Here is a 226041-nt window from a genome sequence, read left to right on the forward strand (position 1 = left end):
GCCGCGCCGTCTGTGTCGTCAGCGCCGCCGGTGAGGGGGCTTTTACGTATACCAAACAAAACCCGCAAGCAGTTTTTCCAAGAAACCTGCACTTTTCTCGCAACATCATGAAATTACTCGGATAAAACAGACATCTGCCGCTTTGGCATGCAAGATGAGAACCGTCTTCTCGCGGTTTTCGAGTCGGTTTGGCGCTCGAAACCGGGCGATTCACCCGATTCAGGGGGCCGGAACAGGGCGAAATGGCGGGTCGGCGAGACTCGACACCAGCAATTTGCGCGCGGTCGATCAGCCGCCGGGCCACATGCATGCTCCGAGGCGACTCGCACGGGTCCAGCACCGGCAACAGCATGGTATATAGATTCGCGCGCGCACGCGAGGAGGCCATAGATGACGGCCTGTTGACCGGCTGGCCCCTGCAATAAGGATGGACAAGTGACCCCTCTTGCTTTATCCGACGGTTTTTCGCCGCGCCGCGCGGCCGCATGCATGGATACCCTCCCCCGATGATCACCCCCCTTTCCGACGCGCTGGCCGAGCGTGGCTTCGAGACGCTGACCGATGTGCAGCAGGCCGTCACAGCGCCCGAGCTGGCGCAGTCCGACCTGTTGGTTTCCGCCCAGACCGGGTCCGGCAAAACGGTGGGATTCGGATTGGCCATCGCACCGACCCTGATGGAAGAGGACGGGACGCTGCCGCCGTCGGGCGCGCCGCTGGCATTGGTCGTGGCACCGACACGGGAGCTGGCGCTTCAGGTGCAACGCGAATTGGCGTGGCTGTATGAAAAGACCGGCGCGTGGATCGTGTCCTGCATCGGCGGCATGGATGCCCGCACTGAACGCCGCGCGTTGGAGCGTGGCAGCCATATCGTCGTGGGGACGCCCGGCCGCTTGCGCGACCATATCGAACGCGGCGCACTGGATCTGTCCTCCATCCGCGCGGTGGTTCTGGACGAAGCGGACGAGATGCTCGACCTCGGCTTTCGCGAGGATCTGGAATTCATGCTGGCCGAGGCCCCGGCCGAGCGTCGCACCCTGCTGTTCTCGGCCACCGTGCCCCCCGCGATCGAGGCGCTGGCCAAGACCTATCAGCGGGACGCCAAGCGCGTGACCACGATCACCAAGGGCCAGCAGCACACCGATATCGACTATCAGGCGATTCAGGTCGCGCAGCAGGATGCCGAGCACGGCATCATCAACCTGCTGCGCTATCACGGCTCGCAAACCGCCATCGTCTTTGCCAACACCCGCGCTGCCGTCACCCGCCTGACCACGCGCCTCGCGAACCGGGGCTTTGCCGTGGTGCCGCTGTCCGGTGAGCTGAGCCAGGACGAGCGCAGCCATGCGCTTCAGGCGTTGCGGGACGGGCGGGCGAATGTCTGCGTCGCCACCGATGTCGCGGCGCGCGGAATCGACCTGCCAAACCTCGAATTGGTGATCCATGCGGACCTGCCGCAGAACACCGAGGCGCTGTTGCACCGGTCTGGTCGGACGGGTCGCGCCGGACGCAAAGGGATTTCCGCGCTGATCGTGCCGGACAAGGCGGTGGGCAAGGCCCAGCGCCTGCTCAAATGGGCCAAGATCAATGCCGAGTGGACCTTTGCCCCCGGCCCCGACGAAATCCGCACCAAGGATGAGGAACGCCTGATGGCGCTGCCCGCCTGGACCGACGAGGTGACCGACGAAGAGGCGGTCTTTGCCGAGCGCCTGCTGGCGGATTTCACGCCCCAGCAGATCGCGACCGCCTGTTTGCGCCTGTATCAGGGGCGTCTGTCGGCCCCCGAGGAACTGAACCAGCCGGGCCAACGCCCCGAGCGCAAGGAACGCGCACCGCGCGAGGATTTCGGCCCGTCGGGCTGGATCGCGCTGTCGGTGGGTCGCCAGACCGGGGCAGAGCCGCGCTGGCTGCTGCCGATGCTGTGCAATGCCGGTGGCCTCGACAAGTCGCAGATCGGGCGCATCCGCGTGTTCGACACGCAGAGCTTCGTGGAACTGGCCGAGACCGCCGTGCCCGAACTGCTCTCGCGCGTCGATGCCGCCGGCATACTCGACAAGGACATCCGTGCATGGGCCGTCGATGGCCTGCCCGAAGCGCCCGCCCGTGGCCCCCGCCCCGGGGGCGCGCGTCCGCCACGCCGGGACGACGACAAACCCCGCGCGCCGCGCCCCCCGCGCCGGGAGGATGACCGCCCCGTGCGCGAGGACCGCCCCCGCTTAAGCGCCGACAGCGACCGCCCCAAGCCCCGCGCCGAGGGCGACAAGCCCTTCCGCAAGACCGAGCGCGCCGAGGGCGACCGCCCCTTTCGCAAGACCGACGGGGACAAACCCGCCCGCAAGCCAGCAGGCGACAAACCGTTCCGCAAAGCTGACGGCGACAAGCCCTTCCGCAAGAGCGAGCGCAGCGACAAGACGGACAAGCCCTTCCGCAAGTCCGACAAGGGCGACAAACCCTTTGCCAAACCTGCGGATAAAGGCGGCAAGCCGAACCGCAAGGCCGACGGCGATGCCAAGCCGCGCAAGCCCTTTGCCGGAGCCGCCAATCCCGGTCAAAAGCTGACGCGCGGCGGCAAACCGGCGGGCAAGCCGGGCGGTAAACCCACTGGCAAACCCGGCCCGAAAGGCAAGCCCGCGTTCAAGGGCAAGGGCGGTGATGCCGCCCCCCGCCGCAAGGGCTGAAACACGCCCTATATATAATGTGTGAAAACTAGGCCGCTTCTGACGAGGCGGCCCGATCTCGTTCCGGGCCTGCCTGCTGCGTTTCGCGGCAGAATGCCTGAAAATCAGGCATAATCTTCAAGAGCGGGGCTCTGCACCGCCGAAGGGACGCTCTGCGCTTCCCATCCTTGGCGCGTCATGCTCTCCGATTAGGCAATTGCCAGACCGGAAGCGCCCATGTCGATCTATGCCAGCATCACCCACCTGACCCATTACACCTATGACCGGCCCGTCACGCTGTCGCCGCAGATCATCCGTCTGCGACCCGCGCCACACAGCCGGACGCGGGTGATCTCGCATTCTCTCAAGGTCTCGCCCGGTGGGCATTTCGTGAACCACCAACAGGACCCCTACGGCAACTGGCTGGCGCGCTTTGTCTTTCCCGAGCCCGTGACCGAGTTCAAGATCGAGGTCGATCTGGTCGCCGATATGAGCATCTACAACCCGTTCGACTTCTTCGTCGAGGAAAGCGCCGAGCATTGGCCTTTTGACTACCCCTCCGACCTGAAAGAAGACCTCGTGATCTACCGCACGCCCGAGGCCGAGGGACCGCTGCTGGCGCAGTTCATCGGCGGGCTGGATTACGACACCAAACGCACCGTGGATTTCCTCGTCGGGCTGAATGCGCATGTGGCGAACACGGTCAACTATACGATCCGCATGGAACCCGGCGTGCAGACGCCCGAGGAAACGCTTGGCAAAGCCTCCGGGTCGTGTCGCGACAGCAGTTGGTTGCTGGTGCAGGTGCTGCGGCATCTGGGATTCGCCGCGCGGTTCGTCTCTGGCTACCTGATCCAGCTGACCCCGGATGTGAAATCGCTGGACGGACCGTCCGGGACGGATGTCGACTTCACCGACCTGCATGCATGGGTCGAGGTCTATCTGCCCGGTGCCGGTTGGATCGGGCTGGACCCGACCTCTGGCCTGTTGACCGGCGAAAGCCATATCCCGCTGGCCGCCACCCCGCATTACCGCAATGCCGCGCCCATCGCTGGGGGCTTCTCCAGCGTCGGCACGCCCGAGACCGAGTTCGCCTTTGACATGCAGGTGAGCCGCGTGGCCGAGCATCCGCGCATCACGAAGCCCTTCTCGGACGAGGCGTGGGACAAGCTGAACGCCACCGGCCGCGCCGTGGACAAATCGCTTGAACAGGACGACCTGCGCCTGACCATGGGCGGCGAGCCGACTTTCGTGTCCATCGACGATTTCGAAAGCGGCGAGTGGAACACCGATGCCGTTGGCCGGACGAAGCGCGGCCTCGCCGACACGCTGATCCGCCGCCTTCAGGCGCGGTTCGCCCCCGGCGGGATGCTGCATTACGGGCAGGGCAAGTGGTATCCGGGCGAGACCCTGCCGCGCTGGACCTTTTCCCTGTTCTGGCGGCGCGATGGCAAGCCGGTCTGGAAGAACCCCGACCTGATCGCGGTGGAAACGCAGGAGACCGGCGCAGGACCGGAACAGGCGGGCGCGTTCCTGTCGGCCTTCGCCGAGAAACTGGGGATCGAGAGCGACTACGCCCAGCCGGTCTTCGAGGATCCCGCCGAGTGGATCCTGAAAGAGGCGCAACTGCCCGAAAACCTCTCGCCCGAGAACCCCAAGCTGAAGGATGCCGAGGCACGCGCCCGCTTTGCCCGCGTCTTTGGCCGGGGTCTGGATCAGCCCGTGGGCTATGCCCTGCCGATCCAGCCATGGCAGACCAAGGCCACCGGGCGGCGGTGGCGGTCCGAGAAATGGACGGCGCGGCGCGGCAACCTGTATCTCGTGCCCGGTGACAGCCCTGCAGGGTTCCGCCTGCCCTTGGGCGCGCTGCCCTACATCCCGCCCGCGAAGTACCCCTACACCTACACGGCCGATCCCAGCCTTCCGTTGGCCGATCTGCCGGATTACCACGACCCCGCCATGGCCGCCCGGCGACGCGCCGTCCAAGAGGAGATCGACCGTCTGGCCGCCGAGTTGGCGGAGCAAGAGGCCATGACCCCCGCGACGGATTCCGACCACACCCAGCCGGTCGAGGCGGGCCAGCACGCCAATGATGCCCGCCAGCAGGTCGTCCCTCAAGGCGGCGTCGACCCAGAGCATGGCAGCGTCCGCACGGCCATCGCGGTCGAGCCCCGCGACGGGCGGCTTTGTGTCTTCATGCCGCCGGTCGAGTCGCTGGAGGACTATCTGGACCTGCTCGCCACCGCCGAGGACACCGCCGCCGAGATGGGCCTGCCCATCCATATCGAGGGCTACGCGCCCCCCGACGATCCCCGCCTGAACGTGATCCGCGTCGCCCCCGATCCCGGCGTGATCGAGGTGAACATCCACCCCGCCCATAGCTGGGAGGATTGCGTCGCCACCACCGAGGCCATCTACGAAGAGGCGCGCAACTGCCGCCTTGGCGCGGATAAATTCATGATCGACGGGCGACATACCGGCACCGGTGGCGGCAACCATGTCGTCGTGGGCGGGGCAACGCCCGCCGACAGCCCCTTCCTCCGCCGCCCCGATCTGCTGAAATCGCTGATCCTGATGTGGCAGCGGCACCCGTCGCTGTCTTACCTGTTCTCCGGCCTGTTCATCGGACCGACGTCCCAAGCCCCGCGTATCGACGAGGCCCGGCACGATACGCTGTACGAGTTGGAAATCGCGCTGAGCCAGATCCCCGCGCCCTCGCAGGGCGTGGCCCCGCCGCCATGGCTGGTGGACCGGCTGTTGCGCAACATGCTGACCGATGTCACCGGCAACACCCACCGCGCCGAGATCTGCATCGACAAGCTCTATTCCCCAGATGGCCCCACCGGGCGGCTGGGTCTGGTGGAATTCCGCGGCTTCGAGATGCCCCCGCATCCCCGCATGAACCTTGCCCAGCAACTGTTGCTGCGCGCGATCATCGCCCGCGTGTCCAAATCCCCTGTCCAAGGCGCCCCCATCCGTTGGGGCACGCTGCTGCATGACCGCTACATGTTGCCAGAATTCCTGTGGCAGGACTTTACCGCCTTGCTGTCGGACCTGCGCCAGCACGGCTTTGACCTCGACCCCGTCTGGTACGAGGCACAGGCCGAGTTCCGCTTTCCCTTCTGTGGCGAGGTCGAGGCCGAGGGCGTGCATCTGGAATTGCGTCAGGCGCTGGAGCCGTGGCATGTTCTGGGCGAAACCGGTGCCATCGGTGGAACCGTTCGCTATACCGACAGTTCGGTCGAGAGACTTCAGGTCAAACTGACCACACAATTCAAGGATCGCTACACGGTGATGTGCAACAGGCGCCCCGTTCCCCTGACCGCGACCGGGACCTCGGGCAGCAGCGTCGCCGCCGTGCGGTTCAAGGCGTGGCAACCGGCCTCGGCGCTGCATCCCGTGTTGCCGGTGAACGCGCCGCTGACCTTCGACATCTATGACCGTTGGTCTGGACGACCCGTTGCCGGGTGCGTCTATCACGTCGCCCATCCCGGCGGGCGCAGCTATGACACCTTCCCCGTCAACGGAAACGAGGCCGAGGCCCGCCGCCTTGCCCGCTTCCAGCCTCATGGCCACGCCACCGGCTCCTACACGCCCGCGTCGGAACAGCCGCATCCGGAGTTCCCGCTGACGCTGGACCTGCGACGACCGCCGGGGCTGCAATGAACCCGTATCTGGCCAACTACACGCCGTTGCCCGGCGTGGCGGACGAGTTGTTCGACGCAGACGGCACGATGCGCCCGGTCTGGGCGCCGTTCATGGACCAGTTGGGCAGCCTGTCGCCCGCCGATCTGGCCGCGCATCTGGCGCGCGGCGACCAATACCTGCGCGATGCCGGGGTCTATTACCGCCATTACGGCGAGGACCAGACCGAACGTGACTGGCCGCTCAGCCATATCCCCGTCATCCTTCACGAGGACGACTGGACCCGCCTGTGTGACGGCCTTGCGCAGCGCGCCGACCTGCTGGAACAAGTCGTGGCCGACCTCTATGGCGACAATCGGCTGGTGGCCGAGGGCCATCTGCCTGCGGAACTGATCGCGCAGAACCCGGAATGGCTGCGGCCGCTTGTCGGGGTCAAACCGGCCTCGGGGCATTTCCTGCACCTGCTGGCCTTTGAAATCGGGCGCAGCCCTGACGGGTCGTGGCTGGTGCTGGGCGACCGCACGCAGGCGCCGTCAGGGGCGGGCTTTGCGCTGGAAAACCGCGTCGCGACCGCGCGCATGTTCCCCGAGCCCTTCCCGCGAGCCAATACGCTGCGGCTGGCCGGCTTCTTTCGCGCGTTTCGCGACGCCATGAACGCCCTGCCCGGCGCGCGCGACCGGCAGGCCGCCGTGCTGTCCCCCGGGCAGGGCAACGACACCTATTTCGAACACAGCTACATCGCCCGCTATCTCGGCCTGATGCTGCTCGAGGGCGAAGACCTGATCGTGCAGGATGGCGCCGTGCAGGTGCGCACCGTATCCGGGCCACAACCCGTCGGCGTGCTGTGGCGCAGGCTGGACGCCGCCTATGCCGACCCGCTGGAACTGGAGGAAAGCTCTCAGATCGGCACGGCCGGGCTGGTCGAGGCGCTGCGCCGCTCCAACGTGAACATGGTTAATGCGCTTGGCAGCGGCATCTTGGAAACCCGCGCTTTCATGGCATTTCTGCCTAAACTGGCGCAGGTGCTTCTGGGCGGGCCGCTGACCCTGCCGAACATCGCAACATGGTGGTGCGGGCAGGACGCAGAGCGCGCCTATGTTCGCGACAATGCCGACGCGCTGTTCATCGGCGATGCGCTCAGCCGGGGTCTGCCCTTCGAGATCGGCACCGGCGAAACCGCCATACCCGAGGGGCAGACCCTCGGACAGTGGATCGATGCGCAGGGCGCCCGGCTGGTCGCGCAGGAACCGGCCAAGCTGTCGACCAGTCCCGCTTGGGATGGGGCCGGTCTGACGCCGCGCCCGATGAGCATTCGCGTCTTTGCCGCGCGCACCCCGGATGGCTGGGTCTTTTTGCCCGGCGGCTATGCCCGTATCGGTCAGCCAAGTGGCACCACCGCGCTGTCGATGCAAAGCGGCGGGTCGGTGGCCGATGTCTGGGTGATGCGCGACGGGCCGGTGCCCGAGGAAACCCTCTTCGAGCCCGGCACCATCCGCCGACAGGAAACCGGGGCGCTGCCTAGCCGAGTCGCTGACAACCTCTATTGGCTGGGCCGGTATATCGAGCGCACCGAATGCGCGATTCGCCTGCTGCGCGCCTATCACCTGCGCCTGACCGAGACCGGGAATGCCTCGGATGTTTGCGTGACCCGGATCGAATCCTTGCTGGGCGATTGGGGGCTGTCCGTCGATGCCCCGCTCGACCGCGCGCTCGAAAGCGCGCTGGGGCCCGCGCGGCACTGTGCGCGGCGCATGCGGGATCGGTTTGCCGACGACGGATGGAATGCGCTGGCGGACCTGACCAACCAACTCGAAAACCTGTCCGGGCACCTGATCTGGGGCGACGACACCGCGCGCATGTTGGGCGTGCTGTTGCGCAAGATCACCGGCTTCAACGGCTTGGTCCACGAGAACATGCACCGGTCGTCGGGCTGGCGGTTCCTGACCTTTGGACGCGCGCTGGAGCGCGCCGATGGCGTGACCGCCGTGCTGGACCGCTTTGCCACGGGCGAGGCGGTGCCGGGCCTGCCCGGCGTCGCGCTGGAATTCGGCGACAGCACGATCACCCATCAGCGCCGCTACCGGATCGAACCCATCCCGGCGACGGTGATCGATCTGCTGGCGCTGGACCGTCACAACCCACGCGCGGTTCTGTACCAGCTGACCACGATGCGGCGCATCGCGCAGGATCTGCCCTTTGCCGAGGTGCATGGCCGCGTGTCGCCGGTGCTCAAGCTGCTGCGACCGCTGGAAACCCGGTTGACCGTGGCCGAGCCGGGCGACCTGGACACCGCAGCGCTGGCGGATATCCGGCAGATCCTGAATCAGGTTTCCATCTCTTTGTCAGCAACTTACATGGTCTGACCCGAGATGCTTTATGACATAGGCCTGACCGTCACCTACCGCTACGACGTGCCCTCGGATCGAGGCAAGACATTGGTTCGGCTTCTGCCGACGGATATCGCGCGCCACCAGTCGGTTCGCTCCAGCCAGTTGCTGGTCGACCCGGTTCCGGCCGAACGCCACGACGAGCGCGACTTCTTTGGCAACGCGATGTCGGTCCTGTCCTTTTCCCAGCCCCTGACCGAAGTCAGCTATTGCGTGACCGCCCAGGTGGAGCGCATTGCTGAGGTGCGGGGCCTTGACCTGTCGCCGACACTGGGCAGTCTGGCCGGCGAAATCGCCCAGCACCGGCAGCTTGGTCCGCGCGCGCCACATCACTTCGTCAGCGCCTCGCCGCGGGTGTCCCCGGATGCCGCGATCACGGATTTCGCGCGGAGCGTGGCCGGATCCGGCGAGACCAGCCTGCACATCGTCGAACGTGTCGGGCAGGCGCTGCACGAGGAAATGCGATTCGACGCAACGGCCACCGATGTGCATACCTCGCCTTCCGACGCCTTTGCCAACCGGCATGGGGTCTGTCAGGACTTCAGCCACGTGATGATCGCGGCGCTGCGTGCGTTGGGCGTTCCGGCTGGCTACGTGTCCGGCTTCTTGCGCACCCTGCCGCCAGAGGGGCAGCCCCGGCTCGAAGGGGCCGACGCCATGCACGCTTGGGTATCGGCGTGGTGCGGGACCGAGACGGGGTGGATCGAATACGATCCCACCAATGCCTGCCTCGTCGCGCGCGACCATATCACGGTGGCCCATGGCCGGGACTATGGCGACGTTGCCCCGGTCAAGGGTGTCCTGCGAACCTCCGGCAACCAGTCGAGCCTGCACGCGGTCGACGTGGTGCCGGTCGACGGGACAGACCGCTAGGCCACGTCGCGTCCCGCCTTCGGCGCGGGGGTCTCTGCGGCCCATGTTCCCGCGGCAGGCTGCCGCTTGGCCTCGGGTTGCGGGGCAGCCGGCCCGACCTTCAACGTGGCGAGGCGCTGCGCGACCTGATTGGCCTTTTCCTGCATCATCGTCACCGCAGCGGTCGTTTGCTCGACCATGGCGGCGTTGCGCTGGGTCAGCAGGTCCATCTGGCCGATGGCAGAGTTCGCCTCTGCAAGGGCACGGGACTGTTCGTCCGAAGCATTCGCGATGCTCGTCGACAGGGTCGTCACCTCGCGGAAACTGTCGACGATGTCCTGCAACACGCCCGCCGCCGCCTCGATCGCGTCGACACCCAGCTCGACCTCGGAGGCGCTGCCGGAGACCAGCTTGTTGATCTCGCGCGCGGCGTTCGATGCGCTCGAAGCCAGCGCCCGCACCTCCTCGGCGACGACGGCAAAGCCGCGCCCGGCATGTCCGGCACGCGCCGCCTCGACCCCCGCGTTCAGCGCAAGAAGGTTGGTCTGGAAGGCGATGTCGTCGATCAACCCGATGATGTTGCGAATCTCGTTCGACGAGGTATGGATGCGCGACATGGCACCACCGGCATTGCCGATCGCGTTCACCCCCTCGACCGCCTTTGTTTCGGCCTTCATGGCGACGGCGTTGGCATCCGTGCAATGTACGGCAGAATTCGACACGTTTTCCGTCAGTTCATGCACGGCCGCCGCCGTCTGTTCGAGCGAGGCAGCCTGCGTCGCGGTGCGTTCGGCCAGATCGTTGGCGGCGCCGGTCACCTCTTCGACCAGCTTGACCAGCCCGCCCATGGCCCCCGTCACATCGGAAATCACCGATTGCAGTTTCTGCGTGGCATGGGTCAGCTTCAGCCGCAAGGGATCGTAGGAAACGGGAAAATCGCTGTCCTCCGGGCCGGGAATGACATGTGTCAGGTCGCCCTCTGCCAGCTTGTCGATGGCAAGGCCGATATGCGTCAGCGCGATGGTCTGTTCCTCGGCCTGAATGCGGAAGAACGTGGCGACGACCCTTTCGATATCCAGCGCAAAGGCCCGCGTCAGGACGCCGATCATCGCCCCCAACCGCGCGCGCTTGCGCCAAGGAACGAGGCCGGTCAGCGTCTGGATCAGGTCGCTGCTCGCAAGCGAATAGGCCGACATGTAGACATCCAGCGGCAGATCGATGCGGGCATGAGTCCGCCCGATCCGATCGACGGAGGCGCGATATTCCGCGTCGAACGTCCCCGACAACAGCCGTTCCCAATGGCGTTTCTGGGCGCCGCGGGCAAAGCTTATCCGTTCGTCGCTGGCGAAATGGCCCGCAAGTAACGGGTCGGCCTGAACGCGCGTATAAAACAGGGTCAGCGTTTCATCCAGCTTTGGCGCAAGGATCTTGCCGACCTCCCGCAACAGGTCCAGTTCGGCCCCGTCGAGGTGAAAATGCACGAGCTTCTGTTTAAGGTCGTCAGACATGATAAGGCCCTGCTAGAGGATTTCTCTGGGCTTCATTCGACCATGAACAGGTTAATTTGGTTTGGATGCGGACCGGCCCAACGCCTAAAATTTGTCTCAACTGGCCCGCAAAGCCGTTCTATTTCGCGCGGAAGCTGTCCTTGTTTTCGAGAAACCACTGGAAGGTGCCAGTGATTCCCTCGTCCAGACCGATTTTCGCCTGCCAGCCCATGTCGCGCAGCCGACCCACATCCATCAGCTTGCGCATGGTGCCATCGGGTTTGCTCGGGTCGGTGGTGATCTGCCCCGTGTAGCCGGTGACCGCCGCCACCTTTTGCGCCAGTTCGAGGATCGTCACATCGGTGCCGGAGCCCACGTTGATATGGCTCAGCATCGGGTCGGTATTGGCGTCATAGGTCGCCTTGTCGAGGTCCAGCACGAAAAGCGAGGCCTCTGCCATGTCGTCGACATGCAGGAATTCGCGCATCGGCTTGCCCGAGCCCCAGATCACCACCTCTTCGCGACCGTCCTGCGCCGCCTCGTGGAAACGGCGGATCAGCGCGGGCAGCACATGGCTGTTTTCGGGGTGAAAATTGTCGCCCGGCCCGTACAGGTTCGTCGGCATGACGGAGCGATAATCGGTGCCGTATTGCCGGTTATAGCTTTCGCACAGCTTGATCCCGGCGATCTTGGCAATGGCGTAGGGCTCGTTCGTGGGCTCCAGCGTGCCGGTCAGCAGCGCGTCCTCGCGCATCGGCTGCGGCACGGCCTTGGGATAGATGCAGCTGGAGCCGAGTTGCAGCAGGCGCGTGACCCCGGCGGCATAAGCCTGATGGATCACGTTGCACTCGATCATCAGGTTTTCGTAGATGAACTGCGCCGGGTAGGTGTTGTTGGCGAGAATGCCGCCGACCTTCGCCGCCGCCAAAATCACCACATCCGGCTTCTCCTGCTGAAAAAAGTCGCGCACGGCGGATTGATCGGTCAGGTCCAGCTCGGACGAGGTGCGGGTGACAAGCGTGATATCCTCGCCCGCCTCCTGCCGCGCCTGCAAGCGGCGCAGAATCGCGCCGCCGACCATGCCGCGATGGCCTGCTACATAGTATTTCATCTCAGCCCTCCAGCGCGACGGGCAGATCGTAGCCGTGCTCTTTCAGCAGGGCATGGCGCTGCGCGGTGCGCAGGTCCTCGGCGACCATCTCGGCGCACATGTCCTGAGCCGTGATCTCGGGTACCCAGCCCAGCACGTCCTTGGCCTTGGTCGGGTCGCCCAGCAGGGTCTCGACCTCGGCGGGGCGGAAGTAGCGCGGATCGACGCGCATCACGACCTGACCGGGTTTGACCGCAGGCGCCTTGTCCGAGGTGACGCGCACCACGGTGGCGGTCTCGTCGATGCCGGAGCCCGAGAATTCCAGCTCGATCCCCAGCTCGGCAGCGGTCCATGTGATGAACTCGCGCACGGAATACTGCACGCCGGTGGCGATGACGAAATCATCCGCCACATCCTGTTGCAGCATCATCCACTGCATGCGGACATAGTCCTTGGCGTGGCCCCAGTCGCGCAGCGCATCGATATTGCCCATATACAGGCACTCTTCGAGACCTTGGGCGATATTGGCCATGCCACGGGTGATCTTGCGCGTGACGAAGGTCTCGCCGCGGCGCGGGCTCTCGTGATTGAAGAGGATGCCGTTGCAGGCATACATGCCATAGGCCTCGCGGTAGTTCACCGTGATCCAATAGGCGTACATCTTGGCCACCGCATAGGGGCTGCGCGGGTGGAAGGGCGTCGTCTCGCGCTGGGGAATTTCCTGAACCAGACCATAGAGTTCCGAGGTCGAGGCCTGATAGAAGCGGCAGGTCTTTTCCAACCCGAGAAAGCGGATCGCCTCGAGCAGGCGCAGGGTGCCGATGGCATCCACATCCGCCGTGTATTCCGGCGCCTCGAAGCTGACCGCGACGTGGCTTTGCGCGCCGAGGTTATAGACCTCGTCCGGCTCGACCTCGCGCAGGATGCGCGTCAGGTTCGAGGTGTCGGTCAGGTCACCGTAATGCAGCTTGAGCTTGGGGTTGGGCTCGTGCGGGTCCTGATAGATGTGGTCGATTCGGTCGGTGTTGAACAGCGACGCCCGCCGCTTGATGCCGTGAACCTCGTACCCCTTGGCGAGCAGGAATTCCGCCAGATAGGAGCCGTCCTGACCGGTGATCCCGGTGATCAACGCGCGTTTTGCCATTACTCGAAAGCCTTTCTGAAAATCCTGTGCCGCCGCGGCGGTCGAAGCGATAAAACGAGACATCTGCGGCCCCCACCGCGACGCCTGTCGCGGCATGACCCCGCAGGTCACTCCTTCTGCCTTCTGATACTCAGGACCGATCAGGCACGCAACCCGGCAGAAAACGGCCAAAGCCGATGCCCTATTGGTCACAAAGACGGAATCCGCAGCATTGATACCTCGCCCTCGGTCGATAAGGAGGGTAAGAACGCCTCGAATGTGTTATCGTGTCCCGAAACCGGGACACCAACCGGTATTTGAGAAGCAAGGTATCCGATGCAGGACGAGACAGTTCGTAAATTCCCGACACCGCAGCAAGACCCGTACACTTTGGCCCAACCCATGGCGCCCGCCGGCAAGGCGCAGGAAGATCTGGATGTCACCCAGCTGTTTCGCGTCATCTGGGTCGGGCGGTGGCTGATCCTCGCCTGCATCCTGATCGCCGGCCTGCTGGGCGGGTATTACGCCTTCGTGGTGGCGACGCCGTCCTACCTTGCGAATACGCGGCTTGCGCTTCAGGTGCGGTCGCAGCAGGTGGTCGATCTGGAAAGCGTGATTTCCGGCGTGTCGACCGAAGCCGCCGCCATCAATACCGAGCTTGAGGTCATCCGCTCGCGCGGGCTGATCGCGCGGCTGGTGGATGACATGGATCTGACCGCAGATCCCGAATTCAACACCGCGCTTCAGGAACCGTCGCCCTGGTCGGTCGACGCGCTGACCGAACGGGTGGGCCTGACCGAGACCGCCGGTCCGGTCGATCCCGAAACCGCACGCCTGCGCACCATCAACACCGTCCGTCAGGCGATTTCGGTGACCTCAAAGAAGGCGACCTACCTCTTCGACATCTCCGTCACCACCAATGGCGCCCTGAAATCCGCCATGATCGCGAACCGGCTGGCCGAACTGTATATCGACGATCAGGTGCGCATCAAATTCGCGGCGACCGAATACGCCATCAGCTGGCTGACCGAACGCGTCGGCGAGTTGGAAAGCGAATTGAAGGCCAAGGAAGACCAGATCAAGGAGTTGCGCTCGGAAACCGAGCTGGTCGACGCCTCGGCGCTTGAGGCGCTCAACATCCGGTCCAAGGAGCTGCGCGAACGCATCGACATCGCGCAATCGACCCTCTTGCAGGACCGCCAGAACCTTGCCGAGCTCGAGGCGATCGACCCCGCCGATACCGACGAGGTGCTGGCCGTGACCGGCGACCCGGCGCTGCGCCGCCTCGCCAACGATGCCCGCAATGGCGATACCGAGGCGCTTGAGGTGTTCAACGCGCGCTTCCAGTCGGTGCTGTCCACCGAACGCGAGGCCGTCGAACGCTCTGCCGCGCAGATTGCGGCGCTCGAATCCAACATGGAGCGCCTGCAGGAGCAGATCGAGAACCAGCGCGTCGACCTTGCCCGGTTGAACCAACTGGTGCGCGAGGCGGACGCGACCCGCGTCCTGTACGAGACCTTCCTTGCCCGCCTGAAGGAAACCACCATCCAGAGCGGCCTTCAGCAGCCCGACGCGCGCGTCCTGTCCGAGGCGACCCCAGGGACGATGGTGGCCCCGCGCAAGATGCGCATCACCGCCGTTTCGATGATCCTCGGCCTGCTTCTGGGCTTGGCCATCGTGCTGGTCCGCCAGTTCATGCATGACACCTTCCGCACGGCGGATGACCTCGAACAGCGTTCCGGTCTGCCGGTTCTGGGACAGGTGCCCAAGATGCCGATCCGCCAGCGCGCGGAGTTGCTGGATTACCTGCGCAACAACCCGACATCGGCCACGGTCGAGGCGATCCGCAACCTGCGCACCTCGCTGTTGCTGACGAATATCGACACGCCGCCGCAGGTCATCATGGTCACCTCGTCGATCCCCGGCGAAGGCAAGACGACCCAGTCCATCTCGCTGGCCCAGAACCTCGCGGGTCTGGGCGGCAGGGTGCTGCTGATCGAATGCGACATTCGCCGCCGGACCTTCTCGAAATATTTCGAAGCCAACGCCAAGGGGGGCATCGTCTCGGTGATCTCCGGCGACCTCGCCCTGTCCGAGGCCGTGCTGCATGACGTGTTCGAGAATTGCGACGTGCTGATGGGCGACAACGCCAAGATCAGCGCCGCCGACCTGCTGTCGTCGGAGCGTTTCCGCCACTTCATCGAATTCGTGCGCAAGCAGTACGATTACGTCGTGATCGACACGCCGCCGGTGCTCGTCGTGCCGGATGCGCGGATCGTCGGCCAGCAGGCGGACGCGGTCCTGTTCTCGGTGCGCTGGGACAGCACGCCCAAGGCGCAGGTGCTCAACGGTCTGCGCGAGCTGCAAAGCGTCGGCGTCAAGATCAACGGTGTCATCCTGTCGAACGTCGATCCGCGCGGCATGCGCCGCTACGGCTATGACGGCCAGTACGGCGCCTATTCGCGCTACGGCAAGACCTACTACGACGCCTGACGAAAAAGGGCGGGGTTTTGCCCCGCCCGTTTCACGCCCGCCCCCAAAGTCGCCGTGACGGCCCGCAGGCCGCAACGTCCTTACTTTCTGGCGTCGCGATACCGCAGGACCTTGCCCGCGGCCCACCACGCCAGAGACCCCATCCTATCCGCCTTTTTCAAGATTTTGATGGTCGCACCATGGGGCATGTCCTCGCCGTATTGGCGGATGATGTCCCGGCCGGTCTTCGGGCTTCCGCCCAGAACGTGATTGACCGCAAAGCCAGCCGCGACACGGCCACGAACCCGCTTGAACCCCTCGACCTGATCGGCAGACATCCGGGGCAGCACCCGCGCCTCCCAAGCCTCGACCGTTGGGGTCTTCTTGCGGCGTCCGGCATATTTCTTGCGCCAACCGGTCTGGCGCGCCACCTTGTCGGAGGTGCCGACCCAAAGGACTTCGGGCAACAGACCCCAAGGTCCCTGCGTCGCCAAAAGCGCCCAGTATTCCAGATCCTGACTGATCCGCAGCGCGGGGTTTTGCAACCCCACGGCCTTGACCGCGTCATGCCGGATCAGCACGGACCCGGTGCGCACGTGGTCATGCTTGGCCCAGAACTCAAAGAAGTCGTCCAGCACCAACCCCTCGGGATGCTGGCTCAGCAGGTCGGCGTGATGCGCGGGCGTATGGTAATCGCCGCCCTGTCGCTCTGCCAGACAGGCGCAGCTGGCGGCAACCAGATCGGGATGGGCGCGCAGAAACCCTTCCATTCTTTCGATGAATTCCGGCTTCCAGTAATCGTCCGCGTCGAGCAGGGCGATGAATTCGCCCTTAGCCTCGGCAAGGCCGGTGTTGCGCGCCGCGCCCTGTCCGGCATTCTCCTGCCAGAGATAGCGCACGATGCCGCCATAGGCCTTGATCACCTCTGCGGTGCCATCGGTCGATCCGTCATCCACGACGATGATTTCGAGCGGGGCGACGGTCTGGGACAGGGCGCTGTCGATCGACGCGCTGACGCTTTTTTCGCTGTTATAGGCCGGAATGATGACGGAGGTCGCTGCCATGTGGTCTGCCAATTCAATGTTGCAAAATTTGGCGCACCCTATTGTCAGCGAAGCGACGATTGCAACCGGCTTGCGGGCTGGATCGGCGCAATTCGGCGCAACGGGAAAAAGGCCGCGCAATTGCGCGGCCTTTCCGGTTCAATGGCTACCGTTTCAGCCCGCGATCCAGGCCGTTCCGTCCGACACCTGCATCAGCGACGTGGTCGTGTTGAAGACCCGTGTGCCCACCGGCACCACACTCGCCGGGGCCAGCGTGCCGGTCGTGGCGACGGCATTGCCGGGCGTGCCCAGACACTGGCCAGACCGGATACCGACCAGCGCCGGAGACGGATGATCGGTGACCCAAGCATGGTACAGGTCCGCGTCGCCACCGCCCTTGAGCCTGACCTGAACCCGCACCGTGCGCGCCGTGCCATCGTTTTCGAAGGGAAGTATATAGCTCAGGTGACGCCGGTCGGCGCGGATGGTGCGATAGACGCCGAAATCATCCTCGTTCGGCAGCGATGTCCATGTCCCGCTGTCCCAATTGTAGAAATGGGTGCTGTTGGTGTCGTACAGCGCGACCTTGACCAGCTGATGCGCTTCGAACCGTCCCAGCAGCGCGGCGTACCATGTCTTGACCGTGGCGGGCAGCTGCGCGTTCAGCGACAGCATGAAGTTGATCTCGGACCCGCCATTGTTGCTGTTGAAGCCGGTCGCCCTCACATGGCTCGGACCGCCCGCGAAGTTGGAATGGTAGTCCTGCACCGGGCCGATGATGCCGCCCAGCGTGTTCACCAACTGGGCGCTGGACCCGCTGTTGTTGACGAAGTTCGAGCTGCCGGAATTGACCGAGACATCGCCGGTGGCGGACCCGGGATGGAAGGCCAGCGTGTCCGGCGCCCCCCAGATCACGACATTGTCCTTGCCGCTGTCGCGGAAATCCCAAGGATCGTTCTGCTTGTCGCTCCACAGGCCAGAGCCGCGGACGAACACGTTGTTGCGCGAGTTCGCGTCGCAGATGATCTTTGCGCCAAGGATGCTGCCGAGGTCAAAGTAGCCGCCATGGCAGCCACGCCAGATCCCGTCCGCCCCCGCGCTGGAGGCCAGTTTGACCACCGGGCGCAAGGCGCCCGTCCCGTGCTGGGCGACATGCCCGATGCGCGGCGCGAAATGGCCGCCCTCGATCTGCACGATCGGAGCCGTCTGCGACGCGTTCTCGGAATAGATGCTTTCGATCTCGATCGCGGCGCGCTTCCAGTAGGACTGGCCGGTGGCGTCCGATGTCTGCACATCGTGCCGCATCAGCACGTCACCCAGCTCGTTGCCCTCGCCCCACAGCTTCGATGCCTTGAACGACGACATGCGGTCGATGACCCAGCCCCAGCCTTCGTGATACTGGCTGACGCAATCGCCGCCCTTGATGTGGAAGTTCCCGATGATGCCACGGAACTGCACACCGTTGCCGCCGGAAAAGCGCACGGCGTTGTTGTCCCACGTGATGCCGTATCCTTCGACAAAGACCAGCAGTTCGGTATCGGGGTTCAGCTTGGGCGCGAACCCGTTGCCCCACTGGCTGCTGGGATTGTTGCCGTTGAACATGACGTTGGCGATCGTGGCATCCTGCAACGATGCCGAGAACAGCCGCATCCAGCCCGGCGCCCCCGCCTTCAGCAGGAAGCCGTTGCGCTTGGCGCCGCCCGACCCATAGATCGACTTGCCATTGTAGCTGCGCTCGGACAGTGGGCCAACAAAGGACCCGCTCCGGACGCGATACCGGGTGCGCGCATTGTTCTGGGTCTCGTCGACCAGCACGCGGATGACGTCATGCTCGGCCAGCGTCGGCAGGGCCGCGACCGCATCGGCCATGGTGGCATAGTCCTGCTTCCAGATCATCTCGCCAAAGCCGAGGGTTGTGTAGACGTCGCAGACGTCCCAGCAGATCGCCTCGTCCATCTCGCGCAGGAACTCGTCGCAGGCCTGCACCGCGTCGGTATCGTCCGGACCGCCCGTGGCGCCGAACCACTCCGCCCGAATCGTGCCGTCATGCTGGCGAATCCAGCACCCGGACGCGCCGGTGGGATCGGTGGCCGGGGGCACGTAGACGCCGCCCATCGGGTCCTTCGCGACCTTGGCCGAGAAGTCGCCCGGCTTGAACACGAAATCGCCGCCACACAGCCCCCCGACCAGTCGCCGGACCTCGCCCGAAAAGCCCGAGGTGCGTGCAAGCCGCGAGGGTTTCGAATAGGGGCCCGCCTCGTACAACCGCGTGCCGCCCGCGATCGAGATATGCGCATCGGTGACCGAGTGATCGGCCACTTCATAGGCGATGCCGTCCTTGCGGGTGCGCAGGACGGTGCCCGGCTGGAAGCCACCCGCCGTCTCCATCAGCGCGGTCAGATCGTCGTACAGCACTTCGCCGAGCCAGCCCAGCCGCGTCGAGCTGCCACCGTCGTTGCGGCGTGCTTCCAGCGCGGTGTCATGCACCACCAAAAAGACTTCGCCCGTTGCGGTGGCCGCGCGGCCCGATGCCTCATCCGCGTAGATCGGCGAGGCAGCCGCCGCCAGCGCCAGATCCGCCTTGGCATCGGCCGTACCGGCGACCAGTTCGGCCGCGTCGACACGCGCGCCCAGCTGCGCGTCGCTGGCAACCCGCCAGCCGGTCAAGCCAGCCAGCGTCGTATTTCCGTCATTTGCAAAGCGGTAGATGGTGCCATCAGCCAGAACGGTCATCCCTTGCGGGAAGCTTTCGCCGCGCGCGACTGCAGCGGCCAGACGCGCGACCGTCGAATAGCACCCGCCCGATTCGTACAGGCGGACGCCACCAGCGGTGGCGACGTGGAAATCCCCGGCACCGCCAGGCGCGACGACATAGGTGAACCCGGTCTGCGCAACGCGCACGTGATCGCCGACATGGACCTGATGGCGCGAGGACAGCGCCTGATAGCTCATCACGTCATCGGCCTGAAGGTCCGCCAGCGTGGCAAAGCTCTGGCGCTCGCCAAATTGCAGGACGCTGTCGCGCACCGTGACGGTGCGGGAGGCCAGCGGCTGGCCCTTCGGGTCCTCATCCGCGACGTGAAAGCTGCCCTCCATCAGGTGGCACAACGGGAAATTGCCCTGCGCGTCCGCTTCGACAGGGTTGGCCTGCGTGCGCGTCAGGCCGCTGTCCTCGTAGACGGCGGCAAGGCGCTTTGTGCCGGGATGATAGATGTAACGGCGTGCAAACGGCACCGCGGCCTGCGCCTGATCCAGCGCCTGCCGTACCCCGTCAAAGTAAAGTAGTCCCATCGAGCAACTCCGAAATGGCCCGCCCGAAGGCGGGGATGTCCTGTCCAGACCCATCGCGCCTTGCGGCACCACGGATCACGTCAAACGGTCGCGTGGCCGGCTGAGGACCGGGGACCGCCTTGCAAGTCGGGACATCCAACGATTTCAGGGTTAACAGGACCGAAGCGCACCGTACGGTGCCGTCAGTCGGCCAATCGGCGCAGGTACTTTCCGTAGTTGGTCTTTTGAAAAAGCGCGGCACGATCAAGCAATTGCGCCCGGTCGATCCAGCCGTTTTCAAACGCGATCTCCTCGGGGCAGCCGACCTGCTGGCCTTGCCGGTCGCTCAGCGTGCGGACGAAATTCCCGGCATCCAGAAGCGAGGCATGCGTCCCCGTATCCAGCCACGCATAACCGCGCCCCATTTGACGAACATTCAACAGACCGTCCGCAAGGTAGCTTTCCAGCAGCGTCACGATCTCCAGCTCGCCCCGGTCCGACGGCGTGACCTTGCGCGCGCGCTCCGGTGCGCTGCCGTCGAGGAAATACAACCCCGTCACCGCATAGGGCGACGGCGGCACCTCGGGCTTTTCGACGATGCCGGTGACGCGCTTGTCGGGGCCAAAGGCCACCACGCCGTAGCGTTCCGGATCGGCGACACGATAGCCAAACACCGTCCCGCCCTGCGCCTGCTCATCGGCGATGCGCAACTGCTCCGGCAGGCCATGCCCGAAAAAGATGTTGTCCCCCAGAACCATGGCACTGGGCGCACCGTCGAGGAAGTCTTCGGCCAGCAGATAGGCCTGCGCCAGACCGTCGGGGCTGGGCTGTTCGACATAGGTCAAGCTCAGGCCCCATTGGCTGCCATCGCCCAAGGTGCGCTGGAACTGTGCCTGATCCTGCGGGGTGGTGATGATGCAGATGTCCCGGATGCCGGTCAGCATCAGCACGCTGAGCGGGTAGTAGATCATCGGCTTGTCATAGATCGGCAGCAATTGCTTCGACACGCCCATGGTGATCGGATACAGCCGCGTCCCGCTTCCGCCAGCAAGGATGATCCCCCTGCGTTCCGTGCCACTCATACGCCCAACTCCTTCAACACGCGCGACAGGCCATCGCGCCACGCGGGTTGGTTAATCCCGAAATCGGTCGCCAGTTTGGCGCAATTGAGCCGGGAATTGAGCGGCCTTTGTGCAGGCGTCGGGTAATCGCGGCTGGGGATGTGCTCGACTTGGACGGCCCGCCCGGCTTGGCGAAAGATCTCCTCGGCGAACCCGGCCCAACTGGTCTCGGGCGCGCCGGCATAGTGATAGGTCCCGTGCGCCTCGCTCTCGGCCAGCCGCAGCAGCGTCGCGGCAATGTCGGCGGCGGGGGTCGGCCCGCCGATCTGGTCGGCCACGACGCGCAGGTGATCGCGGGTTTCCGACAGCCGCAGCATCGTCTTGACGAAATTCGCGCCATGGCTGGAAAACACCCATGCAGTGCGCAAGATCACGTGCCGCGCGCTGCTCGCCCGGATCGCTTCCTCGCCCGCCAGTTTCGTGCGCCCATAGGCCCCCAGAGGCGAGACCGGATCGCCCTCGGCCCATGCGCTGGTGCCACCGCCGTCAAAGACGTAATCGGTGGACACATGCAGCAAGGGGATACCAGCCCGCGCGCAGGCCCGCGCCATCTCAGCGGGGGCGTCGGCGTTCAGACGGTGGGCGCTGCCCTCGTCCGCCTCGGCGGCGTCCACGGCGGTCCATGCGGCGGCGTTGATGACGACGCGCGGGGCGTGGCGGGCAATCGCATCGGCGGCGGCGCCCGCTTGCATCAGGTCGGCCTCGGCCCGCCCAAGCGCCAGGACATCCGCCTGCCGCGCCAATTCCGTGGCCACTTGGCCCGTGCGTCCGAAAACAAGGATCATTGGCCTCTCCCCAAAAGGGACTTACGCCGTCCCCAGCCGTTTGCCCACGCCGTCGCGGTCCAGCAGCGCCTGCCACCAGTGGCGGTTGTCCAGATACCAGCGCACGGTCTTTTCCAGACCTTCCTCGACCGTCACCGAGGGCCGCCAGCCCAGTTCATCCCGTATCCGCGTCGGGTCGATCGCATAGCGCGCGTCATGCCCCGGACGGTCGGTCACAAAGGTGATCAGGTCGGCGTAGCTGGCTTTCTGAGGCGCGAGCCTGTCCAAAATCTCGCACAGTGTCCGCACAAGATCTATGTTCGAGCGCTCGTTTTCGCCCCCGATATTGTAGCTGCGCCCGGTCTCACCCTTTTGCAGCACCAGCAGCAGCGCCTCGGCATGGTCCTCGACATAGAGCCAGTCGCGCACGTTCGACCCGTCGCCATAGACCGGGATCGGACGCCCGTGCAGCGCGTTCAGGATCACCACGGGGATCAGCTTTTCGGGGAAATGGTACGGCCCGTAATTGTTGGAACAATTGGTCAGGACGACGGGCAGGCCATAGGTCTCGGCCCAAGCGCGCACCAGATGGTCGGAACTGGCCTTCGACGCCGAATAGGGCGAGCGTGGGTCATAGGGCGTGGCCTCGGTGAACTGCCCCACAGCACCCAGCGAGCCAAACACCTCATCCGTCGAAATATGATGAAACCGCAAGGGGTTGGCCCCACCGTTCCAATAGGCCCGCGCGGCCTCCAGCAGGTGGAAGGTGCCCAGCACATTGGTCTCGATGAAGGTCGCAGGCCCGTCGATGGACCGGTCCACATGGCTTTCGGCGGCCAGATGCATGATCGCGTCGGGGCGGTGTTCGGCCAAAACCCGATCCAGCGCCGCCCGATCCCGAATATCCGCCTGCTCAAAGGCATAGGCGGGGTGATCCGCAACGCTCGCGACATTGTCGAGACAGGCGGCATAGGTCAGCGCGTCCAGATTGACCACCTGATGGCCGTCGTCAATCGCCCGACGCACCACCGCCGAGCCGATGAAACCTGCGCCGCCGGTGACGAGGATCTTCATGCGCCCGCCCATTCGAAAGGGTTGTCGATCTCGGCCAATTTCGGCGCTTTCGCGTCCTTGTCGGACAGGACGGGCGCGCTGATGCCCCAGTCGATGCCCAAGGCGGGGTCATCCCACGCCACCGCGCCATCACAGTCGGGCGCGTAATAATCCGAGCATTTGTAGACGATCTCGGTCTCCGGCTCCAATGTCAGGAACCCGTGCAGGAAGCCCTCGGGGATCAGCAATTGCTTGCCATTGTCAAAGCTCAGCTCGACCGCGACCCATTGGCCAAAGGTCGGCGAGCCGCGCCGGATATCGACCGCCACGTCCAACAGACGCCCCCGCCCGCAGCGCACCAGCTTGGCCTGTGCATGGGGCGGGCGCTGGTAGTGCAGCCCCCGCAGCGTGCCCACGGCCATGGACATCGAATGGTTGTCCTGCACGAAATCGTAGTCCAGCCCCGCCTCGGCCATCCGCGCGCGCGACCAGCTTTCGCTGAAAAAGCCGCGCGCGTCCCCGAAACGCCGTGGCGTCAGGATATGGACCCCTGCGAGCGTGGTTTCCTCGACCTGCATGTCAGCGCCAGAACCGGCCCCAGCTGTCGACCACCTCGGCTTCGTGGTAGTCGCGGACCTGCCCGTAGAGCCGCCCGTTCACGTTCAGGCGCGCGCCGCCATCGCGCGACAGCGACTGGATCGTGACCGCGTTCTCGGTGCGCGACGGGGTGCCCATGAACGAGGCCAACGGGATGGTAAAGCGGATGCCCTTGTCGAACGAGCCCTCGCCGAAATCCTCGAACGAGGCGTCGGTGAAGGTCGCATAGGCCCCAACGCGCCAGCCATTGGCGAATTCGCGGTTCAGCTCGAAGGTCGCGCCGTAATCACCCGCCAGATAGCGACCGGCATCGACCTGCCCGTGGAAACCGTTGCCGAAATCGTAATAGGCCGAGACATGGCCGTTCACGTTGGGAATCTCGCGGGCGATGCCGGTGACCGGGTCGATGGTGGTCATGTCCTGAAAGCCGAACAACTGGTCATAATCGCGGCGCAGCACGTAGTTCAGCTCGGCCCCAAGGGCGAGGCGGCTGCCCACCGGCTTCCACAGCAGTTCCGCCGAGGCACCGCCATACATGCGTTCGAGATAGCCCACCGTCACCCGCGAATACAGGTTCTTGCCCGGACGGCCATACATCGCCAGTTGCAGGTACTCGATGGCCGGGTCGCCCTCGGCCGAGTAGCGCGCGCTGTCGGTGCGCACGCGCGGCAGGTTCGACTTGTCGACCCGCGTGACCTGATCAAGGTTCCCCGCCAGCTTCTTGGTGACGGAGCCGGTCAGGATCAGATTCGGCGTCAGTTCCACCTTTGCCTTGGCGCGCAGCCCGCCATCGGCCCGCACCGGGTTGTCCGGGTCGAAGACCGACAGCTGCACGAAGGGCGACAAGGACCATTCGAATTTCGGATAGATGCCGGCATCGGGCTTCGGCGCCAGCTTGTAGCCTTCGACGATCTGCGTGCGGGCCAGCATTTCAAAGGCCCATTCATGCTCCAGCCGCTCGACATCGGACCGGCGCATGACCACGGCGGACATCGGCATGCCGTTGACCACCGGGACGATCACGAATTCCTCGATCGACGCGGGCAGCGACCGGGTCATGGCGCGCGCCGTGCGGCCAAAGGCCTGCGCCTCGGCACCGTAGCGCGGATTGACCAGACGGACGGTGGCACGCTTCGGCTCCAGCTTGACGGCCTCGGCAACGAGACCCTCCTTTTCGAGCAACTGCTTGAGCGTCGCGCGCGCGCTTTCCTGCCGGGCCGCATCGTTCGTCCAGCCCAGATCCTGCGCGGCGTAGGGTTGACGCGGGGCGACGGGCAAACCGGCGGCCTCGGTGCCACCCGGCACGCCCAATGTCTTGGGATTGGTCTCGAAGGTGAACTGCGCCCCGAATTCTTCGCCGCGCACATGGTACAGCGACAGCTGACCGCCATTGCGGAACCGGTAATCGATGCCGAAATTCCACGGGCTCGATTTGGTCTGGTTGTAGCGCGTGACCTCGTAATCGTAGTCGTCGGACGAATATTCAAGCTTGAATTTCAGCCGGTCGTTATAGGCATAGCTCAGGCCCGCAAACGGCGCCACGTCGCCCCGGAACCACTGGTCCCATGTCGGCGTCCCGCCGGTGCCCACCACCAGCGCCGGGCGCGATCCGGTCGATCCGATCGCCTGATAAGAGCCAAGCCGCCCCCAGCCCAGACCGCCGGTGACCTTCAACCCCGGCGCAAGGGTCTTGCTCGCGACGATGTATTCGCCGCCGTAAATCCCCGTCCCGATGAAGTCCTGCAGACCGATGACCACAGAGGGGCGATAGTCCCCTTCGGTCACAAGCTGGTAGCGCAGGTCGAAGCTGCGGTCATACAGGCGGACCTTGCCGGTCACGCCGTCGACAATGGTGGAATAGCGGAAACTGCCGCTCAGGCGGGGCAGGATCTGAAAGCTCAGCGTGGTGCGCGTGGTGCCCCCGACGGTCGAGAACGTGCCAGCCAGATCGGCATCCGCGGGCATTTCCGCCGTCGGCATGTCGATCAGACCGGGCACACCATAGGTGTTGTAAGTCAGCCGGTCGCGCAGAGTCTCGGGCCACGCTGCGGTGCCCGCGGCAAGCCCGACAACGGAGGCAACGCTCGCCTTGAGGAGACGCCCGATCAAAACGCGTGCCGTCGATCTGCTGTTGCCCATCGGTTTTACCCTGTCTTCGCCCGTCTTTTGCTACGGACTAACGTGTTTCCCACAACCTGTCCATTGTGTGGGCGACAAACAGGGCATTTCAGGTGGACTGGTGCTGGCGCCGCATCATTTCAGACACATCGCGCCGTCAAAGCCGGGTGTCGTAATCCGATACCAGCAGATGCAGGGGGGCTTCGTCTTCTTCGACGGTGGCAAACCGTCCGATCGGCTTGGCAAAGATATTATCCGTCTGGTCGTCATTCACGGTCGAGACCTCGCCGATCAGCACGTCACCACCCTCGCCCCAGAAGGCGTGCCACGTGTCGGGATGCAAGGTGACGGAGGCGCCGGGATCGAGGCGCAGGATACCGCCCGGTTCCACATGGCGCGGCAGGCCATCGCACATGACCTTGACCTCGGCCTCGTGGTCGATGCCGCCCTCGGCGTCGGCCTTGAACAGCTTCAGCGCCAGCGTCGCACCGCCCCGGTTGATGATGTCCTCGACCTTCAGATTGTGGCGGTGCATCGGCGACAGCTGATCCTTCCGCGAGATCATGATCTTTTCCGCGTACAGCATCGCCGAGCGTTGCCCCAGATCGCTGCTCAGCCCGTTGCGGGTGGTGAACAGGAACAGGCCCATCTTGTCAAAGTCGCCCTCGCCGTAATCGGTGATGTCCCAGCCCATGCGGCGGCTCTTGATCTCGGCATGGTCGGCGGCCTTGAGGTCTTCGGGCGACAGGTAGGCGAAGGGCGGCAAGACAAAGCCGAAGCTGCGGATAAAGGCATCCGCCTCGCGGATGATCTGGTTGATCGCCGAGCGTTTCATCGCTGTCCTCCCCGATGTTTGCGCCACCATAGCGGCGGCGCAGCAGCATGGGTAGGCAGAAACCGTTCCTTCATAAAGGTCTTACCGTGCGTTAGATGTTGTCAGCTGACAATTTTGCCCGCAACTCACAGCACATAGCGGCTCAGGTCCGTGGACCGGGTCAATTCGCCCAAGTGCTGCTCGACGAAATCGGCATCCACCGTGACGCTGACCCCGGCCTGATCCGGCGCGGTAAAGCTGAGTTCCTCGAACACCCGTTCCATCACCGTATACAGGCGACGCGCACCGATATTCTCGACCGACGAATTGACCTCGGCGGCGATCTTGGCCAGCGCGGCGATGCCGTCGTCGGTGAAGGTGACGGTCACCTCTTCGGTGGCCATCAGCGCGGTGTATTGGCGCGTCAGGGCGTTGTCCGTCTCGGTCAGAATGCGGACGAAATCGCCCTCGGTCAGCGGTTGCAGGTTGACCCGGATCGGCAGGCGCCCCTGCAATTCCGGCAGCAGGTCCGACGGTTTCGCGATATGAAAGGCACCCGAGGCGATGAACAGGATATGGTCGGTCTTGACCGGCCCGTGTTTGGTGCTGACCGTCGTGCCCTCGATCAGGGGCAGCAGGTCGCGCTGGACGCCCTCGCGGCTGACATCGCCACCGCGGGCCTCTTGCCGCGCGGCGACCTTGTCGATCTCGTCGAGAAAGACGATGCCGTTCTGCTCGACCGCCTCCAGCGCGGCCAGCTTGACCGTCTCGTCATCCAGCAGCTTGTCGGCCTCTTCGGAAATCAGCAGGTCATAGCTGTCGGCCACGGTCATGCGCTTCTTCACCATGCGCCCGCCCAGCGCCTTGCCGAAGATATCGCCAAGGTTCAGCATCCCCATGCCGGGCTGGCCGGGAATGTCCATCATCGGCATCGAGCCCCCGGTGTCCTGCAATTCCAGCTCGATTTCCGTATCGTCGAGTTCGCCAGCCTTCAGCTTCTTGCGGAACATCTCGCGCGTGCCTTCGCGGGCATGTTCGCCTGCCACCGCGGCAATCACCCGGTCCTCGGCGGCCTGATGGGCGCGCGCCTTGACGTCTTCGCGCATATGCTCGCGGGTCATGGCAATCGAGGCATCCACCAGATCGCGCACGATCTGTTCGACATCGCGGCCGACATAGCCCACCTCGGTGAACTTCGTCGCCTCCACCTTGATGAAGGGCGCGCGAGCGAGCTTTGCCAAGCGGCGGCTGATCTCGGTCTTGCCGACGCCGGTCGGCCCGATCATCAGGATGTTCTTGGGGTAAACCTCGTCGCGCAGATCGTCGGACAGCTGCTTGCGCCGCCAGCGGTTGCGCAGGGCCACGGCGACGGCGCGCTTGGCGTCAGCCTGTCCGATGATGAAACGGTCGAGTTCCGAGACGATCTCGCGGGGGGTCAGGTCGGTCATTGGGGTCCTTCCGTGGGCAGTCCGTCCCGCCGGGCGAACTGCGAAAGCGTGTTCAGGGAACGCCGTCAGCCGCCGATGGTTTCGACGGTCAGCTTGCCATTGGTGTAGACGCAGATATCGGCGGCAATCGCCATCGCCTCGCGCGCGACGGTTTCGGCATCCTTGTCCGTGTCCATCATCGCCCGCGCCGCAGCCAGCGCGTAATTCCCGCCCGAGCCGATGGCCGCCACGTCATGTTCGGGCTCCAGCACGTCGCCCGCGCCCGTCACCACCAGCAGGTCGGTGCCATCGGTGACGATCAGCATGGCCTCCAGCTTGGACAGGTACTTGTCCGTGCGCCAGTCCTTGGCCAGTTCGACACAGGCGCGTTGCAACTGGCCGGGGGTTGCCTCCAGCTTGGTTTCGAGACGTTCCAGCAGGGTAAAGGCGTCAGCGGTCGATCCGGCAAAGCCGCAGACCACGTCATAGCCGCCCGGCGACAGGCGCCGCACCTTGCGCGCGGTGCCCTTGATGACGGTCTGGCCAAGGCTGACCTGTCCGTCGCCCGCGACGACAACGCGGCCCCCCTTGCGCACGCCGATGATGGTCGTGCCGTGCCAGCCGGGAAAATCCGTGTCGCTCATGGGGGCTCCTTTCAGTCTTTGCTGTCATATGGGGCAGTGCCCAGCGGCGTGCAAGTCGGGCGACTGGCAGCGGCCCGTCATGTCGAAGACATGCCTCCGGCATGATGCGCGGCGGCCTGCGGCCTTTACGCCGCGCCGGGGCAATGTCCGCGCCGCCCGCACTCCAGACACGCAAAAGCCCCGCCACTTGGACGGGGCAATCGCAATCGCTTGACGCCGATCAGATCGAGTCGTCGATCCAGGACTTCAGCGCGGCCTTGGGCGCCGCACCGGCGCGGTTGGAGACCGGCGCGCCGTCCTTGAAGATGAACAGCGCCGGAATGCCGCGCACGCCCATGGCGGCGGCAGAGTTCGGGTTGCTGTCCACATCGACCTTGGCGATCTTGATCTTGTCGCCATATTCGGCGGCCAGCTCTTCCAGAGCCGGGCCGATCTGCTTGCAGGGGCCGCACCACTCGGCCCAGAAATCCACCACGACGGGGACATCGGAATTCTTCACTTCCTGTTCGAACGTGGCGTCGGTGACGGCAACGGTGGCCATGGGACTCTCCTGAGATTGGCAGCTAAAGTGTCAGGCGCGAAAGGTATGGATGCGGGCCCGTAAGGTCAAGATGCAGCCGCCCGTCCGAGAGCTTGTGTCACGTCGTCGTGTGACAACGGCATATAGGTGGCCGAGCGCGTCCAGACCAACGCGGTGTCGATCTGCCGGTCCGGATAGACCTGCCTCAGCGCGGCGGCATAGGCCCCCATCTGGCGCAACAATCCTTCGGGGACTTCATCCACACGCGCCGGTTCCACCCGGTTGGATTTGAAATCCACCGCCGTGACGCGGTCCGGCGTGACGATCAGCCGGTCGATCACCCCATGGATGCGGCCAATCCCCGGCAGGTCCGCCGTGATCGGGATCTCGGCGAGGGTCTCGGCGGCAAAGACATGGGCCAGCGCCGGGGCGTTCACCAGCGCCAGCGCCTCGTCCCTCATGGCGGGCAGCAGGTCGAAGACCGGGGCAAAGCCCGCATCCGCGTGCAGATGCGCCACCAGCAGATCGCCCGCCTCGGCGCGACGGTCCACCGGCATCGCGGCGAGGTGTTCGAGCAGCATGTGCAGGGCCGTGCCGCGCAGGGTCGCGATCTCTTCGGTGTCGCCCTCGGCCCCGGGCAAGGCCTTGGCCCCGCCCAGATCGGACGGGCTGCGGGTCTTGTCCGGCTGCACCGGATCGGGGGCGGGATGCAGCAGGTGCAGGGGGATGTCATGCGCCTTCTTGCGGACCACATCGGGGCGTTTCAGGGTCAGATCGGTCCAATCCAGTTGGCCCAAGGCCAGCCCCTCGCCCCGGTCGAGCGCGCCGAAATCGTACATGTGTGGCTGCGCGCCCATGCGCTCCATTCCGCTGCGCACCTTGTCATACCACGCGTCGCCGCTTTTCCCCAGATCGCCCGCCGCCGCGACGATCAGCCATTTCTCGGCACGGGTCATGGCGACATAGAGCAGGCGATCGCGCTCTTGCGCCTCGCGGGCCTTTTCGGCCTCGACACTGGCGGTCTGCCGGGCGGGCTGTGCGCTGCCGGGCTGTTTCCAGATCACGCCGGTGTCGTCGCGCATCAGCACGGTGCGCGACGGCCCGCGCGGCGGGGTCGTGTCGGGCAGGATGACGATGGGGGCCTCCAGCCCCTTCGATCCATGCACCGTCATGACACGCAGCGTTTCGCCAGCGCTGTCGGGGGCGCGCTTGATTTCCAGATTATCGGTCTGCGCCCATTCCAGAAAGCCGGTCAGCGAGGGGATATCCGATTGCTCATAGCTCAGCGCCTGCCCGAGCAGCGCGTTGATGCCATCCTCGGCCTCGGGTCCCAGACGGCCCATCAGCAGGCGACGGCCCTTGTGGCGGGTCAGGATACGCTCGATCAGGTCGTAGGGGCGCAGAAAGTCAGTCTGCCCCATCAGGTCGTGCAGGATGCGCAGCGGTTCAGGGAAATCCCCCTTGCGGTGATCGCGCAGCTCCTCCCACAGGTAGCGTTTCTGGACCTTGCCCTCACGGCTGACAAACCGGCTGCGCGCGAGGCTATATAGCTGCGCCTCGCTCATCCCGAACAGGGGCGAGCGCAGAGCGGTGGCCAGCGACAGGTCGTCCTCGGGCGTGGCGAGAAAGGTCAGCAGCGCGATGATGTCGCGCACCGCCAGTTCCGACATGACGCGCAGGCGGTCGGACCCGGCGATGGGCAGGCCCTCTTGCTTGGCGGCGCGGATGATTTCCTGAAATAGCCGCCCGCGCGACCGCACGAGGATCAGGAAATCGCCCGCGTGCACGGGGCGCGCCTCGTAGGCGCCGGAATGGCCGACCTCGACCGGCAGGGGGTGGCCCTCGTCGATGCGCGCCTTGATGAAGCGCGCGATGCGGCGGGCGAGGATCACCGTGTGATGGGTCGAAGACACCCGGTCGACGGGCTGGAACCACTCGCCATCCTCGTCCTCTTCGACCTTTTCGACCAGCGGCCACAGGTCCACGCGCCCCGGCATCCGGTCCTTGAAGGCCATGTGGGTCTGGTCGGGGGAAAAGCCCGACTCCACCGCGCCCTCGAACGTCGCATCGACCAGCGACAGGATCGGCTCGGCGGAGCGGAAGCTGTATTTCAGCGTCAGCGCCGCAAGCGGCGTTTCGGTGCGGGTCAGCCGTTCGGCGAAATCGTCGCGCATCCGGTCGAATTCAGACGGGTCGGCCCCCTGAAAGCTGTAGATCGACTGTTTCTTGTCCCCCACGACGAAAATCGTGCGGCGAACGTCCTGACGCGCGCCCTCGCCTGAGGTGAATTCATGCGCCAGCCGTTCGATCACCTGCCATTGCACGGGGCTGGTGTCCTGCGCCTCATCGACCAGGATATGGTCGATGCCGCCGTCGAGGCGATACAGCACCCAGTCGGCGACCTTGGGGTCGGACAGCAGATCGCGGGCGCGGGTGATCAGATCGTCGAAATCCAACCAGCCGCGTAGGGTCTTTTCATGCTCGTAGGCAGGCAGGAAGGCTTGGGCAAAGTCGTGCAGGGCCTCGTCGCGCGCGACCGCCCCCAGCGCGATGCGGGTTTCGCGGGCGGCCTCGACACGGGCGGCCAGTTGGTCGAGTTGCGCGAACAGGTCGGGGTGATCGCCGCGCAGCTTCTTGGTGCCAAGGGTCTTGCGGAGGGTCCCGGCCTGCGTCAGCAGCGCCCCTTCCAGCGCGTCCAGCCCGGCGGCGTCATGGGCCGTGACTTGGGCCATCCCAAGCCCCAGCGCCTTATCCGTGGACCCGCCGTCCTTCAGGATCGAGGCAAGCGCGGCACAAAGCGCAGTCTCGGACCCGAGAAAGACCTGCTCCAACGCGGTGTGCGGCCCGGCATCCTCGGCCAGCCCATAGGCGGCGCGGATCTGCGCGGGGGTGATATCGGCAAAGCCGTCGCGGAACCGGGCGACCTCGGCCACCAGCGCGGGCAGACTTTCATCGGACAGGTAGGGCACGATCCCCCGGATCAGATGCGCCTGATCGCCATCGGCCATGCGGTCCAGAATCTCGGCGCGCAGGCGTTCGGCGGCGCGATCCTCCATCTCCTTGAACTGGGGCGAGACGCGCGCCTCCAACGGGAAACGGCGCAACAGCGACGCGCAGAAGGAGTGGATGGTCTGGATGCGCAGGCCCCCCGGCGTCTCGATCGCGCGGGCAAACAGCGTGCGGGCATCGCGCAGGAAGTCGGGGCCCAGCGCCTTTTCCACGCCCAGCTTGTCCAACTCGGCGCGCAGGGCTTGTTCCGACAGCATCGCCCAATCGCCCAGCCGCTTGAACAGGCGGTTCTGCATCTCGGTCGCGGCGGCCTTGGTATAGGTCAGGCACAGGATGTGTTCCGGCAAGACCCCGTCCAGCAGCAACCGCGCCACGCGGTCGGTCAGCACGCGGGTCTTGCCCGAGCCCGCATTGGCGGCCAGCCAAGTGGATTGATCCGGGCGGGCGGCGGTGATCTGCGCCTCGGTCGCGGCGTCGCGCTTCATTCGAGCACCTCCTTGGCCGGGTCGTCGGTCACGTCCCACTCGCCAAAACGCGCAAGGTGGTCGTAATCACCCGCATCCTTGTCCGACAACATGGCGCGCCGCGCGGTAAAGCCCTTGTCAGCCGTCATATAGGCTGTGATCAGCAGCACGAATTCCCCCCAGACCGTGTCCGGGGGGATGTCGTCGAGCGGCGCGGGCACCTCTTTGGGGTCACGCGGGTTCAACGCGATGAACAGCGCACGGGCCACGTCACGCGGCTGGATGTCGCCAAAGGCCCCGCGTTTGACCATCGCGGCCTCCAGCAGCAATTGCTTGTCAAAGCTTTTCTGCTGCTTGTCGGTGGGCGCGGTGCCGGTCTTGTAATCGTAGATATGCGCAAGGCCACGGTCGTCGATGTCGATCCGGTCGGCCTGTCCCGTCAGGCGAAAGCCAAGCGCGGGGATGTCCAGCCCGCCCTTGACCTCGAAATTCGCGGGGCGGGCCACGGTCTGGCGGGCGCGTTCACTGTCGGTGAACCATTCGGCGATGCGTTGCATCCGCGACAGCCAGAGCGCGCGATTGGTCGGGAAAGGCACCGCGCCCTCGGTCTCGATGATCCTGCGGGCGGTGTCGGCAAAGGCCTGCGGGGTCAAGAGGCTGGCATCGTCCACCGATTGTTTGACGAAGGTCTCGAAGACCTCGTGCAGCACGATGCCCCGCATCAGCGCGTCGGGGGCCTGCATCAGCGGGTCGAGCCTGCGCAGGCCCAGAACGTGGCGCGCATAGATGGCAAACGGGTCGCGGATAAGGCGCTTGATTTCCGTGACGGAGAGTTGGCGGGGCCGGGTGTCGACGGGCGGCGCGGGCGAGGGGCGCGGCGCGGGGTCGGCCTTGATCGGCAGTTCAGTCGCGGTCACGTAGTCCAGCCAGCGCGCGCCGCGCGCCTTCATCGCCTTGAGCGCCTCCGGCCCGTGACGCTCTGGCAGGCCGGTCATCAGGTTTGTCAGCCGGTTGATCCAGCGCGAGGCCACGGTTTCCGCATCGTCGGATTTCAGCGCGCGGGTCAGCCAGACCTCGGACGCGCCCGCCGCCTGCTGGAAGTCATGCGCCGACAGGCCGATCCGCCGTTCCGGCAAGAGCAGCCCGGCGTCAAACCGCATCTTGCGGTTCAGCCACGGGTCGGCGCCGGGCATCTCGGGCCAAGACCCTTCGTTCAGACCGGCGAGGATCAGCAGGTCGGCCCCCATGACGCGGGCCTCCAACGTGCCCCAGATGCGGATCAGCGGATGCGGGTCGTCGGGGTTGCGCACCTCGCCCCGGCTGAGGATGGCGTAGAACAGCGCCGCGTAGTCGCGCGCGGTCATGTCGGTGCCGTGGCCCGCCTCGTCGCGCAGGGTGGTGACGATGCCCTGCACCGCGCGGCCCGCCCCCTGCGCCCACAGCTCGCGCGCATCGGTGCTTTGTGACCCGGCGACGATGGCCTCGGCCAGCGCGATATGTGTGTCGAGCCAGTCGGTCAGGGAACGCTTTCCCTCTGTGTCCTGCGCGCAAAAGGTCTGCGCGACCCAGTCGGTCCATGGCGCGACGTTCCGCGCGACGCCAAAGGCGTGCAGGGTGTCGGCCGTCGGATAGGGCATGCCGTTCTTGCGGATATGCAGTTCCAGATCGCGGGTGTTCAGCACGTGCTGATTGCGCCCGGCCCCGCGATGGGTCAGCGGATGTTTCAGGATCGTCAGCAGGGTTTCCGCCGTCAGCGGGGACTCGAACAGCTGCGCCACATGGCGCAGCAGCCGCCCCGGAGGCGACAGTTGCGCAGGGGTCCCGGCGCTGTCATCGGGCAGGATGTTCCAGCGGTCCAGCGCCGCCGTGACCTGACGGGTCAGCATCCGGTCGGGCGTGATGAGCGCCGCCGGGGTGCCATCCTCGACGGCCTGCCGCAGGCGCAGGGCGATGGCCAGCGCCTCTTCGCGGGGGCTTTGGGCCTCGACCAAGGTCATGCCGTCGGTCGCATCGACGAGATCGGGCAGCGACGGCCCCTCGGACAGCCATTGATGGGTGACGGGCGCGGGCCGCAAAGCGAGCGAGATCAGCCGGTTGCGCGCCGGGCTGGGGGCCTGCGCGCCGGTCCAAGGGCGCACGTCGCGCGCCTGCATCTCCAGTTCCGTCAACAGCTTGGCAAAGCGGAATTGCGGGTGATCCTCGCCGGTCAGCGCGTCGGTCAGCTGATCCCAGACCGCCTGCGGCATGTCGAAGTCGAAGCCCGGCAGCACCACCGCCCCCTGCGGCAGACCCGCCACCGCGCGCATGAACTCATGCGAGGTGCCGCGCGAGCCGGTCGAGCCTGCGACGATCACGGGATGGTCGGGCGGCTGCTCGTCCCACGCCTTGAGGCGCAAATGCATGGCCAGCCGGGAAAAGGCGTTCGGGTCGGGGTCCGAGTCTGCCTTGAAATAGGTCTGGACGATGTTGAAGAAGGCCAAGGCGCGCTGCCAATGGCCGGACTGGTCGGTGATGTCGAGCGCGCGGATCACGTCCGGGGAAACGCCCTCGGTCTGCATTTCCTCCATCAGAGTCGCCAAACTGTCGGCCAGATCGAACAGCGCCGCGCGGGGGGCAAGATCGGGCTGTGCATCCAGCAGGCCCGAGACCAGACCGGTCAGCTCCAGCCTGCGGCGTAGCGGCGGCACCGGCGCGGGCAGCGCGGCGCGGGTCAGCGGATCGGCCAGATCGGTGATCATGCGGATGCGCGGCAGCAGGCAGGCGGGGCCCGCGTCGAAGGCATCGCGCAGACGGCGGGCCATGCGGGGCGCGTTGACGTAAAGCTCCACCCGGGCCAGCGCGTCGGGGGCGGTGGCGCGGCCGCGCAGCCCCTCGGCCAAGGCGCGTGGGAAGTCGATGCCGGGGGCAAGCCCGAACAGGCGTGGGCCGGGGGTGTCAAACATGCAGCATCTCCTCGGCCAGCGCGATCCCCTCGGGGTGGCCAACGTCACACCACTCGCCCGGATAAACGGTGCCGCACAGGCGCCCCGCCTCGGCCATGCGGTTCCAGAGCAGGTTCAGGCTGAACGCGCCCTCGGGCATGTCGGCCAGCAGGTCGGTCTTGATGATCTGCGCCCCGGTATAGACCAGATCCCCTTTGCGTGTCAGGCGGTTGCCCTGCAACGCGAAATCCCCGGGGGTCTGCCGCCCGATCGCGCGGGCCAGAGGCACGCACAGCAGCAGCGCGTCCATCTCGGCGGGGCGCCACGCGGCGCGCAACAGGTCCAGCGCGTTCGGCCCGTGCCAGATCGCATCGGTGTTGAGGGTAAAGACCGGCCCCTCGCCCAAGAGTGGCAAGGCGTTGCGCAGCCCGCCGCCGGTGTCGAGGATATCGGGCGTCTCGACGCTGACAGCGATGTCGGTCCCGGCCAGATGGGCCAGCACCTGATCGGCGTGGTAATGGGCGTTGACGACTCGGGTCGGGATGCCCTCGGTCAGCGAAAGGGCATGGTCGAGCAAAGGTTTGCCCGCGACGGGCAGCAGCGGTTTGGGGCGGTCCCGCGTCAGCACGCCCATGCGCGTCCCGAACCCGGCGGCAAAGAGCATCACGGCATCGGGCATGACTTCAGCCTTTCCAGATGGGCCGCGTCGGGGATGGGCAGCTGCGCGATGACGGCGCGCAGCGGCGCCAGCGCCGGGTGGTTCAGGTCGGTCTGAAGATGCCCCCAGACGCGCGGGATCAGGTCGATGTAATGCGGCTTGGCCCGGGTCTTTGCCAGCCGGGCAAAGACGCCGAGAATGCGCAGGTTGCGCTGGGCTCCCAGCACGGCGAGCGACGCGCGAAAGGCGTCCTGCGGCAGGCCGGTGGCGGAGAGGTAGTGCTGGATGCAGGCCTCGACCGTGGCGGGGGCGACATCGCGACGGGCGTCTTCGAGCAGCGAGATCAGGTCATAGGCGCGATGCCCCTGCAAGGCATCCTGAAAGTCGAGCAACCCGGCGCGGGCGGCACCTTTGCGGTCGGGCAGCCAGAGGATGTTTTCGGCGTGGTAATCGCGCAGCACCATGACATCGGCGGGCATGGCGTGGGTTGCCAGCACAGGGCGCAGCGCGTCGGTTGCCTGCGCGATCAGGTCGGGGCGGTCGGCATAGTGCAGAAACGCAAGGTCGATCATCTGCGCGAGCCGGTCGGGCGTGGCCACGGGCAGGCCGGATGGCGCGGCGTGTCGATGCAAGGCAATCAGCGCGTCGGTGGCCACGATGTAAAGCGGCTGTTCGGGGGTGTCGGACGCCAGACGGGCGATCAGACCGTCCCCCAGATCTTCGAGCAAAAGCAGGCCCTTTGCCTGACCGTAAACGCGCGGCGCGCTGAGGCCCAGCCCGGTGAGGTGCCGTGCCAGCCGGGCAAAAAGATCGACATCGCCGTCCGGGTCCTGCATCAGGATCGCGGTCTTCGACCCTTGACGCAAGCGCGTGTAGACGCGAGTCGAAGCATCGCCCGCAAGCGGTTCGCGCGTGGCCTCCGCCCATCCCAGATCGTCCAGAAACCTCACAACAGCCCCTCCAGCACGCCCGCCCAGCGTGGGTCGGTCCATTGGGCGGTCAACTGGCGCACGTCGCCGCCCCGGTCGGCCAGCGTCAGGTGCAAAGCCTTGGCCGGGGTCAGGTCCTCCAGCCGGTCGGGCCATTCCACGAGGCAGATCGCGGTTTCGAACGCGTCGGTCAGGCCCAGTTCGATGCAGTCGTCCGGCGAGGACAGGCGGTACAGGTCCGCATGCCAGATTTCCGTCGTGGCAGTGTCGTAGACCTGAACCAGCGTGAAGGTCGGCGAGGGCACGTCCTCGGGCGCATCCAGCCGCGACTGGATCAGGCAGCGGGCGAAATGCGTCTTGCCCGCGCCGATCTCGCCCGACAGGAGCAGCACGTCACCGGCGCGCAGCCGCGCACCAAGGGCCATCGCCAAGGCGCAGGTGTCGTCAGGGGAGGCAAGGGTCAGGGTCGTCGCGGTCATGGCGCGACATTACCCGCACAGCCGGTCCGCGCAACCAGATGTGGACGCTATTGGATCGACGCGCTGCTGCCGGGTTTCTTGGCAAGCCCCTTCTCGGAGCGTCCGGGATCGGCCATGAAGCGGACGAGGGTGGCCCCGGCCGAGACCGGTTCGATCATGCAGCGCAGCGGTTTGCCGTCCGTGGTGGTCAGCCGGGCTTCCCATCCGGTGCGGTCCTGCATGGTCAGCACGAATTCGCGCAGTTCGGCCCAGATCGGAGAGGGCTCGCAGGCGCGTTGCCAGTCCTTGGTCGTGTCGACGATGGTGATCTCGGCAAAGGCCCCGTCGGGGTCGCATTTCCACATCTCGCGATAGGCCGCGTTGGAAAAGGTCAGGACCCCAAGACGCGAGAACACCGCCGCGGCATCGTCAAAGCAGTCGAGCACCGATTGCGTCAGCTCCAGTTCGGATCGGAACCGGCGGGTCAGCGAAATCTCGGCGCTGATATCCTCGATCAGAAAGGCCACCGCCCCGTCGGGATGCGGTCGCCCGGTGATGCGATAGGTCAGGCCCGAGGGCAGGTTCCACGTCTCGTTATAGCGATCCTCGCGCGCGGCGGACACAACATCATGTAGCTTCTCTCGCCAAGAGACGTAATTCTTGGGCTCGGGCATCATGCGGTTCTCGCGCATGTGGTCGAAGAAGCTGAACAGGTTGGGGCGGGCCGACAGGAAATCCACCGGCAGGTGGGTCAGGTCGAGCAGTGCGGGGTTGAACAGCACCAAGCGCCGCTCGCGGTCAAAGACCGCAAGCCCGATGGGCAGGTGGGCAAATGTCTTGGTCAGGGTCTGGACGAAGTTGCGCTGCGCCATTTCCGCCTCGATCAGGGGATCGATGGACATGGCAAAATGCAGCCAGCCTTCGGCGATGGGATGCGACTGCACCTCGAACCAGCGCCGCTTGCCCTCGCGACCGGGGAGGCTGACACGGCTGGTCCGCGGGGACCGCGCCAGTGGCAGGGCGATTTCGAACGGGCAGGATTCGTCGGGATCGACCTCGGCATCCTCGCAGATCTCGGCATAGGCCGGGTTGTACCAGAGCACGATTTCGCTGTCGCTCATGATCCAGACGGGATTCGGGTCGATATCGATCACCCGCGACAGGCGTTCGAGCTTGTTGCGGTCGCGGGCAAGGCGGTGCATCTGGCCGATATTGATCGGGCGGGACCGGATCGACAGCCGTGCGACGTCGCGGGTGTGGGTGACGCTGAGGATCGTGTCCGGGTCGTCGGCGGCGATCATCTGCAATTCGGTCTGCCCGAGATCCTCGGGGAGGTCGGGGAAACGACGCGCCAGTTCCGGGTAGATTTCCGCCCATTGCACGCCCTGAAGCATGGGCCTGTCAAAGATCTCGGCGGCATCGGCGGTGCTGTCGATGATCTCGCCGTCGCGCAAAAGAACGACCATCTCTTGGCTGTCGGGGCGCCGTGTGGGACGCCGCGCTGCCCGGCGGGACGCAAGATGGAGCACCAGCGCACCCAGAAGCAGCGCGATCCCCGCGCCGGTACCGATGGCCAGAATAAGTCCGTCGTTCACGATATCCCGCCTTTTGGCCTGATTAGCGCAACCATAAGAGCAGCCAGGTTAACATGGCGTTAAGCCTTACCTAGCGCAACCCGACACACATTTCCCGTAAAGCGTGTTTTACCTGCCGCACTCTAAACCTCAAATCGCTGATTTTCGCCCAGAGCCTCGCCGGGTTCCAACCGCGGCGGCACGACCTTGGCCAGCGGCCAGACAACCTCGACGATAGCGCCCCGGCGTTGCCCGTGCTCCGGCGTCGGTTTGTACGGGTCGGTGCCGTTGGCAAAGCTCAACTCCGCCCCGGAGCGTTCCAGCAAGGTCTTGGCGATGAACAGGCCAAGGCCCATCCCCTCGTATTCCGGGCGCTGTTTGCGCTCTGCCTCGGTCTTGCGACGGCGCATGAACGGGTCGCCGATGCGGCCCAGCAGATGCGGGGGAAAGCCGCGCCCGTCGTCGAGAATGCGGATCGAAATGGTCTTGTCCGTCCAGATCGCCTCGATCCAGACCGTCGTCCGCGCAAAATCGACGGCGTTCTGCACGAGGTTGCGCAGCCCGTGGATGATCTCGGGGCGGCGGTAAATCTGCGGCGGCAGGTAGGCGCCACCGGGGCCGGGGCCATCTTCGAGAAAGATTTCCTTGCCGCGATTCTCATGCGGTTCGGCGGCTTCGCGGATCACCTCGACCAGCGGCGCCTGCCGCATGTGCAGGTCATCCTTTCCGGCGCGGCCCATGCTGCGCAGGATGTCGCGGCAGCGGTCGGCCTGCTCGCGGATCAGCAGGGCATCGTCGCGCAGATCGCCCTCCAGTTCCTCGGCCAGTTCCGCCGAGGTCAGCTTGATCGTCGCGAGGGGCGTGCCCAGTTCGTGCGCGGCGGCGGCCACTACCCCGCCCAGATCGTTCAGCTTTTGCGCGCGGGCCAGCGCCATCTGGGTGGCGGCCAGCGCATCGGACATCGAATGCATCTCGCGCGTGACGCGGCGCGAATAGACCGAGATGAAGACCAAGGCGATGGTGATTGCAATCCATTGACCAAACACGAAAATATCCGGAATGCGCAGGATGAATCCCTGTTCGGTGCGCAAGGGCAGATGATAGAGCATCATCATCGTCACCAGCCCGAAGGCCGTCAGCCCGAGTATCACCGTCGATCGCAGCGACAGCACGTTGGCCGACACGGTGACCGGCGCAAGCACCAGCAGCGAGAACGGGTTGTGCAGGCCGCCAGTCAGAAACAGCAGGAAGCACAACTGCAAGAGGTCGAACATGACCATCATGAAGTTTTCCGTCTCGGACAGGCGCTTGTTTTCCGGAAAGACGAAGATCGCGATCAGGTTGCCCATGATCGACACGCCAACGGCAAGGTAGCACAGGCCCAGTTCCAACTGGAGGTTATACATGTGCTGCGCGACCGTGATGGCGGTGATCTGCCCGGCGATGGCGAACCAGCGCAGCAGGATCATGGTGCGCAGCCGGATCCAGTTGCTGCGCTGGTGCTCGCCGATCAGGCCAAGATCACTTTGTGACATCTGCGCGCTTTCGTCCTGTTGTTGACCGCCCGATGATTGTTACCTGAATGCGTGTCGCTCACAAACCGATTGCAGGAGGCCCCATGTCCGGAAAAATCGCGATCATCGCCGCAGGAGCGCTTGGCGTTTTGCTGGCGGGCAGCTTCACCGCGTCGGCGGGTTGGCTGGACGGGCTATTTGGCGGCTCGGACGACCCCTATGCCGATTGTCGCGAGGGCGCCGTGGCGGGGGATATCGGCGGGCCGTTCACCCTGATGAACAGCGCCGGTGAAACCGTCACCGACAAGGATGTCATCACCGAGCCGTCGCTGGTCTATTTCGGCTACACCTTCTGCCCCGATGTCTGCCCCTTCGACACCGCGCGCAACGCGGACGCGATCGACGTGCTGGCGGAGCGCGGCTATAGCGCCACGCCGGTCTTCATCACCATCGACCCCGAGCGTGATACGCCGAAACAGGTGGGCGAATTCGCCGCCAATCTGCATGACAAGTTCATCGGCCTGACCGGCACGCCCGAACAGGTGGATGCCGCGTCCAAGGCCTATCGCACCTATTACAAGAAGCAGGACGGCGACCCCGACTATTACCTCGTCGATCACTCGACCTTTACCTATCTCGTGCTGCCCGAGGCGGGTTTCGTCGATTACTTCCGCCGCGAGGTCACGCCCGAGCAGATGGCCGATCGGGTCGCTTGCTTCATTGACGCCTCTTGACAGCTTCGTGCAATGCGTTTGACCGCCGGGGGGCAGCGGGCTAATACTCCAAGCCACGCAACGCGATAGGCGGGAGGAAGCCCTTTGGCGGAAAGCAATATCGACGAGCTGGGTCCGGACAAGTCGCTGCTGTTGGTGGACGATGACGAACCGTTCCTGCGGCGCCTCGCCAAGGCGATGGAAAAGCGTGGTTTCGATGTCGAGATGGCCGGTTCGGTCGCTGCGGGCACGGCGATTGCCACGGCCCGCCCCCCGGCCTACGCGGTGGTCGACCTGCGGCTGGAGGATGGCAACGGGCTCGACGTGGTCGAGGTGCTGCGCGAAAAGCGCCCGGACAGCCGGATCGTCGTCCTGACCGGCTATGGCGCGATTGCCACGGCGGTGGCTGCGGTCAAAATCGGGGCGACCGACTATCTGTCGAAACCGGCCGATGCCACCGACATCACCAATGCGCTGCTGTCGAAGGGCGACGAACTGCCGCCGCCGCCGGAAAACCCGATGAGCGCGGATCGCGTGCGCTGGGAGCATATCCAGCGGGTGTATGAACTGTGCGACCGCAACGTGTCAGAGACCGCGCGGCGGCTGAACATGCACCGCCGCACCCTGCAACGTATTCTGGCCAAGCGCAGCCCGCGCTGAGGGCGATCAGCCCTCTTGCACCAGCAGGCGGGACTGGCTGGTGCGGGCGCGTTCTTCGACCTGCCGCATGGACAGGACGTACCACGACAGCCCGTCCTGACCATCCGACCGCGCGCGTTCCAACATGCGCCGCGCCTTGGCCGCGCGGTCCGCGCCCAGCGCCAGCGTCTCGGCCACGACCTTGCGGTTCTTGCGCATTTCCTCCAGCCGGGCTTCGTAGACCGGACGGGTGATGATGCCTTTGGCGTGTTCCTCATTCAGGCGCACCGTTTCGTTGCGCTGGGCAATCAACAGTTCGGCGATCCCCTCGTCGACGACATCCATCCGCGCAAAGATATCCGCCATGGCGGGCGAGAGCCGTTCGGGGACCAAGGGCCTGTCCCCCAGCCCGAGGCTTGCCAGACCGCCCATCCAGCCCGCCTTCATCTGACGTTCGGAACAGTCCGCAAGCGCGGGATCGGACAGGATGCGACCGGAGCACGCGCTGCCATCGGCGCGCGCGTCGACCAGCATCATGCGAATCGAATCCTCCAGCGCGATGGCGTTGCGGGTCAGGTGGGCTTCCTGCCAAAACGCGTCCGCCTCGGGCATATCGAGAAGGAAGTTCTGTTGCCGCGCGGTGCCGTCGGCCTCAGGCAGGCGACCGCAGGCGGTGGTTGTCAGCGCAACGAGCGCGAGAATTACAAAGTGAGACCGAACCATGCGGGACCTCATTGAACCATGGACTGAACACTCACGCTTCCGCGAGAATGGGGCGAAATTGGGGCAGCTTGTTGCGAACCGGGAACCAATGTCCTGTCGTGACCACAAGACCACACCCCGGGCTTGCCTCAGAGCAGCGTGATCGCTTCGCGCGCAGAAACCGCTTCGGTTTCAAGGGCGCGCGTCCGAAGCACGTACCATGCAAGACCGTCTTGCCCGGCATCCTCGGCCGAGATCAGCGCGGCGCGCGCGGCCCGGGCCTGTTTCTCGGTCAGGGACAATGCATCGATCAGCTGTCGGCGGGTATCGCGGATTTCGGCCAGACGCGCGGCATGCGCGTCCATCGTGACGGTGCCCTCGGCCAACGCCTTATCCAGCGCCGCGATCTCTGCGTCCTGCGCCTTGAGCACAGAGGGCATGTCGGCGGTCAACCGCGCCATCTCGCCGTCGGCGCTGCGCATTGCGGGCATGATGCGGGACAGGTCGACGATCTCGACCCGCTTTTCGATCGCGGCCTTGCCAGCGGCATTGCCTGCCACGGCCCCGATCGCCCCACCCGCCAATGCGCCGGTGATGCATTTGCTCGACCCGCCGCCGGACATCGCCGCCAACCCGCAGCCCGCAGCTGCGCCCAGCGCCGCGCCCTTCATCGTGCTGCGCAGCAGCAATTCGCGGCTGGCCCGCTCGACGGCCTGCGCCTGTGCGATCAGGCCCTGATCGTCATGGATGGCGACCTGCATCGCGCCGTCATCGACGGCATTGCGTGTCACCACCGGCGACAAGCTGGCACAGCCCGCCACGGCAGAGGTTACAAGGGCAAGGACAAGAAATCTGTTACGAAACACCGGCATCTCCTGGTCAAACACTCGGGACCTGGCGCCCCGCTTGGATCATCAGATGCACGGTCAATGCGGCGCGATTGGGGCAATTGGTTTCCAATTTTGTGAAAAATCCCCAGGTCGGACCGGAAATTGTTGCCCGCATCAGCCCAAAGTTGCGCGTTGGGACACGCGCTCTGCACATGCAAGAAGCCGGAGGCCGGTTGTCATCCGCCCGGTTTCAAAGCGACTCCATCAGGGCCGCGTGGCGCGCGGTGAAATCCCGGCGCACTTCGACGGGCGGGCGCAGATGGATGTCCAGACCGTCGATCACCGTGCGGTCAGGCTTGCCAAAGAACTTGTCCGCCTCGCCGATGGAAAAGCCCGCGATCTGCGTCGCTTCCATCCAAGCGCTGATATTGTCGGCCTTCTTGATCTGCTTTTTCAGCCGCACGGGTGTGACCGCAGGCAGGCCAAAGCGGATATGGATCGCGGCGCTCAGGCGTTTGTCCAGCTCGCCATAGCCCGGCCCGACAGCCGCCTTCACCGGCGAGATCATGTCGCCGATCACGTATTCGGGCGCGTCATGCAGCAGCGCGGTCAGCCGGTCCGCCACGCTCGCCTTGGGGCAGAGCCGCTCGAACAGGTCCAGCACCAGCAGCGAGTGTTCGGCGACGGAATAGGGCCAGTCCCCCTCGGTCTGGCCGTTCCAGCGCGCCACGAAGGCGAGGCCGTGGGCGATGTCCTCGATCTCGATATCGACCGGGGTCGGGTCCAGCAGGTCGAGACGCCGTCCCGACAGCATGCGCTGCCATGCGCGTGCAGGTTTGGCCATGTCGCGCCTCTTACAAAGTGATGTCAGAGCCTTCGGGCACGTAGACGAAATTGCCGTGCAGCTTGCCGATCTGCGTGTAGGTCACACCCCGGAAGGTCCGGTTCAGCCATTGCAGCTGGCCCATATATTCAAGGATCAGGATCGGCTGCCAGCGATGGATGAGGTGATAGGCGCCTTTCAACGCCTGTTTCTCATGCCCTTCGACATCCAGTTGCAGGATCGAGACCTTGCGCGACAGCGGCACGGTATAATCGAGCATCGCGGCCTGAATGGCCTCGACGCCGGGGCCGTCCTCCTCGACGAAATGCGACAGGCCGCCGAGGGATTTTCCGTCTTCGTCCTTGGTCTTGAAGCGGATCACGTCGTCCCGGTTCGACAGGGCGGCGTTGGTCAGGGTGACGTTCGTCAGGTCGTTCAGGGCGATGGTCTGCTGCGCGGCCTCGAAATTGCCGGGATTCGGCTCGAACGCCCAGAGTGTCGCGTCCGGCGCGAGCGCCTTGGACAGGGCGGGGATGAAGTCGCCGAAGAACGCGCCCGCATGGATGATGTCGCCCTCGCCCGCATGATCGCACATGAAGCGGATCGTGTCGGGCTCGTAGACCTTGCCCGCCAGTGCCAGCTTGGCAGCCGGGCGTCCCTCCAGCCCCTCCGGCACATGGTATGTCCCGTGCTCGTTGGTTGCCTTGGTGCCTGCCAAAACCGCACTCATCGCCTTGCCCCTTCTTATGCTTTGCCTTGCAGGTTTATCCACGTTGCCTGCCATGGCAAGGGATGATACTGGCCAACCCAACCAAGATTAGCATTGGAGACTGGCATATGGCCACGGATTACATCGTCAAGGACATTGCACTGGCCGAGTTCGGCCGCAAGGAATTGGATATCGCGGAAACCGAAATGCCGGGCCTGATGGCGCTGCGTTCCGAGTTCGGCGAAAGCAAACCGCTGAAAGGCGCGCGCATCGTCGGCTCGCTGCACATGACGATCCAGACAGCCGTTCTGATCGAAACGCTGGTGGCGCTGGGCGCGGATGTGCGCTGGGCGTCGTGCAACATCTTCTCGACGCAGGACCACGCGGCGGCGGCGATTGCCGCGGCGGGCGTGCCGGTCTTTGCGATCAAGGGGCAAAGCCTCGAAGAACATTGGGATTACCTCGACAAATCCTTCCTGTTCGACGACGGTCCGAACATGATCCTCGACGATGGCGGCGACGCGACGCTGTATGTCCTGCTCGGCGCCCGCGCCGAAGCCGGTGAGGACATCATCCCCGTGCCGCAATCCGAAGAAGAGGCGGTGATCAAGGCGCAGATCGCCAAGCGCATGGCGGCCAGCCCCGGTTGGTTCACCAAGACCCGCGACCAGATCGTCGGGGTGTCCGAGGAAACCACCACCGGTGTCCACCGCCTGTATGAGCTGCAGAAGCAGGGCCAGCTGCCCTTCCCGGCGATCAACGTCAATGACAGCGTGACCAAGTCGAAATTCGACAACAAGTACGGCTGCAAGGAATCGCTGGTCGACGGCATCCGCCGCGCCACCGACACGATGATGGCTGGCAAGGTTGCGGTCGTGTGTGGCTATGGCGACGTGGGCAAGGGCTCTGCCGCCTCGCTCTCCGGGGCCGGTGCCCGTGTGAAGGTGACCGAGGTCGACCCGATCTGCGCGCTTCAGGCGGCAATGGACGGGTTCGAGGTCGTGACGCTGGAAGACGCGGTGTCCACCGCTGACGTCTTCGTCACCACGACCGGCAACAAGGACGTGATCCGGATCGAGCACATGCGCGAGATGAAGGACATGGCGATCGTCGGCAATATCGGCCACTTCGACAACGAGATTCAGGTCGCCGCGCTGAAGAACCACAAGTGGACCAACATCAAGGATCAGGTGGACATGATCGAGATGCCCTCGGGCAACCGCATCATCCTGCTGTCCGAAGGCCGTCTGCTGAATCTCGGCAACGCCACCGGCCACCCGTCCTTCGTGATGTCGGCCTCGTTCACCAACCAGGTTCTGGCGCAAATCGAACTGTGGACCAAGGGCGACGAATACCCGCCCGGCGTCTACATCCTGCCCAAGCATCTGGATGAAAAGGTGGCCGCGCTGCATCTGGACCGGATCGGCGTGAAACTGTCCAAGCTGTCGCCCGAGCAGGCCGCCTATATCGGCGTGACGCCCGAAGGTCCGTTCAAGCCCGAGCATTATCGCTACTGAACAGCGGTGCTCAAGGTAGGATGGGTGATCACCCATCCTACTTTCTGTTGCACACAGGGCCGGGTCACTCCCGGCCCTTTCCAGTTGGAGAGCAACCATGCGCATCATCATCTACGGCGTGGGCGCCATCGGCGGCGTGGTCGGCGCGGCCCTGATCCGGTCTGGGCAGGAGGTCGTCGGCATCGCTCGAGGCGCCCAGCTGGACGCAATCCGCGCCAAAGGCCTGCGCCTGCGCACCCCCGAGGTGGATGACACCGTCCAGATGGCCTGCGTCGCCCACCCGTCGGAGCTAACCTTCCGCTCCGATGACGCGATCCTGCTTTGCATGAAGACCCAGCATACCGCCGAGGCGCTCGATGCCCTGCGGGATGCGGGCGTGACCGACCAGCCGATCTTCTGCTTCCAGAACGGGGTCGAGAACGAACGCCTCGCCCTGCGCCGCTTTCCCAATGTGCACAGCGTCACGGTCATGCTGCCCGGCACCTTTCTGGAACCGGGCAAGGTGGTCGCCTACAGCCGTCCGAAATTCGGCATACTCGATCTGGGCCGCTACCCGGCCGGTCTGGATGCCGCAGACGACTCGCTTGCAGCGGCCCTGACGCACGCCAACTTCGCGGCTTTCGCGCGCCCGGACGCGCTCTGCTCGAAATACGGCAAGCTGTTGGTCAATCTCGGGAATATCCTTCAGGCCGCAGTTGGACGGTCACCCGACCTGCCCGCCCTGACCAAGCCGCTTCAGGCCGAGGCGGAACAGGTCTACCGCGCCGCCGGGATCGACTGGGAAACCAATGACAGCGACCCGCGCCGCGATGAATTCATGCAGATCACCGATGTCCCCGGCGAAACGCGCCAAGGCGGGTCCACCGCGCAAAGCCTGCTGCGCGGCGGTTCGGTCGAGACCGATTATCTCAACGGCGAGATATCCCTGCTGGGCCGTCTGCACGGCGTGCCGACGCCGCTGAACGACGCCATGGTCGCCCTTGGCCACCGCCTGCAAAACGAGGGGTTGAAGCCGGGCGACCTGAAAACGGATGACCTGAAAGCCCTGCTCTCGGGGTCGTAGCGCGGGGTTACTCCCCGCGCTCCCCTGTCAAAGGCGAGACATAGCCTTCGCGCAGCACCTCCGGATCATAGGCCTTGCGTCCGAACACCTCGCGCACCATCGGCGCGAAATGCTCCAGCGGCAGCATGTCGTAATCCGGGTCGAAGGATGACTGGTCCCAGCGTTCGCAGAACTCGGAACAGCTGTCGAAACAGGGGTGATCCTTGAACCGGTCCCGCGCATTGCGATCCCATCCGTAATGGTGCCCGTAATACAGCATCTGGAAGATGCCGTGATGCTCGACCACCCAAGCCACATCCCAGCGCACGAAGGGCCGGATTACTTCCGCCGACATGCGGTCATGGTTCTGCGGCGCCAGCCCGTCGCCGATGTCGTGCAGCAATGCGCCCACGACCCAGTCGAGGTCCGCCCCATCCCGTTCCGCCCGCGTCGCCGATTGCAGCCCGTGTTGCAGGCGGGTGATCTTGTACCCTTCTAGCGTCGCCTCACCGGCGCGGCGCAACTCGTCCAGCACCCGGTCGGCGGTGAGCGCCAGAAACGGCTTCTCCAGCTCGGCCAGCATCAGGTAATCCTCCTGCGTGCCATCCTTCATCCGGGTAAAGCTCACGGTCCGCGTCTCGTCCATGGTCTGTCCTCCCTCGTTTGCGCCAGTTTGCACGCCGCCCCCTGCCGCGCAAGCACGGGGAATCGCACGGTGAAAAACCCGTTGTCATGTCGGGCAGAGCCGTTAACGTACCGAGACGAGGGCGGGGGACTGCCATCATCGCTGAAACGTCACCGGGCGCAGACCCGACAAGACAAGGAGCCGATCATGGGCAAACGTGACGAGTTGATCGCGAAATACGCGGACGATCTGAAGAACAAGTGCGGGATGGAGCCCGACATGGACCTGCTGACCAAGGTCACCATCGGCTGTGGTCCGTCGATCTACAATGCCGATGCCTCGACCGTCGCCGCCTCGCAGGAGGGCGAGCTGGAAACGGTGAAGACCAACTTCCTGATGAAGAAACTCGGCCTGTCCGACGGCCCCGAGCTGATGGATGCGATCAATTCCGTGATCGACACCTATGGCCGCTCCGAGCGCAACAAGTATCGCGCCGTGGTCTATTACATGCTGACCAAGCATTTCCGCAAGGAATCCGTCTACGGCTGAGCCCGGCACAGTGCGATGGCAAAGGGCCCGGTTGGGCCCTTTTTCATGTCAGAACAGGTTCAGGACGAGACCCATCACCCCGCAGGCGACAGTGGCATAGCCGCCATCGATCAGGGTCAGCGCCCACGGCTTGCCGCCATAGGTATTGTTCAACGCGATCCACGGCGTGATGAAGAAGGCCCCGATGCCAAGACCGGCGACCAACCCGCCGCCGATGCTGACCGTGCCGCTCGACTCGAAGACGTGGCGCATCATGCCCGCCACGATCAGCTGAAAGACAAAGCCCAGCGCGAACAGCATCGGGTTCGGACCACCCTCAGGCTTGCCGTTCTCGTCGCAGGGGATGCCCGCCGCCTTGATCCAAGGCTTTGACAAGACGTTGTACCACACCGCCCCGACGCCAAAGGCCGCGATGGTGGCGACGATGACATTCACAAGGTCCATGCCCGCTCTCCACATCCACGGCATCCAGCGTGGCGCAGCAGCGGGCGCTTGGCTACTGAAATCTAGCCCTTCAGACCGCCCTTTTCGCAGACGATCCGCCATTCCTCGGCAGTCACGGGTTGCACTGAAAGCCGCGCCTGACGCACCAGCGCCATCTCGGCCAAGCGCTCATCGCCCTTGATCTCGTCCAGCGTGACGGGGTTCGGCAGCGGCTCGACCGCCTTGATGTCGACGCACTCCCACCGGGGGTCGTCGGCCTTGCTGTCGGTATGGGCCTCGGCGATCACCTCGACGATGCCCACCACGGCCTTTTCCTTTTGCGAGTGGTAGAAGAAGCCCCGGTCGCCCACGGCCATCTCGCGCATGAAGTTCCGCGCTTGATAGTTGCGCACGCCGTCCCATTCCTCGCCCGTGTCGCCCTTGGCGACCTGATCGGTCCAGGACCATGTGTCCGGCTCGGATTTGAACAGCCAGTAGGTCATCCGATGACCTTCTTCCACGCGATCAGTTCGACGCTGTCGAAGAGCCCGGCCTTGGCATAGGGGTCATTGTCGGCCCAATCCTGCGCAGCAGCCATGTCGGTCACGTCCAGAATGACCAACGAGCCGCACATCTCGCCTGCATCGTCCAGCAGCGGCCCGGCCTGCGTGACAACGCCCGTGGCGTCGATATAGGCAAGGTGCGAGTCGCGGTTGTCCTTGCGGGTTTGCAGCGCGCCGGGTTTGTCCTTGGCGATCAGGGCGATAAGCATGTCATTCTTCCTTGAGTGGTCGTGAAAGCAGGGTGTCCATGGCCTGCGCCACGGTCAAGTCGCCGGTGGTCAGCCGCGCGACGATGGCGCAGACCGGCAGAGCGATGTCCTTTTGGCGGGCCAGTTCGGTGACGGCGCGCGCGGTGGCGGCGCCCTCGACCGTGACCTTTGGGTCGAATGCCTCGCCCTGCCCCAGCGCAAAGCCGAAGCGATAGTTGCGCGACAGGTCCGACGTGCAGGTCAGCGTCAGATCCCCCAAGCCCGACAGCCCCGCCAGCGTCTCGGGTTTTGCGCCCAGACGTGCTGCAAGGCGGGTCATCTCGGCAAAGCCACGGGTCATCAGCGCGGCGCGGGCGCTGTCGCCCAGACCGGCACCCATGCAGGCCCCGCAGGCGATGGCCATGACGTTTTTCAGCGCGCCGCCCAGTTCCGCGCCGGTCACATCGGTCGAACGATAGAGCCGCAGGGTGGGGTTCGACAGCAGCCCTTGCAGGATCTGGCCTCGGGGGTCCTGCGCGCAGGCCAGTGTCAGCGCCGTCGGCAGGCCGCGTGCGATATCAGCGGCAAAGCTCGGGCCGGTCAGGATGGCCGGGATCGCCTTTGGCCAATGGTCCGACAGGATCGCGGCGGGACCGCGCAGGGTGGTCAGGTCGATGCCCTTGCAACAGGCCACCAGCGCCTTGTCCGTCAAGGGATCGTCGATGCGGTGGGCAAAGCCCGAAAGGCTTTGCATCGGCATGGCGAACAGAAGCGCCTCGGCCTGTATCGCCTCGGTCAGATCGGCGGTGACGGTGACGTCGTCGGGCAAGGTCACGCCGGGCAGGCGCGGGCTTTCGCGTGTCTCCAGCAGCGGGGCGGCATCGCGCGCCCAAAGCGTCACGGGCCGGGACTTGCCGATCGCGACGGCCAACGCGGTGCCGAATGCGCCGCCGCCAAGAATGGAGATCATGCCTTTGCCCCTTTCTTGCCCGAGCCCACCAAGGGTGCTGACCTCGTATCGAGGGGCCAGCGCGGGCGGGCTGACAAGTCCATGCCGGAACGCCGCCCCGCGGCAAACAGTTCCGACCCGGCATAGGCGATCATCGCAGCATTGTCGGTGCACAGGCGCAACGGCGGCGCGGTGAACTGCAACCCGGTTTCGTCGCACACGGCTTGCAGGGCCGCGCGCAGGGCGCTGTTAGCGGCGACGCCTCCGGCCACGGCCAATGCCGGGGTGTCGGGGCTTTCGTCCAGATACAGGGCCACCGCGCGACGGGTCTTTTCCGCCAGCACGTCGCGGACGGCGGCCTGAAACCCGGCACACAGATCGGCGCGATCCTGCACGGTCAGACCGCCTTTTTCGGCGGTGATCGCATCGCGTTGGCGCATCAACGCGGTCTTCAGCCCGGAAAAGGACAGATCGCAGCCGGGCCGGTCCAGCAGCGGGCGGGGGAAGCGAATGCGTTTCTCATCGCCGTTCAGCGCCTCGGCCTCGACGGACGGGCCACCCGGTTGCGGCAGGCCCAACAGCCGTGCGGTCTTGTCAAAGGCCTCGCCGGGCGCGTCGTCGATGGTGCCGCCGAGGCGGGTGAAATCCTCTGGCCCGCGCACGATCAGGAACTGGCAATGCCCGCCGGACACCAGCAGCATCAGGTAGGGAAAGGCCAGCCCATCGGTCAGGCGCGGCGTCAGCGCGTGGCCCGCAAGGTGATTGACCCCGATCATCGGCTTGCCCAGGCCCGCCGCCAGCCCCTTGGCCAGCATCACGCCCGACAGCACACCGCCGATCAGCCCCGGCCCGGCGGTGACGGCAATGGCGTCGACCTCGCGCAGGGTCACCCCCGCCTCGTCCAAGGCCTGTTCCACGCACAGATCCAATCGTTCCGCATGGGCGCGCGCGGCGATTTCCGGCACGACACCTCCGAACGCTTCGTGCAGGCTGTTCTGCCCCATCACGACGCTCGCCAGCACCTCGCGCCCGCGCAGCAGCGCCGCGGCGGTGTCGTCACAGCTGCTTTCCAGCCCGAGGATCAGCGGCGAAAGGGTCATCCATGGTCCCATTGCGTTGATGGTCCACAGCAGGTAGCACCGGAGAGGCTGCCTCACAATCCCGGAGCTGTGATGCCTGACACGCTGCCCATCCTGCTGCTGACACGGCCCGAGGACGCCTCGCGCCGGGTGGTGGACCAGCTGAGGGAGATGGGCTGCGCGTTCGAGCCGGTGATTTCGCCGCTGATCGGGATCGAGGTAACAGGGCCATTGCCCGAGATGGAGGATGCGCAAGGGCTGATTTTCACCTCGGCCAATGCGGTCGCCGCCTATCGCGCGCTGGGTGGGCCTGCGGGCCTGCCGGCCTTCACCGTCGGGCAGGCCACGGCAGAGGCCGCGACCAATGCCGGGCTGCACGCCCGATCCGCCGATGGCAATGCCGAGACCCTGATCGCGTGGCTCAGGGACCTGCGCCCCGATGCGCCCCTGATCCACATGCGCGGCACCCATACGCGCGGCGACGTGGCCGGTCGGCTGAGTGCAGCCGGGGTCGAAACGCGCGCAGCGGTGATCTATGATCAACCCGCGCTGCCCTTGACCATCGAGGCGCAGCGGGTTTTGACTGGGACGACGCCGGTTGTGGTGCCGCTCTATTCGCCTCGAAGCGCAAAATTGTTGCGCAATATGAGTATAAAAGCGCCACTTCTTGTCGCGGCTTTGAGCGAAGCGGTGGCCAACGCCGCCCCGTCGCATCATATAAAGGGGCTAAGGATTGCCGCGCGCCCCGACTCGGGCGCATTCCTGCCGCTGGTGGCAGAGCTGCTGGCGGTGGCGCGGGACAAGGATGTTTGATGCCTGCCCAAGGGCGCGGGATCGATTGAGAAGGTGACGAGACGTGGCGAAGCCCAGCAAGAAAAGCTCGGAGAAACCGACCGACAAGGTCGAGCCGGCCGACAGCAAGGAACCAGTCTCCAGCGTCGAGGCCACGCCTGACGCCGAGGATGACATCGCGCAGGACACGGTGGACGCGGCCATCGCCGAGGCGGAGATGGTCGAAGGCGCGTCCAGCGCCGATGCGACCCCCGAGGCGGACGATACCGCAGAGCCGGTGTCCGAGCCGGGTGACACGATCGTTGCGGACGGCGCCGACACGCTGGCCGACGGCGATGACGCGGTCGCCTCGCGCGAGGCGGACGATACGCTTTCGGATGGCAGCGACCCCGTCGCCGACCCGGATCCGACCCACGACCCCGAGCCGACGCCGACCCCCGAGCCGACGCCGACTCCCGGCCCGACCGTGGTGCAGGAAAAGGTGATCGAGCGGAAGGCGGGCTTTGTCCCGACCCTGATCGGCGGCGTGATCGCTGCGGGTCTTGGCTTTGCCGCGGCGCAATTCGGCACGTTCGGCGAGGACGACACCCTCTTCCGCACCGACACCGAGACCGCCTTGGCAGCGCAGCGCGAACAGGTTCAATCGCTCATCAGCCGCGTCGAGTCCGTCGAGGACAGCGTGCAGACCATCGACCTTGCCCCCCTGCAAGGCGCCGTGGACGGTGTGCAAGGGCAATTTGCCGATCTCGATCAGGTGCTGGCCGCGTTGGGCGGGCGCATCGACGCGCTCGACACCCGGATGACCGAGCTTGAGAAACAGCCGATGAGCCAAGCCCTGTCGCCCGAGGCGGTCGCCGCCTATGAACGCGAGATGCAGGCGCTGCGCGATGCCGTGGCCGCGCAAAAGGCCGAGGTCGAAAGCCTCGCCGCCGAGGCGATTGCCGCGCAAAACGACGCCAACACGCAGGCCCAACTGGCCGAAAGCCGCTCGGCGCTGGCCGACCTGACTGCCCGCCTGCAAGCGGGCGATCCATATGCCGAACCGCTATCGATCTTGACGGCCAATGGCGTGGATGTGCCGCAGGCGGTCGCCGATGCCGCCGCCGAGGGTGTGCCGACGCTGGCCGCGCTGGTCAGCGATTTCCCCGATGCCGCACGTGCCGCGCTGAAGACCGCCCGCACCGTCGAAGCCCCCGAACAGGGCGGGGGCTTTGGCAGCTTCCTGCAAAGCCAGCTGGGCGCGCGCTCTGTCGTCCCGCGCGAGGGCGACGATGCCGACGCGGTGCTGTCGCGGGCCGAGGCGGCGGTCAAAGGTGGCGATCTGGCCACCGCACTCGAAGAGATTGCCAAGCTGCCCGCCGAGGCACAGGCCGAGCTGTCCGACTGGACGGCCCGCGCCAGCTTGCGGCGCGATGCATTGGCGGGGGCGGCGACGCTCGCCCAGGATTTGAACCAGCAATAAGGGTCACGACTTCATGCTTTGGTCACTTATAAAGATCGTGGTTTTCGTCGCGCTGGTCGCGGCCCTGACCCTTGGCGCGGGCTACCTGATGGAAAGCTCGGGCGGGTTGCAGGTTACCGTGGCGGGAATGGAATATTCGCTTGGACCGTTGGAATCGGTCATTGCCGCCTTGGTGCTGATCCTCGTGGTCTGGCTGTTCCTCAAGCTGTTCTCGCTGACCATCGCCGTCCTGAAATGGATCAACGGGGATGAGACCGCGCTGAGCCGATATTTCGACCGCAACCGCGAGCAAAAGGGCTACAAGGCGCTGTCCGAGGGCATGATGGCGCTTGCCTCTGGCGAGGGGCGTCTGGCGATTGCCAAGGCCCAGCGCGCCGAGAAATTCCTGCACAAGCCGGAACTGACCGACCTGCTCACCGCGCAAGCCGCCGAGATGTCGGGCGACCGCAAGAAGGCCGAAGAGGTCTACAAACGCCTGCTGAAGCGCGACGACACCCGGTTCGTGGGGGTTCGTGGCCTGATGCACCAGAAGCTGGAGAGCGGGGATACCGACACCGCGCTGCAACTGGCCGAGCGCGCCTTTGCCATCAAGCCCAAGCATGTCGAGGTGCAGGACACGCTGCTGCGGCTGCAGGCCGAGAAACACGAATGGGACGGCGCGCGCAAGACGCTGCAGACCAAGCTCAAGACCGGCACCCTGCCGCGCGACGTCTATCGCCGCCGCGACGCGGTGCTGGCCCTGTCGCAGGCCGCTGAGATCGGCGATGCAGAGACCTCCGGCAAGGCCGCCGAGACTGCGATCGAGGCCAACCGCAACGCACCCGATCTGGTGCCCGCCGCCGCCATGGCCGCCCGTGGCTTCATCGCGAAGGACCGCAAGAAGAACGCGGTGCGCGTGCTCAAAAAGGCTTGGGAAGTGTCGCCCCATCCCGATCTGGCCGCTGCCTTTGCCGAGATCGAGCCGAACGAAACGCCCGCCGAGCGCGTCAAGCGCTTTGGCCAGCTGACCAAGATCAATCCCGACCACCGCGAGACCAAGCTGCTGAAGGCAGAGCTGAACCTCGCGGCGGAGGACTTCCCCGAGGCGCGGCGCGCGCTTGGCGATCTGGTCGAAAGCGACCCGGATGCGCGGGTTCTGGCGATCATGGCGGCCATCGAAAAGGGCGAAGGCGCGTCCGACACGGTCATTCGCGGCTGGCTGGCCCGGGCGCTGACCGCATCGCGCGGGCCGCAATGGGTCTGTGACAAGTGCAACACGATCCACGGCGAATGGGCGCCGCTCTGCACCAATTGCGGAGCGTTCGACACGCTGTCGTGGAAATCCCCGCCGCAATCCGAGGTCGTCCTGCCTGCGGGCGCCGACATGCTGCCGCTGATCATCGGCGCGATCGAGGATCACTCCAAGGATGCCGACGCGGTGCCCGAGGCCGACATCATCGTGCCAGAAAAACCGGAACCTGCCGCCGCTGACAAGGCCGAGGATGCCGAGATCATCGAGGATGCAGAAACCGTTGAGGAAGCGAAAAAATAGCCTTCCCCTCGGACGGCCCCGGTGCTAAGAGGCCGCCCACCAGTGCCGCTGTAGCTCAGCTGGTAGAGCACGTCATTCGTAATGATGGGGTCGGGGGTTCGAGTCCCTTCAGCGGCACCACTTTTCCGACAAGGCCCCCGCAGGGTCCTGCGGAAACCCAGCCAGACAATTTGGTACGACGCCTAGCCGTCAAGTCGCGCGACCTCGACCAGTGCCGTATGGGCGCTGCACCCTTGGCCCAGCCGCGAGGTGCCGACATCCTTGGTCAGCACGTTCGGGTTGCCATCCGGGTCGATGTTTTGATCCGGATCACCGAACCACGCGCCGGTGGGTAGAGCAACGACGCCCTGCGTGATCCCGTCCGAGACAACGGCACGCGCCCGGCAGGCCCCGCGCGCGTTGAAGACGCGCAACAGGTCGCCCGAGGCGATTTGCCGTGCCAAGGCATCGTCGGGGTGGATCAGCAGGGCAGCCGGTCGCGCGCCCGGCAGATCGGCCAGCGCGCATTCCAACTGGCTGTGCAGCTTGTCCCCCGGTTGCGGCGAAACCAGATGCAGCGGTGCCTCGGGCGTGGCGGTGCCCAGCCATTCCGACGGCGGCAGCCAGACCGGGTGGCCGGGACAGTCGTCATAGCCAAAGCCGTCGATCCGCTCTGAGAAGATCTCGATCCGCCCAGAAGGCGTGCCGAGCGGGAACGCCTCTGGGTCATCGCGGAACGGGGCAAAGAAGCTGCGGTTCGGCCCCTCGGCCCGGATCGGCAGGCGCATCCAGTTGCGCGCGCGCAACCCGTCCAGATCGGGCACCTCGATCCCCTGCCCGGCCGCCAAATCGCGAAACTCGGCATACAGCGCGCCGATCCATGCGTCGGCGTCGCGCCCCTCGCTGAAGGTCTCGCCCGCGCCCAGACGCTCGGCCAGCCCGCAGAAGATCGCGTAATCGTCCCGGGCCTCGCCCACCGGTGGGATCAGGCGGGGCATGTGAAACAGGTAATCGTCCAGCGGCGAGCGCCCGATATCCTCGCGCTCATACGGCGTCGTCGCGGGAAAGACGATGTCGGCGCGCTTGGCCGTCGCCGTCCACCACGGTTCGTTGACGATGATCGTCTCTGGCTTTTGCCACGCCTCGTGCAGCGCGTTCAGGTCTTGATGGTGGTGATAGGGGTTGCCCCCCGCCCAATAGATCAGACGGATATCCGGGTAGGGCCCGCGTTTCCCGTTGAAGTCATAGTCCTGCCCCGGATGGCGCAGCATATCGGCGATGCGTGCGACCGGGATGACCGTCTTGACCGGATTGGACAGCTGCGAAAAGGTCATGCCGCGCAGGCCGATCAGCGATTTTCCGACGCCGCCAATCGCGCCATAGCCATAGCCCACCCCACCGCCGGGCAAGCCGATCTGGCCCAGCATTGTCGCCAGAACGGCGGACATCCAATAGGGCTGTTCGCCGTGTTCGCCCCGCTGCAACGACCACGCCACGGTGATCAGCGTCCGGGTCTTGGCCATGCGCCGCGCCAGCGTGCGAATGTCATCTGCCGCAACGCCACAGATCGGCGCAGCCCAGTCCGGGTCCTTGGGTAGGCCGTCGCTCTTCCCCATCAGGTAGGGGCGAAACCGCGCGAAGCCGGTGGTGTAGCGGTCGAGAAAGGCGTGATCGGTCAGGCCCTCGCTTTCCAGCACGAAGGCCAGCGCCAGCATCAGCGCCGTGTCCGAGGCGGGCCGGACCGGCATCCAGTCGCAGCCCTCTGGCGCATCGCCGCGCTGCGGGGCGATGTTGACGCAATAGGTGCCCTTGGCGGCAAAGCGGTCGAACCACGTCTCGGTCTCATGCTCGGTGATGCCGCCCATGCTGACCTGCGCGTTCTTGGGGTTGATCCCCCCGAACATCACCAGCGTTTCGGTGTGGTCGTGGATCACCGGCCAACCATCCTGATGCTCGTACAGCAGTTGCAGGAAATTGACGCCGAACACATGCGGCATGATCGATTGCGCGCAGCCGGTGGAATAGCTGCCGAAAGAGGCGACATAGCCGCCGATGCTGTTGAGGAAGCGATGCACTTGGCTTTGCGCATGGTGAAAGCGCCCGGCGCTGCTCCAGCCATAGGACCCGCCAAAGATCGCCGCGTTGCCATGGGTGTCGCGGATGCGGGCGATCTCTTGTGCGGCGATGTCCAGCGCCTCGTCCCAAGGCAGTTCGACGAACGGGTCGGTGCCGCGCCCGGTGCGCGTGCGGTTGTCGAGCCAGCCGCGTCGGATCGACGGGCGCGCGACCCGGCTGCGATGATGCACCGCCGCCGGAACGGCAAGCGGAATGTCCGAGGGGTTCGGGTCCTCCGAAAAGGGGCGCGTGGCGACCAGCCGGTCGCCTTCGACATCGACCTCGAAAGCGCCCCAATGGCTGGAAGTCACCTTGGTCTGCCGGTTGGTCATATCTGCCTCTTCGGGGGGTTGCGTGTCACGACGCCGCCCAGCTTAGCCGAAACGGGGCAGGCAGGGAAAGCCGGGCCGCTATGCGCGGGATTTGCCGCCCGAGGTGCTGGTGCTGCCATCGACCCAGACGGACACGGACACGCCCTTGGGGCGATCCACGAACCCCTCGATATCGACGACGCGGACGCGCATGTGCCGCCCTTCTTCGACGAAGGGGCGCAGGCGGGCCTCATGTTCGGCGGTGACGCGACCGATGGGGCGCGGGCCGCTCCCGATCAGACGGCTGGTCCAGTTGCGCGGACGCGCCAGCATGGCGACATGGTCCTCGGCCAGCGAGACCTCCAGATCGTCACCGGGGCGCAGGCGGAACCGGGCGAGGTTCGCCGACATCTGGGTCAATTTGCACGAATAGATCAGCGGATGCATCTGGGTGTTCCTCAATGGCGGCGTTCTTGATGACGCCTGATTCTACACTTCAGCATAGTCGCGCTCGGGCGGCTTCTCCAATCGCTAACGGCTATGACGCGCGGGTCGGCGGAATTCGGGGTATTTTGCAACAGCCCCGGTGTGCGGTCAGGGGCGCAACCGTTGTTCAGCGGCGCGGGCGTGGCCCTCCATCCCTTCGACGCGGCTGATGCGGGCGGTGCGCGCGGCCAGTTCGTGCGAGGCATCGGCGTTGCAGCGTTGCCATGTCACGGTCTTGAGGAACTTGTGGACGGAGAGCCCGCCGGTATAGCGCGCAGCACCGCTGGTCGGCAGAACATGGTTCGGCCCGGCGCTTTTGTCGCCAAACGCCACCGTCGTTTCCGCCCCAAGGAAAAGCGAACCATAGGCCGACAGCCGCCCGAGCCACCAATCAAGGTCCTCGGCCTGCACCTGAAGGTGTTCGGGCGCGTAGCGGTCGGCGACTTGGGCTGCCTCTTCGCGGCTGTCGCACAGGATGACCTCGGCACGTTCGGCCCAAGCGGTGCGGGCGGCGCTGGCATTGGGCTCGGGCAGCGCGTCGATCAATTGCCCGACGCGGGCCATCACCGACTGCGCCAGCGCGCGATCCGTACTGACCAGCCAGACCGGACTGTCGGCCCCATGTTCGGCCTGACTGACAAGGTCCAGCGCCACGGTCCGGGCCGAGGCGGTGTGATCGGCGATCACCAGCGAATCCGTCGGGCCTGCGAACATGTCGATACCGACCTGCCCGAACAATTGCCGTTTCGCCTCGGCCACGTAGGCATTGCCGGGCCCGACAAGGATATCGGCGGGCGGGCTGCCGAACAGACCTTGGGCCATCGCAGCGACCCCCTGCACGCCCCCAAGGTTCAGGATCAGGTCCGCGCCGCACAAATCCATGGCAAAGACGATGGCGTCGGGGATGCCCTGCCCGGGCCGGGTCGGCGAGACGGCGGTGATGTGTTTGACCCCCGCGACCTTGGCCGTGGTGATCGTCATCAGCGCGCTGGCAATATGGCTGTAGCGCCCGCCCGGCACGTAGCAGCCTGCACAATTGACCGGAATGGATTTCTGACCGGCGATCAGGCCCGGCATGACCTCGGTCTCGAAATCGGTGATGCTCGCCTTTTGCGCCTCGGCAAAGCGGCGGATATTGGCGTGGGCAAAGCGGATATCGTCCTTGAGCGGCTCGGGCACGCGCGCGCAGGCGGCGGCGCGGTCGGCGTCGGACAGGGCGATCTCGCCGGTCCAATTGTCCAAAGTCTCGGCATAGTGGCGCACGGCAGGTTCGCCGTCGCGGGCGATATTGGCCAGCATGATCGAGACGAGATCGCGCAGGTCGCCGGTCTCGGACACGGGGCGGGGGGCGGCTTTCTTCAGGTAGGTGATGGCCATGGGTCAGCTCTTGATATGGTCACGGATCGCCTCGGCCAGCACGTCCACGGTGTCCAGAAGGCGCACCGGGCCGGTCAGGTCGGGGGTCAGAAGCGAGAATTCGGAACAGGCAATCAGGATCAGGTCGGCGCCTTGGCGGGTCAGGTCGTCGATCGCCGTGGTCAGGGCGGCGTGGGCGTCCGGCGTGGCACCGTGGCGCTTGATCGCACGGATGGTCTGCAACAGGGCATCCATGTCCGACGGCCAGATCGCCGTGACCCCGCTGCGCGCCATTGGTTCATCGAACACCCCAGCCAGCCGCAAGGCGGGCGAGCCCAGCACGCCGACACGCGCGTCTGGTTCGGCGCGGCCCACGGACAGGTCGACCATGTTCAGCAAGGGGATGTCCACGGCGCGCGTGATCGCGGGCGCGTAGTGATGCGCGGTGTTGCAGGGCATGGCCAGCGCCGTCGCGCCCGCCTCCTGCAACCGCTGCGCCATCTCGGCCAGCACCGGGGACGGGTCCGGGCCGGTGCGCTCGATCAGATGGGCGATGCGCGAGGGCACCTGCGGGTTCATGTCGATCAGCAGCGGCAGGTGGTCGGCGTCGTCTTGCGCGTCGACCACCGCCAAAAGACGGTGTTGCAGCAGGATCGTCGCCTCGGGCCCCATCCCGCCAAGGATGCCAACCGGCTTCATTTACAGCTCGACCCAAGCGTTCGCGGTGTCGAAGGCAAAGTCATAGCCCCCCAGCGCCGCCGCGCCCCCGGTATGCACGAAGACGATGCGCTGGTCCTTGAAGGTTCCCTTTCGTGCGAGGTCGATCATGCCCGCCGCGCCCTTGGCGGAATAGCACGGGTCCAGCAGGATGCCTTCGAGTTCGGCGAACATGCGGATCGCCTCCAGCCCGCTTTCGGTGGGCAGGCCGTAGCCGTCGCCCACGTAATCGGTATTGGCGACCACGTCCTCGCGCGTGACAACACCGGGGCAACCGAGTTTCTCGGACGTGCGGGTGGCGAGGCTGAATAGCATGTCCTCTTGTTTCGGGCGCGGCGCGCGGGTGCCGATGCCCAGCACCGGGATCTGGGCGTTCATCGCGCAAAAGCCGGTGACGAGGCCCGCCTGCGTGCCGGACGACCCCGTGGCATGCACCACCCGGTCGATCCGCAGCCCCATATCGTTGGCCTGCGACACCATCTCGAAGGCGCAATTCACGTAACCCAGCGCGCCGGTCGGGTTGGAGCCGCCGCCGGGGATGACATAGACCTTGTGCCCCTCGGCACGCTTGCGCTCTGCCGCGCGCTCCATCTCGGCGGGCATGTCATGGCCACCGGGGAATTTCTGCGTCGTCGCGCCGTGCAGATGATCCAGCAAGACATTGCCGTTGTTGTTGTAATTGGCGTTGTTGTAGCCGGTGCGGTCCTCGAACAGCAGATGGCAGGCAAGGCCCAGCTTGGCTGCGGCGGCGGCGGTCTGGCGTCCGTGATTGGTCTGGGTTGCGCCTTGGGTCATGACCATGTCGGCGCCCTGTTCCAGCGCCTCACCCATCAGGAATTCCAGTTTGCGAGTCTTGTTGCCGCCGGTCGACAGGCCGGTGCAATCATCGCGCTTGATCCAGATTTCGACGCCCAACTCCTTGGACAGGCGGGGCATCGGCTCCAGCGGGGTGGGCAGATGGGCAAGGCGGGTGCGCGGGAATCGGGACAGGTGCATGGCGGGAATCCTTGGGGCAAAGCAAAGGTTTGCCTCAGTTGCGCCGGACCCGTGGCCACCCGCAAATCACGCCTGATAAATTCGATATAATCGAATACTTTATCCGATCATTTCAAACTTAGGTCAGCAAACGAAAGCTGTCCTCCAGCCACGGATTGGCCTGTTTCAACGGTCCAAGCGCGTGGTCGCGCAGCAGGGACCGCAGGCGCGTGTCGATCAGGTCGACCACCGCATCCGAGCAATCGGGATTGGCGACCAAGGCCAGTTCACGGGCAAAGCTCTTGCCCGGAAAGCGGTGCATCCTCAGCCGCGCGTGAAAGCGCCGCGCGCGCGAAAACAGCAGCGGCGTGGTGATTGCCCAACCCGCCCCGGCGGCCACCATCGCCATCAGGGTCTGGCTGCTGCTGCATTCGAACCGATGCGCGGCGTTGACCCCCATCCGCTTGAGCTGGGTGTCGATCTGGCGCGCGATCATCAGGTCGCTGGAATAGCGCAGGAAGGGCAGTTTCGTCTTGTCGGCCATCACATCGCCCAGCGATTGCTCGGCCCCCAGCGGCAGAACGACGACAAACGGATCGCGCAGCAAGGGACGGTCGATCAGGTCGCCCTGCCGGTCCCCCGGCGTGGCGGTGATGCCCACGTCCAACTGTCGGTCGCGCAGCATGTCAAAGATCATGTGGCTCGACCCGGTGCGAAACAGGAAATCGCAGCCCGGCATATGCGAGGACAGATAGACCGCGAGATCGGGGATCATATCGGTTTCGAAATCCTCGATCGTGCCCAGCCGAAGGTAACTGGCCCCGGCGAGGTTGCCGACCGAGACCTCGGCCTTGGCTTTGCGGATGGCAAGCAACGCACCTTCGATATCGCGCAGGAAACTGCGGCCTTTCGGCGTCAGCACCATCGGGCGGCGCGCATGGTCGAACAGGTCGACGCCCAGATGGGTTTCGAGGTTGCGCAGATGATGCGACACGGTGCTGAGCGTCAGCCCGGTTTCCCGCGCCGCCGCCTGCATCGAGCCTTGCTTTGCGCAGATCTGGAACAGTTCCAACGATTTGAGGTTCAGATCTTTGCCAGCGGCATTGCGGGGCATGGGGGGACTACCGTGATAAGACGCGCTGCTGCACGGTAGAGGCAAAGGCGTCGGGGGTGAACATCAAGTTCCTCCCCGACGCACAGGGCTTGCACGGTATGCGACGTCACGGGAGCCGATCATCGATCGACCGAGAACTATCGCGGCCCGCCGAATTGACTGCGGCAAGAGAATGCGAAGACGCATTCCCCCCTATTCACAATCCTTCAGCGGCTCAGAAATCCAGATTCTCGACTGTCAGCGCGTTCTGCTGGATGAATTCCCGACGCGGTTCGACGACGTCGCCCATCAGCTTCGTGAACAGATCGTCCGCCTCGGCCATGTCGTCGATCGTCACCTGCAACAGCGTGCGCGCATCCGGGTCCAGCGTGGTTTCCCACAGCTGATCGGGGTTCATCTCGCCCAGCCCCTTGTAACGCTGAAGCTGGTTGCCCTTTTCGCCCTCTTCGAGGATCGCCTTCAGCAGGTCCAGCGGGCCGTGGATCAGTTGCTTGCGGTCCTTGCGGTCCAACGTCGCCGGGCTGCCATAGACCGCTTGCAGGCTTTGGGTGAAACTGCCGGTCTTGCGCGCCTCGCCCGAGCGCAGCATCGGCCCGTCCAGCGTGCGCACCTCTTCGACGCCGCGCAGGATGCGCGCCAGGCGGATGCCCTTGTCCTGCGTGATGCGGCCCTGCCAGCCCCGCTCGTATTCCAGAGCGATCAGGTCGAGCCGCTGGGCCACCTTGTCCGCCACCCCTTGCAGGTCGCTGTCGACAGCGCCGGGCACGAAAGCCCCAGCAATCGCCGCCTGTTCCAGAATGTGGCGCGGGTAATGCGTCGGGAAGGCATCCAGAACGCGCTTCAACTGACGCGCTTCGTCGACAACGCGGATCAGGTCCTGACCGATGATGACTTCGCTATTGCCCTGATGAAGCTGCGCATTTTCGATACCCTGCGCGATCAAGTAATCGTCCAGCGCATTCTGGTCCTTGAGGTAGACCTCGGACTTGCCGCGCGCGACCTTATAAAGCGGCGGCTGCGCGATATACAGATAACCGCCTTCGATCAGCTGCGGCATCTGCCGGTAGAAGAAGGTCAGCAAAAGCGTCCGGATATGCGCGCCGTCCACGTCCGCGTCGGTCATGATGACGATCTTGTGGTAGCGCAGCTTTTCGATGTTGAACTCGTCCCGGCCAATGCCGGTGCCAAGCGCCATCACGAGGTTGCCAATCTCTTGGCTCCCAAGCATCCGGTCGAAGCGCGCGCGCTCGACGTTCAGGATCTTGCCGCGCAGGGGCAGGATGGCCTGTGTGCGGCGGTCACGCCCCGTCTGAGCCGAGCCCCCGGCCGAGTCGCCCTCCACCAGGAACAATTCGGTTTTGGAGGCGTCCTTTTCCGAGCAATCCTTCAGCTTGGCCGCGTTGAAGCTGACATCCATCGCGGTCTTGCGCCGGGTCAACTCGCGCGCCTTGCGGGCGGCCTCGCGGGCCATGGCGGCCTCGATGATCTTGCCGACGATCTGCTTGGCCTCGTTTGGGTTCTCCTCGAACCACTCGGCCAGTTTTTCGTTCATCAGCGATTCCACCGCCGGGCGCACCTCGGAACTGACCAGCTTGTCCTTGGTTTGGCTGGAGAATTTCGGATCGGGCACCTTGACCGACAAAACGGCGGTCAGACCCTCGCGCGCGTCATCGCCGGTAAAGGTGATCTTTTCCCGTTTCGCGATGCCGCTTTCCTGCGCATAACGCTGCAACTGGCGGGTCAACGCGCTGCGGAAACCGGCAAGGTGCGTGCCGCCGTCGCGCTGCGGAATGTTGTTGGTAAACGGCAGGACGTTCTCGTGATAGGTGTCGTTCCACCACATCGCGACCTCGACGCCGATCCCGTCCCTTTCGCCATCCATGTAGACCGGCTCGGCCATCACGGATGTCTTGGAGCGGTCGAGATACTTGACGAATTCCCGGACGCCGCCATCATAGTACAACTCGCTGCGCAGGGGTTCGGCGGGGCGCTCATCCTCCAGCAGGATGCGCACGCCGGAATTCAGGAAGGCCAGTTCCCGCAGGCGCTTTTCCAGCGTGTGGAAGTCGTATTCCAGATTGCTGAACGTCTCTGTCGACGCCATGAAGCGGACCTCGGTCCCCTTTTCGCCGGGCGCATCGCGGACAACGCGCAGATGTTCAGTGGTCTCGCCATGCTCGAACTTTGCGTAATGTTCCTTGCCGTTGCGCCAGATGCGCAGCTCCAGCCAGACGGACAGCGCGTTCACCACGGACACGCCCACGCCGTGCAGACCGCCCGACACCTTGTAGGAGTTCTGGTCGAATTTCCCGCCCGCGTGCAGCTGGGTCATGATGACCTCGGCGGCGGAAACGCCTTCTTCGGCGTGGATGTCGACTGGGATGCCGCGCCCGTTGTCACGCACGGACACGCTGGAATCCGCGTGGATTTTCACCTTCACATAGTCGGCATGTTTGGCCAGCGCCTCGTCGATGCCGTTGTCCACGACCTCATAGACCATGTGGTGCAGGCCAGAGCCGTCATCGGTATCCCCGATATACATGCCGGGGCGCTTGCGCACCGCCTCCAAACCTTTGAGAACCTTGATGGAATCCGCACCATATTCCTGCGGTGCGTTCGGCTGTTCGGACATTGACTGATCCTTTGAATTCTTGCCGCGATTTATAGCGGTTTGGCGGGGGAATGTCACGCTTGGGACACAATATTTGGTGGTTTTCCGCTGTGCTTTGCACGAGGCCTCAAAGCTGCCTCAGCGACCCGTCCTGATCGACCTCGACCACCTGCGCGCGGCCCCCAAGTTCCGCGAACAGTTCCGGCCCGGTGCCGGTCATCCAGGCCTGCGCACCAAGCGCGCAGATCTCGTCATAAAGCGCCGCGCGACGGCCCGCATCCAGATGCGCCGCCACCTCGTCCAAGAGCAGGATCGGGATCGCCCCGATCTCAGACGACAAGGCCCGTGCATTGGCGAGGATCAACGAAATCAGCAGGGCCTTCTGCTCGCCGGTGGAGCACTCGGCCGCGGGCACGCCCTTGGCGGCAAACACCCCGTAGACGTCGCTGCGATGCGGCCCGACCAAGGTCCGCCCCGCCGCCAGATCACGAAACCGGCTTTCCTGAAGCGCCGCCAGCAAGTCAGCCTCACCCTCGGGCATCGCGCCCTCGGATTGCACCATCTCCAGTTCGGCCACGGGAAAGGCCGTCTCGGCCCCCTCCTGTGCCGCGCGCAGCCGTTCCAGCGCATCCCGCCGGTTGGCGTCGATCCGCGCGCCCGCGCGCGCCATCTGCAATTCCAGCGCCTTGTACCAATGCGCATCACGCACCTGCTCTTTCAGCAGGCGGTTGCGTTCGCGCATGGCCTTTTCGTAATCCAGAGACAGTTGCGCATGATCCGGCGCGAAACTCAGCGTCACACGGTCAAGGAACCGCCTGCGCCCCTCGGCCCCCTCGATCCAAAGCCGGTCCATCGCAGGCACCAACCAGACCGCCCGGGCAATCTGCCCCAGCTGCACCTGAGACGCGCTCTTGCCGTCGACCTGCACGACCCGCGCCGCGCCCGCCTCGGAGGTAAACTCCACCTCATGCGGCTCGCCGGCGCCATGCACCAGCCCGGCGATCTTCCAGCCGACCGCCTCGGGCCTGCGCGCCATCTCTGCCGCCGAGGCCCGCCGCAGCCCGCGTCCGGGCGAAAACAACGAGACCGCCTCGATCAGGTTGGTCTTGCCCGCGCCATTCGGTCCGTAGATCGCCACCGGGCGGGAATCCACCTCCAACCGCGCCAATTTGTGCGAACGGAAATGCGAAAGGGTCAGGCGCGACAGATACATCTCACCCGACCCTGTGTTTCTTCTTGGTCAAAATACCCCCGCCGGAGGCGTCCGCCCGCGATCAAACGCGCATCGGCATGACGACATAGACCGCCGTCGTATCATTGCCTTCGCGCATCAGGGTCGGATCGCCGGACGAGTTGAACATGAACACGGCATTCTCGCGATCCACCTGAGACGCAATCTCCAGCAGGTATTTCGCGTTGAAGCCGATCTCAAGCCGTTCATCGCCATAGGCCACGGCCAGCTCTTCCTCGGCGGCACCGCTGTCGGGGGCGTTCACGGACAGGATCAGACGATCCTCGTCCAGCGACAGCTTGACCGCGCGCGAGCGTTCGGACGATACGGTCGCCACACGGTCCACCGCCTTGGCAAATTCGGACGCATCCACTTCCATCTTGCGGGTGTTGCCCTGCGGGATCACGCGCGTGTAGTCGGGGAAGGTGCCGTCGATCACCTTGGACGTCAGGGTGATGTCCGGCGTGGCAAAGCGCACCTTGGTTTCGGACACCGACACGGCGATGTCCATGTCGTCATCGTCCAGCAGCTTGCGCATCTCGCCCACGGTCTTTCGCGGGACAATAACGCCGGGCATGTCTTCGGCGCCGGATGGCAGTTCTGCGTCGATGCGCGCCAGACGGTGGCCATCGGTCGCCACGCAACGCAGCACCTTGCCGCCATCGGCATCGGCCACATGCATGTAGACGCCGTTCAGGTAATAGCGCGTCTCTTCGGTGGAAATCGCGAATTTCGACTTGTCAAAGAGCCGACGCAGGACAGCCGCCTTGGCCGAGAAATTCGAGCTGTATTCCGACGAGGCCATCACCGGGAAATCCTCGCGCGGGAGGGTGGCCAGGTTGAAGTTGGACCGCCCCGCGGCCACGGTCAGGCGACCGGCTGCGCCGTCCTCGGACAGGGTCACCAGCGCGCCATCGGGCAGCTTGCGGACGATTTCGTGCAGGGTCACGGCGGACACGGTCGTTCCCCCGGCCTTTTCGACCTGCGCCGGGGCCTTGTCCAGCACCTCGATGTCCAGATCGGTGGCGCGGAAGGTGACGGTGTCGCCCTCGGCCTCGATCAGCACGTTGGCGAGGATCGGAATGGTGTTCCGGCGCTCGACGACCGATTGTGCCTGAGCCACGGCGCGCAGAAGCGTCGCCCGTTCCATGCTGAATTTCATCACCCTACCCTCATGAGCCTCGGGAGGCGCACCCTAGCGCGGGTTTGTGCCGTCTCCAAGCGCGTTTTCGCTGTTTGTCCCGTGGATTTGCAGGCCCGTCAAGCCAAAGCGGCCACCCGGGGGCAGCCGCTTGTCGGTTGTGGTGGCCGGGTCTCAGGCTTCGAGCGCGCGGCGCAGAAGTTCCACATCCTCTTCGATCTGCACATCCTGGGCGCGCAGTTCCTCGATCCGGCGGACACCGTGCATGACCGTGGTGTGGTCGCGGCCACCGAACCGGCGCCCGATCTCGGGCAAGGACCGAGAGGTCAGTTGCTTGCACAGATACATCGCCACCTGACGCGGACGGGCAAAAGTCCGCACGCGCTTCGGCCCGATCATGTCGCTCAAGCGGATGTTGTAATGCTCGGCCACCTTGCGCTGGATCTCGTCGATCGAGATCTTGCGTTCCGAGGCGCGCAGCACGTCGGACAGGCTGTCCTGCACAAGGTCCATGTCGATCGGCTTGCCGACGAGGCTGGCAAAGGCGAACAGACGGGTCAGCGCCCCTTCGAGCACGCGGACATTGGTCGAAATCCGATGCGCGAGGAATTCCAGCACGCCGGACTCGATGGTCAGACCGGGATACATGTCGCGATACATCTCGACCTTGGTTTGCAGGATGCCAAGCCGCAATTCGTAGTCCGTGGGGTGCAGGTCGACGACCAGACCGGATTGCAGACGGCTGCGGATGCGGTTTTCCAGATCCTTGATCTCATCCGGGGCGCGGTCAGCGCTGATGATGATCTGCTTGTTCTGGTCCACAAGCGCGTTGAAGGTGTGAAAGAACTCTTCCTGCGTCGAGTCCTTGCCCGCGATGAATTGCACATCATCGACCATCAGCACGTCGACCGAGCGGAACAGCTCTTTGAAGTCCATCATCTTGCGCTCGCGCAGCGCCTGAACAAAGCGGTACATGAACTGTTCCGCCGACAGGTAGAGCACGCGCAGATGGGGGTTCTTCTGCGTCAGTTCGTGCGCGATGGCGTGCATGAGGTGCGTTTTGCCAAGGCCGACGCCGCCATACAGGAACAGCGGGTTGAAGGTCACAGGGCCACCCTCGGCCACGCGGCGCGCGGCGGCATGCGCCAGTTCGTTCGGCTTGCCGACGACAAACGTGTCGAAGGTGAACCGCGCATCCAGCGGCGCGCCCGGCAGCGGATCGCGCGCCGGTTCGGCCGCGACGGGCGCGGTGGCCTCGACCGGTGCCGCGGCAGGCGCGGACGGGTTGTTGCTGGCACGAACGGCGTCAAAGGCGAGACGGCGTATCACGGGCGAAACGCGAGACATCTGCGCAAGCAGCATATCCCCGAAATTCTGCGACACGTATGTGCCAAAGAAATTCGTCGGCGCCTCGAACCTGGCGACGCCATCCTGCGTCCCCACGTAGGTCAGCGGCTCGATCCAGGTTTTGTAGTTGTTTTGCCCGATGGTGTCGCAGATCTGCTTTTGTAATGCGCCCCATTGTTCTTTTGTCATTTGTCCCCAGTGTCCTCAATAGTCGTCCCCTTGGTCGGGAGCAGGCCCAACCACGACCCGGATCGGCAGAGACACGAAATCACCATCCCCATGTCCGAAGACATGAAGCGAGGGCGCCAGCCCCATGTGTGACGATTCCGGCCCGAACTCCCATAAGGGCGGGGTCGTCACGACCCTGATTTCGTTTTGGACGGGCCAGGGTTTCCCCTGAACTCGGTTTGGTCCCTGTGGACCCGACCGAGTGTTCCGACGCCTTCAATGTGGCGCTGGAATCGGCAGCCTATCCCCCTGCGATCTGACTCGCAGGCTGAAATTACCAACCTCGCGCGCATCGCGGCAACCGATCTTGTCGCTTGACTCGGGATTCCCCGAAAAAGAATCTCTGAAGCGGATAAAAGATTAACAAAACGCAAAAAAGCCACCACATTTAGTGGTGGCTTTCGAATTACCAGCTAAATGCTGGTGGCATTTTAGCCAAGCGCCTTAACGCGAGCGGCGAGTCGAGAGACCTTCCGCGAGGCGGTGTTCTTGTGGAAAACACCCTTGGTCACACCGCGCATCAGCTCGGGCTGGGCCGCCTTCAGAGCTTCGGCAGCCGCGGCCTGATCGCCCGCTGCGAGGGCCTCTTCGACCTTGCGCAGGTAGGTGCGGATGCGCGAACGACGCGCCTTGTTGACTTCGTTACGCTTGTCGGCCTGACGGGCGCGCTTCTTCGACTGGGGCGTGTTTGCCATGATGATCGATCCTGAATCTTAGCTTTTCGTTAACAGCGCAATGCCTGACACAAGCCCGGACAGTTCGACGGACCGATTCTTGCCTGAGCGGGCATCACGCGCATGTATGACGGCCGCCTATAACGGCTTCTGGCCCGGTTGCCAAGGCTTCGGGGAACGAAACTGGCGCGAAGGCCGTTTTTCGTGTAGCCTGTCAGCCCGGGAGGAACCCGGGACGAGACTTGAGACACCCAGAATGGAGGTTCACGATGCTCGACCCGATGAAAGTCACCGAATACGCCAATGCGCTGTACCGGACCCATGGCGACGCCGCCGAGGTGGAAGCCGCTCAGCGCGAACGCCAGCACACCGACGCAGGAGAGCCCGATCAGGCCGCCGATTGGCGCCGCATCCGCGCGACCATCCGCGAACGGCGCGGTGCCCTGCAAAGCTGAAACGAAGAAGGCCCCGGTTTCGACACCGGGGCCTTTTCGATGCGCGACGTTTACTTGTCGCGGAATTGCGCGGTGCGCTTTTCCATGAAGGCGGCCATGCCCTCTTTCTGATCCTCGGTCGAGAACAGCGAGTGGAACAGGCGGCGTTCGTATAGCAGACCCTCGGCCAGCGTCGTCTCATACGCGCGATTGACCGATTCCTTGGCAGCGATGGCCGAGATCAGCGATTTCTCTGCGATCTTCTCGGCGGCTGATTTTGCCTCTTCCATCAGTTGCTTGGCGGGCACGACGCGGCTGACAAGCCCGGCGCGTTCCGCCTCTTCGGCATCCATGAAGCGCCCGGTCAGGTTCATGTCCATCGCTTTGGACTTGCCGATATAGCGCGTCAGGCGCTGCGTGCCCCCAAGGCCTGCGATGACGCCCAGATTGATCTCGGGCTGGCCGAATTTGGCCGTATCGGCGGCAATGATGAAGTCGCACATCATCGCCAATTCACAGCCCCCGCCCAGCGCATAGCCCGCAACGGCGGCGATGACCGGCTTGCGGGTCGAGGTGATCGCCTTGCCCTCGCCGCCGAAGAAGTCGGACATGAACATGTCCACGTAGGACTTTTCCGACATTTCCTTGATATCGGCCCCGGCGGCGAATGCCTTTTGCGAGCCCGTGATGATGATGCAGCGCACCTTGTCGTTCTTGTCCGCGTCCGCCAGCGCCTCGGACAGCTCACCCAGAAGGTGGCTGTTGAGCGCATTCAATGCGTCGGGGCGGTTCAGCTTGATGGTCGCGACGTGGTCTTCTACTTCGACGATGATCGTCTCATAGGCCATGTGATCGGGCTCCGTCCAATTCCGTCAGAAGGCCAGCCTTAGCAAATCGTTCACTTGGATCAAGTTATCTTTGACAGGTTGCACAGTAAAAGGACGACCGCCCGGACTGCACGATTCTGCGAATATGGTCGCTGCACCCGGGGGTGCGGCAGGGTTCGCCTTCCCTTCCGTAAACGTCGAAACTGTGCTGGAAATATCCAAGCTCTCCATCGGCTTGGCGGAAATCCTTGAGCGACGATCCCCCCGCGGCAATGGCATCCGTCAGCACATCGCGGATGATCGGAACCAGTGCGGCAATCCGTCCCGCGCTGATCTTGTTGGCGCGGCGGGCTGGGTGGATTCTGCCACGGTAAAGCGTTTCGCAGACGTAGATATTGCCCAATCCGGCGACGATCTTTTGATCCAGCAGCGCGGATTTGATCGGCATCGAGCGTGGTTTCACCTGCGCGACCAGATGGGATTCGCTGAACGCATTGCCCAGCGGTTCCGGCCCGATCTTGGCCAACAGCGCGTGTTCCTCGGCGCGGTCCGTCGGCATCAGGTCCATCGCCCCGAACCGGCGCGGGTCGTTGAAGGTGATGCGCGCGCCGTTCTCCATGTCGAACACCACATGGTCATGCTTTTCCGGCGCGGGGTGGTCATGGACGAAAACCCCAAGCGGATCGCCAGACACCAGCATCCGCCCCGACATGCCGAGGTGAATCAACAAGGTCTCGCCCGTCGACAGATCGGCAAGGATGTATTTCGACCGTCTGCGCAGCCGCTCGACCCTTGCCCCGGTCAGCCGCGCGGCCATGTTGTCCGGGAAAGGCCAGCGCAGATCGGGGCGGTTGACCTGCGCGCGGGTGATCACGGCCCCCTCCATCGCGGGGCTCAGGCCGCGACGCACTGTCTCGACTTCGGGCAATTCGGGCATATGTGACGGTCCTGTCAATTGTCACCGCCGGGACGCGGTCTATAAGGAGCCCTGAACATAAGGACGACAGCGCCATGAGTGAAGACAGCACGAAGACGACGCATTTCGGGTTCACCGACATCCCCGAGGGTGAAAAGGCCGGCAAGGTTCAGGGCGTGTTTTCCTCGGTCGCGTCCAAGTACGATGTGATGAACGACGCGATGAGCTTTGGCATCCACCGCATCTGGAAAGACGCGATGATGGATTGGCTCGCGCCGCGCCCCGGTCAAAAGCTGCTGGATGTGGCGGGCGGCACCGGCGACATTTCCTTCCGGTTCCTGAAGCGCGCCGGGCGGGGACACGCCACCGTGCTGGACCTGACCGAACCGATGCTGGTCGAAGGCCGCAAACGCGCCGAGGCCGAATCGATGGCCGACAGTCTGGATTGGGTCGTGGGTGACGCGATGGCCTTGCCCTTTGCCGACAACACCTTTGACGTTTACACGATCTCCTTCGGCATCCGGAACGTGACCCGCCCCCAAGAGGCGCTGAACGAGGCCTTCCGCGTGCTGCGCCCCGGCGGGCGGCTGATGGTGCTGGAATTTTCGCAGATTCCCAACGAGTTGATGCAGAAGGTCTATGACCTTTATTCGTTCAACATCATCCCGAAGATGGGGCAGGTCATCGCCAATGATTCTGCGTCTTATCAATACCTTGTGGAGTCGATCCGCCAGTTCCCGGATCAGGAGACCTTTTTGTCGATGGTGCGCAAGGCCGGGTTCGACAATGCCAAGTATCGCAATCTGAGCATGGGTATTGCCTGCCTGCATTCCGGTTGGAAAATCTGAGATGCGCGGACCGCACAACATCATTCGGTTGATCCGAACCGGCGCAACACTGGAGCGCACCGGCGCGATGGGCGTGGTGCTGGAGGCCTTCGACACGCCCGCACCGCTGCGTGTGGCCGCCCGCGTTTTGGCATGGCCGTTCAAGTGGTTGGGCTACGAAGGCGACCCGTCGCAGCCGCCCGCCGTGCGCGCGCTTCAGGCGCTGGGGCCGGCCTACATCAAGTTCGGCCAGATCCTGTCGACCCGGCCCGACGTGGTGGGCGACGACATGGCGTGGCAATTGCGGGTGTTGCAGGACAAGCTGCCGCCGTTTTCCGTCGAAACGGCCAAGGCTTCGGTGGCCGAAGAACTGGGTGAGCCCGTCGACGACATCTTTTCCGCCTTTTCGGAACCCGTCGCCGCCGCATCCATCGCGCAGGTCCACCGCGCCGTCTTGCGGGAAACCGGCGAAACCGTCGCGGTCAAGGTCCTGCGTCCCGGAATCGAGCGCGCCTTCCGCAAGGATATCGACGCCTTCTGGTTCGCCGCCAGCATGATCGAGACGCTGTCGCCCTCGTCCCGCCGCCTGCGTCCCCGTGACGTGATCGCGCATTTCGAAGGCGTGGTCATGGGCGAGCTGGACCTCAGGCTGGAGGCCGCCGCCGCCAGCGAGTTTCAGGCCAACACGGTCGATGACGCGGGCTTTCAGTTGCCGCAGGTGAACTGGGGCCTGTCCGGGCGCCGCGTTATGACCCAAACTTGGGCCGAGGGCGTGCCCTTGGGTGACAACGACGCCATCGACGCCGCCGGGCACGACCGGACCGCGCTGTCCGAACGCGTCTTGCAGCTGTTCCTGAACCACGCCCTGCGCGATGGCTTCTTCCACGCCGACATGCATCAGGGCAACCTGAAGGTCGCGCCGAACGGCGATATCATCGCGTATGATTTCGGCATCATGGGCCATATCGACGAATACACCCGCCGGGTCTACGCCGAGATCCTGTTCGGTTTCATTCGTCGCGACTACAAACGCGTGGCCGAGGTGCATTTCGAGGCGGGTTACGTGCCCGCCGATCGCGATGTCGACGAATTTGCGCGGGCCCTGCGCGCGGTGGGTGAGCCGATCTTTGGCATGGATGCGACGCGCATCTCGATGGGCAAGCTGCTGGCTTACCTGTTCGAGGTCACCGAACGATTCGGAATGGAAACCCGGACCGAACTGATCTTGCTGCAACGCACGATGGTGGTGGTCGAGGGCGTGGCGCGCTCTTTGAACCCGCATATGAATATCTGGACGGTCGCGCGCCCGGTGGTCGAGCAATATATCCAGAAATCCATCGGCCCCCGCGCCATCGGTGGCGATCTGCTGAAGACCGCAATGGTCATGGCGCGCTTTGGCCCGCGCCTGCCCAAGCTTGTGGAATCGGCGCTGATCCGGCAAGCCACCTCGGAGGAAAGCCCGCCGCCAAGCCCTTGGCCCGGCAGGATCATTTGGGCCGGAATCGGCTGCGCCTTGGGGGCCGCCGCCGTTGCGGCACTTACCCTGATCTAGGAAAAGCAAAACGGCGGTCCTGAGACCGCCGCTTCGTAACTCGGATGATCCAAATGGATCAGTTGGTGCCCGAGGATGCTGCGATCGCGATGATCACGGCAACGCCGCCAATGATGGCGAGAGCCGGAACAGCGCTGAGCTGCGTGGACACGAAAGGATCTGCTTGCTGTGCGACGGCCGGGGCTGCTGCCAGGGCGGCGGTCGAAGCGGCAATAAGCTTCTTCATAGGGTTTCTCCAGACTGTACAGTTTTGGGCGCAAAGCACCCGATGTGGCCAACTTACACACAACGGGTTATTCGTTCAAACCTCAATTTCGGCAGGTGCAGCATCGGCGTGATTTTTCCGCTCTGCTGCCGGAAACTGCGGCAATTCCGCCAGCCTTGCCGCGCATTTTAACGGTTCCGGGCGTCATGATGTCGGCGATCGAACCGCTGCACTGCCCGCGTCTTGGGCGCATATGCGGGGATTCGGCAGCCCGATACGCGGCCTCAAGCGGTCTTTTGCTCACGTAACGGCACCCATCAGTTCATCGGCGCCCGCAAACCCGATATCTCGCTTGCGTCCAGTTCCGTTCCATCCGCCATGCGGATGACGACACCGCCCGGGTCGGCGCGCACTTCGTCGATGCGGCTGTAGACCCGCGCGAGGGATGTATCGATCAACCCATTGGAATCATAGCTTTCGACAGAAAACTGATAAGCGCCTGCAGGCAGCAGGTCACCAGTTTCGGTGCGTCCTTCCCAGATGAAGCTGTCCTGATCGGCGCTGAAGGGGACGCGCTGGATGACCGAGCCGGACGGGTCGGTCACGGTGAGAATCGCGCTGTTGGCACCGGGAGCATATTCCGGCCTGACCACGACGGGATTGCCATCGAACCAAGCGGGCGCGGAAACCAGCCCCTCCTTTCCGATCCAGCCCGACAGCCCCTCCAGCGCATTGCCGGTCAGGCTGGTGCCCAGATCGGTCAGCAGATCGTTGGTCAGCACCTGCTGTTCCACCCCGGCAAAGGTCGCAAGCTGCGATGCGTAATCCGAAGCATCCATCGGGTTCAGCGGATCCTGGTTCTGGACCTGAACCGTGAGCATCTTCAGGAAGGTCTCGAAATCCGAACTGAGCGTGGCCTTGGCCTGTTGACCTTTGGTCAATGGGCTCGCCTGACCCGTGGCCGCGCCGGCTTGGCTGATGCTGTCTACCATGTCGTTGTCCTTAAATCAGGATGTCCAGCCCGTCCTGGGCGGCGGTCATCGCGGGTTGCTTGTGCGGAATGTCTTCGGCAGTTGAGAGGGGCGTGGACTGTTGGCGTGCAGGGCTGTCATGCCCGTCCCCCTGCCCATCACCGAAATCGAAACTGGCGCCCTCGTACCCGGCTTCTGCAAGATCGCGCGCCAATTGATCGATATGGCGACGCATCAGGTCGAGCGTTTCCGGGCGATCCGCGGTGACATGGACGGTCATTCCGGTCTCGCCGCTGACCATTTGCAGTCGGACGCGCCCGAGTTCCTCCGGGTCGAGTCGGATGTCGATCGTACCATCAGAAAGTCTGGGCAAGGCATCGGCGATCTGCCGTGCGACATGGGCGTTGTCAGGTCGTCCCGGTGTAGGATACGGACTGGCCGTCGCCGTGCCATGGCCGCGTTGCAGCGAAGCGCTGCCCGGGGCCGACAGGTCTCCGACCTCTAGCGCGTCGTCCTCTGATCGGGTGTCCATGCCAAGGCGGGTCATGATCGATGCTGCCGTCTGTACGGCGGCAGGTTGCGCCATCAGCGTGTTGGTCATCTGGTCTGGGGCGCGCGTCGGAAGGCGTGTCACCGTCGATAGCGGTTCGGGCGCATCACTGGCCAGCTGCCGCGCCCGAGGCGCTTGGTCCGCCCGCAGCGCGTCCGGGCTGCCGGCAGCCTTTGCCTGCGCCGCCCTAGGGGACCGGAAGACCGGAACACCGGCGAATTCGCCCGACGGCCCCGTCAGAGGCCCTGTCGCCCCGCCGTCCGGACCGCGTTCGGTCGCCGGTTGCGCGAGCGGATTGCCGCCTCGGGCCCCTGACAGACCGCCACCGATCTGGGCAGCCGCCTCGGAGGTTGGTGTCCCGCGCGTGATCCGAATCGTTGCCCCCATCTCGTCCGCCAGTACGCCCAGCGAATCGGCGGGACGGCGTGTCGATCCTGCCGCCGCGCCCTGTTCGACCTCGAGCATCTCCGCAAGCGAGGCCAGTTGCCCCTCGCCTGCCCCGCCTCCGCGCGCGGACACATTGTTCGCCCGAAGTTCCTCTGGCGCGATGCGGATCGCGTTGAATCGCACGCCCGGGCGCGTCCCGGACAGAGGCCCCGACGCGGGCGCGCCTTCGATATGTGATCTCGGAAAGGGCTTCACTTCGGGATGTGTGTCATCCAAAACCCCGTCCGTGGCAGAGTTACCGGAAACCGGGACGGGCGACTCCAGAACCTGTTTTTGTGGCCGCGTCTTCAACGGACCTAGTTCAGATATGTTGAAGACCGGAAGCTCACGGGCGGGATGCTCGGCACCCGACAGGTTATTGTTGTGATTCAGTGATTTGCCTGCGCCGAGCGGCGAGAACTGCGGCAACGAGCGACGCGAATTGCCACCGATCTCCGCCCCGGGAGCGGCCATTCCGGTCACGGCTGCCGGATGGCTTGGAACCTGCGCCTGCGCCATGTCGTCCAAAGCAGAGGCCCCGTCTGTGGGTCGCCCCGACTGTGCCCTGTGCGGACCGAGATCCGCTTCATCCGCGTGGGCACGGGCCTTGCGCAAGGAAGCAAGCCACTCCTCCAACTCGGCCTCTGCCTCGGGTGTTTCAGCCTGTTCAGAGACGGCCACCATGTCCGGATCGTCCGTGATCGGGACATCCAGATCGGCCACATCCTCGCCGGTGTCCTGTTCCAAATCGGAAAAGACGTCCGAGAAATCGTCGGTCGACGTCGCGCCGTCACGGCCGGGTTTCGCATCCTGCGTGGGGGCCAGCCCCAGAAGAGAGATCAATTGAGTCAGCATGCTCGCTCCAGGAATTCTTCCTTTCGGCCAAACTACACCGACGATCCTTACCGGTTCTTTACCGCGCTCCTCCTAAATGACCGCATCTGAGTCGAATTGGAGATATTCGGATGGAGATCCAAGCGACCGTCCACAGGATGGCACCTTCACAGGAAAAGGCCTTGCGTGAAGCCGCGCGCGAGCTTGAGGCCAACTTTCTCGCTGAAATGCTGAAATCCGCAGGAATCGGCAAGACGCCCGAAGCATTTGGTGGCGGAGCCGGGGAAGACCAGTTCGCGTCCTTCATGCGACTCGAACAGGCGAGGCAGATGGCTGACAACGGCGGTATCGGCCTCGCGGAATCGCTTTACCACGCCCTCAAGGAGAGAATGGATGACTGAGCAGACCATGACAGACGCGCTAGAAGCGCTGATCGCCGCCGAGCGCGACGCCCTCAAAGCCGGGGATTTCGACCGGATTACCGAACTGTTCGAAGAAAAGCAGGAGCTGATGGCCCGGCTCGACGGCAGCGCCATCGAGCCCGCGAAGCTGGCCCCGCTGCGCGACGGGATGCGGCGCAATCACGAGCTTTTTGATCAGGCGCTGACCGGTTTGCGCAATGTCGCTGGCCGCCTGAGCGACATGAACCGGATCAGGCGATCGCTGAACACCTATGATGCAATGGGCCGATCCCAGATCATCGACGCCCCGGCGAAACCGATGATGGAACGGCGCGCCTGAGCATTTGAGTTAAATCCCAATGATAGCGGAGGAGGTTCTTAGCGGTCCATTAGGAGTTGGAAGCCATGTTGGCCCTGCACCCGATGAGGTGGCGCAGGTCGAAAACAACAGGCCTGCATCAGTCAGAAAGACGTCAGAGATGCCGCTCGCGGCAAATGCAACCTGGCGCAAAAGCGCCATTGAACTCAAGGACAACACAATGTCTAGCATTCTGACGAACAACGGCGCCATGGTGGCTCTGCAGACCCTCAAGTCGATCAACAAGGGTCTGGCCGGTACTCAGCAGGAAATCTCCACCGGCAAGCGCGTTGCCAACGCCAAGGACAACTCCGCCGTCTGGGCAATTTCGAAGGTCATGGAAGCCGACGTGAAGGGCTTTAAGGGGATTTCGGACAGCCTCAACCTGGGCCAGTCGACCGTTTCGGTTGCGCGCCAGGCATCTGAAACCGTCACCGAACTGCTGACCGACATCAAGGGCAAGATCGTTGCCGCACAGGAAGAGAACGTCGATCGGGACAAGATCCAGACCGACATCGACGCCCTGCGCGACCAGATTTCCGCCGTTGTTGGTGCAGCCCAGTTCAACGGTCTGAACCTGCTGTCGAACACCGAGAAGACCGCCGATACCGGCAGCATCAAGGTTCTGGCCTCGCTCGATCGTTCCGCCGATGGCGTGACCGCATCGGACATCGAGGTCGGCAAACAGGACCTTGGCACCAGCGCCTCCGCCATCACCGGCACCGCGCAGGCCACCGGCGGCACCCAGATGAGCGGCGCCGCAGCTGGCACACTGGTGACCCTGACGGGCGCAGCAACTGCCCCGACCACCGGCTTCACCATCGAAACCGCAGAAGTTGCGGCTGGGGTTGGCTACACCATCACGCTGAGCGGTGGTGCAGGTGAACTGGCTGGCGCGAACACCGCGGCGACCACCGGCAAACCGTCCGAGATCATGTATGTGGCGCGCGACGGTGACACCGCACAGGACGTGTTCGACGGGCTGAACGATGCGATGGTCAAGCATCTCGAGGCCAACGATGTCGACACCGGGGAACTGTCGATGGCCTTCAACGCCACGACGGGCGCCGTGACGGTCACCGGCGGTGGCGCAGGCAACAACGTGGGTTTCCGCGCGGATACTTACGCCGCCGCGGGCAACACCATCGGTGGCCGCCTCGAGGCGCTGAACGAAATCGACGTGACCACTCAATCCGGCACCGATGCGGCACTCGACGAAATCGAGGGTCTGATCCAGACCGCGATCGACTCCGCCTCGGCATTCGGTTCGGTTCAGGGTCGCATCGAGACCCAAGCCGATTTCGTGACCGGTCTGACCGACGCCCTGAAGTCGGGCATCGGGACGCTGGTCGATGCCGACATGGAAGAAGCATCGGCAAAGCTGCAGGCGCTTCAGGTTCAGCAGCAGCTTGGTGTCCAGGCTCTGTCGATCGCCAACCAGGCGCCGCAGTCCCTGCTGTCGCTCTTCCGTTAATCGGACTTTCGGAGGCCGGGCTGTCCCGGCCTCCGTTTTCATTTCCCAGTCACATAACCAGAAGGTTCTGACGTGAACGCTCAAACTCTCGCCAAGCACGCCTATTCGCAAACTGCCCGTACGACCCAGACCCCGCGTCGCATCGAGTACGACCTGTTTGCACGCATCACGCATCGCATTAAGACCGCCGCGCAAGCAGGCCCGCTGGCGTACCCGAAGCTCGTCGAGGCGCTTTCGGACAATCAAAAACTTTGGACCACCCTCGCCGTTGATGTCGCAGACAGCGATAACGGTCTGCCTGACGATCTGAGGGCGCGGATTTTCTACCTAGCCGAATTCGTCCAGCAACATACGGGAAAGGTTCTCGCCAAGAAGGCCCGGATCACGCCACTTTTGGAAATCAACGCTGCGATCTTGCGCGGCCTCGGCGACAGGAGACCACCAGAATGAGCGGACTGGTCCTGAAGCTTGGCCCAAGGGAGCGGGTTCTCATCAATGGCGCGGTAATCGAAAACGGGGACCGCCGCAGCCGCCTTTCGATTGTGACACCGAATGCAAACGTATTGAGGTTGAAAGACGCCCTGCATCCGAAGGACGCGAATACGCCGGTCCGCCGTCTGTGCTACACGGCCCAGCTGATCCTGACCGGTGACGCCAACCCTGAGGAGACGCGGGCTCAACTGCTGCCCCGGATCGAGGAACTCAGTCAAATCCTCGTGGATGGCGACAGCCGTCGGCTTCTGACACAGGCAACCGATGCCCTGTTAAGTGATCAATTCTATCATTGCTTGAAAGCCCTGCGGGCGCTAATGCCCCGTGAAGAAAGACTTTTGGCCGCCAAGCTTTCCTGAGCCTCAAGCTAGAGTCTGGGAAGTGCAAGAAAAATGGATTTGGCGAAATCATTGGGTGACCTTGCACCCACCCAACTGGATGCTTCAACCGAGTAGAGGATCACGCCACCAATCAGAGAATCGAACGCTTGTCCATTTCGGAGCAGTCCGATGCATCTGGGTATGATCCGATCGGGGGGTTGCGCCTTTGGGTGAATTTGCGCGAACTAAGTATTTGGTGATTTCGGCAAAATCACCGAGTGGCGCTCAAAGGCGCTGCCAAACCGCAAGCGGCTGAATAAGAGAGCTCGGGCCAACAGACCTGTGAATAATCCGACGTCGCAAGCCCGACGCGGCTGCCCTAGTTGGAGGCCACACCGCATCGGGCCAGTTTATGAGGCCTCAGAAGGGGGCAATTTTCGGTGTCGATTTGCGTGTTGCCCTGTGCCGAAGCCGCGCCAATGCTAGCATTGAAGCAATTCCAGATGCGCAAGATCGACGGGTTCGGAGCCCTTTCTTGGTCCATTGAGCCGATGGACCTCTACCAAAAGGCCTGAAATCACGCGACTTCACACGCCCGAAGCAAGCCGATAGCGAGTCTCTAAGACAATCGAAACACTACCAGACGCACCAAATGGATACACCTGCTCTGGAGGCGCCCGATGCGGCTAGCCTGGACATTTACAAGTACTTTTTGGATGTGCTGGGGTCGATACGCCGTCCTGCGAACAACACACTCTTCAGCGTCAGGATAATTATCCGGAATTGATAAGCGACCGAATCTTCCTCCAATTCCGGCCGAGCAGGGGCCAAGAGCCAGTTCCTCCAGGCAAAATCGCTGCATCAAGATTTCACGAACCGCCCCTGCCAATCCCAAGCACCTGGAAGTGCGAGATAGTTTTTCCAGAATCAAGACTACACGACAACGATAGACGGGCCCCGTCGCAGAGGCTGAACTGTAAGTTTCGCTTCCGGCGCAGCCATGCACACCGGCTTTTCGACGGCGTCGAGTCATTCAAAAACCTCTTCGTCAATTCACCGCAGCGGCGAAGCCTTTGCCATCGAACTATGAACGGATGGCGCTCGCGCGGCGACGGCGTTTCGCGGTTGTGGAAGCTGATCGGTTGCGGCCAATTCAAGCGTGTCGGACCAGCGGCACAGCAGCTGCAACGTCGGCAGTCACTTCGGCCTGATGGTCATGGCGGCGCGTAAACTAAGACGCCCCGGTCGGAACAGGGTGTCGTTTGCGGCATAGCCATAAATTACCCTCGGCTTACTACCGTCTGTTTTTGCTCAAAAAACCGCCGCAAAAAGGACGTCTTTAAAGTCTCAAATTACAGAGCTCGAGCCCTCACCACTCAGCCTAGGGTTCCTGGCCAAAACACTATCCCGTTCTCGCTGCTCGGCGCGATTCGGCGCGTGGAAAGCAATTGGCACAGATGGGGTGAAGCTCCGACGCTCAATCGCGCCCAATTCCGGGCATCGAAACCGGGCGCAATCGAATGTTGGGTCCGACGGAACCCTTTTCTGGCTTGCACGCACTCTGTCGTACTCACCGCGTCGTGTCAGTAGATCAGACCAGTTTTGCACGCCGCATCGGCCCCCCCTGGGACCTCGCCGCCAGCGATTGTGACCGGCGCAAAAGGGTGTCCAATCGCGAAAAAGCCTCCTCCGGGCCGTTGGCGGATGACTCCGAAAGGAACGTATCGAGATCTGTCCAGACTTGGATGGCTTGGTCCAGAATCGGGTCCTCGCCGGCGCGGTACAGACCGGCGCGGATCATCGTTTCGGACTGGGTATAAGCGCCGAGCAATTGTCGAACCTTTTGAATCTGCTCATTTTCCGAGGTCGATGCCGCCTCCGGTAAGCTGCGTGACACCGAGCGAAGCAGGTCGATCGCCGGGAAGCGCCCACGCTCTGCGATCTTGCGGTCCAGAACGACGTGGCCGTCAAGAACGCCGCGCAGGATGTCGGCGATCGGCTCGTCCATGTCCGAACCCGCGACGAGGACGCTGAAGACGGCAGTAATGTCGCCGCTTTGATCGATACCGGGGCCCGCACGCTCCGCGAGACGCATGATTTGGTGCGCCACCGAAGGTGGAAAGCCGCGCAAGGCGGGCATTTCGCCCGACGCGATCGCCACCTCGCGATGCGCCTCTGCGAAACGTGTGATCGAGTCTGCCAGATACAGTACGTGTTTGCCCTGATCCCGGAAATGTTCGGCAATCGTCATGGCGGCAAGCGGGCAACGGCGGCGTTCGAGCGGGGATCGGTCCGAGGTTGCCGCGACCACGACCGATCGTTGCATTCCTTCCGGCCCCAACACCGAGTTCACGAAGTCCAGCACCTCGCGACCGCGCTCGCCGACCAGCGCCAGAACGACGACATCGGCCTCCATGCCTTGTGCCAATTGGGCCAACAGCCGCGATTTCCCGACCCCGGAGCCCGCGAAAAGACCGATTCGCTGACCTTTGACCACCGGCAAAAGCGTGTCGAAAACCGCCATGCCCGTGGACAGGCGTTCCCCCAGCCGATGGCGCGCGGCGGCGGGTGGCGGACTGGCGCGGAACGGACGCGCACGATCGCCCGAGCGCAAGGGCGCACCATCGAGCGGCTGGCCATACGGGTCGATCACCCGGCCGATCCAACTGTCACATGGCGCAAGGGTCGGCGCGCCCAGAACCGCCACGCGATCGCCCTTGGCAACGCCATCGACAGCTTCGTCCGGCAGCATCGCCACGAGATCATCGCGGATTCGCAACACCTCTCCTCCCAATGGGCCGTCGGGGCGCAGCAAGCGCAGGCGATCCCCGATACAGGCCGACTCCGCCAGGCCGCTGACCCAGACGGTCGTGCCGTCGACCGATTGCACCCGCCCCACGGCACGCACCGGGTGCAACTGCGCAATCCGGGCCCGCAGCCCGTCAATCTCATGTTCCATCGAACGCTCCGTTCAGGTTCCGCAAACCGTTTCTAAAGGAATCACCGTTAAGTCTTGGTTTCACGGCGCGGGAGAAACCCGCCACATGATCGAGGGAGAAACCCCGATGTTCCAAAACCTGGACGTCTTCAGAACGGCGATGGCCATGGCACGGCATGCAGGCACCCAGCAGGCCTATAGTGCCCAGAATATCGCGAATGCCGATACACCCGGTTACCGGGCCAAGGAGCTGCCCGATTTTCGCAGCACCGTCCGGGATTCGCTGATGGGCCAGCGCGCCACGCGCGCCAATCACCTGAACGGGTCTGTCGGTCGCCAAGTCGATTTCGAAGAGCGCCGCGTGGCGCTGGACCCAAACGGCAACACCGTCTCCCTCGAAGAAGAAATGGTCAAATCAGTCGGTGCCCAGCGTCAGCATGACCGCGCGCTTGCGATCTACAAGAGCAGCATGACGATCCTGCGCACCAGTCTTGGCCGAAAGTAAGGAGTTCAAATCATGAGTGTTTTCGGAGACGCCCTATCCGTCACAGCCAGCGGCCTGCAAGCGCAGGCGACACGTCTGCGCGTGGTGACCGAGAATATCGCAAACGTCGACACCCCCGGCTATCACCGCAAGACGATTCCCTTCGATATCGACCGGTCCAGCGGCGATCTTGCCCGCGTGAAGGCTGGCGATGTCGATTTCGACCGCTCCGAGCTGGAAAAGGTCTACGACCCGGCCCATCCGCTGGCGGACGCCACCGGCCATTACGATGGCACGAACGTGAATCTCATCATCGAGATGGCCGATGCCCGCGAGGCACAGCGATCTTATGAGGCAAATCTCAAGATGTTTGAACAGACCCGCAACATGTCCAGCGGTTTGATGGACCTGCTGCGCCGATAACACCCCGGGCGCAGAACGCGCCCTTGATCCCAGACAAAGGAGACCAGAATGGACGCCCTTTCGATGAACGCTGCACAAAGCTATGCAGCCTCCCGCCCCGCAACCGCGCCGCTTCCCGGCGCCAAGATCGAACGCCAGTTCGGCCAAGTCGCCGAGCAGTTCGCCCAGCAGTTGCAGGGGGCCGAACAAATTGCGCAGACCAGCATGATCGGAAACGCCGATCCCCACGCTCTGGTCGAGGCGCTGGCCCAGTCGGAACTCGCCGTCGAAACCGTGGTGAGCGTGCGCGACAAGGTCGTCGAGGCCTATCAGGAAATCCTGCGGATGCCGGTCTAACGCCATGCTGACCGAGGCCATCTTCTTTGACACGCTGCGCCAAGCACTGTGGATCGCGACGATCACGTCGGTGCCGATCCTTTCGGTGGCGTTGATTGCGGGGGTCAGCGTCGGCCTGTTGCAGGCCCTGACTTCGATCCAAGAGATGACCCTGACCTTCGTGCCGAAACTGCTGGCGATCGTCGCGGTGTTCTGGATGTCCATGAGCTTCATGACCCGCACGCTGGTGGATTTCTTCCAAGCGCAAATCATCCCCATCATCACCGGAGGCTGACCATGGAAACAGCAGGTTACGTCGCCCTCGCCCGCCAGACTTCGTTGATGAAGGAAATGCGGGTCATCGCGAACAACATCGCCAACGCCAACACCACCGGTTTCCGGCAAGAGGGCGTGATCTTTGCCGAATATGTCGAACAAGGCGACGGGTCCAAGGGCGTGTCGATGGCCCAAGGCACCGTTCGGAACACCTCGCTGGCGCAAGGCACGCTGGATATGACCGGCGGCACCTTCGACGTCGCCATCGAGGGTGACGGCTTTTTCATGGTGCAGACGCCGAACGGCAACCGCCTGACCCGCGCGGGCGCGTTCACGCCCAGCGCCCAAGGCAACCTTGTCACGCCGGATGGCTATCCGGTTCTGGATGCCGGTGGCGCGCCCTTGTTCGTGCCACCCGATGCCAGCGACCTTGCGATTGCCCGCGACGGCACGATCAGCACGCAAGGTCGGCCCATCGGGCAGATCGGAGTCGTGGTTCCCAACGACCCCATCCAGATGGAGCGCGAAGGCGGCGTGATGTTTCGCGCCGATGCCGGGACCGTGCCGGTCGAAAACCCCCGCGTCATGCAGGGGTTCGTCGAGGCGTCGAACGTCGATCCGATCCTTCAGGTCGCCCGCATGGTCGAGGTGCAGCGCGCCTACGAGATGGGGCAAAGCTTCATGGATCGCGAAGATGAACGGATCAGGACGGCCATGAAGGCCTTTGTGAAATAAGGAGCAAGCAGAATGCGTGCACTGAGTATCGCGGCCACCGGGATGGCTGCGCAGCAAATGCGGGTCGAGGTGATCTCGAACAACCTCGCGAACATGAGCACCACGGGCTACAACGCCCGCCGTGCCGAGTTTTCGGACCTGCACTACCAGCAATATGCGCGGCCGGGCACGGTGAACGCTTCGGACGGCACGGTTTTGCCGACCGGCGTGCAGCTGGGTCTGGGCGTGCGCCCCGCCGCCGTGTCGGTGCAACTTTCGCAAGGCACGCTTTCCCAGACCGGTGGCGACCTCGATCTTGCCATCGAAGGGGCGGGCTATCTCGAAGTGACCATGCCCAACGGGCAGGCCGCCTATACACGCGATGGCGGGCTCAAGCGGACGGGCGACGGGCTGATCGTCACCTCCGAAGGCTACCCCGTCGCCCCCGAAATCACCATTCCCGCTGATGCCCAGCGCCTGTCGATCAATGCCGAGGGCGAGGTCTATGCCTATTTCGCGGGGCAACCGGATGCGCAGTTGCTGGGGCAATTCACCCTGTCCGGCTTCACCAACCCCAAGGGGCTGGAGGCGATCGGGTCGAACCTGTTCGTCGAAACCGACGCTTCGGGACCGGCGCTGCAATCGACACCCGGTGTCGATGGGCTGGGCACGGTCCGTCAGGGCTATCTCGAAGCCAGCTCGGTCGATGCGGTGCGCGAGATTTCCGAACTGATCGAGGCCCAGCGCGGTTACGAACTGAACTCCAAGGTGATTTCCGCCGCCGACCAAATGCTTGCCGCGACGAGCCAGGTGCGCTGATGCGGATCGCGTTTGCCATCGCCGTGATGCTCGCCGGGCCTGCTTTGGCGGAAACGGTCGTGGCGACGCGCACGATCCGCCCGCAGGAAATCATCGGAGCCTCCGATGTGAAGCTGGAAAACGTGGATGTCCCGGGGGCCCACGTGAAGCTTGAGAACGTGATCGGGCTGGAAGCGCAATATGCGCTTTATCCCGGTCGCGCCGTCATGCGCGGAGCACTGGCCGAACCGGCCGTGGTCGAGCGCAACCAGTTCGTCGTGCTGGTCTACCAGACCGGCGGTCTTCGGATCGTCACCGACGGGCGCGCGTTGGATCGGGGCGCCGTCGGTGACCGCATCCGCGTGATGAATGTCAATTCCCGGACCTCGCTGTTCGGGACGATCTCCGAGGACGGAACGATCCTCGTGTCGAATTGAGGACCAAGATGCTGAAAAAGTTTCTCCTGACCGGGATGATCCTGTCTGCCGCGGCCTGTGCACGCCTCGACCACGTGGGCAAGGCGCCCAGCTTTTCGCCCCCCACCGAAAGCGTCGAGCGCGTGGCGATGATCGCCTCCGGCATCCCCGAAGAGCGCGCGCCGGGCCGTGTGACCGATGGCGCGTCGCTTTGGGCGGCTGGCCAGACCTCGCTTCTGGGGGACAGGCGCGCGATGAAGCGGGGCGACATCATGACCGTCGTGATCGAGATCGATGACAGCGCCGAGATCAAGAATTCGACCCAGCGCTCGCGCAGCGGATCCGAGTCGATGGCCGTGCCGCAACTGCTCGGCCTGCCGCAGCGGATCGATCCGAACCTGCCCCCCGGCGCGACCATGGCCGATGCGGTGCAGCTTGACGGGTCCAGCTCGTCTGCCGGGGATGGTTCGGTCCGGCGCAGCGAAAGCCTGACCTTGCGGGTCGCGGCGACGGTGACCGACGTTCTGCCCAACGGCATTCTCGCCATCGAAGGCAGCCAAGAGGTGCGGGTCAATTTCGAACTGCGCGAATTGCTGGTGTCCGGCTATGTCCGCCCCGAGGATATTTCGCGCCAGAACGAGATCACCTATGACAAGATCGCCTCGGCCCGGATTTCCTATGGCGGGCGCGGCCAGATCACCGATGTGCAGCAACCCCGGATCGGCCAGCAAGTGCTGGACGTGATCCTGCCCTTCTGAGGTCCGGCCATGATCAAGAAACTGCTTCCCATCCTGCTCGCCCTGATCGGCACGGGCGCCGGTGTCGGCGCGGGCCTCTTCCTGATGCCCACAGCGCCCGAAGAGCACGCCGATGCTGCCGTCGAATGCGTGCCGCCAGCTGACGATCCGGAGCACGAAGCCGCCCCGGCCAGCGATCATGCCGCAAGCGACGGGCCTCCGGTCGGTCGTGAATATGTCAAGCTCAACAACCAGTTCGTGGTGCCGGTCATGAAGCAGGACCAGGTCTATGCGCTGGTCGTTGCCTCGCTCAGCGTCGAGGTCTCGACCGGCTCGACCGAAACGGTCTATGCACGCGAACCCAAGCTGCGCGATGTCTTCCTTCAGGTCATGTTCGACTACGCGAATATCGGCGGCTTCGCCGGGTCCTTCACGAATGGCGACCGGCTTCAGATCTTGCGCAGCAACCTCCTCGAAGCGGCCAAAAGCGTGCTGGGCAGCGATGTTAGCGACGTTCTGATCACCGAGATCGCCCGTCAGGATACCTGATACGCTCCAACGCATCGACCAAAGGCCCCGCCAAGCGGGGCCTTTTGCGCGTTCATTCGAAGGGGAAGTCGCGCAAGCGGGTCAATTCGTCCAGCGTATCCGCTTGGCGTGCCAGCAGCTTGTCGCGCCGGTCGCTGCGTTCCTTCTGGTCGAGCTCGGCGGCCGCCTCTGCGCGGGACCAAGCCGTTCGGGCTTTTTCCATGCTGTCATGCAGGTTGGCGCGCGCCTTGGCCGCCTTGCGCAGGATTTCCGACCGCTTGCGCAACAGCCAACCTTGGTACAAGGCGTCCGAGCCAAGGATCTGCCGCGCGCCGATGCTGTCCTGATCGGCCTGCACTGCCCGAAACAGCGCATCGATCTGCTCCAGCTCGTCCGCAAGACGCTGGCTTTCCTCAAGGTTCCGACGATGGGTTTCCAACGCCTTCTCCTTGAGGATCTCGGTCACCTGAAGGATCGGTTCATATCGGGTCATTTCCAACCTTTCTGACGCGCCTTAACGCGCATCGCATCGGCAAAACGGATCGCGGCCGCAACGGGCCGGTAATGGTCGGGCGAAATCTCGTCACCGATATTCGTCGTCGCATAGACCGCCCGCGCAGTTGGCGGATCGGAGTGGATGGGAATGCTGTTTTCGCCAGCGATCTCCCGGATCTTCAGCGCCACCTCGTCCAGCCCCTTGGCCACGCAAACCGGGGCGGATCCCGGGGCGCGGGTCCATTTCAAGGCGACGGCGTAATGGGTCGGGTTGACGATGATGACGTCTGCCTCCGGCACGTCCTGCATCATCTGGTTCAACGCCAATTCCTGCGCGCGGGCCCGGCGATGGGCCTTGAGATGCGGGTCGCCCTCGGACTCCTTCATCTCGTCCCGCAATTCCTTCTGCGACATGCGGTTTTTGCGCATGTGTTCGGCCCGTTGAAAGAACCAATCCAGCGCGCCAATCGACATGGCGATCAGCACGACGATGAAGAGGAAGCGCAACATCAGCCGGGTCATCGACATCACGATCTCGGCCGGGCTGGCCTGCACCATCCCGGTGATGGTGGACAACTGGCCGCGCAGGAACACCGCAAGCAGGATCGAGTAGATGCTGAGTTTGAGAAAGCTCTTGAAGAACTCGAACAGGCCTTTTCGGCCGAACTTGTTCTTGGCATTTGAGATGGGTGAAATCCGGTTCAGCTTTGGCACCAGCTTTTCACCAGAAAAGACGACCCCCCGGGTCGCAAACAATGTCAAAAGGACAAAGACGCCGGGCACCAGAAGGAATGGCAGGGCCGGGCCCAGCGCCGCCACCATGACGGAGCCAGCGATGGATTGCGCGCCATCGCCAAAGAACAGACCTGTCAGCCTGTCCGGCTGCTCGATCAGGGGCAGCAGTCTTTCGGCAAAAAGTGGCAGGCTGTAGGCCCCGATGGCGGTCCCGCAAACCAGCATGCCCAAATAGGCCATCGCGGTGTTCAGATCGCCCGCGCGGGCGATTTCCCCCTTCTTCCGGGCATCGTCGAGCTTTTTCTGGGATGGCTCGTGGCTTTTTTCGCCGCTTTCGTCGTCTTCTGCCATCGGTCCTACCTGAACGGCACGGCGAGAAAGGCGTCAAAGGCGCTCAGCCAGACCGTCAACATCAGCGGCGCGGCGACCAACAGCAAGGCGACCGCACCGAAGGTGATCACCGGGGCTCCGACGAACGCCACCATCAACTGCGGCATTGCCTTGTTGATGACGCCGAGGGTCAGATTGTAGATCACCGACATGATGACGAAAGGCGCGGCGAGGCTGAAGGCCAGCGCAAAGCTTTCGGCCACGCGATGGCGCCCGGCATCGGCCACATCGGCAGGGGTTGGAAAGCTGAAGGGCGGGAGCAAGTCATAGGACAGGACAAGGAATGCCGCCGCCTTGATGTGAAACCCGGTGGCAAACAGCAGGGCCAATGCGGCGGTGGTCAGAATGTGCCCGATGGCGGGCAACGGGTCGAGGCCGGTTCCCCCCATCAGTTGCGCGAGCGAGGTGGATTGCGCCGCGATCGCGCCCGCCGTCTGGATGGCAAGGATGAACAGCCGCAAGACCAGACCCAGAAACAGGCCATTGAGGCTTTCGGTGGCGATCACCATGACCAAGGCGTTCAACCCCGGTTCCGGCAAGTCGATGCCCGGCGCCACCGCAGGCGTGATGATGACCGTCAGCATGAGGGACAGGACCAGCCTGACACGGACAGAAATCACCTGCTCGCCGAGGCCCGGCAACGTCGCCATGACCGCGCCCACCCGGATCAGGACGATCAGGCCCAGCCAAGCTGAGCCTGTCATCATCTCGATCAAGGGCAAAAGCGCCGTCATGCTGCCACGACACCGATCAGCGCGGGTCGCGCCTCCAGCCCGATTTCCTCGAAGGACATGACCGGGTTGCTCATCCCCTTCGCGGCCATCACGGTCCGCACGTACCGCCTGCGCCGGGCCGAGGTCACGACGGCAGGTGAAACCCCGCGATTTCCCGCCTCGCCGATCTGATGGGCCAGCCCCGAGGTCAGCGCCTCGAACCGGTCGGGTGGAAGGGCGACATCAAGCCCGCCTTGGCTGCCTTCGATCTGGTGACGCAGGAAGGTTTCCTCCCATTCCGGGGCCAGTTGGATCAACGGGATCGTCCCGTCATCGCGCCGCATCGAGGCCACAAGCTGGAAACCCAGCCGCTGGCGGACGTGTTCGCAGATGACTTCGGGCTGGGTCTGCTGGCCCCGCATCTCGGAAATTGCCTCGAGAATCAACGGCAGGTTCCGGATCGAAACCTGTTCGTCCAGCAGCAGGCGCAGCACTTGATGCAAGGTATCCATCTGCACCTTGTCCGGGATCAGATCGTCGAGCAGCTTTCGGTTTGCTTCGGCGCGGGCGTGGTTGGTCAAAGTGACCATCTCGTCCATCAGACGCCGCAGGGATTTCAGCGTCAGCAGGCGGCCAAAGTTGCGGCGAATCACCTCGAGCAGGTGGGTGGCCAGCACCTCCGTCGGAGTGACGATGGTAATGCCGGTCAGCGCCGCCTTTTCCTGATCCTCCGGGCGGATCCAGCGCGCGGGCGCACCGTAGACCGGTTCGGTTACATCCCGACCCGAGGGCAGCGCCGCGGCGGTTTCAGGCACCAGCGCCAGCACGAAATCCGGGTTCAGCTCGCCGCGCGCCATCTCGACTCCGTGGATTTTGACCACGTATGTTCCGGTGGGCAGCGCGGGCGCGTCAGTCAGACGGATTTCAGGCAGGATCAGGCCGTATTGCGAGGCAATATGCGTCCGCATGTTGGCGATCCGCACATCCAGACCGGTGCCCGGATCCAGCACCATGTTCACAAGGTCGGGCGCGAATTCGACATGAACATCATCCAGATCAAGGACATCGCCCATGTGAATCCCGCGCGGAGCCTCGGGTTCGGCCTGATCGACATCCTCCTCGTCGGCCGGTTCGGGGCGGGTGTGCAGCCACCACGCCGCAGCCCCGAGGACTCCCCCGCCGAGGATGAACGGTACAAATGGCAAACCCGGCACCAGCGCGAACAGCACCATGAGAACCGAGACCGCCATAAGCGCTGACGGGTGCTTACCCAGTTGCTGGGCGACCGCCATGTCCGTCGATCCGATGGTCCCGCCGCGCGCCAGAAGCAGGCCCGCCGCGATCGAAATGATGACCGCCGGGATCTGGGATACCAAGCCGTCGCCAACCGTCAGGATCGCGTAGGTTTCCATGGCGCTGCCAAGGGGCATGCCATGCACCACCACGCCCATGATCATGCCCATCACGAGGTTCAGCAGCGTGATCAGCAACCCGGCGACCGCATCGCCCTTGACGAATTTCGAGGCGCCGTCGAGGGAGCCGAAGAAGGTCGTCTCTTGTTGCTCGGTTTCACGTCGACGCTTTGCTTCGGCATGGTCGATGGCGCCCGCCGACATGTCTGCATCGATGGCCAGCTGCTTGCCCGGCATTCCGTCCAGGGCAAAGCGCGCGGACACTTCAGCCATACGTGCGGAACCCTTTGTGATGACAGCGAAATTCACGATCATCAGGACGCCGAACACGACCAGCCCCAGAAAAACGCTGCCGCCCATCACGAAGTTGGCAAACCCTTGAATCACTTCGCCAGCCGCGTGCGTGCCGGTATGGCCTTGACCGATGATCAGCTTCGTCGAACTCACGTTGAGCGACAGCCTCAGCATGAGCGATGTCAGCAAGATCGTCGGGAAGGCGGAGAAATCCAATGGCCGCTCGATGAAGAGCGTGACGGTGAAAATCAGGATGGCCAGCCCGAAGGAGGCCGCCAGCCCGACGTCCAGCACCCAAGACGGCATCGGCAGGATCATCATGACGATCACAGCCATCAGCGCGAGGGCAAGAAGGATGGTTGGTTTGAAAAGACTTGAGCCGCTCAAAGTCATGCCGACCACCGTTTCGGGTTAGGCGCGACTGCAAAATCGGGGAAAGCCGAAAGGGGTATGTCGTTGATTGCCATTTCTTGGCCTCGCGTCACTTCTGCAACCCTTACTAGCTAAGCCAGATCGGTTTACATTCTGTAACCGCGTCTCAGTCTTCCTGCGGAATTCGGGTCGCTTCCAGCAGGGCCCGAAGCGTATCGCGCGCGCTGCTGCTTTCCGCGGTCAGTTGCTCCGCGTCGCGCAGCGACAGCGCCTGCGGGTCTACCGTCGTCTGTTCGGCATCGATCAGCGCGGCGGCAGGTGCCAGAACCGAACCGTCAGCCGCCGCGACGCCCTCCCAATCTCCGGCAAGCCAAGCGGCCTGAAGCGCGGCATCCGTCTGACCCGTCTTGTCGAAAGCGGTTCTCGCGCTTTCGAAATCCCCCATGAGCGCACGAATCTCTGCCCTCAAAGCGTCGGGTTCTGGGCCGGACAATCCGACCAGATAGCTTTCGGCCTCTTCCGGTTGGAACAACTGAAGGTAAGCGCGCGCGCGCAAGAGCCGAACCTCTTTGGTGGATTCGTCGATATCGATCCGGTCGAGCCGCTCCAGCACCGCTTCTGACAGTCCCAGATCAAGCATCCTGCGCGCGACAGCGAGGTCGAGTTCAGGCTGTGTCGTGCGATGGCCGGTCGCATCGAGGCGAAACGCGTATTTCAGGAACGAGACCTCGTCCTCGGAGGCAAGCAAGGCCTCGAGCATATGGTCGCCCATGTCATGCGCCGTATCCTTCGGAATACTGCGCGAATCTTCCAGCACGACAAAGGCTTGATCGAATTCACCGTTTAGCAAAAGCATCCGGAGATGGGTCTGCCAAAGCGTCGGACCTGCATCGGTATTGCGCATTTCAGTCGCATAGGCGGCCGCCAGTTCCACCATGACTTTCGGAACTTTCTCGCCGGTCCGTTCCGCCAGATCAGCAGCCGTCACAATGGCCTCGATTGAATTGGGCCCGGCGGTAAAGGCCAGTTCCTGCAAGGTCCGGGCCGCATCTCCTGCTTTGCCTTCGTGCACGTCAAGCTTGGCACGGCCTAGGGCGATCTTGTCGGTTTCCTCCCCCGAGCTTCGTTCCAAGCGGCGCAGAAGGTCGCGGGCTGTATCTGTTTCACCGAATTTCGACAGTTGTTCGGCAAGCGTCGGCCCCAAATGCTCCCTCAGCACTTTTGGAAGCGCCTCGAAGCTGCGCAAAACCGCGTTCGTGTTGATCGAATCGCCCTTTGGTAAGGTGGCCATGTCGAGCAAGGACCAAAGCGATGCGGCACCCTCGCAGCCAGTTTGCCGGGCGAAGATATTGGTCGGATCATCCTCCAGATCGACGAGATATGACAAGGCGACCAGCGTCGGCGTCTGCGCCGCCTCGTCGAGCAAGGCCGATACTCGCGCCTCGGCACCAAAGCCGTAGTGGATCTGCGCCATCATATGGGTTTGCAGAGCAGATGGATCGACCCTGTCGAATTCACCGAAGACCGCGCTGCGTGTGGATGACAGATATTCGAACGGGTCCGCGGATTGGGGCGCCCAATCCATAATCCGCAAGGATTTGTCAGGCAGACAGTTCACCCCGCCGATCACGAGATGCCGATCGTTCTTGAGATCATGGTCGAGCCCGGCCAAGCCTTCAGCCAACTGCTCCGCAAGACCGCGGCTTTCTTGAGGTTCCTCGGCTGCAGGCTTGGCCGGGGTCGGCGCCACGAGGGGAGGTTGCTGGATGGCCGGGTCCAGCAGGCCTTGGGTCGCTGCAGCGGCCAGATCCGCGATGATCTGGGCACCGATGGACTTCGGTTGGCTCACGTCGCCGGGCAGGGCTGTGGCATCGACCGGCGATGGATCTGGCAAGGCGGGCCTGGTGAGCGGCACACCAGGCATCAGCGCTTGCGGCGATTTGCCGGGGCCAATGCCGGGCGTTCCGCTCATCCTGATCTCGGCAAGGTCGGCCGCGTCCGGCAACCCGGCTTCGGGCACGGGCTCGGCTGCTGCGTGACCGTCGCCCTGCGCATGATCTGGCGCAACGGCCTGATTGAGAGCGGCATCCTGCACGGTTTGCGGGATGTCGGCTGGGTTGACCGCATCGGCGGCGATGGGACGTCCAAGTTCTTCCTCACGACCAGCATCGGCCAAGGCGGGACTGACATCGACGATCAGCATGCGCTCCGCCAGAACGGTGGCGTCCGCCTTGCAGTCGCAAGCGAGGTCAATTTTCAACGAGGATTCACCCGAAATCGGCGTCAACTCGGCGACACGGCTCCGGTCGATCCGTGCAAACACCTGATCGATCCGGAAATCCGACGCTTCGCCCTCGACCTGCAATACGTATGCGTCTTCCGTAGGGCTGCGGTCCAGTGACCAGTTCGCCCCCGCGGGTAGCGCAAAAACCAGGCGCGTGAAGCCGTCGTGGTCCCCGGCGCGGACGTCGATGACTTGGGCCGTTGCCTGCCACGGGAAAAGGATGAGGGTCAGTAAGGTCAGGAATGCCCGGGTCATGCAGCCTCCTGCTTGACCGATTTCAGGGCCTCTTCCAGCTCTTCAAAGCTTGGGCGGTGGTGGTCCGGTGTGTTCTGACGACCGACTTCGATACAGATGTTCGTAGCGTGGTTGTGAAGGTTCGCCACCAGCACCTCGCGGATCAGGTGATAGAAATGGAAATCCTCTTCGCAAACCGCCTTCACCTTCGAGGCGAAGGGGGCCACGAGGCCGTAGGACAGGAACACGCCAAGGAATGTCCCCACAAGCGCGCCACCAATTAGTTTACCAAGAACTTCAGGAGGCTGGTCGATCGAGGCCATCGTCTTGATCACGCCCAGCACGGCGGCCACGATCCCCAGCGCCGGCAGGGCGTCCGCCGTGGATTGAAGTGCGTGGCTGGAATGCAGCGCGTGGTGTTCCATGCCCTCAAGGCGCTTGTCCAGCACCTCTTCGACTTGGTGCGGATCGTCGTAATTCATCGACACGGACCGCATCGTGTCACAGATCAGCTCCACCGCCTTCCTGTCACCCAATATCTTGGGATATTTGCTGAAAATACTGGACTCCTGAGGGGATTCCACGTGCTCTTCGATGGCGACCGGGTTCTGGCGGGCAAGGCGGATCAACTCGAAAAGCAGGCAAAGCAGATCGCGATAATCCTCGTGCTTCCATTTCGCGCCCTTGAACACCTTGCCGATGTCCTTGAGCGTGTGTTTCACCGTCCCGCCATCATTGCTGATCAGGAAAGCGCCCGCCGCCGCGCCCCCGATCATCATGAATTCGAAAGGCAACGATTTGAGGATGATCGCCATCTTGCCGCCAGCAGCAAGATACCCGCCAAAAACCATGGCAAAGAGCACAACGATCCCGATGATTCCCAGCATTCCCGGTCTCCGATACTTGTCCGAGGTAAGAGTGGCAGTGAGCCGTTAAGAAACCCTCACGCCGGACCTCACATCACGACGAAATCTGCATGAAGCGCCCCGGCGGCCTTGATGCTCTTGAGGATGTCGATCATGTCCCGCGGGCTGACGCCCAGAGCGTTCAAACCGGCGATCACTTCGGACAAGGAGGTGCCGGTGGGCACTTCGGCCAGCGCGATCCCCGGCTCTTCCTCGATGGCGGCCCCGGTCCGCGGGACAATCACCGTTTCCCCTTCCGAGAACGGGTTGGGCTGTATCGCCAACGGCGCCTCTTCGATGCGCAGCGTCAGGCCACCCTGAGACACCGCGACACGGGAAATGCGCACATCGGCGCCCATGACGATGGTTCCGGACCGCTGGTCGACGACCACCCGCGCCTTGCGTTGCGGTTCAACCGAAAGGTTTTCGATGGCGACAATCGCCCGCGCGGGCGACGGTGCCCCTGTCGCATGCAGATTGACCGTGATCGTGCCCGCATCCATCATCGTCGCGGCCTGACGGCCGATGGCGCGGTTGATCACGTCCTCGATCCGGGCGGCAGTGGTGAAATCCGGCTCGCGCAGGGCGAGACGCAGCGAGGACAGCTGCGAAAAGTCGAACTCGACCTCGCGCTCGACCCGCGCACCCGACGGGACCACACCAGCGGTCGGGACCCCCTGCACGACGCGCGCCGCATCGCCCTCGGCCTCGACACCGCCGGCGATGACCGTCCCTTGGGCCACGGCGTAGATCTGGCCATCGGCTGCGTTCAATGGCGTCATGATCAGCGTCCCGCCCAGTAGGCTTTTCGCGTCACCGATCGCCGACACGGTGATGTCGATCTGGCTGCCGATCCGTGCGAACGGGGGCAGTCGGCCAGTCACAAGCACGGCGGCCACGTTGCGCGGCCGGAACTGTTCGCCGGTGACGTTGACACCCAACCGTTCGAGAATGTTCGACATGATCTCTTCGGTGAAGGGCGAATTGCGCAGGCCATCGCCGGTGCCGTTCAGACCCACCACAAGACCATAGCCGACAAGGTCGTTGGCGCGGACGCCGTCGACCTCGACCAAGTCCTTGATCCGGACGGATTGGGCCGTGGCGGGCAGGGTCAGCATGAGAAGGGCGATCAGGGCGATCAGGGGTCTCAACATCAGAGGTACTCCGCAAGGGACAGGCGCTGCGAGCGCGCGGTGATCGCGTACAGGCTTTCCAGCTGCCCACGGATGTTTTCGTAGCGCGAGGCCGTGTCGTAGGCATCGGCCCCGACCAGATCCAGCCGCGCCATGCTGGTTGCCGTCTTCTCCGCCGAGTTGCGGGTGACGGTTTCCTCGATCCGCGCCTCGAGCGCGCCAAGCCCCGCGCGCAGTTCGACAACGGATTGCTGCGCTCCCAGAAGATCACGTCCGGATTTCGCCAGAACCTCGACCTGAACGGATTGATCCAGACCGATGCCGTTGTCGGTGGCCAGCGCGGCCATGACGATCGGTTTGAGCATGTCGCGAAAGGTGTCATCGCTGGCACGGATATCGACATTGGCGCTTTCGGTTTCGCTCAGTTGCATCGGTGCGAGGCCGGTATTCGCGCCTTGATAGATCGTGGTCTCGTAGGTGCCGCCGGGCCCGAAGAAGGTGTCGAGCGCGGTTTCGACATCCGCCAACGTTGTCGCCCCGGTCAGCGCAGTCCGCGCCGCGTTCAGAAAATCGTCGACTTCCTGCAACGCCCCGCGATCCGTCGCCACACCGGAAAACAGAAAACGCCCCGCCACGGACCGGTTCAGCCCGTTGATGATCTGACCCAGCGCGTTCTGCGCATCATCCGACATCGTGTTCAGCAAAGACGAGTTCGGCGTCAGCTCTGCCGCGATCAGCGACTGCGACAGCGTCTCGCTGCGCGATTGCATTTCGTCCAGCGCAGTCTGCATCGCCCCGGTCAGGAAACCTGCCTCGGTCGTGTTGACCCGGTAGGTGTCCAGCTTGGACAGGGCGCGGTCGATGGCCATCAACCCGGTCGTGTCGCCCTTGAGGTGCTGGGCCGGATCGCGGACAAAGCCCGTGGAGACCTCGACCGCCAGTTGATCCATTTCCTCGCGCAGCCTGACCTGGTTGGTCCGCAGAACCAAGGCGCGCGCCATATCTCCGACAGAATCCATCCCGTTTTCTCCTTAAATATTCATCAGGCGTTCAAGCAGGTCATCCACGGTGGACATCACCTTGGCATTCGCCGTGTAAAGCTGCTCGATCTGCATGAGGCGTTGCAGTTCCAGATCCGTGTCGACGCCCTTGGCCAGTTCGGCCTCTTTCAGGGCGGTGTTCCGCGAGGTCTGGTAGGTCTGGGCATTTTCGGCCCGCACGCGGGTGCCCGACAAGGTCGAGGCGAATTCGGACGCATGGTTGACGAAACTGCGCGCAATGGGGGCAAGCGTTCCCGAACTCGGGACAACTGCCGCGGACAGGGCCTGAGAGATCCCCTGAATCAGACGGGCGTCGCCCACCTCGCCTTGAGTCGCGGCGCCAAGCCCGTCGCGCAGACGCCAAGAGCCGCCGCTGCCCGGGGCCACGAGGCTGTTCAACTGGATTCGACCGGCCAGCCCCTCTTCGGCGAGGGGATCGAAGGCAATGCCTGAGTCGGTGAACAGGCCTGGATCAGTCGCACCCAAAGTCGCGTCCGGGCCACCGGGCCCGAGCCGTTCGATCAGGTCGCGGGCGATGGCATCCAGCTCGGCCTGCCGAGCCACACCTTCACCGTCGCGAATGTCGAACTGCGCCTCCAGACTGCCGCCCGCATACATGCTGGGATTGACCGACAGCCCATTGATCGTCAGCCCGGACAGCTGCCCTCCGGCCAAGGTGTCACCCGCGCGCACCGTGATGGCGGGGGTGAATTCGAACTGTGCGGGCTTGCTGTCCAGCAGGATCGCGCCGCCCTTGCTGTAGACCGTGACATCGCCATAGTCGCCCTCGACGACACGCAGGGGGATGATGTCGGCAACCTTGTCGAGCAGTTGATCCCGTTCGTCGAGCATCGACGTCATGTCGGAACCGGCAATGTTGCCGCGCACCACATCCCTGTTGATCTCGTCCAGACGAGTCAGTGTCTGGTTGAGCAGCTCGACCTGCGCGCCGATCTTGCGATCTGCCTCGCTGCGCAGGGTCTGCACCTTGTCCGAGAGCGTGTTCAGCGTATTGGCCAGATCGTTGGCCGTGGTCGCGACCATTTCCAGACGCTGTGTCGACGCCGGGTTGGACGCCGCGGTCAACAGGCTGTTCTCGAACGCCTCGACCCGCCCGACAAAGGAGCCGGACTCGCCCGACAGGCCCATGGTGTCCTCCATCGATCTGACAAAGGTGAACATGTCCTGCGCATAGGCGAGTTGCGCATCCGACTGGCGCCGGTCGGTGACCAGCGCCGGATCGACGAGCCGCGCAACGCCGCCGATCCGAACCCCCCCGTTGAAGCCGGCACCCAGAACGAGTTCGCGCTTGCCATAGCTTTCGGTCGTTGCGTTGGCGATGTTGGTCGAGACCAGACCCGCCGCCCGCGAATTCGCCCGCAAGCCGGAAAACGCGAAGGAAAGTGCACTTGATAGAGACATTTACCGATCTCCTCGGAGAGCTTTGGACACGCCGTCAGCGCTTGATGTTGGTGGTTTCCTGAAGCATCTCGTCGACGGTCTGGATCACCTTGGCGTTCGACGAATAGGCCCGCTGGGTCTGGATCATCGAGGTCAGTTCCTTGGCCACGTCGACGGTCGATTCCTCGCGCGCGAAGGACTTGATATCGCCGGTCGGGCCATCCCCCGCATCCCAGAGGAAGAACGCGCCGCTGTCGCGGGTCGGGCGGAAGGTCTGGTTGTCGAGCGCCTGCATGCCGTTCGGGTTCGGCAGATCGGCCAGCGGAACCTGGAACAGGGTCTGCGACTGGCCCGTATCGTACTGAGCGATGACGAAGCCGTTCTCGTCGACCTGAACGCCCACGATATTGCCGATCTCGGAACCGTTCTTGGTGATCGCGATGGGCGCGAAGGAGTCGGACAGTTGCGAAAGCCCGCTGTTTTCGCCCACGGCACCGATGTCGAAACTGATCGGGCCACCGGCCACGTTCACGTCCAGAAGGCCGGTCACGGGGTCATAAGCGCCACCCGTGATGGCCGTCACCGACTGGATCTGGCCGCCAGCGGTCCGCGAATCGTCGAAAACGATGGTGTATTCGCCGATCACCGCGCCAGCCTGCGCGCCATCGGTCATCACCATCGTCCATTCGTTCGAGGTGCCGGTCGCCGGAACCGTCGGCGTGAAGGTCATGTTGATGCTTTGCGACACGCCGATATTATCGAAATACTCGACCGAAAGGGTGAAGGGATCGCCGCTTTTGCCGGCCTGGGTTTCGACGGCGGGCAGGTTGAGGCTCATATCGACCGCGGTGGTCGGATCGCCGGTCAGGGTCAGGCTGAAGCGCACCGGTTCCAACCCGTCGGCCGTGTCGCGGGGATAGGAGGGGATGGTGCCATCATTGTTCGCCGGCCACCCAAGAAGGTAATATCCCGCCTGGTTGGTCATGTACCCCTCCTCGTTGAGACGAAAGGAACCGGTGGTGGTGAGCAGCATTTCCGCGTCACCGGAGGCGGCGAATTGCGACGCGGAGGCCACCGGCAGCATGCCGTTGCCGCGCACGGCCAGGTCCGTCGCATTGTCGGTGGTGACGATCGATCCCTTTCCGTCTATCAGCCGCATGGTGCTGGCAGAGACGCCGCCCGCCGTGTAGCCACCGCCATTGTTGCCGACGACGAGCGCATTGAATTCCGTCTCGGCCCGCTTGTAGCCAAAGGTCGACGCGTTCGCGATGTTGTCGGAAATCGTGGCCAGACGGGTCGCGTTCGCCGCCAGTCCGGATACACCTGCATTGAGGGAAGAAGAAATCGTCATGGACGCGCCTTTCTGCTGCATCGGTTTATCATTCCGACACCACAGATACGCGCGCCTGCTTAACGCTGGCCTAACATCTAAAATCTGATTGAATTGATCATAGGTTTCTCAGAAAAACGATCTCAAGCCGGTTGTTGCGCACATCCATGACGTTGTCATGCGCCGGCTCCCGGTCCGCATGCGCGGTAACCCTTTGAACGCGCTTTGCATTCATCCCGCCATCCGTCAAAAGGTGCCGAAAGGCGGTGGCCCGTTCGTTGGACACGTCCCAGCTTGGGTCGCGGGCCAGCACCAGCGGATAGGCCGCTGTATGCGCCTCGACCGCGATGGGATTCGTCACCACCACCGAGGCCGAAATCAGCACACGCGCCAGTTCGCGCAACAGCGGAGTCGGCATGTTGTCATCGTCGAACAGTCTCGCCTCGCGGGTTTCGAACAGCTCGACCACCAACCCCTCGTCGGTGACACGGGTAACGATATGTTCCAAAGCCTCGTCGGCGACCATGCTTTCGCCGCCGCGCCCCATCAAGGCATCCTCGACCTTCTCGAAGCTCTCCATCTCGGCATTGTCTTCCTCGTCGGTCGGCTGCTTGTATTGGGCCACCTCGGTATTGAGGTTGGTGTTCTGCGGGTTCAGGCTGGTCGAGCCGGTGCCCATGCGTGGCAGCGTGTTTTCCGCAAAGACGGATTCCCCGCCCAATGGACCGTCGCCACCGCCGGACACCCGGGTCATGGCGATCGTCGGCGTGAAGTAGTCCGCGATCCCCTTGCGCTGCTTTTCGGTGGTCGCGTTCAAGAGCCACATCAAGAGAAAGAACGCCATCATGGCGGTCACGAAGTCCGCATAGGCCACTTTCCATGCGCCACCATGGTGGCCATCGCCTGCGACGACCTTCTTTCGCTTGATGATGATCGGCGCGACGCCGCTATCCCCACTCATCGGATCCACCTCATTCTCACCCAGGAAAAGGATTAGGCTGTCGCGACTTACCACTCGCTTAACAATTCAAAATGTAGGGTAATAAGCCCGCTCCGTGACAGCGGGTTGTGCCGATTTCCCACAAATCAAGACTGGCCCCACCGCATGAATGGACAGAGGCGAGCAAACACTCTAGCAAAGTGGGAAAGGCCGGGGCATGCGGGCCAACGAGCAAGAGGGTGTGGCGATGACGACTTTCACAACCGTGCGGGGCGGTGTTTTCCTGACGTTGATATTGGCCCTGACGGCCTGTGGAAACGCCCAGCAGGACGAAGCCAACTTGTTGAAATCCCTTCCCAAAGCGATTTTCAGCCGCAAGGCGCCACCACCCGTGGTCACGCCCGAGCAACTGGGGCAGGCGCTGGCCAGCACGTCTGCGGCCATCACGCTGTATGTCAGTGAACAGACCAAGGGCCAGTTCCTGTTGCAGGATATCGAGCGTAACGGCCCGTATCAGAGCTTTGGCTCGGCGTCGCGGCGGGTCATCGTCATGCGGGACGGCATGATCACCTCGACCCGAGGCTTGGGCGGTGACCTGATGTCCTCGGAGGAGGATGACCTGCTTGCCCTCGTCAAGCGGGCAGCGCCCGGCACCGCGCGCTACGTGCAGCGTTTCCTGACACCCGAAGACGTGAACGTCACCTATGAATATGCCTGCTCGCTGGATATCGGCAGCTCGATCCCGGTGGTGGCCGGCGCGCTCAACACCAGCGCGCGGATGGTGACGGCGACGTGCATCGGCGCGCATGGCGAATTCACCAACACCTATGCAGTGAATGGCGGGCAGATCCTGTCGTCGCGCCAATGGCTGGGCGATACGCTTGGCTACATGCAGACGCAGGCGATCCGCCTTTAACGATCGTGCATCGAGACGCCGCGAAACACCGTGGCGACCATCAATCGAAAATCCGTGCAGGGATTGCGGCGGCGGGCATAGATCATGTCCAGCCGGGCCTTGCGCGGGATGCAACGGCGGCAATAGATCGCTTCGGTGGCCTCGGGCGAGGTCGATCCCGCCAGCAGGCGTTCCTCGGTGCGGTGAAAGGCAAGCGTTGCGAGGCCGGTGATGCCGGGCCGGTCTTGCAAGACCTTTGCGTAGGTTTCCGGAAACATCTCGACATACCGGCGCAGGGGCGGGCGCGGCCCCACGAACGAGATGTCGCCGCGTAGGATGTTCCACAATTGCGGCAGTTCATCCAGACGGGTCCGCCGCAGGACAGCGCCCGTGGGCGTGATGCGCGCGGCCTTGTCGCCCCCCGAAACGCCGCTATCCGTGTCGACCACGGCCATTGTACGGAATTTCCACAGCAGGAACCCTCGGGTCGGAGACTTCATCCGTTCCGATCGATACAGGATCGGACGACCGTCCCGGATCAGAACCCAAAGCGCCACGCCAAGGATCAGCGGCCACAGCACCGCGCCCAACACCAGCGCATAGAGAATATCGAGCGCACGGGTCACGGCCAGATCCCGGTGGCGCGCGCACCTTCGACCAGATCCAAAGGGTCGGTCGCGGGCAGTGGGCATAGCCGCTGCAATCGGCTTGTGTCGAGCGTGACATGTTGCAGCGCGCCGACCGGTGCCGGTTTCCAGATCACCGGGCACCCGGCGACCTCTGCGATGTCCTGCATACGCACCGGGTCGGGCGATGCGACGTTGAACACGCCCTCGCCGGACAGGGCCGTGGCCTCGACCACCCGTGCGAGGTCTTGCGGCGCGATGTAGCTGCGAAACGGCCCTTGCCCGTCGGCAAAGCGATCAAGCGTGATCGGTTGGCCGGGTCGCATGTTGCCGAACAGGCTTTCGGCCCCGGCGACGCTGCCGATGCGCAAGATCACCCGGCGCGGCCCCTGCCCCATCGCCGCCAAGGCCGCCTCCATTTCCAGCTTGGCCTGACCATAGGCGCCCGGCGGGCGGGTTTCCGCACGCTCGGACAGATCGGCCCCGGGCGCGTAGACCGCCGCGCTGGAACAATGCAGGACACAGCCCACGCCGAGTTCCCGCGCCAGACGCTCTGCCGCCTGCGCGAGGCTGGTGTTGCGGGCCAGATCGGCCCGATCCCCACGCGTGACACCCCAGAAAGCGGCAACAACGTCAACGGATGGCAAAGCGTCGCACGATTGCCCGGGAGCCCAGCACACCCCGCCATCCGTCTCAAGCTGACCGCGAAAAACCGGAATGATTTCAAACGGGTGATCCGTGCGGTTGGACCAGACCGCGCGCAGCATGCGGCCAAGCTTGCCCGAGGCGCCCAGCAACAGGACACGTTTGCGCGGAAACGAAGCAGGCACGGGCAGGCTCATATCTCTTTCAATTGAGGCGCGACCTGTCTATCACCAAGGAAACATGCTCAAAAGCACGAAAACATCTGGCGGGATGTCGGGGGACCACTTGAAGTCGACAGTCAAAATTCTGGCCCTGATGGTCGGCCTTCTGGCCGTATCGGCCTGTAGCCTGCCGCGGGGCGCCGCGCTGGAATCCGAAATCATCAAGGAAAAGGGCTCTGCCACGCCGACATTCCAAGTGGTCGAGGTCACGCGCGCCAATATGCCTGCGATCCTGCAATGGCCCGATGCGGGCTGGCACGGGCATTATCACTGGCCCAAGACGTCGAGCGGCAGCGATGCCTCGGTCATCCGCACCGGCGACCGCGTCGACGTGACGATCTGGGACAGTCAGGAAAACTCGCTGATCACCAATCCCGGCCAGCGTTTCACCAAGATCGAGGGGCTCGAAGTCGATGGCGGCGGGTCGATCTTCCTGCCTTACGTGAACAAGGTGGGCATCCGGGGTCTGACCGCTTCGGGGGCCCGCAGCCGGGTTCAGGAACGTCTGGAGGCGATCATCCCCTCGGCACAGGTGCAGCTGTCGCTGCAACAGGGGCGCAACAATGCGGTGGACGTGGTCGGCGGCGTCGGTCGGCCGGGTGCCTATCCGATGCCCTCGCGAAACTACAAGGTGCTAAACGTGATCGCCGACGCGGGCGGCATTCCGTCCAATCTGCGCAATCCGCAGGTGCGCCTGCTGCGGGGCTCCCATACCTACGAAATTTCCGCCGACCTGCTGTTCGAAAACGGGTCGAAGAACGCGCTTCTGCATCCCAACGACACCGTCATCGTCGAGGAAGACGACCGCAACTTTACCGCGCTGGGCGCTTCTGGCGTCGAAGACCTGATCTATTTCCCCAAGGATATGGTCACGGCCTTGGAAGCCGTCTCGCTCATGGGGGGCCTTGCGGATACGCGGGCCGATCCCGAAGGTGTGCTGGTTCTGCGGGAATATGCCGCCGGTGCGATCAGCCCCAGCGGGGCCGGTCCGCAAATGCAGCAGGTCGTCTTCAGCTTTGACCTGACCAGTGCCGATGGCTTGTTCGCGGCGCGCAAGTTCCCGATCAATCCCGGCGACACGGTGCTGGCCACCGAAAGCCCAGTCACCAATGCGCGGACGATCTTTGGCCTGATCGGCTCGGTGCTTGGCGTGGGTTCGCAGGTCGGAAACGCCGTCAACTGACGCAAAAGGCGCGCCCGGACCGGACGCGCCTTCTTGTTTCACCAACTCGACGAGGTCAGTTCGTTGCTTCGGCCTCGGCTTCGGGAGCGGGCGCAAGCGAGGCAAGGTAGGCGTAGATATCCTCGCCACCCTTACGCAGCTTGAACGACATCTTCGACCGTGCGCCGTTGTCGTCGAGATAGTCACGCAGGAAAGCGGTCGGGTCCTGCATGTAGCTGACAAGATGCTCTTCGTCCCAGACCAGACCGGCCTCGCCCGCAGCGACGAGTGCATCCCCATAGCGGAAGCCTTCGACCGTACCGGCCTGTCGACCGACAATACCGTAAAGGTTCGGGCCGGTTTTCCCGCCTTTCACGATGGCTTCGCCATCGGCGTTCTGGATCATGTGGCAAGCCTTGCACTTGCCGAAATTCTTTTCACCGGCTGCCACGTCGCCCGAGCCGGCATGGCTTTCGGCAAAACCGGCCGTTGCCAGAGTCGCAGCGGCGACGATCGTTGCGATCTTCAGTTTCATTTCAGATACTCCTTTGAGCGCGTCCTGACGGAAACCTAGCGCAACTTTGCGCGTGTCAACAACAGGGCTGGACTGCGACCTTCCGCGCATGCCGGTGCCGTCGTGTTGAACCAATGTCCCATTGCCCCCTTGCTGATCGGGCCTATCGGGCGCATAGCGAATCCATGACTTGGCTTCGCTTTCTCCTTGGCAATTTCCGCTGGCTGTCCGCCGGCATCCTCCTGACCTTCCTGTCGAGTTTCGGGCAGACCTTCTTCATCTCGATCTTTGCAGGCGAGATCCGGACCGCCTTCGACCTGAGCCACGGGGCATGGGGCGGGATCTATACCTTGGGCACCGGTGTGTCCGCTCTCGCAATGGTCTGGGCCGGCAGCCTGACCGACCATTTCAGAACGCGCGCGCTGGGCGGTATCGTCCTGAGCCTGCTGGCCGGGGCCTGCCTGTTCATGGCGCTGAACCCGGTTGCAGCCCTTTTGCCGGTGGTGATCTTTGCGCTGCGCTTTGGCGGGCAAGGCATGACCAGCCATCTGGCGGTCGTGTCGATGTCACGCTGGTTCGTCGCCACGCGGGGCAAGGCGCTGTCCATCGCGGGCATGGGCTTTGCGCTGGGCGAAGCGATCCTGCCCGTCAGTTTCGTGTCGCTCATGCTGATCGTCGATTGGCGCTGGCTTTGGGTGGCGGCGGCGGTGGTCTGCATCGGGGCGATCCCGGTCCTGATCGCGCTGTTGATGCAGGAACGCACCCCGCAAAGCCACGCCGAAACCGATCACGCCCTTGGCATGTCCGGGCGGCACTGGACACGGGGCGAGATGCTGCGCCACCCACTCTTTTGGTTCATGGTCCCTGCCCTGCTTGGCCCGGCGGCCTTCAACACCGCCTTCTTCTTTCAACAGGTCCACTTTGCCGAGGTCAAAGGCTGGTCGCATCTGGAACTGGTCGCCCTGTTCCCGCTGTATACCGCCTGCGCCTTTGGCGCGATGATGGTGGCGGGCGGGCTGCTGGACAAGCTTGGAACCGGGCGGATCATCCCGTGGATCCAATTGCCGATGGTGGCGGGTTTCATCGTTTTTGCGCAGGCACAGAGCCTGTTTTCCGCTGCGATTGGTCTGGTTCTGCTGGCCTTGGCCGCCGGGGCAAACCAGACCGTACCGAATGCGTTCTGGGCCGAGTTCTACGGGACCCGCAACCTTGGTTCGATCAAGGCGCTGGCGGCGGCGGTCATGGTGCTGGGTTCGGCGATCGGGCCGGGCATCACCGGTGCATTGATCGATTTCGGCATCGGGATCGAGACGCAGTATATCGGTGTGGCCGGGTATTTCATCCTGACGACGACGCTGATGGCCATCGGCGTGGGACGGGCGCGCCAACAGCTTTAGCGGTTCCGCCGGAGATAGACGTAATACGCGCCGCTGCCGCCATGCCGTTGATGCGCCTCGGAAATCTGCAAGACCGCCTGCCCCAGAGGCGCCATGCGCAGCCAGACCGGCACCTGCGATTTCAGCACGCCACGCCTGCGCGGCATCGGATCATATGGATCCTCACGGCTGCCTTTGCCGGTGATGACCAGCACCAACCGCAAGCCACGTGTCTGCGATGTAATGATGAACCGCCCCAAGGCACCGTGGGCACGGTCCAGAGTCATGCCATGCAGATCGATGCGCGCCTCGGGTTCCAGCTTGCCGCGCTTCATCCGGCCAAAGGCCTTGGAGTCCATCTGAACCGGCGCCTCTTTCAGGCGCTCGCCGGTGGTCTTGGGAAAATAATGGGTCTGGGTCTGCACAAGGGCCGCCTGGCCCATGTCGAACGACTGCAAGGGAGCAGGCGCAGGGCGGTCGGTCTTGCCCCGCGCTGGCGGCTTGACCGGCGCAGGATCAGGCTTGCGATTGCGATGCAGGGGGTCGGCGCTTTTGGCGACTTGCTGCCAGAGCTCCAGCTCCTCGGGCCGCACGCGGCGGCGGCTCATGTCGCCTCATCCACCGGCAGCAGCGCATAGGCGCGTTGGATCGGCATCAACACGATCATGCGGCCGGGGTCCTTGATCCTGCCAGCGACCTTGCCAGCGGCATCGCCGGTGCCAATGAACAGGTCAGCGCGCTGCGCACCCTTGATGGCCGAGCCGGTATCCTGCGCGACCATCAGACGGTTCAAAGGTGACGCCCCGCCCTTTTCCACCCAGACCGGCGCACCCAGAGGCGTGAATTCCGGGTCGACCGCGATCGAGCGCATCGGCGTGATCGAGCGGTTCAGCGCCCCCAACGGCCCCTTGTCCGCCGGGACTTGGCTGACTTCGCGGAAAAAGACGTAGCTGTCGTTGTGAAACAGCAATTCGCGGCCCTCGACCGGGTTGCGACGCACCCAGTTCGCAATGACCTGTGCGGAAACCTGATGCGCGTTGTAAATCCCGCGTCGCACCATTTCCTGCCCAACCGAGCGGTACTCGTGACCGTTCTTGCCGCCGTAGCCGACGCGGATCACCCGCCCATCCGGGAACCGGACACGGCCTGATCCCTGAATTTGCAGGAAAAACAGCTCGACCGCGTCATCGACCCATGCGATTTCAAGGCCCCTGCCCTGCATCACGCCCGATGTCTCGATCTCGCGCCGGGTCAGCCATTGGCCACCGCGCGCCTCCGGCGGCATCTTGTAGAGCGGAAAGCGATAGGTCGGCGTCGGCACCGGAGAGCCGCGCAATTCCGGCTCGAAATAGCCGGTAAACAGCGCATCCTGACCGTCTTCCGTGATCATCACGGGGCGAAAGAACAACTCGAAGAAAGCCTTGGCGTCCGTGGCCTCTTGCGACAGGGCGCAGAGAGCTTGCCAGTCAGGGTCATCCAGCACCGTGCACGTACTACGAAACGCAACAAGCGCCTGTTCGTGATCGTCCTCGTTCCAGCCGTTGAGATCCGCGAAGTCCAGCAACGCAAAAGACGGCCCGTCCTCGGCAGAGGCCGGGCCGCTCATGGCCGCGATCGCAGAAAAGAGTGCTGCAACAAGGTGTATCCGGGTCATTCGTCCGTGGCGGAAAGCTGCCAGTTGGGGTCATCGCTACCCATGATGCGCGCGTAGGTCCAGACATCTTTCTGTTTCTTGATCGCGCGGGGATCGCCCTCGACGATCTCGCCTTCGGCGTTCTTCACCACCGAAGTCAGTTCGCCCACATAGGACACCGTCACCTCGGCGCGGCGTGTCTGCGGGTCAAACGTCGCGTCCGACAGCTTCATGTCGCGCACGCCGATGAATTCCGCCTCGATCCGAAGCCCCTGCTCCTCGCGATGCGCGATGACCTGCTCGAACGTCTCATAGACATCTTCGGCGATGAACGGCTTCAGATCGGAGATTTGGCCATTGTCGAAGCCCATGAGGATCATCTCGTAGGCACCGCGCGCCCCGGACAGGAACTCACCCACGTTGAAGGACGGCTCGATGCGCTTCATCTCGGCCAGCGCCTTCGCGGCAGAGCTGCCCTCGGGCACGTGATCGATGATGTCGTGATCCGGTCCCCCTTCGATCACGTCAAAGTCACGTTGCCGGTCAGGCCGCGACGCGGGTGCAGGTGCCGGCGGTTTTTCAAAACCGTCTCGGGTCCCCAGAACACTGCGCAACCGCAGTATGAGAAAAACTGCAATCCCGGCCAGGACAACCAGTTCCAGTATGGTCGAGTTCATCGGCACCTCTTTTGGGGCGTGGATGGAAAAACAAGTCTTGGCTTCCTATGTAGGTGTTGCATCCCGGTGAGTCCACCGGAGCGGGGATATAAGGAGACCTGCAACATGTGGCTGTTTCTCGCCTTTCTGGCCGTGCCGCTGATCGAGATCGCGCTTTTCATCCAAGTCGGGGGCCTGATCGGCCTGTGGCCGACGCTGGGCATCGTGATCCTGACCGCCATTCTGGGTACGTTTCTCGTGAAACAGCAGGGACGCATGGCCCTGAACGACCTGCGCCGCAGCTTTTCCGAGCTGAACGACCCGACCGAGCAACTGGCCAGCGGGGCAATGATCCTGTTTTCCGGCGCGCTTCTGCTGACGCCGGGGTTCTTTACGGACGCCGTGGGCTTTGCCCTGCTTGCGCCGCCGGTGCGCAAAGCCGTTTACCAATATATCCGAAAGCGCGTCACTGTGACCCGGTTCCAGATGGGTCCCACCCCGCAGCCCAAGCCGCACGATCCCCGTCAGGATCGACCAAGCGACGTGATCGAAGGTGAATTTACCGAGGTTCCCCCGGGCAAAAACCCCAATCACCCGGGTTCCGGCTGGACGAGGCATTGAGCAACCCGCAAGCGGCTGCTAATCCGTTGGCCAAGATTTCAATGGGAGACTTAGAGAATGACCGAGACTAACGGTGGGGCCGAAGCGCCCCAGCAGGCCGCCGCCCCCAAGATGAACATCCTCGCGCAATTCATCCGCGACATGTCCTTCGAGAACATCCTGTCGCAGAAAGGCGTGACCGGCGAGGTTCAGCCCGACGTGCAGGTTCAGGTGAATCTCGACGCGAAGAAGCGCACCGCCGAGAACCAGTACGAAGTGGTGATGAAGCTGAAGGTCGACAGCAAATCCAAGGGCTCGGGCGACCACCTGTTCCTGCTGGAACTGGACTATGCCGGCGTTTTCCAGATCGAGAACGTGCCCGACGAACAGCTGCACCCCTTCTTGCTGATCGAATGCCCGCGCATGCTGTTCCCGTTCGTGCGCCGCATCGTGTCGGATGTGTCGCGTGACGGTGGCTTCCCGCCGCTGAACCTCGAAACGATCGACTTCCTCGCGCTGTATCGCAACGAGCTGGCCCGCCGCGCGCAGGCGCAGCAGGCCGAAGCGCCCGCGAACTGAGTCAGATCAGGCGGTCTGGAACTTCACCCAGATCGCCTCTTCACCCAGCTTCTCGACAAAGGCGGCATGGGCCGCCTTTTCTTGTTCCGTGATCCGCGCGGGCAGGGGTGTGGGGCGGGGTTTCGGCCGCCAATGCGTCTCTATCTCACCAGAAGTCGAGCTTTCCTGCGCCGCCGCCAGATTGAAATCCGGCTGCTTGCCGCCGATCAGTTCAAGGTAAACCTCGGCCAGAATTTCGGAGTCGAGCAAGGCGCCATGCAGCGTGCGGTTCGAGTTGTCGATGCCAAAGCGACGACACAGCGCGTCCAGCGTTGCGGGGGATCCGGGAAATTTCTTGCGCGCCATGCCCAACGTGTCGAGCGCGCGACCATTTTCGATCGATGGCAGACCCATCCAGCGGAGCTCGGCATTGAGGAATTTCATGTCGAAGCTGGCATTGTGGATGACCAGCGTCGAATCACTCCCGATGAAATCAAGGAAGGCCCGACCGACCTTGGCAAAAACCGGCTTGTCCTTCAGCGTCACCTCGCCCGGATTGGGCGGGCGCGGTACAGCCAGCAGGTCGGGACCGATGCCGTGAACCCCAAACGCCCCCTCGGGCATGTCGCGTTCCGGGTTGATATACTGGTGATAGGTCCGCCCGGTCGGCATATGGTTGAACAGTTCGACCGCACCGATTTCGACGATACGGTCACCCTGATCCGGCTCGAACCCGGTGGTTTCCGTGTCGAGTACGATTTCACGCATGGGAAAGCCTTTCCTCGATCTGTCTGACGATGTCCTGAACCTGCGCGCGGGCATGGTCAAGCGTGTCGGTCTCGATTTGCCATGTCGCGCGGCGGCACTTTTCGTCATTCGGCATCTGGCGGGCGAGGATACGCTCTAGGTCGTCCGCCGTCATGGTACCGCGGGCCAATACCCTTTCCCGCTGGATTTCAGGTGAAACAGAGACACATGCGGTCGCATCCATTGCCGCATCGCCGCCGTTTTCGAACAGCAACGGAATGTCGAACACGCCGATGGCGTCACTGTGCGCTTCGACGAACTCAGCGCGATCCTGAGCAACGAGGGGATGCACGATGGCTTCGATCCGGGGCAGGGCGGTGGCGTCAACCGCGATGATGCCTCGCAACACGTCTCGGCTGACTTCGCCGTCGCGGATCGCAGCGGGAAAGGCCTCTGCCATGGGCTGAACGGCCAGACCCGAGGTGGAATAGAGACGATGCACGGCTGCATCTGCATCCCAGACGACGCAACCGGCCTCGGCAAACATTCTTGCCGTCGTCGATTTCCCCATACCGATGGAACCGGTCAGGCCAAGCTTGAACCTCATCGCAGGACCGCCGCCCGCGTGGCCTCGTCAATCTCGGGCCGCTGGCCGAACCAGCGTTCGAACCCCGGCACCGCCTGATGCAGCAACATGCCAAGCCCATCGACGGTGGTGCACCCAGCCTCGGTCGCCTCGCGCAGCAGGCGGGTTTGCAGCGGAGTATAGACGATATCCGTCACCAACATGCCCGGTTCCAGCGCATCGAGCGGCACGCGGAATTCAGATTTGCCCGTCATCCCGAGTGACGTCGTGTTGATCACCGTCGCCGTGCCCTCGATCACGTTTGCAGCCTGAACCCAGTCATGCACTATGACCCGATCCCCAAATACATCCGCCAGCCTGTCGGCGCGGTCGCGGCTGCGGTTGGTCAGACGGATTTCCGGCACACCCACGTCCAGAAGCGCGGCGAGGATCGCGCGCGCGGCCCCACCGGCGCCAAACACAACGGCCGGACCCTTGACCGGGTCCCAGTCAGGCGCGTTCTGGCGGAGGTTCTCGATGAAGCCGTAACCATCGGTGTTGTCTGCGTGAATGCTGCCATCCTCGGCAAAGACCAGCGTATTCGCTGCGCCGATCTTTTGCGCGCGGTCCGACACGTGATCGGCGATCTGCAGCACCTGTTCCTTGTGCGGGATCGTCACGTTCACACCGACAAAACCCAGATCTGGCAGGGCGCGCAGGGACGTTTCAACCTTGTCCACCGCGATATCCATCGGGATGTAATGCCCCGGCAGACCATACTTGCGAAGCCAGTGCCCGAACAGGCGCGGCGAGCGGGAATGCGCAACCGGAGAGCCAATGACCCCGGCCAAGGGGATGCGTGCAAGAGTCATGCCGGAATGGAGCCTTTTATCGATAGGTAGTTGAGAAATTCGAGCAGGGGCAGGCCGAGCACCGTGAAGTGGTCGCCCTGGACATGCGCGAACAGGCGCACGCCTTCCTTCTCGAGCTTGTAGCCTCCCACGGAACTGCCGATATCGGGCCAGTTCCGATCAAGGTAGGCGTCGAGATAGTCATCGGAAAAGCCACGCATGGTCAGGCGGGCTGTCGACACGTGACGCCAGATCGGCTTGGCCTCATGATAGAGGACGGCAGCCGAGAGAAGACGATGTGTCTTGCCCCGCAGCGCGCGCAACTGGTCGGCGGCCTCTTCGCGGGTCTCGGGCTTGGACAGAATTTGATGCTCGAAGTCGAGCACCTGGTCGCATCCCAGAACATGGGCCGCCGGTAACTTTCCCGAAACCTTTTGTGCCTTAGCTTCGGCCAAGGCATCGGCAATGTCGCGGGGAGTCGCCTGTTCGGCCTGAAGGGCGAGGCGGATCGCCTCTTCATCGACCCGAGCCGATTCGACGCGGAACGCGAGACCGGCATTTTCGAGCATCTGGGCGCGGATCTGAGACCCGGAAGCGAGGATCAAGTCAAAAGACATGGGGACAAGTTCGGGGATTTCCCTGTTGGCTGGCTTCTCATGTTTCTGAGGAAAAACGCCATGGGTTGCAAGCTTGAGGATAACCCGGGTGGTTCACCAAGCTCTCAGGACGGATTTGCCCGTGTGGGAAAGAACAACTTTCGAGCGCCGGGCGATGTGGGAATCCAGAGCTATCCACCCGTTGTGGGAAACGTGACAACTCAGGAAAGCATTGAAACCCAAGGGCCTTCCCAAGGACAGGTGGCGCATGGAAAGGAGTTGTTCACAGTCATGAACGCTGTGGGCAAAATCGTTTACAAACAATTAATCCACTGGATCGGGTCTGCCCTAACTAAACCAAAATCCTTTCTAAATCCTTTTCTTTTTTTAAGAAAGACCCGAGGCCGGGCAGGGCGATTGACTCGAGGAAGGGACGTGAGGTAGGGACAGGCAGGCTTCTGTTCTGAGGCTGTTTCCCGGAAAGACGATCGACCAGGCCGTTCAGGCCGGCAAAGGGTATGTCATGACCATGACCGAAGAAAGACTGGATCTCGCGGACCTGAAGGCGAAGAGCCCGAAGGACCTTTTGGCGATGGCCGAGGAGCTGGAGATCGAGAACGCCTCGACCATGCGCAAGGGCGAGATGATGTTCCAGATTCTGCGCGAGCGCGCCGATGAAGGTTGGGTCATTTTCGGGGATGGCGTTCTGGAAGTGTTGCAGGACGGCTTTGGCTTCCTTCGGTCGCCCGAGGCGAACTACCTGCCGGGCCCCGATGACATCTACGTATCGCCCGATATGATCCGGAAGTATTCGCTGCGCACCGGGGATACGATCGAGGGCGAGATCAAGGCGCCGGACAATGAAGAGCGTTACTTTGCTCTGGTCACGGTGGCCCAGATCAACTTCGAGGACCCCGAGAAGGCGCGCCACAAGATCGCCTTCGACAACCTGACGCCGCTGTATCCCGACGAGCGGCTGAAGATGGAAATCGAAGACCCGACCATCAAGGATCGTTCGGCCCGGATCATCGATCTGGTCGCGCCGATCGGCAAAGGGCAGCGTTCGCTGATCGTGGCACCGCCGCGGACTGGTAAGACCGTTCTTCTGCAGAATATTGCGACGAGCATCGAGAATAACCATCCCGAGTGTTACCTGATCGTTTTGCTGATCGACGAGCGTCCTGAAGAAGTGACCGACATGCAGCGCAGCGTGAAGGGGGAGGTGATTTCCTCGACCTTCGACGAACCTGCGACGCGTCACGTGGCCGTGTCCGAGATGGTCATCGAAAAAGCCAAACGCCTGGTCGAACATAAACGAGATGTGGTTATCCTTTTGGACTCGATCACCAGACTTGGTAGAGCGTTCAACACTGTGGTGCCGTCCTCTGGTAAGGTGCTAACGGGGGGTGTGGATGCCAACGCGTTGCAACGTCCGAAGCGGTTCTTTGGGGCTGCGCGGAATATCGAGGAGGGCGGGTCCCTGACGATCATCGCGACGGCCTTGATCGATACCGGGTCGCGTATGGATGAGGTCATCTTCGAAGAGTTCAAAGGTACCGGCAACTCCGAGATCGTGCTGGATCGGAAGGTTGCGGACAAGCGTGTCTTCCCGGCGATGGATATCCTGAAGTCCGGTACGCGTAAGGAAGACTTGCTGGTCGACAAGGGCGATCTTCAGAAGACCTTCGTTCTGCGGCGTATCCTGAACCCCATGGGGACGACGGATGCGATCGAATTCCTTCTGACGCGTCTCAAACAGACCAAGACCAACTCTGAATTCTTTGAATCCATGAACAAGTGATGTCGTGATGGACACGATTTTCGCTTTGGCGAGTGCCCCGGGCAAGGCCGGGGTTTCCGTCGTTCGGCTGTCTGGACAGTCGGCATTCGAAGCTGCGCGCCTGTTGTGCGGTGATGTTCCTGCGCCACGCCGCGCGGTGGTGCGGAGGTTGCACGACTTGAACGGGGGCTTTCTTGATGAGGCCTTGGTTCTCGTATTCGAAGCGGGGGCCAGTTTTACCGGGGAGTCCGTCGTCGAGTTTCAGGTCCATGGCAGCGTTGCCGTTGTTCAGGCGGTTCTCGATATGCTGGGCCGGATCGACGGATTGCGTGTGGCGGAACCTGGAGAGTTCACTCGACGCGCGATGGAAAGCGGGCGGCTTGACCTGACCCAGGTCGAAGCCTTGGCGGACCTGATCGACTCCGAAACGGAATTCCAGCGCAAACACGCTTTGACCGTTCTATCGGGAGCGCTGGGTCAGAAGGTTGGAGACTGGCGTTTGCACTTGATCCGGGCGGCTGCGTTGCTGGAAGCAACCATCGATTTCTCGGACGAAGATGTGCCGGTTGATGTGTCAGATGAAGTGTCCGGGTTGCTTGACCGCGTCAAGGCAGAGATCGCAGCGGAACTGTCCGGCTTGCATGTATCGGAACGTGTCAAAACAGGCTTCGAGGTCGCAATCGTCGGCCCGCCCAATGCCGGAAAGTCTACGCTTCTGAATTACCTCGCCGGTCGGGACGCGGCGATTACCTCGGAAATTGCAGGGACTACCCGCGACGTGATCGAGGTACGCATGGATCTTGGCGGTTTGCCGGTAACTTTGCTGGATACCGCTGGGCTGCGCGAGGCCACGGATAAGATCGAAGAGATCGGAGTGGAGCGGGCTCGGCAAAGGGCCGCCGAGGCGGATCTACGTATTCATCTTGTTCCGGTGGGCGAATCGCCCCTGATCACGGTAGAAGACAGTGACATCGTCGCGGTGGCAAAGGCTGATCAGCCGGGGGTCGGATTTGGGGTTTCCGGGAAAACCGGTCAGGGTGTTGATCATCTGGTTGATCGAGTGAAAGACGTGCTTTTGGGTCGTACGGCCAATCTGAGTCTCGTCAGCCGCGCGCGCCACAAGGCGGCTTTGACAGAAGGTTTGGACTATCTCGCGCGTGCGGAAACGGTTCTGGAACAAGGCCCGGACATGTACGAATTCGCGAGTGAGGATATCCGGGTCGCGGTTCGGTCGTTGGAAGGCCTTCTGGGTCACGTAGATGTAGAACATTTGCTGGATGAGATATTCTCCAGCTTCTGCATTGGAAAATGAGGAGTGTTTCACGTGAAACATTTTGATTTCGATGTTGCCGTGATTGGCGGCGGGCATGCCGGGACTGAGGCTGCTGCCGCATCCGCGCGCATGGGCGCCAAAACCGCGCTGATCAGCCTAAGAAAAGCAGACTTTGGTGTCATGTCCTGCAACCCGGCAATTGGCGGCTTGGGGAAAGGGCACCTGGTTCGCGAAATCGATGCGATGGATGGCATCATGGGTCGTGTTGCGGATCAGGCAGGCATCCAGTTCCGACTTCTGAACAGACGGAAGGGGCCCGCGGTGCAAGGGCCGCGCACGCAGGCGGATCGAAAACTCTATCGTGAAGCCATGCAGGCAGAATTGGCTGTAACGCCAAACCTCCACCTTCTCGAAGGTGAGGTTGTGGACTTTCTCATGAATGGGGAAACCGTGACAGGTGTCCGTCTTGCGGACGGGTCCGAGGTGTCTGCAAAGGCGACTGTCTTGACGAGCGGTACATTCCTACGCGGCGTGATCCATATCGGCGACGTGCGAAGGTCCGGTGGTCGAATGGGCGACGATGCGTCTGTTCGGCTTGCGGATCGGCTCGATGGGTTCGGCTTACCTTTGGGTCGCTTGAAGACCGGGACGCCCCCTCGATTGGACGGGCGAACCATTGATTGGTCCGGTCTTGATGAGCAGCCCGGCGATGAAGATCCGGTCATGTTCTCGTTCTTGAATTCTCGACCCATTGCGCGGCAGATTTCTTGCGGTATCACGCACACCTCGGAGCAGACCCACGATATCATCAGGTCCAATCTTGATCGGTCGGCGATGTATGGCGGCCATATCGAAGGTGTCGGACCAAGGTACTGCCCGTCGATCGAGGACAAGGTTGTGCGCTTTGCCGACAAGACTTCTCATCAGGTTTTTCTTGAGCCGGAAGGGTTGGACGATCACACGATCTATCCCAACGGCATCTCCACCTCTTTGCCCGTCGATGTCCAAGAAGCTTATGTCCGCACGATGAAAGGTCTGGAGCAGGTCACGATCCTCCAGCCTGGCTATGCTATCGAATACGATTACGTGGATCCGCGCGCCTTGGACAGCCGTCTCGCGCTGCGCAATGTTGCGGGCCTGTTCCTCGCGGGCCAGATCAACGGCACAACTGGATATGAAGAAGCAGCTGCCCAAGGTCTGGTCGCCGGACTGAATGCCGCATGCCTCGCGTTTGAACGGGATCCAGTTCGGTTTTCGAGGACGGACAGTTATATCGGCGTAATGATTGACGATTTGACGACCAAGGGCGTTGCAGAGCCCTATCGCATGTTCACCAGCCGTGCTGAATTCCGCTTGTCCCTGCGTGCCGACAATGCAGACCAGAGACTGACGCCCCTGGCGCACCGGATTGGCTGTTTGTCTGACGGACGTCGCGTTGTCTTTTCGAACAAGATGGAGAAATTGGCGCGGGGACAGGCACAACTCGAGTCGATGCAGTTTACGCCAAATGAGGTCCGCTCGGTCGGGATCAACGTGAATTTGGACGGGTCAAGACGGACCGCTTATCAACTCTTGTCGTTCAAGGATGTCACGCCTGATACGATCGCCCAGTTGAATGCTGCCGTTGGTGATATTGATTCGGATATTTTGGCCCAGTTGGCCCGTCAGGCTCTCTACGCTAACTACATTCAACGACAGGACCGGGACGTCGCATTGCTGAGGAAGGATGAAAACCTTCAGTTTCCGGCAGACTTCGTCTTTGATGGCCTTTCCGGTTTGTCCAATGAGTTGCAGCACAAATTGCATCAAGCTCGACCGGAAAATATCGCCCAAGCGGCGCGGATCGAGGGGATGACCCCCGCCGCTTTGTCCCTTTTGGTGGCCAAAATTCGGTCTGGGCAGCGCAAAGCATCATGAAAATGCCTGGCGACATGGGGCTTGATGTTTCACGTGAAACATTGGAGCGGCTCAAAACCTATCTCGACTTGTTGGTAAAGTGGAACGCGAAGATCAACTTGGTGTCCCCTGACACGATGGCCACCGCATGGAGCCGACATATCGTCGATTCAGTGCAGATCGTGCGATTTTCGCCTTTCGATATGGAGCACTGGGTGGATCTCGGTAGTGGTGGAGGCTTCCCCGGCATGATCGTTGCAGCCATCCTTGCCGAGAAAAGTCCGACAACGAATGTCACTTTGGTCGAAAGTGATCAGCGGAAATGTGCTTTCCTCAGAACGGTCAATCGAGAGCTTGGTTTGTCCGCACGCGTCTTATCCAAGCGAATCGAGGCGATTGATCCGCTTGGGGCTGACATTCTGTCTGCGCGCGCGCTTGCTTCGCTCGATCGACTTCTCGGTTATTGCAGCCTCCATTTGCGGCAAGGTGGTACTGCGCTGCTGCCAAAAGGGCGGGGGTGGAAAAACGAAATCGACGATGCCGGATCGCAATGGAAATTCTCGTGGCAAAGCCATAAAAGTGTCACTGACCCCGAAGCGGTCGTTCTGGAAATAAAGGATATCGCACATGTCTGAGCCGATGAACCCGTCCGGGGCCAAGATCATTGCCGTCGCGAACCAGAAAGGTGGCGTTGGCAAGACGACGACAACGATCAATCTTGGCGCGGCCCTGTGCGAGCAAGGCTTGAAAGTCCTCGTGATCGACCTCGATCCACAAGGCAACGCGTCGACGGGTCTCGGGATCGAGCCGGAGGATCGGGAGTTCACGACCTATGAATTCCTCCTCGAAGATGTCGCGCTCGATCAGGTTATCCTTGAAACCAGCACGCGCAATCTCTCGCTCATTCCGGCCACGGTCGACCTCAGTTCTGCGGATATGGAGCTGATTTCGAACGAAAAACGCAGCTTTCTTCTACACGACGCACTTCGGCAGACCGGCCTTCAGGCCTACGGTTTCGATTATGTCCTGATCGATTGCCCGCCGTCTCTGAACCTGCTGACCGTCAATGCCATGGTCGCCGCGCACTCCGTGCTGGTGCCGCTTCAGTCGGAATTCTTCGCGCTCGAAGGCCTGTCGCAGCTGATGCTCACCATTCGAGAAGTGCGTCAGACAGCCAATCCAGATCTGCGCATCGAGGGCATCGTTCTCACCATGTACGACGCGCGGAACAACCTCTCTCAACAGGTCGAGGCCGATGCGCGCGATAACCTCGGGGATCTCGTCTTCTCCGCCGTGATACCGCGTAACGTTCGCGTGTCCGAGGCGCCGTCCTATGCCATGCCTGTGCTCGCCTATGACACCGGCTCCAAGGGCGCTGCCGCCTATCGGGCTCTCGCCGCAGAATTGCTCAAGAAAAACCAGAAACTCGCCGCTTGACGGCGTCCCAAAATCCAAGAGGCAAAGATGGCAGAGAAAAAGGATCAACGACGTGGACTTGGGCGCGGTTTGTCGGCGTTGATGGCCGACGTTACCCCGGCTGAGGAACCGCGCCAGCCCGACGCCCCGCGTCGCCCGGACCGGCTAATCCCGATCGAGCGAATCGTCCCCAACCCGGACCAGCCGCGTCGTAGCTTTACGCCCGATCAACTCGAAGAGCTTGCCAATTCGATTCGCGCCAAGGGTGTCATCCAACCTTTGATCGTGCGTCCGAATCCGCAAAACGCCGAGCAATTTGAGATCGTCGCAGGGGAGCGTCGTTGGCGTGCCGCGCAGATGGCGCAACTGCACGAATTGCCCGTCTTGGTCCGCGACTTCAACGACACGGAAGTCCTCGAAGTCGCCATCATCGAAAACATCCAGCGTGCCGATCTCAACCCGATCGAAGAGGCGGCTGGCTATCGACAGTTGATGTTCAAGTTCGGCCATACTCAGGAAAAGCTGGCGGAGGCCCTCGGCAAGAGCCGCTCGCACATTGCCAACCTGATGCGGCTTCTGAATCTGCCGGATGGTATCCAGACCATGGTGTCAGACGGTCAATTGTCTGCAGGCCATGCGCGGGCGCTCATCACGGCGACCAATCCCGAAGACCTCGCCAAGCAGGTCATCGCAAAGGGTCTGTCGGTCCGCGAGACCGAGCGCCTCGCCAAAGGGCCGGTCGTCTCGACCAACCCGGCCAAGCCAAAACCGTCCGGCAGCTTCAAGGTTGAGAAGGATGCAGACACGAAAGCCCTCGAAGGCGATCTGTCGGCTGCGCTCGGCATGAAGGTCAGCATCGACCACAAACCCGGACAGGAAAATGGGAAGCTCACCGTGTCCTACGAGACGTTGGAGCAGCTGGACGCTTTGTGCGGTCTGCTCAGCCTCGGTCGCTAGGGCAGCAACGCCTTCACGATGGAATTCAAGACCAGCCGGCCTTCGGGGGTAACCCCGAGGGCCGTTTCGGTTTTCCAGACCAAGCCCAGGCCTTCCAACTCCCGGATCGCGGATTCAGGGGCAATCTGCGGGTCCCAGCCGTGCAAGACCCCCAAATCGATACCTTCAGGGATACGCAACCCCATCATGAGGTATTCACCCGCCATATTTTGGGGATCAATGACAGAGACCTGACGATCACCGGTACCAGCCTCGGCGGCTTCGATCCATTTCGCCGGTTGCTTCCAGCCTTCATTCGCTCGTCTCTGGTGAGCGTGGGTCACTCGCCCATGCGCACCCGGACCGATGCCGACCCAGTCGCCATACCGCCAATAGATCAAATTGTGCCGGGATTCTGCGCCGGGCCTCGCATGATTCGATATCTCATAGGCGGGCAGCCCGGGGGCACCACACAGCTCTTGCGTCAACTCATACATATCCGCCGACAGGTCTTCACCCGGAAGGCCGCGCAACCGACCCGCGTTGAAGCGGTCACCGAAGGCCGTCCCTTGCTCGATGGTCAACTGGTACAAGGACAGATGGTCGACGCCCATCGACAAGGCTTCGGTCAACTCGGTGCGCCAATCCTCAAGGGTCTGATCTTGCCGGGCATAAATCAGGTCAAAACTCACACGCTGAAAGGTCTCGCGCGCGACGCGGATCGCGGTCTTCGCCTCGGCGACATCATGCAACCGCCCCAGCCGGCGCAGATCCGCGTCCCGCAAGGATTGGACGCCCAGTGATACCCGGTTCACCCCCGCCTCGGCGATCCCGCGAAACCGCTCGGCTTCGACCGACGAGGGGTTCGCCTCCAGCGTGATCTCGATATCGTTGGCCCAGACCCAGCCTTGCCGCGCCGCGTCCAGAACCACCGCGACCGTTTCCGGCAACATCAGGGACGGGGTTCCGCCCCCGAAAAAGATCGAAGAAAGCACCCGCCCGGGTGTCTCCTCTGCCGCGCGCCGCACCTCGGAGGCCAACGCGCGGGCCCAACGCGTCTGGTCGACGGCGGGAACAACATGGGAGTTGAAGTCGCAATAGGGGCACTTTGCAGCGCAGAAGGGCCAATGCACGTACAGGCCGAAACCGCCCCTTTGCCAATTTTCAGTCAAAACAACCCGCCACGAATTTCCGGAATGCATCAGCCCGGTGGCTGATCTTGTTCTTTTCCCAACGGTCCATCTCGCCAAAGGTGATGTCGTAGCCATCGGGCATGAAGATCGGATCGTAGCCGTGGCCCTCATTGCCGCGCATCGGCCAGACGACCTGACCGGGCATCACGCCGGGAAACACCTCGTCATGCCCATCGGGCCAAGCCAGCACCAGCGTACAGCAGAACCGCGCGGTCCAGGGCTGCGGCTTGCCGGACTCCACCAGACGATCGTGGGTCTTGCCCATCGCCATGACGAAATCGCGCCCCTTGCCGGTTTCGGCCCAATCGGCGGTATAGACACCGGGCGCGCCATCGAGCGCGTCGATCTCGATGCCGCTGTCATCCGACAGGGCAGGGAGGCCGGTCGCTTTGGCCGCCGCATGCGCCTTGATCCGGGCATTCTCGACGAATGTCGTGCCGTCCTCGACCGGTTCGGGCAGGTCCATCTCGGCGGCGCCCACGACTTCGACGCCGAACGGCTCAAGCAGATGCTTGATCTCGTCCAGCTTGCCTTGGTTATGGGTCGCAACCAACAGCCGTTTTTCGTGGAACGTGCGCATCAGGACACCGCGGCCAATTGTGCCTCGACCAGTTCCTTCACGCCCTTTTCGGCCAGTCCGATCAGGTCGTCCATCTGCTTTCGGGTAAACACCGAGCCCTCGGCGCTCATCTGGACCTCGATCAGCGAGCCATCGCCGCGCAGGATAAAGTTCCCGTCGACGCCCGCCTCGCTATCCTCGGGATAGTCCAGATCCAGCACGGCTTGCCCAGCATAGATGCCGCAAGACACTGCCGCCACGGGCGAGATCAGCGGATCGGTCACGATATCGCGCGCTTTCAGCAGCTTGTTCACCGCCAGACGTAATGCGACCCAACCACCGGTGATCGAGGCGCAGCGCGTGCCGCCATCGGCCTGGATCACGTCGCAGTCCACGGTGATCTGCCGTTCCCCCAGCGCGTTCCGGTCCACACCGGCCCGCAAAGCCCGCCCGATCAGGCGCTGGATCTCCACCGTGCGCCCGCCTTGTTTGCCCGTCGTCGCCTCGCGCCGCATCCGCGACGTGGTCGAGCGCGGGAGCATGCCGTATTCCGCCGTCACCCAGCCTTGGCCCGAGCCCTTGATGAACGGCGGCACGCGGTCTTCCAGCGTGGCCGTGCACAGAACATGCGTATCGCCCATCTTGATCAGGCACGACCCTTCGGCATGTTTGGTCACGCCCGTTTCAATTGAAACGGCGCGCATTTCGCTTAAATCTCGTCCTGACGGTCTCATGGCTTATCCTCTTTTCTGTTGCGCCGGGGATAGCTGTCCCGCGCCCCCCGGTGCAAGCCCGATTGACGATCCGTGCGAGCCGTCTTTAATGACCTCATCAAGAGGCACGAGATGACGACACAGGCCAGCGAATTACTGTCCCAGATGAACGACCGCTCGCGCGAGGTGTTCCGGCGCGTCGTCGAAGGCTATCTGGAAAGCGGCGAACCCGTGGGCTCGCGCACCCTGACGCGCAGCCTGTCGGAAAAGGTCTCCGCCGCGACGATCCGTAACGTGATGCAGGATCTGGAGTTTCTCGGGCTGCTCGACAGCCCGCACGTCTCTGCCGGGCGCATCCCCACACAAATGGGCCTGCGCATGTTCGTCGATGGGTTGCTGGAGGTCCGCGACCTCGATCAGGACGACCGCAAGATGCTGGACGCCAGCACCGGGTCCAACAGCACCGATGTCGGCGGCTTGCTCGACCGGATCGGCTCTGCCCTGTCCGGCGTGACACATGGTGCGTCGCTGGTCCTGACGCCGAAGCACGAGGCACCGCTGAAACATATCGAATTCGTCAGCCTCGCCTCGGACCGCGCGCTTGTGGTGATCGTCTTTGCAGATGGTCACGTGGAAAACCGTGTCTTCACTCCGCCGCCGGGGCAAACCCCCTCGTCGATGCGAGAGGCGGCGAATTTCGTGAATGCGCTGCTCGAAGGCCGGACCCTGTCAGAGCTCCGCAAGGTCATCCGCGAGGAAATCCAGCGCCGCCGTCAGGAAATCGACAGCCTTGCCACGGCGCTGATCGATGCGGGAATCGCAGTCTGGGACGGCGAGGGCAATTCGTCCGAGCGACTCATCGTGCGGGGCCGGGCGAATCTGTTGGGCGAGGATGTGCCAGAGGAAGACCTCGACCGCATTCGCAGCCTGTTTGACGACCTCGAACGCAAGCGGGACATTGCCGAGTTCCTCGAACTGACCGACGAAGGCGAGGGTGTGCGCATTTTTATCGGCTCCGAGAACAAACTTTTTTCGCTTTCGGGTTCCTCTCTGGTGGTCTCTCCATATATGAACGCGGACCGAAAGATCATTGGCGCGGTGGGCGTCATTGGTCCGACTCGTCTGAACTACGGTCGGATCGTCCCCATCGTCGACTACACGGCACAACTGGTCGGAAAGCTGATCACCGACCGGAGCTAGAGGTGAAAGATGGCAGAGAACAAGGACGAGTTCCTCGACGATATCGACGCGGCCGAGACCGAGGCCTACGAGTCGCAGGAATTCAGCGACGAAGCGATGGAGCTGGACGAGCTGCGCGCCGAGCGGGATGAGTACAAGGACAAGTTCATGCGCGCATTGGCCGAGGCCGAGAACGCGCGCAAGCGGGCGGCCAAGGACCGGCAAGAGGCTCAGGCCTATGGTGGCACCCGCATCGCACGGGATTTGTTGCCGGTTTACGATAACTTGAACCGGGCGCTTCAGGCAGCGCGTGAAGACGGCAATGCCTCGACCGCTTTGGTCGAAGGTGTCGAGTTGACGCTGAAGGAACTGCTGAACGTGTTCGACCGCCACGGTGTGACGCGGATCGTGCCGCAGGTCGGCGACCGCTTCGATCCCAAAGAGCACGAGGCGATGTTCGAGGCACCTCTGCCCGGCACCAAGGCGGGCGACATCATTCAGGTGTCGACCGAGGGCTTCATGCTGCACGACCGTCTTCTGCGCCCCGCGCAGGTCGGTGTCAGCTCGATGCCCGCGAATTGAAACATCCAGTAGGATGGGTTTAACCCATCCTACTTCATCAGCGCTTTCAATTCATACAGCGCCTGCAAGGCCTCGCGCGGCGTCAGATCGTCCGGCAGGATCGTCGCCAGTTTTTCTTCCACGTCTGACGGGCCACTCGGCGCTTTCGGCGTTTCGCGAACCGCCGCCGCGCTGAACAGCGGCAGGTCGTCGATCAGCGCCTTGGGCGACGCACGCTCGCGTTCTCCCTTTTCCAACGCTTGCAGAACTGACCGCGCCCGGGTGATCACCGCCTTGGGCAGGCCCGCCAATTGCGCCACCTGCACGCCATAAGACCGGTCCGCCGCGCCCTCATGCACCTCGTGCAAGAAGATCACGTCGCCCTCCCATTCCTTCACCGCGACCGTGGCGTTCTTCACCCCCGGCAACTTGCCAGCCAAGGCGGTCATCTCGTGGTAATGCGTGGCAAACAGCCCGCGCACGCGGTTGACCTCGTGCAGATGCTCCAAGGTCGCCCATGCGATGCTGAGCCCGTCATAGGTCGCCGTGCCGCGCCCGATTTCATCGAGGATCACCAAGGCGCGCTCATCCGCCTGATTGAGGATCGCCGCCGTTTCCACCATCTCGACCATGAAGGTCGAGCGCCCGCGCGCCAGATCGTCACTTGCTCCCACGCGGCTGAAAATCTGGCTGACCAGACCCACATGCGCCCGGTCGGCAGGGACATAGCTGCCCATTTGCGCCAACAAGGCGATCAAGGCGTTCTGCCGCAGATAGGTCGACTTACCCGCCATGTTCGGACCGGTCAGCAGGGTCACACTGGCCACCTCGCCATCCGCGTTCAAATCGCAGTCGTTCGCAATAAACGGCTCGCCCGCTTTGTCCAGCGCCGCCTCGACCACCGGATGCCGCCCGCGTTCCACGTGAAACGCGCGGCTGTCATCGACCTGAGGCTTGCACCAATCCCGCGCGCGCGCCAGTTCCGCCAAGCCCAGCGACAGGTCAAACTCCGCAAGGGCCAGCGCCAGTTCCGACAGTTCAGGTGCCACCTCAAGAACGCTGGCTTTCAGTCTGTCGAACAAGCGTTTTTCCGTCTCCAGCGCCTCGGCGCCCGCGTTCAGGATCTTGGTCTCCAACTCCGACAATTCGACCGTGGTGAACCGCACCTGATTGGCCGTCGTCTGGCGGTGGATGAAGCGATCCCCCAGCGCATGCATCTTGTCCGCATGGGTGGAGGTCACTTCAATGAAGTAGCCCAAGACATTGTTATGCTTGATTTTCAGGCTGCCGATGCCGGTCTCAGTTGAGTATTCGGCCTGCATCCGGGCGATCACGCCGCGCCCCTCGTCGCGCAACTCGCGCGCGGCATCAAGGCCTTCGTCATAGCCCGGCGCGATGAACCCGCCGTCGCGCAGCAACAATGGCGGCTCGGCGATCAGGGCGTTTTCCAGATCGTCCAACAAGGCCTCATGCCCGGTCAAACAGTCTCTGTTCCGGCCCAAAAGCTGCGGCAGCTCCACCGCTTGCAACCGGTCCGAGATCACCACCGCCTGCGCAAGCGTGTTGCGCACCGCCGCCAAGTCGCGCGGCCCGCCCCGGTCCAGCCCCAGCCGCGACAGCGCCCGGTCCAGATCGGGCACCCGCCGCAACGCCTCGCGCAGCGCGTCGGACCATGTCCCTTCGACGCCCCATTGAACCGCTTCCAACCGCTCCCGGATCACGTCCAACTCGCGCGAGGGCGAGGAGACTCGCCGTTCCAGCAAGCGCGCCCCGCCAGATGTCACCGTCCGGTCGATCACCGACAACAGCGACCCGGCGCGCCCGCCATGCATCGACTGCGTCAATTCGAGGTTCCGCCGTGTCGCCGCGTCGATCTGCATCAGGCGCGAGACCGCCTCTTGGCGCGGCGGGCGCAACATCGGCAACCGGCCCTTTTGCGTGATGTCGAGGTAATCGACCAAGGCCCCCATCGCCGACAGTTCCTGCCGGGTGAAGTCGCCAAAGGAGACCAGCGTCTTGACCCCGAACACCTTCGCCAGCCGCCCCTCGGCCGCCGTCGAATCGAAGGACGCTGCCCCCAAGACGGTCGGCTCATAGCCCAGATCGCCCAAGACCTCGCGCAGCGTCTCGTCCACGCCTTCGTTCACCAGCAATTCCGCCGGGGCCAGCCGCGCCAGTTCCGCGCCGATCCGGGCTTGCGTCAAAGGCATCACGTGAAACGCGCCGGTCGAGATATCGCACCATGACAGCGCCCAATCGTCTCTGATCCTGCCCAAAGCGGCCAGGTAGTTGTGCCGCCGAGCTTCCAGCAGCGATTCCTCGGTCAGGGTGCCCGGCGTCACCAAGCGCACCACGTCGCGTTTCACGACCGCCTTGTAGCCGCGCTTCTTCGCTTCCTCCGGGCTTTCCAACTGCTCGCCCACGGCAACGCGGAAGCCCTTGCGGATCAGTGTCAGCAGATAGCCCTCTGCGGCATGGACCGGCACGCCGCACATGGGGATGTCGTCGCCATCGTGTTTACCGCGCTTGGTCAATGCGATATCCAAGGCCTCGGACGCCGCCACCGCGTCGTCAAAGAACATCTCGTAGAAATCGCCCATTCGGTAGAACAACAAAGCGTCGGGATACTGCGCTTTGATTTCCAAATATTGCGCCATCATGGGCGTGACGGTATTTTTATTTCCTTTGTTAGCGCTCACGTATCTTTCCCCCGGCGATTTGCCGTGACAATAAGGGCGCCGATCCACAGGTAAAACCAGATTTCCGACGGCAGGGGATACAATGTCCAAACCCAAGTTCACCCGCGAAGAGGCGCTCGCCTTTCACCTCGAACCGACCCCCGGCAAATGGGAGGTGCAAGCCACCGTCCCGATGACAACCCAGCGCGACCTGTCGCTGGCCTATTCGCCGGGCGTCGCGGTGCCGTGCGAGGATATCGCCGCCAATCCGGAACTTGCCTATGACTACACGAACAAGGGCAACCTCGTCGCCGTGATCTCGAACGGGACGGCGGTTCTGGGGCTGGGCAATCTGGGTGCGCTCGGCTCGAAGCCGGTGATGGAAGGCAAGGCCGTCCTGTTCAAACGGTTCGCCGACGTGAATTCGATCGATATCGAGTTGGACACCGAGGACCCCGACGAATTCTGCAACGCGGTGCGCCTGATGGGGCCGACCTTCGGGGGCATCAACCTCGAAGACATCAAGGCACCCGAATGCTTCATCATCGAGCAGCGTCTGAAAGAGGAAATGGACATTCCCGTCTTTCACGACGACCAGCACGGCACCGCAGTGATCTGCGCCGCCGGTCTGATCAACGCGCTACACCTGTCGGGGAAGAAGATCGAGGACTGCAAGATCGTGCTGAACGGGGCAGGGGCCGCCGGGATTGCCTGCCTCGAACTGATCAAAAGCATGGGCGCGCGTCACGACAACTGCATCATGTGCGACACCAAGGGTGTGATCTATCAGGGTCGCACCGAGGGCATGAACCAGTGGAAATCGGCCCATGCGGTCGTGACCGAGGCGCGCTCACTGGAAGAGGCGATGGTGGGTGCCGATGTCTTCCTTGGCGTGTCGGCCAAAGGGGCGGTGACGCAGGACATGGTGCAAAGCATGGCCGACAATCCGGTCATCTTCGCCATGGCGAACCCCGATCCGGAAATCACTCCCGAAGAGGCGCATGACGTGCGCCCCGATGCCATCGTCGCCACCGGGCGCTCGGACTATCCGAACCAGGTGAACAACGTGCTGGGCTTCCCCTACCTGTTCCGCGGCGCCTTGGACGTCCATGCCCGCGCCATCAATGACGAGATGAAGATCGCCTGCGCGCAGGCTTTGGCGGAACTCGCGCGCGAGGACGTGCCCGACGAGGTTGCGCTGGCCTATGGCAAGTCGCTGTCCTTTGGCCGCGACTACATCATCCCGACGCCCTTCGACCCGCGCCTGATCCACCGCATTCCGCCTGCCGTGGCGCGGGCTGCGATGGCCACCGGCGCCGCGCGCCGTCCCATCGTCGATATGGAAGCCTACGAGACCGGGTTGCGCAGCCGCATGGACCCGACCGCCTCGATCCTGCGTTCGATCAACACGCGCGCCCGTTCGGCGCAGGCCCGCATGATCTTTGCCGAGGGCGACGACCCGCGTGTCCTGCGCGCCGCTGTCATGTATCAGCGCAATGGCTTGGGCAAGGCGCTGGTCGTGGGCCGCGAGGACGACGTGAAAGCCAAGCTCGAAGTGGCGGGTCTGGGCGATGCCGTGCGTGAGCTGGAGGTGGTGAACGCCCGCAATTCGCGCCACCTTCAGACCTACAAGGATTTCCTCTACAGCCGCCTGCAGCGCAAGGGGATGGACCGACAGGACATCCACCGGCTTGCGGCGCGCGACCGTCATGTGTTTGGCGCGCTGATGCTGGCGCATGGTCATGGTGACGGGTTGATCACCGGCGCGACGCGCAAGTCCGCGCATGTGCTGGAACTGGTGAACCACGTCTTCGACGCGGATGCGCGGGCCGGTGCGGCGGGTGTCACCGCGCTTCTGCACAAGGGCCGGATCGTGCTGATTTCCGACACGCTCGTGCATGAATGGCCAAACGAGGAGGATCTGGCCAATATCGCCGAACGCGGTGCCGACGTGGCGCGCCATCTGGGGCTGGAACCCCGCGTGGCATTTGTCAGCTTTTCGACCTTTGGCTACCCGGTTTCCGAGCGCGCCGAAAAGATGCACCTCGCCCCGCGTGTTCTGGACCGGCGCGGCGTGTCGTTCGAATATGAGGGCGAGATGACGGTCGACGTGGCGCTGAACACCAAGGCGCAAGAGGCCTATCCCTTCCAGAGGCTGACCGGCCCGGCGAATATTCTGGTCGTGCCCGCGCGGCACTCGGCCTCGATTTCGGTCAAGCTGATGCAGGAAATGGCGGGCGCGACGGTGATCGGGCCGATCCTCGCCGGGGTCGACAAGTCCATCCAGATCTGTTCGACGAATGCGACCGCGAACGACATTCTCAACATGGCGGTGCTTGCTGCCTGTAAAGTCGGATGAAACTTCGGGTAGGATGGGTCATGACCCATCCTACTCAAGGCCGCCCCAATGACGATCTTCAACCTCGGCTCCATCAATATCGACAAGGTCTATCGCGTCCCGCATCTCCCCGGTCCGGGCGAGACGCTGGCCGCGCGTGAGGTCACCGAGGGGCTGGGTGGCAAGGGCGCCAACATGTCCGTCGCCGCCGCCCGTGCCGGTGCGCGCGTGTTGCATATCGGCGGGGTCGGGGGTGACGGCAAATGGACCGTCGACCGCCTGACCGAATATGGCGTCGACAGCCGTGGCATCCACATTGGCGACACGCCCACCGGCCACGCCATCATCGCTGTCGAGGATGCTGGAGAGAACGCAATCCTTCTCTATTCCGGCGCAAATCAGGTCATCGACCCTGCGCATATCGCCGACTGGCTCGACACCGGCACCTCTGACGATACCTTCGTCACCCAGAACGAGACCAATGCCCAGCGCGAGGGGGCCGAACTGGCCTCGAGCCGCGGCATGCGTGTCGCCTATGCCGCCGCGCCTTTCGATGCCACCCGGGTGCAAGAGATTCTGCCGCTCATCGACCTGCTTTTCCTGAACGAGGTCGAGGCCCAGCAACTGACCGAGGCCACCGGCCTTTCGCCAGAGGCGTTGCCGGTCAAGGATGTGATCGTCACGCTCGGCGCAAAGGGCTGCCGCTGGATCGACACGGATACGGCGGAAACCACCGAATTCCCCGCGCTCAAGGTCACGCCCGTCGACACGACCGGCGCGGGCGACACCTTTACCGGCTACGTGCTGGCGGGTCTTGACCGGGGTATGCCCATGGCGCAGGCCATCACCCAAGCGACCAAGGCCGCCGCGCTGATGGTCACGCGTCTGGGCACAGCGGATGTGATCCCCGACCTGCGCGAGGTCAGGGACTTCAACCCTTAACCGGCGAAGGGCGCGGCATTGCCCCACAGCTCCCGGACGCGCTCATCGCGACGGCAACCATCGCGGTAGCGTTTATAGGCGTCCTTCTGCTTGATGATGCCGAACCGGGTCACGACGCGGTTCTCGCCTTTGTAGTAATCCTGATGGTAGTCCTCGGCCTCGTAAAAGGTCTTGGCGTCCAGAATGGGCGTCACGATCTTTTTCCCCAGCGCCTTTTCGGCCTCGGCCTTGGCGGCCTGCGCCGCCTGTTTTTCCGCAGCGTTAGAGACGAATATCGCCGTGCGATAGCTGTTGCCCCGGTCACAGAACTGCCCGCCCGCATCGGTCGGATCGACTGAACGGAAGAACAGGTCATAAAGCTGCCGGGCGCTGACCGTGCCGGGATCGTATTCGATCCGCACCGCCTCGTAATGCCCGGTCCCGCCGCGCGTCACGGCCTTGTAGTCGGGGTTCTTCGTGGTGCCGCCGGTATAGCCGCTGACCACCTCGGACACGCCTTTGACCTTTTCGAAATCCGCCTCGACGCACCAAAAGCAACCGCCGGCGACAAACAGATCGGCGGCAAAGGCAGGGGCGGGCAGCAGTGCCGCGATCAATGCCAGATGTTTCATGTGAAATCTCCTCTTTCTCCTGACGCTAGCGCCGGGGCGACGGTCAGGATAGGGGGCTCACCGCATGGTGATCTTGCGTGTCTCGCGGTACGCGCCTAGCCTCGGATCATGGACACGGTCACGACACATACGGCGGAGGATGATCCCCGCAACGAGACGATCCTGATCTGGATCAACGGCACCCTCAAACCCCGCGCCGAGGCGCTGGTCAGCGTTTTCGATTCCGGCTTCATGCTGGGCGATGGCGTGTGGGAGGGGTTGCGCCTGTATGATGGGCGCTGGTCCTTCATCGACGCGCATATGGACCGGCTGTTCGAGGCGGCCAAGGCCATCGATCTGGATATCGGCCTGACCCGCGATCAGCTGATTCACGCTGTAATAGAGACGCAACGCGCCAACGACATGACCACTGACGCGCATTGCCGCCTGATGGTCACACGGGGAATCAAGTCGCGCCCCTTCCAGCACCCGTCCCTGTCCCGTCAAGGGCCGACCGTGGTGATCCTGATGGAGCATTCCAAGCCCTCCATCCCCCGCCCGATCCGTCTTGCCACCGTGCCGCATCTGCGCGGCCTGCCGATGACCCAGGACCCCAAGCTGAACTCGCATTCGAAACTCAACTGCATCCTCGCTTGTATCGCCGCTGAAAAGGCCGGGGCGGACGAGGCCTTGATGCTGGATGTGCATGGCTTCGTGAACACGACCAATGCCTGCAACTTCTTCATCGTCCGCAAGGGCGAGGTTTGGACCAGCACGGGCGATTACTGCATGAATGGGATCACCCGGCAAAAGGTCATCGACCTGTGCCGTGCCAATGACATCCCGGTCTATGAGCGCAATTTCTCGCTGGTCGATACCTATGGCGCGGACGAGGCCTTTCTGACCGGCACCTTCGGCGCGCAGACCCCGGTGGGCGAGATCGACGGGCGCGTGATCGGCACCGGGCAGATGGGGCCGGTGACGGAACGCCTGCGCGCGCTCTACAAGGACCTCGTCACGCCATGAGGATCGCGATGTGGTCCGGCCCGCGCAATCTGTCGACGGCGCTGATGTATGCCTTTGGCAATCGCGGCGACATGACCTGTGTCGATGAGCCGTTCTACGGGCCGTATCTGCGCCTGACGGGCCTCGATCACCCGATGCGCGATGAGATCATCGCCAGCCGTCCTGAAAGCCCGGTTGAGGTGGAACAGAACCTGATTTCTGACCAGCACGCCTATCACAAGCATATGTGCCAGCACATGATCGACGGCATACCGCGCGGGTTCATGGAGCATTGCGTGAACGTCTTCCTCATCCGGCACCCGGCCCGCGTGGTGGCCAGCTTTACCAAGGAATACCCGCAGGCGACCGCCGCCGATATCGGCTTTGCCGCGCAGGTGGAGCTGTATGACCACGTTCTGGCGCTGGGCCGGACCCCCGTGGTGATCGACAGCGCCGATATCCGCGCCGACCCGCGGGCGATGCTGACCGCCCTGTGTGACGCCATCGGGCTGGATTTCACCGACCGGATGCTAAGCTGGCCTGCCGGGCCAAAGCCCTATGACGGGGTCTGGGCGCCGGTTTGGTACGCGTCTGTCCACGCCTCGACCGGCTTTGCCGGGCCCGAAGGCCCGCTGCCCGACCTGACCGGGCATGCTGCCGACCTGACCGCCGAGGCACTGCCGTATTACGAAAAGATGGCCGCGCGAAAAATAACTGCGAATTTCTGAAACTCCTTGTCGATGTCTTCCGTGGATAGGGGGGCAAGCGGGCAGAACAGCCCGAACGACAGACAGGAGAGTTATGATGAAAACGACCTTTACCGCCGCCCTTTTCGCAATGACCGCCAGCGCCGCTTTGGCTGCAGGTCACGGCATGGCCCCCGGCGTTTCGGCAGAGGATCAGGACGTGTCCGGTGGCACCGTCACCGCCGCAAGCGTCATTGCCCCGGAAAACGGTTGGCTGGTGGTGCACCGCACCGGCGAAGACATGAAGCCCGGCCCGGTGGTCGGCTACGCTTCGCTGAAAAAGGGTGAGAACACCGATGTTTCCGCGATCCTTCAGGAAGAGGTCGCAGCCGGTGACATGCTGATGCTGATGATCCACGCCGAAGAGGGCGGGATGGCGACCGGCGTGTTCGAATACACCCTGGGTGCCAAGGAAGACGGCCCGATCAAGCCCGACGGCAACCTCGTGATGGCCACCATCACCGCGCAATAACGCGCCCCCAACCCCTCTAGGGGCGCGAACAGGAAAGGCCCGCCAGTCCTCCGGCGGGCCTTTCTTTGTGGGTTTGCGCCGGGCTTATTTCAGCCGACGGTTCCGGGCGGCCAGCAGGCGCAGGCGCAGCGCGTTCAGCGTGATGAAGCCCGCCGCATCCTTTTGGTCATAAGCACCGGCGTCGTCCTCGAAGGTCACATGCGCCTCGGAATAGAGCGAGTGATCCGACCAGCGACCGATGGTGCGGGCGGAGCCTTTGTAAAGCTTCAGCCGGACGGTGCCGGTGACGTGTTCCTGGGATTTGTCGATGGCGGCTTGCAGCATCTCGCGCTCGGGCGAGAACCAGAAACCGTTATAGATCAGCTCGGCGTAGCGCGGCATAAGGCTGTCTTTCAGGTGGCCCGCGCCGCTGTCGAGCGTGATCTGCTCGATCCCGCGATGGGCCTCCAGCAGGATCGTGCCGCCGGGGGTCTCATAAATCCCGCGCGACTTCATGCCGACGAAACGGTTTTCAACAAAGTCCAGACGCCCGATGCCGTGCTTGCGGCCCAGCTCGTTCAGTTCGGTCAGGATCGTGGCGGGGGACATGGCCTGCCCGTTGATCGCCACCGCGTCGCCCTTTTCAAAGGTCACTTCGATAACTTCGGGCGTATCGGGCGCGTCCTCGGGTGCGACGGTGCGCAGATAGACGTAATCGGGGGCCTCTTCGGCGGGGTCTTCCAGAACGCGACCCTCGGAGGAGGTGTGCAGCAGGTTCGCATCCACGCTGAACGGCGCCTCGCCGCGCTTGTCCTTGGCGATCGGGATCTGGTTCTGCTCGGCAAAGTCCAGCAGCGCCGTCCGCGAGGACAGGTTCCACTCGCGCCACGGGGCAATGCACTTGATATCGGGGTTCAGGGCCGCCGCCGACAGTTCGAACCGCACCTGATCGTTGCCCTTGCCGGTCGCCCCATGCGCAATCGCATCCGCGCCGGTTTCCTCGGCGATCTCGACCAGACGCTTGGAAATCAGCGGCCGGGCAATGGACGTGCCCAGCAGGTACAGACCTTCATAGACCGCATTGGAGCGGAACATCGGAAAGACGAAGTCGCGCACGAATTCCTCGCGCACATCCTCGATATAGATGTTCTCGGGCGCGATCCCCAGCATCTCGGCCTTGGCGCGCGCCGGCTCCAGCTCCTCGCCCTGACCGAGATCGGCGGTAAAGGTCACGACCTCGCAGCCATACTCCGTCTGGAGCCATTTCAGGATGATCGAGGTATCGAGGCCCCCGGAATAGGCCAGGACGACTTTCTTGGGCGCGGACATGCTGGGCTTCCTTTGTCATATATCGCGCGCGGAGTTAGCCGGTTTTCCCGCATTCCGCAAGGATGCCACGTTGACGAGGCCCCCCGACATGGTAGCCATTCATCAGGCAAAGGAGAAAGCGATGAAGGGTTGGCGACTGTTCAGGCACGCGTTCCGCATGGTGTGGGACAATCGCGGCACCGCGCTGCGGATCACCGGGCTTTTGTTCGCTTTCCAGCTGGTGCCGCAGATCTGGTGGCAGATGCAGACCGAACAGACGGGCCTGCAGGGGGATGTCATGGTCGCGCCGGGGCTGGCGCTGGTCATGGCGCTTTGGGCGCTGGCCTCTGTCGTCACCTCGATCTGGCTGGCGGTGGCGTGGCATCGCTACGTGCTGACGGGCGAGGATACGGGCAGCTGGCTGCCGAATTGGCATGGCGGCTTGGTGCTGGGCTATCTCGGGCGGACGATCCTTGTCGGGCTGGTCGGGATCGTGGCGGGCTTCGTCTTTGCGGTGCCGCTGTCCATCGTGCTGCTGGTTGTCCCGATCCTCTTCCTGCCTGCGCTGTTGATCTATGTCGCCGCTGTCATCTTTGTCCTGCTGCGGCTGTCCCTGATCCTGCCCGCCGTGGCGATGGAAAAGCGGATGAAGCTCATGGCCTCGTGGGAGGTGACGGGCACCGACCTGTCCGGCGTGCTGGGGTTGGCGGCGATCCTTGCGGTGATCTCGGCGGTGGTGCCGGTGGGGGCGCTGTTCTTTGGCGCCATCGCGCTGCCCTTGGGGCTGGTCTGGATGGTGGCGGCCAGCTGGCTCTTGACGCTGATCTCGATCACCTGCCTGACCACGCTTTACGGCGTCTATGTCGAGGGGCGCGACATTCCCTGACTTGCGCGGCGGCGTGGCATGGGTCACAGATTCCGCATGAGTGACTTTCAGGACAATGCCCGCACCGCCGAGGCCGCCATGCGCGAGGTCTTCCCCGCGACGCCCTTGTTGCGCAACGATCACCTTTCGGCGCGGTTTGACGCCGATATCTGGCTGAAGCGCGAGGACCTGTCCCCCGTGCGCAGCTACAAGATCCGCGGCGCGCTGAACGCGATGCGCAAGCGGCGCGACGAGGGGCTGTTCGTTGCGGCCTCTGCGGGCAACCACGCGCAGGGTGTGGCGTGGATGTGTCGGCAATTCGGGGTGAAGGGTGTGATCTTTATGCCGGTGACGACGCCTCAGCAGAAGATCCAGAAAACTACCATGTTCGGCGGCGACAATGTCGAATTGCGCCTGATCGGGGACTATTTCGACGATTGCCTTGCCGCCGCGCAGGCGTTTTGTGCCTCTGAAGGCGGGTATTTCCTGTCGCCCTTCGACGATGAGGACGTGATCGAGGGGCAGGCGTCGGTTGCGGTGGAAATCGAGGCGCAGCTTGGCCGTGTGCCCGATCATCTGGTGATCCCGGTGGGCGGCGGCGGGCTGTCCTCGGGCATCCTGTCCTATTTCGGCAATCAGCCGAACTACACCTTTGTGGAACCGGCGGGCGGCGCCTGCCTGCGCGCCGCGTTGGAGGCCGGTCGCCCCGTCGCCCTGCCGCGCGTCGATACCTTTGCCGATGGCGCTGCCGTGGCCAAGATCGGCGCGCGCACCTTTGAGCGGCTGCAAGGCGTCGGGCTGGCCAATACCCTGTCGATCCGCGAGGACCGTCTCTGCACCACCATGCTGGAGATGCTGAATGTCGAGGGCATCGTACTGGAACCGGCGGGCGCGCTGTCTGTCGATGCGCTCAAGGATCTTGGTCAGGCGATCCGGGGGCGGACCGTGGTGTGCATCACCTCCGGCGGGAATTTCGATTTCGAGCGCCTGCCCGAGGTCAAGGAACGCGCCCAGCGCTTTTCCGGCGTGAAGAAGTATTTCATCCTCCGCCTGCCGCAGCGCCCCGGCGCGCTGAAGGGCTTCCTCGAATTGCTCGGTCCCGATGATGACATCGCCCGGTTCGAATATCTCAAGAAATCCGCGCGCAATTTCGGCTCTGTCCTGATCGGGATCGAGACGAAGGCCCCCGACAGCTTTCACCGTCTCTATGCCGCGCTCGACGAGGGGGGCTATACCTATCAGGACATCACCGATGACGAAATCCTCGCACAGTTCCTGATCTGATGTTTGCCGGTCGCACAGCCTTGGTCACAGGCGGCGGGCAGGGGATCGGGCGCGCCTTGGCGCGTGCGCTGGCGGCCGAGGGCATGCGCGTCTGCGTGGCCGATCTGGACCCCGCGCTGGCGCAAGCGGCGGCGGATGAGATCGGAGGTGCTGCGACCTCCGGTGACCTGCGCGACCCGGAGGCCATCGCGCGCATGGTGCACGAGGCCGAGAGCGCGCTGGGCCGGATCGACATGCTGGTGTCCAACGCGGGCTTCGCGCTGGGCGCAGTGGCTGGCCCGACCTCGGCCCCCGATCAACAGTGGCAGGACAGCTGGGACCTGCATGTCATGGCCCATCTGCGCGCCGCGCGCCTTGTGCTGCCCGGCATGATCGCGCGGGGCGAGGGCTGGCTGGTCAACACCGCCTCTGCCGCCGGGCTGTTGTCGCAGATCGGGGACGCGCCCTATTCCGCCACCAAGCACGCCGCCGTCAGTCTGGCCCAGTCGCTGGCCATCGAGCATGGCGATGACGGCATCCATGTCTCGGTCGTCTGCCCGCTTTATGTCGCCACGCCGCTTCTGGGCTACGATGCGGACCGGCCCGAGAACCGTCCCAATGATCGCGTCCTGACCGCCGCCGAAGTCGCCGCCTGCGTGAACGACGGCCTGCACGCCGACCGCTTTCTCATCCTGCCTCATCCCGAGGCGGCGACCTTCTTCCAACGGCGGGCCGAGGATACCGACCGCTGGATCCACGGGATGCGCCGCCTGCGCCGCGACGCCTTTGCCGAGGGTATCCCTGCCGATCTCGGCGACCTGCACCGCAAGATCTAGGCGGCCAATCGCGCCGGAAGATCCGCCTGAAAGACATCCCGCGACGATTCGTAGGTCTTGCGCACCATTGCCGGGCTGACCACGTCCGCCCGCCCGGCGGCGGCGGCCTTTTCCCCCTTGAGGCACAGCTGCGCCAGTTCCTCGAAGCCGAGGTTCAGCGCCGCCCCCTTGAGGAAATGCATCTGCTCCTCGGTGACGATTGGATTGCCCTCGGCCTTGTCCAGCAGGTCGATCGCCCCCTCGACCTCGGACAGGAACAGCTCGACCACCTCGCCGAAATCCTCGGCGCCGATCTCATCCACTAGTTCATCGACACGCGACCAATCGATCATGACGCACCTCCTGATGGCCTCAGGCTAGGGTCGGGAAATGAACATAGTCTTTCACGCTGCGGATGAGTTCCGGCAAATTTTAACATTCAGGCTGCATTAAGAAATCGTCGCTACGACTGCCCCCACGGCACCGTTTTCGAAAAGGTATTTCCGTGCAGGCAAACCCCATCCCCAGCCGCGAGGTCATGACCGGTGCGATACGCCGCGTGCTGATCGTGGATGACAGCAACCTGCAATTGAAGATCATGACCGCCATGCTGACCCGGCTGGGATTCGAGGTGATGCAGGCGACGAACGGCCCCGATGCGTTGGCCATCTGCGCCGAAACGGAGCCGGATCTGGTGCTGTCCGACTGGATGATGCCGGGCATGAACGGGCTGGACCTGTGCCGCCAGTTCCGGCGGCTGGAACGCAACAGCTATGGCTATTTCATCCTCCTGACCTCGAAGAGCGAAAAGAACGAGATCGCCGAGGGGTTGGATGCGGGGGCCGACGACTTCCTGACCAAGCCGGTTGGCGCCAATGAATTGCGCGCGCGAATCAATGCCGGGGAGCGGGTCGTGTCGATGCAGCGCGAATTGTCGGAAAAAAACCGGCAGGTCTCTGACGCGCTGGCCGAATTGCGCGAGGCGCACGAGGCGATCGAACGCGACCTGATCCAGGCGCGCACCATACAGCAATCGCTGGTGCCCGAGCGGGTGATGGAACTGGCAACCTCCCGCGTCAGCCTGCTGTTGCAGCCCTGCGGGCATGTTGGCGGTGATCTCGTGGGCATGTTCACCCCGGGCAGCAACCAGCTTGGCCTGTATTCCATCGACGTGTCCGGGCACGGCATCACCTCCGCCATGGTGACCGCGCGCGTGGCGGGGTACCTGTCCAGCAAGTTCATGGATCAGAATCTGGCGCTTTGCCGGGCCACCAGCCAGTTCTTCACCATGCGCAGCCCGGCGGAAACCGCGCAGTTGCTGAACCAGCGTCTGGCGGCCGATCCGGGGGTCGAGGAATATCTGACCATGGCCTATCTCGCCGGTGACTTGAATACCGGCCGGATGAAGCTGGTTCAGGCGGGCCATTCGCATCCGCTGCTGATGCGCCGTGACGGGTCGGTCGAATTTCTCGGTGATGGCGGCCTTCCCATCGGCCTCGTGGACGAGGTGATCTATGAGCAGGTCGAATTCCGAATGACGACCGGGGACCGGCTGCTGCTGTATTCCGACGGTTTCACCGAGGCGGTGATGAAGAACGGGCAGATGCTGGGTGAGGAGGGGCTTGTCGACCTGTTCCGGGCCTCTGCGCTCAATGGCGAGGGGCCGGAGCTGTTGCAGGACATGTTCTGGCGCCTGACCGAGGGGATGCGCGATTCGACCAGCCTTGGCGACGATGTCTCGGCGGCTTTGCTGGAATATGACGTGCTGGCGGGCTAGCGTCCGAAAGTGTGGAAACGTCTGACAAACGCGGCATCGCCGGGATTGCCCAGCAACGCGGCGGCCTCGGCAAGCGGGGCCCACAGCGCCGTATGCCCCGGCTCGCTGGGCGGTCCCATCCGGCGCACGGGGGTGGCGACATAGATGGTGCAGATCTTCTCGGCCCAGATCTGGTATTCCGGCATCCATGTAAACCGGCGAAACACCCCCAGCCTGCGCGGCGCGGCAATACGCCAGCCGGTTTCCTCGAAGACCTCGCGATGCAGCGCGGCAATCGGGTGCTCACCCGGGTCGATTCCGCCGCCGGGCAGTTGCACCTCGGGATGCGGCTCGGCCTGATGGGTCAGCAAGAGGGCCCCGTCACGCGGCAGAATCGCATAGACGCCGGGCCGCCGCACATAGCGTTGACCGGCTTTCGGGGCCTCTCCGAAACGTGGTGTCATCCAATCTCTCCTGCCCGGTCTGCACGCCCCCCCTTTCAGGACGCCCCTGAAAGGCCTATATGCCCACGCATCGCCAGTCAAAGGCAGACAAGGAAACCCCATGAGCATCGGCACCAAACTCGCCTGGGACGACACCGTCCTGCCCTTCCAGCTTGACCGCTCCGACATGCGCGGCCGCGTGGCGCGGCTGGATGGCGTGTTGTCGGGCGTGCTCAAACAACATGATTACCCCGAACCGGTCGAGGCGCTGGTCGCCGAGATGGCCCTGTTGACCGCGCTGATCGGCCAAACGATCAAGCTGCGCTGGAAGCTGTCGCTTCAGGTGCAGACCAACGGCCCGGTCCGCATGATCGCCACCGATTACTACGGCCCCGAATCCGAGGGCGAGCCGGCGCGCATCCGCGCCTATGCCAGCTTTGACGCCGACCGGATCACCGACGCGCCGCCGTTCCAGCAGTTGGGCAACGGATATTTCGCGGTGCTGATCGATCAGGGCGAGGGAATGCAGCCCTATCAGGGCATCGCGCCGCTGGTGGGCACATGTCTGGCCGACGCCGCCGCTGGCTATTTCGCCCAGTCCGAACAGTTGCCGACCACCTTTGCCCTGTCCTACGGCAAGTCGCGCGAACCCGGCGTGGCCGAGCATTGGCGCGCCGGTGGCATCATGCTGCAACACATGCCTAAGGCCTCGCCCCACGCGGTCGAGCCCACCGGCGAGCGTGGCTTCTTGCAGCCCGATGACGTGGTGGCCGACGATGCGCGCGAAAACTGGACCCGGGTCAACATGCATGTGCAAACCGTCGAAGAGCTGGAGCTTATCGGCCCCACGGTGTCCCCCGACCAGCTTCTGGTGCGCCTGTTTCACGAGGAACAGCCGCGCGTCTTCCCGGCGCAGGCGGTGCGCTTTGGCTGCACCTGTTCCGAGGACCGCGTGCGTCAAAGCCTGTCGATCTACTCGGCCAAGGACATCGCGACCATGACCACCGAGGATGGCAAGGTCACCGCCGATTGCCAGTTCTGCAGCGCGCATTACGAACTGGACCCGGCCACGGTCGGCTTCGAGGCGAAGGATGACGGCTGAGCAGGTCACCGCATTGAGGCGCGCGCTGTCCGCGGATGGCGTGCCCTCGTCGGATTTCGATCTGAACCCCGGTTTCAAGCTGCCCGAAAACCGCAGCCTGCGCCCCGCCGGGGTGCTCTGCGCCTTCATGGACAGCCCCTCGGGGTTGCAGTTGGTGCTGACGAAACGCTCCTCCCGGCTGAAACACCATCCCGGCCAGATCGCCTTTCCCGGCGGCAAAGTCGATCCCGGCGATGCGAATGAAACCGCCGCCGCCCTGCGCGAGGCGGATGAAGAGGTGGGGCTGAACCCCGAACAGGTCGAGGTGCTGGGCACGCTGCCCGTGCATGAAACCGTGACGGGGTTCAACGTGACGCCTGTCGTCGCCCTGATCCATGGCGCATTCGATCCGATCCCCGAGCCGGGCGAGGTCGACGAGGTCTTCTTCGCGCCCTTCACCCATGTCACCGACCCAAGCCGCTATGTCGTGCAATACCGGCGCTGGCGCGGGCAACGCAGGCACTATTTCACCGCACCTTTGGGCCCCTATTACATCTGGGGCGCCACCGCGCGGATGCTGCGCGGGCTGGCCGACCGGGTGCAGGCATGACCCGCGTCACCGGCGACTGGCTGACCCGCGATGCCACGCAGCGCGTGATGGCCATGCTCGAAGAGGCCGGTTTCCTTGCCTACGCGGTTGGCGGCTGCGTCCGCAACGCCTTGCTGGGTGAGCCGGTGGCCGATGTCGACATCTCCACCGATGCCCGCCCCGAAACCGTGATCGCGCTTGCCGAGGCCGCCCGCCTCAAGGCCGTCCCGACCGGCATCGACCACGGCACCATCACCGTCGTCTGCGATGGCCAAGGGTACGAGATCACGACCTTTCGTGCCGATATAGAGACGGATGGCCGTCGCGCGGTCGTGCGCTTTGCGACCGATGTGGCCGAGGATGCGCTGCGCCGCGACTTCACCATGAACGCGCTTTATGCCGACCGACGCGGTGCGCTGATCGACCCGCTGGGCGGGCTGCCTGACCTGCACGCGCGGCGCTTTCGGTTCATCGAAGACCCCGACACGCGCATCCGCGAGGATTACCTGCGCATCCTGCGCTTTTTCCGCTTTTCCGCTTGGTATGCCGATCCGGCGCAGGGCATGGACCCCGACGCGCTGGCCGCCATTGCCGCCAATCTCGACGGGCTTGGCCAGCTTTCGGCGGAGCGGGTGGGCGCGGAAACGCTGAAACTTCTCAGCGCGTCTGATCCGCTCTTTGCTGTCTCGGTGATGAACCAGACCGGTGTTCTGGCGCATATCCTGCCCGGCGCCGTGGTCACGGCGCTCGGCCCGCTCATCGTCCATGAAACGGCGCTGGGCCTGCCCGCCGATCCGCTGCGGCGCATGGCTGTCATGGGGTTCTTCGATGGGGCTGCGCTGCGCCTGTCGAGGGCGCAACAAAGGCACCTTGCACTGTATCAGAGCCTGATCGGCGCCTCGGACACCCTGTCGGACATCGCCTATCGCCACGGCGCCGAGACCGCGCGCGACCTTGCCGCCCTGCGCGCCGCCAGCTTTGAAACCGCGCCCAATCCCGACGCGCTCGCACGCATCGACCATGCCGCGCAAGCGCGCTTTCCGGTGACGGCCCGCGACCTGATGCCCGACATTCAGGGGCCAGACCTCGGCCAGACCTTGCGCGATCTCGAAGCCCAATGGATCGCGTCGGATTTCACGCTCGACCGCAACCGCTTGTTGGCGCGTGTCAAAAAAGCGTGACAGACGCATGTTATCGGGCTACCAAAGCGTGAACCCAGTCGGAGGCAACATGATGAGAATTGCACGGTCCCTACCCAGCTTTGTCTGAGTGACCCTGCACACGCGGGCATGCCTCAGGCCCCCGCGATCTTTCGTCATGCTCACCTAACGCCCGCAAAAAGGCGCCTCCGAATGTACCGTTTCTTTGAAAATCTCGTTGATCCCTACACGGATTATCCCCGCACCGATACGCCGCCCCGGCGTCTGTTGCCCTTCCTTCTGCAATACACGCGGCCCTTTCGGGGCGTGTTCATCGCCGCGACGCTGGGTTCGATCCTGATCGCCGGGGTCGAGGTCGGCCTGATCTGGGCCATGGGCTGGGTCGTCGACCTGCTGGAAAACGACCCCGCGCAGGTCTGGGCCGATCATGGCTGGACGCTGATCGCGCTGGGCCTGTTCCTGCTGTTCCTGCGCCCCCTGATCGCGGTGTTCGATGTGGCGCTGCTGAACCAGACGATCCTGCCCAATCTGGGGACGCTGATCCGCTACCGCGCGCATGGTCATGTCTTGCGGCAATCTGTGGGCTGGTTCGAGAACGACTTTGCCGGGCGCATCGCCAACCGGATCATGCAGACACCCCCGGCGGCGGGCGAGGTGGCGTTTCAGGTCTTCGACGCGATGACCTTTTCCATCGCCTACGTGATCGGGGCGATGGTCCTGCTGGGTGACAGCGACCCGCGCCTGATGATCCCGCTGGCGTTGTGGGTTGTGCTCTATGGCCTGCTGATCCGCTGGACGATCCGCAACGTGTCCCCCGCGTCCAAGGCGTCGTCTGACGCGCGGTCCCAGTTCACGGGCCGTGTGGTAGACAGCTACAGCAACATCCACTCGGTCAAGATGTTCGCGCAGGGCGAGGCTGAGCTGGATTATGGTCGCGAGGCGATCGAGCATGCGCGGCGGACCTTCTTCCGCGAAATGCGGCTCTATACCACCATGGATGTGGCCCTGAACGTGCTGAACGGCTTGCTGATCGTCGGCGTTGTCGGGCTGGCTTTGGCGCTTTGGATGGGTGGCAATGCGACGGCGGGTGCGGTCGCAGCGGCGACGGCACTGGTGTTGCGCCTGAATGCCATGACCGGCTGGATCATGTGGGCGACCACGTCGTTGTTCCGCGAGCTTGGTGTTGTCCAGGAAGGGATGGAGACGATTGCCCAGCCGATCACGCTGGTCGATGCGCCGGACGCGCAGCCACTAAGGCTGACCGAGGGGCGGATCGAGATGACCGCCCTCAGCCACCATTACGGGCGCGGGTCTGGCGGGCTGAACGCGTTGGACCTGACCATTGCGCCGGGCGAAAAGGTCGGCCTTGTCGGGCGGTCGGGTGCGGGGAAATCGACCCTCGTCAAGCTGCTCCTGCGGTTCTACGACCCTGAAAGCGGCACGATCCGGATCGACGGGCAGGATATCACCCATGTCACCCAAGACAGCCTGCGCCTGAATATCGGCATGGTTGGGCAGGATTCGAGCCTGATGCACCGCTCCGTGCGTGAGAATATCCTGTATGGCCGCCCCGACGCGACGGACGCGCAAATGATCGCCGCCGCCCGTCAGGCGCAGGCGCATGACTTCATCCTTGATCTGCAAGACCCCGAGGGGCGCACAGGCTATGACGCGCAGGTGGGTGAACGCGGGGTGAAACTGTCCGGCGGGCAGCGGCAGCGCATCGCGCTCGCCCGCGTGATCCTGAAGGACGCGCCCATTCTGGTACTGGACGAGGCCACCAGTGCGCTCGATTCCGAGGTCGAGGCCGCCATTCAGGACACGCTCTACGGCATGATGGAGGGCAAGACCGTGATCGCCATCGCCCACCGCCTGTCCACCATCGCCCGGATGGACCGGATTCTGGTGCTGGACGACGGCCGCATTGTCGAGGACGGCCCGCATGACGCGCTTTTGGCGCAGGGCGGGCTATATGCCGGGTTCTGGGCGCGTCAATCCGGCGGGTTCATCGACGCGGGAGAGGAGGCCGCCGAGTGAAACAGACCCTGATCCAGCGCGCGGGCGGCCTTGTCGACACCCGCGCCCCCGGCGAGGGCCCGCCCCCCGCCACGCTCTGGCGCTTCATGCTTTGGGCGCTCAAGGGCGCTTGGCCGGTGATCGCACTGGGCGTCGTGATCTCGCTTTCTGCGGGCGGGGTCGAGGTGCTGTCGATGTATATGCTCGGCCTGATCGTCGATCTGGTGGCGGGCGAAACAGGCTCTATCCTTGCCCATTGGCCGCTTTTGCTGGTGGCCGCCGGGTTGATGGTCGTCGTCCGCCCGCTGCTGTTTGGGGGCCTCGCCCTGACCCAGACGGTGATGATCGGGCCGAATGTCTTCAACCTTGTGATGACGCGGCTCTATCGTTGGACGATCGACCAGTCGGTGACCTTCTTCGACAATGACTTTGCCGGGCGGCTGGCGCAGAAAAAGGTGCAGGCGGCGAATTCTCTGACCGAGGTCACCATCGAATCCGTCAATGCCCTGACGCTGGGGTTGGCGACGGTGATCGGCACCATGGCGTTGCTGGGCGCGGTCAATCCGTGGCTCGTGCTGATCCTTCTCGTTTGGTTCGCGGGGTACCTCGCCTTCCTGCGGGTCTACCTGCCGAAAATCCGCGTCCGCTCCGCCGCCCGCGCAGGTGCCCGCGCCAATGTGACCGGGCAGGTGGTCGACACCCTGTCCAACATCAAGACGGTGAAGCTGTTCGCCGGGCGCAGGCACGAGGATTCCATGACCTTGGGCGCGCTCGACGACCTGCGCGGCAAGGCCTTGGCCTTTGGCGACCTGACCACGCGCTTTCGCCTTGGGCTGATCGCGATTGCCGGGCTGTTGCCGGTTACGCTGATCGGCGCGGCGATTGCCATGCGCGGGTCCGTCACGCCGGGCGACATTGCCGCGATCGGCGGCACCGCGCTGCGGCTGGCGCAAATGACCGGCTGGATCAGCTTTTCGATCATGGTGATCTACGGCCATCTCGGCGAGGTCGAGGATGGCATGACCACGCTTTCCGTAGCGCATGACCTGACCGATGCGCCCGACGCGGTCGCGCTCGAGGTCCCACAGGGCGAGATCCGCTATGACGATGTCAGCTTCACCTATGGCGGCGAATCCGGCGGGATCGAGGGGATCGACCTGACCATCACCCCCGGTGAAAAGCTCGCCATCGTGGGCGCGTCCGGCGCGGGGAAATCGACCCTCGTGGCGCTGCTGATGCGGCTCTATGACACCGAAAAAGGCGCGGTTCGCATCGACGGGCAGGACATCCGCACCGTCACCCAAGACAGCCTGCGCAGCCAGATCGGCATGGTCACGCAGGAAACCTCGATGTTCAACCGCTCGGCCTTGGACAATATCCGCTATGGCCGCCCCGACGCAACACAGGAGCAGGTCACCGCCGCCGCCCGCCGCGCCGAGGCGCATGAGTTCATCCTTGACCTCAAGGATGCCGAGGGGCGCACGGGCTATGGGGCCTTCCTTGGCGAACGCGGTGTGAAACTGTCCGGCGGGCAACGGCAGCGCATCGCCCTTGCCCGCGCCATTCTGAAGGACGCGCCGATTCTGGTGCTGGACGAGGCGACAAGCGCGCTCGATTCCGAAGTTGAGGCGGAAATTCAGACCGCGCTGACCAGCTTCATGCAGGGCAAGACGGTGCTGGCGATTGCGCACCGGCTGTCGACGATTTCCGCCATGGATCGCATCATCGTGCTGGAACAGGGTCACATTGCCGAAGAAGGCACCCACGATGACCTGCTGTCCCAACAGGGTCTCTATGCCCGCTATTGGGAGCGCCAGTCCGGTGGATTCCTCGGGGATGACGCCGCCGAGGCCGCCGAATGATCCGCAACTGGCTGCCGCAGATCGACCCGTTTGTGCCCGCCGACGGCCCGCCGCCACAGGGGCTTTGGCCCTTCATGCGCTGGGCGTTGAAAGGGGCGGAGCCCGCCATCGCGCTGGCCTGCGCCGTCACCGTGCTGGTCGGCCTGACCGAAGTCTTCGTCGCGCGCTACACCGCATGGGTCATCGACAGCGCTGCCGCCGCTGGCCCGGGGGAGTTCTGGGGGGCGTTCTGGCCTCAGATCCTTGTGGGCGTGGGATTTTACCTGCTGTTCCGGCCCTTGCTGTTCCTGTTCGATGCGGCGGTCAGCGGGGTGATGCTGGGGCCGAACCTGTTCCCGTTGGTCATGGCGCGCATCAACCAGCATACGATGGGCCATTCGATGGCCTTTTTCGAGAACGACTTTGCCGGGCGGCTCAGCCAGAAGGCCAACCAGATTGCCCGCTCCCTGACCGATCTGGTGGTCGAAGTGACCGATGTGATCGTCTATTCGCTGGCGATGTTCGCGGGGGCGTTTTTCATCCTTGGCGACGTCAGTTGGCGGTTGTTGCTGGTGTTCCTCGTCTGGGGTCTGCTCTACGCGGCGGCGCTGCGCTATTTCATCCCGCGGGTGCAGGCGCGTTCGGCCAAGCGGGCGGGGGCGCGCACGCAGGTGATCGGGCAGATCGTCGACACCTTGTCGAACATTTCGACGGTCAAACTGTTTGCCCGCGACCATGACGAAGACCGCACGACCCGCGACACGCTGGACGTCTACCGCCAGCGCAGTCTCGATTTCGGCGAGCTGTCGGCGGTGTTCCGCATGGTGCTGATGACGCTGGGGGGCATCCTGCCGATGGTGTCGATCCTGATGGCGCTGTTCCTGTTCAGCCGGGGGCAGGCCTCGGCGGGGGATATCGCCATGACGGCGATGATGACCACGCGGCTTGCGATGCTGACCAACCGGCTGGGGCGCGTGTCGATCCAGATCTTTACCCAAGTGGGCGAGATCGAGGACGGGGTGGGAACTTTGGCCCCGCCCCATGCCATCGTGGACCGCCCCGGCGCGCAGGCGCAGGCGGATCGCGGGCCGATCCGGTTTGACCATGTGGGCTTTGCCTATGGCGGCGAAAGCCGTGCGCTGCGGGGCTTTGACCTGACGATTGCCGAGGGCGAAAAGATCGCACTGGTCGGCGCCTCGGGGGCGGGGAAATCGACGGCGGTGTCGCTGCTGCTGCGGCTGCATGAGGTGGAACAGGGTCGCATCACGCTGGCGGGCACCGATATCCGCGACCTGACGCAGCAGGCCTTGCGGCGGCAGATCGCCGTGGTGCGGCAGGACACCGCCATGTTCAACCGCTCCGCAATGGAGAATATCCGCTATGGCCGCCCCGATGCGACGGATGACGAGGTTTTTGAGGCGGCGCGCAGGGCGGCGGCGCATGACTTCATCCTCGACCTGATCGATGGCAAGGGGCGCACCGGCTATGACGCGCGGCTGGGTGAGCGCGGGGTGAAACTGTCCGGCGGGCAGCGCCAGCGCATCGCCTTGGCCCGTGCCATCCTGAAAGACGCGCCGATCCTCGTGCTGGACGAGGCGACAAGCGCGCTCGATTCAGAGGTCGAGGCGGAAATTCAGGACGCGCTGCAAGAGGTGATGCTGGGCAAGACCGTGGTCGCCATCGCGCACCGCCTGTCGACGATCGCCGCCATGGACCGGATCATCGTGATGGATCAGGGCCAGATCGTCGAGCAGGGCAGCCATGACGTGCTTCTGGCGAAACAGGGTCTGTATGCGCGCTATTGGGAGCGGCAGTCCGGTGGCTTCCTCGGGCAGGCGGCGGAGTAGGGGCTTTACCCTAGGCGGCGCGCGGGCGAAAAGCGGGCGCAATTTGGGTATTTTGACCAAGAAGAAGCACTGGGGCGGTGAAATGTCTGAACCGACGCGCGTGACGGTGGAGCGGCTGGGGCATAAAGGCGACGGGATCGCGCCCGGCCCGGTCTTTGTGCCGGGGATTCTGCCGGGCGAAGAGGTCGAGGGTGTGCTGGAGGGCGACACGCTGAGCGCGCCGAAGATCGTCACGCCCTCCGTGGACCGGGTCGCGCCGCCCTGTCGCCATGCCAAGGCCTGTGGCGGCTGCCAGTTGCAGCACGCCTCGGACGGGTTTGTCGAGGGGTGGAAACTGGACGTGGTGCGCCGCGCGCTGGATGCGCAAGGCATCGATGCGCCGATCGATGGCATCGCCACCTCGCCCCGGCAATCGCGCCGTCGCGCCACGTTTTCCGCGAAACGCACCAAGAAGGGCGCGCTGGCGGGCTTTCACCAGAAAGGCTCGGACGTGGTGATCGACGTGCCGGATTGCCTGCTTGTGACGCCCGCGCTGACCGCCGCGCTGCCGATGGTGCAGGCGCTGGCGGTGCTGGGGGCCTCGCGCAAGGGCGAGTTGTCGGTGACGGTGACGGAGACGCGCACTGGGCTGGACGTCGCCGTCACCGGCGGCAAGGAGATCGACACGCAGTTTCGCAGCGATCTGGCCGAGATCGCCCGCACCCATGACCTGGCCCGGCTGACTTGGGACGACGAATCGCTGACCCGCCGCCAGCCGATCCTGTTGATGGGCAAGGCCGAGGTCACGCCGCCCCCCGGTGCCTTTCTGCAAGCCACGGCTGAGGGCGAGACTGCGCTGCTGACCGCCGTGCGCGAGGCCTTGAAAGGCGCGACGCATATCGCCGACCTGTTCGCGGGCTGCGGCACCTTTGCCCTGCCCTTGGCCGAGCAGGCGCGGGTGCATGCGGTCGAGGGGGAAAAGACCATGGTCAAGGCGCTGGACCATGGATGGCGCAACGCGACCGGCTTGAAACACGTCACCAGCGCCGCGCGCGACCTGTTCCGCAACCCGCTTTTGCCCGACGAGCTGGCGCGGTTCGACGGTGTGGTCATCGACCCGCCCCGCGCCGGGGCCGAGGCGCAGATCGCCGAGATCGCCAAGACAAAGATCCCCCGCATCGCACATGTGTCCTGCAACCCCGTCACCTTTGCGCGCGACAGCGCCGTGCTGCTGCGCAACGGGTGGACAATCACTTCGCTCCGTGTGGTTGACCAGTTCCGCTGGTCCACCCATCTGGAACTCGTCGCCGCCTTTCACCGGAGTTGAACCATGCGCCAGCGCCTCGGGCAGATCCTTGATCTGTCTCTGACCCAGAATGTCATCATCGGGGTGATCCTGCTGAACGCGGTGATCCTCGGGATGGAGACTTCCGACACGCTGATGGCGCAATACGGGCCGGTGCTGCGGATGCTCGACCTTGCCTGTCTTGCGGTCTTCACCGCCGAGATCGTGGCCAAGCTGATCGCGCGCGGGCCTGCGTTTTTCAAAAGCGGCTGGAACATCTTCGATTTCATCATCGTGGGCATCGCCTATCTGCCTGCCACGCAAGGGTTTTCCGTGTTGCGGGCGCTGCGCATCCTGCGGGTGTTGCGCGTGGTCTCGGTCGCGCCGCGCCTGCGCCGGGTGGTCGAGGGCTTCATCACCGCGCTGCCGGGCATGGGGAGCGTGTTCCTGCTGATGGCGATCATCTTCTACATCGGGGCGGTGATGGCGACCAAGCTGTTCGGCGACAGCTTTCCGCAATGGTTCGGCGATCTGGGGAACTCGGCCTATTCGCTGTTCCAGATCATGACGCTGGAATCGTGGTCCATGGGCATCGTGCGCCCGGTGATGGAGGTCTATCCCTATGCCTGGGCGTTCTTTGTGCCGTTCATCATGGTCACGACCTTCGCGGTGGTGAACCTGCTGGTCGGTCTGATCGTGAACTCGATGCAGGACGCCCATCACGAAGAGGATGTGGTGCGCACCGATGCCTATCGCGACGAGGTCATCGCGCGGCTGGAGGCCATCGAGAAGCATCTGGCAGACAGGCGCTGAGGGGCGCCGACTGGCGAAATCGTGATCTTCGCCGGGCCCCGGTTTCGGTGTATAAGGCCGAAAAATACCAAAGGGGCAGACGATGCGATTGATCCGGGTTCTTTTGATCCTGACACTGGGCTTGGGCGTTTCGGCGTGCAGCAAGTTCGCGACGTACAATGGGCCCGAAGTGACCCATGTCGTCGTCAACAAGGGCGACCGGCGGATGTATCTCTTGCACGGGACCGAGGTGCTGGAGGATTACGATATCGGGCTGGGCTTTGCGCCTGCCGGGCACAAGCAGGTCGAGGGCGACGGCAAGACCCCCGAGGGCACCTATATCATCGACCGCCGCAATCCGAATTCGCAGTTTTTCCTGTCGATCGGGGTGTCCTATCCCAATGTTCAGGATCGGGAAAATGCACGGGCGCTGGGGAAATCGCCGGGCGGCGACATCTTTATCCACGGGCGGCCGTGGAAGTATCGCAAGGGCGGGCGCGACTGGACGGCGGGTTGTATCGCCGTGACGAATTCCGAGATGCGCGAGATCTATGCCATGGTGAAGAACGGCACGCCGATCACCATCAATCCGTGAAGGCGGGCTTACGGGTGATTAACGTTAACCCATTGTAAACGTGGGAGGTTTCGCGGCGAAACCTGTCAGCTTTGGATCGGGGCCGCGCCGCCCGCCGCGCCGAGCACCATCACCCACCAGATCTTGCCATTGTCTTCCTGATGCCATTCAAAGCCCAGATCGGTGGCGTTGGGGTCCAGCACGACGCGCTTGGTGTCGGGGTTCTCCATCCATGCGGCGAGGGTTTCCAGCTCGGTCTCGTAGGTTTCCGAGATGTCCTCGCCGATGAGGCGACCGGGATAGCCGACACGGCGGACGCGGTCGATGGGCGACGATCCGTCCGAGCCGAAATGCCATGGCCGGTTCTGCACTGCCATGTCTCGGGCATGGGTCGCGGCGGCGGCGTTGAGCTGGGCGTTCAGCGACACTGGCGCGGCACCCGCTGCCTGACGCAGGGCGTTGACCGAATCGAGCAGGCGGTACTGGATCTTGCCGCGGTCACCCGGCCCGATGCGATAGACCTTGGGCAGGGGTCTGCCATCCGGACCAAGGCGGTTCGGGGTCTCGACCGGGGCGGTGGTGCAGGCCGCGATGGCCAGCGCCGAGGACAGGGCGAGGAAGGTACGACGGTTCATGGCTGCTCTCGAATTCGGTATATCCCAACGGCCTATACAAAAGGGCGTTGCCATTCAAACCCACATCGGCGTGAGTTCGCCAGATCGCGCCTGTTTGAATTGCGACTGCGGCTTTCGGGCAATAAACTGCCCACGAATTTCCGAAGAGCGTGTTAACCAGGGGTACGATGATGAGCAAGACGACCGGTGTGAGCCGTCGCGGGTTCCTTGCGGGGACGGCGGCAATGATCGGTGCGCCCGCACTGGGGCAGCAGTTCAACGGGGCCGAGACGACCGAGGTCGAGCGCGATCTCGGGTCCGTGGTGCGGCGCAACATTTCCAGCTTTCGGACGCTGGATTGGCAGCCCTATTTCAACTCGTTGAGCGGCGGTGCGATCCTCGTCGACATTTCCAGCCGCGCGCTGCACTTCTGGCAGGAAAGCGGGCAGTACCACCTGTACCCGTCCTCGGTGCCGCTGACCGAGGACCTGACCCGTCGGGGCCGCACCGAGGTGGTCCGCAAGGTCGAGGGGCCGGAATGGCGCCCCACGCCCTCGATGAAGCAGCGCAACCCGGAATGGCCGGACTATGTCGGGCCCGGTCCGGATAACCCGCTGGGCACCCATGCGCTGTACCTCAGCTGGCAATATTACCGCATCCACGGCACCCATGATACGCGCAAGATCGGGCGGCGTTCGTCGAACGGCTGTATCGGCCTATATAATGAACACATCGCCGAGCTTTTCGGCATGACCAACGTGGGCACTCAGGTGTTGCTAATTTGACGACATCATGTCGGACAGCGAAATCAGGGCGTTAAGAACCAATTGCATTGCCCCTGAAAAGCTGCTTTGACAGAGTCACGAGGTAAGTCTTGGGTGCTTGGCGTGCTTTCGCACGTCGGGCTAAAAATTGGAGATTAATCATGAAGAAACTCGCTCTCGCAGCTGTTCTCGCTGGCGCAGCTTCCACCGCAATGGCCGGTTCCTATGCAAAGGACGACGTTGTCATGGAGCCCGTCGTGGTCGTGGAAGAAACCGCACAGTCGTCCTCGGCTGCCGGCATCCTGATCCCGCTGCTGCTGATCGCAGTCATCGCGGCAGCTGCTGCTGACTGATAGGTTTTTCAACCTACTGAATTTGGAAAAGGCGGCGCGACGGTGCCGCCTTTTTCTATTGGGGCCAGTGGTGAGCGCCAGAAACGATTCGCCCTTTGGGGGCAGCCTTCCGGTTTTCGGTCAACAATACCGGGCCGAACCGCGCATTGTTGACGGTCCGGGTGCAAAGCGGTCGAGGCAATGCCCACGACCGATACCTGTTCAGAGCGGGGTGGCCCAGCCGCCGAGATTCTCGGAGATCACCGTCGACAGCGCATCGACATGCGCGGGGTCGTCATTGAGGCAGGGAATATAGAGGAAATCCTCGCCCCCGGCATGCTCAAAGCTTTCCCGAATCTCTTCGTTGATCTCTTCGAGCGTCTCGATGCAATCGGCGGAAAAGGCGGGCGCGCAGATGGCGATGCTTTTCTTGCCCTGCTTGGCCAGTTCGGCCACGTGATCGACGGTGTAGGGCTTCAGCCATTCCTCGGGGCCGAAGACCGACTGGAAGGTGGTCACGATCTGCGTGTCGTCCCAACCCAGCCGCTCTTTCAGCAGGCGCGTCGTTTTCTGGCACTGGCAGTGATAGGGGTCGCCCTGCATCAGGTAGCGTTTCGGCATGCCGTGATAGGAGACCACGAGGATTTCTGGCTTTTTCTCGGCTGCGGCATAGCCGCGCTCGATCGACTGGGCGAGCGCTTCGATATACATCGGGTGTTCGAAATAGGGTTCGACGACGCGGGCGATGGGCTGCCATTCCTGCTTCATCAACGCGCGGAAGAACTGGTCATTCGCGGTCGCCGAGGTGGCGCCGGCGTAATGCGGATAAAGCGGGAAGAACAGGATCTTGCGGCAGCCCTGATCGACCATCGCCTGCACCTTGGACTCGGTCGAGGGGTTGCCGTAGCGCATGCAGAAATCCACCACGACCTGATCGCCGTACATGTCTTGCATGCGCTGCGCGATGGCGGCGGTCTGCTGCTTGGTGATCGTCATCAGGGGGGATTCGTTCAGCTCGGTGTTCCAGATCGACCGGTAGGCCGCGCCCGAGGTGAAGGGACGTTTCGACAGAATGATCAGCTGCAAGAGCGGCTGCCATTTCCATGGCGCGTAGTCGATGACGCGGCGGTCCGACAGGAACTCGTTCAGGTAGCGGCGCATCGACCAGTAATCCGTCGCATCCGGCGTGCCGAGATTGGCCAGCAGGACCCCCACCTTGGCGGGTTTGATGGCGGGATGGTCGGCAGCCGCATGGGCGGGTTTCCGGGCGGTGGTCGCGTCCAGCATCAGGGCTCTCCTGCTTTGGTTCCGGGCGTAGATATCGCGTGGGTGAGATACGTCAATCTTTGAGAGGCTTTTCCTGCGTGCCAAGCGCATCGGCGAGCCGATGTGCCGCAGAGCCGGGGCGCAGGGGCTGGGGTTGGCTGGCATCGGGCGCCCAGCCGGTGAGGGTGACGATCTCGAACGTGGCGGGGATGCGGCCGTCTTGCCCGAAGGTTTCGGCATAAAGGTCGGCGGCCCGAAGGAAGACGGCGCGGCGGGTCGGGTGGCGGACACGGTTGTGCAGCGCGTTGGTCTCGCCCATGGCGCGCAGGTCCGCCATGAGGTGGAAGAGGTCGCGATAGGTGACGGTCAGCGGCGCGGTATCGGCGACCGGCAGGGCGAGGCCCGCGCGTTGCAACAGCGCGCCAAGGTCGCGAATCTCGCCCATGGGCGCGACGCGGGGCGAGAGGCCGCCGGTCACTTCGATTTCCGCCTGCCCCAGCGCGGCGCGCAATTCGGTCAGGGTCTGCCCGCCAAAGGTCAGCACGATCAGCAGCCCGTCGGGGCGCAGGGCGCGGCGGCACTGGATCAGCTGGCCGACCGGGTCATCGGCCCAGTGCAGGGCGAGGGCGTGGATGATCAGGTCATGCGCGTCTTCGCGCAGGTCCAGCGTGTCGCTGTCGGGGATAATCCGGGCGTCGGGATGGCTTTGCCGCCACAGGTCGAGAAAGGGCGTGATGATCGCCGGATCGGTAAAGGTTTTGTTAACCAATGCGAGCCGATCCTCGGCCTCTGTCAGGGCGGCTTCGTGCAGGAACAGCGCCGGGTCGCGCAGGGCGCGGGCGCGGTGGGTCAGCAGGGCGTGTCGGTCGGTGAGGCGAGGGGTTTCCATGTTGAAGGCAGATAGGGCGTGGCGCGCGCGGATGCAAACGCTGGTGCAGCTGGTCTATCCGCCGCGCTGCCTGTCCTGCGGCGGGCTGGTCGAGACGGATTTCGGGCTGTGTACCGGGTGCTGGAAGGAGACGCCGTTTATCGCGGGCCTTGCCTGTGACCTCTGCGGGGTGCCCTTGCCGGGTCAGTCCGACGGGGTCGAGCATTGCGACGACTGCATGACCGTGCAGCGGCCTTGGGTGCAGGGGCGCGCGGCGCTGGTCTACAAGGACAGGGCGCGGCGCATGGTGCTGGCGCTGAAACATGGCGACCGGCAGGACATCGCGAAGCCCGCCGCGCGCTGGATGGCCCGGCAGACACGGGCGATGCTGCGCGAGAATATGGTCGCCGTGCCGGTGCCCTTGCACCTGCACCGCATGTTGGCGCGGCGCTACAACCAATCCGCCCTTCTGGCCGAGCATCTGGCCGAGGCGCTGGACATCGACTGGTGCGCCGATGCGCTGCACCGGCACGAGGCGACCCCGTCGCTGGATGGAAAGGGGCGCAATGAACGGTTCGAGACGCTGCAAGGCACGATTCGCGCCTCGGAATGGCGGACCCGCATGATCGAGGGGCGGCCGGTGCTGCTGGTCGACGACGTGATGACTTCGGGGGCGACATTGGCGGCCTGCGCCGAGGCTTGCCTTGCAGCCGGTGCAACCGAGGTATGCGTCAGCGTGTTGGCCCGCGTTGCAAAAGACGCGTAGGGTCTTATCTAGGGTGTGACACCCGAGAGGAAGATCCATGCAACCTGTTGAAATCTATTCGTCCCCGCTGTGCGGTTTCTGCCATGCGGCCAAGCGTTTGCTGACCCAAAAAGGTGTGGAATTCACCGAGATCGACGTGCTGCGCGAGCCCGCGCGCAAGTCCGAGATGATGGACCGCGCCCATGGCCGTCACACTGTGCCGCAGATTTTCATCGGCGAGACCCATGTCGGCGGCTGTGATGAGCTTTATGCGCTGGACCGCGCGGGCAAGCTCGACCCGCTTCTGGCGGGGTGATGCGGGCCGCGATCCTTCAGATCTGCTCAAGCGACGACCCCGAGGAAAACCTGTCCTCGGTGGTCGAACTCTTGCGCGCGGCGGCGGCGGAGGGGGCGGAGATCGCCTTTACCCCCGAAGTGTCGAACTGCGTGTCGATGGATCGCGGGCATCAGGCGCGGGTCTTGCGGCGTGAACGCGACGACCTGTTCCTTGCCGGGCTGGCGGAAACGGCCAAGGCGCTGGGCCTGTGGATCGTGACGGCGGTGGCGGTCAAATCCGACCCGCCCGAAGAGCGATTCGCCAATCGCTGCTTGGTGATTTCGCCCGAGGGCGAGACGGTCGCGCGCTATGACAAGATGCACATGTTCGATGTGCAGGTGTCGGAGACGGAGACCTACCGCGAATCGTCCGGCTATGCGCCGGGCGCGCAGGCGGTGGTGGTGGACACGCCGCTTGGAAAACTGGGGCTGACGATTTGCTATGACCTGCGGTTCGCCTACCTGTACCGTGTGCTGGCCAAGGCGGGCGCGCAGGTGATTTGCGTGCCCTCGGCCTTTTCGCCGGGCACGGGGCCCGCGCATTGGCAGCCGCTGTTGCAGGCGCGCGCGATCGAGACCGGGTGCTGGGTGGTTGCCCCCGCGCAGGTGGGGCAGCACCGCGCCAGCGCAGGCCGGACGCGCAGCACATGGGGGCATGCGCTGGTCGTGTCGCCTTGGGGTGAGGTGGTTCATGACGCCGGGGACGCGGTTGGCGTCACGGTCGTCGATCTGGATTTGAGCAAGGTGGACGACGCACGGCACAAGGTGCCGTCGCTGACCCACGACAGGGATTTCAGGGGGCCGGAATGAGCGATGCGAACGGGCTGGCCATCTCGCTGTTCAGCGAGTTGTTGACGGCGGACCAATTGTTGCGGGCGCGCCTGACCAAGGTGCTGCCGAACCGCATGGAGATTTCGCATTTCTCGGTGCTGAACACCTTGTCGCGCGGCGGGGAAAAGACCCCGGCGCAACTGGCCAAGGCGTTTCACGTGACGCGCGGGGCGATGACCAACACGCTGTCCAAGCTGGAAATGGCGGGGTACGTGCATATCCGTCCCGACTGGGACGATGCGCGGCGCAAGCTGGTGTCGATCTCGCCTGCCGGGAAATCCGCGCGCGAGGCGGCCTTGGCCGCGATCACGCCGATGATCCAAGAGATGGTGGGCGAATTGGGCGAGGCGAATGTGCGCGCCGCCCTGCCGGTGATCCGCGAATTGCGGGTGCGGTTGGAGGAAGGCTAGGGGGCTTTGCCCCCCGGCGCGTTCGCGCCTCCCCCCAAGGTATTTTGGGACCAAAGAAGCCCTAGGCGGGTTTCAGGGCGGCTGTGACGTAGTTCACAGACAGGTCGCGGTCGGAGATCGACCATTTCCATGTGATCGGGTTGAAGACGTAGCCCTTGCGGTCGACAGGATCGAGCCCGGCCTTGCGCATCAGGTCATAGAGTTCGTCTGGCGTGATGAATTTCGACCATTCATGGGTGCCCTTGGGCAGCCAGCGCATGACGTATTCCGCGCCAACGATGGCCATGGCGAAGCTCTTGGGATTGCGGTTGATGGTCGAGCAGAGGTGCAGCCCGCCCGGTTTAAGAAGCTGGCGGCAGGCGTTCAGGTAGGCGAGCGGATCGGCGACATGCTCGACCACTTCCATGTTCAGGACGACGTCGAATTGTTCGCCATCGGCGGCCATCGCCTCGGCCGTGGTGTGGCGGTAGTCGATTTGCAGGCCGGACTGGGCGGCGTGGGTTTCGGCGACGGGGATGTTGCGGGCGGCGGCGTCGACGCCGACGATCTCGGCGCCAAGCCGCGCCATGGGTTCGCACAGAAGGCCCCCGCCGCAGCCGATATCGAGGATGCGCAACCCTTTGAAGGGCTGGTCGGTGCCAAGCTGGCGGTCAAATTCGCCCGCGATCTGCGTGGTGATATAGTCCAGCCGCACCGGGTTCATCATGTGCAGCGGCTTGAACTTGCCGGTCGGATCCCACCATTCGGCGGCCATGGCCTCGAACTTGGCGATCTCGGATGCGTCGACGGTGGTGGTCATATCATTCCCCATGGCATTTCCCCTGCATTGCGCAATATAGAAGGGACATGGACAAAATCCCGGGCCAAAAGCGCGCAGTGCAGTATCTCTATCCTCCGATCGACCCGTTCGACCAGCGCGTGATCGCGCGCACCGGTGGGCATCGGATCTATGTCGAGCAATGTGGCAATCCCGAAGGCATCCCTGTGCTGGTCTTGCATGGTGGGCCGGGGGGTGGCTGCTCGCCCGCGATGCGCCGCTATTTCGACCCCGAGGTGTTCCGCGTGATCCTGCACGATCAGCGCGGCTGTGGCCGGTCGAAGCCCCATGCCAGCGTGGTCGACAACACCACATGGGATCTGGTCGGGGATATCGAGGCGATCCGCGATGAGTTGGAGATCGGCCCGGCGATCGTCTTTGGCGGGTCGTGGGGCGCGACCTTGGCGCTGATCTACGCGATCACGCATCCCGAGGCGGTGACGCATCTGGTGCTGCGCGGCGTGTTTATGGCGACTCAGGTCGAGCTGGACTGGTTTTATGGCGGTGGCGCGGGGCAGTTCTGGCCCGAGACTTGGGCGCGGTTTACCTCGCTGATCCCAGAGGAAGAGCGGGGCGACCTGATCGCCGCCTATCACCGGCGGCTGTTTTCCGGGAACATGGTCGAGGAAACCAAATACGCGCAGGCGTGGTCGTCTTGGGAGAACGCCTTGGCCACGGTCTATTCGACGGGCCATGGCGGCGAGGCGCCGGGGCCCTATGCCCGCGCCTTTGCCCGGTTAGAGAATCATTACTTCACCAACAAGGCGTTTCTGGACGAAGACGGCTGGATTCTGAAGAATGCCGACCGGCTGCGCGGCATCATGGGCTATATCGTGCAGGGGCGGTACGACATGATTTGCCCGCCGCAGCGTGCGTGGGAACTGCACAAGGCATGGCCCGGAAGCGACCTGCGCATGGTGCGCAATGCCGGGCATGCGCTGTCCGAACCGGGCATCAGCGCCGAGCTGGTCAGGGTGATGGATCAGATCGTCGAAAACAAAAGGTTTACATGAGGTCGGCTTTTGTTAACTTGTCAGTCAACAAAAACCAGAACCGACAGGGATCGTGAACCCAGTTTTCAAGATCATACTTCAGCGCCTCGCCTTGGGTCTATTGACGCTGCTCATCGTCTCTTTCGTGATCTTCACGGCGGTGAACCTGCTGCCGGGTGACTTTGCGCAGGCCATTTTGGGGCAGAGCGCCACGCCCGAGGCGATTGCCTCGATCCGGCGCGACCTTGGTCTGGATCAGCCGTTCTTCGCCCGGTACTTCGTCTGGTTGGGCGACATGCTGCAAGGCGATCTGGGCGTCAGCTATGCGCAGTTGAACTTTCAGACCAATATGGGCGCGGCCGAGTTGAAGACGGTGGCGGACCAGATCGCGCCACGCTTTGCCAATACGATGTTCCTTGCCGGTGTGACGGCGGCGATTGCCGTGCCCTTTGCCGTGGGGCTGGGCGTGCTGGCGGCGCTGTATCGCAATTCGGTCTTTGACAAGGTGGCCAATATCTCGACCCTGACGTCGATTTCCTCGCCTGAGTTCTTCCTTGCCTATATCCTCGTGCTGTTTCTGGCGGTGCTGAACCCGCTCTTGCCGTCGATTGCGAATATCTACCAAGGCATCCCGTTCACCGACCGGCTGATCGCGACGCTGCTGCCCGCGCTGACACTGACCTTGGTCGTGACGGCGCATATGATGCGCATGACGCGCGCGGCGATCATCAACCTGCTGGCTTCCCCCTATATCGAGATGGCCCGGCTGAAAGGCGTCAAACCGCTGCGGATCATCACCCATCACGCGCTGCCCAACGCTTGGGCGCCGATCATCAACGTGATCGCGCTGAACCTCGCCTACTTGATTACCGGCGTGGTCGTGGTCGAGGTGGTGTTCAACTATCCCGGCATCGGGCAGTTGTTCGTCGATGCGGTCAAGAACCGCGATATCCCGGTGGTGCAGGCCTGCTGCCTGATCTTTGCCGGGGCGTATATCCTGCTGAACCTCGCCGCTGACATCCTGTCGATCCTGACCAACCCGCGTCTGAGGCACCCGAAATGAGCGTCTGGCTGAATATCGCGCTGGCGCTGGCGGTGGTCGCCGTTCTGGGCTGGGTGTTCCGGTTTGCGGGGCAGAAAGCGACCGGAAACAACCCCTATTTCCGCGACATGCCCTACGCGGTGGCCTTTGGCTTTGCGCTGGCGGTGGTGCTGATCCTTGCGGGCGTCTGGCTGTACTTCCAACCGGCGGCGAACGAGCAGGGCGTGCCTGCGCCATCCGTCATCTTCTGGCGCTGGGCGGTGCATTTCGTGGCGGGTTCCGCCGTGGCGGCGTTCTTGTTCCGTCTGGCGGGGCGGCATGTGGGCACCGGAGCGTCGCGCAAGCTGTTCCGGCAGATGCCCCTGACCGCCGCCTTTGGCATCTTGGTGGTGCTGATCTACGCCGTGTTGGCGATCTTCGCCGCCTTCATTGCGCCGCATGGGCAAGAGCAGGTGTTCGCGCAGGCCAATGTGGTGCCGGGGGGCAATCCGGCGCTGGGCGGCAACCCGGAGTTCCCCTTGGGCACCGATCAGATCGGGCGCGATATCCTGAGCCGTCTGATCTATGGCGCGCAGAACACCGTGGGGATCGCCTTTGCCACGACGGTTTTGGCGTTCCTGCTGGGCGGCACGCTGGGCTTTCTCGCGGCGGTGTTGCGCGGTTGGACGGACCAGATCCTGTCGCGCGGGGTGGATGTGCTGATGGCGATCCCCTCGCTGATCTTTTCGCTGTTGCTGATCACGGTGGCCTCGGCCTGGGTCACGGGGACGGGGCTGACGGTTGCGATGGTGGTGATCATCGCGGTGATCGATTCGACCCGCGTTTACCGACTGGCGCGTGCGGTGGGCATGAACATCGTCGTCATGGATTATATCGAGGCCGCCAAGCTGCGCGGCGAGGGGATGGGTTATCTGATCTTCAAGGAGATCCTGCCCAATGCCACCGCGCCCTTGCTGGCGGAATTCGGGCTGCGCTTTTGCTTTGTCTTCCTGACCATTTCCGCGCTGTCGTTCCTTGGGCTGGGCATCCAGCCGCCGCTGGCGGATTGGGGTACGATGGTCAAGGACCTGTCCGCCTTCATCAACTACGCCGCTTTCGCGCCGCAGATCGCAAGCGCGCCGTTGCTGGCGGCGGGGGCGATTGCACTGCTGACGGTGGCGGTGAACTTCGTCGTGGACTGGATGCTGCACCGGTCGTCCGGGTTGAAGGAGTGAGCCATGAGTGATCGCGCAACCTTGGTCGAGATGCGCGGCATCCATATGGAAGGCCGCAGCGACGAAACCTGGATGCCGATCATCAAGGGTGTCGACCTGACCCTGAAAAAGGGCGAGGTGCTGGGGCTCATCGGCGAGAGCGGCGCCGGGAAATCGACGTTGGGACTGGCGGCGATGGGCTTTACCCGCGACGGGGTGCGGATTTCGCAAGGCTCCGTTCACTTCGACGGGATCGACCTGCTGGCGGCGTCTGCCGAGCAAAAGCGCCAGCTTTTGGGCAAGCGCATCGCCTATGTGGCGCAATCCGCCGCGGCCAGCTTCAACCCTGCACACAAGCTGATCGACCAGCATTCCGAGGCACCGCTTGCGCATGGCGTCAGTGGCAAGTCCGAGGCCGAGCAGGACGGGATGGAGCTGTACCGCAAGCTGCGCCTGCCCAATCCCGACGAGATCGGCTTTCGCTATCCGCATCAGGTGTCCGGCGGGCAGTTGCAGCGCGCGATGACGGCGATGGCTATGTCCTGCCGCCCCGACCTGATCATCTTTGACGAACCGACCACGGCGCTGGACGTCACCACCCAGATCGAGGTTCTGGCCGCGATCCGCAACATCGTCGAGGAATTCGACACGGCGGCGATCTATATCACCCACGATCTGGCGGTGGTCGCGCAGATGGCCGACCGGATCAAGGTCTTGCTCAAAGGCGATGAGGTCGAAGAGGCCGAGACGCGGGAAATGCTCTCAAACCCGAAAGAGGACTACACCAAAAGCCTCTGGGCGGTGCGCGAATTCCAGCGCCCGGCCAAAGCGGCCCCGGCGGTGGATGCGGTTCCGGTTGTGTCCGTCCAAGGGATCACGGCAGCTTATGGCAAGATGGATGTTTTGAAGGACGTGTCCTTCGACATCCATGCCGGGCGGACGGTGGCGGTGGTGGGTGAAAGCGGATCGGGCAAGTCCACGACCGCGCGCTGCATCACCGGGCTTTTGCCGCCGCGCATCGGGGTGATCGAGTTCGACGGCAAGCCGCTGCCGCTGGATTACCGCAAGCGCACGCGGGACGAATTGCGTCAGGCGCAGATGATCTACCAGATGGCCGATACGGCGCTGAACCCGCGCCAGCGCATCCGCGACATCATCGGGCGGCCCGTTGAGTTCTACAGCGGTCTGAAAGGCCGCGCCAAGCGCGAGCGCGTGGATGAATTGCTCGAGCAGATCGAACTGCCCGCCGCGCAATTCGGCGACCGTCTGCCATCCGAGCTGTCCGGTGGGCAGAAGCAGCGCATCGGCATCGCCCGCGCACTGGCCGCCGAGCCGAAATTCATCATCTGCGATGAGGTGACAAGCGCGCTCGACCAATTGGTGGCCGAGGGTATCCTGCGGCTGCTGGCGCGCCTACAAGATGAGCTGGGGCTTTCCTATATGTTCATCACGCATGATCTGGCGACGGTGCGCTCCATCGCCGACGAGGTTGTCGTGATGAAAGAGGGCAAGGTGGTGGAACAAGGGCCCAAGGCCGAGATGTTCCAGCCGCCGCACCACCCGTATACCGATCTGCTGCTGTCGTCCGTGCCGGAAATGGACCCGGACTGGCTGACCAACCTGCTGGCCGAACGCGGTGTCGAGAATATCGGCGATGCCGCCAGCGCGCAGATGGATTGAGAGGTTGTGAGGGGCCATGCATGGCCCTTTACTGTAAAAGGAAATGGAATCGTCCCGGCCAACGGGACGGGACACGACAAGGGAGACTGACATGACACGCATTTCAAGACGTGGACTTCTGACCACCGGCGCGGCCGCTGGTGTGCTAGCCGCTTCGGGCATGCCGCTGCGGGCGCAAGCCAAGAAGGGTGGTCGCCTGCGCGCGGGCCTGTCCGGTGCGAACACCTCGGACAGCTGGGACAGCCGCACCCATTCCGACCTCTACATGATCGCCTGTGCGCAAGGTGCCGTGTTCGACAGCCTGACCGAGGTCGCCGCCGATGGCTCGCTCAAGGGCGAATTGGCCGAAAGCTGGGAAGCGTCCGCCGATGCCAAGACATGGACGTTCAACCTGCGTCAGGGTGTGACCTTCCACAATGGCAAGGCGTTCGGCGCGGAGGACGTCATCGAGAGCTTGCAGATGCACGTGGCCGAGGGCGCGAAATCTGCGGCCCAGCCGATTGTCGAAACCATCACCGAGATGAAGAAGATCACCGACCATCAGGTGCAGTTCACGCTGGCGGCGGGCAATGCGGACTTCCCCTATCTGCTGTCGGATTATCACATCCTGATGTTCCCGGCGGGCCAGATCGAAGAGGCCATCCAGAAGGGTATCGGCACCGGTCTGTATCAGGTCCAAAGCTTCGAACCCGGTGTGCGCATGGTCGCGACCCGCGTGCCCAGCCACTACAAGGGCGACAGCGCGGGCTATTTCGACGAGATCGAGTATATCGCGATCAACGACAACACCGCCCGGATGAACGCGCTGATGACCGGTCAGGTGGATACGATCAACCGGATCGACTTCAAGACCGAAAGCCTGCTGCGCGCCAACCCGATGATCCGCATTCAGGAAGTCACCGGCAACCAGCAGTATACCTTCCCGATGCTGACCAATGTCGCGCCGTTCGACGATGTGAACGTGCGCCGCGCGCTGAAATTCGCGATCAACCGTCAGGAAATGGTCGACAAGATCCTGCTGGGCCATGGCCGCGTCGGCAACGACACCCCGATCGGCCCCGCCAACCAGTATTTCGCCGCGGATATGGAGCAGACCACCTACGATCCGGACAAGGCGAAGTTCTATCTGAAAGAGGCCGGCATGACCTCGCTGGATATCGACCTGTCCGCGTCGAACGCGGCGTTCGAGGGCGCGGTGGATGCGGCACAGCTGTATCAGGCGTCGGCCAAGGCGGCGGGCATCAACATCAACCTCATTCAGGAACCGGCGGATGGCTACTGGTCGAACGTCTGGCTGAAGAAGCCGTTCTGCGCCTGCTACTGGTCGGGTCGTGCGACCGAGGACTGGATGTTCGCAACCGCCTACGAGGAAGGCGTGCCGTGGAACGACACGCAGTGGGGCCGCGAGGACTCCGAGCGCTTCCAGGACCTGCTGGTCATCGCGCGTGCCGAGCTCGACAGCGCCAAGCGCCGCGAGATGTATCACGAGATGCAGATGATCCTGAAGGACGACGGTGGCGTCGTGCTGCCGATGTTCGCCAACTACGTTCAGGCGGTCAACAACAAGGTCGCCAACCCCGAGAAGGTCGGCAACCTCTGGCAGATGGACAATGCCCGGATGGCCGAACGGTGGTGGATGGCGTAACCGTCAAACGCCCGAGACAGGAAAGCCCCGCCAATTGGCGGGGCTTTTTTGTCGGGCGGGGCAAGGCCTTTCGAAAGGCTTTCCGCACCGCGACTGAACATCTGCTCTTTGATTGACTACAAATTAATCTTCTTCAGTGCCGTGTGGTGGTTCTCCAAGGCTGCGAGAACACCCAACGCAAGTTGTTTCTTGAAAATTGGCTTGCGCAACGTTGCATCACATATGCTGCTGCGTTCAGACGACAGATCGTCTGCGCCTACATCGCTGGACAATAGGAGCACGGGCATCGAAGGAAACTGGTTTCTGAATGAGATGAGCGTATCTATCACTTCGGAAATGTCCGATGAAATACCCATGTCGACGATCACGAAATCCCATTCTTCAATGTTGCTGGCGACGCATTCTAGTATTTCGTCGAGGTCGTTTGAGTGGTGAACTTCGTGACCGAGTTCAGAACACGACTTTGCAATTGAAGCGGATATCGGAAGGTTGGGCAAGGCGGCTGCCACACGCATTGGTGCAACGACAATGCTCTTCGCGGCGTAACTGCGCCAGATTCTTTCAGACAAAGATGCAGGTTTCTCTGGTGTGGTCGCGGGCTGAGATACGATCGGCTCACCATCGTTACGAAAGTAAGCTATAAGTGCTGCGATTGCTATAATAGCAGTATGCGTAAACGTTGCATACAAAAAAGCCGAAAAGAGCGACGTTCCGAAAATCAGGCATACAATAAAAACCATCAAAGCGAAGGGCGCGCCGAGCACTGCTGCAATGATCGGAAGACCTCCGGATGACTCTCCCCGATCGCTTTCCTGAAGAGATTCCTGTTTTCTCACTTGATCGGTTGAGAGGTTTTCCCGGCTGTACTCTTTCCTTCGCAGGTTCATGCGCAGGCTCCTGTGCATTGATGTTGCCGTTGCAAATCCGCCGATAAAGTGGACCCACTACCCTTTGGCTGTGTCGATTTCCGGGAACACTTACAACTTGCGACCGAGATCGCTCAGCAAGGCTGAGCGCGGCTGCACCGACTACCACCGTACTCCACCGCTTCCGCGTGACGCGTATCGTGACAATCTAAGAGGCACAACCGCCCGTACTTAATCTATAGTAATTTTTGCCTTGATGATCTCTACTATAGGCAGAATTTCGCTGCCAAATAGACGTTTGATAAGGTAAGCTGCACTGAAACCGGCTCGCTTCAGTGACCCGGAGCGTCGCCGCACGCCATCCATCATGGCGTGCTGACCGGGTTTAGCTCGACTGGATCTGCGTCACCGCAAAAATACAAGTCAGATCCGCAGCGTTTGGCGCTACTACGTTATCAAGCATAGCTGATTCCTGCAAAATATGCAACAAAAGCGGTTATTTATCAAAGGATACTCTGACCCGTGGCCGCCCAATCCTTGGCGAATTGGTCCAGACCCTTGTCGGTCAATACATGACTGGCCAGCCCCTTGATCACACCCGGCGGGATCGTCGCGACATCGGCCCCGGCCATCGCCGCGTCCTTGACGTGGTTCGGCGTGCGCACCGACGCCGCCAGAATCTGTGTCTCGAACCCGTAATTGTCGTAGATCGCCCGGATATCCGCGATCAACTCCATCCCGTCGATGTTCAGGTCGTCCAGACGCCCGATGAAGGGCGAAATGTAGGTCGCGCCCGCCTTTGCGGCGAGCAGCGCCTGATTGGCGCTGAAACACAGCGTCACATTGGTCTTGATGCCTTTCGACGTGAAGTGGCGGCAGGCCTTCAGCCCGTCCAGCGTCAACGGCAGCTTGATCACCACGTTGTCGGCGATCTGCGCCAGATGCTCGCCCTCGGCGACCATGCCATCGTACGCCATCGCGGCGACCTCGGCGGAGACCGGCCCGTCGACCAGCGCGCAAATCTCGGCGATGACCTCTTTGAAATCGCGGCCCGATTTGGCGATCAGCGAGGGGTTGGTCGTGACCCCGTCGAGCAGACCGTAATCGTTCAGCTCCTTGATATCGGCGATGATGGCGGTGTCGACGAAGAATTTCATGCGGAGTCTCCCTTGGCTGGTGTCGCGCAGGTGATAGCGCTCACGGCAACTTCTAACAATAGAAAATCACAAAATCACATGATTGACGGGATAAATGTGATGTGAGATGAGACCAGCGGAGGATGTGGGATGAAGCGCGAAGACCGGCAACAGGCGATCATGGACCTGCTCGTGGCGCAGGGGGCGGTGGATCTGGACGATCTCGCCAGCCGCTTTGCCGTGTCGCGCATGACCATTCACCGCGATCTGGACGATCTGGAAACCGCCGGTCTGCTGCGCAAGATCCGGGGCGGGGCGACGATCGAGGCCGGCACGCGTTTTGAATCCGATTTCCGCTATCGGGAACGGCAGGGCGGAACGGCCAAGGCACGCATGGCGCAGACCGCGCTCGACCTGATCGAGCCGGGTATGACCGTGCTGATCAATGACGGCTCGACCGCCGCCGCCCTCGGGCGCGCGCTTGTGGCGAAACGGCCGCTGACCGTTATCACCAACAATGCGGCCATCCTCGTCGCGCTGCGCGATGAGGCGGGCATCACCCTGATCGCCTTGGGCGGTGTCTACTCGCCCAAATACAACGCCTATTTCGGCAGGCTGACCGAGGATGCGCTGGCCAATCTGCGCGCCGATCTGGTGTTCATCTCGACCCCGGCGCTGGCCGATGGCGCCGCCTTCCACCCCGAGGAAAGCGTCATCGCCACGAAACGCGCCATGATGCGCGCGGGCGGGCAGGTCTGGCTGATGGTGAACCACGCGCGCTTTGGCCACAGCGCCCTGCACAAACTGGCCAATCTGTCGGCCTTTGACGGCCTCATCACCGATACCGCGCCCGAGGGGTTTGACCCGGACGGGCTGCCCCTGCTCACCCCCAAGGAGGACTGCGCATGACCCAGCCCCGTTTCTGGATCGGCACAAGCTGGAAGATGAACAAGACGCTGGCCGAGGCGCAGGTCTTTGCCAACGGTCTCGCCGCTGCCGACGACACGCGCGACCCGGCGATCCAGCGGTTCGTGATCCCCTCCTTCACCAATATCCGCGAGGTCAAACAGATCCTCGCCGAGACCTCCGTCAAGGTCGGCGCGCAGAACATGCATTGGGCCGATCAGGGCGCATGGACGGGCGAGGTCTCGCCCCTCATGCTGGTCGATTGCGGCATGGATATCGTTGAACTCGGCCATTCCGAACGGCGCGCGCACTTTGGCGAGACCGATGAGACCGTGGGGCAAAAGGTCGAGGCCGCCGTGCGTCACGGCTTGATCCCGCTGATCTGCATTGGCGAGACGCTGGCGGAACGCGAGGCGGGTCGCGCCCAAGAGGTGCTGGAAACGCAGGTGCGCGGCGCGCTCGGCAAGCTGACCGGCGACCAGTTGGCCGCGCCGATCCTGCTGGCCTATGAGCCGGTCTGGGCCATCGGCGAAAACGGCATCCCCGCGACCTCGGACTATGCCGATGCGCGGCAAGCCGAGATCATCGCCGTGTCGCAGGCCGTCACCGGGCGGCCTCTGCCCTGCCTCTATGGCGGGTCGGTCAATCCCGGCAATTGCGAAGAGTTGATCCAATGCCCGCATATCGACGGGCTGTTCATCGGGCGCAGCGCCTGGGCGGTCGAGGGGTATCTCGACATTCTCGCCAAGTGCGCGGCCATCATCGGAAAGGACTGAACCATGAAGATTGCAGTTGCAGGCGACAGCGCGGGCGAAGCTCTGGCGGAGATCATCGCAGAGCATCTGGGTGGCAAGGACGGGTACGAGGTCAGTCTCGTCTCCCGCCGTCCCGACGGCGAAGCGGACCCGTTCTATGCCAATCTCAGCGACCGCGTGGCCAGTGCCGTGATCGACGGCACCTATGACAAGGCGATCCTGATTTGCGGCACCGGCATCGGTGTGCAGATGGCCGCCAACAAGGTCCCTGGCATCCGCGCGGCGCAATGCCACGACACCTATTCGGCGGGCAAGGCCACGACCTCGAACAATGCGCAAATCATCACCATGGGCGCGCGCGTGATCGGGTCGGAACTGGCCAAGGACATCGTCGATGCCTTCCTTGCGCCCAGCTTTGACGAAAATGGCCGCTCGGCGGGCAATGTAAATGCCATCAATGCGGTTGATGCCAAGTACTCGGCTTCCTAAATGTGGTAAAGGTTAGCTTAGGTTAACCCAAGTGACGGCGGGCCTCTCTCCTCCCGGGTCCGCCGTCCTTAAACCCCCTCAGTCCAACAGCGCCCGCGCGGTGGCCTCGTCGGTGATCAGGCCGGACAGGCGTCCGCTGCGCAACAGCGCGCGAATGGCCGTGACCTTGCCCGGCCCGCCTGCCAGCGCAAAGATCCGGTGATCGGTGCCATTGCCAAAGGACACGGCCAAGGTGCGCGAGGTCAGCGTGGTTTCCAGCGCCTGCCCCTCCGCGTCGAAGAAATGCCCCAGCATCTCGCCCACCGCCCCGGCGGCGCGGATCTGCTCGATCTCGGCCCGCTCGATCATGCCAGAGGTCACAAGCTGCGTGTCCGGCTCGACCGTGCCGATGCCGACGATCTTCAGCGGCGCGGTTTCGGCCATGTCAAAGACCTCGCGCACGCCATTCTGGGACAGCAGCACGGCGCGGTCCTCGGTCGTGTTGGCGAAAAAGGGGACGGGCATGACATAGGCCTGCGCCCCGGTCTTTTCGGCGATCAGGTGCATCACGTCATGCGGGTTGGCCGAAAAGTTCCGCGTCAGCCCCCCCAGCAGCGAGACGAAGCGCAACCCCTCGGTGTGCATATGCGGCAGCTGCCGCACCGCCCCGGCCAGCGTGCGCCCGTGGCCGATGCCGATAGTTGCCGCCTCGCCCGCCTCCAGCCATCGCCGCAGCCAGTTCGCCCCGGCCAGCGACAGGGTGCGGATCGGCAGGCCATCCTCGCCCAGATCGGGGGCGACCTCGCAACTGTCCAGCCCGTAGCGGTCGCAAATGGCGGCTTCCAGCTCGATGCATTCGACGATCTCGCCGTCGATGCTGACTTTGACGGCCCCTTCGGCGACGGCGCGGGCGATCAGGCGGTGGGCCTTGACCGACGGCACGCCCAGCTTCTTCGCCACCTTGGCTTGGGTCATGCCGCCGACATAGTGCAGCCAGGCCGCGCGAATGGACAGGCTGTGATCGGTATCCGCCTTTGCCATGGTCATTCCCTCCGAAAGCGGGTTCTGGCCCGTCTGGTTTCTTGGCCCTTACTGGGCGTCTCGCATGATCTGTCGCAGATCGTCGGGCGTCAACGGCACGGGGTTGGCCTTCATCGACGAGGACGTTGCGGCCATTTCTGCTGCCTCGTTCCGATGCTGTTCGGTGATGCCTTGGGCGGTCAGGCCGGGCAATCCGGCCGCGCGGGACCAGTCGTGCAAGGGCGTGTCCCCGAGCGCGTCGGTAATCCATTGGTCGATGCGTCCGATGCGGTCGGGATCGGCCCCGCGCGCGGCGTTCATCGCCAGCCCATGCGGCAGCAGCGCGCCGCAGATCGCGCCATGATTGGCACCTGACAGCCCGCCCAAAGGCCCGGCCAGCCCGTGGATCACGCCCAGCCCGGCATTGGCCAAGGCAATGCCGCCGCACAGGCTGACCCATGCCATCGAGTCGCGCGCGTCCGGGTCTTCGCCCGCCATCAGGGTGCGCAGGGCTTTCAGGCCGCGCGGAATGGCATCGGCGCAAAGCGCATCGGTCAGGGGGTTGGCGCGGGTGCACAGGTACGGCTCGATCACCTGCGTGATCGCGTCGAGGCCAGAGGCCAGCGTCACGGCGCGCGGGCAGTGATCGGTCAAAGACGGGTCGATGATGGCAAGATGCGGCAGCATCCGGTTGTCGCGGAGCGAGACCTTGCGTTGCGCCTCGGGGACGGAGATGACCGCGTTTTTGGTAACCTCGGCACCGGTCCCGGCGGTGCTGGGCAGGGCCACGAATTTCAAGGGCGGCACGTCGAGGGGCAGGCCTTTGCCCACCACCTCCAGATGGTCCATCATCGGGCGATGGGCGGGGGTCAGGGCGGCGATGGCCTTGCCCGCGTCGATCGCCGCGCCCCCGCCAAGCGCCACCACGACCTGCGCGCCGGCGTCACGGGCGAGCGCGACACCGGCGCTGATCTGGGCGATGTCGGGCTCGCCATCGGTGGGATTGACCGTGACGGTCGCGCCCTCGGCGGTCAGGGCCGCGTGCAGCCAGTCGGCGCGGGACGTGTTCGCCCCCGTCACCAGCAGGATGCGTTTGCCCATGGCGAGGATGTCGGGAACCGCCCGCGCGGCCTCTCCCCGGCCGAAACGGATGGTCTGGGCGGTGGCAAAGGCGAACGCGGGCGTCATGGATCAGACCTCGATCTTGGCGACCATCAGCACCGCGTCGGCGGCCTCGGCCCCCTTCTTGACGAAGTGGTCGCGGTAGAAGGTGATGTGCTCTTCGGTCGGCTGGAAGTGGTGCGGCGTGAGCGAGACGGAATAGGTCGGCACGCCGGTCTCCATCTGCGCCTGCATCAGGCCGTCGACGACGGCGGAGGCCACGAAATCATGGCGGTAGATGCCACCGTCGACGACCAGCGCGCAGCAGACCACCGCGTCATACTTGCCGGATGCGCCCAGCTTTTTCGCCAGCAGGGGCATCTCGAACGCGCCGGGCACGTCGATGGCGGTGATCTGGTGGGGTGTCCCGCTTTCTTTCATGCGGGTTTCGAAGCCGGTCAAAGCCTGATCGACGATCTCGGCATGCCAGCGGGCCTTGATGAAGGCGATGTTCAGTGTTTCGGTCATGGAACCATCCTTTGCGTTTGCTCAAGTGGTCCCAAGGCGCAGCCCAACCGACGCGCTTGCGCACGTTGGCTGGTTCTCTTCCATCCGGACTTTAACCGTCGGCCCCGGAATTTCACCGGATCTGCTGACCCTGCCGAAACAGGCGCTCGCGGGCTATCACCGTCGGTGGGGAATTTCACCCCGCCCTGAGAACGTCGCAAGATGTGACCTGCAACGCCTCGAATGGCAAGCGGGTTTGCGACAGGTTTCGGCAATGCGCGACCCCGTCCCGGGCTTGACCCGGGACCTCCACCTTGGCTCCGGCCCAGAGGCCCCGGGTCAAGCCCGGGGCGCGCGGCGCAGACCTCACACATTCAGGTCTTCCGCGCCGCTGTCGATATGCGGCGCCCAGAAGGCGATGCTTTCGGCGATTTGCGGGATCACCTGCCGGTCGTTCGGTTCGCGCTCCTTGAAGGAGAGTTCGAGGCAGATCTCGTTGTCCTTAGCCCCGCCCTCGGCCAGCGCCGTCAACAAGGGTTGCGGCTGGATCGCGCCCTTGGCGTTGAACTCGGCGGTAAAGGGGCGGTGGCCGGATTTGTCCATCATCGACTGCTTGATGTGGATGATGGGCGAGACCTTGGGCACCGCACGCGCCCAGGCATAGGGATCGGTGTCGTCGGGGTTGGGGCTGGTGACGTCACCGTGGTCGATATCGGCCATCATCCACATCGGCACGGCCATGTTGGCCGCGGTCAGGCGGTCTTGCAGCTTGAGGCATTCGGCGATGGTTTCGCCAAACTCGCGGCCCACGGACATCGGCTCCCAATAGACATAGTCCAGGCCGGCGCGTTGCGCGTGCTCGGCCACCTCGGCCCAGCAGTCGATGGCGATCTGGATCAGCTCTTCGCGGCGTTGCGCGTCGTCGTAATCGCGATAGGTGAAGATCGCGAACTGCGTGCCGACCGACCGACCGCCAAGATCGCCGATGATGTCGGCGAAGGTCTTGAACCAATCGACGTAGTAGCGCCGCACGTCGCGGTCCGGGTGGCCAAAGTGGTTCAGCCGCCCGTAAGGCCCGGTCATGCCAGAGGTCACGCGCACGCCCGTCCGCTGGCAGGCGCGGTCCATTTCCCGCGTGAGGCGGCGGATCACCGGCGCAGGCCAGCTTGGGTTGATGAACTCATGCGTCAGTTGCAGGTCGCGGATGCGCAGATCGCGCGCCGTCGTTTCGATCAGGTCGGACGGTTCGGCAAAGCGGTTGACCAGCGGGTTGGTGTTCAGGCTCAGCGTCAGGGGCATTTACGCGGCCTCCGCAAAGGCGTCGAACCATTGGGTGAAGGCCTGTTGTTCGGCCTCGGTCAGGTGCAGGCGATGTTTCGTCCGCCGCCACAGGATATCCTCGGCGGTCTGCGCCCATTCGTGTTTGACCAGATAGGCCACCTCGGCCTCGTAGAGCTGCCCGCCGAAGTGACGCCCCAAACCGTCGAGCGAGGTCGCCTCGCCAACGATCTGCGCGATCCGCGTGCCGTAGAGCCGCCCGTAATGCTGGCGCAGGGCGCGGGGCATCCACGGGTAGTCGCGCTTCATCGTGTTGCGGAAGGCCTCGTAATCCGCGTCTGCCATGTCGCCACCGGGCAGGGGGGCGGTTTCCGTCCAGTCGCCGCGCATCTGCGGGAAGATGTGCGCGATCTTGTGCAGGCCACGCTCTGCCAACTCGCGGAAGGTGGTGATCTTGCCGCCGAAGATGTTCAGCAAGGGCGCGCCGCCGGTCTCATCAAGGTCGAAGACATAGTCGCGCGTCACCGCCGAGGGGTTGCCCTGCCCGTCGTCGAACAAAGGCCGCACGCCGGAAAAGCTGGTGACGACATCGGCGCGGGTCAGCTCCTCTTTGAAATAGCGGTTCACGGCGTCCAGCAGGTACTGGATTTCGCCCTCGTCCGCCGTCACATCCTCGGCCCGGCCATCATAGGCGATGTCGGTGGTGCCGATCAGCGCCTTGTCCCGCTCATAGGGGTTGATGAAGATCACCCGTTTGTCGTGGTTCTGCACCAGATAGGCTTGTTCGCCCTTCCAGAACTTCGGGACGATGATGTGGCTGCCCTTGACCAGACGCACGCTACGGGCAGAGTTCGATCCGGCCACGCGGGTCAGCACATCGGTCACCCAAGGGCCCGCGGCATTGACCAGCAGCTTGGCCTGAAACTCCTGCGTCTCGCCGGTCAGCGTGTTGGTCGTCGTCACGCGCCACGCGCCGTTTTCACGGCGGGCGCTGGTGCAGGGCGACCGGGTCAGCACGACCGCGCCGCGTTCGGCGGCATCGACGGCGTTTAGAATGACCAGACGGGCGTCATCGACCCAGCAATCGGAATATTCAAACCCGCGCGTGTACTGATCCTTGATCGGCGCGCCCTCGGGATCGCGGGTCAGGTTCAGGGTGCGCGTGCCGGGCAGTTTCTTGCGCCCGCCCAGATGGTCATACAGGAACAGCCCTAGACGGACGAGCCAAGCGGGCCGGTCCTGCGGACTGTGCGGCAGGACAAAGCGCATCGGCCAGATGATGTGCGGCGCGGCGTTCATCAGGACTTCGCGTTCGATCAGCGCCTCGCGCACCAGCCGGAATTCGTAATATTCGAGATAGCGCAAGCCGCCATGCACCAGCTTGCCCGACCGGGACGAGGTGCCCTCGGCCAGATCGTCCTTTTCGCACAGGACCACGGACAGGCCTCGCCCGGCGGCGTCGCGTGCGATGCCCGCGCCGTTGATGCCGCCGCCGATCACGAAGAGGTCGACCTTGGGGATATCCGTCATTGCTCAGGCTCCTTTTGCGGCGCGCAGGGTGGCCCAAGTGGGGGCCAGCGCCTGCCGCGCATCGCGATATGCGGTGAAGAGATCGTCATAGGTGGGGACAAGGCCCGGATCGGGCGATTCGGCCTGCCCCAGAAGGGGGGTGGTCCACTCCGCGATGCAGGCGTCCATATCGGGATAAGCGCCAATGGCGACGGCGGCCATCATGGCGCACCCGGCGGCACCGGCTTCTTCGCGGGCGCTGACGCGCACGGGGGTGTTCAGCGCGGCGGCCAAGACACGGCGCAGCGCAGGGGAACGGGCCGCGCCGCCGGTCAGGCGCAGTTCGTTGGGCATGTCGCCCATCGCGGCATAGCAATCGCGGGCGGCCATCCCCAGCCCCTCGATCACGGCGCGCAGGATATCGGCAAAGCGGTGGGTGCTGTTCAGCCCGATCAGGCTGGCGCGGGCATCGGCGCGCACGAAGGGGCCGCGCTCACCCGCTTCGGATATATAGGGGTGATAGACCAGCGCGCCGGGTTTCGACTGCGCCATCCATTGGTCGATGCGGGCGACCATGTCGGCATGGCTGGGCCTGTGGCCGAACTCGGCCACCAGATCGGCGGCCATGTCCAGCGCCCAGTCGATGTTCAGCGTCGCGGCCATGTTGGTCTGGACCTGCGTCACCAGATCGGGGACGGGCAGACAGATGACATATCCGGTGCCCTCGGCGTTCAGATGCACATCGGTGGCGCGCACCGCGCGCATATGCACGCCGGTCGAGCCGATGGTGGAACAGGCGGCCCCCGCGTCGCCGGTATGCACGCCCGCGCCCAAAGCGGTCATGACCATGTCGACATAGCCGAGGCTGACGGGTGTCCCGGCCAGCAGGCCGGTTTGTGCGGCGGCGTCGGGTGTCAGCGGGTGCGTGACCTGTGTGCCCTCCAGGATCGGCGGCAGCAGGGAGCGACGATGGGACAGGCCCAGCGCCTCGATCACCGTGTCGGAGTAATCCCGATTGCGGAAATCGCCAAAGGTAAAGGACGCCTCCGAGGGGTCGGTGGCACGCACTCCCGTCAGGTTCAGGTAGAGCCAGTCCTTGCAATGCAAGGCCACCTCGGCCCGGTCGAGCAGGTCCGGGACATGCGCCTCCATATGCGCCATCTGGCTGCCCATCTGGCACGTGTTCAGCCCGGTGCCCGTCGCCTCGAACCGGGCGCGGTTCATCGGGCCATCGGCCAGCCGTTGCACCGTCGGCGCGGCGCGCGCATCCAGCCACAGCCACGCGTCGGAGGCGGGACGGTTTCCCGCGCCGACCAGCCATGTGCCGTCGCCTTGCCCGGTCACCGCGACGGCGGCACAGCGCGCGGCCAGCCCGTCGATACGGTCCCCCAAGCCGCGCAGCGCCTCGGCGCAATCGGCCCATGTGCGGTCAAGCGATTGTGTCGCCGACCCGTCCGCGCCCATGGTATAGGCGTTGCGAACGGCGGACGTCCCCAGCTGCGTGCCGCGCAGGTCAAAGGCCACGGCCTTGATCACCGACGTGCCGGCATCGATGCCGATGATGATGTCGCGTTGTGCGTTCACGCGGTCCTCCCTCTGGGTTCCTGTGTCAGTCGCGCCTCTTATCTTCTTGAAATAAAGCGGCTTTCCAAGGGCTGCATCTTTGCAGCATGCGCGATCCGAAACACGGGACCCATTCAATCCCTCGCCAGAGGTGTAGCACAAAATTTTTCAGTGTGTGAATTTTTTTGCAGACAGTGAGAAATTTTTCACCTATGGTCCGGCCAACACGTCGCACATTTGGGCGGCTGAAACGCGGTTTCGACAGGCCCGATCGGGAGAATCGGCACGGGACCAAAACGGGAGGAGCAGCGCGCCACGGCTTGGCGCGGATGGGTTTCCCGCATCTGAGACATGGGTCCAACGGGCCCGCGAGAGGGGAAAGACCGATGGCCATGACCGACGCCCGCACATCGAAGAAGCCCGGCAAAAGCCGCGCGGGTCTGTATGCCGCCGGGGTCGCGCTGCTGGTGTTGGCCGGGATCGTCGTGGATACGACCGTGGTCGTGATCGGGTCCGAACAGGACGCGCGGCAGCAGGCCTTTGACCCGGATCGCTATGGCGCGGCGGAATTCCCGCGCATCCGCGACACTGTGATGGAGCGCGCCCCCGATGCCGTGACGCTGGCGCAGGCGCTGGCCGCGGACAAGAAGGGCGCGGTTGCCGACTATGCGACGGCGGGCACCTTTCCGGTCTTTCCGGTGACCGTCACCGGCGTCGTCGGCGACGGCAAATCCGGCATCTATGACGTGCAGGTGGACGGGCTGGAGGGCGTGAAGGTCCGCGTTCAGACCGGCCCCGCGATCAACGGGACCGAGCTGCGCGACATTCCCGGCGATATCGCCTTTGGCCAGTTCAAGAACCAGATCGAGTATCAGGACGCGGGCGCAGGCATCAACCGCGCCATGTCCGCCGAGGCTCTGGCCGGGCTGGACCGCGACGCGCTGCCCGGCAAGACGATCACCGTCACCGGCGCATTCACCATGATCAACCCCAAGAACTGGCTGATTACCCCGGTTGCGCTGGAGGTGCAGTGATGGCCGTGGATGAGGTCGTTCTGGCGGCGCGCAACGTGGCCAAGTCCTTTGGCGCGGTGCATGCGCTGAAAGGCGTGAATTTCGACGTGCATCGCGGGCAGGTCACAACCCTGTTCGGTGAAAACGGCGCGGGCAAGTCGACCTTGATGAAGATCCTGTCCGGCGTGCATCTGCCAACCTCGGGCGAGTTGATCCTTGATGGCAAGCCGGTCGAGATCAACTCCACCGTCGAGGCGCGCGAGTTGGGGATTTCGATCATCCATCAGGAACTGTCGCTCGCCCCGAATATGAACGTGCGCGACAATATCTTCATGGGGCGCGAGATCATGGGCCCCTTCGGCGTGAACTATGCCGAGGAAGAACGTCAGGCGCGCGCCTTGATGCGCGAGTTGGAAGAGGACATCGACCCGCTGACCCCGGTCGAGGATCTGCGTCTGGGTCAGCAGCAGATCGTGGAAATCGCCCGCGCGCTGTCGGTCAATTCGCGGATCCTGATCATGGACGAGCCGACCAGCGCGCTGTCCGCGTCCGAGGTCGAGGTGCTGTTCAAGGTCATCCACGACCTGAAGGCCAAGGGCGTCAGCATCGTCTATATCTCTCACCACCTCGAAGAGGCGCTGACGATCACCGATCACGCCGTGGTGCTGCGCGATGGTGTCATGACCGCCTACGCGCCGCGCGCCGAGATCGACCTGGAATGGATCGTGCGCAACATGGTGGGTGAGAATTTCGACTTGGGCAGCCCGCCTGCCACGACCTATGGCGCGCCCGCGCTGGAGCTGCGCGGCCTGTCCGTGGCCTCCCATACCGGCACGGGTTTGGCCGTGGACAAGCTGGACCTGACCGTGCGCAAGGGCGAGATCGTCTGCATCTACGGTCTGATGGGCGCGGGTCGCACAGAGATGATGGAAACCGTCGCCGGTCGATTGAAGCCCGTCGCGGGCGAGGTCCTGCTGAACGGTGAAAGCGTGCTGGGCCTGTCCATCGCCCAGCGCATCGAGACCGGTCTGGTGCTGGTGCCAGAGGACCGTCAGCGCGACGGCCTTGTCCAGACCATGACCGTGGGCCGCAACCTGTCGCTGTCCTCGATCAACCGATTTACCAAGGGCCTGTTCACCAACACCCGCGAGGAACGTCGCATCATCGACGAATCGATCAAGGAGGTGACGGTCAAGACCGATGGCCCGGGCGCGCCCATCGGCTCGCTGTCGGGGGGCAACCAGCAAAAGGTCGTCATCGGCAAGATGCTGGTCACGCATCCGGACGTGATCCTGCTGGATGAACCCAGCCGAGGCATCGATATCGGCGCGAAGGCCGAGGTCTTCCGCATTCTGGCCGAGCACGCAAAGCAGGGGATGGCCGTGGTCTATTCGACCTCGGAAGTGGGCGAATGCCTGTCCATCGCCCACCGCATCATCGTCATGCGCCGCGGCCGCATCGCCGCCGAGTTCACGCATGACACCACCAAAGAAGCGATCATGGCCGCCTCGGGCGAGAGCCTGGTTGCCTGACCGAACCGGAGACACGCACATGTCGGACACAACCGCAGGCAACAGCGCCAAGAAAAAAGGCGGCTTCAACGTCGTTCAGCTGCTGCTGGAAGGCCGCGCCTTTTTCGCGCTGATCGCCATCATCCTCGTGTTTTCCTACCTGTCGCCGAACTACGCGACGGTGTCGAACTTCCTCATCATGGCGAACCACGTGGCGATCTTTGGCCTGTTGGCGCTGGGCATGATGCTGGTGATCCTGAATGGCGGGATCGACCTGTCGGTGGGGTCGGTTCTGGGCCTGACCGGTGTATTCGCAGGCTTCCTGATGCAAGGGATCGAGATCGAGGCCATGGGCGTGATCCTGTACCCGCCAGTCTGGGCCGTGGTGGTGCTGACGCTGGCGCTCGGTGCCTTCGTGGGCTTTTGCAACGGCATCCTCGTGGCGTGGTTCAAGGTGCCTGCCTTTGTTGCAACGCTCGGCTCGCTTTATGTGGCGCGCGGTGTGGCGCTGCTGATGACCAACGGGCTGACCTACAACAACCTCGCCGGTCGTCCCGAACTGGGCAATACCGGCTTTGACTGGCTGGGCTTCAACCGCATCGGCGGCGTGCCGGTGGGGGTGATCGTGCTGGCCGTGGTCGCCATTGCCGCTGGCCTGCTGCTGTCGCGCACCGCCTTTGGCCGCTGGCTGTATTCCTCGGGCGGGAACGCGCGCGCGGCGGAGCTGTCCGGCGTGCCGGTCAAGCGGGTGCAGATCACCGTCTACATGCTGTCGGGCATGTGCGCCGCCATCGCGGGGCTGGTCCTGTCCTCGCAGCTGACCTCGGCCGGCCCGACCGCGGGCACCACCTATGAACTGACGGCCATCGCGGCGGTCGTCGTCGGTGGGGCCAGCCTGATGGGCGGGCGCGGCACCGTGCGCGGCACGCTGCTGGGCGCCTTCGTCATCGGCTTCCTGAGCGACGGCCTCGTGATCATCGGCGTGTCGTCCTACTGGCAAACCGTCTTTACCGGCGCGGTCATCGTGCTCGCCGTGATGCTGAACTCCATCCAGTACGGGGGCAAGGCCCGCAAGGGCTGACCCCGCGCTGACCCGATCCACGCGCACCAAAGGGGAGAGGAGCCCCGCGCACCCCGGCCTTGCAAGGCCATCCAACACCCAAAGGGAGATTACCGAAATGATGAAACTGACCAAGCGCACCCTGCTGGCCGCCGTCGCCACCCTGCCGCTGATGGCGGGCTCGGCCTGGGCCGAGGGCCTGATCTCGATCATCGTGAACGACCCGGCGAACCCCTACTGGTTCACCGAAGGCGAAGTCGCCAAGGCCACCGCCGAGGAACTGGGCTATGAGGCCACCGTCGCCGCGCACAAGGGCGACACCAACACCGAATCCAACCTCGTCGACGCGGCGATCACCAACGGTGCCAAGGCGATCATCCTCGACCCCGCAAACGCAGACGGCTCTGTCGGCGTGGTCCGCAAGGCATCCGAGGCGGGTATCCCCGTCTTCCTCGTGAACGCGGAAATCAACGAGGCAGGCATCGCCATCGGCCAGCTGGTGTCGAACAACGCCCAAGGCGCGGCTCTGGGTGCGATCGCATGGCAGGAAGCGGTGGGTGACAGCGCCAAATATGTCGAATTCTTCGGCAACCCGGCGGACAACAACGCCGCCACCCGCTCGAACGGCTACAACACCGTGCTGAGCCAGTACCCCGATCTGGAAAAGGTCGCGCAGGAAGTCGCCAACTGGGACCGCACCCAAGGCTACAACAAGATGCAGTCGATCATTCAGGCGAACCCGGAAATCGACGCCGTGATCTCGGGCAACGATGAAATGGCGCTGGGTGCGATTGCCGCGCTGAAAGAGGCCGGCAAGCTCGAAGGCACCATCGTCGGCGGTTTCGACGGCTCGCCCGATGCGGTCGAAGCCGTGAAAGCGGGCGAGATGGCCTATACCGTGCTGCAGCCGGTCGCGATCTTCTCGGAAGAGGCCGTGCGTCAGGCCGATCACTACATCAAGAACGGCTCGCCGATGGTTGCCGAGGAAAAGCAGCTGTTCGACTGCCTGCTGATCACCCCGGAAAACGTCGCGAACTACACCGCGCCGTTCGTCCTGTCCGAGTAATCCTCCTTTTACCGGCAGACTTTGAGGGCGTCGCTTCGTGCGGCGCCCTTTCCTTTTGGGTGGTTTCGTGCCATTTGAAACACATGAAACTTGGGGTTCCAACAGATCAAGCGCGGCACGGCGCGCGAATTACCAACCCGGCCTGAACCGCCGGGCCGGGAAAGCTTTTTTCTGTTTTCAGCGTGCTGAACGGCACGAACCCAAGGGAAAATCTAATGTCTTCCAAACCTATGCTGCACATGTTGTGCGGTAAGATCGCTGCGGGAAAATCCACCCTCGCCGCCACGCTGTCCGCGCCAGACGATGCCATCCTGATCGCCGAGGATCGCTGGCTGGCCGCATTGTTCGGGGATCAAATGCAGACCGGTCAAGACTATGTCCGCTTTTCCGGGCAACTTCGTACCGTGATCGGACTGCATGTTACCGACCTGCTTCGGTCGGGTTTGACCGTGGTGATGGATTTTCCGGCCAACACGGTCGACCAGCGCGCGTGGCTGCGCGAGGTGGCCGATACGGCCGGTGCCGCGCATCTGGTCCATGTGCTGGACGTGCCTGACGCCGTCTGTCTGAAGCGGCTGAAGGCGCGGAACGCGCGTGGCGACCATCCCTTTGCCGTGACCGAGGCGCAGTTTCACCGTTTTTCGGCGCATTTCGTTTGGCCCACCGCCGAAGAGGGATTGAGCATCGTCACGGTGTCATAGGCTGTCAAAGCGCAAGGTGACGGGCATCCCGGTCAGGGCGTCACGCAGCTTGGGCAGGGCGTCGGCGGGGGCTTGCACGGTGGTGGTCAGGTCTTGGTCCACGTCGATCTGCACTGCAATGCCCAGCGTATCGGCCACGGCCTCGACCGCCCAGCGGGTCGCCTGCACGCGCAAGGTCGGCTTGAAGATCTTGCCGATCGGGGTCAGCGGCATCGCGTCGAGCAGGCCGATGCGTTTGGGCAGGGCCACCGGGTCTTCGATGCGCGGGCGCAGCCACGCGATCAACGCGCCCTCGTCGAGGGTCCAGCCGTCGCGGGTGGTGACGAAGGCCACCGGCAACTCGCCCGCATAGGCGTCGGGCATTCCTACGGCGGCGGCGTCGATGATCCGGGGATGCGCCAGCAGGGCGTCCTCGATCATCTGGGGGTCGATATTGTGAGCGCCCCGGATGATGACGTCCTTCTTGCGACCGGTGATGAACAGGCGGCCTTCGGCGTCCAACCGTCCGAGATCGCCAGAGACCAGCCAGCCGCCCTGCAGAAACGTGCCTGCATTGCGCGCGGGGTCGGAATACCCATCCGCGATGTTCGGGCCACGCGCGGCGATGATGCCGGTTTCGCCGGTGGGACGGGGTTTCGCGGGGTCGGCCTCGCCCTCTGTCTCACCAAGGATCGCGATTTCCGTGAACGGAAGGCGCAGCCCGCAGGACAGCGGCATACGCGGGCCATGCACTGGCTCGACCGCCATGCACCCGGCGCTTTCCGTCATGCCGAGGATGTTGCGCACGGGCTTGCCGGTATGCGCCTCGACCGCGTCGGCGAGTTCCGTCGGCAGGGGCGAGCCACCCGTAAGCAACCAGCGCAGGCTGTCGATCTTGGCATCGACCGGTGTGCTTTTCAGCGCCGCCAGCACGGTTGGCACCGCGCCGATGCAGGTCACGCCGAGACCTTCGACCTGCCGCCAGATATCCCTCATGAACCCGGCGTTGCGCATCCCCAGCCGCCCCGGCACGACCAGCGTGCCACCGGCGCTGAGCACCGACAGGCCAAAGACGAAGGCGCCTGCCACGTGGAACAGCGGGAAGCCGTTGACCATCACCGTCTCGGGCGAGAAATCATGCATCACGGCGCAGGAGCGGGCGACATGGGCCTCATTCCGGCGCAAGTGACGCACCAGTTTGGGCGCGCCGGTGGTGCCGCCGGTGTGGTAATAGGCGGCCAGCGTCTCGGGGCCGCCCTCGGGCGTGATCGGGTCGCCATCGGTCAGCAGGTCCTCAAACCGCCCATCCGCGCCGGGGCTGTCACCGTCGGCGTCACAGGCAAAGATCGGCAGGTCGATGCCCTCGGCCCTGAGCGCAGGCACCAAGCTAGACCAATAGTCCAGTTCGGCATTCACCCCCATCACCACAATGGCAGCGGCATCCGAGGCGCGGATCAGCGCGGCGATGTGGTCGGGCTTGAGCATCGGGTTGATCGGGCAGGCGGCCCCGGCCACCTGTGCGCCCCAAAGCGCGACCTGCCCCGACACGGTGTGCTGCGTCAGCAGCGCAACGGACCGGCCCGGCACGACGCCGTGCGACCGAAACAGCCGGGCGGCTCCCTGAATGCGGGCGCAGAGGTCGGCATAGGTGACGGTTTCTTCGCGCTCACCCAGATAGCGGATCGCCACGGCATCGGGCCGGGCTTCGGCCTGAGCCGACAGGATCTCCCACGGCGAAAGATGGGGGTAGGTGGCGGCAAAGCCCGCCGCCTCCTGTCTCTCGATATCGGCCAAGGCCCGGATCATCGTCAGTTCATGCTGTTGGGCAGGAACATCACGATGGTCGGGAAGGCGATCAGCAGGATCAGCCGCAGCACGTCCACCGTCACGAACGGCAGGACGCCGCGGAAGATCGTCACCAGCGACACGCGCTGCGCGATGGAATTGATGACATAGACGTTCATCCCCACCGGCGGCGTGATCAGGCCCAGTTCCACGGTCATCACGATGATGATGCCGAACCAGACCGGGTCAAAGCCCAGTTCCACGATCACCGGAAAGACGATGGGGATCATCAGGATGATCATCGCCATCGCATCCAGAAAACAGCCCATGACAAGGAACAGCAGCAGGATCAGGACCAGCGTGCCATAGCGGCCCGCGCCCAAGTCGGTCAGGAACGCGGTCATGTCTTGCGGAACCTGCGTCACGGCAAGGAAGTAGCCGAACAGGGTCGCGCCGATCAGGACGACATAGATGCTGACCGAGGTGCGCAGCGCCTCGACCAGCGAGTCCACGAGGCTGGTCATGGTCAGGCGACGGCGGACAAGGCCGATGATCGCGGTGATGAGCGCGCCCATGGCGGCGGCCTCGGTCGCGGTGACGACGCCGAAATAGATCGACAGGATCACCGCGATGAACAGCAGGCCGACAGCCCAGACCCCGCGCAGCGCGGCGAGGCCTTCGCGCAGGCTGAAGGGTTCAGCGGCGGGCAGTTGGCGACCGTACCAGACGCGCACGGTCAGCATATACATCAGCACGGCGAGGATACCGGGCACGATGCCCGCGATGAACAGCGTGCCGATATCGGTCTCGGTCATGAATCCGTAGATTGCCAGCACGACCGAGGGCGGGATCAGGATGCCGACGGTGCCGCCTGCGGCGATGATCCCGGTGGCGGCGGCGTCGGAATAGCCCGCCTGCTTCATCTCGGGATAGGCGATTTTCGTCATCGTCGCGGCAGTGGCGACGGAGGAGCCGCAGATTGCCGCAAAGCCACCGCAGGCCCCGACCGAGGCAAGACCCAGACCCCCCTTGAAGCCGCCCAGCCACGCGCGCCCGGCGCGGAACAGTTCCGACGACATGCCGGAATTGGTGGCCAGCACACCCATCAGGACAAAGAACGGGATCAGCGTCAGGTTGAAATCGGTGATCGAGGCGATGGGCGATTGCGACAGCAGGTTCAGCGCCGGACCCCAGCCCACCACGCCTGCAAAGCCGCCCACGCCGACCAGCCCCATCGCGACGCCGATCGGCACGCGCACCGCCATCAAGGCGAACAGGACGACGAAGCCGCCGATTGCGAGCAACTCGTTGTTCATTTCTTCTGGTCCTTCAAAAGCTGCTCGTCGATGCCGTCGAACTCGCCTAGATCGGTGCCGTAGCGGATGATCCGCCACAGCCGCGCCGCGCAGGCGAACAGCGATGCAAGGATGCCCAGCCAGATCGCGACGAAGAACGGCCAATGCGGCAGGCGCAGGTCCATGGTGGTGTCGCCGCCGCTCATGGCGGCCAGCGTCCGCTGCCCGACCTTCCAAGTCAGCAGCACGGTGAATCCCAGCAGGACCGCCCAGCCAATGGCGTTGATCCAGCGCCGCGCGGTGGGGTGGACGGCCTGCGCCAAGAGGTCGACCTTGATATGGGTGCCATGCCACGCGACCGAGGCCAGCCCCCAGGCAATCGCAACGCCGAGGATCAGCCGCGACAGGTCGAACGCGTCGGGCAGGGGCCGGGCAAAGCCGTAGCGGCCAATGGCGGACGCGACGATCAGCAGGGTCACCAGACCCAGCACGATGCCTGCGATCCGTTCGATCACGGTGATCACGCTGCGGATGGCGCGGCGGGAGGACTCTCTGGACATGGGCTTCTCCGAAAGAAGCGCGCGAGGAAACCCCGCGCGCTTTTGCGTGTCAATCCAAAGGGATCAATACTTGGCGTCGAACTTTTCCAGCGCGGCCTCAAAGGCGGCAAGGATCGCGTCCGCGTCCCCGCCCTTGGCGGCCACGGTTTCCTTCCACTCGTCGATCAGCGGGGCTGCGGCTTCGCGCCAAGCGGCCACGTCGGCCTCGCTGGGCGTGTTGAAGCGCTGGCTTTCATCGGCCATCAACTGGTCGCGCGCGGCCATGTCATCCTCCAGCCAACCGGCGGCGACGGTCTTGGACCATTCCGGGGTGCAATGATCGTCGATAACGGCCTTGTTGGCGTCGGACAGGTTCTCGTAGCTGGTCTTGTTCATGACCATAACCTGGCTCGACAGGTAGAACGGCATGTCGAGATGGACCTGCACTTCGTCCGTCAGCTTGAAGTCATACATCGCGCCCCACGGGAAGGTCACCGCCTCGGCGGTGCCTTTCGACAGCGCCTCACGAACCTCGGGGGCGGGCACCTGCACCGGGCCGCCACCCAGCAGCGAGATGAAGCGCGCCATGGTGGCATGGGCCGGGCGGACGTTCTTGCCAGCCACGTCGCCGGGGTTCAGGATGTCTTCTTGGCTGTGCATGGCGCCGGGGCCGTGCGGATGGACGAAGCACAGCTTGACGTCGCTCATTTCCGCTTCGGCGCCATAAGCCATGTACCATTCGTGGATCGCCTGCGCGGCGCCGACGCTGTCATCGGCCATGAAGGGGACTTCGGTCAGGCCATAGATCGGGAAGCGGCCAGCGGTGTAGCCGGGGTTCACATAGGACAGATCGACAATGCCCTGCACGGCCATGTCATAGTGATCGGGGGCGCGGCCCAGCTGCTGTGCCGGGAAGATCTGGATGGCGATGCGGCCTTCGGACGCCTCCATCACCGATTCCGCCCATGGGTTGATGCCCTTGGTGGCGGGCGAGATGGTCGGCGGCACCCAATGTGATAGGCGCAGCGTGACTTCTTGGGCGCTGGCGGACAGCGGGCCCATGACGGCAAGGATCGCGCCAAGCGCGACGGTTGTCTTCTTCATAGTAGTCCTCCCATGGAGTCGATCCTCCGCGACTCCTTGCCGAGATTGTTGCCGAATGAACAATCTAAATCAATGGAAACTTGCGCATCCCGCCTGGCCCGTCGAATTTGTCGAAAAAGCCGCGAAGAAGACATCGACATGTTCGAATGTTTTCAAGGAATACTAACCAGGTCAGCCTAGCTTTCGCCCGACACAGGCCGGGAAAGTTCATGCGTCTGACGACCATATTGCGCGATTACCTGTCGTTCACCAACGACGCCATCGCGGTCGCCTATCGCGGCCCCGATGAGGACATCGCGCGCTTTGTCCATGTCAACGCCTCGTTTACCGCCCTGTTCGGCCATGCCGCCGCGCAGGTGATCGATCGCGGGGTCGATCTGCTGCATGACGCTGAAAGCTGGTCGGACTTCGTTGCCGCCGTGGGCCCGCGTTTCGGGCGGGGCGAAACCGGGTTCGCCGTCGAGGCCGGGTTCCTGCGGGCCGATGGGGACAAGTTCTGGGGCAGCGTCTCGGTCTTCATGGTGGATGATCCGGAAACGGGCGGCTGGTTCTACGGTGCCAGCTTTCGCTACATCTCGGACCTCGACACGGGGAAGCTGTCGAAACGCGCGGCCCTTGCGGAACGCGACCGTGCGCTGGCCCGGCAGGCCCGGATGGACCGTGAACGCGACTCCATCCAGACGCGGCTGTTTGCGGCGATGAACGCGTATCCCGATCCCTTCGTCATCTACGACAAGGACATGCGGCTGGTGATCTGCAATTCCGCCTACCGGCATTCGATGTCCGACGACCCGGCCTTGATCCACGAGGGCATGCATATCCGCGATGTCCTGCGGCAGGCGATCCGCAGCGGTCGGATGGAAACCGATGGCAGCGATCCGGACACCTATATCGAACGGGTCCTGTCGCGCGCCTCGAACCGGCAAAAGGTCGAGGATCTGGAATTCGCCGGGGACATCCACCACCGCGTGCTGCGCAGCTATGTCGAGAACGGCGATATGGTCATCATCCGCCTCGATGCAACGGAACTGGTGCGCCAGCGCAGGCAGGCCGCTGCGATGCAGGATCGCATTCTCGCGGCGCTGAACGCCTATCCGGAACCGTTCACCATCTACGATTCCCGGGCGCGGCTGGTGCTGTGGAACGACGCCTTTGCCAATTCCGTGACCGATGACCCGAACGAGTTGTCGGTGGGCATGGATGTCGGGACGGTGATGCGGATCGGCCTGCGCAACGACCGCTTTCCCGAGGCCGAGGGGCGCGAGGAGGACTGGTTGCGGATGGTGACCTCGCTGGACGAGATCACCAAGCCGTTCTCGGATATCGAACTGCCCGGTGACATCCATCACCGCGTTCTGCGCACGCGCGCGCCAAACGGCGATACCGTGGTGATCCGGCTCAACACCACCGAGGTGGTGCGCCAGCGCCGGGCGCTGGAACAATATGCCGCCCGGCTGGAGGCCGCCAACCAGAAGATCCTGTTCAAGGCCCTGCATGACGAACTGACCGGGCTGGGCAACCGGCGCTACCTGTCGGAAAAGTTCGACCTTCTGGTGCAGCGCCGTGCCCTGCAAGGGGGCGAGTTGGCGGCGCTGCATATCGATCTCGACCGGTTCAAGCAGATCAATGACACGATTGGCCATGCGGCAGGCGACAAGGTTCTGATGGACACCGCCGAGCGCATCCGCGCGAATGTCCGCGAGGACGAGGTGGTCGCCCGGATCGGCGGCGATGAATTCATCATCGTCCTGCATGTCGACGCGGACAGCACGCGCCCCGAACACCTGGCGCAGGCCCTGATCCGCGACCTGTCCCGCCCCTCTTTCTTCGACGGGCGGGCATGCCGGTTTGGTGCCTCGATCGGGTTGGCCCGCACGCCCTTGGCGGATACGGGCGACCTGCTCACCAATTCCGACGTCGCCCTGTACAAGGCCAAGCGGGCGGGGCGTGGGCAGATCGGCATCTTCGACCGCTCCGATCTTGACGAGGTGCGGCGCACGGTGGCGCTGGCCGATGACATCATGCGCGGGGTGGAGGCGGGGGAATTCGTGCCCTTCTACCAGCCGCAGGTCGATGCTCGCACCGGCAAGGTCGTCGCGCTCGAGGCGCTGGTGCGCTGGCTCCACCCAAAGCGCGGGGTCGTACCCCCGGCCGGGTTCCTGAAGGTGGCGACCGATCTGGACGTGGTCGCCGATATCGACCGGATGGTCTTTGAAACCGCGATCGCGGAGTGCCAGACCGCGTTCGGGCACAGGCCGGACCCGCCCTCGCTGTCCTTCAACGTCAGCGCCAAGCGCATCCTCGACGCAGAGGTGGACGAGATCAGCCGCCATGCCGGGGCCTATGGCGGGTCGGTCAGTTTCGAACTGCTCGAGACCATCTTTCTTGAGGAGGAGAGCGACAGTTTCCTGTTCCAGCTCGACCGGTTGCGCGACATGGGCCTATCCATCGAGGTGGATGATTTCGGCAGCGGGCGTGCCTCGGTCGTGGCGCTTCAGCGTATCGGCCCCGACCGGATGAAGATCGACCGCCGTCTGGTCGCGCCCATCGCCGGAAACCCCGGCGCGCTGCGTCTGCTGCGCTCGATCGTCGAGATCGGCAATGCGATGGGCATCGGCGTCACCGCCGAAGGGATCGAGACGCCGGAACAGGCGCGCCTGCTGGCCGAGCTGGGCTGTGACCGGCTGCAAGGGTTTCACATCGCCCAACCCATGAGCTTTGGCGATCTCTGCGACTTCCTGCGTCGGCACGGCTTGCGGATCGAGGGTGCGCCGCCCGTCCGCACCGGCTGAGGCCGCCTGTCAGCTTACCATCGACTGCATGTCGAAGATCGGCAGCAGTATGGCCAGCACCACCACCAGCACGAAGGCCCCCACGACCATCATCAGCAGCGGGTCGAGCAGGGCTGCGATGCGCTTGCGGTCGTTTTCCAGCCAGCTTTCGACCAGCCGCGCCGCGCGCTCGGTCATCTTGCCGACCTTGGCGGATTGTTCGCCCGCGCTGATCAGTTGGCGGCAGACCGGCGGGATGAATTCCAGATGCGCCAGCCCGCCGGACAGGCTTTCGCCCCGTGTTATGTCCGTCGTGGCGCGCTGCGATTGCGCGACAAAACGCGAGACGCTGAGCACGCGGGTCGCGCTGCCCACCGCATCCAGCGCCGTCTGGCGGCTGGATATCACCAAGGCGAGCGTTTGCAGGTATTGTTGCGCCGCCGACAGCCGCATCAGCCGCCCGACGATGGGCAGGCGCAGCAAGAGCGCGTGCCAGCGGTCGCGAAACGCCGGAACCCGCAGGGCGGCCAGAAACAGGACCGTGCCGCCCAGCAGCCCGATCAGACAGGCCAGCCACCAGCGTTCAAGCCAGTCGACCGCGGCCAGCAGGGTTGTGGTGATCGCGGGCAAGGGTTGGCCCGTCGCCTCGAACATGGTGACGATTTCCGGTGCCACATTGGTCACGAGGATGCCGCAGACCAGCACCGAGACGGCAGCGACGAAGGCCGGGTAGATCAGCGCCGTGGCGATCTTGGACTGGTCCGCGCCCATGGTTTCGAGATGGTTCGCCAGTTCCTCGACCACGCGGGGCAGCTCGCCCGAGGTCTCGCCCGCGGCGATGGCGGCGATGTAGTAAGGGGGAAAGCCCGGATCGGCCATGGCCAGCGCATCGGCCAGCGTTTCGCCCTCGTGCAGGGCGGCGCGGGTGCTGACGGCGACGGATTCCAGCCGCTGCGAGCCGCCAGACGCGCCGACAGTGTCCAGCGCCATGTCCACCGCCAGATCGGCAGAGATCAGAACCGCCAATTGCCGGGTAAAGATCGCCCGTTCATCGGTGGTCAGCCCGCGCCCGCGCCGGAACCCGGCCAGCCGCTTGCGGCCCCGGCCCGGCGTCGCCCGCTCGGCGCGGGCTTCGATTTCGGCGGCGAACAGGCCCTTGGCCTTGAGCAGTTGCGCGGCCTGCCCCCGGCTGTCGGCGGCCAGCGTGCCTTTGCGCCGTTTGCCCTCGGGGGTGTAGGCGACATAGCGGAAGGCGGTCATGGCGTGCTGCCCACGACGCGGGTCACCTCTGTGAAATCGGTGGCGCCGGTGGCGACAAAGGCCAGCGCCTCGCCGAACAGGGTTTCGCTGGGCGCCAGTGCCAGCGCCTTGATCGCCTGTTCCGAGGCACCCTCGTCGATGACCTGTTTCAGGGCTTCGGTGATCGTCACGATCTCGTAGATGCCGATCCGCCCGGCATGGCCGACGCCGTGGCAGGCGGGGCAGCCGACCGGGTCAAAGATCTGCGCGGGATGCGGCAGGCCGATGCTGTCGAAGGCGGCGGTTTCGGCGGCGTTCAGCGCGCGCGGGGTTTTGCAGGCGGGACAGAGCCTGCGCAGCAGGCGTTGCGCGATGATCGCCCGGACGGTCGAGGCGATCAGGTAGTCGTCCAGCCCCAGATCGCGCAGGCGGATGATCGCCGCGACCGAGGAATTGGCGTGCAGCGACGAAAACACCAGATGCCCGGTCAGCGCGGCTTGGGCGGCGGTGGTGGCGGTTTCCTTGTCGCGAATCTCGCCTACCAGAATGATGTCCGGGTCCTGCCGCAGCGCCGCGCGCAAGCCTGCCGCAAAGGTCAGGCCGATTTCCGCGTGGATCTGGCTTTGGTTGATGCCGGGCAGGTCATATTCGATCGGGTCCTCGACCGTCAGGATGTTGCGCTCGGCCTTGTTGGCGAGTTTCAGCAGCGAATACAGCGTCGTGGTCTTGCCCGAGCCGGTCGGGCCGGTGGCCAGAACGATGCCGTTCGGCGCGGCGGACAGCGCTTCGAGCGTGGCGACCTGCGGGGCGCGCAGGCCCAGATCGCCCAGCGGGCGCAGCCCGGCGGTCTTGTCGAGAACCCGCATCACCACCCGTTCGCCATAGTTCCCGGCCAGCGTCGAGACCCGGATATCGATGGACCGCCCGCCATAGCGCAGGGCGATGTGGCCATCCTGCGGCAGGCGGGTTTCGGCGATATCCATGCCCGCCATGACCTTGAGCCGTGAAATCACCCGCTTGGCGGGGGCGGCGGGGCGGTCATAGATCGTTTGCAGGAAGCCATCGACGCGGATGCGCGTGCGCAGCCCGCTTTCATGCGGTTCGACATGGATGTCCGAGGCGTGATCCTCGACCGCGCGACGCAGGAAGTGGTTGACGAGCCGGATGACCGGCGCCTCGTCGCCGCCATCCAGCAGGTCCTGCGGCGGGGGTTCCCTCGAACTGTCATCCAGAACGAAGCTGTCGCTGTCCTCTTCCTCGATCCCGGTGGCCTGACCTTGGTAGTGGCGCATCAATTCGGTCTGAAAGGCGTCCTCGTCCAATTCGGTCAGCGCGGCCTCGGGGCCCGCGTGGCGCAGCGCCTCGCGCAGGCCGGCCAGCGTCGCACCGGGACCGGCGATCAAGGCACCCTCCGCCAGCAGGACCTTTTGATCCCGGGCAAAGGTAAAGGGCAGGCGGTCGGTCAACATGTCAAAATCAGACGAGGAAATGCAGCGTGTTGCAATGAAAATCTTGGCGAAGGGGCGCCCACCCTACCGGGCGAATTCCAGCCGTTTGGGCAGCGCGGGCATCAACCGTTCGATCACCAGCGCATCCGAGGTGCTGGCCTCGAACGGTTGGTTCAGGTCGGCCCCGTCAAAGGGCAGGCGGCCATCGGGAATGCGCGGGAAGGTGCCGTCGTCGCGCGGTGCGATGCGTTCGGTCACGGCGCGCGCCTCGCGGGCGATCTGCCTCGTATAGCGGGCCGCTTCGTGGTCGCTGTTGATGATGCGGGGCCGCATCATGATCAGCAAAACCCGTTGGTTGGACGAGACATTGCGCCCCCGGAACAGCCCGCCGATGACCGGCGCGCGGGACAGGCCCGGCACCCGCTGCGACACCGCGCCCGAGCCATCCTCGACCAGACCGCCAAGGATGATGACGTGGTTGTCGCGCACCAGCGCGTTGGTGGACAGCGTGCGTTTCGAGGTGATCTCGCCCCCGGCGGCAGAGGCGGCGTTGGTGAGGTTCGACACTTCCTGTTCAATCTTCATCCGGACATTGTCGTCAAAGGTGATCTGCGGGGTGACTTCCAGCGTCAGGCCCACATCCTGCCGCTGGATCGTCTGGAAGGGTTCGTTGGGAATCGCGCTGTCGCCGACCTGTGCGAAACTGCCCGTGACAAAGGGGACGTTCTGCGCGACGACGATGCGCGCCGCCTCGTTGTTCAGGGTCAGAATCGACGGTGTGGACAGCAGCCGGGTGCTGGACTGGCTGGCCAGCGCCGACAGGAACCCGGCAATGCCGCGCGACGAATCGCCCGCGCGCCCAGCGATGGTTCCGCCGGATCCCGGTGAGGTGACCCGGTTGGCGAGGATCGAGCCCACCAGACCCGTCAGGGTCGGGCGACCGTCCAGCGAGAACTCGACCCCGCCGACCAGCGCGTCGTTCAAGAGCGCGCCGAATTGCACCGACAGGTCCGAGAAATTCTCGACCGAGAGTTCAAAGATCACCGCCTCGATCAACACCTGCGACGGCTTGCGATCCAGCGAGCGGATCGACGCGGCCACGGTTTGGATGCGCTCGGCGGGGCCGGTGATGATCAGCGCGTTTTGCTGCGGCTCCGCAACCACGGTGATGCCATTCAGGGTTTGCGCGCCTTCGCCCCCGGCGGCGGCGGCACTGCTGAAGGATTTCTGGATCACCGGTTCCAGTTCCTGCGCATCGGCGTAGTTCAGCCGCACCACTACGGTCGAGGTCGACCGCTGCGGTGTGTCCAATTCGTTGATCAGCCGCCGCACGCGCGACCGAAACTCGGGTCCGCCGGACACGATCAGCGCGTTGACCCGGCTGTCAGCCGACACGCTGGCGCCCTCGGGCATGATGTCGAGCGATTCCACCACGGCCACCAGATCGGCGGCCTGCGCGTTGTTCAGGCGCATGGTCTCGACGATCTCGTTGCGGGGCTGGTCCAGACGCTGGACGATGTCGACGATGCGGCGATAGCTTTCGAGCCGGTCCGACAGGATCAGAATCCCGGCATCGGGAACGGCGGTCAGCACCGCTTCGGGGGCGATCAGACGGCGCACGACCTCTTCGACCTCGGCGACGGGGACATTGTTCACGGGGATCACCCGCGTCTGGTAGCCGCCGCCGATCACATCCGGGCCGGGGGCCAGTTCGCGGGCGACATCCATCGGCACGATGCGGTCGGCCTCGACGCCCTCGACGATGGTCAAGCGGTTCAGTTCCAGCACGTTGAGGAAGATTTCGTACAAGGCGGCGCGGGACACGTCGGACGGGGCCAGCACGGTGACCGTGCCCTGCACGCGCGGATCGAGGATGAAGTTGCGTCCGGTGCTGTCGGCGACGATGGCGACGAAGTCCCGCAGGTTCGCATCGCGCAGGTCCAGCCGGATCTGCGCCGCACCGGGCAGGCACAGCGCGAGCCAGATCAAGGCCGCAAGCACCGGTGTTCTAAAGATTCTCATCGACAATAACCTCAAGTGACATGCGTGCGCCAGCGCGCAAAATTTCGACATCAAAGCTACGTTCACGCAATAGTTGTGGCGTGGCTTTGGACAGCGCGTCCATATCGCCCGCGGGAATTTCGTTCAGTGTCAACACAATGTCGCCCTTTTGCAACCCGAGTTGATCGTAGAACCGGCCTTTGCGCACCCAGATGATTTCCTGTGCGAACAGCCCGTTGCCGCGATCGACGATCTGCGTTCCCCCGGCCAGACCAAGCGTGCGTTGAAAGCCGTCCTCGCGCAGTTGTCGAAGCGACAGCTGCACCGGGTTCAGCTGGGCCGAAACCGCGAGCTGTCCGGTGGCGACCGGCGGGGCGCTGGCATCCGGGTCCGCAAAGCCGATGACGAGCCGCTTGTTGTCGCGCACGATCTCGACGCCTTGCGGGGTGATGCTTTCGACGGTGAAGCCATCGGGCAGGAGGGTGCCATGCTCGACGATCTGGTCGCCCTCGGGGCCGGTCACGATGGCCCAGCCATTCTGTTCGGCGGCAACCAACCCCTTGAGTGTGTAATTGGCGGCGGGCACGGCTTTGGGCGGGGCTTCGGCGACCGGGGCGGCGGGGGGCACACCGAAGAGCGCTGGCCAGACCCGGTCAGGCGCGGCCTGCGCGGCGGCTTCTGTGGGGGCCATGTCGATGGCCGCCTGCTGTGCGCCCGTGTTGGGCCGCAGGGTCAGCACCAAGGCCAGCGCAACAGCGCCTAGGCCGACCGAGGCCATGCCGAAGAAATTGAGGATATGGTCCGTGCGGATCACCGCGCCTGCCTGCCTTTGTGCCTTGCCTCGCCCGTATCGCGACCGCCTGCCAAATCACCTTGCCCGAGCCGGTTCGACGGGTGATTTCGTGGTTATCAGGGCACGGTCCCGCGCCTTTGCCCACGTCCCTGATGACGGCCTTGGCGGCTTCTGTTACGGTAAGGAAACTACTGAAATAAGTCATTAGCAAATTATGTGAGGGTCCGGCAGTGAAGCTGCATGTTCTGCCCGTAGCGATGGCGCTTTTGGTGATTTCGGCCTGTGACGACACGGGCCCCTTCGCGGGAAAATCCCTGAGCGCGGGTTTTGGCACGACGTTCCAGGAACGTTACTTCGCCGCGCGCGAGGATCTCGAAGACGGGAATTTCAACGCCGCCGCGCGCAAGTATCGTGGCCTGAGCTCTGAATTCGCCGACAGCGACCTTGCCGCACGGCTCGACCTCGAATTGGCGCATGCGTTGCTGCGGGGCGGTGACTACGCGGAAGCGGCGGAGGTGTCGGCCTCTGTCATGCGCGGGGCGCAGGGGCCGCTGCGGGGGCTGGCGCTGGCCGTTCATGGCACGGCGCGGCACGAGATGGCCAAGGCCAAGGGCAACCCCGCAGATTTCGCCGCTGCAGAAGCCGCGCTAAGCGACATGATCGAAAACTACCCGGATCTCGACCGGGGCGGGGCGATGGCTCGCCGCCTGTCGATCCTGCGATCCGGCGGCAACTGACCGATTAGGGCACCGAAAGGCGCAGCCGCCAGTTGCCGTCCTCGGTCTTGTCACCCCAATACAGCAGCGCGTCCGACCAGTCCGGCGGCATTTGGGGACCAGGCACCAGCGTTGCCGCCAATGTGGCCTGAACCCGGTCCAATCGGCCCGAGGCGGTGCCGCCAAGCCCGGCGACCGGTCCGTCCGGAATGTCGAATTCCAGCCGCCAGCCGCCGCCGACATCCGCCCTCAGCCGAAAGGTGCCGTCGCTCAGCGCATCGCCGCCAAAGGACAGGCCTTGGATACGGCCTTCGCCGACAAGCTGGACAAGGCGCTGATCGGACAAGCGGTATTGCGCGTCGAGCCGGTCAAAGCGCAGCACGCCCGCCGGGATCGACAAGGGCATGTCGGCGCTGACCAGCGCAAGATCGACGATGCCGCGGCCTTGCGACAGCACAACGGTGTCGAAGGGCGCGTGGGCGCTGACCTTGCCGGTCATCGCGACACCGGTCCCGGTCAGGCTGGCCTGCCAGTCGGGCCCGGCGGCAGACAGGCCGTCGAGCCGCCAGTCGAGGTCGAGCGGGGCAAATGGGGTCGCCACCTGCGCCCGACCGGCCAGCAGGCCGGAGGCGCCTGACACGGTGTCTGTCCAAGCCGGAAGCTGGCTTGGCGCCACCTGCCGCAGATGGTCGATCCGGCCAAAGCCGATGATCGCCACGGCCACGCCCAGAAGTAGCCCAAGGATGCCAAGCAGAAACTTCATCACGCGGGCTCCAGAATCAGCGAGGCCGCGACCTGACCGGGGGTGTCGAGCGCCTGCACGGCGAAGCTGGCCAGCCGATAGCCCAACTGCGTTTCCAGCGTGGCGGTCCAGCGCATCACCTCTTCGAAGGGGACCGTATCAAAGCGCAGGTCGATGCCGCCGCCGCTGCGGCCCGACAGGCCGGTCACCTGCGCGCGCAGCCCGGCGGTGACAAGGCTTTGTTCCAGACCGGCCAGACCGACTGCCTCGGTTCGCGGGGCCTCGACCTGTGGCAGCGGCGGGTAGGCGCGCGCCTGATCCTGCACCCAGCGATGCAGGTCCCGCGCGGCGGCCAGATCGCGTTCGGCGGCGCGGCGTTCCTCCAACTGTGGGGCGAGCAGCAGCATGACCGCGCCAAAGGGCAGCGCCAGCGCCAGAAGCGCACCCACCAATCGCCGTTCGCGGGGGCTGAGAGTGACAAGGATTTCCGAAACTCCGCGCATCTACTGCACCCCGGTCAATTCGAGTTCCGCCGTCACACCGCTTTGCGGATTGACCGCCGAGGTGACGACCCGGGCGCGGGCGGCTGGCCCATTCAACTCGGCCACAAGGCTTTCGAGCGCCGCGAAATCCGGCAGGGACACGTCCAGCCGCACCGCCCCGCGGCGGGTCACCTGAAGCTGCGAAACCGGGACCGCGCGATTGGTCAGCACCTCGGACGCGAAAAAGACGAGATCCACTGCGCCGGTCCTTTCCGTCCGGGCGGAGGCCTCTTGGCGTGCGGCGATCACCCGACCGACCTGTTGGCGCAGGTCGAGGATCGGGCCATTGGGAATGAAGGCCGCGCGGGCGACCTGAACCGAGGCGGCGCGGATGGTTTGCGCCTGTTCGCGCAAGGCCCCAGTTTCGATCCACAAGGCGGCGGCCAAGGCTGCCAGCCCCGCGAACATGGCCACCATCGGCACCCGCCAGCGCCGCACCACCTGCCGCATCTCGCGCAGGTCCGCTGCCGGGTCGCGCAGCAGGTTGAAGGCCAGCTCGTCGGGGCCGGGGGCCCAAGGGTCGACCGGCTCGGTCGACGGCGTCAGGTCATGCGCCGTCAGCAGCGCAGAAAGCCCCGGCGGAACCGGGCCCGCCACATGCACGCGGGTCGGCAGGTCATTGCCACGCAGGGCGGTGCCCAACTGCAACAAGGCCGCCGGAAGCGGTGCGGCAAAGCCGTCCTTGGGCCCGAGCCTTGCGATGACGCGGCCGTCCTCGACATGGATGACCCATGCATCGGGCAGGGCCGGCAGGGTGAGATAGTCGGGCAGCAGTGCCCTTGGCGGATGGCGCCCGTTCAGGCGCGTCCGGGCATCGACGGCGAGGGCGTGATCGACGACGACCGCCGCTCCTTGCCCGGCAAGCTGGCCGACGCGAAACTCCAAACCCTCGATGCCGCGTTGAAGGACGCTTTCCAGCTCGGACCGGGCGACCTGCTGGCGGGCGGTCTCGCGCAGGCTTTCGGGCAGGTCGAGCCGGTATAGCGGTGCCCGCTCGCCCGGAAGGCTCGCGATATACGGCCCCCTTGGCGGATCCTGCGGATCCGACAGCGACCAGACCGGCAGGGTCTGGGATTTGGAAGAGGTCCGGTGTTTCACGGCAGGTCGAGGCGCAGTTTCTGGGTCACGGACCCAGATTGGGCAGAGCGGTGCAGATAGATCAAGCGCTCTCGTACATGGTCGCCCACCCGCGCCGACAGCGTGGCCGAAAACCACTCTGACGATACGGCGAACCGGCTGGCCCCGAAACCCTCCAGCGCCGCGTCGGGCAGAAGCCGGGCAGCGCGTGCGGCGAAATCCCCACGGCTGGTGAAAGCGTTGCCATCCCTGTCCCGCACGAAGGCTTCGGCGCCCCGGCGACCGGCGGTCGGGATCAGCGCCGCCAGAACAGGTATGGGCGCGGTGTTGACGTTCAGCCGACTGTCGGGCGGAAGGGCGGTGACATAGGGCATCAGCCGCGCAAGGGTCGCGTCATCCATGCCCGGCACCGCGCGCAGGTCCAGCGGATGCCGGATCGCGCCGCCGGTGGCCGCGATTGGCAGCGGGCGGTTGCTGTAGGCCACGGGATTGGGCGGCCCGCCGTCGCGGACGTGATCGCGGATCGCACTGGCCACGGCGACCGGCAGGCCCAGATCCTGAAACATGCGTTGGAAGGCCGCCGGGGTGAAGCTGTCATCGGGATCGGTCAGCCAGTTGACGTTGAACAGGCCTTGCAGATCGGTGATCTGCCCGCCAAGGCTGCCACGGTCGATCGGTACCGTGTAGCCTTGGGTTGCCCAAAGCTCGCCCAGATGGTCGCTGTCCGGCGAGTCCTCCCAGTCGCGTTCGAGGACCTGTTCCAGCAGCATCTCGCCCGCCGACAGGTACAGCCCGGCCTGATCGCCATCGCGCAGCGTGCCCAGCCGCGCCGTCCCCGTTGCGGCCAATGCCAGAAGCCCGGCGGCGACCCCCGCCATGGCCATCGTCAGTATCAGCGCATTCAACAGGACGAAGCCGCGATCGCTCATGGTGTCACCATCACACGCAGATCGCCGTGGCGCGCCGTGGTCAGCGTCACCTCGATGGCGCGCGGGCGTGCCGCGGGCACATCGGCAGAGCCGAAGCGATCCGACCAGCCATCCGGCGTCAGTCCGCGCGCGACCAGCTCCGTGATTCCGGACAAGATCGCGACCTCGGGGCCTTGGGCGCGGGTGTTGAACGGTGTCAGGGACAGCCATGCCTGCCGATAAAGCACCTCTTCCGTGGCGTCGAAGCGCCAGACCACGCGCATCTCTCCGGTCTCGGTCGTGCCCGGCAGGACTGGCATGCCCGCCACGGACAGGTGCAGGCTGTCGCCCCCGAAGACCACCGCCGGTTCCGGCGCTTTCTGGGGCGGGACAAAGGCCCGGTCGGTCACCCGTTCGAGGTCGCGCCGGAGCAGCGCCAGCGCCTCGGCGGCCTCCCAAGTTTCGGCATGGCGCCGCCCGAGCACCTCTTGCACCCGGACCGATCCGCTGAGCGCCTGCAGCCCCATCACCGCGATCAAGGCAAAGACCGCCATGGTCACGGTCAGTTCCAGCAGGGTCAGGCCCGCATCGCGGGACGGCGGGGTCATGGCTCTGCCTCCGGGTCGGCGCGCCTGAGATAGCCGGTCAAGAGCGAGCCGGTGCCGTCCGGCCCGCGCGCAAGCACCCTCAGTTCGACATAGCCTACGGAGGTCTCGGCCTCGATGACCTCGATGTCCCAGTCGCGCCCGGCAAAGCGGACCTGATCGGGCAGCCTGCGCCCGGCATCCAGCCCCAGCGCCCGGTACTCGGCGATCCGGTTCAGCGCGACCTCATGGGCGAACAGCCGCTCTGGCGCGGTGGCAACGCTGGCGCGCGCGGTGTTGAGGACGCGGTAGGCGGCGACGGTGCCGATCGACAGGACAAGCACGGCCACCATGACCTCGATCAGGGTGATGCCGCGATCCTGACGCGCGGCGCTCATGACTGGGCCTCGCAGGTCAGGTCCTGCCAGCCGTCCGCGAGGCACAGCCACATCCCACCCGGCCCGTCGAGCAGCAGTTCGAAGCTGCTGGACCGGCGATCCGGCAAGAGGTGGATCAGGGTCCAGTCGCCGTCCCGCGTGGTGCCGGTGCCGGACGTCACGGTGAGGGTGCTGCGCAGGCGCTGCGGTGTGCCAAGTTGCAGCCCGTCCGGGCCGATCTCTGCGCGCGCCAAGCGGTCGGGCCCCAGCGCCAGAACCGCCTGTCGTCCCGACAGGACCGCCTCGCTGCGCAGGTTTGCCAAAGTGTCGCGCAGGATCGCGACGTCGGAATTGGCCTGCCTGTCGCGATGGCCCACCGACAGGGTTGCGCCCACCGAAAGGATCGAAATCAGCGCGACCACGATCATCAACTCGATCAGGGAAAAGCCGCGATCGCCGGTGGTGGGCCCGCGCAGGGCGTGGGCTGGATGTCCGAACGCTGGTCGGCCTAGTTGTCCCAAGAGCCCAGATCGGCATCCGCGCCGCTGCCGCCTTCCTGACCATCCGCCCCGAGGGTGAATATGTCGAATACGCCATGCACGCCCGGTTCGAGATACTGGTAATCGTTCCCCCAAGGGTCCTTGGGCAGGCGGTCGATATAGCCGTTCGTCGCCCAGTTCGCGGGCACGGGCGGGGCGGTCGGCTGATCGACGAGGGCGGCAAGCCCCTGTTCCGTCGTCGGATAGCGCAGGTTGTCGAGCCGATACAGCTCGACCGCGCTGGTCAGCACAGAGATGTCGGACTGCACGCGGGCGATGCGGGCTTGGTCCGGGCGGTCGATGACGCGCGGCACGATGACCAGCGCGAGGATCGACATGATCACCACGACGACCATCAGTTCGAGCAGGGAAAAGCCCGCTTGCGCGCCTTGCTTTTCACCGGCGGATTGGCTGTAATCAGGCATTGTCTAAATCAACTGGTTCCATGAATCTTCTTTCACTCTATCCCACGAAAAAGCCTGACTCAATCCTGTTGCGGGTCGTGGGTGTGACCGCCGTGATGGCGGTGGTGATGGGACTGTTGCATCTGGGCGGCGATGCCACCCGTGGCGCCCTGCTGTTGGAACGCGACGCGGTGCTGAACGGTCAGGTCTGGCGGCTGGCAACCGCGCATCTGGTGAACCTGTCGGGCACGCACACCTTTCTGAACACGCTGGGGCTGGGCCTGATCATCGTGACCCTGTGGTCGATCCTGACCGTCGAGACCCTGCTGCGGGCCATCATGTTTTCCGCTGCGGCGATCAGCCTTGGCTGGATCGTCCTGATGCCGGCGGGCGTGACCTATGTGGGGTTTTCGGGGGTGACCCATGGCGTGATGGCCTGGGGCGGGCTGACGATCTGGAAGCGTGGTCCGAAATGGTTTGCCGTGGTGATCCTGACCTGCCTTCTCGCCAAGCTGGGGCAGGAGTTCTGGAACGGCGCGGTGCCGGGCGCCGATGCGGCGATCGGCGGGCGGGTCAGCTTTGTCTCGCACACCCTTGGCTCGCTGGGCGGCACGCTTGCGGCCTTCGAGGGGCCGGTGCTGGGGCGCTTGGCGCTTCTGGTGCTGTGTGTCTGGCTGTCCGTCATCCACGCCGACCGCGAGGCGGCGTCGCAGGCGGAAAGCCATCAGGATGGGTGATCCGCTGGTCTGGCTGGTCCTGCTGCTGGGCGCACCTGTCGGATCGTTCATGGCGGCCTTCGCGGATCGGCTGTGTCTGGGCCGGTCGATTTGGCTGCCCTCTAGCTGTGCCTCCTGCGGGGTTCGCATGCGCTGGCGCGACCTGATCCCACTGTTCAGCTACCCGGTCAGACGAGGCCGCTGCCACGATTGCGGCGGTCACATTCCCGCGCGGCTCTGGCTGGCGGAACTGCTGGGTCTGCTGGCGTCGCTTGTTGCGGTGGCGGTCACGCAGGCCTCGGTCGACCTGCTGGCCTTGGCGGTGGTCCTGTGGTGCCTGCTGGGGCTGGCTTTGTGCGATCTGGCCTGTTTCCGCCTGCCAGATGCGCTGACCGGCCTGCTGTTCGTGTCGGCGGTCTGTCTGGCATTCGCCGAACACCGGCTGCCAGAGGCGCTGGCGGGCGCGGTGACCGGGGCGGGTGTGCTTTGGCTGCTGCGCTTCGTCTATCGCCGCTTGCGCGGACGCGAGGGGTTGGGGCTTGGGGATGTCAAGCTGGCGGTCGGGCTGGGCGCGGCGCTGGGGCCGATGGCCCTGCCATGGCTGGGATTGATCGCATCGGCCAGCGCGCTGTTATGTGTCTCAACCGGCGCATGGGGCGGTGTGAATCGCCACACGGCGCTGCCTTTCGGTCTGTTCCTCTGTCTCGGCGCGGCAGCGCTTCTGGCGGTGCGGCTGGTCCGCTGACCGGACGGCGAATCGCCGCGCGGGACGATGGTCAGGCGAATATGACCGGCACGCGCTCGATCAGCATGAAGGCTGCGACCGAGCCCATGGCGATCAGCGCGGCCTGCTTCAGCCGCAATGTCCAATTCCGCGAGATATGGGCGAGTCCGGCGAATACAGCCAGAACGACGACGACGATCATCAATTGGCCAATTTCGATCCCCACGGTGAAGGCGGCCAATGCCTGCACCAATTCCGGCGAATCCGGGCCCAATACGTTTCCCAGCACAAAAGAGAATCCGAACCCGTGCAGAAGGCCAATTCCGGTATACAGCAAGGCCGACGAGCGGGTGCCCCGAAGGCTGGCCAAGGCTGCCATGATGATGGTCGCTGCGATGGCGGCCTCGATGGCGGGGATGAACCAGCCGGAGGTCGGCACATAGCCCAAGAAGCCCGCCACGAGCGTCACGGCATGGCCCAACGTGAACGCGGTCACGTTCCGCACGAGACCCCAGCCGCCAACCGCGCCGAGCGCCATGGCGACGACCAACAGCACGTGATCGAGACCTTCGAGAATGTGCAGCACGCCTTGATAGGCGTATTCCAGCGCGACGCCGATCTGGCTGGTCGGCAGGACCAGCACCTGCGCCAACTGTCCGCCCCGCACCAGACTGCGGGACGGGCTGACCCGGTGATCGATGATGTGGTTGTCGATGGCGACGTCCTCGGGCAAATCCAGCGCAGGAAAGCCCGACTGCACGACCAGAGGCGCATCCGTGGCGGCGAAGCCAAGGCTGACCGTCATGTCGACATAGCCGTCCGAGATCGGCACCTCGCCGGTGGCATCGGGCTGGCGGAGCGAGTCGCGCGCGGCGGCGGGGCTGACGAGGGCCTGCAACGGCAGTTCGGACAGTATGCGATAGGCGCGCACGCGGGGGCTTCCGTCCTGCGTGCCGATCTTCCATGTGAGGCTGTCTGCCAACCGCGCTGCAAAGGCGGCGCGATGGGCCGCGACGGCCTCGGTGGATAGGGCATAAACCGGCGTCTCGGCGGTGCCACGATTGATCAGGAACCCGTGCTCGTCCGGGGCGGCGCCGGTCAGGATGTCCCCGAACAAAAGCGGCAGCGGAGTCCGGATGTGGATTTCCGTGGTCGTCTCTTCGGTGGTGATGACGAATTGCCGGACTTTCGTGCCCGGATCGAAATGGGCAAGCAGCGGCCCTGCCAATGCAACAAGGCAGAAAACAAGAATGGTCAATGGGGGTCTTATCAAATCATCCGCCCCTTCAATTCGCGCAGTCGGCTAAATCTATATCACGAGAAAAAAATCGTAATTTACAGGCTATGCGCGTGGTTTCAATGATCGACGTTGACGCTAGCGAATTGGATTGTTAACGTCTAGTCAAATTTTTCTCGTCTCTGCAGGGGTGGCCATGCTCCGCTGGATATTTTTGATAATGAATTCAATGTGTCTCTTGGGTGCCGCGGCTGCGGCTCAAGCGCGCGTTTGTGGTGTGTCCGTCACGCCTTTCGTGCAGGTCATCGAGGGGCAGCTGGACGCCGGGACGACCACCTTCACCGCGTATCGTCTGACCCGCGACGGGCAACTTTCCATCGCGCGTTGGACGGACAACAACGATCTTCTGGGGGTCGCGAAGACCGTCGAACTGGGCGGCCCGGCCTATGACAGGGCCCGAACGGCGCTGTCGCGGATCGACCCGTCAGAGGCCATGCGCGAAGCCCAACCCAGTCTGGGCGGCCCGGATCCGTACTCTTTGCAGATCGCGATCCAAGGCGAAGACGCGCTGACGCGCCACCTGCGCCAGACCGCCCCGTCGGATGTCGCGTCCGGCCTGATCGCGGAATGGCAAGGGGCCGGGCGGCTGAAGCGACCGGCGCGCGGGTCCTATGTCTGGACCTTGCCGATCCCCGCCGAGCCCGGTGGCGAGGATGTGCGCCTTGCCGCGCAGGCTTGTCCCGAGGGGCTGGCCAGCTGGGTGGGCGCGGCCTTCGTTGGGGCGGTCGCGCACAAGCTGCCGCAGGGCGCGCCTGACGCGCAAGACATTCAGCCCGGACGCGCGGTTTTCAGCGCGCGATTGCCGGATGGATACGCCCATTTCGGGATCGTCTCACGGCAGTGAGGCAAGTGAAGGTGTCCGCTTCAGTGACACCGAATTTGAGGCGAGTACGCAGCCCTTGGGGCGATTTTTTGGAACGTATTAGAGGGAGTTCAAGGTATCATGCAAAAATTGAGACAACGCGTTGCCAGTCTGGTGGGCGCCCTGGGCACGGTCTGTGTCGCGGTGCAGCCAGTCTATGCCGACGCAAGTCTGCTTTCGACAGTGACCTATGTCGAAAGCGGCAAGCAGATGACGGTGCCGATCGCCCGTCTGAAGGATGGCACGATCAAGGCCGACAGCGCCAACGCCGTGTTCAACATCAGCATTTCGCTCGAAGAGGATCCGCAGGGTGACGACGATTCCACCGTCGATGCGGGTACGACCGATGCGGATCAGCGCAAGTACGAGGAAAAGATCCGCGAATTCGCGGATGCCGTGTTCCAGTCCACGAATGGCGCGCACAAGATTGGCCGGGTGACGATTTTCCGCAACCAGGACCAGTTCAACAATGCCGATGTGCAGTGGCACCATGATTGCGGCAGCAGCGGCCCGAGCACATGGATCAACAGCTTTGGCAACAGCCGCCAGATCCGCATGTGCAACATCTGGACCGGCTCCTCGACCATGGATACCGCCAAGGGCGGTGGCTTCACGCTGGCGCATGAATGGGGCCATTACGCCTATGGCCTGTTCGATGAATACGCCTCGAATTGCGGGCAGAACCCGGAAAGCAGCTGTTCCATCTTCAAGCCGCGTTCCACGGATGTCGAGCCGAACCCGTCGATCATGAACGATCAGTGGCTTGCGGCCCGCGCCACCGGGGCCAATCTGGATGCGCTGGAATTCTCGACCGACGATGTCGAGCCCTACGCGACCCAAGCCGATGGCGATGACAAGAACGCACAGGCCCGTGTCTATGGCGAACCCGGTTGGGATACGCTGGTGCGCGATCCGGCCACCGACCCGCGCCACAGCTTCATGAGCCCGGCCCGGACCCGCTACACCACGCTCGCCGCGCCGGCTGGCCCGGATTTCACCCAGAACGACGATGAGAGCACCGCCCGCAGCGAGCTGAACATCATCTGGGCGGGCAACCGTGTGGTCGAACTGATGATCGACACCTCGGGGTCGATGGGCGGCACGCCGATCGCCAATGCCCGCACCGCAGGCAGCCTGCTGGTCGGTCAGCTGGTGCCCGGCGTCAATGCCGTCGGCGTGGGTCGTTTCACCGGCTCTGCTTCGCAGGTCTTCGCGATTCAGGACATTCCCGATCCCGATACCGGTGTGCGCGCAGCAGCCCAAGCGGTGATCAACGGTCTGAGTTCCGGTGGCAGCACCGACATCGAAGAAGCGGCCTTGCTGGCCCTATCCGAAGTGACGGCCTTCCAAGGCGGTACGCGCCCGGCGGTGGTCTACCTGCTGACGGACGGTCAGAGCTTCGTCAATCAGGCGACCGTGATCAACGCCTACACCGCTGCCAAGGTGCCGCTGGTGACCTTCGGCTTCGGTCCGAACGTCGACACGGCCCTGCTGCAGAACCTCGCAAACAGCACGGGCGGTCGGTACTTCTTCTCGCCGACGGCGCTGTCCGACATCCAGCAGGCCTTCGTTGCGGCCAACGCGGCGTTCTCCTCGGCGGTTGTCGTGAATTCCTCGGCGGCTCTGGCATCGGCCTCCAGCACCGAGGTGCGTGACATCCTGCTCGACAGTACGCTGGCGGATGCCGCGATCGTGGTGACCTATCCCGGCCCGCAGGCCGATATCGACCTGCGCCTGCTTGACAGCTCGGGTGCGGATACCGGTGCCGTGTTCACCTGCTCCGGTTCCGGCGACGTGTCCTGCGAAGCGGTGGTCGACGTGCAGACCCTCGGGGCTGGCACCTATGGCGTCGAGATCGTCAACAATGCCGCTGGCGACAAGGACGTCTCGATCCTGATCTCGGGCAACCCCACCGGCGAGAACTTCGACATCGCCGTCGAGTTCGACAATGCCAACTATCCGTCGGACTTCACCATTCGCGCACTTGTGCGCAAAGGTGCGCCGCTGACCGGTCTGAACGTGGTCGCCACGGTCACCAAGCCGGACAATTCGGTGGTCGAGCTGACCTTGCTGGATGACGGGCTTGGCGCCGATGCCGATGCGGATGATGGTGTCTACTCCATCAGCGTGCCCTACGATCAGAACGGCACCTATTCGGCAACGGTCCGGGCCGACAACGCGGCGGGCAATGCGCAGACCTCCTTCAACGGCGTTCTGTTCACCCGCGCCAGCGACGGTCCCGAAAGCCCGGCCGTCCCGCAGAGCGTCTCCGAGAACTTTACTCGGGTGGCGATCACCAATGCGGCGGTCAATGGCTTCCAGACGGACGATCACTCCGATGATCCGGCCGTGCCCGGTACCTGTACCGCAGTGGCCGATGACAACATCGACGTTCCGGGCCGGATCGATACCGGTGGCGATGTCGACTGCTTCGTGTTCGTGCCGACCTCGACCTCGGATGACATGATGGCGCGTCTGACCAGCTTGGCTGGCGGCATGGAAGCCATCGTGAAGGTCTATGACGCGGCTGGTACGACCGAGCTTCTGTCGGTGGACCTGTCCTCCTCCGAGAACCCGGCGTCGGGCGTCATCGCCCGTATTCCGGCGGGGTCGCTTGACGCGGCAGGTCATGTCGTCACGGTCGAGCACACCGACAGCGCCGCAGGGACGGGCACCTACGCCCTGTCCATTGGCGCTCCGCTCAAGTCCGACACTCCGGTGGTTTCCTTCACCGGCGGTGGCAATGGCGGTGGCGGTGGCGATTCCTCGGGTGGTGCGCTTGGTCCGCTTTCGGTCCTGATCAGCGCCCTGCTGGCCGCCGTTGGCCTGCGCCAGCGCCGTCGCCGGGTCTGACATCCCTGACACGACTTCGGGGGGCCGTTCGCGGCCCCCTTTTCCATGGGCGTCCGGCAGAGTGCGGCGACATGCGACACCAGCCGACACAGGGTCGTTGCCCCATGCAACGACACCTAACGCGCATTAGATTTTTATGAATTGGTCGGAGCGAGAGGATTCGAACCTCCGGCCCCTGCCTCCCGAAGACAGTGCTCTACCAGGCTGAGCTACGCTCCGACCGTGAGGCGCGGATTACCCCGTCCGCGCGGACTTGGCAAGGCTCATTCTGCGCCTTTTTTCTTCCTCAGGAAGGGAGAAATCCGCGAAAACGTGCCAAAGCCCCGCGATCGGGTGCGCAAGACGGGTGTCTGGCTGTCGCCCTTGCTGCTTTCGCGGGCGACGATGTAGATGCCGGACCCGATGATGATTGCCGATCCGATCAGCGTGAACGTGTCCACCTGTTCGTTGAACAGGAAGAAGCCAAAGAACGAGGCCCAGATGATCTGGCTGTATTGCATCGGCGCGACGATGGCGGCCTCGCCCGTCTTGTAGGCGGCGATCAGGAACAGACCTGCGATGAAGCCCAAAAGCGAAATCGTCGCCGCGCCGCCCATGTCCGGCAGCGGCATGGGTTTGTAGACGAAGATCATCAAGGCACCGACCACGACGAAATTCGCCGCCATCGGGTACAGCAGCAGCACCACCGAGCGTTCCTCGCGCCCGATCTTGCGCACGATGATCGAGGCCATGGCCCCCAGAACGGCTGAGCCCATCGCTGCGAAATGTCCGGTCGACAGCGGTGACGATCCCGGGCGCAGCACCACCATGACGCCGATCAGGCCCACCAGAACCGCCAGACCTCGCCGCCAGCCGACCTTTTCGCCCAGCATCGGCACCGAGATCAACGTGATCAGCAGCGGCGCGGCAAAGAGGATGGCGTAGGTCTGCGCCAGCGGCAGAACGGAGAACGCATAGAACGCGCACATCCCATTGCCCACCGCGCAGGAGGTGCGGATCAGCGTCCACCACGGGTGGACCGGGCGCAGGTTGCCGTGAGTGGTGTCGTTCATAAGCATGAAGCTGACCAGTGGAAAGGAAAACAGCGTGGAAAAGAAGATCACCTGAAACGGCGAGTAGCTGCCGCCGAGATACTTGATGACCACGTCATGCGTGGCGAAAATACCGAAGGCGATCAGCGCAAAGAGTGCGCCTTTTGCATTGCTGGACATTGGGGGGACCTGTTTTCGCTAGCTCCACGATGCTAAACGCACCCGAATTTCAGACGCAAGGCCACATCGTGCAAAATCGCCGCAAAGCTGTGCGACGCGTATGGAACGGCCTTTCAATTCGGCTCTTGCATCGGGGCGCGTGTTGACCGCGATTCCGGCCTGATTCTAGGATGGCCCCGCTAAATCAATGATTTCAAAAACTTGATAAGGATTGCTGCGATGAAACTCTTCGATTTCAGCTTTTTCATCTACCCAAAGGTCGCGCGGATTCTGTTCATCATTGCGACGGTTCTGATCGCAATCGGCGCGGTAATCGGCTTTTTCACCGCCTTTGCCGGGTGGGGATCGTTCGGCCAAAAGCTGCTGACCGCCTTCGGCAGCCTGATCGGCGGCGCGCTTGCGATCCTTGGCTTGCGCCTGACGACCGAACTGCTGCTCGTGATCTTCGCGATCAAGGATCTGCTGCAGGAACAGGTCGATCTGCAAAAGCAGGGGGCGGACCGGGCCGGGTGACGCCGGACTGCTGATGCGAAAACGCGGGCCCTGAGGGTGCAGGGCCCGCGCTTGTCTGTGTGAACCGTGCGTCGCTCAGAGAGAGGCGTCCAGCGCCGCGACGATGGCATCGCCCATCTCGCTGGTGGACACGGGCTGCTTGCCCTCTTCGCCCAGCAGGTCGGCGGTGCGATAGCCGTCTGCCAAGACCTTCTCGATGGCCTGCTCCAGACGGGTGGCTTCGTCGCCTTGGTCAAACGAGTAGCGCAGCGCCATGGCAAAGCTCAGGACGCAGGCGATCGGGTTGGCTTTGCCCTGACCCGCGATGTCGGGGGCGGACCCGTGCACCGGCTCGTAAAGCGCCTTGGGGCGGCCATTGGCCATCGGCGCGCCGAGGCTGGCGGAGGGCAGCATGCCGAGGCTGCCGGTCAGCATCGCGGCGGCGTCGGACAGCAGGTCGCCAAAGAGGTTGTCGGTGACGATCACGTCGAACTGCTTGGGCCAGCGGCACAGCTGCATCGCGCCCGCATCGGCGTACATGTGGCTCAGTTCGACATCGGGATAGTCCTTGCCCACCTCGGTCACGACCTCGCGCCACAGGACGCCGGATTCCATGACGTTGGCCTTTTCCATCGAGCACAGTTTCTTGTTCCGGCGCATCGCAAGTTCGAACGCGGACCGCGCCACGCGGTCGATTTCCGACTCGGTATAGCGCTGGGTGTTGATGCCAACGCGCTCGTTGCCTTCCTCGATGATGCCGCGCGGCTCGCCGAAATAGATGCCGGAGGTCAGTTCGCGCACGATCATGATGTCCAGACCGGCAACCACGTCCTTTTTCAGGGACGAGAAATCCGCCAGCGCGTCAAAGCACTGGGCCGGGCGCAGGTTGGCGAACAGGTCCATTTCCTTGCGCAGGCGCAGCAGGCCGCGCTCGGGCTTCACGGAGAAGTCGAGCGAGTCGTATTTCGGGCCACCCACGGCGCCCAGCAGGACGGCGTCGACCTCTTGCGCCTTGGCCATCGTGTCGTCATGCAGCGGCGTGCCGTGCTTGTCATAGGCGCAGCCGCCCACCAGATCCTCGCTGACGTCGAATTTCATGTCCCGCTTGGCACCGAACCAGTCGATGATCTTGCGGACTTCGGTCATGACTTCGGGGCCGATGCCGTCGCCGGGCAGGATGAGAAGCGAGGGGTTGCTCATGGGGGCGTCCTTCGAGGTTTGCAAAAGTTGCCGTTCCGGTAGCCTTTGGGCACAGAAACGTCAAGAAACGAAGGGTGAAAGCCCCTCTTCCAGCAGGTCCCAGACGCGGCGGACGCGCGGGGTGCGGCGGATGCTATCATGCGCGGCGAGCCACAGGGGCAGGGTCGGCAGGGGCATGTCCGGGACAAGCCGTTCGACCGTAGGGTCGTTTTCCGCGACCGAAGTCTGGGCAAAGCCGATGCCGCAGCCTGCGCGGATCAACTCCCAATAGGTGCCGTGGTGATCGGTGCGGGTGGCAAACCAGTCGCGCTGGGCCTCGACGCCCGCTTGGCGCAGGCCGCGCAGGATAAGGTCGGACCGGTCATAGCCGACAAGGTCATGGTCGAAGATCTGCTGAAATTGCGTGGGTCTGCCGCGCCGATCCAGATAGGACTTGGCGGCATAGAGGCCCAATTGCAGTTCGCCCAGATGCTTGGTCACGATGTCCAGTTGCTCGGTCCGGTACATGCGCACGGCGATGTCGGCCTCGCGGTACAACAGGTTTTCCGAGGTGTCGGTGGGCGCGAGGTCGATTTGGATATCCGGCTCGGCCGCGCGGATGCGGGCGATGATCGGCGGCAGGTGATGATGCGCGGTAAAGACGCTGGCGGTGATGCGAACCGTGCCGGACAAGGTGTGGTCATGGCCTGCGGCGGCGATGGCAAAGCCCCGCACCGCTTCGGCCATCGCCCGTGCATGCGGCATCAGCGACGCCCCGCACGACGTCAGGGCAAAGCCCCGCGCCTGCCGGTGAAACAGCGTGACGCCAAGGGTTTCCTCGATCTTCTGCACCTGTCTGCCCACGGTCGGCTGGGACACGCCCAAGTCCCGCGCAGCCTGTGACAGCGACCCGGACTCGGACACCGCAAGGAAGGTCTGCACCAAGGACCAGTCGAGGGATGAGAGCGCCTTTTCCATTCACAAATGAATACACGATCTACGATTTCTGCCAATTCCTTTCCTTCGGTGAATAGGGGACGCTGGGCTCAGGATCTTGATGGAGGTTGGAATGACGGGACACGTCTTGATACTGGGAAGCAGCGGGCGGTTCGGGCGCAACATGGCAGAGGCGTTCTGGAATGCCGGGTGGCGGGTGCATCTGCATGACCGCGCGACCGGCGACCTGATGGCCGAGGCGCGCGAGGCCGACGTCATCGTGAACGGCTGGAACCCGGCCTATCCCGATTGGGCGGCGCAGCTACCGGGGTTGACGGCGCGTTGCATCGAAGCGGCGCGCGTGAATGACGCGACGGTCCTGATCCCCGGCAATGTCTATGTCTATGGCAAGGACGCCGCCCCCGATTTCGGCCCGCACCTGCCGCATGGCGCGCAGAACCCGCTGGGGCGGTTGCGGATCGAGATGGAACAGGCCTATCGCGACAGCGGCTGCAGGGTGATCGTGCTGCGCGCGGGGGATTTCCTTGATACCGAGGCCTCCGGCAACTGGTTCGACAGGATCCTGGCGCCCTCGCTGAAAAAGGGCGTGCTGACCTATCCCGGCAACCCGGACATCCCGCACGCGTGGGCGTTCCTGCCCGATCTGGCACGCGCGGGGGTGCAGTTGGTCGAACGGCGCGAAAGCCTGCCGCATTTCGCCGACATCGCCTTTCCCGGTTACACGCTGACGGGGCATGAGTTGGCCGCGCTGTGTGGCGGCAAGGTCAAGCGCATGTCTTGGCTGCCGATCCAACTCGCCCGCCCGGTCTGGCGGCTGGCCGCGCCGCTGCTGGAGATGCGCTATCTCTGGGACAAGCCGCACTTCATGGCACCGCAAAGTTTTGCCGCCGTGCTGCCCGATTTCCGGGCGACCGATCCGGCCGAGGCGGTGGCGCAGGCGACAGCCCCGGTCATGGCATCGCGAGGTCGACCCAGACAACGCGATGTGGGCCCGGCCCCGGCACAGGCGTGACGCCCGCATCGAGCACGGTCAGCGCGGCATCGGGCAAGACGTAGCTGACCCGCATCTCGCCCACGCTGTCCCAGTCGACGGTGGGCAGGGCGGGCAGCGGGTCTTGCAGCCTTGGGTGAGCCAGCAGGCGGGTGGCGGCGTCGCGCAGCCCCTCGCCCCGGTCGGGGTCGAGATTCAGCAGGCCCGCCAGCACCACTGGGCCATCCATCGCGTCCAGATGATGCGCCCACAGCATCACCTCGTCATGGTTGCGCCGGCCATTGCGATCCTCCGGCCCGTCAAAGACTGGCGGGGTGGCGGCCAACGTCAAAAGGGCAAACGGCACGGGCGCATCCACGCGCACTGCCCAATGGGCGGCGGAGGACAGGCGCTGAATCTCGGCCTCTTGCGGGGTCCAAAGCGTCTCGGGCGCGTCCTTCCATGGCAGGGCGCTGTGATCGGCAACCAAGGCCAGCGGATAGCGTGACAGGATGGCCATCCCGCCTTGGCCCGAGAACCAGCCATAGCCCTGTGCGTCGCGCGGCCCACCCAGCCGACCGTCGCCGTCAAGGTCCAGCCCGGTGGCCATGCCGGTATTGGGTCGCATCGCGAACAGATGGGGGTAGCCGCCCAGCCGGTCTGCCAAAGCGGCCAGCGCCACGTGCCCCGCGTCGTAGTCCACATCGGTCAGGACCAGAACATCCGGTGACAGGGCTGCGACGGGCCCGAGATCGGGTGATTTGTCGGACAGCAGCTCCTTGAGCAACAGGCCCGGTCCCTTGCGGCTGAAATCCCCATGCCACGTGGCCACGCGCAAGGGCTCGGCCAAGGCCGGTCCGCAGAGCAGGCACAATAACAGGATCAGGCGACCAGCAATTCCGCCTGCGCATAGGCGCGGCGGCGTTTTTCCTCGATCAGGTCGGCGATGCGCATCAGGGCGACGCCGCGCATGATCAGGCTTGACGGGATGAAGGCCCATACGGTGACAACCCAGATCAGTGTTTGCGGATCGTTCAGCCTGACTGGCATCCCGGTGGTCGACACAAGCTGCAGGACCGCAGGCACCAAGAATGGCAACAGAAACCCTAAGGCGACGTTAACGCGGCTATCCCGCTTGAGACGGCGCAGGACGTCGCCCCCGGCCGTGGGGTCGAACAGGGGCAGATTGACCCACACATTGAAGGCGCCGTTGCGGATGGGCCAGTCCAGCAGGCGGACAACGGCGACGAAGGTCAGCAGCGCGATGAGCGAAATCGTATAGGCCAGCCCGGCCGTGACCCGCAGATGCGCCGCCATCGCGTCATCCTGCGCGACCAGAACCATCAGCCGCACCGGCGAAAACGGGAAGTCCATCGCCGCGCCGACCACGTCGCCAAAGCCGCTCAGGTCGGACTCGAATCCGGCGGGCGCCATCTGCTCGCGGCAGATCAGCGTCAACAGCACCACCGTCGAGAACAGCGCCAGAAACCGCATACGGTTCAGGGGCGGGGCGGATCGGAACTCGATGAACGACGGGTAGTCGGTCCAGTATTCGACAAAGGTCAGCAGCGCCGCGACCAGCGACACAAGTGCCACGATCTGGACGGAATCCGGCTTGACCCCGGGCAGAACCAACGCCGGAAAGGCAATGACGAATGCCACGAGGGTCGCGCGCAGCGCGGCGGATGCCGTCCGTTTGATCAAAACTCTGCCCTTCCGTTCAGGACGGCCGCGATACGATGCCGCGCCCTTGTTCCATCACGAGTCCGCCGATTGTGGCGGGTTGCCTCATTCTTGCCCAAGTTTTGCCTCACTTCCCCAAGCACGACAAGTTACCCACAGAGGTTCCGCCGCATTTCAGGCAATTTCTGGAACGGTGTGGTGCGGGATTGCATCATTCCTTGGGCGATTCCAAGGAGCACTGGGGGTGCCCCACAAGATACTGTGGTTGCTGACTTTTTGAGCACAACGAACCGTTCACCCAATGTTAACCCGTGTGTCCGCGGGCCCTGAAACGAGTCAGGGCCCGCGTATGGCGGGCCCTGTCGGGATCGGTCTTTGGCCGGGCTCAGACCCAGGGGCGGGCTTGCGATGCCTGTGCCTCGAACGCGTCGATGGCGGGGGCTTTTTCCAGCGACAGGCCGATATCGTCGAGCCCTTCCATCAGGCAATGCTTCTTGAACGGGTCGATTTCGAAAGCGAACGATTCGCCCTCGGAGGTCGAAACGGTCTGGTTTTCCAGATCGACGATCATCCGCGCGTTAGACCCTTTCTCGGCGTCCTTCATCAGGACGTCGACGGCCTCTTGCGGCAGGACGATCGGCAGGATGCCGTTCTTGAAGCAGTTGTTGTAAAAGATGTCGGCGAAGGAGGTCGAGATGACCGACTTGATGCCGAAATCCTTCAGCGCCCAAGGCGCGTGTTCGCGCGAAGAGCCGCAGCCGAAGTTGTCACCGGCGACGAGAATCTCGGCGTCGCGGTATTGCGGCTGGTTCAGGACGAAATCGGGGATTTCGTTGCCCTGACGGTCATAACGCATCTCGTCGAACAGGTTTACACCCAGACCCGAGCGTTTGATGGTCTTGAGGAAGACCTTGGGGATGATCATGTCGGTGTCGATATTGACCAGCGGCATGGGCGCCGCGATCCCGGCTAGTTTTTCGAACTTTTCCATATCCGGCGTCCTTATGCGTTTTCGGTCATCAACTCGCGCACGTCGGTCAGGTGACCGGTCAGCGCGGCGGCGGCGGCCATGGCGGGCGATACGAGGTGCGTGCGCCCCTTGTAGCCCTGACGCCCCTCGAAATTGCGGTTCGAGGTGGAGGCGCAACGCTCACCCTCGGACAGCTGGTCGGGGTTCATGGCAAGGCACATGGAGCAACCCGCCATCCGCCATTCGAAGCCAGCGTCGATGAAGATCTTGTCCAGACCTTCTTCCTCGGCCTGCGCGCGGACAAGGCCCGAGCCGGGGACGACCATGGCGCGGTTGATGGCGATCTTCTTGCCTTCGACGATCTTGGCGGCGGCGCGCAGGTCCTCGATCCGGCCGTTCGTGCAGGACCCGATAAAGACGGTGTCGATCTTGATGTCGGTCAGTTTCTGACCCGGGGTCAAGCCCATGTAGTCGAGCGCGCGCTTCGCGGCCTCGACCTTGCCGCCTTTGAACGACTCGGGCGCGGGGACCACGGCAGAGATCGGCAGCACGTCCTCGGGCGAGGTGCCCCAAGTCACGACCGGCTCGATTTCCTCGCCCTTCAGTGTGACGACCTTGTCAAAATGCGCGCCTTCGTCGGTGTAGAGCGTCTTCCACCAGTCCATCGCGGCTTCCCATTGGGCCCCTTTCGGGGCGTGGGGGCGGCCTTTGACATACTCATAGGTGGTCTCGTCCGGGGCGATCAGGCCCGCGCGCGCGCCGCCTTCGATGGCCATGTTGCAGACGGTCATCCGCCCTTCCATCGAGAGGTCACGGATCGCTTCGCCGCAATATTCGATGACATAGCCGGTGCCGCCGGCGGTGCCGGTCGCGCCGATCACGGCGAGGGTGATGTCCTTGGCGGTGACACCGGGGCGGAGCTTGCCGGTGATCTCGACCTTCATGTTCTTGGACTTCTTCTGGATCAGCGTCTGGGTGGCCAGAACGTGCTCGACCTCCGACGTGCCGATGCCATGCGCCAGCGCGCCAAAGGCCCCGTGGGTGGCGGTGTGGCTATCGCCGCAGACCACGGTCATGCCGGGCAGGGTCCAGCCCTGTTCCGGGCCGACGATGTGGACGATGCCCTGACGGACATCGGTCACCGGGTAGTAGTGGATGCCGAATTCCTTGGCATTGGTGTCGAGGGCTGCGACCTGAATGCGGCTGTCCTCGGGCATCTGGTCGGGGTTCTCGCGGCCCAGCGTCGTCGGCACGTTGTGGTCCGGCACGGCGATGGTCTTTTCGGGGGCGCGCACCTTGCGGCCCGCCATGCGCAGACCCTCGAAGGCCTGCGGGCTGGTCACTTCGTGCACCAGATGGCGGTCGATATAGAGCAGGCAGGTGCCGTCAGAGTCCTCGGATACGACATGCGCATCCCAGATCTTGTCATAGAGCGTCTTGGGGGACATTGGTCCTCTCCCGTTATTTGGGTGATGTGTGGTCAGTCGAAAGCGCGCCCCGGAAGCGAGGCGGGAATGTCATAGACGGGCGAGCACCGTGAAGGTGGCGCCGTGAAAGCGTTCGCGCAGGCGGGCGCGATCACCGACATTGAGAAACTTGGCCATGGACGCCCAGATACATCCTGCCGCTGAGTCTATCAAGGGTTTCGCGCGGCTCTTGTCCGGCGGCGTGTTTGGGTCATTATCAAATTTATGGATCCGACCGACCCGCAGGAACTGACCGAGACGGCGCAAAGCGTTCTGACCTTCCTTTTGGAAGCTGCGCTGGACCTGTGGCAGGAATTGTTGCGCCCGTGGACGGTGTATCAGCTGGCCATCGCGGCGGCGATCTTTGCCGTGGCGTGGATGCTGGCGCTGGCGCTGCGGCCACGGCTGGGCGACTGGCTGCGCACCCGCGAGAACTGGCCGAAATGGCGGTTGCGGATCGGGCTGATCGTGCAGCGCCGGATGCGCATGGTCTTCTTCGTCGCGATGATCTGGGTGGTCTATTACGTGATGCGCGAGGTCACGTGGCCGTCGCGCTCGATCCTGATCGGGGTGCTGGCGCGGCTGACGACGGCGTGGCTGTTCATCGCCTTCGCGACGCGGCTGATCGCCAACCCCTTTCTTAGGTTCATCGCACGCTATGGCGCGTGGACATGGGCGACCCTGTCGATCCTTGGCTGGACGGACGAGGTGCAGGGCTGGCTGGACAGCGTGGCCTTCACCATGGGCGAGACGCGCTATTCGCTGTGGCTGCTGGTCAAGGCGGTGGTGATGATGATGGTCATGCTGGGCGGTGCCCGGCTGCTGACCTCGGCCTCCAGCGCGTCGATCAAGGCGAACAAGGATATCAGCCCCTCGATGCAGGTGCTGGCGGTCAAGGTGCTGCAAGTCGTGCTGTTCGGCGCGGCGTTCTTCATCGCGCTGAAATCGGTGGGGGTGGATCTGACAGGCTTGGCCGTCCTGTCCGGGGCGATTGGTGTCGGCTTGGGCTTTGGCCTGCAAAAGGTGGTGTCCAACCTCGTGTCCGGCATCATCATCCTGCTCGACAAGTCGATCAAGCCGGGCGACGTGATCTCGCTCGGCTCGACCTTTGGCTGGATCGAGAGCCTTGGCGCGCGCTATGTCAGCGTCGTCACCCGTGACGGCAAGGAATACCTGATCCCGAACGAGGACCTGATCACTGGCCAAGTGGTCAACTGGTCCCATTCGAACGAATTCGTCCGGCTGGATATCCATTTCGGCACCTCCTATCACGACGACCCGCACAAGGTGCGCAAGATCGCCATCGAGGCCGCCAAAAGCGTCGACCGGGTGCTGAGCTTCAAACCGCCGGTCTGCCATATCGTGGGCTTTGGCGATTCAAGCGTGGATTACATCCTGCGCTTCTGGATCACCGACCCGACCGGGGGCCTGACCAACATTCGGGGGAACGTGTTTCTGGCGCTTTGGGACGCGTTTCAGGCGAACGGAATCTCCATTCCTTTCCCGCAGCGCGAGGTCCGCCTGCTGGATACGGAAAAACCTGCCGAGGATGCGCAAAACTGAGGCGTTTCGAGGCGGCTGTTAACCTGACGTAAAATGTTTGCCGTGCAGGGTTGGGACATGTCTCGATCCGACGGAATATGGCGCAATGCGCGCACGCATCCCTACGTGGATGACAGCGGTCCGCAGGTGCCGCCCCGGGGGCTGTCCTCTGAGGGCAGGAACTCTCTCTGGAAAGGGCTGGCGCGGCTGCTGCGCGGCAAGCGCCCGGCAAAGCCGCCCAGCCCGCCCGAGATCTATCGCAGGGGCTGACCTTAGCCTACGACCTCACCGACCAGTATCTGCGGCTTGGCATCGGTGAAGTTCGGGATGTCATCCAGCAGCGGCTGGGCCCCTTGCATGGCGGCGTCAAAGGCGGTCTGATCCTTGAACACCATGCTGGCAATCGCGTAATAGCCCGGCGGTGTGTCGGGCCCGCCTGCGAGCCCCTTGGTCACCAGCTTGCTGGCTATGTGCGGGCCCCATGCCTTGCCGACCAAATCCATATGGGTGGTCAGGTAGTAGTCGTAATCGAATGTCGTCCCGGTGCTTGCCGGATAGATGACTTGTAGCGAAACCGTCATGAAATCGTCCTCCTCCAAAGTCGGGACAGTATAGCAGTCTTCGGCTTTCGACGGGGAAGTCATTTGTGACGAGGGGTCGCTCTACCCAATGGTCGTGCAACTGTGCATAGTTCCGGCAAACAGAACCGGGAGCACATCATGGACGATATCTTTATCCTCAGCGGGGCACGGACCGCGATCGGCACCTTTGGCGGGTCGCTGGCGGGCACACCCCCCATCGAATTGGGCACCGCCGCCGCCAAGGCGGCGCTGGAGCGCGCCGGTGTCGAGGGCGGGCAGATCGGGACGGTCGTCTTTGGTCATGTCATCAACACCGAGCCGCGCGACATGTATCTGAGCCGCGTCGCGGCGATGCAGGCCGGTATTCCCGACACGGTGCCTGCGATGAACGTCAACCGGCTGTGTGGCTCGGGCGCGCAGGCGATTGTCTCGGCGGTGCAGGCACTGGCCATGGGGGATGCGGATTTTGCGTTGGCCGGTGGGGCCGAGAACATGTCGCGCAGCCCCTATATCGTGCCGGATCAGCGCTGGGGCGCGAAGATGGGGGATATCCGCACGCTGGACATGATGCTGGGCGCGCTGAACTGCCCGTTTGGCACCGGGCATATGGGCGTGACGGCGGAAAACGTCGCCGCCGAGCATGACATCAGCCGCGATGCGCAAGACGCGTTCGCGCTGGAAAGCCAGAACCGCGCGGCGGCAGCCATCGAGGCGGGCTATTTCGACGAGCAGATCGTGCCGGTCGAAGTGCGGGTGAAGCGCGACATGGTGCCGTTTGCCCGCGACGAACACCCCAAGGCGACGACGCTGGAGGCGCTGGGCGGTCTGAAGACCGTGTTCCAGAAGGATGGTACCGTGACGGCGGGCAATGCCTCGGGCATCAACGATGGCGCGGGCGCGGTGGTGCTGGCGCGTGGCGATGCGATGGAAAAGGCCGGGCTGAAGCCCCGGGCGCGGGTTCTGGGCTATGCCCATGCGGGTGTGCGCCCCGAGGTCATGGGCATCGGCCCTGTTCCGGCTGTCGAGGCGCTGCTTGCGCGCACCGGCCTGTCGATCTCCGATTTCGACGTCATCGAGTCGAACGAGGCTTTTGCGGCGCAGGCTTTGGCGGTGAACAAGGGGCTGGGTCTGGACCCGGCGAAGGTCAACCCGAATGGTGGGGCGATTGCCTTGGGTCACCCGGTGGGGGCGACCGGCGCGATCATCACCGTCAAGGCGCTGTATGAGCTGGAGCGGATCGGCGGCTCGAAAGCCCTGATCACCATGTGCATCGGCGGCGGTCAGGGCATCGCGCTGGCCATCGAGCGGGTCTGATCCGGAGCGGGGCCGGGGGAGACCCCCGGCCTAAGATCTGTCATGTGGCTATCGGGGCTGGTCCGTGGACTGGCCCCTTATTGTGTGAGTTCGATGGAAACGCGGCCCGCATCGCCGTTGGTGTCGATCACCGAGAGGGTGGTGAAGCCGGGGCCGGTGATCGGGGCGGTGAATTCCGGGCGGTGCAGGCCGGTGGCAAGGACCTCGCCGTCGGCGATCAGCGTATAGGGGGCGCGGCCCCCGCGCAGCTTGACGGGGATGCCGTATGGGCTGGCCGCCAGCGTCGCGCCTTCGGGGGGGAAGGTGAGTTGCAGGGCGGGCGTGCTGACGCGGTTGCCGAAGCGTTGCAGGGGTGCGGGCAGCTGGGCGTTGCCGACCATCAGCGTTTCGGGGGGCGGCGGTGGCAGGGGGGTGTGCTTGACGCGTCCCAGCGCCTCGAACAGCAGGGGCGCGGCGAGGTCGCCGCCAAAGGCGCCCGGCACGGGGGTGCCGTCGGGGCGGCCGATCCAGATGCCCGCCACATGGCGCCCGTCCCAGCCGATGGCCCAGGCATCGCGGTGACCGTAGGACGTTCCGGTCTTGTAGGCGACCTTTCCGGCCGGTCCGGCGGAGGCGGGCGGGGCGAGACCGGCAAGGATATGCCCCACCTGCCAGCTGGCGGCGGGAGAGAGGATGCGGTTGCCGGTTTGCGGCGCGCTGGCCTGCCAGCGCAGGGGCAGGGTGTTCCCGCCGCGGGCCATGGTGGCGTAGAGCTGGACCATCTCTTCGAGCGTGACGCCGACGCCGCCGAGCGAGACGGCAAGGCCGGGGGCGCCGCCTTGCAGTGCGGGTTTCAGCCCGGCACCCTTGAGGGAGGCCATGAGATGCGCCGGGCCGAGGGCTTCGGTCAGGCGGACGACGGGGATGTTCAGCGACAGTTGCAGGGCGCGGCGGACCGGCAGCTCGCCACGGAATTCGCCGTCGAAGTTTTGCGGCGCGTAGCTGCCGAATTGCACCGGCGCGTCGAGGATCAGGGTTTCCGGGTGCGCCAGCCCGCGGTCGAAGGCCAGCCCGTAGACCAGCGGTTTCAGCGTCGAGCCGGGGGAGCGTTGCGCCTGTGTCATATCGACGAAGCCCTGCCCTGCCGCCTTGGTATAGTTGGCCGAGCCGATGGAGGTCAGGATATCTCCGGTCTGATGATCGGCCAACACCAGCGCCACGGACAGGCGCGGGTCGCGGCCTGCCATGTAGCGCTTGACGAGCTTTTCGAGACTGGTTTGAAGGGGGCGGTCGATGGTCAGGTCGTGCCGTCCGGGGCCAAGCGCCAGCGCGCGGTCGGCCATGTGCGGGGCCAGTTGCGGCATCGGCTGGCGGCCCTTGGGCGCCGGGTCGAGCTGGTCGGAACGCGCCGCCGCCATCGGGATCACCCCATCGCGGGCCATGCGCAGCAGCACGCGGTTGCGGGCGATCTTTGCCGCCTCGGGGTGGCGGTCGGGGCGGCGGCTTTCGGGGGCTTGCGGCAGGGCCACCAGCAGCGCCGCCTCGGCCGGGGTCAGGCGGGCCGGTTCCTTGCCCAGCCAGATCAGGGAGGCGGCGCGCAGCCCCTCGACATTGCCGCCATAGGGGGCGAGGCGCAGGTAGAGTTGCAGAATTTCGTCCTTGGACAGGCGACGTTCCAGCGCCAGCGCCAGCCGCATCTGCGCCAGCTTGCCGCCCCATTGCCCGGTCGTGCCATCGGTCAGCAGCCGCGCCACCTGCATGGTCAGGGTCGAGGCGCCCGAGACGATTTCACCGTATTGGACATATTGCAGCCCGGCGCGCGCGGTGGCGAGCCAGTCGATGCCGGCGTGGCGGTAAAACCGCTTGTCCTCGTAGGCGATCAGCATGTCGAAGAACAGCGGGTCGACGGCGTCGGGGCTGACCTCCATCCGCCAGATGCCGTTTTCCACCGTGTAGGCGCGCAGCAGGTGGCCGTCGCGGTCGCGCATCTCGGGGGAGGTCGCATGGACCAGCGTCGGGATCGGCGTGGCGTCGATCCATGCGTCGACCCGGTCGCGCGTGAAGGCGGCGAGCCAGAGGGTCAGGGCAAGGATCAGGAGGCGTTTCATGTGGCGAGGTCGATTGGGTATTTGGAAAGAGAAGAAGACAGTGGCTTGGTGCTGAAAAGGGGAAGGCGGGGCTATGGGTCCCCGGCTTGCCAGAGGCCGGGATAGTGGGTGACGAAGCCGTGCTCGTCGACCTTGAGATGGGTCTTGAAATCGCTTTCCTCGGCCTCGTAGAGCACGAGCCCGCCGCGTTCGCGGGTATAGCTTTGATGCAGCGGTGACAGCAGCGGGCCGGGCAGGCGCAACCACGCGGCGCAGGTGGTCAGCCTGCCGACCTGCGGCAGACGGCGCAGTGGCATGAGGTTGGTGGCGGGGGTAAAGCTGAGGTCGATATCCTCGGCTCCGGTCAGGTCCGGTTGCAGGCGGTCGTTCAGGGACCAGTCCGCGCCCGAGCGGGCCAGATGCCAGCCCACGGTTTCACCCGCGTAGTCGCCGGTGATGTCGGCGGAGGTGGTCAGCCAATCGGCATCGGTGCGGATGACATAGTCGAGCGCGGCCCAGCCGTGGCCGTCGCGGAAGCGCGCATGGCCCACCAGCATCCAGCCCTGTCCGGCGTCGACCAGACGGCAGGTGTCCTCGCCGTCGCGGTCGAGGGCGCGCCAATGGGCCTTGGCGATCGTCTCGGTCAAGGCAGCACCGTCACGGTGCCGGAGGCCGTGGTGGCTCGGAAATCGGGTCTGTACATATCCTCGACCAACGCCGCCGGATGATGGAAGGTTCCGGGGGAGACGGCGCGCAGCATATAGGCCAGCCTCACGGGTTTGGTGCCGCCGTAATCCAGCGCCGCGATGAAGCGGTCGGTGCGGAATTCGCTATGCTCGGCCTGCATGGTTTCCAGCCAGTCCAGCGCCTTGATGTCACCGGCGCGCAGGAGCGAGGGGTTGTCGATCTCGAACCCGGCGGGCAGGGCGTCGTCGACGATCAGGCGGGCGCGGGTCTTGTCCGCCGGTTTGATCGTCAGGACGGCGACCATGCGGGTGCCTGCCTTGATGTCGCCGGTGATCTCTTCGCCGTCGAGCGTGTAGTAGGCGCGGGTCAGCGCGTAGCCATAGCCACCCGCCTCGGTCGCGCCGTCGGGGATGCCGAGGGTCGTCAGGGTGATGTCTGTGGGCGTGGCGGCGGTGTTCTTGACCGTCATCGGCACCAGCGTCTCGCCCTCGATCCGGCGGACAAACGGCCCGGCCAGCGGTTGACCGTCCACCTCAAGGCCCGAGACGGACGGGTCCTGCACCATGGCGTGGGCGGCCAGCAGCGCCCAGCTTTGTTCCTGCGTGGACAGGGGGCGGTTGGCGGCGCTAATGCGGCTGACCAATGCGTCACGGTTGACCGCGTCAGAGCGCGCCTCGACCGCGAGCGACAGGATCCCGGCGGCGTCGCGCACGGTTGAGCCGAAGTCGATGCGATACAGGCTTGCCGGGCGGGTCGGCGTGGCGGCGATGCGGGCTGCGGCCTTGCCGAACATCTTGTCGGCGCGCGGCTGGTCGCCATAGCTGGCCAGCGCCGCGCCCAGTTGCGCCTGCGCCAAGGGCGTGCCGAAATTGTCGGCGCGCTCGTCGGCGTAGTAGCGCAGGTCGCCCATGGCGGCGGCCCCTTCGCGCGCCAGCACCATCAGCGCATAGGCGATATCCTCGCCGCCATCGTCGAAGTCCGACGCATAGGCGATGCGGTTCTTGAGGTTGTCGAGCGCGTTCTGGAAGGCGAGGTCAGGCACCTGATGCCCGGCGCGTTTGGCGCGCGACAGGAAGTCGGTGACATAGGCATCCAGCCACGTGTCGCCGGAATAGGCGCCCCACAGGCCAAAGGCACCGTTGGGGGCTTGGCGCGTCAGGATCTGCTCGATGGATTGGGCGATGCGTTGGTCCATCCGCGCGGTGTCGCCAAGGCCGAGCGGTTCGGCGATGGAGGACATGTAAAGGAGCGGCAGCGCCTTGGACGTAACCTGTTCCGTGCAGCCATAGGGGTAGCGGTCGAGCGCGGCCAACAGGCCGGGCGCGTCGAAACGGGCGAGGGGACCAGCGGAGATCAGCGCCTCGGACCCTGTCAGGCGGAGCCCGGCAAAGACCTCGCGATCCAGGGTGAAGGTCTGACCGGGGGCCAGCGACAGGCGGCGGGTGGCCCCAACGGCAGGGTCATTGGCACGGACGCCAAGGGTCAGGGTTTTGGTCAGTTGCTGACCGGACGGGGTTTGCAGGGCGATCTGGATCACGTGGTCGCCCACCAGATCGGCCTTCAGCGGGATGTCCAGCGTGGTCTTGCCGCCCTCGGTCAGGGTGACGCGCTGCGATTGCGCGATGCCCATCCCATCGGAGGTGACGGAGAGGGGCATTTCCCCGGCCTGACCCTTGGCATGGGTGAGTTCCAGCAGCAGGCGGGATTGATCGCCGGGGGCGAGGAAGCGGGGCATCGACGCAGAGATCACCACCGGGTCGCGCACCAGCACATCGGTTTCGGCTGCGCCCACGGCGGTGGGGGACCATGCGACGGCCATCAGTTTCACGGTGCCGTTGAAGTCGGGAATCTGGAATTCCACCTTGGCCTTGCCATCCTGCACGGCGACGGGGCCGGAGAAGAAGGCGACGATCGCTTCGGTCGGCGGGGGCGATTGCATCCGCATCGACGCCGCGCCATCGCCGCCCGAGCGGACTGCGCCCATTGCACCGTTCATACCGTCGATCAGGCGGCCATACATGTCGCGGATTTCCACGCCCAGACGGCGCTGGCCGAAATAGTGCGCGGCAGGATCGGGGGATTTGAAACCGGTGAGGTTGAGGATACCCACATCGACAGCGGCGACGGTGACAAAGGCCTGACCATCGGGGGCATCGATATTGACGGTGGCCCTGAGCGCGCTGCGCGGGTCGGATTCGGCGGGCGCGTCAAAGCTGACAGCCAGCTTGCGCGCGCCGGGATCGACGGCGGCATGGGTCAGGCCCAGCGAGCGGGCCGGGTTCTGACCGGCGGCGACATCCATCGGGCGGATGACCTGCGCCGTGACATAGACACCCGCGCCCCAATCATCGGTGACGGGCAGTTGCAGGGTGTTCTCACCCTCCGCCACGTCGACGGCCTGCATGGAGATCACGCGGTCGGCCAGCACGGTGACCAGCGCCTTGCCCGCGTAGCGCGGGACCATGCGCAGGGTCGCGGTGTCGCCGGGCTTATACGCGACAGCATCCAGCGACATTTCCAGCATATCGGGGGTGTCCTGCGCGGTCACGGGGGCATACCACCCGGCGTAGAAATCGGTCGCGGCGGCGAGATACGGCCCATCGGTGCGTTCCACCACCAGCTCATAGCGGCCCCACTCGACGTCACCGGCAACGCTCAGCGGCTCAGCCCCGAGCGTGCCCTCGCCACGGGCTACGGTTTCGCGGGTGGTGATCGGCTCCCACCGCCAGTTGCCGTAGCGCTGATACCATTGGTAGCGGGTGTTCACCCGGTTCAGCCGCCATTCCACCTGCATCGCCCGCGGTTGCAGGTCCGGGCCAAGGGCGATCACGTCAAACCGCGCCTCTGCGCCTTCCCCCAGATCGCCGTCAAAGGCGGGGCGGATGCCGATCATCGGGGTCGGGGGCGCAACGGGGCGGGTGATCTCACGCTCGACCGGGCGACCGGAGGCCTCGGACAGGCGCAGGGTGATGCGGGCGCTCATCGGGCGACCCAGCGCATCGAGTTCCGGGATCGGCAGGGGTAGGGTGGCATTGCCGTCGGCATCCGTCACCAGACCGGCGTCAAAGCTGTTGGTGCGATAGTCATTCTGGTCGTCGTAGCGGCCAAAGCGGTAGCGGGGGAAGCCGTCCAGCGTGGTCGCGGTGCTCATCCGCAATTCGCCCTCGATCTTCAGATCGGCACCGGGCGCGCCATACAGATAGTTGGCGGCGACGGTCAGGTCGGGCGGGGACAGCGGGTTGATCGGCCCCTCGGGCAGGGTCAGGTCGAAGTCGATGCGCTCAGGCACGAAATCCTCGACCAGCAGGGTGCGGGTGGTCAGCGGCTCGGCCTTTGGGTCGGCATGGATCGCCAGCCGCCACGTGCCGCGCGGCGCGCTGTCGCCGACCGGCAGATCAAAGACATGGCCACCCGCCTGACCGCCATCGCTGACATGGCGCGAATATTCGACACCATCGGGGCGGGTGAGGATCGCGGTCAAAGGCACATCGGGAATGGCCGCCGCAGTCGCGTCGCGCAGCAGGGTCGTGGCGTGGATCACCTCTCCGGCGCGGTAGACACCGCGATCAGTGGCAAGGAAGGCATCCATCGCTCCCGCAGGTGCGCGCCCCTCGACACCGCGATCCGACAGGTCAAAGGCCGGGTCGGTCAGCGACAGAAATGCGATGTCCTCATCGCCCTGTTTCGCCATGACCAGGGCGGGGGCAGAGCCATCCTCGCCCCGCAAGAGGCCGGGGGCGAAGCGGGCAACGCCCTCCGCATCCGTCATGGCCGATCCAAGCAGGCGGTTCGCGGTGGCGTAAAGCTGGACCTCGACGCCTTCCATCGCGCCTGCAGTGCGCAGGTCGCGGGCAAAGACGGTCAGCCCGTCGGTGCCCTGCATGGTGGTCAGGCCGATATCGGACAGGATGAACCACTGGCTGGACTGGGCGTTGTTGTAGTCACGCTCACCCGGTTCGCGCGCAGCGAGCAGATAGATGCCCGCAGGCAAGTCGCCCAAGGCCTCGCCCATGGGCAAGCGGGTCAGCATGTCGGTGTTCAGCTCGTTCTGAACCTCGCCTGTGCCCTCCCAAATCTTCTCGCCCAAGGTGCGCTCGATATATTCGTCATCGCCGTAGCGCAGCGGCTCGCCGAAATACTGGTCGCGCATGGCGGCGATCAGGTTGCGGTCGGACAGGCGGGACAGGGTCAGATC

At 64.1% G+C, this 226041-nt stretch carries 208 protein-coding genes, 2 tRNA genes and 1 riboswitch (1 of these 211 only partly in view); of the genes, 92 read left to right on the forward strand and 118 right to left on the reverse strand.

What is annotated here, in order from left to right; all coding sequences use genetic code 11:
- Positions 1-506 precede the first annotated feature (506 nt).
- The 4 genes from D8Z78_RS06285 (at position 507) to D8Z78_RS06300 (ending at position 9559) form a co-directional block, all read left to right on the forward strand.
- Positions 507-2675: a DEAD/DEAH box helicase gene (locus tag D8Z78_RS06285; protein WP_121629294.1), complete on the forward strand. Its 2169-nt coding sequence runs from the start codon at positions 507-509 to the stop codon at positions 2673-2675.
- Between the two features lie 216 nt (positions 2676-2891).
- Positions 2892-6320, forward strand: a complete 3429-nt coding sequence (locus D8Z78_RS06290) for a transglutaminase family protein (protein ID WP_121629295.1) — start codon at positions 2892-2894, stop codon at positions 6318-6320.
- Positions 6317-8662: a circularly permuted type 2 ATP-grasp protein gene (locus D8Z78_RS06295; protein ID WP_121629296.1), complete on the forward strand. Its 2346-nt coding sequence runs from the start codon at positions 6317-6319 to the stop codon at positions 8660-8662. The genes D8Z78_RS06290 and D8Z78_RS06295 overlap by 4 nt, the downstream gene beginning before the upstream one ends.
- A 6-nt stretch (positions 8663-8668) precedes the next feature.
- A complete protein-coding gene (locus D8Z78_RS06300; RefSeq protein WP_121629297.1) occupies positions 8669-9559 on the forward strand; it encodes a transglutaminase family protein in 891 nt (296 codons plus the stop codon).
- Here D8Z78_RS06300 and D8Z78_RS06305 read toward each other — a convergent pair.
- The 3 genes from D8Z78_RS06305 to gmd form a co-directional block, all read right to left on the reverse strand.
- Complete coding sequence (locus tag D8Z78_RS06305) at positions 9556-11046, reverse strand: globin-coupled sensor protein (RefSeq protein WP_121629298.1); 1491 nt, start codon at positions 11044-11046, stop codon at positions 9556-9558. The genes D8Z78_RS06300 and D8Z78_RS06305 overlap by 4 nt on opposite strands.
- Positions 11047-11164: 118 nt before the next feature.
- On the reverse strand, positions 11165-12136 hold the full coding sequence (gene fcl, locus D8Z78_RS06310; RefSeq protein WP_121629299.1) for a GDP-L-fucose synthase: 972 nt from the start codon (positions 12134-12136) through the stop codon (positions 11165-11167).
- Position 12137: 1 nt separating this feature from the next.
- Positions 12138-13259, reverse strand: a complete 1122-nt coding sequence (gene gmd, locus D8Z78_RS06315) for a GDP-mannose 4,6-dehydratase (protein ID WP_121629300.1) — start codon at positions 13257-13259, stop codon at positions 12138-12140.
- 381 nt (positions 13260-13640) lie between these two features.
- On the opposite strand from gmd, the gene D8Z78_RS06320 reads away from it, so the two are divergent.
- On the forward strand, positions 13641-15731 hold the full coding sequence (locus D8Z78_RS06320; protein ID WP_164932902.1) for a polysaccharide biosynthesis tyrosine autokinase: 2091 nt from the start codon (positions 13641-13643) through the stop codon (positions 15729-15731).
- Positions 15732-15811: 80 nt separating this feature from the next.
- Here D8Z78_RS06320 and D8Z78_RS06325 read toward each other — a convergent pair whose 3' ends face one another.
- From D8Z78_RS06325 to regB, 18 genes are all read right to left on the reverse strand, one after another.
- Positions 15812-16774: a glycosyltransferase family 2 protein gene (locus D8Z78_RS06325; RefSeq protein ID WP_121629568.1), complete on the reverse strand. Its 963-nt coding sequence runs from the start codon at positions 16772-16774 to the stop codon at positions 15812-15814.
- A gap of 153 nt (positions 16775-16927) precedes the next feature.
- Entirely contained in the window at positions 16928-20044 is a 3117-nt protein-coding gene (locus tag D8Z78_RS06330; RefSeq protein ID WP_121629302.1) for a hypothetical protein, read from the reverse strand.
- 182 nt (positions 20045-20226) lie between these two features.
- Positions 20227-21105 carry a glucose-1-phosphate thymidylyltransferase RfbA gene (gene rfbA / locus D8Z78_RS06335; RefSeq protein ID WP_121629303.1) on the reverse strand — a complete coding sequence of 293 codons (879 nt, stop codon included), beginning with the start codon at positions 21103-21105 and terminating at the stop codon, positions 20227-20229.
- Positions 21102-21929: a dTDP-4-dehydrorhamnose reductase gene (gene rfbD, locus D8Z78_RS06340; RefSeq protein ID WP_121629304.1), complete on the reverse strand. Its 828-nt coding sequence runs from the start codon at positions 21927-21929 to the stop codon at positions 21102-21104. Before rfbD ends, rfbA begins: the two co-directional genes overlap by 4 nt.
- A 21-nt stretch (positions 21930-21950) precedes the next feature.
- Positions 21951-22982, reverse strand: a complete 1032-nt coding sequence (rfbB, locus tag D8Z78_RS06345) for a dTDP-glucose 4,6-dehydratase (RefSeq protein WP_121629569.1) — start codon at positions 22980-22982, stop codon at positions 21951-21953.
- Positions 22979-23539 carry a dTDP-4-dehydrorhamnose 3,5-epimerase gene (rfbC, locus tag D8Z78_RS06350; protein ID WP_121629305.1) on the reverse strand — a complete coding sequence of 187 codons (561 nt, stop codon included), beginning with the start codon at positions 23537-23539 and terminating at the stop codon, positions 22979-22981. The genes rfbB and rfbC overlap by 4 nt, the downstream gene beginning before the upstream one ends.
- A gap of 1 nt (position 23540) precedes the next feature.
- The gene (locus D8Z78_RS06355) at positions 23541-25697 is read right to left on the reverse strand and encodes a YjbH domain-containing protein (protein WP_121629306.1); all 2157 of its coding nucleotides are present in this window, start codon (positions 25695-25697) and stop codon (positions 23541-23543) included.
- 136 nt (positions 25698-25833) lie between these two features.
- Positions 25834-26511 (reverse strand): D-lyxose/D-mannose family sugar isomerase, encoded by a 678-nt coding sequence (locus tag D8Z78_RS06360; protein ID WP_121629307.1) that lies wholly within the window; start codon positions 26509-26511, stop codon positions 25834-25836.
- A gap of 125 nt (positions 26512-26636) precedes the next feature.
- Positions 26637-27938, reverse strand: a complete 1302-nt coding sequence (gene hslU, locus D8Z78_RS06365; protein WP_121629308.1) for an ATP-dependent protease ATPase subunit HslU — start codon at positions 27936-27938, stop codon at positions 26637-26639.
- 65 nt (positions 27939-28003) lie between these two features.
- The gene (gene hslV / locus D8Z78_RS06370; RefSeq protein ID WP_121629309.1) at positions 28004-28561 is read right to left on the reverse strand and encodes an ATP-dependent protease subunit HslV; all 558 of its coding nucleotides are present in this window, start codon (positions 28559-28561) and stop codon (positions 28004-28006) included.
- 220 nt (positions 28562-28781) lie between these two features.
- Positions 28782-29102 carry a thioredoxin gene (gene trxA / locus D8Z78_RS06375; RefSeq protein WP_121629310.1) on the reverse strand — a complete coding sequence of 107 codons (321 nt, stop codon included), beginning with the start codon at positions 29100-29102 and terminating at the stop codon, positions 28782-28784.
- Positions 29103-29167: 65 nt separating this feature from the next.
- Complete coding sequence (gene addA, locus D8Z78_RS06380; RefSeq protein ID WP_121629311.1) at positions 29168-32575, reverse strand: double-strand break repair helicase AddA; 3408 nt, start codon at positions 32573-32575, stop codon at positions 29168-29170.
- Positions 32572-35496, reverse strand: a complete 2925-nt coding sequence (gene addB, locus D8Z78_RS06385; protein ID WP_121629312.1) for a double-strand break repair protein AddB — start codon at positions 35494-35496, stop codon at positions 32572-32574. The genes addA and addB overlap by 4 nt, the downstream gene beginning before the upstream one ends.
- Entirely contained in the window at positions 35489-36154 is a 666-nt protein-coding gene (locus tag D8Z78_RS06390; protein ID WP_121629313.1) for a nucleotidyltransferase family protein, read from the reverse strand. The genes addB and D8Z78_RS06390 overlap by 8 nt, the downstream gene beginning before the upstream one ends.
- Complete coding sequence (locus D8Z78_RS06395; RefSeq protein WP_121629314.1) at positions 36139-37125, reverse strand: aminoglycoside phosphotransferase family protein; 987 nt, start codon at positions 37123-37125, stop codon at positions 36139-36141. Before D8Z78_RS06395 ends, D8Z78_RS06390 begins: the two co-directional genes overlap by 16 nt.
- The gene (gene tsaE / locus D8Z78_RS06400; protein WP_121629315.1) at positions 37080-37541 is read right to left on the reverse strand and encodes a tRNA (adenosine(37)-N6)-threonylcarbamoyltransferase complex ATPase subunit type 1 TsaE; all 462 of its coding nucleotides are present in this window, start codon (positions 37539-37541) and stop codon (positions 37080-37082) included. The genes D8Z78_RS06395 and tsaE overlap by 46 nt, the downstream gene beginning before the upstream one ends.
- Before the next feature lie 47 nt (positions 37542-37588).
- On the reverse strand, positions 37589-39115 hold the full coding sequence (locus D8Z78_RS06405) for a PAS-domain containing protein (RefSeq protein WP_240672018.1): 1527 nt from the start codon (positions 39113-39115) through the stop codon (positions 37589-37591).
- Between the two features lie 122 nt (positions 39116-39237).
- Positions 39238-40629: a sensor histidine kinase RegB gene (gene regB, locus D8Z78_RS06410; RefSeq protein WP_121629316.1), complete on the reverse strand. Its 1392-nt coding sequence runs from the start codon at positions 40627-40629 to the stop codon at positions 39238-39240.
- 83 nt (positions 40630-40712) lie between these two features.
- On the opposite strand from regB, the gene D8Z78_RS06415 reads away from it, so the two are divergent.
- Both D8Z78_RS06415 and D8Z78_RS06420 read left to right on the forward strand, forming a co-directional pair.
- Entirely contained in the window at positions 40713-41342 is a 630-nt protein-coding gene (locus D8Z78_RS06415) for an SCO family protein (RefSeq protein ID WP_121629317.1), read from the forward strand.
- Positions 41343-41426: 84 nt separating this feature from the next.
- Positions 41427-41981: an ActR/PrrA/RegA family redox response regulator transcription factor gene (locus D8Z78_RS06420; RefSeq protein ID WP_121629318.1), complete on the forward strand. Its 555-nt coding sequence runs from the start codon at positions 41427-41429 to the stop codon at positions 41979-41981.
- A 6-nt stretch (positions 41982-41987) separates the two neighbouring features.
- On the opposite strand, the gene D8Z78_RS06425 is transcribed toward D8Z78_RS06420, so the two are convergent.
- The 4 genes from D8Z78_RS06425 to D8Z78_RS06440 form a co-directional block, all read right to left on the reverse strand.
- The gene (locus tag D8Z78_RS06425; RefSeq protein ID WP_121629319.1) at positions 41988-42683 is read right to left on the reverse strand and encodes a hypothetical protein; all 696 of its coding nucleotides are present in this window, start codon (positions 42681-42683) and stop codon (positions 41988-41990) included.
- Between the two features lie 128 nt (positions 42684-42811).
- Positions 42812-43528 (reverse strand): hypothetical protein, encoded by a 717-nt coding sequence (locus tag D8Z78_RS06430; protein ID WP_128910741.1) that lies wholly within the window; start codon positions 43526-43528, stop codon positions 42812-42814.
- 214 nt (positions 43529-43742) lie between these two features.
- Positions 43743-44336 (reverse strand): HD domain-containing protein, encoded by a 594-nt coding sequence (locus D8Z78_RS06435; RefSeq protein WP_121629321.1) that lies wholly within the window; start codon positions 44334-44336, stop codon positions 43743-43745.
- 10 nt (positions 44337-44346) lie between these two features.
- Positions 44347-45045 carry an FkbM family methyltransferase gene (locus tag D8Z78_RS06440; RefSeq protein ID WP_164932903.1) on the reverse strand — a complete coding sequence of 233 codons (699 nt, stop codon included), beginning with the start codon at positions 45043-45045 and terminating at the stop codon, positions 44347-44349.
- 107 nt (positions 45046-45152) lie between these two features.
- Between D8Z78_RS06440 and ahcY the strand changes: the two genes are divergently transcribed.
- Together ahcY and D8Z78_RS06450 are read left to right on the forward strand one after the other, a co-directional pair.
- Complete coding sequence (ahcY, locus tag D8Z78_RS06445; RefSeq protein ID WP_121629323.1) at positions 45153-46541, forward strand: adenosylhomocysteinase; 1389 nt, start codon at positions 45153-45155, stop codon at positions 46539-46541.
- Positions 46542-46638: 97 nt separating this feature from the next.
- The gene (locus D8Z78_RS06450; protein WP_121629324.1) at positions 46639-47604 is read left to right on the forward strand and encodes a ketopantoate reductase family protein; all 966 of its coding nucleotides are present in this window, start codon (positions 46639-46641) and stop codon (positions 47602-47604) included.
- 7 nt (positions 47605-47611) lie between these two features.
- Here D8Z78_RS06450 and D8Z78_RS06455 read toward each other — a convergent pair whose 3' ends face one another.
- On the reverse strand, positions 47612-48196 hold the full coding sequence (locus D8Z78_RS06455; protein ID WP_121629571.1) for an HD domain-containing protein: 585 nt from the start codon (positions 48194-48196) through the stop codon (positions 47612-47614).
- Between the two features lie 219 nt (positions 48197-48415).
- Here D8Z78_RS06455 and D8Z78_RS06460 point away from each other — a divergent pair, with 219 nt between their 5' ends.
- Positions 48416-48757, forward strand: coding sequence for a DUF2853 family protein (locus tag D8Z78_RS06460; RefSeq protein WP_121629325.1), 342 nt, complete (start codon positions 48416-48418; stop codon positions 48755-48757).
- 48 nt (positions 48758-48805) lie between these two features.
- Here the strand turns inward: D8Z78_RS06460 and D8Z78_RS06465 are convergent, their stop codons facing one another.
- The 5 genes from D8Z78_RS06465 to tsaD all read right to left on the reverse strand — a co-directional run bounded on the left by D8Z78_RS06465 (position 48806) and on the right by tsaD (position 51980).
- Positions 48806-49201, reverse strand: a complete 396-nt coding sequence (locus D8Z78_RS06465) for a DUF1761 domain-containing protein (protein WP_121629326.1) — start codon at positions 49199-49201, stop codon at positions 48806-48808.
- A gap of 62 nt (positions 49202-49263) precedes the next feature.
- Complete coding sequence (locus D8Z78_RS06470) at positions 49264-49683, reverse strand: EVE domain-containing protein (RefSeq protein ID WP_121629327.1); 420 nt, start codon at positions 49681-49683, stop codon at positions 49264-49266.
- Positions 49680-49952, reverse strand: coding sequence for a YciI family protein (locus D8Z78_RS06475; RefSeq protein ID WP_121629328.1), 273 nt, complete (start codon positions 49950-49952; stop codon positions 49680-49682). The genes D8Z78_RS06470 and D8Z78_RS06475 overlap by 4 nt, the downstream gene beginning before the upstream one ends.
- 1 nt (position 49953) lies before the next feature.
- Positions 49954-50901, reverse strand: a complete 948-nt coding sequence (locus D8Z78_RS06480; RefSeq protein ID WP_121629329.1) for an NAD(P)H-dependent glycerol-3-phosphate dehydrogenase — start codon at positions 50899-50901, stop codon at positions 49954-49956.
- On the reverse strand, positions 50898-51980 hold the full coding sequence (gene tsaD, locus D8Z78_RS06485; protein WP_121629330.1) for a tRNA (adenosine(37)-N6)-threonylcarbamoyltransferase complex transferase subunit TsaD: 1083 nt from the start codon (positions 51978-51980) through the stop codon (positions 50898-50900). Before tsaD ends, D8Z78_RS06480 begins: the two co-directional genes overlap by 4 nt.
- A 72-nt stretch (positions 51981-52052) precedes the next feature.
- Between tsaD and D8Z78_RS06490 the strand changes: the two genes are divergently transcribed.
- The 4 genes from D8Z78_RS06490 to D8Z78_RS06505 all read left to right on the forward strand — a co-directional run bounded on the left by D8Z78_RS06490 (position 52053) and on the right by D8Z78_RS06505 (position 55864).
- Positions 52053-52772 (forward strand): uroporphyrinogen-III synthase, encoded by a 720-nt coding sequence (locus D8Z78_RS06490; RefSeq protein WP_121629331.1) that lies wholly within the window; start codon positions 52053-52055, stop codon positions 52770-52772.
- 43 nt (positions 52773-52815) lie between these two features.
- The gene (locus tag D8Z78_RS06495) at positions 52816-54213 is read left to right on the forward strand and encodes a COG4223 family protein (RefSeq protein WP_121629332.1); all 1398 of its coding nucleotides are present in this window, start codon (positions 52816-52818) and stop codon (positions 54211-54213) included.
- Positions 54214-54226: 13 nt separating this feature from the next.
- Positions 54227-55744: a heme biosynthesis protein HemY gene (locus D8Z78_RS06500; protein ID WP_121629333.1), complete on the forward strand. Its 1518-nt coding sequence runs from the start codon at positions 54227-54229 to the stop codon at positions 55742-55744.
- 44 nt (positions 55745-55788) lie between these two features.
- Positions 55789-55864 (forward strand) — tRNA-Thr (locus D8Z78_RS06505).
- A gap of 62 nt (positions 55865-55926) precedes the next feature.
- On the opposite strand, the gene D8Z78_RS06510 is transcribed toward D8Z78_RS06505, so the two are convergent.
- The 11 genes from D8Z78_RS06510 to rpsT all read right to left on the reverse strand — a co-directional run bounded on the left by D8Z78_RS06510 (position 55927) and on the right by rpsT (position 70050).
- Entirely contained in the window at positions 55927-58170 is a 2244-nt protein-coding gene (locus D8Z78_RS06510; RefSeq protein WP_121629334.1) for a molybdopterin-dependent oxidoreductase, read from the reverse strand.
- Positions 58171-58248: 78 nt separating this feature from the next.
- The gene (locus tag D8Z78_RS06515; RefSeq protein WP_121629335.1) at positions 58249-58596 is read right to left on the reverse strand and encodes a hypothetical protein; all 348 of its coding nucleotides are present in this window, start codon (positions 58594-58596) and stop codon (positions 58249-58251) included.
- A gap of 147 nt (positions 58597-58743) precedes the next feature.
- The gene (gene hisD / locus D8Z78_RS06520) at positions 58744-60012 is read right to left on the reverse strand and encodes a histidinol dehydrogenase (RefSeq protein WP_121629336.1); all 1269 of its coding nucleotides are present in this window, start codon (positions 60010-60012) and stop codon (positions 58744-58746) included.
- Positions 60013-60015: 3 nt separating this feature from the next.
- Positions 60016-60690 (reverse strand): cysteate racemase, encoded by a 675-nt coding sequence (gene cuyB, locus D8Z78_RS06525; RefSeq protein ID WP_121629337.1) that lies wholly within the window; start codon positions 60688-60690, stop codon positions 60016-60018.
- Positions 60691-61704, reverse strand: coding sequence for a D-cysteate sulfo-lyase (gene cuyA / locus D8Z78_RS06530; protein WP_121629338.1), 1014 nt, complete (start codon positions 61702-61704; stop codon positions 60691-60693).
- A 118-nt stretch (positions 61705-61822) separates the two neighbouring features.
- Complete coding sequence (locus D8Z78_RS06535; protein ID WP_121629339.1) at positions 61823-62797, reverse strand: LysR family transcriptional regulator; 975 nt, start codon at positions 62795-62797, stop codon at positions 61823-61825.
- Positions 62798-63011: 214 nt separating this feature from the next.
- The gene (gene gyrB, locus D8Z78_RS06540) at positions 63012-65429 is read right to left on the reverse strand and encodes a DNA topoisomerase (ATP-hydrolyzing) subunit B (RefSeq protein WP_121629340.1); all 2418 of its coding nucleotides are present in this window, start codon (positions 65427-65429) and stop codon (positions 63012-63014) included.
- Positions 65430-65535: 106 nt separating this feature from the next.
- Entirely contained in the window at positions 65536-66621 is a 1086-nt protein-coding gene (gene recF / locus D8Z78_RS06545) for a DNA replication/repair protein RecF (protein WP_121629341.1), read from the reverse strand.
- A gap of 61 nt (positions 66622-66682) precedes the next feature.
- A complete protein-coding gene (gene dnaN / locus D8Z78_RS06550; protein ID WP_121629342.1) occupies positions 66683-67801 on the reverse strand; it encodes a DNA polymerase III subunit beta in 1119 nt (372 codons plus the stop codon).
- 153 nt (positions 67802-67954) lie between these two features.
- Positions 67955-69316 carry a chromosomal replication initiator protein DnaA gene (gene dnaA, locus D8Z78_RS06555; RefSeq protein ID WP_121629343.1) on the reverse strand — a complete coding sequence of 454 codons (1362 nt, stop codon included), beginning with the start codon at positions 69314-69316 and terminating at the stop codon, positions 67955-67957.
- 470 nt (positions 69317-69786) lie between these two features.
- Positions 69787-70050: a 30S ribosomal protein S20 gene (rpsT, locus tag D8Z78_RS06560; protein ID WP_121629344.1), complete on the reverse strand. Its 264-nt coding sequence runs from the start codon at positions 70048-70050 to the stop codon at positions 69787-69789.
- Between the two features lie 248 nt (positions 70051-70298).
- Between rpsT and D8Z78_RS06565 the strand changes: the two genes are divergently transcribed.
- Positions 70299-70484 carry a hypothetical protein gene (locus D8Z78_RS06565; RefSeq protein ID WP_121629345.1) on the forward strand — a complete coding sequence of 62 codons (186 nt, stop codon included), beginning with the start codon at positions 70299-70301 and terminating at the stop codon, positions 70482-70484.
- 50 nt (positions 70485-70534) lie between these two features.
- Here D8Z78_RS06565 and D8Z78_RS06570 read toward each other — a convergent pair whose 3' ends face one another.
- Together D8Z78_RS06570 and mutM are read right to left on the reverse strand one after the other, a co-directional pair.
- Positions 70535-71311 (reverse strand): enoyl-CoA hydratase, encoded by a 777-nt coding sequence (locus tag D8Z78_RS06570; protein WP_121629346.1) that lies wholly within the window; start codon positions 71309-71311, stop codon positions 70535-70537.
- Positions 71312-71375: 64 nt separating this feature from the next.
- Complete coding sequence (gene mutM, locus D8Z78_RS06575) at positions 71376-72227, reverse strand: bifunctional DNA-formamidopyrimidine glycosylase/DNA-(apurinic or apyrimidinic site) lyase (protein ID WP_121629347.1); 852 nt, start codon at positions 72225-72227, stop codon at positions 71376-71378.
- Between the two features lie 74 nt (positions 72228-72301).
- Here mutM and ubiE point away from each other — a divergent pair, with 74 nt between their 5' ends.
- Together ubiE and ubiB are read left to right on the forward strand one after the other, a co-directional pair.
- Positions 72302-73054 (forward strand): bifunctional demethylmenaquinone methyltransferase/2-methoxy-6-polyprenyl-1,4-benzoquinol methylase UbiE, encoded by a 753-nt coding sequence (gene ubiE / locus D8Z78_RS06580; RefSeq protein ID WP_121629348.1) that lies wholly within the window; start codon positions 72302-72304, stop codon positions 73052-73054.
- A gap of 1 nt (position 73055) precedes the next feature.
- Positions 73056-74585 carry a 2-polyprenylphenol 6-hydroxylase gene (gene ubiB, locus D8Z78_RS06585; protein WP_121629349.1) on the forward strand — a complete coding sequence of 510 codons (1530 nt, stop codon included), beginning with the start codon at positions 73056-73058 and terminating at the stop codon, positions 74583-74585.
- Positions 74586-74643: 58 nt separating this feature from the next.
- Here ubiB and D8Z78_RS24545 read toward each other — a convergent pair whose 3' ends face one another.
- From D8Z78_RS24545 to D8Z78_RS06595, 3 genes are all read right to left on the reverse strand, one after another.
- Entirely contained in the window at positions 74644-74811 is a 168-nt protein-coding gene (locus D8Z78_RS24545) for a hypothetical protein (RefSeq protein ID WP_164932904.1), read from the reverse strand.
- Between the two features lie 296 nt (positions 74812-75107).
- Positions 75108-75782, reverse strand: a complete 675-nt coding sequence (locus D8Z78_RS06590; RefSeq protein WP_121629350.1) for a flagellar hook capping FlgD N-terminal domain-containing protein — start codon at positions 75780-75782, stop codon at positions 75108-75110.
- Between the two features lie 10 nt (positions 75783-75792).
- Positions 75793-77592 carry a flagellar hook-length control protein FliK gene (locus tag D8Z78_RS06595; RefSeq protein ID WP_121629351.1) on the reverse strand — a complete coding sequence of 600 codons (1800 nt, stop codon included), beginning with the start codon at positions 77590-77592 and terminating at the stop codon, positions 75793-75795.
- Between the two features lie 110 nt (positions 77593-77702).
- Between D8Z78_RS06595 and D8Z78_RS06600 the strand changes: the two genes are divergently transcribed.
- The 5 genes from D8Z78_RS06600 to flbT all read left to right on the forward strand — a co-directional run bounded on the left by D8Z78_RS06600 (position 77703) and on the right by flbT (position 80655).
- Positions 77703-77972 carry a rod-binding protein gene (locus D8Z78_RS06600; protein WP_121629352.1) on the forward strand — a complete coding sequence of 90 codons (270 nt, stop codon included), beginning with the start codon at positions 77703-77705 and terminating at the stop codon, positions 77970-77972.
- On the forward strand, positions 77965-78312 hold the full coding sequence (locus tag D8Z78_RS06605) for a flagellar protein FlgN (protein WP_121629353.1): 348 nt from the start codon (positions 77965-77967) through the stop codon (positions 78310-78312). Before D8Z78_RS06600 ends, D8Z78_RS06605 begins: the two co-directional genes overlap by 8 nt.
- Positions 78313-78511: 199 nt before the next feature.
- Entirely contained in the window at positions 78512-79804 is a 1293-nt protein-coding gene (locus D8Z78_RS06610; protein WP_121629572.1) for a flagellin, read from the forward strand.
- Between the two features lie 72 nt (positions 79805-79876).
- A complete protein-coding gene (gene flaF, locus D8Z78_RS06615; protein ID WP_121629354.1) occupies positions 79877-80254 on the forward strand; it encodes a flagellar biosynthesis regulator FlaF in 378 nt (125 codons plus the stop codon).
- Positions 80251-80655, forward strand: coding sequence for a flagellar biosynthesis repressor FlbT (gene flbT, locus D8Z78_RS06620; RefSeq protein WP_121629355.1), 405 nt, complete (start codon positions 80251-80253; stop codon positions 80653-80655). Before flaF ends, flbT begins: the two co-directional genes overlap by 4 nt.
- Positions 80656-82207: 1552 nt before the next feature.
- On the opposite strand, the gene D8Z78_RS06625 is transcribed toward flbT, so the two are convergent.
- On the reverse strand, positions 82208-83575 hold the full coding sequence (locus D8Z78_RS06625; protein WP_121629356.1) for a FliI/YscN family ATPase: 1368 nt from the start codon (positions 83573-83575) through the stop codon (positions 82208-82210).
- Positions 83576-83681: 106 nt separating this feature from the next.
- On the opposite strand from D8Z78_RS06625, the gene D8Z78_RS06630 reads away from it, so the two are divergent.
- Genes D8Z78_RS06630 through D8Z78_RS06670 form a run of 9 tightly spaced genes read left to right on the forward strand, consistent with a single transcriptional unit; the run spans position 83682 to position 88266 of the window.
- Entirely contained in the window at positions 83682-84059 is a 378-nt protein-coding gene (locus D8Z78_RS06630; RefSeq protein ID WP_121629573.1) for a FlgB family protein, read from the forward strand.
- Positions 84060-84071: 12 nt separating this feature from the next.
- Positions 84072-84461, forward strand: coding sequence for a flagellar basal body rod protein FlgC (gene flgC / locus D8Z78_RS06635; RefSeq protein ID WP_121629357.1), 390 nt, complete (start codon positions 84072-84074; stop codon positions 84459-84461).
- Between the two features lie 48 nt (positions 84462-84509).
- Positions 84510-84797, forward strand: a complete 288-nt coding sequence (fliE, locus tag D8Z78_RS06640; protein ID WP_121629358.1) for a flagellar hook-basal body complex protein FliE — start codon at positions 84510-84512, stop codon at positions 84795-84797.
- 4 nt (positions 84798-84801) lie between these two features.
- Complete coding sequence (locus tag D8Z78_RS06645; RefSeq protein WP_121629359.1) at positions 84802-85071, forward strand: flagellar biosynthetic protein FliQ; 270 nt, start codon at positions 84802-84804, stop codon at positions 85069-85071.
- A gap of 2 nt (positions 85072-85073) precedes the next feature.
- Positions 85074-85787 (forward strand): flagellar hook-basal body complex protein, encoded by a 714-nt coding sequence (locus D8Z78_RS06650; protein ID WP_121629360.1) that lies wholly within the window; start codon positions 85074-85076, stop codon positions 85785-85787.
- A 12-nt stretch (positions 85788-85799) separates the two neighbouring features.
- On the forward strand, positions 85800-86585 hold the full coding sequence (gene flgG, locus D8Z78_RS06655; protein ID WP_121629361.1) for a flagellar basal-body rod protein FlgG: 786 nt from the start codon (positions 85800-85802) through the stop codon (positions 86583-86585).
- Positions 86585-87001, forward strand: coding sequence for a flagellar basal body P-ring formation chaperone FlgA (gene flgA, locus D8Z78_RS06660; RefSeq protein ID WP_121629362.1), 417 nt, complete (start codon positions 86585-86587; stop codon positions 86999-87001). The genes flgG and flgA overlap by 1 nt, the downstream gene beginning before the upstream one ends.
- A gap of 8 nt (positions 87002-87009) precedes the next feature.
- Positions 87010-87738: a flagellar basal body L-ring protein FlgH gene (gene flgH, locus D8Z78_RS06665; protein ID WP_121629363.1), complete on the forward strand. Its 729-nt coding sequence runs from the start codon at positions 87010-87012 to the stop codon at positions 87736-87738.
- Positions 87739-87747: 9 nt separating this feature from the next.
- Positions 87748-88266 (forward strand): flagellar basal body-associated FliL family protein, encoded by a 519-nt coding sequence (locus D8Z78_RS06670; RefSeq protein ID WP_121629364.1) that lies wholly within the window; start codon positions 87748-87750, stop codon positions 88264-88266.
- A gap of 52 nt (positions 88267-88318) precedes the next feature.
- Here the strand turns inward: D8Z78_RS06670 and D8Z78_RS06675 are convergent, their stop codons facing one another.
- The 11 genes from D8Z78_RS06675 to D8Z78_RS06725 all read right to left on the reverse strand — a co-directional run bounded on the left by D8Z78_RS06675 (position 88319) and on the right by D8Z78_RS06725 (position 101944).
- Complete coding sequence (locus D8Z78_RS06675; RefSeq protein ID WP_121629365.1) at positions 88319-88738, reverse strand: hypothetical protein; 420 nt, start codon at positions 88736-88738, stop codon at positions 88319-88321.
- Entirely contained in the window at positions 88735-89826 is a 1092-nt protein-coding gene (locus D8Z78_RS06680; protein ID WP_121629366.1) for an EscU/YscU/HrcU family type III secretion system export apparatus switch protein, read from the reverse strand. Before D8Z78_RS06680 ends, D8Z78_RS06675 begins: the two co-directional genes overlap by 4 nt.
- A gap of 5 nt (positions 89827-89831) precedes the next feature.
- Positions 89832-90599: a flagellar biosynthetic protein FliR gene (locus D8Z78_RS06685; RefSeq protein WP_121629367.1), complete on the reverse strand. Its 768-nt coding sequence runs from the start codon at positions 90597-90599 to the stop codon at positions 89832-89834.
- Positions 90596-92677: a flagellar biosynthesis protein FlhA gene (gene flhA / locus D8Z78_RS06690; RefSeq protein ID WP_121629368.1), complete on the reverse strand. Its 2082-nt coding sequence runs from the start codon at positions 92675-92677 to the stop codon at positions 90596-90598. Before flhA ends, D8Z78_RS06685 begins: the two co-directional genes overlap by 4 nt.
- Before the next feature lie 145 nt (positions 92678-92822).
- Positions 92823-95195: a hypothetical protein gene (locus D8Z78_RS06695; protein WP_121629369.1), complete on the reverse strand. Its 2373-nt coding sequence runs from the start codon at positions 95193-95195 to the stop codon at positions 92823-92825.
- The gene (gene motA / locus D8Z78_RS06700) at positions 95192-96061 is read right to left on the reverse strand and encodes a flagellar motor stator protein MotA (RefSeq protein ID WP_121629370.1); all 870 of its coding nucleotides are present in this window, start codon (positions 96059-96061) and stop codon (positions 95192-95194) included. The genes D8Z78_RS06695 and motA overlap by 4 nt, the downstream gene beginning before the upstream one ends.
- A gap of 68 nt (positions 96062-96129) precedes the next feature.
- Positions 96130-97233 (reverse strand): flagellar basal body P-ring protein FlgI, encoded by a 1104-nt coding sequence (locus D8Z78_RS06705; protein ID WP_121629371.1) that lies wholly within the window; start codon positions 97231-97233, stop codon positions 96130-96132.
- On the reverse strand, positions 97233-98231 hold the full coding sequence (locus tag D8Z78_RS06710) for a flagellin (RefSeq protein WP_121629372.1): 999 nt from the start codon (positions 98229-98231) through the stop codon (positions 97233-97235). Before D8Z78_RS06710 ends, D8Z78_RS06705 begins: the two co-directional genes overlap by 1 nt.
- Before the next feature lie 12 nt (positions 98232-98243).
- Complete coding sequence (flgK, locus tag D8Z78_RS06715; protein WP_121629373.1) at positions 98244-99674, reverse strand: flagellar hook-associated protein FlgK; 1431 nt, start codon at positions 99672-99674, stop codon at positions 98244-98246.
- Positions 99675-99708: 34 nt separating this feature from the next.
- Complete coding sequence (locus D8Z78_RS06720) at positions 99709-101004, reverse strand: flagellar hook protein FlgE (protein ID WP_206169647.1); 1296 nt, start codon at positions 101002-101004, stop codon at positions 99709-99711.
- Positions 101005-101101: 97 nt separating this feature from the next.
- A complete protein-coding gene (locus tag D8Z78_RS06725) occupies positions 101102-101944 on the reverse strand; it encodes a flagellar motor protein MotB (RefSeq protein ID WP_121629375.1) in 843 nt (280 codons plus the stop codon).
- 226 nt (positions 101945-102170) lie between these two features.
- Here D8Z78_RS06725 and D8Z78_RS06730 point away from each other — a divergent pair, with 226 nt between their 5' ends.
- Positions 102171-102839: a YjbF family lipoprotein gene (locus D8Z78_RS06730; protein ID WP_164932905.1), complete on the forward strand. Its 669-nt coding sequence runs from the start codon at positions 102171-102173 to the stop codon at positions 102837-102839.
- Here D8Z78_RS06730 and D8Z78_RS06735 read toward each other — a convergent pair.
- Together D8Z78_RS06735 and D8Z78_RS06740 are read right to left on the reverse strand one after the other, a co-directional pair.
- Complete coding sequence (locus D8Z78_RS06735; RefSeq protein ID WP_420824305.1) at positions 102836-103444, reverse strand: sugar transferase; 609 nt, start codon at positions 103442-103444, stop codon at positions 102836-102838. The genes D8Z78_RS06730 and D8Z78_RS06735 overlap by 4 nt on opposite strands.
- Positions 103441-104286, reverse strand: a complete 846-nt coding sequence (locus D8Z78_RS06740) for an NAD-dependent epimerase/dehydratase family protein (RefSeq protein ID WP_121629378.1) — start codon at positions 104284-104286, stop codon at positions 103441-103443. The genes D8Z78_RS06735 and D8Z78_RS06740 overlap by 4 nt, the downstream gene beginning before the upstream one ends.
- Positions 104287-104374: 88 nt before the next feature.
- Here D8Z78_RS06740 and D8Z78_RS06745 point away from each other — a divergent pair, with 88 nt between their 5' ends.
- The gene (locus tag D8Z78_RS06745) at positions 104375-105493 is read left to right on the forward strand and encodes a polysaccharide biosynthesis/export family protein (RefSeq protein ID WP_240672025.1); all 1119 of its coding nucleotides are present in this window, start codon (positions 104375-104377) and stop codon (positions 105491-105493) included.
- Positions 105494-105548: 55 nt separating this feature from the next.
- Here the strand turns inward: D8Z78_RS06745 and D8Z78_RS06750 are convergent, their stop codons facing one another.
- Positions 105549-106007 (reverse strand): c-type cytochrome, encoded by a 459-nt coding sequence (locus tag D8Z78_RS06750; RefSeq protein ID WP_121629379.1) that lies wholly within the window; start codon positions 106005-106007, stop codon positions 105549-105551.
- 164 nt (positions 106008-106171) lie between these two features.
- On the opposite strand from D8Z78_RS06750, the gene D8Z78_RS06755 reads away from it, so the two are divergent.
- The gene (locus D8Z78_RS06755) at positions 106172-107383 is read left to right on the forward strand and encodes an MFS transporter (RefSeq protein WP_121629380.1); all 1212 of its coding nucleotides are present in this window, start codon (positions 106172-106174) and stop codon (positions 107381-107383) included.
- On the opposite strand, the gene D8Z78_RS06760 is transcribed toward D8Z78_RS06755, so the two are convergent.
- Genes D8Z78_RS06760 through D8Z78_RS06770 form a run of 3 tightly spaced genes read right to left on the reverse strand, consistent with a single transcriptional unit; the run spans position 107380 to position 109672 of the window.
- Entirely contained in the window at positions 107380-107970 is a 591-nt protein-coding gene (locus tag D8Z78_RS06760; RefSeq protein WP_121629381.1) for a Smr/MutS family protein, read from the reverse strand. The two genes, D8Z78_RS06755 and D8Z78_RS06760, sit on opposite strands and share 4 nt — an antisense overlap.
- Positions 107967-108968, reverse strand: a complete 1002-nt coding sequence (mltA, locus tag D8Z78_RS06765; protein ID WP_240672027.1) for a murein transglycosylase A — start codon at positions 108966-108968, stop codon at positions 107967-107969. Before mltA ends, D8Z78_RS06760 begins: the two co-directional genes overlap by 4 nt.
- 44 nt (positions 108969-109012) lie before the next feature.
- Positions 109013-109672 carry a Tim44/TimA family putative adaptor protein gene (locus D8Z78_RS06770; RefSeq protein WP_121629383.1) on the reverse strand — a complete coding sequence of 220 codons (660 nt, stop codon included), beginning with the start codon at positions 109670-109672 and terminating at the stop codon, positions 109013-109015.
- A 105-nt stretch (positions 109673-109777) separates the two neighbouring features.
- Here D8Z78_RS06770 and D8Z78_RS06775 point away from each other — a divergent pair, with 105 nt between their 5' ends.
- Together D8Z78_RS06775 and secB are read left to right on the forward strand one after the other, a co-directional pair.
- Entirely contained in the window at positions 109778-110272 is a 495-nt protein-coding gene (locus D8Z78_RS06775) for an FxsA family protein (protein WP_121629384.1), read from the forward strand.
- Between the two features lie 57 nt (positions 110273-110329).
- A complete protein-coding gene (gene secB / locus D8Z78_RS06780; protein WP_121629385.1) occupies positions 110330-110830 on the forward strand; it encodes a protein-export chaperone SecB in 501 nt (166 codons plus the stop codon).
- 6 nt (positions 110831-110836) lie between these two features.
- Here the strand turns inward: secB and dnaQ are convergent, their stop codons facing one another.
- The 4 genes from dnaQ to D8Z78_RS06800 are packed head-to-tail and all read right to left on the reverse strand — an operon-like array spanning position 110837 to position 113589.
- Positions 110837-111577, reverse strand: a complete 741-nt coding sequence (dnaQ, locus tag D8Z78_RS06785) for a DNA polymerase III subunit epsilon (RefSeq protein ID WP_121629386.1) — start codon at positions 111575-111577, stop codon at positions 110837-110839.
- Positions 111570-112163, reverse strand: coding sequence for a dephospho-CoA kinase (gene coaE, locus D8Z78_RS06790; protein WP_121629387.1), 594 nt, complete (start codon positions 112161-112163; stop codon positions 111570-111572). The genes dnaQ and coaE overlap by 8 nt, the downstream gene beginning before the upstream one ends.
- The gene (locus D8Z78_RS06795) at positions 112160-112993 is read right to left on the reverse strand and encodes a shikimate dehydrogenase (RefSeq protein WP_121629388.1); all 834 of its coding nucleotides are present in this window, start codon (positions 112991-112993) and stop codon (positions 112160-112162) included. Before D8Z78_RS06795 ends, coaE begins: the two co-directional genes overlap by 4 nt.
- Complete coding sequence (locus tag D8Z78_RS06800; protein WP_121629389.1) at positions 112990-113589, reverse strand: Maf family protein; 600 nt, start codon at positions 113587-113589, stop codon at positions 112990-112992. Before D8Z78_RS06800 ends, D8Z78_RS06795 begins: the two co-directional genes overlap by 4 nt.
- 508 nt (positions 113590-114097) lie before the next feature.
- Between D8Z78_RS06800 and rho the strand changes: the two genes are divergently transcribed.
- The 6 genes from rho to D8Z78_RS06830 are packed head-to-tail and all read left to right on the forward strand — an operon-like array spanning position 114098 to position 120890.
- On the forward strand, positions 114098-115369 hold the full coding sequence (gene rho, locus D8Z78_RS06805; protein WP_121629575.1) for a transcription termination factor Rho: 1272 nt from the start codon (positions 114098-114100) through the stop codon (positions 115367-115369).
- 7 nt (positions 115370-115376) lie between these two features.
- Entirely contained in the window at positions 115377-116660 is a 1284-nt protein-coding gene (mnmE, locus tag D8Z78_RS06810; RefSeq protein ID WP_121629390.1) for a tRNA uridine-5-carboxymethylaminomethyl(34) synthesis GTPase MnmE, read from the forward strand.
- Positions 116661-116672: 12 nt separating this feature from the next.
- The gene (mnmG, locus tag D8Z78_RS06815; protein WP_121629576.1) at positions 116673-118538 is read left to right on the forward strand and encodes a tRNA uridine-5-carboxymethylaminomethyl(34) synthesis enzyme MnmG; all 1866 of its coding nucleotides are present in this window, start codon (positions 116673-116675) and stop codon (positions 118536-118538) included.
- Positions 118535-119152, forward strand: coding sequence for a 16S rRNA (guanine(527)-N(7))-methyltransferase RsmG (gene rsmG, locus D8Z78_RS06820; protein WP_121629391.1), 618 nt, complete (start codon positions 118535-118537; stop codon positions 119150-119152). Before mnmG ends, rsmG begins: the two co-directional genes overlap by 4 nt.
- Positions 119145-119954, forward strand: a complete 810-nt coding sequence (locus D8Z78_RS06825; protein ID WP_121629392.1) for a ParA family protein — start codon at positions 119145-119147, stop codon at positions 119952-119954. The genes rsmG and D8Z78_RS06825 overlap by 8 nt, the downstream gene beginning before the upstream one ends.
- A 27-nt stretch (positions 119955-119981) precedes the next feature.
- Positions 119982-120890, forward strand: a complete 909-nt coding sequence (locus D8Z78_RS06830; RefSeq protein WP_121629393.1) for a ParB/RepB/Spo0J family partition protein — start codon at positions 119982-119984, stop codon at positions 120888-120890.
- On the opposite strand, the gene hemW is transcribed toward D8Z78_RS06830, so the two are convergent.
- The 3 genes from hemW to rph are packed head-to-tail and all read right to left on the reverse strand — an operon-like array spanning position 120887 to position 123355.
- Positions 120887-122071 carry a radical SAM family heme chaperone HemW gene (gene hemW, locus D8Z78_RS06835; protein WP_121629394.1) on the reverse strand — a complete coding sequence of 395 codons (1185 nt, stop codon included), beginning with the start codon at positions 122069-122071 and terminating at the stop codon, positions 120887-120889. The genes D8Z78_RS06830 and hemW overlap by 4 nt on opposite strands.
- On the reverse strand, positions 122034-122642 hold the full coding sequence (gene rdgB / locus D8Z78_RS06840; protein WP_121629395.1) for an RdgB/HAM1 family non-canonical purine NTP pyrophosphatase: 609 nt from the start codon (positions 122640-122642) through the stop codon (positions 122034-122036). Before rdgB ends, hemW begins: the two co-directional genes overlap by 38 nt.
- The gene (gene rph / locus D8Z78_RS06845; protein ID WP_121629396.1) at positions 122642-123355 is read right to left on the reverse strand and encodes a ribonuclease PH; all 714 of its coding nucleotides are present in this window, start codon (positions 123353-123355) and stop codon (positions 122642-122644) included. Before rph ends, rdgB begins: the two co-directional genes overlap by 1 nt.
- Positions 123356-123466: 111 nt before the next feature.
- Between rph and hrcA the strand changes: the two genes are divergently transcribed.
- Both hrcA and D8Z78_RS06855 read left to right on the forward strand, forming a co-directional pair.
- Positions 123467-124534, forward strand: coding sequence for a heat-inducible transcriptional repressor HrcA (hrcA, locus tag D8Z78_RS06850; protein WP_121629397.1), 1068 nt, complete (start codon positions 123467-123469; stop codon positions 124532-124534).
- A gap of 9 nt (positions 124535-124543) precedes the next feature.
- Positions 124544-125095 (forward strand): nucleotide exchange factor GrpE, encoded by a 552-nt coding sequence (locus tag D8Z78_RS06855; protein ID WP_121629398.1) that lies wholly within the window; start codon positions 124544-124546, stop codon positions 125093-125095.
- 29 nt (positions 125096-125124) lie between these two features.
- Here the strand turns inward: D8Z78_RS06855 and mutS are convergent, their stop codons facing one another.
- A complete protein-coding gene (gene mutS, locus D8Z78_RS06860) occupies positions 125125-127734 on the reverse strand; it encodes a DNA mismatch repair protein MutS (protein ID WP_121629399.1) in 2610 nt (869 codons plus the stop codon).
- A gap of 121 nt (positions 127735-127855) precedes the next feature.
- Here mutS and D8Z78_RS06865 point away from each other — a divergent pair, with 121 nt between their 5' ends.
- Together D8Z78_RS06865 and D8Z78_RS06870 are read left to right on the forward strand one after the other, a co-directional pair.
- Positions 127856-130111, forward strand: a complete 2256-nt coding sequence (locus D8Z78_RS06865; RefSeq protein ID WP_121629400.1) for an NADP-dependent malic enzyme — start codon at positions 127856-127858, stop codon at positions 130109-130111.
- 48 nt (positions 130112-130159) lie between these two features.
- A complete protein-coding gene (locus D8Z78_RS06870) occupies positions 130160-131032 on the forward strand; it encodes a ribokinase (protein WP_121629401.1) in 873 nt (290 codons plus the stop codon).
- Here D8Z78_RS06870 and msrA read toward each other — a convergent pair.
- Complete coding sequence (gene msrA / locus D8Z78_RS06875; RefSeq protein WP_121629402.1) at positions 131029-131643, reverse strand: peptide-methionine (S)-S-oxide reductase MsrA; 615 nt, start codon at positions 131641-131643, stop codon at positions 131029-131031. The two genes, D8Z78_RS06870 and msrA, sit on opposite strands and share 4 nt — an antisense overlap.
- A gap of 108 nt (positions 131644-131751) precedes the next feature.
- Here msrA and D8Z78_RS06880 point away from each other — a divergent pair, with 108 nt between their 5' ends.
- From D8Z78_RS06880 to D8Z78_RS06890, 3 genes are all read left to right on the forward strand, one after another.
- The gene (locus D8Z78_RS06880; protein ID WP_121629403.1) at positions 131752-132648 is read left to right on the forward strand and encodes a D-amino acid aminotransferase; all 897 of its coding nucleotides are present in this window, start codon (positions 131752-131754) and stop codon (positions 132646-132648) included.
- A complete protein-coding gene (locus D8Z78_RS06885; protein WP_121629404.1) occupies positions 132645-133355 on the forward strand; it encodes a sulfotransferase-like domain-containing protein in 711 nt (236 codons plus the stop codon). The genes D8Z78_RS06880 and D8Z78_RS06885 overlap by 4 nt, the downstream gene beginning before the upstream one ends.
- A gap of 73 nt (positions 133356-133428) precedes the next feature.
- A complete protein-coding gene (locus D8Z78_RS06890; protein WP_420824306.1) occupies positions 133429-133845 on the forward strand; it encodes a DUF7282 domain-containing protein in 417 nt (138 codons plus the stop codon).
- Positions 133846-133929: 84 nt separating this feature from the next.
- On the opposite strand, the gene D8Z78_RS06895 is transcribed toward D8Z78_RS06890, so the two are convergent.
- On the reverse strand, positions 133930-135153 hold the full coding sequence (locus D8Z78_RS06895; protein WP_121629405.1) for an argininosuccinate synthase: 1224 nt from the start codon (positions 135151-135153) through the stop codon (positions 133930-133932).
- Positions 135154-135274: 121 nt separating this feature from the next.
- Here D8Z78_RS06895 and D8Z78_RS06900 point away from each other — a divergent pair, with 121 nt between their 5' ends.
- Genes D8Z78_RS06900 through D8Z78_RS06910 form a run of 3 tightly spaced genes read left to right on the forward strand, consistent with a single transcriptional unit; the run spans position 135275 to position 138096 of the window.
- Positions 135275-136018, forward strand: a complete 744-nt coding sequence (locus D8Z78_RS06900; protein WP_121629406.1) for a hypothetical protein — start codon at positions 135275-135277, stop codon at positions 136016-136018.
- A 36-nt stretch (positions 136019-136054) separates the two neighbouring features.
- Positions 136055-137281: a threonine ammonia-lyase IlvA gene (gene ilvA, locus D8Z78_RS06905; protein WP_121629407.1), complete on the forward strand. Its 1227-nt coding sequence runs from the start codon at positions 136055-136057 to the stop codon at positions 137279-137281.
- Entirely contained in the window at positions 137281-138096 is an 816-nt protein-coding gene (locus D8Z78_RS06910; RefSeq protein ID WP_240672029.1) for an SDR family oxidoreductase, read from the forward strand. Before ilvA ends, D8Z78_RS06910 begins: the two co-directional genes overlap by 1 nt.
- On the opposite strand, the gene D8Z78_RS06915 is transcribed toward D8Z78_RS06910, so the two are convergent.
- Positions 138093-138428: an Hpt domain-containing protein gene (locus D8Z78_RS06915; protein ID WP_121629409.1), complete on the reverse strand. Its 336-nt coding sequence runs from the start codon at positions 138426-138428 to the stop codon at positions 138093-138095. The genes D8Z78_RS06910 and D8Z78_RS06915 overlap by 4 nt on opposite strands.
- Before the next feature lie 185 nt (positions 138429-138613).
- On the opposite strand from D8Z78_RS06915, the gene D8Z78_RS06920 reads away from it, so the two are divergent.
- Positions 138614-139852 (forward strand): PP2C family protein-serine/threonine phosphatase, encoded by a 1239-nt coding sequence (locus tag D8Z78_RS06920; protein ID WP_121629578.1) that lies wholly within the window; start codon positions 138614-138616, stop codon positions 139850-139852.
- On the opposite strand, the gene D8Z78_RS06925 is transcribed toward D8Z78_RS06920, so the two are convergent.
- Complete coding sequence (locus D8Z78_RS06925) at positions 139849-140295, reverse strand: NUDIX domain-containing protein (protein ID WP_121629410.1); 447 nt, start codon at positions 140293-140295, stop codon at positions 139849-139851. The genes D8Z78_RS06920 and D8Z78_RS06925 overlap by 4 nt on opposite strands.
- 100 nt (positions 140296-140395) lie before the next feature.
- Between D8Z78_RS06925 and hslO the strand changes: the two genes are divergently transcribed.
- The 9 genes from hslO to D8Z78_RS06970 all read left to right on the forward strand — a co-directional run bounded on the left by hslO (position 140396) and on the right by D8Z78_RS06970 (position 151459).
- Positions 140396-141376: an Hsp33 family molecular chaperone HslO gene (hslO, locus tag D8Z78_RS06930; protein WP_121629411.1), complete on the forward strand. Its 981-nt coding sequence runs from the start codon at positions 140396-140398 to the stop codon at positions 141374-141376.
- Entirely contained in the window at positions 141366-141965 is a 600-nt protein-coding gene (locus D8Z78_RS06935) for a CoA pyrophosphatase (RefSeq protein WP_121629412.1), read from the forward strand. The genes hslO and D8Z78_RS06935 overlap by 11 nt, the downstream gene beginning before the upstream one ends.
- The gene (locus D8Z78_RS06940) at positions 141962-143125 is read left to right on the forward strand and encodes a CCA tRNA nucleotidyltransferase (RefSeq protein ID WP_121629413.1); all 1164 of its coding nucleotides are present in this window, start codon (positions 141962-141964) and stop codon (positions 143123-143125) included. Before D8Z78_RS06935 ends, D8Z78_RS06940 begins: the two co-directional genes overlap by 4 nt.
- Positions 143126-143296: 171 nt before the next feature.
- Positions 143297-145141, forward strand: a complete 1845-nt coding sequence (locus tag D8Z78_RS06945) for an ABC transporter ATP-binding protein (protein WP_121629414.1) — start codon at positions 143297-143299, stop codon at positions 145139-145141.
- A complete protein-coding gene (locus tag D8Z78_RS06950) occupies positions 145138-146982 on the forward strand; it encodes an ABC transporter ATP-binding protein (protein ID WP_240672030.1) in 1845 nt (614 codons plus the stop codon). The genes D8Z78_RS06945 and D8Z78_RS06950 overlap by 4 nt, the downstream gene beginning before the upstream one ends.
- The gene (locus D8Z78_RS06955) at positions 146979-148808 is read left to right on the forward strand and encodes an ABC transporter ATP-binding protein (protein WP_121629415.1); all 1830 of its coding nucleotides are present in this window, start codon (positions 146979-146981) and stop codon (positions 148806-148808) included. The genes D8Z78_RS06950 and D8Z78_RS06955 overlap by 4 nt, the downstream gene beginning before the upstream one ends.
- An 82-nt stretch (positions 148809-148890) precedes the next feature.
- Positions 148891-150114 carry a class I SAM-dependent RNA methyltransferase gene (locus D8Z78_RS06960; RefSeq protein WP_121629416.1) on the forward strand — a complete coding sequence of 408 codons (1224 nt, stop codon included), beginning with the start codon at positions 148891-148893 and terminating at the stop codon, positions 150112-150114.
- Positions 150115-150117: 3 nt separating this feature from the next.
- Complete coding sequence (locus D8Z78_RS06965) at positions 150118-150885, forward strand: ion transporter (protein WP_121629417.1); 768 nt, start codon at positions 150118-150120, stop codon at positions 150883-150885.
- Between the two features lie 82 nt (positions 150886-150967).
- Positions 150968-151459, forward strand: a complete 492-nt coding sequence (locus D8Z78_RS06970) for a L,D-transpeptidase family protein (RefSeq protein WP_121629418.1) — start codon at positions 150968-150970, stop codon at positions 151457-151459.
- Positions 151460-151524: 65 nt separating this feature from the next.
- On the opposite strand, the gene dalA is transcribed toward D8Z78_RS06970, so the two are convergent.
- Positions 151525-152073 (reverse strand): divisome-associated lipoprotein DalA, encoded by a 549-nt coding sequence (gene dalA / locus D8Z78_RS06975; protein ID WP_121629419.1) that lies wholly within the window; start codon positions 152071-152073, stop codon positions 151525-151527.
- A 167-nt stretch (positions 152074-152240) separates the two neighbouring features.
- On the opposite strand from dalA, the gene D8Z78_RS06980 reads away from it, so the two are divergent.
- Positions 152241-152837 (forward strand): L,D-transpeptidase, encoded by a 597-nt coding sequence (locus D8Z78_RS06980; protein ID WP_420824307.1) that lies wholly within the window; start codon positions 152241-152243, stop codon positions 152835-152837.
- 140 nt (positions 152838-152977) lie between these two features.
- Positions 152978-153169, forward strand: coding sequence for a ferrochelatase (locus tag D8Z78_RS06985; protein ID WP_121629421.1), 192 nt, complete (start codon positions 152978-152980; stop codon positions 153167-153169).
- A 201-nt stretch (positions 153170-153370) separates the two neighbouring features.
- Here the strand turns inward: D8Z78_RS06985 and hemH are convergent, their stop codons facing one another.
- Both hemH and D8Z78_RS06995 read right to left on the reverse strand, forming a co-directional pair.
- Complete coding sequence (hemH, locus tag D8Z78_RS06990) at positions 153371-154435, reverse strand: ferrochelatase (RefSeq protein ID WP_121629422.1); 1065 nt, start codon at positions 154433-154435, stop codon at positions 153371-153373.
- Positions 154436-154487: 52 nt separating this feature from the next.
- Entirely contained in the window at positions 154488-155303 is an 816-nt protein-coding gene (locus tag D8Z78_RS06995) for a methyltransferase domain-containing protein (RefSeq protein WP_121629423.1), read from the reverse strand.
- Here D8Z78_RS06995 and D8Z78_RS07000 point away from each other — a divergent pair.
- Genes D8Z78_RS07000 through D8Z78_RS07015 form a run of 4 tightly spaced genes read left to right on the forward strand, consistent with a single transcriptional unit; the run spans position 155302 to position 157604 of the window.
- On the forward strand, positions 155302-156048 hold the full coding sequence (locus D8Z78_RS07000) for a ComF family protein (protein WP_240672031.1): 747 nt from the start codon (positions 155302-155304) through the stop codon (positions 156046-156048). The genes D8Z78_RS06995 and D8Z78_RS07000 overlap by 2 nt on opposite strands.
- A gap of 37 nt (positions 156049-156085) precedes the next feature.
- Positions 156086-156343, forward strand: coding sequence for a glutaredoxin 3 (gene grxC / locus D8Z78_RS07005; RefSeq protein WP_121629425.1), 258 nt, complete (start codon positions 156086-156088; stop codon positions 156341-156343).
- Entirely contained in the window at positions 156343-157173 is an 831-nt protein-coding gene (locus D8Z78_RS07010; protein ID WP_121629426.1) for a carbon-nitrogen hydrolase family protein, read from the forward strand. Before grxC ends, D8Z78_RS07010 begins: the two co-directional genes overlap by 1 nt.
- Positions 157170-157604, forward strand: a complete 435-nt coding sequence (locus tag D8Z78_RS07015; protein ID WP_121629427.1) for a MarR family winged helix-turn-helix transcriptional regulator — start codon at positions 157170-157172, stop codon at positions 157602-157604. The genes D8Z78_RS07010 and D8Z78_RS07015 overlap by 4 nt, the downstream gene beginning before the upstream one ends.
- A 61-nt stretch (positions 157605-157665) precedes the next feature.
- Here the strand turns inward: D8Z78_RS07015 and ubiG are convergent, their stop codons facing one another.
- Positions 157666-158403: a bifunctional 2-polyprenyl-6-hydroxyphenol methylase/3-demethylubiquinol 3-O-methyltransferase UbiG gene (gene ubiG / locus D8Z78_RS07020; protein ID WP_121629580.1), complete on the reverse strand. Its 738-nt coding sequence runs from the start codon at positions 158401-158403 to the stop codon at positions 157666-157668.
- A gap of 47 nt (positions 158404-158450) precedes the next feature.
- On the opposite strand from ubiG, the gene pip reads away from it, so the two are divergent.
- From pip to D8Z78_RS07045, 5 genes are all read left to right on the forward strand, one after another.
- Positions 158451-159434 (forward strand): prolyl aminopeptidase, encoded by a 984-nt coding sequence (gene pip / locus D8Z78_RS07025; RefSeq protein WP_121629428.1) that lies wholly within the window; start codon positions 158451-158453, stop codon positions 159432-159434.
- 52 nt (positions 159435-159486) lie between these two features.
- On the forward strand, positions 159487-160476 hold the full coding sequence (locus D8Z78_RS07030; RefSeq protein WP_121629429.1) for an ABC transporter permease: 990 nt from the start codon (positions 159487-159489) through the stop codon (positions 160474-160476).
- A complete protein-coding gene (locus D8Z78_RS07035; protein WP_121629430.1) occupies positions 160473-161669 on the forward strand; it encodes an ABC transporter permease in 1197 nt (398 codons plus the stop codon). Before D8Z78_RS07030 ends, D8Z78_RS07035 begins: the two co-directional genes overlap by 4 nt.
- A gap of 3 nt (positions 161670-161672) precedes the next feature.
- A complete protein-coding gene (locus D8Z78_RS07040; RefSeq protein ID WP_121629431.1) occupies positions 161673-163328 on the forward strand; it encodes an ABC transporter ATP-binding protein in 1656 nt (551 codons plus the stop codon).
- Positions 163329-163419: 91 nt separating this feature from the next.
- Positions 163420-164973 (forward strand): ABC transporter substrate-binding protein, encoded by a 1554-nt coding sequence (locus tag D8Z78_RS07045; protein WP_121629432.1) that lies wholly within the window; start codon positions 163420-163422, stop codon positions 164971-164973.
- Between the two features lie 116 nt (positions 164974-165089).
- Here D8Z78_RS07045 and D8Z78_RS07050 read toward each other — a convergent pair whose 3' ends face one another.
- Positions 165090-165860: a DNA-binding transcriptional response regulator gene (locus D8Z78_RS07050; protein WP_121629433.1), complete on the reverse strand. Its 771-nt coding sequence runs from the start codon at positions 165858-165860 to the stop codon at positions 165090-165092.
- A 482-nt stretch (positions 165861-166342) separates the two neighbouring features.
- The gene (gene fsa, locus D8Z78_RS07055; protein WP_121629434.1) at positions 166343-166996 is read right to left on the reverse strand and encodes a fructose-6-phosphate aldolase; all 654 of its coding nucleotides are present in this window, start codon (positions 166994-166996) and stop codon (positions 166343-166345) included.
- Between the two features lie 129 nt (positions 166997-167125).
- On the opposite strand from fsa, the gene D8Z78_RS07060 reads away from it, so the two are divergent.
- The 3 genes from D8Z78_RS07060 to derI are packed head-to-tail and all read left to right on the forward strand — an operon-like array spanning position 167126 to position 169125.
- On the forward strand, positions 167126-167884 hold the full coding sequence (locus D8Z78_RS07060) for a DeoR/GlpR family DNA-binding transcription regulator (protein ID WP_121629435.1): 759 nt from the start codon (positions 167126-167128) through the stop codon (positions 167882-167884).
- Positions 167881-168657: a triose-phosphate isomerase gene (locus tag D8Z78_RS07065; protein ID WP_121629436.1), complete on the forward strand. Its 777-nt coding sequence runs from the start codon at positions 167881-167883 to the stop codon at positions 168655-168657. Before D8Z78_RS07060 ends, D8Z78_RS07065 begins: the two co-directional genes overlap by 4 nt.
- A gap of 3 nt (positions 168658-168660) precedes the next feature.
- Entirely contained in the window at positions 168661-169125 is a 465-nt protein-coding gene (derI, locus tag D8Z78_RS07070; protein ID WP_121629437.1) for a D-erythrulose-4-phosphate isomerase, read from the forward strand.
- Between the two features lie 78 nt (positions 169126-169203).
- Here the strand turns inward: derI and D8Z78_RS07075 are convergent, their stop codons facing one another.
- The 6 genes from D8Z78_RS07075 to D8Z78_RS07100 form a co-directional block, all read right to left on the reverse strand.
- Entirely contained in the window at positions 169204-170151 is a 948-nt protein-coding gene (locus D8Z78_RS07075; RefSeq protein WP_206169648.1) for a sugar-binding transcriptional regulator, read from the reverse strand.
- Positions 170152-170193: 42 nt separating this feature from the next.
- Positions 170194-171312, reverse strand: coding sequence for an iron-containing alcohol dehydrogenase (locus D8Z78_RS07080; RefSeq protein WP_121629438.1), 1119 nt, complete (start codon positions 171310-171312; stop codon positions 170194-170196).
- A gap of 3 nt (positions 171313-171315) precedes the next feature.
- Positions 171316-171753: a 6,7-dimethyl-8-ribityllumazine synthase gene (locus D8Z78_RS07085; protein ID WP_121629439.1), complete on the reverse strand. Its 438-nt coding sequence runs from the start codon at positions 171751-171753 to the stop codon at positions 171316-171318.
- Between the two features lie 68 nt (positions 171754-171821).
- A riboswitch (FMN riboswitch) is annotated at positions 171822-171950 on the reverse strand.
- 148 nt (positions 171951-172098) lie between these two features.
- The gene (locus D8Z78_RS07090) at positions 172099-173031 is read right to left on the reverse strand and encodes a sugar phosphate isomerase/epimerase family protein (RefSeq protein ID WP_121629440.1); all 933 of its coding nucleotides are present in this window, start codon (positions 173029-173031) and stop codon (positions 172099-172101) included.
- The gene (locus D8Z78_RS07095; RefSeq protein WP_121629441.1) at positions 173032-174540 is read right to left on the reverse strand and encodes a glycerol-3-phosphate dehydrogenase; all 1509 of its coding nucleotides are present in this window, start codon (positions 174538-174540) and stop codon (positions 173032-173034) included.
- Positions 174541-174543: 3 nt separating this feature from the next.
- Positions 174544-176103, reverse strand: coding sequence for an FGGY-family carbohydrate kinase (locus D8Z78_RS07100; protein WP_121629442.1), 1560 nt, complete (start codon positions 176101-176103; stop codon positions 174544-174546).
- A gap of 365 nt (positions 176104-176468) precedes the next feature.
- On the opposite strand from D8Z78_RS07100, the gene D8Z78_RS07105 reads away from it, so the two are divergent.
- The 5 genes from D8Z78_RS07105 to D8Z78_RS07125 all read left to right on the forward strand — a co-directional run bounded on the left by D8Z78_RS07105 (position 176469) and on the right by D8Z78_RS07125 (position 181433).
- Positions 176469-177116: a DUF2291 family protein gene (locus D8Z78_RS07105; RefSeq protein WP_121629443.1), complete on the forward strand. Its 648-nt coding sequence runs from the start codon at positions 176469-176471 to the stop codon at positions 177114-177116.
- Positions 177116-178627, forward strand: coding sequence for a sugar ABC transporter ATP-binding protein (locus D8Z78_RS07110; RefSeq protein ID WP_121629444.1), 1512 nt, complete (start codon positions 177116-177118; stop codon positions 178625-178627). The genes D8Z78_RS07105 and D8Z78_RS07110 overlap by 1 nt, the downstream gene beginning before the upstream one ends.
- A gap of 19 nt (positions 178628-178646) precedes the next feature.
- Positions 178647-179687, forward strand: coding sequence for an ABC transporter permease (locus D8Z78_RS07115; RefSeq protein ID WP_121629445.1), 1041 nt, complete (start codon positions 178647-178649; stop codon positions 179685-179687).
- A gap of 97 nt (positions 179688-179784) precedes the next feature.
- Positions 179785-180732, forward strand: a complete 948-nt coding sequence (locus D8Z78_RS07120; RefSeq protein WP_121629446.1) for a D-ribose ABC transporter substrate-binding protein — start codon at positions 179785-179787, stop codon at positions 180730-180732.
- A gap of 215 nt (positions 180733-180947) precedes the next feature.
- On the forward strand, positions 180948-181433 hold the full coding sequence (locus tag D8Z78_RS07125) for a P-loop nucleotide/nucleoside kinase family protein (RefSeq protein ID WP_240672033.1): 486 nt from the start codon (positions 180948-180950) through the stop codon (positions 181431-181433).
- On the opposite strand, the gene D8Z78_RS07130 is transcribed toward D8Z78_RS07125, so the two are convergent.
- From D8Z78_RS07130 to D8Z78_RS07145, 4 genes are all read right to left on the reverse strand, one after another.
- Positions 181428-183218 carry an AMP-binding protein gene (locus tag D8Z78_RS07130; RefSeq protein WP_121629447.1) on the reverse strand — a complete coding sequence of 597 codons (1791 nt, stop codon included), beginning with the start codon at positions 183216-183218 and terminating at the stop codon, positions 181428-181430. The genes D8Z78_RS07125 and D8Z78_RS07130 overlap by 6 nt on opposite strands.
- 2 nt (positions 183219-183220) lie before the next feature.
- The gene (locus D8Z78_RS07135; RefSeq protein ID WP_121629448.1) at positions 183221-184513 is read right to left on the reverse strand and encodes a TRAP transporter large permease; all 1293 of its coding nucleotides are present in this window, start codon (positions 184511-184513) and stop codon (positions 183221-183223) included.
- Positions 184510-185052 carry a TRAP transporter small permease gene (locus tag D8Z78_RS07140; protein ID WP_121629449.1) on the reverse strand — a complete coding sequence of 181 codons (543 nt, stop codon included), beginning with the start codon at positions 185050-185052 and terminating at the stop codon, positions 184510-184512. Before D8Z78_RS07140 ends, D8Z78_RS07135 begins: the two co-directional genes overlap by 4 nt.
- Before the next feature lie 63 nt (positions 185053-185115).
- Positions 185116-186135: a TRAP transporter substrate-binding protein gene (locus tag D8Z78_RS07145; RefSeq protein WP_121629450.1), complete on the reverse strand. Its 1020-nt coding sequence runs from the start codon at positions 186133-186135 to the stop codon at positions 185116-185118.
- Positions 186136-186344: 209 nt separating this feature from the next.
- Here D8Z78_RS07145 and D8Z78_RS07150 point away from each other — a divergent pair, with 209 nt between their 5' ends.
- Positions 186345-188927 carry a sensor domain-containing protein gene (locus tag D8Z78_RS07150; RefSeq protein WP_121629451.1) on the forward strand — a complete coding sequence of 861 codons (2583 nt, stop codon included), beginning with the start codon at positions 186345-186347 and terminating at the stop codon, positions 188925-188927.
- Positions 188928-188936: 9 nt separating this feature from the next.
- Here D8Z78_RS07150 and D8Z78_RS07155 read toward each other — a convergent pair whose 3' ends face one another.
- The 4 genes from D8Z78_RS07155 to D8Z78_RS07170 form a co-directional block, all read right to left on the reverse strand.
- On the reverse strand, positions 188937-190166 hold the full coding sequence (locus D8Z78_RS07155) for a type II secretion system F family protein (protein ID WP_121629452.1): 1230 nt from the start codon (positions 190164-190166) through the stop codon (positions 188937-188939).
- Positions 190163-191614, reverse strand: coding sequence for a GspE/PulE family protein (locus D8Z78_RS07160; RefSeq protein ID WP_121629453.1), 1452 nt, complete (start codon positions 191612-191614; stop codon positions 190163-190165). The genes D8Z78_RS07155 and D8Z78_RS07160 overlap by 4 nt, the downstream gene beginning before the upstream one ends.
- 63 nt (positions 191615-191677) lie before the next feature.
- Positions 191678-193615, reverse strand: coding sequence for a type II secretion system secretin GspD (gene gspD / locus D8Z78_RS07165; protein WP_121629454.1), 1938 nt, complete (start codon positions 193613-193615; stop codon positions 191678-191680).
- Positions 193602-194408, reverse strand: a complete 807-nt coding sequence (locus tag D8Z78_RS07170) for a hypothetical protein (protein ID WP_121629455.1) — start codon at positions 194406-194408, stop codon at positions 193602-193604. The genes gspD and D8Z78_RS07170 overlap by 14 nt, the downstream gene beginning before the upstream one ends.
- Positions 194409-194617: 209 nt before the next feature.
- Here D8Z78_RS07170 and D8Z78_RS07175 point away from each other — a divergent pair, with 209 nt between their 5' ends.
- A complete protein-coding gene (locus tag D8Z78_RS07175) occupies positions 194618-195124 on the forward strand; it encodes a tetratricopeptide repeat protein (RefSeq protein WP_128910742.1) in 507 nt (168 codons plus the stop codon).
- Between the two features lie 4 nt (positions 195125-195128).
- Here the strand turns inward: D8Z78_RS07175 and D8Z78_RS07180 are convergent, their stop codons facing one another.
- From D8Z78_RS07180 to gspG, 8 genes are read right to left on the reverse strand one after another with little or no spacing between them, the layout of a single operon-like run.
- Complete coding sequence (locus tag D8Z78_RS07180) at positions 195129-195866, reverse strand: hypothetical protein (RefSeq protein ID WP_121629457.1); 738 nt, start codon at positions 195864-195866, stop codon at positions 195129-195131.
- On the reverse strand, positions 195866-196348 hold the full coding sequence (gspM, locus tag D8Z78_RS07185; protein WP_121629458.1) for a type II secretion system protein GspM: 483 nt from the start codon (positions 196346-196348) through the stop codon (positions 195866-195868). The genes D8Z78_RS07180 and gspM overlap by 1 nt, the downstream gene beginning before the upstream one ends.
- On the reverse strand, positions 196349-197485 hold the full coding sequence (gene gspL / locus D8Z78_RS07190; protein ID WP_121629459.1) for a type II secretion system protein GspL: 1137 nt from the start codon (positions 197483-197485) through the stop codon (positions 196349-196351). It abuts the gene before it with no gap.
- Positions 197482-198393 (reverse strand): type II secretion system minor pseudopilin GspK, encoded by a 912-nt coding sequence (gene gspK / locus D8Z78_RS07195; RefSeq protein WP_121629460.1) that lies wholly within the window; start codon positions 198391-198393, stop codon positions 197482-197484. Before gspK ends, gspL begins: the two co-directional genes overlap by 4 nt.
- Positions 198390-198980, reverse strand: coding sequence for a type II secretion system protein GspJ (locus tag D8Z78_RS07200; RefSeq protein ID WP_121629461.1), 591 nt, complete (start codon positions 198978-198980; stop codon positions 198390-198392). The genes gspK and D8Z78_RS07200 overlap by 4 nt, the downstream gene beginning before the upstream one ends.
- Positions 198977-199354 (reverse strand): type IV pilus modification PilV family protein, encoded by a 378-nt coding sequence (locus D8Z78_RS07205; protein WP_121629462.1) that lies wholly within the window; start codon positions 199352-199354, stop codon positions 198977-198979. The genes D8Z78_RS07200 and D8Z78_RS07205 overlap by 4 nt, the downstream gene beginning before the upstream one ends.
- Complete coding sequence (locus tag D8Z78_RS07210; RefSeq protein ID WP_164932906.1) at positions 199351-199854, reverse strand: prepilin-type N-terminal cleavage/methylation domain-containing protein; 504 nt, start codon at positions 199852-199854, stop codon at positions 199351-199353. The genes D8Z78_RS07205 and D8Z78_RS07210 overlap by 4 nt, the downstream gene beginning before the upstream one ends.
- The gene (gene gspG / locus D8Z78_RS07215; RefSeq protein WP_121629464.1) at positions 199842-200297 is read right to left on the reverse strand and encodes a type II secretion system major pseudopilin GspG; all 456 of its coding nucleotides are present in this window, start codon (positions 200295-200297) and stop codon (positions 199842-199844) included. The genes D8Z78_RS07210 and gspG overlap by 13 nt, the downstream gene beginning before the upstream one ends.
- Positions 200298-200317: 20 nt before the next feature.
- On the opposite strand from gspG, the gene rrtA reads away from it, so the two are divergent.
- Positions 200318-201013, forward strand: coding sequence for a rhombosortase (gene rrtA / locus D8Z78_RS07220; RefSeq protein WP_121629465.1), 696 nt, complete (start codon positions 200318-200320; stop codon positions 201011-201013).
- The gene (locus D8Z78_RS07225) at positions 201006-201737 is read left to right on the forward strand and encodes a prepilin peptidase (RefSeq protein WP_164932907.1); all 732 of its coding nucleotides are present in this window, start codon (positions 201006-201008) and stop codon (positions 201735-201737) included. The genes rrtA and D8Z78_RS07225 overlap by 8 nt, the downstream gene beginning before the upstream one ends.
- A 31-nt stretch (positions 201738-201768) precedes the next feature.
- Here D8Z78_RS07225 and D8Z78_RS07230 read toward each other — a convergent pair whose 3' ends face one another.
- Entirely contained in the window at positions 201769-202974 is a 1206-nt protein-coding gene (locus D8Z78_RS07230) for a HupE/UreJ family protein (protein ID WP_121629467.1), read from the reverse strand.
- 256 nt (positions 202975-203230) lie between these two features.
- On the opposite strand from D8Z78_RS07230, the gene D8Z78_RS07235 reads away from it, so the two are divergent.
- Positions 203231-203857, forward strand: coding sequence for a hypothetical protein (locus tag D8Z78_RS07235; RefSeq protein ID WP_128910743.1), 627 nt, complete (start codon positions 203231-203233; stop codon positions 203855-203857).
- A gap of 99 nt (positions 203858-203956) precedes the next feature.
- Positions 203957-206728, forward strand: coding sequence for a VWA domain-containing protein (locus D8Z78_RS07240; RefSeq protein ID WP_121629469.1), 2772 nt, complete (start codon positions 203957-203959; stop codon positions 206726-206728).
- A gap of 142 nt (positions 206729-206870) precedes the next feature.
- Here D8Z78_RS07240 and D8Z78_RS07245 read toward each other — a convergent pair.
- Positions 206871-206947, reverse strand: a tRNA-Pro gene (locus D8Z78_RS07245).
- A gap of 44 nt (positions 206948-206991) precedes the next feature.
- Positions 206992-207939 carry a DMT family transporter gene (locus D8Z78_RS07250; protein WP_121629470.1) on the reverse strand — a complete coding sequence of 316 codons (948 nt, stop codon included), beginning with the start codon at positions 207937-207939 and terminating at the stop codon, positions 206992-206994.
- Positions 207940-208158: 219 nt separating this feature from the next.
- On the opposite strand from D8Z78_RS07250, the gene D8Z78_RS07255 reads away from it, so the two are divergent.
- Entirely contained in the window at positions 208159-208452 is a 294-nt protein-coding gene (locus tag D8Z78_RS07255) for a DUF4282 domain-containing protein (RefSeq protein WP_121629471.1), read from the forward strand.
- A gap of 75 nt (positions 208453-208527) precedes the next feature.
- On the opposite strand, the gene leuB is transcribed toward D8Z78_RS07255, so the two are convergent.
- Positions 208528-209631 carry a 3-isopropylmalate dehydrogenase gene (gene leuB, locus D8Z78_RS07260; RefSeq protein ID WP_121629472.1) on the reverse strand — a complete coding sequence of 368 codons (1104 nt, stop codon included), beginning with the start codon at positions 209629-209631 and terminating at the stop codon, positions 208528-208530.
- Positions 209632-209691: 60 nt separating this feature from the next.
- Positions 209692-210588, reverse strand: a complete 897-nt coding sequence (locus D8Z78_RS07265) for a LysR family transcriptional regulator (RefSeq protein ID WP_121629473.1) — start codon at positions 210586-210588, stop codon at positions 209692-209694.
- A gap of 91 nt (positions 210589-210679) precedes the next feature.
- Here D8Z78_RS07265 and D8Z78_RS07270 point away from each other — a divergent pair, with 91 nt between their 5' ends.
- A complete protein-coding gene (locus D8Z78_RS07270) occupies positions 210680-211579 on the forward strand; it encodes a Rossmann-fold NAD(P)-binding domain-containing protein (RefSeq protein WP_121629474.1) in 900 nt (299 codons plus the stop codon).
- Here the strand turns inward: D8Z78_RS07270 and D8Z78_RS07275 are convergent.
- The 4 genes from D8Z78_RS07275 to leuC form a co-directional block, all read right to left on the reverse strand.
- A complete protein-coding gene (locus D8Z78_RS07275; protein WP_240672035.1) occupies positions 211518-212387 on the reverse strand; it encodes an endonuclease/exonuclease/phosphatase family protein in 870 nt (289 codons plus the stop codon). The genes D8Z78_RS07270 and D8Z78_RS07275 overlap by 62 nt on opposite strands.
- 32 nt (positions 212388-212419) lie before the next feature.
- Complete coding sequence (locus D8Z78_RS07280) at positions 212420-213241, reverse strand: hypothetical protein (RefSeq protein ID WP_121629475.1); 822 nt, start codon at positions 213239-213241, stop codon at positions 212420-212422.
- Positions 213242-213605: 364 nt separating this feature from the next.
- Positions 213606-214211: a 3-isopropylmalate dehydratase small subunit gene (gene leuD / locus D8Z78_RS07285; protein ID WP_121629476.1), complete on the reverse strand. Its 606-nt coding sequence runs from the start codon at positions 214209-214211 to the stop codon at positions 213606-213608.
- Positions 214212-214222: 11 nt separating this feature from the next.
- Positions 214223-215638, reverse strand: coding sequence for a 3-isopropylmalate dehydratase large subunit (gene leuC / locus D8Z78_RS07290; RefSeq protein ID WP_121629477.1), 1416 nt, complete (start codon positions 215636-215638; stop codon positions 214223-214225).
- A 243-nt stretch (positions 215639-215881) separates the two neighbouring features.
- Here leuC and D8Z78_RS07295 point away from each other — a divergent pair, with 243 nt between their 5' ends.
- Both D8Z78_RS07295 and D8Z78_RS07300 read left to right on the forward strand, forming a co-directional pair.
- Positions 215882-217219 carry a mechanosensitive ion channel family protein gene (locus D8Z78_RS07295; protein WP_121629478.1) on the forward strand — a complete coding sequence of 446 codons (1338 nt, stop codon included), beginning with the start codon at positions 215882-215884 and terminating at the stop codon, positions 217217-217219.
- A gap of 57 nt (positions 217220-217276) precedes the next feature.
- On the forward strand, positions 217277-217468 hold the full coding sequence (locus D8Z78_RS07300; RefSeq protein WP_128910744.1) for a hypothetical protein: 192 nt from the start codon (positions 217277-217279) through the stop codon (positions 217466-217468).
- Between the two features lie 2 nt (positions 217469-217470).
- Here the strand turns inward: D8Z78_RS07300 and D8Z78_RS07305 are convergent, their stop codons facing one another.
- Positions 217471-217779: an EthD family reductase gene (locus D8Z78_RS07305; RefSeq protein WP_121629480.1), complete on the reverse strand. Its 309-nt coding sequence runs from the start codon at positions 217777-217779 to the stop codon at positions 217471-217473.
- Positions 217780-217917: 138 nt separating this feature from the next.
- On the opposite strand from D8Z78_RS07305, the gene D8Z78_RS07310 reads away from it, so the two are divergent.
- Positions 217918-219093 (forward strand): acetyl-CoA C-acyltransferase family protein, encoded by a 1176-nt coding sequence (locus D8Z78_RS07310; RefSeq protein ID WP_121629481.1) that lies wholly within the window; start codon positions 217918-217920, stop codon positions 219091-219093.
- A 77-nt stretch (positions 219094-219170) separates the two neighbouring features.
- On the opposite strand, the gene pbpC is transcribed toward D8Z78_RS07310, so the two are convergent.
- The 3 genes from pbpC to D8Z78_RS07325 all read right to left on the reverse strand — a co-directional run.
- Positions 219171-221180: a penicillin-binding protein 1C gene (gene pbpC / locus D8Z78_RS07315; protein ID WP_121629482.1), complete on the reverse strand. Its 2010-nt coding sequence runs from the start codon at positions 221178-221180 to the stop codon at positions 219171-219173.
- A gap of 71 nt (positions 221181-221251) precedes the next feature.
- The gene (locus D8Z78_RS07320) at positions 221252-221806 is read right to left on the reverse strand and encodes a putative glycolipid-binding domain-containing protein (protein ID WP_121629483.1); all 555 of its coding nucleotides are present in this window, start codon (positions 221804-221806) and stop codon (positions 221252-221254) included.
- Positions 221803-226041, reverse strand: the 3' portion of a protein-coding gene (locus tag D8Z78_RS07325) for an alpha-2-macroglobulin family protein (RefSeq protein WP_121629484.1). 1185 nt of this gene lie beyond the right edge of the window; 4239 of the gene's 5424 nt are visible here — the last part of the coding sequence; its start codon lies off the right edge, out of view; the stop codon is at positions 221803-221805. Before D8Z78_RS07325 ends, D8Z78_RS07320 begins: the two co-directional genes overlap by 4 nt.

Origin of the sequence: Tropicibacter alexandrii (assembly GCF_003667315.2) — a bacterium.
Classification (GTDB): Bacteria; Pseudomonadota; Alphaproteobacteria; order Rhodobacterales; family Rhodobacteraceae; genus Tropicibacter; species Tropicibacter alexandrii.

What these genes read in the sequence shown, in the direction of transcription:
- rfbC (WP_121629305.1), bottom strand. Translation starts at nt 23,539, where the DNA reads ATGCAGGTCGAGGAAACCACGCTCGCAGGGGTCCATATCCTGACGCCA.
- D8Z78_RS07135 (WP_121629448.1), bottom strand. Translation starts at nt 184,513, where the DNA reads ATGAACAACGAGTTGCTCGCAATCGGCGGCTTCGTCGTCCTGTTCGCC.
- D8Z78_RS06965 (WP_121629417.1), top strand. Translation starts at nt 150,118, where the DNA reads ATGCGCCAGCGCCTCGGGCAGATCCTTGATCTGTCTCTGACCCAGAAT.
- rho (WP_121629575.1), top strand. Translation starts at nt 114,098, where the DNA reads ATGACCGAAGAAAGACTGGATCTCGCGGACCTGAAGGCGAAGAGCCCG.
- D8Z78_RS06305 (WP_121629298.1), bottom strand. Translation starts at nt 11,046, where the DNA reads ATGTCTGACGACCTTAAACAGAAGCTCGTGCATTTTCACCTCGACGGG.
- addB (WP_121629312.1), bottom strand. Translation starts at nt 35,496, where the DNA reads ATGTTTGACACCCCCGGCCCACGCCTGTTCGGGCTTGCCCCCGGCATC.
- D8Z78_RS07105 (WP_121629443.1), top strand. Translation starts at nt 176,469, where the DNA reads ATGGCCATGACCGACGCCCGCACATCGAAGAAGCCCGGCAAAAGCCGC.
- flgK (WP_121629373.1), bottom strand. Translation starts at nt 99,674, where the DNA reads ATGTCTCTATCAAGTGCACTTTCCTTCGCGTTTTCCGGCTTGCGGGCG.
- D8Z78_RS06920 (WP_121629578.1), top strand. Translation starts at nt 138,614, where the DNA reads ATGACCGGTGCGATACGCCGCGTGCTGATCGTGGATGACAGCAACCTG.
- D8Z78_RS06935 (WP_121629412.1), top strand. Translation starts at nt 141,366, where the DNA reads ATGACGGCTGAGCAGGTCACCGCATTGAGGCGCGCGCTGTCCGCGGAT.
- D8Z78_RS06425 (WP_121629319.1), bottom strand. Translation starts at nt 42,683, where the DNA reads ATGGTTCGGTCTCACTTTGTAATTCTCGCGCTCGTTGCGCTGACAACC.
- msrA (WP_121629402.1), bottom strand. Translation starts at nt 131,643, where the DNA reads ATGAAACATCTGGCATTGATCGCGGCACTGCTGCCCGCCCCTGCCTTT.
- D8Z78_RS07150 (WP_121629451.1), top strand. Translation starts at nt 186,345, where the DNA reads ATGCGTCTGACGACCATATTGCGCGATTACCTGTCGTTCACCAACGAC.
- D8Z78_RS06945 (WP_121629414.1), top strand. Translation starts at nt 143,297, where the DNA reads ATGTACCGTTTCTTTGAAAATCTCGTTGATCCCTACACGGATTATCCC.
- hslU (WP_121629308.1), bottom strand. Translation starts at nt 27,938, where the DNA reads ATGACCGACCTGACCCCCCGCGAGATCGTCTCGGAACTCGACCGTTTC.
- D8Z78_RS06925 (WP_121629410.1), bottom strand. Translation starts at nt 140,295, where the DNA reads ATGACACCACGTTTCGGAGAGGCCCCGAAAGCCGGTCAACGCTATGTG.
- D8Z78_RS06890 (WP_420824306.1), top strand. Translation starts at nt 133,429, where the DNA reads ATGATGAAAACGACCTTTACCGCCGCCCTTTTCGCAATGACCGCCAGC.
- cuyA (WP_121629338.1), bottom strand. Translation starts at nt 61,704, where the DNA reads ATGCACCTGTCCCGATTCCCGCGCACCCGCCTTGCCCATCTGCCCACC.
- tsaD (WP_121629330.1), bottom strand. Translation starts at nt 51,980, where the DNA reads ATGACCCTTTCGCCGCTGATCCTCGGGCTGGAAAGCAGCTGTGACGAC.
- D8Z78_RS06725 (WP_121629375.1), bottom strand. Translation starts at nt 101,944, where the DNA reads ATGAGTGGGGATAGCGGCGTCGCGCCGATCATCATCAAGCGAAAGAAG.
- D8Z78_RS06465 (WP_121629326.1), bottom strand. Translation starts at nt 49,201, where the DNA reads ATGGACCTTGTGAATGTCATCGTCGCCACCATCGCGGCCTTTGGCGTC.
- hslV (WP_121629309.1), bottom strand. Translation starts at nt 28,561, where the DNA reads ATGAGCGACACGGATTTTCCCGGCTGGCACGGCACGACCATCATCGGC.
- D8Z78_RS07065 (WP_121629436.1), top strand. Translation starts at nt 167,881, where the DNA reads ATGACCCAGCCCCGTTTCTGGATCGGCACAAGCTGGAAGATGAACAAG.
- D8Z78_RS07000 (WP_240672031.1), top strand. Translation starts at nt 155,302, where the DNA reads ATGTTGAAGGCAGATAGGGCGTGGCGCGCGCGGATGCAAACGCTGGTG.
- hrcA (WP_121629397.1), top strand. Translation starts at nt 123,467, where the DNA reads ATGACGACACAGGCCAGCGAATTACTGTCCCAGATGAACGACCGCTCG.
- rfbA (WP_121629303.1), bottom strand. Translation starts at nt 21,105, where the DNA reads ATGAGTGGCACGGAACGCAGGGGGATCATCCTTGCTGGCGGAAGCGGG.
- flgG (WP_121629361.1), top strand. Translation starts at nt 85,800, where the DNA reads ATGCGTGCACTGAGTATCGCGGCCACCGGGATGGCTGCGCAGCAAATG.
- D8Z78_RS06330 (WP_121629302.1), bottom strand. Translation starts at nt 20,044, where the DNA reads ATGGGACTACTTTACTTTGACGGGGTACGGCAGGCGCTGGATCAGGCG.
- hemH (WP_121629422.1), bottom strand. Translation starts at nt 154,435, where the DNA reads ATGCTGGACGCGACCACCGCCCGGAAACCCGCCCATGCGGCTGCCGAC.
- D8Z78_RS06565 (WP_121629345.1), top strand. Translation starts at nt 70,299, where the DNA reads ATGCTCGACCCGATGAAAGTCACCGAATACGCCAATGCGCTGTACCGG.
- D8Z78_RS06800 (WP_121629389.1), bottom strand. Translation starts at nt 113,589, where the DNA reads ATGTCTTTTGACTTGATCCTCGCTTCCGGGTCTCAGATCCGCGCCCAG.
- D8Z78_RS06625 (WP_121629356.1), bottom strand. Translation starts at nt 83,575, where the DNA reads ATGGAACATGAGATTGACGGGCTGCGGGCCCGGATTGCGCAGTTGCAC.
- D8Z78_RS06450 (WP_121629324.1), top strand. Translation starts at nt 46,639, where the DNA reads ATGCGCATCATCATCTACGGCGTGGGCGCCATCGGCGGCGTGGTCGGC.
- mnmE (WP_121629390.1), top strand. Translation starts at nt 115,377, where the DNA reads ATGGACACGATTTTCGCTTTGGCGAGTGCCCCGGGCAAGGCCGGGGTT.
- D8Z78_RS06390 (WP_121629313.1), bottom strand. Translation starts at nt 36,154, where the DNA reads ATGCCCGATGCCGTGATGCTCTTTGCCGCCGGGTTCGGGACGCGCATG.
- gspG (WP_121629464.1), bottom strand. Translation starts at nt 200,297, where the DNA reads ATGCCTGATTACAGCCAATCCGCCGGTGAAAAGCAAGGCGCGCAAGCG.
- secB (WP_121629385.1), top strand. Translation starts at nt 110,330, where the DNA reads ATGACCGAGACTAACGGTGGGGCCGAAGCGCCCCAGCAGGCCGCCGCC.
- dnaN (WP_121629342.1), bottom strand. Translation starts at nt 67,801, where the DNA reads ATGAAATTCAGCATGGAACGGGCGACGCTTCTGCGCGCCGTGGCTCAG.
- D8Z78_RS06570 (WP_121629346.1), bottom strand. Translation starts at nt 71,311, where the DNA reads ATGGCCTATGAGACGATCATCGTCGAAGTAGAAGACCACGTCGCGACC.
- D8Z78_RS06830 (WP_121629393.1), top strand. Translation starts at nt 119,982, where the DNA reads ATGGCAGAGAAAAAGGATCAACGACGTGGACTTGGGCGCGGTTTGTCG.
- D8Z78_RS07040 (WP_121629431.1), top strand. Translation starts at nt 161,673, where the DNA reads ATGAGTGATCGCGCAACCTTGGTCGAGATGCGCGGCATCCATATGGAA.
- D8Z78_RS06775 (WP_121629384.1), top strand. Translation starts at nt 109,778, where the DNA reads ATGTGGCTGTTTCTCGCCTTTCTGGCCGTGCCGCTGATCGAGATCGCG.
- D8Z78_RS06760 (WP_121629381.1), bottom strand. Translation starts at nt 107,970, where the DNA reads ATGAGCCGCCGCCGCGTGCGGCCCGAGGAGCTGGAGCTCTGGCAGCAA.
- D8Z78_RS07255 (WP_121629471.1), top strand. Translation starts at nt 208,159, where the DNA reads ATGAAACTCTTCGATTTCAGCTTTTTCATCTACCCAAAGGTCGCGCGG.
- derI (WP_121629437.1), top strand. Translation starts at nt 168,661, where the DNA reads ATGAAGATTGCAGTTGCAGGCGACAGCGCGGGCGAAGCTCTGGCGGAG.
- D8Z78_RS07310 (WP_121629481.1), top strand. Translation starts at nt 217,918, where the DNA reads ATGGACGATATCTTTATCCTCAGCGGGGCACGGACCGCGATCGGCACC.
- rsmG (WP_121629391.1), top strand. Translation starts at nt 118,535, where the DNA reads ATGAAAATGCCTGGCGACATGGGGCTTGATGTTTCACGTGAAACATTG.
- motA (WP_121629370.1), bottom strand. Translation starts at nt 96,061, where the DNA reads ATGCTGGGAATCATCGGGATCGTTGTGCTCTTTGCCATGGTTTTTGGC.
- D8Z78_RS07010 (WP_121629426.1), top strand. Translation starts at nt 156,343, where the DNA reads ATGCGGGCCGCGATCCTTCAGATCTGCTCAAGCGACGACCCCGAGGAA.
- gyrB (WP_121629340.1), bottom strand. Translation starts at nt 65,429, where the DNA reads ATGTCCGAACAGCCGAACGCACCGCAGGAATATGGTGCGGATTCCATC.
- D8Z78_RS06720 (WP_206169647.1), bottom strand. Translation starts at nt 101,004, where the DNA reads ATGACGATTTCTTCTTCCCTCAATGCAGGTGTATCCGGACTGGCGGCG.
- D8Z78_RS07075 (WP_206169648.1), bottom strand. Translation starts at nt 170,151, where the DNA reads ATGACCATGGCAAAGGCGGATACCGATCACAGCCTGTCCATTCGCGCG.
- flgA (WP_121629362.1), top strand. Translation starts at nt 86,585, where the DNA reads ATGCGGATCGCGTTTGCCATCGCCGTGATGCTCGCCGGGCCTGCTTTG.
- D8Z78_RS06645 (WP_121629359.1), top strand. Translation starts at nt 84,802, where the DNA reads ATGCTGACCGAGGCCATCTTCTTTGACACGCTGCGCCAAGCACTGTGG.
- leuC (WP_121629477.1), bottom strand. Translation starts at nt 215,638, where the DNA reads ATGTCCCCCAAGACGCTCTATGACAAGATCTGGGATGCGCATGTCGTA.
- hisD (WP_121629336.1), bottom strand. Translation starts at nt 60,012, where the DNA reads ATGGCCATCACCTACCTGAAGAAAGCCGCCCCCCGCCCCGTGTCCGAG.
- D8Z78_RS06960 (WP_121629416.1), top strand. Translation starts at nt 148,891, where the DNA reads ATGTCTGAACCGACGCGCGTGACGGTGGAGCGGCTGGGGCATAAAGGC.
- D8Z78_RS06515 (WP_121629335.1), bottom strand. Translation starts at nt 58,596, where the DNA reads ATGCATCCGCTGATCTATTCGTGCAAATTGACCCAGATGTCGGCGAAC.
- D8Z78_RS06415 (WP_121629317.1), top strand. Translation starts at nt 40,713, where the DNA reads ATGTCCGGAAAAATCGCGATCATCGCCGCAGGAGCGCTTGGCGTTTTG.
- coaE (WP_121629387.1), bottom strand. Translation starts at nt 112,163, where the DNA reads ATGAGGTTCAAGCTTGGCCTGACCGGTTCCATCGGTATGGGGAAATCG.
- D8Z78_RS06750 (WP_121629379.1), bottom strand. Translation starts at nt 106,007, where the DNA reads ATGAAACTGAAGATCGCAACGATCGTCGCCGCTGCGACTCTGGCAACG.
- D8Z78_RS06940 (WP_121629413.1), top strand. Translation starts at nt 141,962, where the DNA reads ATGACCCGCGTCACCGGCGACTGGCTGACCCGCGATGCCACGCAGCGC.
- D8Z78_RS07115 (WP_121629445.1), top strand. Translation starts at nt 178,647, where the DNA reads ATGTCGGACACAACCGCAGGCAACAGCGCCAAGAAAAAAGGCGGCTTC.
- D8Z78_RS06695 (WP_121629369.1), bottom strand. Translation starts at nt 95,195, where the DNA reads ATGACCCGGGCATTCCTGACCTTACTGACCCTCATCCTTTTCCCGTGG.
- D8Z78_RS07145 (WP_121629450.1), bottom strand. Translation starts at nt 186,135, where the DNA reads ATGAAGAAGACAACCGTCGCGCTTGGCGCGATCCTTGCCGTCATGGGC.
- fliE (WP_121629358.1), top strand. Translation starts at nt 84,510, where the DNA reads ATGGACGCCCTTTCGATGAACGCTGCACAAAGCTATGCAGCCTCCCGC.
- flbT (WP_121629355.1), top strand. Translation starts at nt 80,251, where the DNA reads ATGAGCGGACTGGTCCTGAAGCTTGGCCCAAGGGAGCGGGTTCTCATC.
- rrtA (WP_121629465.1), top strand. Translation starts at nt 200,318, where the DNA reads ATGAATCTTCTTTCACTCTATCCCACGAAAAAGCCTGACTCAATCCTG.
- D8Z78_RS06685 (WP_121629367.1), bottom strand. Translation starts at nt 90,599, where the DNA reads ATGACGGCGCTTTTGCCCTTGATCGAGATGATGACAGGCTCAGCTTGG.
- D8Z78_RS06895 (WP_121629405.1), bottom strand. Translation starts at nt 135,153, where the DNA reads ATGTCCGCGCCCAAGAAAGTCGTCCTGGCCTATTCCGGGGGCCTCGAT.
- dnaA (WP_121629343.1), bottom strand. Translation starts at nt 69,316, where the DNA reads ATGACAAAAGAACAATGGGGCGCATTACAAAAGCAGATCTGCGACACC.
- leuD (WP_121629476.1), bottom strand. Translation starts at nt 214,211, where the DNA reads ATGGAAAAGTTCGAAAAACTAGCCGGGATCGCGGCGCCCATGCCGCTG.
- dnaQ (WP_121629386.1), bottom strand. Translation starts at nt 111,577, where the DNA reads ATGCGTGAAATCGTACTCGACACGGAAACCACCGGGTTCGAGCCGGAT.
- rdgB (WP_121629395.1), bottom strand. Translation starts at nt 122,642, where the DNA reads ATGCGCACGTTCCACGAAAAACGGCTGTTGGTTGCGACCCATAACCAA.
- rph (WP_121629396.1), bottom strand. Translation starts at nt 123,355, where the DNA reads ATGAGACCGTCAGGACGAGATTTAAGCGAAATGCGCGCCGTTTCAATT.
- D8Z78_RS07120 (WP_121629446.1), top strand. Translation starts at nt 179,785, where the DNA reads ATGATGAAACTGACCAAGCGCACCCTGCTGGCCGCCGTCGCCACCCTG.
- fsa (WP_121629434.1), bottom strand. Translation starts at nt 166,996, where the DNA reads ATGAAATTCTTCGTCGACACCGCCATCATCGCCGATATCAAGGAGCTG.
- D8Z78_RS06290 (WP_121629295.1), top strand. Translation starts at nt 2,892, where the DNA reads ATGTCGATCTATGCCAGCATCACCCACCTGACCCATTACACCTATGAC.
- D8Z78_RS06630 (WP_121629573.1), top strand. Translation starts at nt 83,682, where the DNA reads ATGTTCCAAAACCTGGACGTCTTCAGAACGGCGATGGCCATGGCACGG.
- D8Z78_RS06600 (WP_121629352.1), top strand. Translation starts at nt 77,703, where the DNA reads ATGGAGATCCAAGCGACCGTCCACAGGATGGCACCTTCACAGGAAAAG.
- D8Z78_RS06355 (WP_121629306.1), bottom strand. Translation starts at nt 25,697, where the DNA reads ATGGGCAACAGCAGATCGACGGCACGCGTTTTGATCGGGCGTCTCCTC.
- D8Z78_RS06440 (WP_164932903.1), bottom strand. Translation starts at nt 45,045, where the DNA reads ATGAGTGCGGTTTTGGCAGGCACCAAGGCAACCAACGAGCACGGGACA.
- leuB (WP_121629472.1), bottom strand. Translation starts at nt 209,631, where the DNA reads ATGAGCAACCCCTCGCTTCTCATCCTGCCCGGCGACGGCATCGGCCCC.
- rfbB (WP_121629569.1), bottom strand. Translation starts at nt 22,982, where the DNA reads ATGAAGATCCTCGTCACCGGCGGCGCAGGTTTCATCGGCTCGGCGGTG.
- D8Z78_RS06500 (WP_121629333.1), top strand. Translation starts at nt 54,227, where the DNA reads ATGCTTTGGTCACTTATAAAGATCGTGGTTTTCGTCGCGCTGGTCGCG.
- D8Z78_RS06900 (WP_121629406.1), top strand. Translation starts at nt 135,275, where the DNA reads ATGAAGGGTTGGCGACTGTTCAGGCACGCGTTCCGCATGGTGTGGGAC.
- ilvA (WP_121629407.1), top strand. Translation starts at nt 136,055, where the DNA reads ATGAGTGACTTTCAGGACAATGCCCGCACCGCCGAGGCCGCCATGCGC.
- D8Z78_RS06865 (WP_121629400.1), top strand. Translation starts at nt 127,856, where the DNA reads ATGTCCAAACCCAAGTTCACCCGCGAAGAGGCGCTCGCCTTTCACCTC.
- cuyB (WP_121629337.1), bottom strand. Translation starts at nt 60,690, where the DNA reads ATGAAGCCGGTTGGCATCCTTGGCGGGATGGGGCCCGAGGCGACGATC.
- D8Z78_RS06675 (WP_121629365.1), bottom strand. Translation starts at nt 88,738, where the DNA reads ATGACCCGATATGAACCGATCCTTCAGGTGACCGAGATCCTCAAGGAG.
- tsaE (WP_121629315.1), bottom strand. Translation starts at nt 37,541, where the DNA reads ATGACCGCGACGACCCTGACCCTTGCCTCCCCTGACGACACCTGCGCC.
- D8Z78_RS06705 (WP_121629371.1), bottom strand. Translation starts at nt 97,233, where the DNA reads ATGTTGAGACCCCTGATCGCCCTGATCGCCCTTCTCATGCTGACCCTG.
- flhA (WP_121629368.1), bottom strand. Translation starts at nt 92,677, where the DNA reads ATGACTTTGAGCGGCTCAAGTCTTTTCAAACCAACCATCCTTCTTGCC.
- D8Z78_RS06870 (WP_121629401.1), top strand. Translation starts at nt 130,160, where the DNA reads ATGACGATCTTCAACCTCGGCTCCATCAATATCGACAAGGTCTATCGC.
- D8Z78_RS06995 (WP_121629423.1), bottom strand. Translation starts at nt 155,303, where the DNA reads ATGGAAACCCCTCGCCTCACCGACCGACACGCCCTGCTGACCCACCGC.
- D8Z78_RS07200 (WP_121629461.1), bottom strand. Translation starts at nt 198,980, where the DNA reads ATGACCCCGCCGTCCCGCGATGCGGGCCTGACCCTGCTGGAACTGACC.
- D8Z78_RS07155 (WP_121629452.1), bottom strand. Translation starts at nt 190,166, where the DNA reads ATGACCGCCTTCCGCTATGTCGCCTACACCCCCGAGGGCAAACGGCGC.
- D8Z78_RS06670 (WP_121629364.1), top strand. Translation starts at nt 87,748, where the DNA reads ATGATCAAGAAACTGCTTCCCATCCTGCTCGCCCTGATCGGCACGGGC.
- D8Z78_RS06595 (WP_121629351.1), bottom strand. Translation starts at nt 77,592, where the DNA reads ATGCTGACTCAATTGATCTCTCTTCTGGGGCTGGCCCCCACGCAGGAT.
- grxC (WP_121629425.1), top strand. Translation starts at nt 156,086, where the DNA reads ATGCAACCTGTTGAAATCTATTCGTCCCCGCTGTGCGGTTTCTGCCAT.
- regB (WP_121629316.1), bottom strand. Translation starts at nt 40,629, where the DNA reads ATGTCACAAAGTGATCTTGGCCTGATCGGCGAGCACCAGCGCAGCAAC.
- D8Z78_RS07035 (WP_121629430.1), top strand. Translation starts at nt 160,473, where the DNA reads ATGAGCGTCTGGCTGAATATCGCGCTGGCGCTGGCGGTGGTCGCCGTT.
- D8Z78_RS06985 (WP_121629421.1), top strand. Translation starts at nt 152,978, where the DNA reads ATGAAGAAACTCGCTCTCGCAGCTGTTCTCGCTGGCGCAGCTTCCACC.
- D8Z78_RS07015 (WP_121629427.1), top strand. Translation starts at nt 157,170, where the DNA reads ATGAGCGATGCGAACGGGCTGGCCATCTCGCTGTTCAGCGAGTTGTTG.
- D8Z78_RS07045 (WP_121629432.1), top strand. Translation starts at nt 163,420, where the DNA reads ATGACACGCATTTCAAGACGTGGACTTCTGACCACCGGCGCGGCCGCT.
- D8Z78_RS06770 (WP_121629383.1), bottom strand. Translation starts at nt 109,672, where the DNA reads ATGAACTCGACCATACTGGAACTGGTTGTCCTGGCCGGGATTGCAGTT.
- D8Z78_RS06395 (WP_121629314.1), bottom strand. Translation starts at nt 37,125, where the DNA reads ATGGACCGACCCACGCTGGGCGGGCGTGCTGGAGGGGCTGTTGTGAGG.
- D8Z78_RS06480 (WP_121629329.1), bottom strand. Translation starts at nt 50,901, where the DNA reads ATGATCTCCATTCTTGGCGGCGGCGCATTCGGCACCGCGTTGGCCGTC.
- mltA (WP_240672027.1), bottom strand. Translation starts at nt 108,968, where the DNA reads ATGAGCGGCCCGGCCTCTGCCGAGGACGGGCCGTCTTTTGCGTTGCTG.
- addA (WP_121629311.1), bottom strand. Translation starts at nt 32,575, where the DNA reads ATGAAGCGCGACGCCGCGACCGAGGCGCAGATCACCGCCGCCCGCCCG.
- D8Z78_RS06795 (WP_121629388.1), bottom strand. Translation starts at nt 112,993, where the DNA reads ATGACTCTTGCACGCATCCCCTTGGCCGGGGTCATTGGCTCTCCGGTT.
- D8Z78_RS07250 (WP_121629470.1), bottom strand. Translation starts at nt 207,939, where the DNA reads ATGTCCAGCAATGCAAAAGGCGCACTCTTTGCGCTGATCGCCTTCGGT.
- ubiB (WP_121629349.1), top strand. Translation starts at nt 73,056, where the DNA reads ATGCGCGGACCGCACAACATCATTCGGTTGATCCGAACCGGCGCAACA.
- pbpC (WP_121629482.1), bottom strand. Translation starts at nt 221,180, where the DNA reads ATGAAACGCCTCCTGATCCTTGCCCTGACCCTCTGGCTCGCCGCCTTC.
- D8Z78_RS06455 (WP_121629571.1), bottom strand. Translation starts at nt 48,196, where the DNA reads ATGAAGGATGGCACGCAGGAGGATTACCTGATGCTGGCCGAGCTGGAG.
- mutS (WP_121629399.1), bottom strand. Translation starts at nt 127,734, where the DNA reads ATGATGGCGCAATATTTGGAAATCAAAGCGCAGTATCCCGACGCTTTG.
- ahcY (WP_121629323.1), top strand. Translation starts at nt 45,153, where the DNA reads ATGGCCACGGATTACATCGTCAAGGACATTGCACTGGCCGAGTTCGGC.
- D8Z78_RS06475 (WP_121629328.1), bottom strand. Translation starts at nt 49,952, where the DNA reads ATGCTTATCGCCCTGATCGCCAAGGACAAACCCGGCGCGCTGCAAACC.
- D8Z78_RS07085 (WP_121629439.1), bottom strand. Translation starts at nt 171,753, where the DNA reads ATGACCGAAACACTGAACATCGCCTTCATCAAGGCCCGCTGGCATGCC.
- D8Z78_RS07205 (WP_121629462.1), bottom strand. Translation starts at nt 199,354, where the DNA reads ATGAGCGCCGCGCGTCAGGATCGCGGCATCACCCTGATCGAGGTCATG.
- D8Z78_RS06535 (WP_121629339.1), bottom strand. Translation starts at nt 62,797, where the DNA reads ATGCCCCGCAATGCCGCTGGCAAAGATCTGAACCTCAAATCGTTGGAA.
- fcl (WP_121629299.1), bottom strand. Translation starts at nt 12,136, where the DNA reads ATGAAATACTATGTAGCAGGCCATCGCGGCATGGTCGGCGGCGCGATT.
- D8Z78_RS06325 (WP_121629568.1), bottom strand. Translation starts at nt 16,774, where the DNA reads ATGGCAGCGACCTCCGTCATCATTCCGGCCTATAACAGCGAAAAAAGC.
- D8Z78_RS06855 (WP_121629398.1), top strand. Translation starts at nt 124,544, where the DNA reads ATGGCAGAGAACAAGGACGAGTTCCTCGACGATATCGACGCGGCCGAG.
- D8Z78_RS06295 (WP_121629296.1), top strand. Translation starts at nt 6,317, where the DNA reads ATGAACCCGTATCTGGCCAACTACACGCCGTTGCCCGGCGTGGCGGAC.
- D8Z78_RS07180 (WP_121629457.1), bottom strand. Translation starts at nt 195,866, where the DNA reads ATGAAGTTTCTGCTTGGCATCCTTGGGCTACTTCTGGGCGTGGCCGTG.
- D8Z78_RS07265 (WP_121629473.1), bottom strand. Translation starts at nt 210,588, where the DNA reads ATGGAAAAGGCGCTCTCATCCCTCGACTGGTCCTTGGTGCAGACCTTC.
- D8Z78_RS06710 (WP_121629372.1), bottom strand. Translation starts at nt 98,231, where the DNA reads ATGGATTCTGTCGGAGATATGGCGCGCGCCTTGGTTCTGCGGACCAAC.
- D8Z78_RS06490 (WP_121629331.1), top strand. Translation starts at nt 52,053, where the DNA reads ATGCCTGACACGCTGCCCATCCTGCTGCTGACACGGCCCGAGGACGCC.
- gspK (WP_121629460.1), bottom strand. Translation starts at nt 198,393, where the DNA reads ATGAGCGATCGCGGCTTCGTCCTGTTGAATGCGCTGATACTGACGATG.
- D8Z78_RS06460 (WP_121629325.1), top strand. Translation starts at nt 48,416, where the DNA reads ATGGGCAAACGTGACGAGTTGATCGCGAAATACGCGGACGATCTGAAG.
- D8Z78_RS07060 (WP_121629435.1), top strand. Translation starts at nt 167,126, where the DNA reads ATGAAGCGCGAAGACCGGCAACAGGCGATCATGGACCTGCTCGTGGCG.
- D8Z78_RS06970 (WP_121629418.1), top strand. Translation starts at nt 150,968, where the DNA reads ATGCGATTGATCCGGGTTCTTTTGATCCTGACACTGGGCTTGGGCGTT.
- ubiE (WP_121629348.1), top strand. Translation starts at nt 72,302, where the DNA reads ATGAGTGAAGACAGCACGAAGACGACGCATTTCGGGTTCACCGACATC.
- D8Z78_RS06980 (WP_420824307.1), top strand. Translation starts at nt 152,241, where the DNA reads ATGATGAGCAAGACGACCGGTGTGAGCCGTCGCGGGTTCCTTGCGGGG.
- D8Z78_RS07305 (WP_121629480.1), bottom strand. Translation starts at nt 217,779, where the DNA reads ATGACGGTTTCGCTACAAGTCATCTATCCGGCAAGCACCGGGACGACA.
- D8Z78_RS07110 (WP_121629444.1), top strand. Translation starts at nt 177,116, where the DNA reads ATGGCCGTGGATGAGGTCGTTCTGGCGGCGCGCAACGTGGCCAAGTCC.
- D8Z78_RS07240 (WP_121629469.1), top strand. Translation starts at nt 203,957, where the DNA reads ATGCAAAAATTGAGACAACGCGTTGCCAGTCTGGTGGGCGCCCTGGGC.
- D8Z78_RS06285 (WP_121629294.1), top strand. Translation starts at nt 507, where the DNA reads ATGATCACCCCCCTTTCCGACGCGCTGGCCGAGCGTGGCTTCGAGACG.
- D8Z78_RS06435 (WP_121629321.1), bottom strand. Translation starts at nt 44,336, where the DNA reads ATGGCCAAACCTGCACGCGCATGGCAGCGCATGCTGTCGGGACGGCGT.
- D8Z78_RS06740 (WP_121629378.1), bottom strand. Translation starts at nt 104,286, where the DNA reads ATGAGCCTGCCCGTGCCTGCTTCGTTTCCGCGCAAACGTGTCCTGTTG.
- D8Z78_RS07295 (WP_121629478.1), top strand. Translation starts at nt 215,882, where the DNA reads ATGGATCCGACCGACCCGCAGGAACTGACCGAGACGGCGCAAAGCGTT.
- gspD (WP_121629454.1), bottom strand. Translation starts at nt 193,615, where the DNA reads ATGAGAATCTTTAGAACACCGGTGCTTGCGGCCTTGATCTGGCTCGCG.
- ubiG (WP_121629580.1), bottom strand. Translation starts at nt 158,403, where the DNA reads ATGACCACCACCGTCGACGCATCCGAGATCGCCAAGTTCGAGGCCATG.
- gspM (WP_121629458.1), bottom strand. Translation starts at nt 196,348, where the DNA reads ATGCGCGGAGTTTCGGAAATCCTTGTCACTCTCAGCCCCCGCGAACGG.
- D8Z78_RS07160 (WP_121629453.1), bottom strand. Translation starts at nt 191,614, where the DNA reads ATGTTGACCGACCGCCTGCCCTTTACCTTTGCCCGGGATCAAAAGGTC.
- D8Z78_RS07270 (WP_121629474.1), top strand. Translation starts at nt 210,680, where the DNA reads ATGACGGGACACGTCTTGATACTGGGAAGCAGCGGGCGGTTCGGGCGC.
- D8Z78_RS06955 (WP_121629415.1), top strand. Translation starts at nt 146,979, where the DNA reads ATGATCCGCAACTGGCTGCCGCAGATCGACCCGTTTGTGCCCGCCGAC.
- D8Z78_RS06610 (WP_121629572.1), top strand. Translation starts at nt 78,512, where the DNA reads ATGTCTAGCATTCTGACGAACAACGGCGCCATGGTGGCTCTGCAGACC.
- D8Z78_RS24545 (WP_164932904.1), bottom strand. Translation starts at nt 74,811, where the DNA reads ATGAAGAAGCTTATTGCCGCTTCGACCGCCGCCCTGGCAGCAGCCCCG.
- D8Z78_RS06510 (WP_121629334.1), bottom strand. Translation starts at nt 58,170, where the DNA reads ATGACCAACCGGCAGACCAAGGTGACTTCCAGCCATTGGGGCGCTTTC.
- D8Z78_RS06470 (WP_121629327.1), bottom strand. Translation starts at nt 49,683, where the DNA reads ATGACCTACTGGCTGTTCAAATCCGAGCCGGACACATGGTCCTGGACC.
- flgC (WP_121629357.1), top strand. Translation starts at nt 84,072, where the DNA reads ATGAGTGTTTTCGGAGACGCCCTATCCGTCACAGCCAGCGGCCTGCAA.
- trxA (WP_121629310.1), bottom strand. Translation starts at nt 29,102, where the DNA reads ATGGCCACCGTTGCCGTCACCGACGCCACGTTCGAACAGGAAGTGAAG.
- D8Z78_RS07080 (WP_121629438.1), bottom strand. Translation starts at nt 171,312, where the DNA reads ATGACGCCCGCGTTCGCCTTTGCCACCGCCCAGACCATCCGTTTCGGC.
- D8Z78_RS06880 (WP_121629403.1), top strand. Translation starts at nt 131,752, where the DNA reads ATGGACACGGTCACGACACATACGGCGGAGGATGATCCCCGCAACGAG.
- rpsT (WP_121629344.1), bottom strand. Translation starts at nt 70,050, where the DNA reads ATGGCAAACACGCCCCAGTCGAAGAAGCGCGCCCGTCAGGCCGACAAG.
- D8Z78_RS06825 (WP_121629392.1), top strand. Translation starts at nt 119,145, where the DNA reads ATGTCTGAGCCGATGAACCCGTCCGGGGCCAAGATCATTGCCGTCGCG.
- D8Z78_RS07095 (WP_121629441.1), bottom strand. Translation starts at nt 174,540, where the DNA reads ATGACGGATATCCCCAAGGTCGACCTCTTCGTGATCGGCGGCGGCATC.
- D8Z78_RS06915 (WP_121629409.1), bottom strand. Translation starts at nt 138,428, where the DNA reads ATGATCGATTGGTCGCGTGTCGATGAACTAGTGGATGAGATCGGCGCC.
- D8Z78_RS07050 (WP_121629433.1), bottom strand. Translation starts at nt 165,860, where the DNA reads ATGAACCTGCGAAGGAAAGAGTACAGCCGGGAAAACCTCTCAACCGAT.
- gmd (WP_121629300.1), bottom strand. Translation starts at nt 13,259, where the DNA reads ATGGCAAAACGCGCGTTGATCACCGGGATCACCGGTCAGGACGGCTCC.
- D8Z78_RS06730 (WP_164932905.1), top strand. Translation starts at nt 102,171, where the DNA reads ATGACGACTTTCACAACCGTGCGGGGCGGTGTTTTCCTGACGTTGATA.
- D8Z78_RS07140 (WP_121629449.1), bottom strand. Translation starts at nt 185,052, where the DNA reads ATGTCCAGAGAGTCCTCCCGCCGCGCCATCCGCAGCGTGATCACCGTG.
- flgH (WP_121629363.1), top strand. Translation starts at nt 87,010, where the DNA reads ATGCTGAAAAAGTTTCTCCTGACCGGGATGATCCTGTCTGCCGCGGCC.
- dalA (WP_121629419.1), bottom strand. Translation starts at nt 152,073, where the DNA reads ATGAACCGTCGTACCTTCCTCGCCCTGTCCTCGGCGCTGGCCATCGCG.
- hemW (WP_121629394.1), bottom strand. Translation starts at nt 122,071, where the DNA reads ATGCATTCCGGAAATTCGTGGCGGGTTGTTTTGACTGAAAATTGGCAA.
- D8Z78_RS07300 (WP_128910744.1), top strand. Translation starts at nt 217,277, where the DNA reads ATGTCTCGATCCGACGGAATATGGCGCAATGCGCGCACGCATCCCTAC.
- D8Z78_RS07225 (WP_164932907.1), top strand. Translation starts at nt 201,006, where the DNA reads ATGGGTGATCCGCTGGTCTGGCTGGTCCTGCTGCTGGGCGCACCTGTC.
- D8Z78_RS06885 (WP_121629404.1), top strand. Translation starts at nt 132,645, where the DNA reads ATGAGGATCGCGATGTGGTCCGGCCCGCGCAATCTGTCGACGGCGCTG.
- D8Z78_RS06755 (WP_121629380.1), top strand. Translation starts at nt 106,172, where the DNA reads ATGACTTGGCTTCGCTTTCTCCTTGGCAATTTCCGCTGGCTGTCCGCC.
- recF (WP_121629341.1), bottom strand. Translation starts at nt 66,621, where the DNA reads ATGTATCTGTCGCGCCTGACCCTTTCGCATTTCCGTTCGCACAAATTG.
- D8Z78_RS06680 (WP_121629366.1), bottom strand. Translation starts at nt 89,826, where the DNA reads ATGGCAGAAGACGACGAAAGCGGCGAAAAAAGCCACGAGCCATCCCAG.
- D8Z78_RS06590 (WP_121629350.1), bottom strand. Translation starts at nt 75,782, where the DNA reads ATGGTAGACAGCATCAGCCAAGCCGGCGCGGCCACGGGTCAGGCGAGC.
- D8Z78_RS06605 (WP_121629353.1), top strand. Translation starts at nt 77,965, where the DNA reads ATGACTGAGCAGACCATGACAGACGCGCTAGAAGCGCTGATCGCCGCC.
- D8Z78_RS06300 (WP_121629297.1), top strand. Translation starts at nt 8,669, where the DNA reads ATGCTTTATGACATAGGCCTGACCGTCACCTACCGCTACGACGTGCCC.
- D8Z78_RS07090 (WP_121629440.1), bottom strand. Translation starts at nt 173,031, where the DNA reads ATGCCCCTGACGCTGAGCCTGAACACCAACCCGCTGGTCAACCGCTTT.
- D8Z78_RS06360 (WP_121629307.1), bottom strand. Translation starts at nt 26,511, where the DNA reads ATGAAACGCTCGGCGATCAACCAGATCATCCGCGAGGCGGATGCCTTT.
- D8Z78_RS06650 (WP_121629360.1), top strand. Translation starts at nt 85,074, where the DNA reads ATGGAAACAGCAGGTTACGTCGCCCTCGCCCGCCAGACTTCGTTGATG.
- rfbD (WP_121629304.1), bottom strand. Translation starts at nt 21,929, where the DNA reads ATGATCCTTGTTTTCGGACGCACGGGCCAAGTGGCCACGGAATTGGCG.
- D8Z78_RS06910 (WP_240672029.1), top strand. Translation starts at nt 137,281, where the DNA reads ATGTTTGCCGGTCGCACAGCCTTGGTCACAGGCGGCGGGCAGGGGATC.
- pip (WP_121629428.1), top strand. Translation starts at nt 158,451, where the DNA reads ATGGACAAAATCCCGGGCCAAAAGCGCGCAGTGCAGTATCTCTATCCT.
- D8Z78_RS07130 (WP_121629447.1), bottom strand. Translation starts at nt 183,218, where the DNA reads ATGATCCGGGCCTTGGCCGATATCGAGAGACAGGAGGCGGCGGGCTTT.
- D8Z78_RS07125 (WP_240672033.1), top strand. Translation starts at nt 180,948, where the DNA reads ATGTCTTCCAAACCTATGCTGCACATGTTGTGCGGTAAGATCGCTGCG.
- hslO (WP_121629411.1), top strand. Translation starts at nt 140,396, where the DNA reads ATGAGCATCGGCACCAAACTCGCCTGGGACGACACCGTCCTGCCCTTC.
- D8Z78_RS06320 (WP_164932902.1), top strand. Translation starts at nt 13,641, where the DNA reads ATGGCGCCCGCCGGCAAGGCGCAGGAAGATCTGGATGTCACCCAGCTG.
- mutM (WP_121629347.1), bottom strand. Translation starts at nt 72,227, where the DNA reads ATGCCCGAATTGCCCGAAGTCGAGACAGTGCGTCGCGGCCTGAGCCCC.